We start from the raw sequence: 230,686 nt of genomic DNA, 5'->3' as shown, positions 1-230,686 counted from the left end.
GTAGTGGAATTTATCCATCTGTTCGGCAGAAAGAGCAACAGGCGTTTTCAGGACAGTCCAGGTGACGCCTTCGGTGCAGGGAGGCGTTGTTAACGAACCACGGTAGCGCCAGTAGGTTTTATTGTCGGGTAAAAGCTGGCGGATATCGACCGGCGAGAAGATGGCCATGCTGCTGTCCTCCATGGTTGGAAAGGACTCCCACAAATTTTGAATCGCCTGGTTTGGTTCGCCGATATCAAACATAACCGCCACGATAGCGATGTCTCCGGATTGATTTTTGTGGACCAGCTGCAGCTCCAGCGGATAGGTTTTACCGTTGAGGGTATGTTCGCTCGGGGCATGAAAATCAAATTGTTTTAAATAATAAAGCGTTTCATCAATTTCAATAGAATTAGATGCGTAGCTACTCATCGTTGCTTGCAACGTATGGTTAATGCTCCGAAATCTAGTTGGGCCATCGACGTACTGCATGTTCAGCGCGGGGAGACCGAGTTTACTGGTTGTGGTGGTCTGGATGTCTATGGGGGATTGGTTTATGCCTGTCTGGCACGTTGCATACGCTTTGCTGATTTCTCCCCACCGTGCGGGGCCGTTTTCTTCGGTATATCCCCATGGTACGGCCAGCGTGGTCAGTGGCATCATGCATGCTGCCAGCAAAGTTGTTGTAAAACAGTTGAAACGCATACGTTTACTCAACGAGAATCAATATAAAAAATAACAAAATCAATTGATTATTATATCGCTGAGGAAAGTGTCGGTATGCTGGTCAATTGTCTGAAAATGGCGTGGTCAGATAACCACGCCGGAAGGGATTATTTTTTCTGGCCGGTAATGCGACACCACTCTTCTTTCTCGATAACCGGATCGAGCGTAAAGAGATCGGCATAGGCTTCACAGACGCTTTCCGCCTGGCTGGCAAGAATACCAGAAAGCCCCAGCAAACCGCCCTCAACGGGCAGTACGCTGATTAACGGAGCCAGTTCACGTAATGGGCCAGCAAGGATGTTGGCGACCACCACGTCGGCTTTCATCGCCTCTGGCTGGTCTTTCGGCAGATAAAGCTCCAGACGCTCAGAAACACCATTACGCTGGGCGTTATCACGGCTGGCCTGAATCGCTTGCGGGTCGATATCCACGCCAATGGCTTTCGCCGCACCCAGCTTCAGTGCCGCAATAGCAAGAATGCCGGAGCCGCAGCCAAAGTCGATAACCGTTTTACCGTTAAGATCAAGACCGTCCAGCCATTGCAGGCACAGAGAGGTAGTGGGGTGCGTGCCTGTACCAAACGCCAGACCCGGGTCCAGCATCACGTTGACAGCATTCTCATCCGGGACATCGCGCCAGCTTGGGCAAATCCACAGACGTTCACCAAAGCGCATCGGGTGGAAGTTATCCATCCATTCGCGTTCCCAGTCTTTGTCTTCGAGCTGTTCGATTTTATGCGCGAAGCCTTCACCCAGCAGCGGATGCTGTTCCAGGATGGCAACCACTTCTTTCATGTCGGTTTCTGCATCGAACAAGCCGATAACGTCGGTATCACCCCACAGGCGAGTCTCGCCCGGCAGAGGTTCAAATACCGGCGTATCATGCGTATCCTGGAAAGTAATGGAAACGGAGCCCGCTTCCATCAGCGCATCGCTCAACTCTTCAGCGTTGGCACCGGTCGTGTTCAGTTTCAGTTGGATCCATGGCATGGCAAAACTCTTTATTTATCAGTAGTCAATATGGCGGCTTGCGGGACGACGGAACCGAAACGGTTGCCTATCAAGAAAGCCAGCAAGCTTATCAGTAACGAGGGCACGATTGGGTGGAAGCCCAGGAACTGAACGTTAAAGGTGGCGAGTAGAGCATAAAGCACGCCGCCGACAATCATCGCGCTCAATGCGCCTGACGCGTTTGCCCGCTCCCAATAGAGGCCCAGCACCAGCGGCCACAGGAAGACGGCTTCCAGCCCGCCAAACGCCAGCAGATTCAGCCAGATAATCATCTCTGGCGGTTTCCAGGCGGCCAGCAACAGTAACGCGCCCAGCAGCAGGGTAATCACTGCCGACATGCGTTTCAGCCGGGTTTCGTTTTCCAGCTGTTCCGGGCGAAGGTTCAGGTACAGATCCTTAATGATCGTAGCGGAACTTTGCAGCAATTGGGCATTGATCGTCGACATGATCGCGGCCATGGGCGCGGCGAGAAAAATCCCGGCAGCGACCGGCGGCAGGACTTTGACCATCAGCGTAGGGATTACCAGATCCGGTACCGTCAGGTCAGGGATTACCGCCCGTCCCAGGGCGCCCGCCAGATGCATACCAAACATCAGGATCGCCACCACGATGGTGCCGATGATAATGCCGCGGTGTACCGCTTTACTGTCTTTATAAGAGATACAGCGTACCGCCGTATGCGGCAGGCCAATCACGCCAAAGCATACCAGCACCCAGAATGAGGTCATAAACGTGGGTGACAAAATGTCATCAGCGCCCTGCGGCGAAACCAGTTTAGGATCGATAGTCTGCAGGGTTACCACCGCATTGCTGAGGCCACCGGCAGCATGAACAACGCCGACCAGCAAAACGATAGTACCAATCAGCATCACCATGCCCTGCATGGTGTCGTTCAACACGCTGGCGCGAAAGCCGCCGAACGCCGTGTATAACGCGATGCTGACGCCAAAAATCAGCAGACCGGTTTCGTAGGGGATACCCGCTGCGGTTTCCAGCAAACGTGCGCCGCCAATAAACTGTACGGTCATTGCCCCGACAAACGCGACCAACAGGCTGAGGCTTGCCAGCCATACCAGCAGGCGGCTCTGGTAGCGTGCAAATAGCATATCGTTGAGGGTAACAGCATTATAACGGCGTGCCAGAATGGCGAATTTCTTACCAAGAATCCCCAATGAGAGCCATACGGCCGGCAACTGGATCATCGCTAGCAGCACCCATCCCAGTCCGTATTTGTAAGCGGCACCAGGACCGCCAATAAACGAGCTGGCGCTAATGTAGGTTGCCGTTAGCGTCATCGCTAACACGACGCCGCCCATGGAGCGGCTGCCGAGGAAATATTCATTCAGGAAGGTACCGGTCGATCTCTTGCGCATGGCATAAACTGAGAGACCGAAGACCACCAGAAGATAGGCGACCAGCGGAAAAATAACTTCAAGCTGCATCGTCATCCTCCAACGGAATGTCGCGATAGATAAACTTCACCATCGCCCAGCATAGCACGATAAAAACCAGCGGCGTTAGCAGGCAGGCCATTTCGAACCAGTGCGGTAAGCCGGTAAAACCCAGCGTTGAATCTGGTAAGTAAGCGGCCACTAACCATGTGACCAGATATAAAAGGGTTAGCCACAGCGCCCAGCGCGCCTCTTTATGGGCCTGAACAAAACGAGCGTCCATTTTTTGTCCCTTGTGGATAAAGAAAGCGGGGATTGTACCTTATGGCACGTGCGGGAGGGGAGAAAAACAAAAGGCCGGAATTTCCGGCCTTTTCGGTTAACGCACGCTTACTTTTCCTGAAGTCCGAGTTTTTTCTCCAGGTAGTGGATATTGGTTCCACCGTGCTGGAAGTGCTCGTCATTCATGATACGGATCTGCAGGTCAACGTTGGTTTTGATACCGTCGATGATCAGTTCCTGCAATGCGTTTTTCATACGGGCGATAGCGACGTCGCGGTTTTCGCCATAGCAGATCAGCTTACCGATCATTGAGTCATAGTACGGAGGTACGGTGTAGCCTGCGTAAATATGAGACTCCCAACGCACACCAAAGCCACCCGGTGCGTGGAAACGCGTGATTTTACCCGGGCTTGGCAGGAAGGTGTTCGGGTCTTCGGCGTTGATACGGCATTCTACCGCATGGCCTTTAACCACAACTTCGTCCTGCTTGATGGACAGCGGTTGACCCGCTGCGATGCGCAGCTGCTCTTTGATCAGATCAACGCCGGTGATCATTTCGGTTACCGGGTGTTCAACCTGAATACGGGTGTTCATCTCAATGAAGTAGAACTCGCCGTTTTCGAACAGGAACTCGAAAGTACCCGCCCCGCGATAGCCGATATCAACACACGCTTTCGCACAACGCTCGCCGATGTAGCGACGTAGTTCCGGGGTAATGCCCGGCGCTGGTGCTTCTTCGACAACTTTCTGGTGACGACGCTGCATGGAGCAGTCACGTTCTGCCAGATAAATTGCGTTACCCTGACCGTCAGCCAGCACCTGAATTTCAATGTGGCGTGGGTTTTCCAGGTATTTCTCCATGTAGACCATGTCGTTATTGAAAGCGGCTTTTGCTTCCGCTTTGGTCATGGAGATGGATTGTGCCAGTTCGGCATCGCTGCGCACGACGCGCATACCGCGACCGCCGCCGCCGCCGGAGGCTTTGATGATAACCGGGTAGCCGATGCGTTTAGCATGAGCGCGGTTAGCGTCCATGTCATCGCCCAGCGGGCCGTCAGAGCCTGGGACTGTCGGTACGCCCGCTTTCTTCATCGCGGTGATTGCAGACACTTTGTCGCCCATCAGGCGGATGGTGTCGGCTTTCGGGCCGATGAAGATAAAGCCAGAACGCTCTACCTGCTCAGCAAAGTTGGCGTTCTCAGAGAGGAAGCCATAGCCTGGGTGAATTGCCACCGCGCCGGTGATTTCAGCGGCGCTGATGATAGCCGGGATGTTCAGATAGCTTTTTACGGACGGAGCCGGGCCGATACAGACCGTCTCATCCGCCAGCAATACGTGTTTTAAATCGCGATCCGCACTTGAATGCACAGCGACAGTCTTGATGCCCAGTTCTTTACAGGCACGAAGAATACGCAGGGCAATCTCGCCGCGGTTGGCGATAACAATTTTATCCAACATGTTCGCCTCGTTATTCGATGACGACCAGCGGCTCGTCAAATTCTACCGGTTGACCACTTTCTACCAGAATCGCTTTAACTACGCCGGATTTGTCGGCTTCGATCTGGTTCATCATTTTCATGGCTTCAACGATGCACAGGGTATCGCCCGCATTCACTTTCTGTCCGATTTCGATGAACGCTTTAGCATCCGGGCTCGGGGTGCGGTAGAACGTACCAACCATTGGGGAGCGTACGATGTGACCACTGATTTCCGCTGCTGCCGGAGCTTCCATACTTGGAGAGGCAGTTTGTGCGACAGCGTTAGACAGAGCTGGTTGCTGCATCACTGGTGCAGCATAAGCCTGTTGCATCATCGGAAAACTTGCAGCTGGCGCCGCACGGCTGATGCGTACAGATTCTTCGCCTTCAGAAATTTCCAGTTCGGAGATGCCTGATTCTTCAACCAGCTCGATCAGTTTTTTAATCTTACGAATATCCATGAGTGGGTTCCGTACTCTTTGTTTAGTGAGATTGTGACAGGCGTTTTACCGCCGTCTGTATAGCATTTTTATAACAGTGAGTGACAAGATGCCACGCATCTCAGGCGCTGCACTGGGTGCTGCTGCCATTAAGTGAGATTGCCAGACTTGTTAGTCATTGTGCGGCTATCTTCTGCCATTTTCGGGTAAAAGACAAAATATACCTTCAATATGCGATTGTCACCCTTTCAGCGCCTTAAAAACGCTACCGGGGATAGCAAAGTCGCACATTATAACTATTTCGTAGCAATTGGCAGCTAAATACTGGTCTTATCAGGGAAGATAATCAACCGTTAACATGTAAAGAAAATCGGATCGTCCGTGTTTTGCAACGCACTGCACATATCGTGAAACTACCGCCACCACTGGCGAAACTTCTTGTAACGGCACGCTAACAGCACCGCAGCGAGCGCTGCATAAATAATCGGTTGAGGGGAGATAATTTTTACCGACCACAGATAATGTATGGGTGCCAGGATCGCCACAAGATAGACGAAGTTATGCAAATACTGCCAGTTTTTACCCAGCTTTCGCTGTGCAGCCTGCGTGGACGTTAAGGTGAGGGCGAATAATATGACCCAACTGACAATGCCCAAGGTTAAATAAGGCCGCGTAATTAATTCCCGCCCTAACAACGCCAGATTATTAATGCCCAGTTCCAGTAACGCGTAGCTGGTTAAATGCAGTGTTGCCCAGGCGAAACACCATAGCCCTAACAGGCGACGTGTGCGTATCAATAATGGCTGTTTAGCGTAGCGCGCGAGTGGAGAGACCAGCAAGGTCGCCAGCAAGAATTTCAGAGCTGTCCTACCGGTAAAGTGCTGGATATCTTTGACCGGATCGGCGCTCAGGCCGCCGTGATTTATCGCCCAAAATAGCCAGATAAACGGCAAAAAACCGGCAAGATGCAGGCAAACTTTCAGCCCGGTAATATACTTTGCGGTCAGTCGCACTTAAAAATTCTCCTGCAAATTGAGTCCGCGATACAGTGACGCAACCTCTTCGGCATAGCCGTTAAACATCAGCGTAGGCTGACGCTGTACGTCCAGAATACCGCCAGCGCCAATAAAACGCTCTGTGGCCTGGGACCAGCGGGGATGATCGACATGCGGATTCACGTTGGCATAAAACCCGTATTCATTGGGCGCGGCCAGATTCCAGGTTGTCGGAGGGCGTTCGCGCGTGAGTTTGATACTCACGATCGACTTAATGCCTTTAAATCCATATTTCCACGGCACAATTAAGCGAATGGGCGCGCCATTTTGTGGCGGAAGGGCCTTACCATAAACCCCCACGGTAAGCAGTGTGAGTGGGTGCATCGCTTCATCCAGGCGCAACCCTTCAACATAGGGATACTTCAGCCCGCCGCCAATAAAGCGATCTTTTTGTCCTGGCATTTCCTCCGGTGCGTACAGCGTTTCGAACGCGACATACTTCGCATTGCTGGTGGGTTCCACCTGCGCCAACAGTTTATGTAACGGAAAGCCAATCCACGGCACGACCATTGACCAGGCTTCCACGCAGCGCATGCGGTAAATCCGTTGCTCCAGCGGGAAACGGGTGGTCAAGGTATCGTGATCGAGAGTGAGTGGTTTGGCGACCTCACCACTGATTTTTAATGTCCACGGATCGGTTTTCAGGCTACCCGCGTTGGCTGCCGGATCCGCTTTGTCGAGACCGAATTCATAGAAGTTGTTGTAGCCAGAAACTTTATCCGCTGGGGTTAAAGGAAGCGAATTTTGCCAGGCGGCGGGCTTGCTGAAATCAAGCGGCTTTCCCGCGGGCGCGGGCGGGCGGTCATTACCCTTAAACCAACTCAGAAGGTCAGCCTGCGCAGAGTGGGGTAAAGACAACGCGGCTGCGCTGATCCCTAATGCTTTCAGCACCTGGCGACGCTGCATAAAAAAAGCCGACTCGTCAGTGACGTCGGCTTCTGTAAATGGACGTAATTTCTTCATAACAGACTCCCGGCTTACGCGTCATAACTGACAGGGGACGCGTAGTTAATATGGCAGGGAGTCTGTAGATGTGCCGCGAAATTTCGTTAATTAAGTGTAAATTTCTGCGCCAGGGTCTGTTACTTCACCTTCACCAGCGTACGGCCTTGCACCTGGTTATTGATGATGGCATCGGCGAACTTCGGCGCATCCGCCAGCGTAATTTCCGTTGCCGCCTGAGCATAGAAAGATTCCGGCAGATCCTTAACCAGACGCGCCCAGGCTTCTGCACGGCGTGCCGGCGGGGTCATCACCGAGTCCACTCCTTGCAAACGAACGTTACGCAGAATGAATGGCATCACCGTGGTTGGCAGAGCGAAACCGCCCGCCAGACCGCAGGCGGCAACGCAGCCGCCGTAGTTCATCTGCGCGAGGACTTTCGCCAGAACTTTGTCGCCAACGGTATCCACCGCGCCAGCCCACAGCTGTTTTTCCAGCGGGCGAGATTCAGCAAATTCATCGCGGCCAAGAACACGATTAGCGCCCAGGCTTTTCAGGTAGTCGTGGGTGCTTTCACGACCCGAAACCGCCGCAACCTGATAACCCAGCTTATGCAGTAACGCAACGGCCGTGCTGCCCACGCCTCCGCTGGCACCAGTGACGACAATCTCACCGTCTTGCGGACGAATTCCTGCATCTTCAAGCGCCATGACGCAAAGCATGGCGGTAAAGCCAGCGGTACCGATGACCATGGCTTTACGTCCATCCAGCCCTTTTGGCAGCGCAACCAGCCAGTCGCCTTTCACGCGTGCGCGTTCTGCCAGTCCACCCCAATGATTTTCACCTACGCCCCAACCGGTCAGTAAAACCTCCTGACCCGCATGAAAACGGGGATCTTCGCTTGCTCGCACGGTACCAGCGAAATCGATACCAGGAATCATCGGAAAATTACGAATGATTTTTCCCTTGCCGGTGATAGCCAGGGCGTCTTTATAGTTCAGGCTTGACCAGTGGACATCCACCGTTACATCGCCTTCCGGTAGCTGATTTTCGTCGAGGGGTTGAACGGATGCGAGGGTTTTTCCGTCCTGCTGTTCTAAGATCAAAGCCTGCATAACCTGTCCTCAATTCGTATAGTGGATTGGAAAATTAATAATGAAGACTATACTCGCTAATCAAAACATGATGCCGATTCTGCGCAATAAATTGCCAGATATACCTGATTTGGTAGTATGCCCTCACAGTTTGTATAAATTGGCGGATTTTGCGGTCAGTTTTGCATTTTAGAGTCGATTTATCACTTTCAGGCCTGTTTCATAACTGTCGGAGTTAACACAAGGATGCGATTAACGACGAAATTTTCAGCTTTTGTCACGCTGCTTACTGGGTTAACGATCTTCGTGACTCTGATCGGCTGTTCGCTGAGTTTCTACAACGCTATTCAATATAAGTTCACCACGCGCGTTCATGCGGTCGCGACGGCGATTGATACGCATCTGGTCTCCAGAGATGTCGTTGCGTTAACCCCGCAAATCGATGAATTGATGGTTTCTGTTGATATCGTGCGCATCGAACTGTTGCAGGGCGGAAATGTGGTGTATGACCACTCACGCACCAGCAGCTACCGACCGGCAGGGACAAACAATCTCTACCGCGAGATTACCGTACCGTTGGTCAAGCATCCGGGTATGTCATTGCGTCTGGTTTATCAGGATCCGATGGGTAACTATTTCCATTCGCTACTGACCACCGCACCGCTCACGATAGCCATTGCTTTCATTATTCTGATGCTCTTTTTGTCTGTGCGCTGGCTTCAGCGCCAGCTTTCGGGTCAGGAGCTGCTGGAGATCCGTTCTACGCGTATTCTGAACGGCGAACGTGGACCGAACGTACGGGGAACGGTCTATGAATGGCCTGCGCGTACCAGCAGTGCGCTCGATATGCTGCTGACTGAAATTCAAAATGCCCGCGAGCAACGCAGCCGCCTGGATACGCTGATTCGTTCCTATGTCGCGCAGGATACAAAAACCGGGCTAAGCAACCGCTTGTTCTTTGATAACCAACTGGCCACGCTGCTGGAAGATCAGGAAAAAGTAGGCTCGCATGGCGTTGTGATGATGGTGCGCCTGCCGGACTTTACGCTGCTGCGTGATAGCTGGGGAATCACCCTAGCGGAAGAACAAATCTCGACGCTGATCAATTTGTTGTCGACTTTTATGACGCGCTATCCGGGCGCGTTGCTGGCGCGCTACCACCGTAGCGATTTTGCTATCCTGCTGCCGCACCGTACTCTGAAAGAGGCGGAAAGCATCGCCGGGCAATTATTAAAAGCGGTAGATGCACTTCCGGCTAATAAAATGATCGATCGTGCCGATATGGTTCATATTGGCATTTGCGTTTGCCGCAGCGGTCAGTCGCCGGAGCAAGTAATGGATCATGCCGAAGCTGCCACCCGGAATTCGGTATTGCAGGGCGGAAATAGCTGGTCGGTCTATGATGACTCGCTGCCGGAAAAAGGTCGGGGCAACGTACGCTGGCGAACGCTGATCGAACAGATGCTCAGCCGGGGCGGGCCGAGAATTTATCAAAAGCCTGCAGTAACGCGTGAAGGCCGGGTGCACCATCGGGAGTTGATGTGCCGAATTTTTGATGGCAACGAAGAGGTCATTTCGGCGGAATATATGCCGATGGTCCTGCAATTTGGTCTGGCAGAAGAATATGACCGTTTGCAGATAAGCCGTCTGATCCTGCTTTTGGGCTACTGGCCGCAGGAAAATCTGGCGATGCAGACAACGGTTGAATCGCTTATTCGTCCACGTTTTCAGCGCTGGCTGCGTGATACGCTGATGCAGTGCGAAAAATCATTACGCAAACGCATAATTATTGAACTTGCTGAGGCAGATGTCTGTCAACATATCAGCCGGTTACAGCCCGTCATCAGATTGATGAATGCGCTGGGCGTGCGTATTGCCGTTACGCAGGCGGGGTTAACGCTGGTGAGCACCAGTTGGATCAAAGAGCTTAACGTTGAGTTATTGAAGCTTCATCCAAGTCTGGTGAGGAACATTGATAAGCGAACGGAAAATCAGCTTCTGGTTCAAAGCCTGGTGGAGGCCTGTTCGGGAACACCCACGCAGGTTTACGCCACGGGCGTACGTTCGCGTAGTGAGTGGCATACGCTGACAGAACGCGGAGTTGCGGGTGGGCAAGGAGATTTTTTTGCCGCATCACAACCACTTGACACTAACGTGAAAAAATATTCGCAAAGATACTCGGTTTAACCTGCCGTTTAATTTGTTTTCACGTAGAATAACGCGCGCTGTGCCTTCTGGGGGTGTGCTTGCCTGCTCGCCAGGTTGTAACAGCAAACATGCAGGTGAATGACCTTTGACAGGTTGCAAACAAAAGCGAGGAGTGCTGCTGATTTATTCAGCCCTGATGGACTCAGGCCGGTTTTGTAACAAAGGAAACGAACTGCACTAATTTTCACCGTAGCAGATGATTTTTGCGCCTTGTCGCTGCTGCGTGTGGTTGGTAAAGTAAGCGGATTTTGTTTTCCGCCCCAGCTTTCAGGATTATCCCTTAGTATGTTGAAAAAATTTCGTGGCATGTTTTCCAATGACCTGTCCATTGACCTGGGTACCGCGAATACCCTTATTTATGTAAAAGGACAAGGCATCGTATTGAATGAGCCTTCTGTTGTGGCCATTCGTCAGGATCGTGCCGGTTCGCCGAAAAGCGTGGCTGCAGTAGGTCATGATGCGAAGCAGATGCTGGGTCGTACGCCGGGCAATATCGCTGCAATTCGCCCAATGAAAGACGGCGTTATCGCTGACTTCTTCGTGACTGAAAAAATGCTCCAGCACTTTATTAAGCAAGTGCACAGCAATAGCTTCATGCGCCCAAGCCCGCGCGTACTGGTGTGTGTACCGGTTGGAGCAACTCAGGTTGAACGCCGTGCGATCCGTGAATCCGCTCAGGGCGCAGGTGCTCGTGAAGTCTTCCTGATCGAAGAGCCGATGGCGGCCGCGATCGGTGCGGGTCTGCCAGTTTCTGAAGCAACCGGTTCAATGGTTGTGGATATCGGTGGTGGTACCACTGAAGTTGCCGTTATCTCCCTGAACGGCGTGGTTTACTCCTCTTCTGTCCGTATTGGCGGCGACCGCTTCGATGAAGCCATCATTAATTATGTTCGTCGTAACTACGGTTCTCTGATCGGTGAAGCGACCGCAGAACGTATTAAACACGAGATCGGTTCCGCTTATCCGGGCGACGAAGTGCGCGAAATCGAAGTTCGCGGTCGTAACCTGGCTGAAGGCGTTCCGCGCGGCTTTACCCTGAACTCTAACGAGATTCTGGAAGCCCTGCAGGAACCACTGACCGGTATCGTGAGCGCAGTAATGGTTGCACTGGAACAGTGCCCGCCGGAACTGGCGTCTGATATCTCCGAACGCGGTATGGTGCTGACCGGTGGCGGTGCGCTGCTGCGTAACCTTGACCGTCTGTTAATGGAAGAAACCGGTATTCCAGTTGTTGTTGCTGAAGATCCGCTGACCTGCGTGGCGCGCGGCGGCGGCAAGGCGCTGGAAATGATCGACATGCACGGCGGCGACCTGTTCAGCGAAGAGTAATCGGATGCAGGTTGGGTAGCCCCCGCGGGTTGCCCTTCCGCTCTGATACGAGAATACGCATAGACTATGAAGCCAATTTTTAGCCGTGGCCCGTCGCTACAGATTCGCCTTATTCTGGCGGTGCTGGTGGCGCTCGGCGTTATTATTGCCGACAGCCGCCTGGGTACGTTTAGTCAAATCCGAACGTACATGGATACCGCCGTCAGTCCTTTCTACTTTATCTCAAATGGTCCTCGTGAATTACTCGACGGCGTGTCGCAAACGCTGGCTTCGCGTGACCAACTCGAACTTGAAAACCGGGCGTTGCGTCAGGAACTGCTGCTGAAAAACAGCGAACTGCTGATGCTGGGGCAATACAAACAGGAGAACGCGCGTTTGCGTGAGCTGCTGGGATCGCCATTGCGTCAGGACGAACAAAAGATGGTGACGCAGGTCATCTCAACGGTTAATGACCCTTACAGCGATCAGGTGGTGATCGACAAAGGGAGCGTTAACGGCGTCTACGAAGGCCAGCCGGTTATTAGCGACAAAGGCGTAGTAGGTCAGGTCGTGGCGGTGGCTAAATTGACCAGCCGCGTGCTGCTGATTTGCGATGCGACGCATGCGCTGCCCATTCAGGTACTGCGTAACGATATCCGCGTGATCGCTGCGGGTAACGGCTGCACCGACGATCTTCAACTCGAACACCTGCCAGCCAACACCGACATTCGCGTTGGCGATGTGCTGGTCACCTCGGGTCTGGGTGGACGTTTCCCTGAAGGTTATCCGGTTGCTGTTGTTTCTTCCGTTAAGTTGGACACTCAGCGCGCTTATACCGTGATTCAGGCTCGCCCGACCGCGGGTCTGCAGCGTCTGCGCTATCTGCTGCTGTTGTGGGGTGCCGATCGTAATGGCGCAAACCCGATGACGCCGGAAGAAGTACACCGCGTTGCTAATGAACGTCTGATGCAAATGATGCCGCAAGTTCTGCCTGCACCAGATACCATGGGACCGCCTGCGCCAATACCAGCACCTGCAACAGGCGTGGCTCCAGCGCCCGCAGATACCACGCCGCCACAACCTGCTCCGCGTAAGCCGGGAGGACAGTAAGTGGCAAGCTATCGTAGCCAGGGACGTTGGGTGATTTGGCTCTCGTTCCTTATTGCACTGTTGCTGCAAGTCATGCCCTGGCCGGATGACATTCTGGTTTTCCGGCCAAACTGGGTGCTGCTCATCTTGTTGTATTGGATCCTGGCACTGCCGCATCGCGTAAATGTGGGCACGGGATTTGTGGTGGGTGCCATACTGGATCTCATCAGCGGCTCCACGCTTGGCGTGCGCGCATTGTCGATGAGTATCATTGCTTATCTGGTCGCGTTGAAATTCCAGCTATTCCGAAACCTCGCGCTCTGGCAACAGGCGCTGGTGGTCATGTTGTTATCACTGGTCGTGGATATTATTGTTTTCTGGGCCGAGTTTTTAGTGATCAACGTCTCTTTCAGACCTGAAGTGTTCTGGAGTAGTGTAGTGAATGGTGTGCTTTGGCCATGGCTATTCTTACTGATGCGTAAAGTCCGTCAGCAGTTTGCGGTGCAATAAGGTTGATATGAATACTCTGTATCTTGCTTCAGGTTCTCCACGTCGTCAGGAGTTGCTCGCTCAGCTTGGTGTTACGTTTGAACGACTGGTCCCTGGGATTGAAGAACAGCGGCACCCGCAGGAAAGCGCGCAGCAGTACGTTTCCCGTCTGGCGCGCGAAAAAGCGCAGGCTGGCGTAGCGCTGGCCCAGCGCGATTTGCCGGTATTGGGTGCGGATACCATCGTTATCCTTAATGGCGAAGTGCTGGAAAAACCTCACGACGCCGACCATGCCGCAGCAATGCTGCGCAAACTGTCGGGCAAAACGCATCAAGTTATGACGGCCGTGGCACTGGCCGATCGCCAGCACAGTCTGGACTGCCTGGTAGTGACGGAAGTGACATTCAGAGCACTAACCGATGAGGACATCGCGGGCTATGTTGCCAGCGGTGAACCAATGGATAAAGCAGGTGCATACGGTATTCAAGGGTTGGGTGGCTGTTTTGTCAGGAAGATAAATGGCAGCTATCACGCCGTAGTCGGCTTACCGCTGGTAGAAACGTATGAGTTGCTGACCAATTTTAACGCACTGCGTGAGAAAAGGGATAAACATGACGGCTGAATTGTTGGTAAACGTAACGCCATCGGAAACTCGGGTGGCTTACATTGATGGTGGTATTCTGCAGGAAATTCATATTGAACGTGAGGCGCGACGCGGAATCGTAGGCAATATCTACAAAGGTCGTGTAAGTCGTGTACTTCCGGGTATGCAGGCGGCTTTTGTAGATATTGGACTGGATAAAGCCGCATTTCTTCACGCTTCTGACATCATGCCGCACACCGAATGCGTGGCGGGTGAAGAACAAAAACAGTTCACCGTACGCGACATCTCTGAACTGGTGCGCCAGGGGCAGGATCTGATGGTGCAGGTGGTAAAAGATCCGTTGGGAACTAAAGGCGCACGCCTGACGACGGACATCACGCTTCCTTCCCGTTATCTCGTCTTTATGCCGGGGGCTTCGCACGTTGGCGTATCCCAACGTATCGAAAGCGAAACCGAACGCGAACGCCTGAAAAAAGTGGTGGCGGATTACTGCGATGAGCAGGGTGGCTTCATCATTCGCACGGCGGCGGAAGGCGTATGTGAAGAGGATCTGGCCTCGGATGCTGCCTACCTGAAGCGCGTCTGGACGAAAGTCATGGAGCGTAAAAAGCGCCCGCAAACGCGCTACCAGATGTACGGTGAATTGGCACTGGCACAGCGCGTGTTGCGTGACTTTGCCGATGCGCAGCTTGACCGCATCCGCGTCGACTCCCGTCTGACCTATGAGGCGTTACTGGAATTTACGGCGGAATATATCCCCGAGATGACCAGCAAGCTGGAACATTACAGCGGGCGACAGCCTATTTTTGATCTCTTTGACGTTGAGAATGAAATCCAGCGCGCGCTGGAACGTAAAGTTGAGCTGAAGTCCGGCGGTTATCTGATCATCGATCAAACCGAAGCGATGACCACCGTGGATATCAACACCGGCGCGTTTGTTGGGCATCGTAATCTCGACGACACTATCTTTAATACTAATATTGAAGCAACGCAGGCCATTGCTCGTCAGCTGCGTCTGCGTAACCTCGGCGGTATTATCATTATCGATTTTATCGACATGAATAATGAAGATCACCGTCGCCGGGTGCTGCACTCCCTGGAGCAGGCTCTGAGCAAGGATCGCGTAAAAACCAGCATTAACGGTTTTTCACAGCTGGGCCTGGTGGAGATGACGCGCAAACGCACACGTGAAAGCGTGGAACATGTACTGTGCAACGAGTGTCCGACCTGCCATGGGCGTGGTACGGTGAAAACGGTGGAAACCGTATGCTATGAAATCATGCGCGAAATCGTTCGCGTACACCATGCATATGACTCCGATCGTTTCCTGGTTTATGCCTCTCCGGCGGTGGCTGAAACCCTGAAAGGTGAAGAGTCACATGCGCTGGCGGAAGTTGAGATCTTTGTCGGCAAACAGGTCAAAGTACAAATCGAACCGCTGTATAACCAGGAGCAGTTCGACGTCGTCATGATGTAAATCGTGTAGTGGCACCCGCGCATGTAGGCCGGATAAGGCGCAAGCGCCGTTATCCGGCAATATTCACTCAAGGGGTGTGAGTCATATTTTTTGGTAGACAAGGAGAGGCGCGTGAGGCGATTGCCGGGGATTTTACTGCTCACTGGAGCCGCATTCGTTGTCATCGCAGCGCTGCTGGTCAGTGGACTGCGCCTTGCGTTACCTCATCTTGATAGCTGGCGTCCGGCCATTCTTGGCAAGATTGAATCCGCCACAGGTCTGCCTGTTTCCGCCAGCCAGCTTTCTGCCAGCTGGCAAAATTTCGGTCCTACGCTTGAAGCGCGCAATATCCATGCGCAGCTGAAAGATGGGGGAGAATTTTCGGTAAAACGCGTCACGCTGGCGCTGGATGTCTGGCAAAGTTTGCTGCACATGCGCTGGCAGTTTCGCGATCTCACCTTCTGGCAACTGCAGTTGCGCACCAATACTCCTATCCAGCGCAGCGAAGGCGGAGATGGGATTGAAACCGGCCATCTCAGCGATCTCTTCCTGCGTCAGTTTGATCATTTCGATCTACGCGACAGCCATATCAGCTTTATAACCCTCTCAGGTCAACGTGCTGAACTGGCGATCCCCCAGCTTACCTGGTTGAATGGTAAAAATCGGCATCGCGCCGAGGGTCAGGTCAGCCTCTCCAGCCTGACCGGACAGCACGGCATTATGCAGGTGCGTATGGATCTGCGTGATGACGAAGGTCTGTTGAATAACGGTCGGGTCTGGCTGCAGGCAGACGACATCGACGTCAAACCATGGCTGGGCAAATGGATGCAGGATAATGTCGCGCTACAAACCGCGCGTTTTAGCCTGGAAGCATGGATGACGATCAGCAAAGGCGTCGTTTCTGGTGGTGATGTCTGGCTGAAAAAAGGCGGGGCAAGTTGGCTGGATGAAAATCGTACGCATACGCTTTCCGTCGATAATCTGACGGCGCACATCAGCCGTGAAGAGCCGGGCTGGCAATTCTCTATTCCCGATACGCGTATCACCATGGATGATAAGCCCTGGCCGAGCGGGGCATTAACGCTGGCCTGGATCCCTGAGCAGGAAGTCGGTGGTGAGAATAACAAACGCAGTGATGAGCTACGCATTCGTGCCAGCAATCTGGATCTGGCCGGGTTAGAAGGGCTGCGTCCGATGGCATCCAGGCTATCGCCTGCGCTGGGGGATATCTGGCGAGCTACGCAGCCGAGCGGCAAAATAGATGTGCTTGCGCTGGATATCCCGTTACAGGCGACAGAAAAAACCCGCTTCCAGTCCTCGTGGACCGATCTGGCCTGGAAACAGTGGAAGCTGCTGCCGGGGGCAGAACATTTCTCCGGTACGCTTGCGGGAAGCGTTGAAAATGGGGCGCTTACCGCCTCCATGAAACAAGCAAAAATGCCGTATGAAACCGTCTTCCGAGCGCCGTTGGAAATAGAGAACGGCGTGGCGACGCTAAGCTGGCTGAAGAATGATAAAGGCTTCCAGTTAGACGGGCGCAACATTGATGTTAAAGCGAAAGCGGTACATGCGCGCGGTGGTTTTCGCTATCTGCAACCGGCTGATGATGAGCCATGGTTGGGCATTCTGGCCGGTATCAGCACCGACGATGGCTCCCAGGCCTGGCGCTATTTCCCGGAAAACCTGATGGGTAAGGATCTGGTTGACTACCTCAGCGGCGCTATTCAGGGCGGCGAAGCGGATAACGCCACGCTGGTGTATGGCGGCAACCCGCATCTGTTCCCGTATCTGCACAATGAAGGGCAGTTTCAGGTCCTGGTGCCGCTTCGCAATGCGAAGTTTGCTTTCCAGCCCGACTGGCCCGCGCTAACCGATCTTAATATCGAACTAAACTTCATTAACGACGGTCTGTGGATGAAGACGGATAGCGTTAATCTGGGTGGTGTGAAGGCCAGTAATCTGACGGCCAACATCCCCGACTATGCAAAAGAAAAACTGCTGATTGATGCCGATATCAACGGGCCGGGCAAGGCGGTCGGACCTTATTTTGATGAGACGCCATTAAAGGATTCTCTCGGCGCCACGCTCGAGCAGTTGCAAATTGACGGCAATGTGAATGCTCGCTTACATCTTGATATTCCGCTAGACGGCTCGCTGGTTACCGCCAAAGGCGACGTCAACCTGCGTAATAACAGTCTGTTTATTAAACCACTCGACAGCACGCTGAAGAATTTGAATGGTAAATTCAGCTTTATCAACGGCGATCTGAAGAGCGAGCCGATGACGGCGAACTGGTTCAATCAGCCGCTGAACGTCGACTTCTCCACTTCCGAAGGGGCGAAAGCCTATCAGGTAGCCGTGAACCTGCAAGGCGACTGGCAGCCAACCCGCATGGGGATTTTACCGGCGCAGGTCAACGATGCGTTAAGTGGCAGCATGGCGTGGAATGGCAAAGTGGGTATCGATCTTCCGTATCATGCCGGGCCGACTTACGACATTGAGCTAAAGGGTGATCTGAAGAATGTAAGTAGTCACTTACCTGCTCCGCTGAATAAAGCGCCCGGTGAAGCGTTGCCGGTGAATGTTAAGGCCAACGGCAATCTGCGCAGCTTTGAACTGACCGGTAATGCTGGCAGTAAGAACCACTTTAACAGCCGCTGGCTGCTGAATCAGAAACTGACGCTTGACCGCGCTATCTGGACGTCGGAAAGCCGTACTGTGCCCGCGTTACCCGATCAGCAAGGCATTGAGCTTAATCTTCCCCCTATGGATGGCGCGCAATGGCTGGCGTTGTTCCAAAAAGGCGCAGCGGATAACGTTGGCACTAATGCCAACTTCCCACAACGCATCACCGTGCGTACGCCATCGTTATCCCTGGGCGGTCAGCAGTGGAATAATTTGAGTATTGTGTCTGAGCCTGCGAGCAATGGCTCCATCGTACAGGCGCAGGGCCGTGAAATTAACGCCACGCTGGCGATGCGCAATAATGCGCCATGGCTGGCCAATATTAAGTATCTTTATTACAACCCCAGCGCGGCGAAAGCGTCACCGGGCAACACATCAGCCTCGCCGTTTTCCGCCGTAGACAACTTCAGCTTCCGCGGCTGGCCGGACCTTCAGCTACGCTGTGCCGAGTGCTGGATGTGGGGACAGAAATATGGGCGCATTGATGCCGATGTAGCAATTAAAGGCGACACGCTAACGTTGAGCAACGGTCTGTTGGATACGGGCTTTGCCAGACTGACCACCGATGGCGTGTGGGTGAATGCGCCGGGCAAAGAGCGAACGTCACTGAAGGGGAAACTGAGCGGTAATAAAATTGACTCTGCGGCCAGTTTCTTTGGCGTATCGACCCCGATTCGTAATTCTTCGTTCAACGTGGAGTATGACCTGCACTGGCGTAACCCGCCATGGGATCCGGACGAAGCTTCGCTGAATGGGATTTTGCGTACCCGGTTGGGCAAAGGTGAGCTTACCGAACTCAGTACCGGGCATGCGGGGCAACTGTTGCGACTGCTGAGCTTTGATGCGTTGCTACGTAAACTGCGTTTTGATTTTAGCGATACCTTCAGTGAAGGTTTCTATTTCGACTCGATTCGCAGCACGGCGTGGATCAAAGATGGTGTGATGCATACCGACGACACGCTGGTGGATGGTCTGGAGGCAGACATTGCGATGAAAGGCTCAGTGAACCTGGTCCGTCGGGAGCTGGATATGGAAGCCATTGTCGCGCCTGAAATTTCTGCCACCGTAGGGGTTGCCGCTGCGTTTGCTGTCAACCCGATTGTCGGCGCGGCGGTATTTGCTGCCAGTAAGGTTCTGGGGCCATTATGGAGCAAAGTTTCGATTTTGCGTTATCGCATCACCGGTCCGGTCGATAAACCGCAGATTAACGAAGTTCTGCGTCAGCCGCGCAAAGAAAGCCAGCAATGATTTGACGGGGGCAAGTAATTGCCCCAATCTCAGTACATAGTATTGCCGGATGGAGCAGCGCTTATCCGGCCTACAGTAGCCTAACAACGTAGGCCGGATAAGGCGTTTTTGCCGCCATCCGGCAGAATTAAATGAGTAACCAAAACGATGAGTCTGAACCTGGTAAGTGAACAATTGCTAGCGGCGAATGGCCTGAAACATCAGGATCTGTTTGCCATTCTGGGCCAACTGGCCGAACGCCGTCTTGACTACGGCGATCTCTATTTTCAGTCGAGCTATCACGAATCCTGGGTTTTAGAAGACCGCATCATTAAAGACGGCTCTTACAATATCGATCAGGGTGTTGGCGTGCGCGCCATCAGCGGCGAAAAAACAGGGTTTGCCTATGCAGACCAGATCAGCCTGCTGGCGCTGGAGCAAAGTGCTCATGCTGCCCGTACTATCGTGCGTGACAGCGGTGACGGCAAAGTAAAAACGCTAGGAGCGGTTGAGCATCAGGCGCTTTACACTTCGGTTGATCCGTTACAGAGCATGAGCCGCGAAGAGAAACTGGATATTCTGCGTCGCGTTGATAGCGTGGCCCGTGCCGCCGACAAACGCGTCCAGGAAGTAACCGCCAGCCTGACCGGTGTTTATGAACTGATTCTGGTAGCAGCGACCGACGGTACGTTGGCCGCTGACGTTCGTCCGCTGGTACGCCTGTCCGTAAGCGTACAGGTCGAAGAGGACGGTAAGCGCGAGCGCGGTGCCAGCGGTGGTGGCGGTCGTTTTGGCTATGACTATTTCCTTGGCGGCCTTGATGGTGAAGTCCGTGCTGACGCTTGGGCGAAAGAAGCCGTACGCATGGCGTTAGTTAATTTGTCCGCGGTAGCAGCGCCTGCTGGTACGCTGCCGGTAGTACTCGGCGCTGGCTGGCCTGGCGTTCTGCTGCATGAAGCGGTCGGTCATGGTCTGGAAGGTGACTTTAACCGCCGTGGTACCTCGGTATTCAGCGGTCACATGGGTGAGCTGGTGGCGTCGGAACTGTGTACCGTTGTGGATGATGGCACAATGGCGGACCGTCGTGGCTCTGTGGCTATTGATGATGAAGGCACACCGGGTCAGTACAACGTGCTGATCGAAAACGGTATTCTGAAAGGCTACATGCAGGACAAACTGAACGCGCGCCTGATGGGCGTCGCGCCAACGGGTAACGGTCGCCGTGAATCTTACGCGCACCTGCCGATGCCACGCATGACCAACACCTACATGCTGCCGGGGAAATCCACGCCGCAGGAAATCATCGAATCCGTTGAATACGGCATTTATGCGCCTAACTTCGGCGGCGGCCAGGTGGATATCACCTCCGGGAAATTCGTGTTCTCGACGTCTGAAGCGTATCTGATTGAAAACGGTAAAGTAACCAAACCGGTGAAAGGCGCGACGCTGATTGGGTCTGGTATCGAAGCGATGCAGCAGATTTCAATGGTAGGTAACGACCTGAAGCTGGATAACGGGGTTGGTGTGTGCGGTAAAGAAGGGCAGAGCCTGCCGGTGGGCGTGGGCCAGCCGACGCTGAAGGTGGATAACCTGACGGTAGGTGGTACTGCATAACATCATGATGTATGCCCGATAAGCACCAGTGCTATCGGGCATCTTTCCGGACGCGGTGTCAACGCCTTATCCGGCCAATACTCTTTTTATTTCTCTTTTCCCCGGCCGTACATCCCCTGAAAAAGCTGCGCTACATCGACAAAATACTCCGTCAGATAGTTAATCACCACCTGGACCTTGAGCGGCAGTTTGTCTTTTTCGGTATACAGCGCATAGACCGGACGCGGATCCGACTGGTAGCGGGGAAGGAGGATCTCCACTTCGCCACGATTGATCTCATTGATCACCCACATCAGCGGAACATAGGCAATGCCCGCACCCGCAGCCAGCCAGCGCACCAATGTCATCGGATCGTTAGTCACAAAACGACCCTCTGGGATCAGGCGGGTGGAAATTCCTTCCGGAGCGATAAGCTCGAATTCATTATCCGGGCGCACGCTGTATTCCAGCCACGAGTGGTTGCTGAGATCGGCGGGTTTCTCCGGGGCACCAAACTGTGCGAGATAGCTTTTAGCCGCGCAGACTACCATAGGCATGGCACCCAGGCGACGCGAGAACAGACTGGAGTCCTGCAACGCACCGACGCGGATGACCACGTCCAGACCATCGGCGATTAAATCCGGTGCCGGGATGCCTGTTACCAGATTTACCGTCAGACCGGGGTATTCCTTCAGCATGGTCGCGGTCAATCCGGCGAGGACATTTTGTGCCATGGTTGAAGAACAACCAATGCGCAGCGTGCCGATGGGCGTGTTGTTAAAGGCATAAAGCTGCTCGTGAACATCCTGCGCTTCGTGCAGCATTCTCCGGCAGCCCTGGTAGTAAATTTTACCGGCTTCGGTCAGCCCAATGCTGCGTGTACTGCGGTTTAGCAGCTTAACCTGTAGCTCATCTTCCAGTTTGGAGACCGTCTGGCTTATCGATGAAACGCTCATTTGTAGCTGTCTTGCGGCGGCGGTGAAGGAGCCCAGTTCGACGACTTTGGCGAACACCGACATACGTTTTAATCGTTCCATTGTTCACTCTGGCTTAAAAGTGATTTAGATCACATAATATAGATAACAGCATAACAGTTACGTTAATATATTATTATTCAAATAACAGCTATGTCGCTCTCGCCTGGCTCATCCTTGCCCTTCTCTGCGGTGACATACGCTAGAAAATCTATCACCTGCACTCTCTTAAGTTACCAAGGTCAACATGAGTCTGTTTCCCGTTATCGTGGTGTTTGGTTTGTCCTTCCCACCGATTTTTTTCGAATTACTTTTGTCACTGGCGATTTTCTGGCTGGTGCGCCGGATGCTGGTTCCAACCGGCATCTATGATTTTGTCTGGCATCCGGCTCTGTTTAACACCGCGCTGTATTGCTGCCTGTTCTATTTAATAACGCGCCTGTTCGTTTGAGGTTGAAGTGAAAACACTAACAAAAAAACTCTCCCGTACGGCCACGACTCTCGTACTGGTCATTCTGGCCTTCATCGCTATTTTTCGCGCATGGGTGTATTACACCGAGTCGCCATGGACACGTGATGCGCGTTTCAGCGCGGAAGTTGTCGCTATTGCGCCGGATGTTGCGGGTCTTATTTCCAACGTTAACGTCCATGATAACCAACTGGTGAAAAAGGATCAGATTCTGTTCACCATCGATCAGCCACGCTACAAGAAAGCCCTTGAGCAGGCCGAAGCTGATGTTTCTTATTATCAGGTTCTGGCCCAGGAAAAACGCCAGGAGGCTGGACGTCGTAACCGCCTTGGCGTGCAGGCCATGTCTCGTGAAGAGATTGACCAGTCAAACAACGTCCTGCAAACCGTATTACACCAGCTTGCGAAAGCACAAGCGACCCGCGACCTGGCAAAATTAGATCTGGAACGTACCGTCATTCGCGCACCAGCAGACGGTTGGGTCACTAACCTGAACGTCTATAGCGGCGAATTTATTACGCGTGGTTCCACAGCGGTGGCACTGGTCAAACAGCATTCTTTCTATGTGCTGGCCTATATGGAAGAAACCAAACTGGAAGGCGTTCGCCCTGGTTATCGCGCTGAGATCACCCCGTTGGGCAGTAATAATGTCTTAAAAGGCACCGTTGATAGCGTGGCGGCGGGGGTAACAAATGCCAGCAGTACGCAGGATGCAAAAGGTATGGCGACCATTGATTCAAATCTGGAATGGGTGCGCCTGGCGCAGCGTGTACCGGTGCGAATCCGCCTTGATGAACAGCAGGGAACTCTGTGGCCTGCCGGGACAACGGCTACCGTTGTCATTACCGGTAAGCAGGACCGTGATGCAAGCCAGGAGTCCTTCTTCCGTAAAATGGCGCACCGCCTGCGCGAGTTTGGTTAATCGTGATGGGTATTTTCTCCATTGCCAACCAGCATATCCGCTTTGCGGTAAAACTGGCGTGCGCGATTGTACTGGCGCTGTTCGTTGGTTTTCACTTCCAACTTGAAACTCCGCGTTGGGCGGTGCTGACTGCAGCTATTGTGGCGGCAGGCCCGGCCTTTGCTGCCGGTGGGGAACCCTATTCAGGGGCTATTCGCTATCGCGGCATGCTGCGTATTGTCGGGACATTTATCGGTTGTATTGCCGGACTGATCATTATCATCAGTATGATCCGCGCTCCGTTATTGATGATCCTGGTGTGCTGTATTTGGGCCGGTTTTTGTACCTGGATCTCGTCACTGGTGAAGATCGAGAACTCCTATGCCTGGGGGCTTTCGGGCTATACGGCGCTGATCATCGTCATTACCATTCAGGCCGAACCGCTGCTGACGCCGCAATTTGCGCTCGAACGTTGCAGTGAAATTGTGATGGGGATTGTCTGTGCCATTGTGGCCGATCTACTTTTCTCTCCCCGTTCGATAAAACAAGAGATTGATGTTGAGCTGGACAGCCTGCTGGTGGCGCAATATCAACTGATGCAGTTGTGCATTAAGCACGGCGACAGCGAGGTTGTGGATAAAGCCTGGGGCGATTTAGTCCGTCGTACGGCAGCGCTGGAAGGTATGCGCAGTAACCTGAATATGGAGTCTTCACGCTGGGGGCGTGCTAACCGCAGGCTTAAAGCATTGAACACGCTGTCGCTCACGCTTATCACGCAGTCCTGTGAAACCTATCTTATTCAGAACACCCGACCGGAACTGATTACTGATACTTTCCGCGAGTTGTTCGATACGTCGGTTGAAACGGCGCAGGATGTCCATAAACAGCTGAAGCGGATGCGTCGGGTTATTGTCTGGACTGGCGAACGTGAAACACCGGTAACGATTTATAGCTGGGCAGGTGCGGCGACGCGCTACCTGCTGCTCAAACGTGGTGTGGTGAGTAATACCAAGATTAGCGCTACGGAAGAAGAGATCCTGCAAGGTGAGCCGGTGGTGAAAGTGGAGTCTGCCGAGCGTCATCATGCGATGGTTAACTTCTGGCGTACCACGCTTTCTTGTGTGCTGGGGACCTTATTCTGGCTATGGACCGGATGGACCTCCGGCAGCGGTGCAATGGTGATGATTGCGGTCGTCACCTCGCTGGCAATGCGTTTGCCAAATCCTCGCATGGTGGCGATAGACTTTATCTATGGGACGTTGGCAGCGTTACCGCTCGGAGCGCTCTATTTCCTGGTGATTATCCCTAATACGCAACAAAGTATGCTGTTACTGTGCCTGAGCCTGGCGGTGCTGGGATTCTTTCTGGGGATTGAGGTACAGAAACGACGCCTGGGATCGATGGGGGCGCTGGCCAGCACCATTAATATCATTGTGCTGGATAACCCGATGACCTTCCACTTTAGCCAGTTCCTTGATAGTGCGCTGGGGCAGATTGTTGGCTGCGTGTTGGCGTTTATCGTCATTCTGCTGGTGCGTGATAACTCTCGTGACAGAACAGGCCGCGTATTGCTCAACCAGTTTGTTTCGGCGGCGGTTTCAGCGATGACCACCAATGTTGTCCGTCGTAAAGAAAATCATCTTCCGGCACTTTATCAGCAGCTGTTTTTGCTGATGAACAAGTTTCCCGGCGATCTGGCGAAGTTTCGCCTGGCGCTGACGATGATCATCGCGCACCAGCGCCTGCGTGATGCACCGGTACCGGTAAACGAGGATCTATCCGCATTCCATCGCCAGCTTCGTCGTACTGCCGATCACGTAATTTCAGCAGGAAATGACGACAAGCGCCGACGCTACTTTAGCCAGTTACTGGAGGAGCTTGAGGTCTACCAGGAGAAATTAATTATCTGGCAAGCACCGCCGCAGGTGACCGAGCCGGTAAAACGACTCAGTGGGATGCTGCACAAATACCAGCATGCGCTGGTCAGTAATTAAGAGTTGTAAACCGACGCTAAAAGCGTCGGTTTTTTTATGGCTATACTTACCTGAAAATGCGAGAGACCCCTGGATATTGGCGGTCTGTAGAGTAGCTGGCGTCGGGATGGTGGCTATAGATGAACATCTATACATTTGATTTTGACGAGATAGAAGATCAGGGCGATTTCTACCGCGAGTTCACGCGCACATTCGGTCTGGCCCGGGAAAAGGTGGTTGATTTGGATTCTCTGTGGGAGGTGGTGATCGGGGAAGTCTTGCCGCTGCCGCTGGAGATTGAATTTGTCCATTTACCGGACAAGCTGCGCAGGCGATACGGCGCGTTGATTTTACTGTTCGATGAAGCGGAAGAAGAGCTGGAAGGGCAGTTGCGTTTTAACGTTCGTCACTCAATGTAAGACATAAAAAAGCCCCCGGCAGGCGGGGGCAAGTCGTCGGACTTAGACGACGAGGGTTTATTTGTAGAGTTCTGCAGTAGCGTGCCAGTGAGCACCTTCACGGAGTTCGGTGACGCGATAGCTGCTGGCGCCTGCTTTTTCAGCTTTAGCGGTGATGGCCTGACGCATGTCCATTGGTGAACTACCGATCTGAGAGACGGAGACGCTACCGATGGATTGCAGATTCTGTGCTTCTTGTGAGTTCACCTGAGTAACCGCGGCGCTTGCACCGAAGGAGAGAACAGAAAGAAGGCTTAAGGTTGCAATAGTAGTTTTGATTTTCATGATATTTACCTCGTCGAATTCTTTTATTGGGGTCTGTGTTTCGTGACCCTCATCACAAAATCAAGTATACACTAATCACCCGATAAATTAATACCACGCTAATTGTTTCATTGGGTTTTGAGTGTTAAGAAAATGATTTTTTATAACTCAATGGAACTAAAAAGAGCATTTCAAACAGCTTATGCAAAATAAATTTAATTAAATCATGTAGATACTTTATTTTGCAAAATGTGCGTTTTTAAGGGTAAGTATTCACCATGTGAATGTATTTTGATGGTTAAACGCACCATTTGTTAAATCAATAGCAGTGGAAAAGAGAAGGAGGGGGATGAAAAGAGAGTGTTTTCCCCCGCCGCGAGGCGACGGGGAGGCGGTATTACAGTTCTTGTTCGAACAGTTCCAGAATGGCTTCGTACAGATCTTTTACCGTAAAACCCTTAGCTGGGGTGGTGAAGATGGTATCGTCACCGGCAATCGTACCCAGGATACCTTCCGCTTTCCCCAATGAGTCCAGCAGACGTGCAATCAACTGAGCAGCGCCAGGGCTGGTATGAATAACCACGACCGCATCGTTATAGTCGATATCCAACACCAGATTTTTCAGCGGGCTGGAGGTCGTGGGTACGCCCAGCTCCGCCGGAAGACAGTACACCATTTCCATTTTCGCATTGCGGGTACGCACGGCACCAAATTTGGTCAGCATGCGTGAAACCTTGGACTGATTGATATTATCAAAGCCCTGATCCTGCAACGCGAGGACGATTTCGCCTTGAGAGCTGAACTTTTCTTCTTTAAGCAGCGCTTTAAACGCCTTTACTAATTCTTCTTGTTTTGCCGAGCTTCGCATAAGTCACCCGTAATATGGCGGTAGAAACAACATTATTGTGCATACAGATGAATTTTTATGCAAACAGTCTGCCTTGTTCAAGGCTGAAATAATGTTATGAAAGAGCGGAATTTTATCAAATTTCGTTATCAAGAAACATGCCTGTGTCACGGCTCGCAAATAAGGTTAAAAGTAAATTAAATGTTATCAAATTGATGTTGTTTTGAGAGGCGGGTAGGGTATATTGTCAGCACCTGTTGGAAAGTTGCTCTACTGTGTGGGTGGTTTTGAATTACGTAACTTAGGTTTTATTTTACGTAAGTTAAATGCATAAAAGCCAAATTTGCGTGACTACGCATTCTTGACGCGTGGTTGTTGTATTCATTGGATTTGTGAATTAAGGTCGCCGCCGCGGAGCAATAGACATTTTGCTTATCAATATAATAAGGAGTTTAGGATGAAAGTTGCAGTCCTCGGCGCTGCTGGTGGTATCGGTCAGGCGCTAGCATTACTGTTAAAAACCCAACTGCCTTCAGGTTCAGAACTCTCCCTGTACGACATCGCTCCAGTAACACCGGGTGTGGCCGTTGATTTGAGCCATATCCCTACTGCTGTGAAAATCAAAGGCTTCAGCGGCGAAGATGCTACCCCTGCACTGGAAGGTGCTGATGTGGTACTGATCTCTGCGGGCGTCGCACGTAAACCGGGTATGGATCGTTCCGACCTGTTCAACGTCAACGCCGGTATCGTGAAGAACCTGGTGCAGCAAGTTGCTAAAACCTGCCCGAAAGCGTGTATCGGTATCATCACCAACCCGGTGAATACTACCGTTGCTATCGCTGCAGAAGTGCTGAAAAAAGCAGGCGTATACGATAAGAACAAACTGTTTGGCGTGACCACGCTGGACATCATCCGCTCCAACACCTTTGTTGCGGAACTGAAAGGCAAACAACCAGGCGACGTTGAAGTTCCGGTTATTGGCGGCCATTCTGGCGTGACCATCCTGCCACTGCTGTCACAAATTCCTGGCGTAAGCTTCACCGAACAAGAAGCAGCTGACCTGACTAAACGTATCCAGAATGCGGGTACTGAAGTTGTGGAAGCCAAAGCCGGTGGCGGTTCTGCAACCCTGTCTATGGGTCAGGCTGCTGCACGTTTCGGCCTGTCCCTGGTTCGCGCATTGAGCGGCGAAAAAGGTGTGGTTGAATGTGCTTACGTTGAAGGCGACGGCCAGTATGCTCGTTTCTTCTCTCAGCCGCTGCTGCTGGGTAAAAACGGCGTAGAAGAGCGTCAGTCTATCGGCAAGCTGAGCGCGTTTGAACAAAGCTCGCTGGAAGGCATGCTGGATACGCTGAAAAAAGATATTACTCTGGGCGAAGAGTTCGTTAAGTAACACGAAGAAAGGCCTGCGTGTATTTGTAGGCCTGATAAGCGTAGCGCCATCAGGCATTACGTACTAACTCTCTACGATACCGCCTAATAAAAACCGGAGCCAACATGCTCCGGTTTTTTTATGGTCAGTAGGCCGCCAGACGTGACGTTAATTGGTGGCTGGGTATTCCTGGATCGTTACCTGCAGCGTCAACTGTTTGTCATCACGCATCACGACAACGGAGATAACTGAACCTGGTCGAATCTCTGCCACCTGGTCCATCGTTTCCAGCGCAGACACCGCCGGTTTGTTATTGACCGAGATAATCAGATCGTTAACCTGAATGCCCGCCTGCGCTGCCGGACCATCCGGGGAAACTTCGTTAACCACAATCCCCTGAATTTGATCCATCCCGCCGCCCTGAGCGTGCAGTGGTGCAATTTCGCGACCGCTGATACCGATGTAGCCACGAATCACGCGCCCGTCACGAATCAGCTTATCCATGATTTTAGTCGCCAACTGAAACGGAATGGCAAAACCGATCCCTTCCGGGGTTTCGCCATCGTTGCTCTTATCAAATGACAGCGTGTTAATCCCCATCAATTCACCCAGTGAGTTGACCAGCGCACCGCCGGAGTTTCCGTGGTTGATGGAAGCATCTGTTTGCAGGAAGTTTTGCCGTCCTGTCGGGTTCAGGCCAATTCGACCGGTGGCGCTGATGATCCCCTGAGTGATGGTTTGCCCAAGGTTGTACGGGTTACCGATGGCGAGTACTACGTCACCAATGTGCGGCACGCGTTTGTTATTAATTGGGATTGTTGGCAGCCCGCCAGTGGCGTTGATTTTCAGCACTGCAAGGTCGGTTAACGTATCAGACCCCACAAGCAGCGCTTCAAATACGCGGCCGTCCTGCAATGCGACGATGATTTGGTCGGCATCGTTAATGACGTGCTTATTGGTAATGATATAGCCGCGCTGATCCATGATAACGCCTGAGCCGAGCGTGCGGATCTCAAGCTGGTTGTGCGCGGTACTGTTCATACTGCGGTTATAAACGTTCACAACGGCAGGCGCTGCGCGGCGAACCGCCGAGTTATAGCTGGCAGGCGTTTCATCTGCACTGTCGAACTGCGGTGCGGTAAGCGTATTAATTTTTCGCAGAGAGGGCATCGCGGCCAGCAGGATGGCGCCGACGATTAAACCAATCGCGACCGAACGTAAAAGCTTCACAAACATGATGGCGGCGTCATTAATAAAGGGAACGGCAGCAGCATATCACGAGTTTGCCGGACATCACACGAGGGGCTGATGTCCGGTTGCATGCGTTAACGCAGGAGCAGGTAAATACTCTCGTTACCGCGCACCACCTGCAGAGCAATGATCGACGGTTTCGCTTCCAGCACTTTTCGCATTTCGGCGATTGAGTTTACGCGATCGCGGTTAACGCCAATGATAACGTCATCTTTATGCAGACCGGCCTGTGCGGCAGGGCTGCTTTTTTCTACGTTATCAATTCTGATGCCTTTGGTGCCGTCTTTTAACTGACCATCGCTGAGCGTGGCCCCTTGCAACGCAGGCGCAATCATCTCTGCGCTGGCGGACGATGATGTGCTGGTATCGAGGGTGACTTCAACCTCCAGCGGTTTACCGTTACGCAGCAGGCCCAGTTTGACCTTGGTCCCAGGTTCAGTTGTCGCAATGCGTGAACGCAGTTCGGCGAAGCTGTTGAGCGGTTTACCGTTGAGGCTGGTAATGACGTCACCTGATTTCACCCCTGCTTTTGCGGAGCCGGAGTTAGGCAGAACCTCACTGACAAACGCGCCACGCTGTACGTCCAGTTTGAACGCTTTGGCGATATCCGAGGTCATTTCGGTGCCTTTGATACCCAACAGACCGCGTTTGATTTCACCAAACTGCATCAGCTGCTGTGCCAGCGTGCGCGCCATGTTGCTCGGGATTGCAAAACCAATCCCGATGCTGCCGCCGCCGGGGGCCAGAATCGCAGTGTTAATACCGATCAGCTCACCGTTCAGGTTGAGCAATGCGCCGCCGGAGTTACCGCGGTTGATAGAGGCGTCAGTCTGAATAAAGTTTTCCAGACCTTCCAGGTTCAACCCACTGCGACCCAAGGCAGATACAATGCCGGAGGTGGCTGTTTGACCCAAACCGAACGGGTTACCCACAGCCACCGCGAAATCACCCACGCGGAGTTTGTCGGAGTCAGCAATGGCAATTTGCGTCAGGTTGCTGGGGTGCTGAATTTGTAGCAGTGCGATATCGCTCTGATCGTCGCTGCCGATAAGCTTAGCGTCGAACTCACGGCCATCATTAAGCTGAACGCTGATTTTTTGCGCCTGATTAATAACGTGGTTATTGGTCAGAACGTAGCCTTTGGCTGCGTCAATAATGACCCCTGAGCCCAGCCCTTCAAAGGGTTGTGACGGTTGATCGGGAAGTTCATCACCAAAAAACTTTTTGAACTCTTCCGGGACTTTCTGCCCCTGAGTGGCGGTACCTTCAACCCTTACGCTCACCACGGCAGGTAACACTTTCTCCAGCATCGGAGCGAGGCTGGGAAGCGCAGCCTGACCGGGAACCTGGCCGGGGATAGACGCTGCGGCCGGGAATGGCGCCGAGAGAGTTAACCCGACACTTAACGCTAATGCACTCAACAGCTGGGTTTGTTTTTTCATGGATCCTGCTCTCGTACCTTGAGTAAACGGAAGATGATTCAAAACAGGTTGATGTTATTGAATTTTCGGTTAGGTCACAATGCGGCTAACGACTAAATAATAGCTGGGACAGGAAGAGAAGCGGAGGGCGCAATTGCTGCGCCCAATAAATTTCTTAACGATGTGCGGTTAGTCGCGCTTTGCGCCGCTACGCAGCAGGCCGGATGCCCCTTCAGAATAGTCACGTGGCATCTGAACCGGCGCCTGATCGTTGCCTGCTTCAGACTCTGCCAGACGGTTACGGAACGGGTTGTTTTCCGGCGACATACCCGGCAGCAGGTTGCTGGAGCTTTTCGCCATGTGCTGGTAAATCTGACGATAATCGTCCGCCATGTTATCCAGCAATTCAGCGCTGCGGGCAAAGTGGCTCACCAGCTCTTCGCGGTACTCTTCCAGCTCAGCTTTATTTTTTTCCAGTTCGTACTGCAATGCCTGCTGTTGGCGTAATTTACGATTACCAAAACGCATGGCTACAGCACCAATAATGATACCGACGACTAACCCAATTAGCGCATATTCCCAGGTCATGAACATCTCCCGTTGTCTTGTGTTTCCGTAGGGTGTTGGCTTTAGGCTCCATGCCTGCGCCTGATTATGCCACTATAACCGCTAATCCCGTAGAAGTGGAATCCCGTGTTTATATCACGTAATGTAGAACGGCCTTTTTTTCGTCAACCGTGAGCGACGGCACATCGATTCTCAAGGAATAACAATAACATCATGCAAAGCTTTTCCCCTACATCGCGTTACCAGCAAGCCCTCAACGACGGCAGTCATCAACCCGACAACGTACAACTCGAAGCCGTGAATCGACTGGAAACCATTTTCCAGGCGCTTACGACGCCAGCACGTCCTGCGCCGCAGGAGAGTGGACTGATGGCGCGTTTTGGTAAGTTGCTGGGCAAGCGTGAGTCACCGATCAACGCGCCGGTGCGTGGTTTATATATGTGGGGCGGAGTTGGGCGCGGAAAAACCTGGCTGATGGATCTGTTCTACCATAGCCTGCCAGGCGAACGTAAACAGCGTTTGCACTTTCACCGTTTTATGCTGCGCGTGCATGAAGAGCTTACTGCCTTACAGGGGCAGAGCGATCCGCTGGAAATCATCGCCGACCGCTTTAAGGCCGAAACCGACGTGCTGTGCTTCGACGAATTTTTTGTTTCTGATATCACCGACGCCATGCTGCTCGGCGGCCTGATGAAAGCGCTGTTTGCCCGCGGTATTACGCTGGTGGCGACCTCTAATATTCCGCCAGATGAGCTATATCGTAACGGTTTGCAACGCACGCGTTTTCTTCCTGCCATTGATGCGATCAAACAGCATTGCGACATCATGAATGTCGATGCCGGCGTCGATTATCGTCTGCGCACCTTAACGCAGGCGCATTTGTGGTTGTCGCCATTGAATGAGGAAACCCGCCAGCAGATGGATAAGCTTTGGCTGGCATTAGCGGGAACCAAAGTTGAACATGCGCCAACGCTGGAGATCAATCATCGTCCGATGCAGACGCTGGCCGTCGAAAACCAAACGCTGGCGGTGTCGTTTACCACGCTCTGCGTTGATGCCCGGAGTCAGCATGACTACATTGCGCTGTCGCGTCTGTTTCACACGGTGCTGTTGTCTGATGTGCCGGTCATGACCCCGCTGATGGAGAGTGAAGCGCGACGCTTTATCGCATTGGTGGATGAGTTCTACGAACGCCACGTCAAGCTGGTGGTCAGTGCGGCATCACCCCTCTATGAAATTTATCAGGGCGAGCGTCTGAAGTTTGAATTTCAGCGTTGTTTGTCGCGTTTGCAGGAGATGCAAAGCGAAGAGTATCTGAAGCGGGAACATTTAGCCGGTTAAACCTGCCGCAAATCACATAAAGGGGTCGATCTTTGACCCTGACTTCTCTATAATCTTGCGACCCCACGTTACGAGAGAGTTTTTTTCCCAAAACTTTCTATGCGCCGGCATAGGCTATTCGAAGGGGTAGGTTTGCTGGACAATGTCGTGTGAACCTCAACTGACAAAACGTTTGGGTGTTCACCAACGTGTAACTTATTTATTTGGGTAAGCTTTTAATGAAAACTTTTACAGCTAAACCAGAAACCGTAAAACGCGACTGGTATGTTGTTGACGCGACCGGTAAAACTCTGGGCCGTCTGGCTTCCGAACTGGCTCTGCGCCTGCGCGGTAAGCACAAAGCGGAATACACTCCGCACGTAGATACCGGTGATTACATCATCGTTCTGAACGCTGACAAAGTTGCTGTAACCGGCAACAAGCGTACTGACAAAGTGTACTATCACCACACCGGCCACATCGGTGGTATCAAACAAGCGACCTTTGAAGAGATGATTGCTCGCCGTCCTGAGCGTGTGCTTGAAATCGCGGTTAAAGGCATGCTGCCAAAAGGCCCGCTGGGTCGTGCTATGTTCCGTAAACTGAAAGTTTACGCTGGCAACGAGCACAACCACGCGGCACAGCAACCGCAAGTTCTTGACATCTAATCGGGATTATAGGCAATGGCTGAAAATCAATACTACGGCACTGGTCGCCGCAAAAGTTCCGCAGCTCGCGTTTTCATCAAACCGGGCAGTGGTAAAATCGTAATCAACCAACGTTCTCTGGAACAGTACTTCGGTCGTGAAACTGCCCGCATGGTAGTTCGTCAGCCGCTGGAACTGGTCGACATGGTTGAGAAACTGGATCTGTACATCACTGTTAAAGGTGGTGGTATCTCTGGTCAGGCTGGTGCGATCCGTCACGGTATCACCCGCGCTCTGATGGAGTACGACGAATCCCTGCGTGGCGAACTGCGTAAAGCTGGCTTCGTTACTCGTGATGCTCGTCAGGTTGAACGTAAGAAAGTCGGTCTGCGTAAAGCACGTCGTCGTCCTCAGTTCTCCAAACGTTAATTGTACTCTGCTTCGGCAGACGACAATTTGCGAAAAAACCCGCTTCGGCGGGTTTTTTTATCGTTATTTCTCGCCTCAGATCCACGGTAATCCGCTGATTGCCACCTCTTTTTCCCCATTTCAAGAATCGACTCACCACAAAGGTCACAAAATCTGGTAAACTATCATCCAATTTTCTGCCCAAATATCCGGTATCGTTCATTTTTTGTTTGTATTTTGAACAGTAATGACTTTCCCGAGTCTGGGTGACATCACTTCTGGCTGGCCACTGAGTGGCTGGTAGCAGTAAAAATTCTGAATATACCTGGAGGTTTTCATGGCTGTCGCTGCCAACAAACGTTCGGTAATGACGCTGTTTTCTGGTCCTACTGACATCTATAGCCATCAGGTCCGCATTGTGCTGGCTGAGAAAGGTGTTAGTTTCGAGATTGAGCATGTGGAGAAGGACAATCCACCTCAGGATCTGATCGACCTCAACCCGAATCAGAGCGTACCGACACTGGTGGATCGTGAGCTGACCCTGTGGGAATCTCGCATCATTATGGAATACCTGGATGAGCGCTTCCCGCATCCGCCGCTGATGCCGGTTTACCCGGTTGCGCGTGGTGAAAGCCGCCTGTACATGCAGCGTATTGAAAAAGACTGGTACACGCTGATGAACGTCATCGTGAACGGTTCTGCTTCTGAAGCCGAAGTCGCGCGTAAGCGTCTGCGCGAAGAACTGCTGGCAATCGCGCCAGTATTTGGCCAGAAACCTTACTTCCTGAGCGATGAGTTCAGCCTGGTAGACTGCTACCTGGCGCCGCTGCTGTGGCGTTTACCGCAGCTGGGTATTGAATTCAACGGTGCAGGTTCGAAAGAACTGAAAGGGTACATGACTCGCGTCTTCGAACGTGACTCTTTCCTGGCTTCTCTGACTGAGCCTGAACGTGAAATGCGTCTGGGCCGGGGTTAACCTGTATGGATTTGCCACAGCTAACACCACGCCGTCCGTATCTGCTGCGCGCGTTCTATGAGTGGTTGCTGGACAACCAGCTCACGCCGCATCTGGTGGTGGATGTGACGCTCCAGGACGTGCAGGTTCCAATGGAATATGCGCGTGACGGGCAAATTGTTCTGAATATTGCACCGCGTGCGGTGGGCAACCTGGAACTGGCTAACGATGAAGTGCGCTTTAACGCGCGCTTCGGTGGTGTGCCGCGTCAGGTGTCTGTGCCGTTGGCTGCCGTTCTGGCAATTTATGCACGTGAAAATGGCGCCGGTACGATGTTTGAACCGGAAGCCGCCTACGACGAAGATGTTGCCAGCTTAAATGATGACGACAACGACACGTCTGGTTTTGAGAGTGAAACGGTCATGTCGGTCATTGATGGCGATAAACCTGATAATGGCGACGACAACGATCCGGATGATACTCCGCCACCGCCTCGCGGTGGGCGTCCAGCGCTGCGCGTAGTGAAATAAGTAGTGAAATGAAAAACAGGCCCTTTGGGGCCTGTTCTGTTTTCTGGCTTTGGTATCAATAAAACAGCGCGATGGTGGCTACCATATTCACCACAAATCCTACTGCCATCGGGATTGCTGTACGTTTTACCACTTCAAAGGGCGATACGCCGGCAATACCCGATGTCACGACAATTACAGCGGTTATGGGTGACACCGCGCGGGCAAGCGTAGTGGCAAAATGCATCGGCATAATCATTACTACCGCAGGAATATGCAGCCCGGCGGCAATATCCGGAATGAGGCTGGCAAAAGACATAAACGGCGCGTTGCCTGACCCCATGACGATTGCGCAGGCGGCGATGACCAGCGCCATGATGATCATCACGCCGATACCGCCAAGACCGGAATGCTCTGCGCCTTTTATTACGGCATCGACTGTCCCGATAGTCGTCAACCCTTTCGCAAAGATTTCACCGGCGACCACCAGGGTGACAACGTTGGCAAACTGTGTCCCCATGCCGTCAAAAAAAGCCTGCACATCATCCATCGTTTCGCGCAAATTATGTTTATGCAGGAATTCAACAAACATAGTCAGCGTCATGCTCATCAACATTACCACCACCAGATTCAACTCTGCTTTCATTAGCCCCATTTGTGCAAGGGCAAGCGAGCCCAGCATCAGGATCAGCGGCATCACCGGCAAAATGGCGTAATAGAGCGGGGGTACGTTTTCCAGCGTCTTTTGTTCCGCAAATCCGTTACTTTCCGGTGCGGCTTTTTTATCAAATTGACGCTGAACGAAAAAATGCGCAATGGCGACGGCGACAATGACACACGACGCGACGGGCAACTGGTATTGAAAGAAATAGGTGGCGATTTTCATGCCCGCGACCTGCGCGGCAAAAATAGAGTTGGTTTCCAGAATGCCCCACTCAATCGACATCGAAGTGGCAATGACCGCAACAGCGGATAAACGGCTTACGCCAAGACTAACCAGCGTTGGGAACAGCGTCACCATCAGCAACATACCTAACCCGGATGCGCTGGTAATGAACTGCGCCATGATCTGACCAATCACATAGGTGGCGGCAAGCACTACATAGGGTGAACGGATTAGCTTGAGCGGGCGGCTTAACAGGCTAACCATCGCTCTGCTGGCCCCCATTCTGTCCATATAACGGGCATAACCGCCCACCGCCATGATTGATAACCCCAGCCCGGCCGCGCGGTTGGAGAGCATACGCAAAATTTCATTGTAAATATCGACCAGTAGATAGCCACTGCTTTTGTCGTTAGCGACCAACGCGCCGTAGCCCAGCCAGACGCCGCAGATCATCAGGAAGATCCCGGCGGCGGCCAGCACGACCTGCGGTTTGTAGTTTTTGAGGATCAGGTAACCCATCGTTAATAAAACGATGACAGAGATAATGATGCCGAACATTGTTTCACTCCATGCCAGAGAAGAAGATAAATCCGGTAATAACGCTGTTGTCAAAACGGATGTTATATTTTTCTGGGCATTTTTTATGGAGTGAATATCTTATTTTTAATTCGATGGTGTAATTATTTATCGTTATAAAATAGACGGTTATAATAAATTATCACGTTCATATTCATAATTTTCATGAAGGTATTTAACTCCATTCAATTAAAATGAGGCAGAAGATACTCGCTTAAAATAATATTGCTGTTACGTATATTATCAATAGGCCAGCCGGATCAGATCGTCCATCATTTCACCCTGCTTTCGATCCTGTGTTAGGATAAACCCGCTGTTGTTTGTCACCACGACTTAGCTGAATGGACCCTATGAACGCATTTGATTCGCAAGCTGAAGACTCTCCATCCACCATTGGCCGTAGCTTACGCAATCGCCCGTTGGCGCGTAAAAAACTGTCTGAAATGGTTGAAGAAGAACTGGAGCAGATGATTCGTCGTCGGGAATTTGGCGAGGGCGAACAGTTGCCGTCTGAGCGGGAGCTGATGGCCTTCTTTAACGTGGGCCGTCCTTCTGTACGAGAAGCGCTGGCCGCGTTAAAACGCAAAGGTCTGGTTCAAATCAACAACGGCGAGCGCGCCCGCGTTTCGCGTCCTTCTGCTGATACCATCATCAGCGAGCTGTCTGGCATGGCGAAAGATTTCCTCGCACATCCCGGCGGCATTGCCCACTTCGAGCAGTTGCGACTGTTCTTTGAATCCAGCCTGGTTCGATACGCCGCCGAACATGCGACAGATGAGCAAATCGACAGACTGGCTAAAGCACTGGAGATCAACAGCCAGTCGCTCGATGACAATACGTTGTTCATCCGCTCGGACGTTGATTTTCACCGTGTACTGGCTGAGATCCCGGGCAATCCTATCTTTATGGCTATCCATGTTGCGCTGTTAGACTGGCTGATTGCCGCCCGTCCGACCGTTGCCGATCAAGAGTTGTATGAACACAATAACGTGAGTTATCAGCAGCATATCGCTATTGTCGACGCAATTCGCCAGCGCGATCCTGAAGAGGCTGACCGCGCACTGCAAGAACATCTCAATAGCGTTTCCGCGACCTGGCACGCCTTCAGCAAAAGTAAAAAATTGCGTAAGTGATCGCGATCCCGACGATCGTTTAAACACAAAATCATTCAAGTTGCATCAAGGCGGCAAGAGAGCGAGTTCCCTGGAGCATAGATAACTATGTGACAGGGGTGAGCGAACGCAGCTAACGCAGAGGCGGCTCGAAGGATGAAGTGTTTAGTGAAGTAGATCGCACTATAAGCGTTCTGTATTGTATTGCTGCTTATTTGATCTGGTATAACAGGTATAAAGGTATGCAGTTAGATAACACTAATCATCGTCAGAGGTCGTTATGGCAAGAGATTTAAAAGGCGTAATGCCAGCGTTGTTAACCCCATTCGATAACCAACAGAGACTGGACATCGAGAGTTTGCGCCGCCTGGTGCGTTTCAACATTGGTCAGGGTGTAGACGGGCTCTATGTAGGTGGCTCAACGGGTGAGGCCTTTGTCCAAAACCGCGTTGAAAGAGAGCAGGTACTGGAAATTGTTGCCGAAGAGGCGAAAGGTAAGGTGACGCTGATCGCCCATGTTGGCACGGTGAGTACTGAAGAGAGCCAACAGCTGGCGAGTGCGGCACATCGTTACGGCTTTGATGCCGTTTCGGCCGTTACACCGTTTTACTATCCGTTCAGCTTTGAAGAACATTGCGATCACTACCGCGCAATTATTGATTCCGCTGATGGTTTACCGATGGTGGTCTATAACATTCCGGCGCTGAGCGGCGTAAAACTGACGCTGGATCAGATCAACACGCTGGTAACGCTGCCAGGCGTTGGCGCTCTGAAGCAAACTTCGGGCGATCTCTATCAGATGGAACAGATCCGCCGCGCTCATCCCGATCTGGTGCTTTATAACGGCTATGACGAGATCTTTGCTTCCGGACTGCTTGCGGGCGCAGATGGCGGTATCGGTAGCACTTACAACATCATGGGGTGGCGCTATCAGGGAATTGTGAAAGCGCTCAAAGAAGGTGACATCCGCACGGCGCAAAAGCTGCAAACCGAGTGCAATAAGGTTATCGATCTGCTTATTAAGGTTGGCGTGTTCCGCGGCCTGAAAACAGTATTGCACTATATGGATGTGGTTTCTGTCCCACTGTGCCGTAAACCCTTTGCCCCGGTAGATGAACACTATCTGCCGGAACTGAAAGCGCTGGCAAACCAACTGCTGGCGGAAAAGGCGTAATCACGGGTCGCCGGGGGCGTTTCGCTTGCCCGGCCTGGATTTTCGACCGTAGGCCGGGTAAGGCAAAGCCACCACCCGGCACAACAACAAAAATCGTCGGGAGAGTAAAATGAGTACTTCTACCCAAAGCATCCCGTGGTATCGCCATCTCAATCGGGCACAATGGCGGGCATTTTCCGCCGCCTGGCTGGGATATTTGCTTGATGGTTTCGATTTTGTGTTAATCGCTCTGGTGCTGACAGAAGTGCAGGGCGAATTCGGACTGACGACGGTGCAGGCTGCCAGCCTGATCTCGGCCGCCTTTATCTCCCGTTGGTTTGGCGGGTTAATGCTGGGGGCAATGGGCGACCGCTACGGACGCCGCCTGGCAATGGTCACCAGCATCATTCTGTTCTCTGTGGGAACGCTGGCCTGCGGTTTCGCGCCGGGCTACACCACCATGTTTATCGCCCGCCTGGTTATCGGTATGGGAATGGCCGGTGAGTATGGCTCCAGCGCAACCTATGTTATTGAAAGTTGGCCTAAACACCTGCGAAACAAAGCCAGTGGTTTCCTGATTTCCGGCTTTTCCGTTGGTGCCGTGATCGCCGCCCAGGTCTACAGTCTGGTGGTCCCGGTCTGGGGATGGCGCGCGCTGTTCTTCATCGGCATCCTGCCAATTATCTTCGCCCTCTGGCTGCGTAAAAATATTCCGGAAGCGGAAGACTGGAAAGAAAAACACGAAGGCAAAGCGCCGGTACGCACGATGGTGGACATTCTCTACCGGGGCGAGCATCGGGTAATTAATATTCTGATGACGCTCGCCGCTGCAACTGCGCTGTGGTTCTGTTTTGCTGGCAACCTGCAAAATGCGGCTATCGTGGCGGCCCTGGGACTGATATGCGCCTTTATCTTCATTAGCTTTATGGTGCAAAGCAGCGGGAAACGCTGGCCGACGGGCGTGATGCTGATGGTGGTCGTGCTATTCGCCTTCCTGTACTCGTGGCCGATTCAGGCGCTGTTGCCAACCTATCTGAAAACCGAACTGCTGTACGATCCTTCCACGGTGGCCAGAGTGCTCTTCTTTAGCGGCTTTGGTGCGGCGGTCGGTTGTTGCGTCGGCGGTTTTCTTGGTGACTGGCTGGGCACGCGTAAAGCCTATGTCTGCAGTCTGCTGGCCTCGCAGTTGCTGATTATTCCGGTGTTTGCGATAGGCGGTTCAAACGTCTGGGTACTGGGTTTGCTGCTGTTTTTCCAACAAATGCTCGGCCAGGGGATCTCCGGGATCTTACCAAAACTGATTGGCGGCTATTTCGATACCGATCAGCGTGCGGCGGGGCTGGGCTTCACCTATAACGTAGGCGCACTGGGCGGGGCTCTGGCACCGATCATCGGCGCGCTGATTGCCCAACGTCTGGATCTGGGTACCGCGCTGGGATCGCTCTCTTTCGGCCTGACATTTGTAGTGATCCTGCTGATTGGTCTTGATATGCCGTCCCGCGTACAGCGCTGGCTGCGCCCTGAAGCGTTGCGTACGCATGATGCCATTGATGGTCGACCGTTTAGCGGTGCCGTGCCGTTCGGCGGTGACAAAAGCACTATGGTGAAATCCAAAAGTTAATCCAGTTGCCCGGTGCTGAACCGGGCAATAGCCGTAAGGGAAGAATATGTCGTTCTTTGAGCTACAGAGCGCCACCACGATGCATGAGGCGGCGTCATGACCACACTGGCGATTGATATTGGCGGCACCAAATTGGCTGCCGCGCTGATAGACAACAATCTGCAAGTCCGCGAGCGGCGTGAACTGCCGACGCCTGCCAGTAAAACGCCGCAAGCGCTGCGCGCCGCGTTACAAACACTGGTTGCCCCGCTACAGGGGCGTGCTAATCGGGTGGCGATCGCCTCGACGGGGATTATCCGTGAGGGGGCTTTACTGGCGCTGAATCCGCATAACCTCGGCGGGTTGATGCATTTTCCGCTGACACAAACGCTGGAACAAATCACCGGCCTGCCGACGCTGGCCGTCAATGACGCACAGGCAGCGGCGTGGGCTGAGTACCATGCGCTTGGTGGTGAGTACCGCGATCTGGTGTTTATTACCGTCTCCACAGGCGTGGGCGGGGGAGTCGTCAGCGGTGGGAAACTGCTGACTGGAGTCGGCGGTCTGGCTGGGCATCTGGGACATACGCTGGCCGATCCCCATGGACCCATGTGCGGCTGCGGGCGTGTGGGCTGCGTTGAGGCGATCGCATCCGGTCGTGGAATAGCGGCGGCTGCCGAAGGCGCGCTAGCCGGATGCGACGCCAAAACTATTTTTAGCTGTGCCGGGCAGGGGGATGAGCAGGCAAGCCGGTTGATCCATCGCTCGGCGCGTACTTTGGCAAGGCTTGTTGCCGATGTGAAGGCCACGACCGATTGTCAGTGCGTGGTCATTGGCGGCAGCGTTGGGCTGGCTGAAGGGTATCTGGCGCTGGTGGAACATTATCTGGCACAAGAGCCTTTGGCCTATCACGTGGAATTGCTGGCGGCGCATTACCGTCATGACGCTGGATTACTGGGGGCCGCGCTGTTGGCCCAGGGAGAATGATGATGATATCAGATGCGTTGAATTCACTGCCTTCTGCCGGATTACATCCGGTCTTGCAGCAGGCGTTAACGCTTGCCATTGCGGCGAATCCGCAGGAGAAGGCGCCTGGGCGCTACACGTTGCAGGGCGAGAATATTTTTATGAATGTCATGCAATTTACAACGCAGAGCCCAGAGCATAAGAAAGCGGAGCTGCATCAGCAGTACATTGATATTCAGATGCTGTTGTCCGGCGAAGAACGGATTCTGTTCGGGATGACCGATTCTGCTCGTCACTGCGAAGAGATGCACATCGAGGATGATTATCAGCTGTGCAGCCAGATTGCCGATGAACAGGCTATGGTACTGAAGCCGGGAAAATTTGTGATTTTTATGCCGGGCGAGCCGCATAAACCGGGTTGTGTGGTGCAGACCCCGATGGACATCAAAAAGGTGGTGATCAAAGTCCGCGCCAGCTTATTACAAGCTTGAGAATGAGAGACTGTGTCGGATGGCAAGGCTAACGCCATCCGACATGGAATGTAACGACCTAGCGCTTAAACGTCACCGTTTCTGGCTGCGTCAGATGCAGTGTGGTTTGGCTTGGGACCGTCTCGGCAATGACTCGACCATGACGAATGGAATAACGGGCAGGCGTCTGGCGACGAACCGCGTCAAACCCATTTTCTGCAGGCAAAATCACCAGATTCGCAGAATTCCCCACGTTCAGACCGTAGTCCTGCAGGTGCAGGGTTTTCGCGCTGTGGGTGGTGACCAGGTTCAACCCATCGTTAATTTGTCCGTATCCCATCAACTGGCACACGTGTAATCCCATATGCAGCACCTGCAGCATATTCGCAGTGCCCAGCGGGTACCACGGATCGAAGACGTCATCATGACCGAAGCAGACGTTGATCTCCGCTTCCAGCATCTCTTTGACGCGCGTAACACCACGACGTTTAGGATAAGTGTCAAAGCGCCCTTGCAGGTGAATATTCACCAGTGGATTTGCGACAAAGTTAATGCCGGACATTTTCAACAGGCGGAAAAGACGGGAAGCATACGCGCCGTTGTAGGAATGCATCGCCGTGGTATGGCTGGCGGTCACGCGCTCGCCCATATTGTAGCGATGCGCCAGCGCCGCAACGGTTTCAACAAAGCGGGATTGCTCATCATCGATTTCGTCACAGTGCACGTCGATAAGTTTGTCGTATTTTTGCGCCAGAGCGAAAATCTTATGCAGCGACTCTACGCCATATTCACGCGTGAATTCAAAGTGCGGGATCGCGCCAATGACGTCGGCGCCCAGACGCACGGCTTCCTCCAGGAGCGCTTCACCGTTGGGATAAGAAAGAATGCCTTCTTGCGGGAACGCGACAATCTGTAGCTCTACCCACGGAGCGACTTCTTGCTTCACCTCCAGCATGGCTTTTAGCGCCGTCAACGTTGGGTCGGATACGTCAACGTGAGTACGGACATACTGGATGCCGTTGGCCATCTGCCACTTCAGGGTCTGCATGGCGCGCGCTTTGACGTCTTCGTGAGTGAGCATTGCCTTACGTTCAGCCCAGCGTTCAATGCCCTCAAACAGCGTACCAGACTGATTCCAGCTCGGCTCGCCCGCGGTTTGCGTAGTGTCCAGATGGATATGTGGCTCAACGAACGGTGGGATAGCCAGACCGCCTTCAGCATCAAGCACTTCACCCTGTGGTAACGTCGCTGCGTCTTGAGGCTCAATACGGCTAAAGCGCCCGTTTTCAATCGTGATTTGCCATAACCCTTCACGTCCCTGTAAACGCGCCTGATGAATGGTGATGTTATTATTCTGCATGGCTGACCTCCGGGGATTTAGCAAGGCTGCGATTGAAAAGTGGATTCAGCAGGATATAGCTGAATACGCCGCCGAGTACGGCATTGACGGGCACGATGCCGGGAATATAGTGACCTGCGGCGATGCCCAGTGCAACGGACAGGATCGCTATCCAGTTTACGGAAATAAATTGCGCTTTGCTGAAGTCGGCATAGCGGCGATGGTTCAGCAGATAGTCGGCGATGATGACCCCGCCAATCGGGGGAATCGCTGCCGACAGAAATGTCAGCCAGCCGACAAAGTTATTGTAAAGCCACAGCGCGCACAGTGTGCCAATAATACCGTTAGCCACCGACAGCGTACGGCTGGAAAGGCCGGTAATATTGGCAAATCCCAGGCCCGATGCGTACAGCGCATTATCGTTGGTGGTCCAGATATTCAGACCAAGAACGATGATTGCGGGCAGCAGCAGTCCCTGGGCAATCATCACGTCAGAGATATCCGCCTGTCCAACCGCAGCCGCGCCCGCAGCGCCGAAGATGAACATCAAGGAGTTGCCAAGGAAAAACGCCACCATGGCGATCAGCACCGCGCCTTTGGCGTTGCGGCCAAAACGGACGAAGTCAGCGGTTAACGTCCCTGCGCTGACAAACGAGCCGACTACCAGCGCCAGTGCGGTGGAGAAATCCAGCGGCGTTTGCGGCACTATCGCTTTTAAATGCTCCAAACCGCCGACATCGCTCACTGCCAGCCAGACGGAGTAGCTGCCAAGTACGACGATGGCAGGCACGGCGATGATAGATAAAACGGTCAGCGCTGAGATGCCAAAAAAGATGGTCAGGGTCATCAACAGACCGGAAACCGCAATCAGGATATTGACGTCAATTCCCGTCGCTTTGCCAACCGGGATAGCAAACATGGCCACACCAACGCCAAACCAGCCTACCTGTGTGCCGCCTAACAGCAGAGAGGGAAGCCATGAACCTTTCACACCAAATGAGTAACGCGCCAGAAGGTGGGTTGAGAGCCCTGTTTTTGCGCCGATAAAACCGAGAAATGCAGTGTAAATACCGAGGAGAAGATTACCGAAGAGAACTGCCAGGAAGAAATCATTATAAGAAAGACCGGTACCGAGTGTGCCACCGGTCCACATACTGGCGGAAAAGAATGTGAGTCCCAACATGACAAATGTTAGTGGAACTACGCCTTTTCGCGCCGCCAGAGGGACGGGGCCCTGGCTATAATTGTTGTCTTGCGACACAACGCCTCCATGAATTTTGCCCAAAAAATCCGCCGCATAATATACAGTTCTCAACGTAAAGCAAACGTTTTCGTCTGATTTTTACATGGTTATTATTCATGATGTTGATCTGTTTGGGGAGTTAAGGTTATTTGCCCTGTTTACTAAACGTGTTGTCAGACTGGCTTAATCGGCAGGTTTGGCGGTATTGCGGCAGGAATTTGGCATCTCACCCACCAGGGCAGATGAGATGCCTTAAGAGGCTGTATTACACTTCCAGGTAGTTCAGGATACCGTCTGCCGCTTTACGACCTTCGGCAATCGCGGTGACCACCAGATCCGAACCGCGCACGATGTCGCCACCGGCGAAGATTTTCGGGTTGCTGGTCTGGAAGGCGTTGTCGCTGCGCTCTGGAGCAATAATGCGGCCCTGAGAATCCAGTTCGACGCTGTGTTTTGCCAGCCACTCCATACTGTGCGGACGGAAGCCAAACGCCAGTACCACCGCATCTGCCGGAACAACGTGTTCGGAACCGGCGACGATCTCCGCACGGCGACGGCCCTTCGCATCTGGTTCACCCATTTCGGTACGCGCCATTTTCACACCGCATACCTTACCGTTGGCGTTCACTTCCACGCCTAAAGGCTGGACGTTGAACTGGAATTCGACGCCTTCTTCACGCGCATTTTTCACTTCGCGTTTGGAACCCGGCATGTTCTCTTCGTCACGACGATAAGCGCAGATGACATGTGCTGCGTTCTGGCGAACCGAGGTCCGCACGCAGTCCATCGCGGTATCGCCACCGCCGAGAACGACGACGCGTTTGCCTTCCATGCTGATGTACGGCTCGTCGCTGCTTTCGCCAAAGCCCATCAACTGTTTGGTATTGGCGATCAGGAACGGCAGGGCATCAAACACACCGGAAGCGTCTTCGTTTTCCAGCCCACCGCGCATCGACTGATAGGTACCTACGCCAAGGAACACGGCGTCGTAATCCTTCAGCAGGGAGTCGAGCTGTACATCGCGGCCCACTTCCACGTTCAATTTGAACTCAATGCCCATATCGGTAAAGATTTCACGACGGCGGGTCATCACCTCTTTTTCCAGTTTGAAGGCTGGAATACCGAAGGTCAGCAGACCGCCGATTTCCGGGTGGCGGTCAAATACCACCGCCTTCACGCCGTTGCGGGTCAGCACATCAGCACAGGCCAGGCCTGCCGGACCGGCACCGATGATCGCCACGCGCTTGTCGGTTTGACGCACGCCGGTCATATCCGGGCGCCAGCCCATTTCGAATGCTTTATCGTTGATATAGCGCTCGATGTTACCGATAGTCACCGCGCCGAACTCATCGTTCAGCGTACAGGATCCTTCACACAGACGATCCTGCGGGCACACGCGGCCACAGACTTCCGGCAGAGTGTTGGTCTGGTGCGACAGTTCTGCCGCTTCAAAAATACGCCCCTCGTTCGCCAGTTTCAGCCAGTTCGGGATGTAGTTATGCACCGGGCACTTCCACTCGCAGTACGGGTTACCGCAGGACAGGCAGCGGTCTGCCTGTGCTTTGGCCTGGCCTTCGGAAAACGGCTCGTAGATCTCGATAAACTCGATCTTACGGATCTTCAGCGGCTTCTTAGGCGGATCAACGCGCTGCAGGTCGATAAATTGGTATACGTTCTGACTCATTGCTGCTACCCCTTACTGCGCCTGCACACGCAGCTCTGCTGCGCTACGACTACGGTGACCCAACAGTGCTTTCACATCACTGGATTTTGGTTTTACCAGCGCGAATTTCGCCGAGAATGCTGGCCAGTTAGCCAGGATCTCTTCGCCGTGTGAAGAGCCGGTATGCTGTACGTGCTCGGTAATCAAACCGCGCAGGTGTTCCTCGTGGATAGCCAGCGAGTCCACGTTCAGCACTTCTACCAGTTCCGGGTTCACGCGTTTGCGGAACTCACCGTCTTCGTCGAGCACGTAGGCGAATCCACCCGTCATACCCGCTCCGAAATTGACGCCCGTTTTTCCGAGAATACAGACGATGCCGCCGGTCATATATTCGCAGCCGTTGTCGCCAATACCTTCAACCACGGTGATTGCGCCGGAGTTACGTACTGCAAAGCGCTCACCTGCACGACCCGCGGCAAACAGGCGGCCACCGGTGGCGCCATACAGACAGGTGTTACCAATTATGCTCGCCTCATGGCTACGGAAAGCAGAGCCAACCGGAGGACGCACTGCCAGCAGACCGCCCGCCATACCTTTACCGACATAGTCGTTGGCATCACCGGTCAGATACAACTCCACGCCGCCCGCGTTCCACACGCCGAAGCTCTGGCCTGCGGTACCGCTGAAGTGCGCTTTGATTGGGTCAGACGCCAGCCCCTGATCGCCATGCGTTTGCGCGATATAGCCCGACAGCGACGCGCCAACAGAACGGTCGGTGTTGCGGATATCGAACCAGAAGGTTTTGCTCTGGCGCTCGTCGACAAACGGTTTCGCTTGCTGTAACAACTGAGCGTTCAGCACGCCGTTATCAAACGGCGGGTTGTTCTCGGTGCAATGCAGCGCTTTACCCGGATGCGGTTCGGCGGTTTCCAGCAGACGAGACAGTTCCAGTTTCTGTTGCTTGGCGGTAAACCCTTCCAGCTCTTTGAGCAGGTCGGTACGACCAATCAGATCCACCAGACGCTTCACACCCAGTTGCGCCATCAGCTCACGGACTTCGCGGGCGATAAATTCAAAGTAGTTAGTCACTTTGAACGGCAGGCCGTGATAGTGGTTCTTACGCAGTTTGTCATCCTGAGTCGCCACGCCGGTTGCGCAGTTGTTCAGGTGGCAAATACGCAGGTATTTACAGCCCAGCGCCACCATTGGACCAGTACCGAAGCCGAAGCTTTCCGCGCCGAGAATCGCCGCTTTAATGATATCGACACCGGTTTTCAGACCGCCATCAACCTGCAGACGAATCTTGTGACGCAGACCGTTAGCGACCAGCGCCTGCTGGGTTTCCACCAGACCAAGTTCCCACGGGCAGCCCGCATATTTCACCGAGGAGAGCGGGCTTGCGCCGGTACCGCCATCGTAGCCAGCAATGGTGATCAGATCCGCGTAGGCTTTCGCCACGCCTGTGGCGATGGTGCCAACGCCTGGTTCGGAAACCAGCTTCACGGAGATCATCGCTTTCGGGTTGACCTGTTTGAGGTCGAAAATCAGCTGCGCTAAGTCTTCGATAGAGTAAATATCGTGGTGCGGCGGCGGGGAGATCAGCGTCACGCCCGGCACCGAATAGCGCAGTTTGGCGATGTACGGGGTGACTTTATCACCCGGTAACTGACCGCCTTCGCCAGGTTTCGCGCCCTGAGCGACTTTAATCTGGATGACATCGGCGTTGACCAGATACGCCGGGGTTACGCCAAAGCGACCGGAAGCAACCTGCTTAATGCGCGACACTTTATTGGTGCCATAGCGCGCCGGGTCTTCACCGCCTTCACCGGAGTTCGAGTTGCCGCCGATGCTGTTCATGGCTTCGGCCAGCGCTTCGTGTGCTTCGGGGCTTAATGCGCCGATGGACATAGCTGCGGTATCGAAGCGTTTAAACAGTTCGGTTGCGGGTTCTACTTCGCTAATGCTTACGGCTTCATCGCCAGGAGTAATCGCCAGTAGATCGCGCAGCGTGGCCGCCGGACGCTCATTGACCAGCTTGGCATATTCCTGATAGTCGCTGTACTCGCCGCTTTGTACCGCCTGTTGCAGCGTGCGCACCACGTCCGGGTTGTAGGCATGGTATTCGCCGCCGTGGACGTATTTGAGCAAACCGCCCTGGCTGATAGGTTTACGTGCCAGCCATGCATGTTTGGAGAGGTTTAGCAGATCCTGCTGGAAGTCGCTAAACCCTGCGCCGCTAATACGGCTGACCACGCCCTGGAAGCACAGCGCCACGACATCATCGTGCAGACCAACCGCTTCAAACAGCTTCGAGCAGCGGTAAGAGGCGATGGTCGAAATGCCCATTTTGGACATGATTTTGTACAGACCTTTGTTGATGCCGTTACGGTAGTTCAGCATCACGGTCCGGTAATCTTTGGCAATCGCCTGAGTGTCGATCAGCCGTCCCAGCGTTTCATACGCGAGATACGGGTAAATGGCCGTCGCGCCAAAGCCGAGCAGGACAGCAAAATGGTGCGGGTCGCGGGCGCTGGCGGTTTCAACGATGATGTTGGCGTCGCAACGCAGGCTTTGTTCTACAAGGCGCGTTTGCACTGCGCCCACGGCCATCGGTGCCGGAACCGGCAGGCGGTTTTTCGCGATGTTACGGTCAGAGAGCACCAGCAGCACCGTACCGTTACGCACCATCTGTTCCGCCTTATCGCACAATGCTTTGACGGTCTCTTCGAGGGTGGTTTCGGTCACATCGAAGGTGATATCCAGGCGGTCGGCGCGGTAATGCTCCTCTTTCATGGTGGTGAGCTGGGTGAAATCGGAGTACAGCAGGATCGGCGATTTAAAGCTCAGGCGGTGTGCCTGACCTTCGGCTTCGCAGAAGACGTTCATCTCACGACCGATGCTGGTGGCCAGCGACATAACGTGCGCTTCACGCAGCGGGTCGATCGGCGGGTTAGTCACCTGCGCGAACTGCTGGCGGAAGTAGTCATAAATGATGCGTGGCTGGCTTGAGAGCACCGCAAACGGGGTATCATCACCCATTGAACCGACCGCTTCCTGACCATTTTCGCCGAGCACGCGGATCACGGAATCCAGCTCTTCGGCGCTGTAGTTAAACTGTTTCTGATAGCTGGCGAGCGTGTCATCGTCCAGTTCGCGGCTGCCGACCTGATCGTCTGCGAGGTCTTCGAACGGCACCAGACGGCGGACGTTCTTCTCCATCCACTCTTTGTACGGATGGCGGCTTTTCAGATCGTCATCGGTTTCGGCGGAGTGCAGAATGCGCCCGCTGCGGGTATCGATAACCATCAGCTCGCCAGGGCCGACGCGACCTTTCTCAACCACTTCATCCGGCTGATAATCCCAGATCCCAACTTCAGAGGCGCAGGTAATCAGCTTGTCTTTGGTGATGACGTAGCGCGCCGGGCGCAGGCCGTTTCGGTCAAGGTTACAGGCGGCAAAGCGGCCGTCGGACATAACAATGCCCGCTGGGCCATCCCACGGCTCCATGTGCATGGAGTTAAAGTCAAAGAACGCGCGCAGCTCCGGGTCCATATCCGGGTTGTTCTGCCAGGCCGGCGGCACCAGTAAACGCATGGCACGGATAATGTCCATCCCGCCAGCCAGCAGCAGTTCCAGCATGTTATCCATTGAGCTGGAGTCGGAGCCGGTTTCGTTAACGAACGGTGCGGCGTCGTGCAGGTCAGGGATCAGCGGTGTCTGGAATTTATAGGTACGTGCGCGTGCCCACTGGCGGTTGCCGGTGATGGTGTTGATTTCACCGTTATGCGCCAGGTAGCGGAACGGTTGCGCCAGCGGCCAGCGCGGTACGGTATTGGTGGAGAAGCGCTGGTGGAACAGGCAGATGGCCGATTCCAGACGCAGGTCCGCCAGGTCCAGGTAAAAGCGCGGCAGATCCGCCGGCATACACAGACCTTTATAGATATTGACCAGGTTCGACAAGCTACACACGTAGAAGTCTTTATCGTCCTGGAGGCGTTTTTCGATGCGACGGCGTGCGATGAACAGGCGGCGCTCCATATCACGCGGACGCCAGCCCGCAGGGGCGTTGACAAAAATTTGCTCGATACGAGGCAGGGAGGAGAGGGCGATTTCACCGAGAACACCTTCGTTGGTCGGCACGTCGCGCCAGCCGACAATCGACAGGGTCTCCTGCTGTAATTCTTCTTCGACAATGCGGCGAGAAGCCGCAGCCAGTTCAGCGTCTTTATTTAAAAAGATCATGCCGACGGCGTAGTTTTTAGCTAAACGCCAGCCGCGCTCTTGCGCCACGATGCGGAAAAAGCGGTCAGGTTTTTGTAACAGCAAACCGCAACCATCGCCGGTTTTACCATCGGCAAGAATTGCGCCACGGTGCTGCATGCGGGCCAGTGCGTGTATGGCGGTACGCACTACCTTGTGGCTAGGTTCGCCTTCTATGTGGGCGATCAGGCCGAAACCACAGTTATCCCTCTCAAGGGATTTATCGTACAACATATCAGTGAACCTCCCCAGGCTCTGCGGGATTCCCATCTGGACCGTTGCGCACGGGCACACCAAGAGCATGGCGACGGGGTTTGCGTGTCATACGCTTACCTCGCATTCGCCCTCTTTATCCTTTTCGCATAGGTCAAACAAGTTTGAGGACTTGCTTCAGAGGGAATCTCAATTACTGCATAAATATGATGAGCAGACTGCTCATCCAGAAAGCTTCCAGCGGATTTCCACGTTATCGGGAATCCACACACAGGTCAAATGGCAATCTTATTTATGCAAAAATGTGCTATAGGGCGATTAACTTTATGAATATGTTGAAATTTAAGGCTTTTTTACATTGATTTAACGCAAGGAGAATGGAGAGCGAAGTGTGATCTGTCTCACTGTCAGAAAGGCTGTATATCCCCCGTCCTCCCTTTGTTTATCGCTATGCTTGGCATTTTATGCTGGTTTTTGGAGTTTTGGCGTCTTAAAGATACTGTTTTTATGCTGAGAGTATAAGAAGATAAAAAAAACTGTCGGATATAAGGAAAAGTAATTTCATTTTGAATGAATGAAATTTCGATTATTTTGATTTGTTATGCAATGAATAAAAGCACGCCAGGGCGATTGATCCAGGTCATCGCCGACTGGGGCAAAAAATGGCAGGCTTTGGCCTCTTTTCAAGGCGCGGTCTACCAGATTATGCAGTTACAGAAATTAGTCAATATGTTTGGTGGGGATCTTTCTCGCCGTTACGGGCAAAAGGTTCATAAACTCACGCTTCACGGCGGCTTTAGCTGTCCAAATCGTGATGGCACCATCGGACGTGGCGGGTGTACTTTCTGCAATGTCGCCTCGTTTGCCGATGAAGCACAGCAGCACCATTCTATTGCCGAGCAGCTTGAGCATCAGGCGCATCTGGTCAATCGCGCGAAACGCTATCTGGCCTATTTCCAGGCCTATACCAGCACCTTTGCTGAAGTGCAGGTGCTGCGTTCGATGTATCAGCAGGCGGTTAGCCAGGCCAGTATCGTCGGGTTATGCGTTGGGACGCGCCCCGACTGCGTGCCGGATGCGGTACTCGATCTGCTTTGCGAGTATAAAGACCTCGGCTATGAGGTATGGCTGGAGCTCGGTTTGCAAACCGCGCATGACAAAACCCTGCATCGTATTAACCGCGGCCATGATTTTGCCTGCTACCAACGCACTACGCGACTGGCACGCGAGCGTGGGCTGAAAGTGTGCTCGCACCTGATTGTCGGTCTGCCGGGAGAAGGGCAGGCAGAATGCCTGCAAACCATGGAACGTGTAGTGGAGACGGGTGTTGACGGTATTAAGCTGCACCCGCTGCATATTGTGAAAGGCAGTACGATGGCGAAAGCCTGGGAAGCCGGGCGGCTGAACGGAATTGAACTGGACGACTATACGGTTACCGCCGGGGAGATGATCCGTCATACGCCGCCAGAGGTGATTTATCATCGAATTTCCGCCAGCGCGCGTCGCCCAACGCTGTTGGCACCGCTATGGTGTGAAAACCGCTGGACCGGGATGGTCGAACTGGATAAGTACCTTAACAAGTACGGTGTGCAAGGCTCGGCGCTCGGTACGCCATGGGTGCTGCCTGAGAACTAACTCTCCGTAGTCATGTAGGCCTGATAAGCGAAGCGCCATCAGGCGGCCCGGCGCACATTGCCTGATGGCGCGTTGCTTATCAGGCCTACGATGGCCTCTCCGCGGTCATTTCACCGATAACCTCCGCATTTCTTGCACAATCTTCAACGTCACGCTGAGAATTGAGTATTATTGTGCCAAGTTGTCGTGAAGGAACCCTCTATGAAGCAAATCCGTATGCTGGCGCAATATTACGTCGACCTGATGATGAAGTTAGGTCTGGTGCGCTTTTCGCTGCTGTTGGCGCTGGCTCTGGTCGTGTTGGCAATTGTGGTGCAGATGGCTGTCACCATGGTGCTGCATGGCCAGGTAGAAAGCATTGATGTTATCCGCTCTATCTTTTTTGGTCTGTTAATTACCCCCTGGGCCGTCTATTTCTTGTCTGTGGTGGTGGAGCAACTTGAGGAGTCCCGGCAACGCCTGTCACGACTGGTACAAAAGCTGGAAGAGATGCGCGAGCGAGATCTCAAGCTCAATGTGCAGTTGAAAGATAATATTGCCCAGCTCAATCAGGAAATTGTTGAGCGTGAAAAAGCCGAAGCAGAGCGCCAGGAAACATTCGAGCAACTGAAGGTTGAAATCAAAGAGCGCGAAGAGGCGCAGATCCAGCTTGAGCAACAGTCTTCCTTTTTACGCTCTTTCCTTGATGCCTCGCCGGATCTGGTTTTTTATCGCAATGAAGATAAGGAGTTTTCCGGCTGTAACCGTGCCATGGAGCTGCTGACCGGCAAAAGCGAAAAGCAGCTGGTGAACTTAAAACCGGCTGACGTTTACTCTCCTGAAGCGGCTGAAAAGGTGATTGAGACCGACGAGAAGGTGTTCCGCCATAATGTTTCGCTCACCTACGAACAGTGGCTGGACTACCCGGACGGGCGCAAAGCCTGCTTTGAAATTCGCAAAGTGCCTTACTATGACCGCGTAGGTAAACGACATGGTCTGATGGGCTTTGGGCGCGATATTACCGAGCGTAAGCGTTATCAGGATGCGCTTGAGCGCGCCAGCCGCGATAAGACCACCTTTATTTCTACCATCAGCCACGAGTTGCGCACCCCGCTTAACGGCATTGTCGGCTTAAGCCGGATCCTGCTGGATACGGATCTGACCGCGGAGCAGGAAAAATATCTGAAAACAATCCACGTCTCTGCTGTGACGCTGGGGAATATTTTCAACGATATTATCGACATGGATAAGATGGAGCGACGTAAAGTCCAGCTCGATAACCAGCCGATCGATTTCACCAGCTTTATGGCGGATCTGGAAAACCTCTCTGGCCTACAGGCGCAGCAAAAAGGGCTGCGCTTTGTGCTTGAGCCGACGTTACCGCTGCCGCATAAGGTCATTACCGACGGAACGCGTCTGCGTCAGATCCTGTGGAATCTGATCAGCAACGCCGTGAAGTTTACCCAGCAGGGGCAGGTGACCGTGCGGGCGCGCTATGACCAGGGGAATATGCTGCATTTCGAAGTTGAAGATTCCGGCATCGGCATTCCGCAGGATGAGCAGGATAAAATCTTCGCTATGTATTATCAGGTGAAGGACAGCAACGGCGGTAAACCGGCTACGGGGACAGGGATTGGTTTGGCCGTGTCGAAGCGTCTGGCGAAAAACATGGGCGGTGATATTACGGTTTCCAGCCAGGCAGGAAAAGGGTCCATCTTTACGCTGACTGTGCATGCGCCTGCGGTAGCGGAAGAGATTGAAGATGCTTTTGAAGACGATGAAATGCCGCTGCCAGCCCTGAATGTGCTGCTGGTAGAAGACATTGAGCTGAACGTTATTGTTGCGCGCTCCGTGCTGGAAAAATTAGGCAACAGCGTGGATGTCGCGATGACCGGGAAAGCCGCGCTGGAAATGTTTACGCCGGGTGAATATGACCTGGTGCTGTTGGATATTCAGCTACCGGATATGACCGGTCTGGATATCTCGCGGGAGCTCACGCAAAAATACGCCCGTGAAGATCTGCCACCGCTGGTTGCACTCACCGCCAACGTACTGAAAGATAAAAAAGAGTATCTGGACGCAGGCATGGACGACGTGCTGAGTAAGCCGCTGTCGGTTCCGGCGCTAACCGCCATGATCAAAAAATACTGGGATACCCGAAACGAAGAGGAGAGCACTGTGACATCTGAAGAAAGCAGTAAATCGCAAGCGCTGTTAGATATTCCTATGTTGGAACAATACCTCGAGCTGGTGGGACCGAAGTTAATTACCGACGGGCTGGCGGTGTTTGAGAAGATGATGCCGGGATATTTGAGCGTGCTGGAGTCCAACCTGACGGCACGGGATAAAAAAGGTGTTGTTGAGGAAGGCCATAAAATTAAAGGCGCAGCAGGTTCAGTGGGGCTGCGTCACCTGCAACAGCTTGGTCAGCAAATCCAGTCGCCGGATCTTCCTGCCTGGGAAGATAACGTTGCTGAATGGATTGAAGAGATGAAGCAGGAGTGGCAGCACGACGTGGCAGTATTAAAAGCCTGGGTGGCGAGTGTGGAAAAAAAATGACCCCGGCTTGACCGGGGTGCGCGAATACTGCGCCAACACCAGGGAAATCGTGGCTGCGCCGTAAATTATTATCATTGTTTACAAGGGCGCAGCCCTAATTTTCAGGCCGCACGCAGTTAAGATAGCAAATCTTAAATAATTTGTTACATGAATCAGTTAAATGTGTGAAGCGTAGCATTTAAATCATAATAACTAATATGTTTCAGCCAGTTGAGAAAGGAGTATTACGATGAAAAAAGTGGGTGTAGTGCTCAGCGGATGCGGCGTGTATGACGGTGCAGAGATCCATGAAACTGTTCTCACGCTTCTGGCCATTGCCCGCAACGGTGCTCAGGCTGTCTGTTTCGCACCTGATAAACAACAAGCGGATGTGATTAATCATCTGACCGGCGAGTCGATGCTGGAAACTCGCAATGTGCTAATTGAAGCCGCGCGTATCACACGTGGCGATATTCGCCCACTTGCGCAGGCAGTCTCATCGGAACTGGATGCGTTGATCGTGCCGGGTGGGTTTGGTGCGGCCAAAAATCTGAGCAATTTTGCCAGTCAGGGCAGCGAATGCCGGGTTGACAGCGATTTAGCCGCGCTGGCGGTGGCCATGCATCAGGCGGGTAAGCCGTTGGGGTTTATGTGCATTGCGCCTGCCATGTTACCTAAAATTTTTGACTTCCCGCTGCGTCTGACCATCGGCACTGATATCGACACGGCAGAGGTGCTGGAAGAGATGGGCGCTGAGCATGTGCCTTGTCCGGTTGATGACATTGTCGTCGATGAAGACAACAAAATCGTCACCACGCCTGCCTATATGCTGGCGCAGGACATCGCTCAGGCTGCGAGTGGCATCGATAAACTGGTATCGCGTGTGCTGGTGCTGACCGAATGAGAAAAGGAGTAACCGCCTTTCTGCGACGTATTTTTCTGCGGGTGGTGGTTGTCCTCGCCGTATTCTGGGGCGGGGGCATCGCACTTTTCAGCGTGATGCCTGTGCCTTTCTCGGCGGTAATGGTCGAGCGACAGCTGGGCGCATGGCTGTCCGGTGATTTCGGCTATGTGGCGCACTCGGACTGGGTGAGCATGGATGAGATCTCACCGTGGATGGGACTGGCGGTGATTGCTGCAGAGGACCAGAAGTTTCCAGACCACTGGGGGTTTGACGTCACCGCCATAGAGAAAGCGCTGGCGCACAATGAACGCAATGAAAACCGCATTCGCGGGGCGTCGACGTTATCGCAACAGACGGCGAAAAACCTCTTTTTGTGGGATGGACGTAGCTGGGTGCGTAAGGGCCTTGAAGCCGGGCTAACGCTGGGTATGGAAACCGTCTGGAGTAAGAAACGTATTCTGACCGTCTATTTGAATATCGCCGAGTTTGGCGATGGGATATTTGGCGTGGAGGCGGCGGCGCAACGGTATTTTCATAAACCGGCCAGTCGGTTGAGCCTGTCTGAAGCGGCCTTGCTGGCGGCAGTATTGCCCAATCCTTTGCGTTTTAAGGCGAATGCGCCTTCTGGTTATGTGCGTAACCGCCAGGCCTGGATTATGCGCCAAATGCGCCAGTTAGGTGGTGAGTCGTTTATGCGGGAAAATAAGCTGTATTAGCGTAGTTATTGCCGGATGCGGCGTAAACGCCTTATCCGGCCTACTGGCTACGTTCTGTGTACTCGATTAATCTTCATCAAACCCTGAATTAAACAGGGCAATCACTGCGGCCAGGGCTTCTACTTCCTGTGGTCCCGTGGCTTCGACTTCTATCTGACGCCCTTTGGCTGAATCCAGCATCAGCAGAGCGATCACGCTGTTGGCCTCGGCTTCCGTTCCTTCATCATTACGCAGCAAAACTTCTGCTTCGAAACCCTGCATCAATTCAAACAGTTTCATCGCTGGGCGGGCATGCATGCCCAGCTTATTGGTGATTTCAACGGTTTGCTTCACGGTCATGATTTACGTTTTTCCAGCGTACGATGGCGTGACTGCACGTTTTTACCGCGTGAGCGGAAGTAGTCTGCCAGCTGCTCTGCAATATACACCGAACGGTGTTTCCCGCCGGTACAGCCGATGGCTACGGTAAGGTAGCTACGGTTGTTGGTCTCCAGCATGGGTAACCATAGCTCAAGATAGCTGCGAGTCTGGTAGATAAAATTGTGTACTTCTGTGTGCCTGTCGAGGAATGCGGCGACAGGGCGGTCAAGACCGGTCATTGGGCGCAGCTTCGGATCCCAGTGTGGGTTAGGCAGGAAGCGCACGTCAAAGACGTAATCCGCATCAATCGGGATACCGTGTTTGAAACCAAAGGATTCGAATACCATCGTCAATTCACGTTCACGTTTACCCAGCAGTCGGGTACGTAACATTTCTGCCAGTTCGTGTACGGACATTTCGGAGGTATCAACGATCAGGTCAGCGCGAGAGCGTAGAGGCTCCAGCAAATCGCTTTCCTTATCGATAGCGCTTTCCAGAGACAAGTTCTTGCTGGAGAGCGGGTGTAAACGGCGCGTGTCGCTGTAGCGACGAATCAACGTGTTACGGTCTGCATCAAGGAACAGCAGCTGTGGTGAGAAACCCTCGGGCAGATTATTCATTGCCTGCTCGAAAATTTCCGGGGACTCAGGCATGTTGCGCACATCAATGCTGACGGCCGCAGAAATCTGGCGATCGGCCAGTGTACGAGCCAGATCGGGCAACAGCACTACGGGAAGGTTATCCACGCAGTAAAAACCCATATCTTCCAGCGCACGCAGGGCGACAGATTTACCTGACCCTGAACGGCCGCTGACGATCATCAGTACCATGTACTGTTTCTCCTCACAACGACAAAAAAGGATGCCATTGGGTTGTTATGCTTCATCCTGTCCACCTTCGGTGTCCGTGATGATTTGATACAACTCCTGGTCACTCTGCGCGGCGCGCAGACGACGACAGATGGTTTTATCTGCCAGACGTTTTGCGACCAGTGACAACGTATGCAAATGCGTCTTGGTTTGGTCTGCCGGGACCAGCAGGGCGAAAAGCAGATCGACAGGTTGATTATCAATGGCGTCGAAGGCGATGGGTGTTTCGAGTTGAACAAACACACCAACCGCGCGCATCGTGTCTTCTTCCAGCTTTCCGTGCGGGATTGCAATACCATTACCGATGCCGGTACTGCCCATTTTTTCACGCGTCAGAATGGCTTCAAATACCACCTGAGAAGGCAGGCTAAGCTGTTTTGCCGCAAGTTCGCTGATGATTTCCAGTGCGCGTTTCTTGCTTTGGCAGTGAACGCCTGCGCGTGTACATTCCTGGTTAAGAACAGTGCTCAGTTGTAGAGTCGTATCGTTATTTGTCATAATTTCACCTAAGCGCTAACTGTACAAATGGCCCGTTGTGCTACACAACAGGCCGTCCTGCACCCGCTAACTGCCCGGACAAGTTAGTGCTGTTTCAGTTTATCTTTATGTTTTGTTAACTGCCGAGCCAGTTTATCAATTAAACCGTCAATGGCGGCGTACATATCCTGACCTTCCGCGCTGGCATGAATTTCGCCACCGTTCACATGCAGTGTTGCATCCGAGATATGTGTAACCTTCTCCACTTTCAACACAATATAGACCTGATTAATCCGGTCGAAATATTGTTCGAGCTTGGCAAATTTTGTATTCACAAAATCGCGCAGGGCTTCGGTGATTTCGACGTTGTTTCCAGTGATGTTGAGCTGCATAGTGTCTTCCTTATCGGTTGGGTCACACCAGCTGTTTGCGCTGGTTAGACGGCGGAATGGATAAAGACTCTCGGTACTTCGCAACGGTGCGGCGTGCCACCATGATACCCTGTTCTGACAGCATAGAGGTTAACTTGCTGTCACTCAGCGGTTTCGCGGGGTTTTCCGCAGCAATTAATTTCTTCACCAGCGCACGGATAGCTGTGGATGAGGCTTCACCTCCGCCTTCAGTGTTAACGTGACTGGAAAAGAAATACTTCAATTCAAAAATGCCGCGCGGACTGTGCAGATACTTTTGCGTGGTCACACGGGAAATGGTCGATTCGTGCATCTCGACGGCCTGGGCGATATCCGCCAGTACCATCGGTTTCATATACTCTTCGCCTTGCTCAAAGAAGGCTTGCTGTTGCTCCACGATGCAGCGACTGACGCGCAGCAACGTATCATTGCGGCTTTCCAGGCTTTTAATCAGCCACTTCGCATCTTGCAGATTGCTACGAATAAACTGGCTGTCGGCATCGTTACGCGCGCTATTGCACATGGCGGCGTAGTGCTGGTTAATCTGTAAGCGCGGAATGCTGTCGCCGTTGAGTTCGACCACCCAGCGATCGTTATGCTTACGCACCAGCACATCCGGAATGACGTACTCCGGCTCGCCGGTCTGGATCGATTGCCCAGGTCTTGGATCCAGCGACTGAATAAGATTGACGGCTTCTTTCAGCACGTCTTCTTTCAGCCGGGTCACGCGCATCAGGGAGCGGAAGTCATGGTTGGCTAACAGATCGAGGTGATCGCTGATGATCAGGCGCGCTTCTTCCAGCCACGGTGTGGCTTTATCAAACTGCGAAAGTTGGATCAGTAAGCAGTCACGGAGATCTTTGGCGGCTACGCCAACGGGATCAAAGCGCTGAACGCGTTTAAGCACGGCTTCGATTTCGTCCATACCGACGTCGTCATCGCCCATGCTTTCGAGAATATCGTCCAGGGTCACGGTGAGATAACCGGTTTCGTCTACCGCATCCACAATGGATGTCGCAATGGCGCGATCGGTATCCGAGAACGGGGTCAGTTCCACTTGCCACATCAGGTAATCTTGTAGTGATTGCGTGGTCTCACCCTGATACACAGGCAGTTCGTCGTCGATGTAATCTCCGCTGGTGCCCGAAGGCGTCCCGGCGGTGTAAATTTCATCCCAACTGGCGTCAAGCGGCAACTCCTCAGGCATCTCTTTTTGTTCGAGAGCATCTGCGGTGTCGAGGGTTTCGCTGTCCTGTTTTTCCTGGGTATCAATTTCGTCGTGAAGATCGGTTTGCTCGAGCAGTGGGTTACTTTCCAGCGCTTGCTGAAGTTCTTGCTGAAGTTCCAGCGTGGACAGCTGCAACAGACGGATAGCCTGTTGTAGCTGAGGCGTCATCGCCAGTTGTTGGCTAAGCCTGAGTTGCAAACCTTGCTTCATGTTCAGAGTTGTTTTCTCCTGCAGTGACGTGAAGTCTTCTACCCTATCAGAGTCTGAAGTCTTCCCCAAGGTATACGCGCTTAACGTGCTCATCCTGCAGTATTTCTGTTGGCGTGCCGTGCGCGATCAGGTGTCCTTGACTTACGATATAGGCGCGCTCACACACTGCCAGCGTTTCGCGGACGTTGTGGTCGGTAATCAGCACGCCAAGGCCGCTGTCGCGCAGGTGTTCGATGATCCGTTTAATATCAATAACAGAAATCGGGTCAACACCGGCAAACGGTTCATCCAGCAGGATAAATTTCGGATTAGCGGCCAGTGCGCGAGCGATCTCCACGCGGCGTCGTTCACCACCGGAGAGCGACTGACCTAAGCTGTCACGCAGGTGCTCGATGTGGAATTCTTCCATCAGCTCGTTGGCGCGATCTTCCCGCTGCTCGCTGGTCAGATCGTCACGAATTTGCAGCACCGCCATCAGGTTATCAAACACGCTCAGGCGACGGAAAATAGACGCTTCCTGCGGTAAGTAGCCGATGCCGCGACGCGCGCGCGCATGCAGAGGCAGCAGACTGATGTCTTCGTCATCAATGATAATGTTGCCCGCATCGCGCGGGACAATGCCGACTACCATGTAAAAGGTTGTTGTCTTGCCTGCACCGTTAGGACCGAGCAGACCGACGATCTCCCCGGAGTTGACGGTCAGACTGACATCTTCAACCACACGACGGCCTTTATAGGCTTTTGCAAGGTTCTTTGCAGTTAATGTTGCCATAACGAATCAGTTACCTTTTTTCTCTGCCGGAGCCTTGTTTTTGTCCTGCAACTGCGACGGAACCAGAACGGTGGTGACGCGTTTGCCTTTATCGCTGAAGGCCTGCATTTTCTGCTCTTTTACCAGATAAGTGATCTTATCGCCCGTGATGTTGCTATCGAGCTGTTCCAGATACGCCTTGCCGGTGAGAACGACAAAGTCTTTCGCCAGTTCATAGTGCATCTGAGAGGCGTGGCCTTTTACCGGTTTACCGTTGTCCTGCATCTGGTAAAACGTCGCTGGATTGCCATAGCCATCAATCACTTCTTTGCCGTCTTCACCGCCAGGACGGGTCACGACGACTTTATCGGCGTTAATTTTGATGGTGCCCTGAGTCACAATCACGTTGCCAGTAAACGTCACCACGTTGCCCTGCATATCCAGGGACTGCTGGTCCGATTCAATGTGAATCGGCTGCTCGGTATCGCCGGTGACGGCAAATGCCGGAATGCTGGCGGCCAGAAGTGAGCTGGCAAGTACAAGATTAAGGCTGAGTTTGTTTGTTTTGGATTTCATATGAGGTTCTAACCTTTTCAATCAGCTCGGCGTTCTTGCTGCGTAAGTTGCCGCGCATCTTCAGTCCGCTGGAGTTAAATGTTGTGCCATACAACGTCACCAGATCATCGGAAGTGACGTCTTGTGTCACCAGGTTAATCTGCGCGTTATCGGTCGTAATTCTGCGTAGTTGAGAGTCAGGCACCAGGGCGTTAACCTCAACATGGCCGTACAGATACAGCATCCGATCGTTGGTCAATTTGGCTTTGTCGGCCTTGATCGTCCAGGTCGGTACTTTATCCTTATCAAACGTGGTTAATACTGGTTGAGTAAACCACGAAACCGCTTGTTCCGAATAATATTCAACGTGTTGTGCGATCAAGTGATAGCTCAGCGCGCCTTCCGGACTATACACGACGGTATCAGTATGTTCGCTCTTATAGGTTGGCTCGTTGTTATTGACGACGACCTGAGTGGTGTCATCTTTGTCTGCCAGATTAATACCAATCATCACAAGGACAGCCAGCGACAGTAGAATGATAACCCAACGTCTGGTTTTGCTCATATCGATTGCCCTTTGGCCTCGTCCAGTTTGCCCTGCGCCAGGAGTAATAAATCGCAGACTTCACGCACAGCGCCACGTCCCCCATCAATGTGGGTGACATAATCAGCTCGCGGGATCAGCAAAGGGTGGGCATCTGCCACCGCGACGCTTAATCCCACTTTAGCCATCACCGGCCAGTCGATCAGGTCATCGCCAACGTAGGCGACATTCTCCGGCGCGATCGCCAGTTTGCTAAGGAGATCGCCAAAGGCAACCAGTTTGTCTGACTGCCCCTGATACAGGTGGGTGATCCCCAAAGTGGCACAGCGATCTTCTACAAGTTTAGCCTTTCGTCCGGTAATAATGGCAATCTCAATACCGGAAGTGAGCGCACAGCGAATTCCGTAACCATCACGGACGTTAAAAGCCTTCAGCTCTTCACCGTTGTTGCCCATATAAATCAGACCATCAGACAGTACGCCATCCACATCCAGGATCAGCAAACGGATGTTTTCTGCCCGGGTGATAACGTCTGCGCTGACGGGTCCATAACAGGTCGCAAGCGACGCACCTGCTTTACTCATTTTCGTTATCCTTGAGTTTCTTACACTACACCTGCACGCAGCAGATCATGCATATGTAACACACCGAGTAATTGGTCGCCATCAGCAACCATTACCGAGGTGATATGGCGGGACTGCATTAAGTTCAGGGCATCGACGGCAAGAATACCCGGACGCACGCGAATGCCTCCAGGGGTCATCACATCGGCAATGCCTAACTGGCGTACATCAACGCCCATATCGAAGACACGACGTAAATCGCCATCGGTGAAAATACCGTCAATCTTCATGGCATCATCGCAAATGACGGTCATGCCGAGATTTTTACGCGTGATCTCAATTAAGGCGTCACGCAGGCTGGCGTTTTTGGTCACATGCGGGATCTCGTCGCCCGTATGCATAATATCGTTAACGCGCAGTAAAAGCTTACGGCCCAGTGCGCCACCGGGATGAGACAACGCAAAATCTTCCGCGGTAAAGCCGCGCGCTTTTAATAATGCCACCGCTAGGGCATCGCCCATCACCAGTGTTGCTGTCGTACTGCTGGTCGGTGCCAGACCTAACGGACAAGCTTCCTTGGGCACTTTAACACACAGATGCACATCTGCCGCACGCGCCATACTGCTTTCAGGACGACCGGTCATGCAGATAAGCGGTACATGAAGACGTTTTAATACCGGGATCAGCGCCGCTATCTCATTGGATTCACCGGAGTTAGAGATGGCGATGACCACATCCTGCGGCGAGACCATACCCAGATCGCCATGTGCGGCTTCGCCTGGGTGTACAAAAAATGAGGGGGTGCCGGTGCTGGCAAATGTGGCTGCCATTTTCCGCCCGATATGGCCGGATTTCCCCATTCCCATCACCACCACTTTGCCCGGGCAGCTGAATATTTTCTCGCATGCGAGGGTAAAATTTTGGTTGATGTACTGATCAAGCTCCGCCAGGCCTTCACGTTCAATTGCCAGGACTTCCTTGCCTGCTTGCTGAAAGTCAAAACCCGGTTGCAACTCTAAGTGCGACATAATGCGTTTCCAGTTATCCAACGAGAAGTGGCGATAACCAATACAGCATCGCCAGCCATATGATAAAACCGCCGGTCAGCAGCGCACCTGCGCCGCGACCAATCTGGCGCGGACGTCGCCAGCAGAGTAGTGCAAAAATCACGCTCACCAGCAGCATGACGCTATAGTCACGGGTGAAGGCCATCGGATTGACTTCACCCGGCGTAATCAGCGCCGGTAGCCCGAGGACGATAACGATATTAAAAATGTTTGCGCCGATAATGTTACCGACGGCAATATCGTTTTCACCTTTACGCAGACCCGCAATCGCTGTTGCCAGCTCAGGCAGGCTGGTACCAATGGCGACCACTGTCAGCCCGATAGTAAGTTCGCTCATGGCGAAATAGTTCGCCAGTACGGTAGCGTTATCCACCACCATACGTGTTGCCATTGGCATGATTATCAGCGCAATGCCCAACCACAAAAATGCGACCGGTAATCCGCCTTCGCGCGGCAGCTCAGCTATCTGCTCACGCGTCAGGCTGTCATTGCCTTGTCGCTCGGCCAGACGGGCAATTTTAACAATGAATAGCAGCCATAGCACGGCCAGAAGCAGAAGAAAGAAACCGTCGCTGCGGCTTAGCTGCCCGTCATACAGGACGGATGCAGCTAAAATACTTACCAGCAACATTAGCGGTAATTCACGACGCAGAACATCAGAATGCACGGTAAAAGGATGAATCAGCGCCGACAGGCCTAAAATAAGCAGAATGTTGGTGATGTTAGAACCGATGGCGGTCCCGACAGCCAGATCGAGTTGCCCATTCATCGATGCGGCAACGGAGACAATTATCTCGGGTAACGACGTACCCATGCTGACCACGGTCATTCCGATGATAATGGGAGGAATACCGAAGTTTCGACATAAAATGGATGCGGCAAATACCAGACGGTCGGCACCGTAGACCACCAGAAGTAAACCAATTATTAACAGCGCCGTCGCTAAAAGCATCTAAAGTCCTTTCTTCAGGTATACTCGCCGGTCCACTTGAAGGATCTTCTGGAAGCCGTAACGAAGTCTTAATTTTGACTTTATGCGGCTAAAAAGTAAAACAAATGCCAGCTTTCGCTAACCAGGACAGGCAATAATCTGTAAATATGTTGAGTTCATGGCTAAATTGAGCGCCAAACTCTTCGATCAACGAGGCAATAGTAAAGGATGAATCAATGGGGCAGTCTGTGGCGAATCTAGTCGATATGCGCGATGTCAGCTTTTCCCGGGGTGACCGCTGCATCTTTGATAATATTTCCCTGACGGTACCGCGCGGTAAGGTGACGGCGATCATGGGGCCATCAGGCATCGGCAAAACGACGCTGTTGCGTCTGATTGGCGGACAGATCCCCCCGGATAAGGGCGAGATCCTGTTTGACGGTGAGAACGTCCCGGCCATGTCTCGTTCGCGTTTATTTACCGTGCGTAAGCGCATGAGTATGCTGTTTCAGTCTGGTGCGCTATTTACCGACATGAATGTGTTTGACAACGTCGCGTACCCTCTGCGCGAGCATACGACGTTGCCAGCGCCGTTGCTGAAGAGCACGGTGATGATGAAGCTCGAGGCCGTCGGCCTGCGGGGTGCGGCCAAATTAATGCCTTCTGAATTATCCGGTGGGATGGCGCGTCGCGCCGCGTTAGCACGTGCTATCGCGCTGGAGCCAGACCTCATCATGTTTGATGAGCCGTTCGTCGGCCAGGATCCCATCACCATGGGCGTTCTGGTGAAGCTGATTTCAGAACTGAACAGCGCGCTGGGCGTCACCTGTGTGGTGGTATCCCATGATGTGCCTGAGGTACTGAGTATTGCGGATTACGCCTATATAATGGCGGACAAAAAAATAGTGGCCTACGGTAGTGCTCAGGCACTACAAGAAAATGCCGATCCGCGCGTACGCCAGTTCCTGGACGGCATTGCCGATGGACCGGTTCCGTTCCGTTACCCGGCGGGCGACTACCACATCGATTTACTCAAAACAGGGAGTTAAGCCACCCATGTTGTTAAATGCGCTGGCATCACTCGGACATCGGGGAATAAAAACCCTCAGGACGTTCGGGCGAGCCGGATTAATGTTGTTCAATGCGGTTGTCGGCAAGCCGGAGTTTCGCAAACATGCGCCGCTGCTGATCCGCCAGCTCTATAATGTCGGTGTCTTATCGATGCTGATCATTATTGTTTCTGGCGTGTTCATCGGTATGGTGCTGGGGTTGCAGGGATACCTGGTGCTGACGACCTACAGCGCGGAAACCAGCCTCGGTATGCTGGTGGCACTGTCATTGTTACGTGAGTTGGGACCGGTTGTTGCGGCGCTGCTGTTTGCCGGGCGGGCCGGGTCGGCCTTAACCGCAGAAATTGGCCTGATGCGGGCGACCGAACAGCTTTCCAGTCTGGAGATGATGGCCGTCGATCCACTGCGCCGGGTGATTTCCCCACGTTTTTGGGCTGGCGTCATTTCATTGCCGCTGCTGACGATTATTTTTGTCGCAGTGGGTATCTGGGGTGGTTCACTGGTTGGCGTAAGCTGGAAGGGTATTGATGCAGGCTTCTTCTGGTCGGCTATGCAAAATGCCGTCGACTGGCGTCTGGACCTGGTTAACTGTCTGATTAAGAGCGTGGTGTTCGCCATTACGGTCACCTGGATTGCATTGTTCAATGGTTATGATGCGATCCCGACCTCTGCCGGGATTAGCCGGGCAACGACACGCACCGTTGTGCACGCCTCTCTTGCCGTTCTGGGGCTGGATTTTGTGCTGACCGCACTGATGTTTGGGAATTGAGTTCATGCAAACGAAAAAAAATGAAATTTGGGTCGGGTTATTCCTGCTGGTTGCGCTGCTGGCAGCGCTGTTTGTTTGCCTGAAGGCGGCGAACGTTACCTCAATGCGTACTGAGCCGACTTACACGATTTATGCGACCTTTGATAATATCGGCGGCCTGAGAGAGCGTTCTCCGGTGCGGATTGGCGGGGTGGTAGTTGGACGCGTATCGGACATCTCGTTAGATCCGAAAACGTACCTGCCGCGCGTGACGCTGGAAATCGAATCGCGTTTTAACCATATTCCTGACACCAGTTCTCTGAGCATCCGTACTTCCGGTCTGCTGGGCGAACAGTATCTGGCATTGAATGTGGGTTTTGAAGATCCTGAGCTGGGAACGTCTATCCTCAAAGATGGCGGTACGATTCAGGACACGAAATCCGCGATGGTGCTGGAAGATATGATTGGTCAGTTCCTTTACAACAGCAACAGTAAAGGTGATGACAATAAGAATTCTGGCGATGCGCCAGCCGCAACTGACGGCAATAATGAAGCCACTACGCCTGCGGGCGCAACGAAATAATCTCAGGAGAATCGACGTATGTTTAAACGATTGATGATGGTGGCTATGCTGGTGATTGCCCCGCTTAGCGCAGCAACTGCAGCCGACCAAACGAACCCGTACAAACAGATGAATGAGGCGGCGCAGAAGACATTTGACCGTCTGAAGAATGAACAACCTAAAATCCGCGCAAACCCGGATTACCTGCGTCAGGTTGTCGATCAGGAACTGTTGCCATACGTGCAGGTTAAATATGCGGGTGCGCTGGTACTGGGGCGCTACTACAAAGATGCGACCCCTGCTCAGCGTGAAGCCTATTTTGCCGCATTCCGTGAATATCTGAAGCAGGCCTACGGCCAGGCTCTGGCGATGTACCATGGCCAGACTTATGAAATTGCACCAGAGCAACCGCTGGGTGATGCGACCATCGTGCCTATCCGCGTAACCATCATCGATCCAAACGGTCGTCCTCCGGTACGTTTGGATTTCCAGTGGCGTAAAAACTCCCAGACCGGTAACTGGCAGGCTTATGACATGATTGCTGAAGGCGTAAGTATGATCACCACCAAACAAAATGAGTGGAGCGACCTGCTGCGTACCAAAGGTATTGATGGCCTGACGGCGCAGCTGAAATCTATTGCTCAGCAGAAAATCACTCTGGAAGAGAAAAAATAATGACGCAGTCACTCACCTGGTCGCGTGAAGGTGACAAGCTGGTGCTGGTGGGGGAGCTGGATCAGGACGTGTTAAACCCATTATGGGATGCGCGAGTTGAGGCGATGAAAGGGGTATCCTGCATCGACCTGAACCAGGTATCCCGGGTAGATACCGGCGGTCTGGCGTTACTGTTGCATCTGATTAATCAGGGCAAGCAGCAGGGAAACAGCGTTTCGCTCACTGGTGTTAACGATAAAGTGTACACGCTGGCGCAGCTTTACAATCTGCCTGACGACGTCCTTCCGCGTTAATTTTTCCAGGCCGGATAAGGTCTTGTGCCGCTATCCGGCAAAACCCCTGAGGGGGATCTGCCACTAAAGCCTTGTCTGATTTATCAGCGAGGCTTTTTGCTTATTTATGACAGCGCCACTTTGCTCTAAGATGTTGGGCTGTTTTCACTATCTGACGAATGAAGAGCCCATGGAAAATAATGAAATTCAGAGCGTGCTGATGAATGCACTCTCCCTCCAGGAAGTCCACGTTTCTGGCGACGGCAGTCACTTTCAGGTTATTGCCGTGGGTGAGATGTTTGAAGGCATGAGCCGGGTCAAGAAGCAGCAATCGGTCTATGGCCCGTTGATGGAGTACATTGCGGACAACCGCATTCATGCCGTGTCGATTAAGGCGTTTACCCCAGCGGAATGGGCGCGCGATCGCAAACTTAACGGTTTTTGAGCTACGGGTGATGTGCCGGTAGCGAAGATAAATTCTTAACAGAGAACAGAATAATGGATAAATTTCGTGTTCAGGGGCCAACTAAGCTCCAGGGCGAAGTCACAATTTCAGGCGCTAAAAACGCCGCACTGCCGATCCTGTTTGCGGCGCTGCTGGCTGAAGAACCTGTAGAGATCCAAAACGTCCCGAAACTGAAGGACGTTGACACATCAATGAAGCTGCTGAGCCAGCTGGGTGCGAAAGTTGAGCGTAATGGTTCTGTGCACATCGATGCGCGTGATGTGAACGTCTTCTGTGCGCCGTACGATCTGGTGAAAACCATGCGTGCATCCATTTGGGCGCTCGGGCCGCTGGTTGCCCGCTTTGGTCAGGGCCAGGTTTCACTGCCGGGTGGCTGTACCATTGGCGCGCGTCCGGTTGACCTGCACATTACCGGCCTGGAGCAGTTAGGCGCGACTATTAAGCTGGAAGAAGGCTATGTGAAGGCGTCCGTTGATGGCCGTCTGAAAGGCGCGCATATCGTCATGGACAAAGTGAGCGTCGGCGCGACGGTCACTATCATGTGCGCAGCAACGCTTGCCGAAGGCACCACCATCATCGAAAACGCTGCGCGCGAGCCGGAGATTGTGGATACCGCGAACTTCCTGATTGCGCTGGGCGCGAAGATCACGGGTCAGGGCACCGATCGTATTACCATCGAAGGCGTTGAGCGTCTTGGCGGTGGTGTTTATCGCGTTCTGCCAGATCGTATCGAAACCGGTACCTTCCTGGTGGCGGCGGCAATTTCTCGCGGCAAGATTATCTGCCGTAATGCACAGCCGGACACGCTGGATGCCGTTCTGGCGAAGCTGCGTGATGCGGGTGCGGATATTGAAGTGGGTGATGATTGGATCAGCCTTGATATGCACGGTAAACGTCCGAAAGCGGTCAATGTGCGTACTGCACCGCATCCGGCGTTCCCTACCGACATGCAGGCCCAGTTTACATTGCTGAACCTAGTGGCAGAAGGGACCGGCTTCATCACGGAAACCGTGTTTGAGAACCGCTTTATGCACGTGCCTGAGCTGAGCCGTATGGGCGCTCACGCAGAAATCGAAAGCAATACCGTGATTTGCCACGGCGTGGAAACGCTCTCTGGCGCACAGGTTATGGCGACCGATCTGCGCGCATCTGCAAGCCTGGTGCTGGCAGGGTGTATTGCTGAAGGTACGACGGTAGTCGACCGTATTTATCACATCGATCGCGGCTATGAGCGCATCGAAGATAAACTGCGTGCGCTGGGCGCAAACATTGAGCGCGTGAAAGGCGAGTAATCGTCAACGTCTCTTGTAACCCCCAGTTCAGTTGGCCGGGGGTTACAGCTCAATGTTCATTCCGGATTCTTTTTCTCTCTGCGACTCCTCATCATCCGCGTTCTGTCGATGAACTCATGCGTTTTGGCATCGTGATAGCGTGACGGCCAAATCACCCAGGGGTCAGTTCCCAGTGCCCGGGCGATAATCAACTCACCTTTTGGCCATGGTCTCGTTAACGCATTGGCCAGCGTTGATGAACTCAATCCATTTTTACGTGATTCAGCGGCCATTGAGGTCCCTTTCTTGCGCAGTCCGGCGATGATGTCGGCCGGATGCCAGTCAATCAGCTTGCTTTCCATCAATTCATCTCTCCTTTGGTTAACGGCTTACGGTTTCACGATCGGTTGTGCCGACACTATAACGCCCGAAGAACGAATGTTCTAAAATGTTCATGTAAAGTGTGTGTATATTCAGAATATGCCAAGGTTCTGCGTGATTATCTGGAGGGGGTAAATTCTTACTGGAACTTATAAGAAAATCCCGTGCAGGGCACGGGATGAGGGAGGATGCTGTAGGGAATTAACGGTCGCGCTGCACGGCGATATGTGCCAGACCAATCAGCGCTTCTCTCCACGGCGTATCGGGCAGCACTTGAAGCGCAGCGATGGCTTTATCAGCCTCTTCTTCTGCCCGCTGACGGGTCCATTCCAGAGACCCACAGGCGTTCATCGCTTCCAGAACCGGTTCCAGAAGGTGACGACCATTACCTTGCTCAATGGCCTGGCGGATCATTAGCGCTTGTTCTGGGGTGCCGTGGCGCATGGCATGCAACAGTGGCAGCGTTGGTTTACCCTCGTTGAGGTCATCACCGACGTTTTTACCCAGCTGCTCGCCATCTGCGCTGTAATCCAGCAAATCGTCAATTAACTGGAAAGCGGTACCGAGATAACGGCCATAATCCTGCAACCCTTTTTCTTGTTCTTCGCTACAGCCAGCCAGAATACCTGAACATTGGGCTGCCGCTTCAAACAAACGCGCGGTCTTACTGTAGATGACGCGCATATAGTTTTCTTCGGTGATGTCCGGGTCGTTGACGTTCATCAACTGCAAGACTTCACCTTCGGCAATGACGTTGACTGCTTTCGACATGACTTCCAGCACTTTCAACGAGCCAAGGCTGGTCATCATCTGAAATGCACGGGTATAGATAAAATCGCCAACCAGCACGCTGGCCGCATTACCAAACGCCGCATTTGCCGTAGCTTTCCCACGGCGCATGTCTGACTCATCCACAACATCGTCGTGCAGCAGGGTCGCTGTGTGGATAAACTCGATGAGGGCCGCAATCGTAACGTGCGCATTTTCCTGGTAACCAACGGCCCGCGCGGCGAGGACGGCGATCATTGGGCGAATGCGTTTTCCGCCGCCGCTAACGATGTAGTACCCCAGTTGATTGATCAACTGAACGTCGGAATTGAGCTGTTCAAGGATTGTCGCATTGACCCCCGCCATATCTTGCGCGGTTAACTCATTGATTTTTTCTAAATTCATCGCAAAAGCCGGGCTTCTCGCCCCGATTACCTTACTGTGTGGGAAGGTAACGTCGGGTTTAGGGTTATAAATATATGCTGATTGTACTGAAAAAACGCCGTAGATAAACGTTACCGTACGTGTTGTGTTTTTTTTCTTCATGTATTGACGGTAGCACTTGTCAAAGGCTCGCGTTTTGCGTAATATTCGCGCCCTATTGTGAATATTTATAGCGCACTCTGAATCATCAAAAAGGTGTGCGCGGAAGCGGAGTTTTTTATGTACGCGGTTTTCCAAAGTGGTGGTAAACAACACCGAGTAAGCGAAGGTCAGACCGTTCGCCTGGAAAAGCTGGACATCGCAACTGGCGAATCTGTTGAATTCGCAGAAGTTCTGATGATCGCAAACGGTGAAGAAGTCAAAATCGGCGTTCCTTTCGTTGATGGCGGCGTTATCAAAGCTGAAGTCGTTGCTCACGGTCGTGGCGAGAAAGTTAAAATTGTTAAGTTTCGTCGTCGTAAACACTACCGTAAGCAGCAGGGCCATCGTCAGTGGTTCACTGATGTGAAAATCACTGGCATCAGCGCTTAAGTTAAGGGGAGCAGATTAAATGGCACATAAAAAGGCTGGCGGCTCGACTCGTAACGGTCGCGATTCAGAAGCTAAACGTCTGGGCGTAAAACGCTTCGGCGGTGAAACAGTTCTGGCTGGTAGCATCATCGTTCGTCAACGTGGTACTAAATTCCACGCTGGCTCCAACGTTGGTTGCGGCAAAGACCACACTCTGTTTGCTAAAGCAGACGGTAAAGTGAAATTTGAAGTGAAAGGCCCGAAAAACCGTAAATTCATCAGCATCGTTGCTGAATAAGTTTTTCGCGTCCCGGTAACGGATAAAAGCCCCGCAACACGTTGCGGGGCTTTTTACATTCGACGGCCGGTAAATACGCTCGTCGCGCCGTGACAACCCGGAAACGAGCCCTTGCAGGGAATACGGCATGAAGCAGCAGGCAGGCATTGGTATTCTGTTAGCACTCACAACGGCAGTATGTTGGGGCGCTTTGCCAATAGCAATGAAGCAAGTGCTGGAGGTGATGGAGCCTCCTACCGTGGTGTTCTACCGTTTTTTAATGGCAAGCGTTGGCCTTGGCGCTATTCTTGCGGTTAAAAAAAAGCTCCCTCCGTTGCGTATTTTTCGCAAAGCGCGTTGGCTGGTGTTGCTGGCTATCGCAACCGGTGGGTTGTTCGGTAACTTCATTCTGTTTAGTTCATCCTTGCAGTATTTGAGCCCAACGGCTTCGCAGGTTATCGGTCAGCTGTCACCGGTTGGTATGATGATCGCCAGCGTCTTTATCCTGAAAGAAAAGATGCGCGGTACGCAGGTGATTGGCGCCATTATGCTTCTGAGCGGACTGGTCCTGTTTTTTAATACCAGTCTGATCGAAATTTTTACCCGACTCACCGATTACACCTGGGGCGTTATCTTTGGTGTCGGTGCGGCGATGGTCTGGGTGAGCTATGGGGTCGCGCAAAAGGTGTTATTGCGCCGCCTGGCATCACCGCAGATCCTGTTTTTACTGTACACTTTATGTACGATTGCGTTGTTGCCGCTGGCTAAACCCGGTGTCATCACGCAGCTCAGCGACTGGCAGCTGGCATGCCTGGTATTCTGCGGCCTGAATACGCTGGTAGGATATGGCGCTCTCGCGGAAGCGATGGCGCGTTGGCAGGCGGCGCAGGTGAGCGCTCTTATCACGCTCACACCGCTGTTTACGTTGTTATTTTCAGATTTATTATCACTGGCCTGGCCCGATTTCTTCGCCAGACCGATGCTAAACCTATTAGGTTATCTCGGTGCGTTTATCGTGGTTGCGGGCGCGATGTATTCCGCCATTGGTCATCGAATTTGGGGCGGTTTACGTAAGCATGAAACGGTGGTTTCGCAACCCCGCTCAGGCGAATGATTTACGGAGAGTAAAATGAAGTTTGTTGATGAAGCATCGATTCTGGTCGTTGCAGGTGATGGCGGTAATGGTTGCGTCAGCTTCCGCCGCGAAAAGTACATCCCAAAAGGCGGTCCGGACGGTGGTGATGGTGGTGACGGTGGTGACGTTTGGCTGGAAGCCGACGAAAACCTGAACACACTGATCGATTACCGTTTTGAAAAATCATTCCGTGCGGAACGTGGTCAGAATGGCGCGAGCCGTGATTGCACCGGTAAGCGTGGCAAAGACGTTACCATTAAAGTACCTGTTGGTACGCGTGTTATCGATCAGGGCACGGGCGAAACCATGGGCGACATGACCAAACACGGTCAGCGTCTGATGGTCGCTAAAGGTGGCTGGCACGGTCTGGGCAACACCCGTTTCAAATCCTCGGTTAACCGTACTCCGCGTCAGAAAACAATGGGTACGCCGGGTGATAAGCGCGAACTGATGCTGGAGCTGATGCTGCTGGCGGACGTGGGTATGCTGGGCATGCCAAACGCCGGAAAATCGACGTTTATCCGTGCGGTGTCCGCGGCGAAGCCGAAAGTCGCTGATTATCCGTTTACCACCCTGGTGCCGAGCCTGGGCGTGGTGCGTATGGACAACGAAAAGAGCTTCGTGGTTGCCGACATTCCGGGACTGATTGAAGGCGCGGCTGAAGGCGCAGGCCTGGGTATCCGCTTCCTGAAACACCTGGAACGTTGCCGTGTACTGCTTCACCTCATCGATATCGATCCGATTGATGGCTCTGATCCAGTTGAAAACGCCCGTATCATTATTGGCGAACTGGAAAAATACAGCCAGGATTTGGCATCTAAACCGCGCTGGTTAGTGTTCAACAAAATTGATTTGATGGACAAGGCTGAAGCGGAAGAGAAAGCGAAAGCGATCGCCGAAGCGTTGGGTTGGGAAGGTAAATATTACCTGATCTCTGCCGCCAGCCAACTGGGCGTGAAAGATCTCTGCTGGGATGTGATGACCTTTATCATCGAGAACCCGATTGTTCAGGCTGAAGAAGCGAAACAGCCAGAGAAAGTTGAGTTCATGTGGGATGATTATCACCGCCAGCAGCTCGCTGAAGTCGAAGACGAAGCGGAAGATGACTGGGATGACGATTGGGACGAAGACGACGAAGAAGGCGTTGAGTTCATCTACAAGCGTTAATCGCATTAAAAACCCCGGCCATGTTGCCGGGGTTTTTGTTTCCATGTCTCACTGTAGGCCGGATAAGGCACGTTAATGCCGCCATCCGGCAATCAAATTACCCATTTAGTTGTTCTGATAAATATCCTTGTACAACCGGCTCTCGAAGCGCACCAACGGAATACGGCGATTGCGCTGGTCAGCTGGCTCTACCGCATAACCAGATAAATACTGCACGAATGCCATGCGTTGGCCGCTTGCCGTGGTGATGAAACCTGCGAGGTTATAAACCCCCTGCAGCGAGCCTGTCTTCGCCGATACTTTGCCATCCACACCAGCCTGATGCAGACCCGCACGGTATTGCAGAGAGCCGTCGTGGCCCGCCAGCGGCAGCATAGTGATAAAGTTCAGCTCGTTATCGTGTTGAGCGATATATTGCAGCACCTGCATCATGGTCGCTGGGGCAATCAGGTTATGGCGGGAGAGGCCAGAACCGTCGGCAATAATAGTGTTGCCGATATCGACGCCTGCCTGCTGACGCAAAATCTGGCGCACGGCGTCAGAACCCGCCCGCCAGGTGCCCGGCACGTTAAATCGGGCATGACCAATCATACGGAAAACGGTATCGGCAATCATGTTGTCCGATTTTTTCAGCATAATCTTAAGCAGGTCATGTAGCGGCGCAGACTGCTTACTGGCGACCACCGTTCCTGGTTCGTTGACCAACGTCTGCCGCAGCAGTGTACCGCTGTAGGTGATACCTGCTTGTTTTAGCTCATCTTTGATAATTGCCCCGGCATAGCTGGCACCGTCCTGAATGGCGAACGCCAGCGGCAGCGGATCGGCACGTTGTGGCAGGCATCCGGTCAGCGTATAGCGGTTGAGATCGCCGGGAACTACATCCAGTTCACAATATTGCGCTTCCGCAGAACCTCGGGCGAGAGTACGCACCTGACTGAACATGGTGACCGGGTAATAAGATGCCACGCGAATAAAGGCGAGATCGTTGGGTTTTTGCGCGCTGTAGAGTGAAACTGAGAAACAGTTTCTATCGACAATAGCCGCTGCGGGCGGTGCACTAAAACACTGCGTCATGTCGTTCCAGGGCCAGCCGGGCGCTTTATCATGACTGGCAAAAATAGAGGTGTCGATCAGGACATTCCCGGCAATTTGCGTCACACCTGATTTTTTCAGGGTTGCCACCATATTGCGAATATCCTGGCGTTTTAGCGTCGGATCGGCACCAAATCGTGCCACTAAGTCACCTTTCAATACGCCGCCTTCCACGCTGCCTTTGGTCTCAAGCGTGGTGGTAAAACGAAAGTCAGGCCCGAGCTGAATCAATGCCGCCAGCGCGGTGATTACTTTCTGGGTACTGGCGGGCAGCGCCATCTGCTGGCTATGAAAATCAATAGCGGGTGCAGGAGCGCCAACCTTCTGTACCATAAGGGCGAGGTTGGCCCCGGCAGGGAGCTGATTGATATACTCGTCGACGTTCGCAGCCTGAACGCTGAACGCTATACTGGCAGTCAATCCGATGGTAAATCTGGAAAATCGCATAATCTCGCGCTAACAACCTGGAAACAGGCCGTCATACTACGGCGCAACGCCCCAAAAAGTAAACGATGACCCATAAGGAACTCCAGGGTAAAATGATCATCAAATAGAGAATTGTAGCTGACCTGGGACCTTGAGCCCCGGGTCGGTATTTTTTTGCTTCTGACTCTGGTATGACACACGCCAGGGTGGGCTTAGCAGCCGGGGTGAGAGCAACTACCCCCTACAGGAATGTTCAAGAGGTATAACAAATGCAAGCTATCCCGATGACCTTACGTGGTGCTGAAAAACTGCGCGAAGAGCTGGATTTTCTGAAATCTGTGCGCCGTCCTGAAATTATTGCCGCTATCGCTGAAGCGCGTGAGCACGGTGACCTGAAAGAGAACGCGGAGTATCACGCGGCGCGCGAACAGCAGGGTTTCTGCGAAGGACGCATTAAAGATATCGAAGCTAAACTGTCCAACGCGCAGGTAATCGACGTTACTAAAATGCCGAACAATGGCCGCGTTGTTTTCGGTGCGACGGTTACCGTTCTGAATCTCGATAACGATGAAGAGCAGACCTGGCGTATTGTCGGCGATGATGAAGCCGATTTTAAACAGAACCTGATTTCAGTGAACTCGCCTATCGCTCGTGGCCTGATCGGTAAAGAGCAGGATGACGTCGTAGTTATCAAAACGCCGGGCGGCGAAGTGGAATATGAAGTGACGAAGGTAGAATACCTGTAATTCGCATCTTGGTTAAGATGTTGATACATTGTAAAGAAAGGAAAAAGGCCGCATAGCGGCCTTTTATCAACGAAGAGAGCGTGGCATTTTGCTCTCCTGCTAGCGGAAAACCCCGCGTTTTACACAAACTTCGTGTGCAACTTTGGGATATTCTTAGCGTGGCAGCGAGATTTTACGTTCTTTAGTCGGGCGATACAGTACCAGCGTTTTGCCGATGACCTGTACATTGCAGGCGCCGGTTTCGCGTACGATAGCTTCCACGATCAAGGTTTTAGTATCGCGATCTTCCGAGGCGATTTTCACCTTGATAAGTTCATGGTGCTCTAACGCTTGTTCAATCTCGGCCAGTACCCCTTCGGTCAAACCATTATTGCCAAGCATAACTACAGGCTTGAGCGGATGTGCCAGACCTTTCAGGTGCTGTTTTTGTTTAGTACTCAGATTCATCGTATATTTTTGCTTACGTTGGGATTGAAAACGGGTCATTCTACCGCCATCTCCCATATATCACCAAATAGCTGTGTAGAAATTTACACCATTGGTTACGATGAACTGCCCTTTGGGAATGTGAAATGACAGGTAAAAAGCGTTCTGCCAGCTCGAGTCGCTGGCTTCAGGAACACTTTAGCGATAAATATGTTCAACAGGCGCAGAAAAAGGGGTTACGTTCCCGTGCCTGGTTTAAACTTGATGAAATACAGCAAAGTGACAAAATTTTTAAACCGGGGATGACAATAGTTGATCTCGGTGCTGCACCCGGTGGCTGGTCGCAATATGCAGTTACGCAGATCGGCAACACCGGCCGCATTATCGCTTGCGATCTTTTACCTATGGATCCAATCGTTGGTGTGGACTTCCTTCAGGGCGACTTTCGTGATGAATTAGTCCTGAAAGCGTTACTTGAACGCGTAGGTGACAGTAAAGTACAAGTTGTCATGTCTGATATGGCGCCAAATATGTGTGGAACACCGGCGGTGGATATTCCCCGGGCCATGTATCTGGTAGAGCTGGCGCTTGGAATGGCTCGTGATGTATTAGCGCCAGGTGGTAGTTTTGTAGTGAAGGTGTTCCAGGGCGAAGGCTTCGATGAGTATCTAAGAGAGATTCGCTCCCTGTTTACGAAGGTCAAAGTTCGTAAGCCGGACTCTTCTCGCGCCCGTTCGCGTGAAGTGTATATTGTAGCGACCGGGCGTAAACCATAACCGGCAGATTTCAAACGAAAGTTTGAAAGAAACTGGATATAGAGTATCCTGACGCTGTTTTTAACACAGTTGTAATATGAGGTTAATCCCTTGAGTGACATGGCGAAAAACCTAATTCTCTGGCTGGTCATTGCCGTTGTGCTGATGTCAGTATTCCAGAGCTTTGGGCCCAGCGAGTCTAATGGCCGTAAGGTTGATTACTCTACCTTCCTGCAAGAGGTCAATCAGGACCAGGTTCGTGAAGCGAAGATCAACGGACGTGAGATTAACGTTACCAAGAAAGATAGTAACCGTTACACGACCTACATCCCGGTTAACGATCCGAAGCTGCTTGATAACCTGCTGACCAAAAACGTCAAGGTTGTTGGCGAACCACCTGAAGAGCCGAGCCTGCTGGCTTCTATCTTCATTTCCTGGTTCCCAATGCTGCTGCTGATTGGTGTCTGGATCTTCTTCATGCGTCAGATGCAGGGCGGTGGTGGCAAAGGTGCCATGTCGTTCGGCAAGAGCAAAGCGCGCATGCTAACGGAAGATCAGATCAAAACGACTTTTGCTGACGTTGCGGGTTGTGACGAAGCAAAAGAAGAAGTCGCTGAGCTGGTTGAGTATCTGCGCGAACCGAGCCGTTTCCAGAAACTGGGCGGTAAAATCCCGAAAGGCGTCCTGATGGTTGGTCCTCCGGGTACGGGTAAAACCCTGCTGGCGAAAGCTATCGCAGGTGAAGCGAAGGTTCCATTCTTCACAATTTCCGGTTCTGATTTCGTGGAAATGTTCGTGGGTGTCGGTGCATCTCGTGTGCGTGACATGTTCGAACAAGCCAAGAAAGCGGCACCGTGCATCATCTTCATCGATGAAATCGACGCCGTAGGTCGCCAGCGTGGCGCAGGTCTGGGCGGTGGTCACGATGAACGTGAACAGACGCTGAACCAGATGCTGGTTGAGATGGACGGCTTCGAAGGTAACGAAGGTATTATCGTTATCGCGGCAACTAACCGTCCGGACGTTCTTGACCCTGCGCTGCTGCGTCCAGGCCGTTTCGACCGTCAGGTTGTGGTTGGTCTGCCAGACGTTCGCGGTCGTGAACAGATCCTGAAAGTGCATATGCGTCGCGTACCGCTGTCTCCGGATATCGATGCGGCAATCATTGCACGTGGCACACCTGGCTTCTCCGGTGCGGACCTCGCGAACCTGGTGAACGAAGCGGCGCTGTTTGCTGCTCGTGGCAACAAGCGCGTAGTGTCGATGGTTGAGTTCGAAAAAGCGAAAGACAAAATCATGATGGGTGCGGAACGTCGCTCCATGGTGATGACGGAAGCGCAGAAAGAATCTACCGCGTATCACGAAGCTGGCCACGCGATTATCGGTCGCCTGGTACCGGAACACGATCCGGTGCACAAAGTAACGATTATCCCGCGCGGTCGTGCGTTGGGTGTGACCTTCTTCCTGCCTGAAGGCGACGCAATCAGCGCCAGCCGTCAGAAACTGGAAAGTCAGATCTCCACACTGTACGGTGGCCGTCTGGCGGAAGAGATCATCTACGGTGCTGAACATGTTTCTACCGGTGCGTCGAACGACATTAAAGTCGCGACTAACCTGGCGCGTAACATGGTTACTCAGTGGGGCTTCTCCGATAAGCTCGGTCCGTTGCTGTACGCTGAAGAAGAAGGCGAAGTGTTCCTGGGACGTTCTGTGGCGAAAGCGAAACACATGTCCGATGAAACCGCTCGCATTATCGATCAGGAAGTTAAGCTGCTGATTGAGCGTAACTATGACCGTGCACGTCGTTTGCTGAACGAAAACATGGACATTCTGCACTCGATGAAAGATGCGCTCATGAAATATGAGACCATCGATGCGCCGCAGATTGACGATCTGATGGCTCGCCGCGACGTGCGTCCGCCAGCGGGTTGGGAAGAACCGGGTTCTTCTAACAATAACTCTGGCAGCACCGGCAAACCGAGTGCACCGCGTCCGGTTGATGAACCGCGTGCGCCGGACTCTGGCACTATGTCAGAGCAACTGGGCGACAAATAAGTTATCGTTGATGATGACCGTGTTTTAATTGAAAACCCTGGGGCTTGCTCCGGGGTTTTTCTTATCTGCATATTCAAGATTTTACCAGGGATAAAACTATGAAACTCTTTGCTCAGGGTTCTTCACTGGATCTCAGCCATCCGCACGTCATGGGGATTTTGAACGTCACGCCAGACTCATTTTCCGATGGTGGAGCGCACAACTCTCTGGTTGAGGCGGTAAAACACGCAAACCTGATGATTAACGCCGGGGCGACTATCATTGATGTGGGCGGTGAGTCCACGCGTCCGGGCGCGGCTGATGTGAGTGTGGAAGAAGAGTTGCAGCGAGTGATCCCAGTGGTCGAGGCGATTGCCCAGCGTTTTGAAGTGTGGATTTCGGTCGATACCTCAAAACCCGAAGTGATTCGCGAATGCGCCAGAGTTGGCGCGCATATCATCAATGATATTCGCTCACTCTCGGAGCCTGGAGCGCTGGAAGCCGCAGCGGAGACCGGATTACCGGTTTGCCTGATGCATATGCAGGGGCAGCCGAAAACCATGCAGGAAGCACCAAAGTATGAGGATGTTTTTGCTGAGGTAAACCGTTACTTTGTTGAGCAAATAGCACGTTGCGAGCGGGCTGGAATCACAAAAGATAAATTGTTGCTCGACCCCGGATTCGGATTCGGTAAAAATCTCACTCACAACTACACATTACTGGCACGTTTGTCTGAGTTTCATCATTTTAATCTGCCATTGCTGGTTGGGATGTCACGAAAATCAATGGTTGGCCAGTTACTGAATGTGGGGCCATCTGAACGCCTGAGCGGTAGCCTTGCGTGCGCGGTGATTGCCGCAATGCAGGGGGCGCAGATCGTTCGTGTCCATGACGTCAAAGAAACCGTAGAAGCGATGCGTGTGGTGGAAGCCACATTGTCTGCAAAGGAAAAAAAACGCTATGAGTAATCGTAAATATTTTGGCACTGATGGGATCCGCGGTCGCGTAGGCGATGCCCCAATTACTCCTGACTTTGTGCTCAAGCTGGGCTGGGCTGCAGGGAAAGTGCTTGCTCGTCATGGTTCACGTAAAATTATTATCGGTAAAGATACGCGTATTTCCGGCTATATGCTGGAGTCTGCGCTGGAAGCGGGCCTGGCTGCCGCCGGACTCTCAGCCTCATTCACAGGGCCAATGCCAACACCCGCCGTTGCGTATCTGACGCGCGCCTTCCGTGCTGAGGCCGGGATTGTTATCTCCGCTTCGCACAACCCGTACTATGACAACGGGATTAAATTCTTCTCTACCGACGGGACTAAACTGCCGGATGCAGTGGAAGAAGCCATTGAAGCCGAAATGGAAAAAGCGATCACCTGCGTGGATTCCGCTGAACTGGGTAAAGCCACGCGTATCGTTGATGCTGCCGGTCGCTATATCGAGTTTTGCAAAGGCACCTTCCCGAACGAACTGAGTCTGAATGAGCTTAAAATTGTGGTGGATTGCGCTAACGGTGCGACGTACCACATTGCGCCAAATGTACTGCGTGAACTGGGTGCAAACGTGATTGCCATTGGCTGTGAGCCAAACGGTGTGAATATCAATGAAGAAGTCGGCGCCACCGACGTCCGTGCTCTGCAGGCGCGCGTGATTGCGGAAAAAGCCGATCTGGGTATTGCGCTGGATGGCGATGGCGACCGTGTCATTATGGTTGACCACGAAGGTAATAAGGTCGATGGCGATCAGATCATGTACATCATCGCCCGTGAAGCCCTGCGTCAGGGTCAGCTGCGCGGTGGCGCGGTAGGTACGCTGATGAGCAACATGGGCCTCGAGCTGGCGCTGAAACAGCTGGGTATTCCGTTTGCCCGTGCAAAAGTTGGCGACCGCTATGTGCTGGAAAAAATGCAGGAAAAAGGCTGGCGTATCGGTGCCGAAAACTCAGGTCATGTGATCCTGCTGGACAAAACCACCACTGGTGACGGTATCGTGGCGGGTCTGCAGGTGCTGGCGGCGATGGTACGCAACCATATGAGCTTGCACGACCTGTGCAGCGGCATGAAAATGTTCCCACAGCTGCTGGTTAACGTACGATACACAGCAGGTAGCGGCGATCCACTGGAACATGAAAATGTGAAAGCGGTGATGGCGGAAGTGGAAGCGGCGCTGGGTAACCGTGGACGCGTCCTGCTGCGTAAGTCTGGTACCGAACCGTTAATTCGTGTGATGGTTGAAGGTGAAGACGAAGCGCAGGTGACTGAATTCGCCCACCGTATTGCCGATGCTGTGAAAGCGGCGTAATTCCGAAGAAAGTGAAAGCCGGAGTCTGAGACTCCGGCTTTTTTTTACTGTACGGCAAGCGGCTGTTTACGTCGGCGCTGCCAGAAGTAACCACCGACCATCAGTAGCACAAGGACTGCCAGCCACGGCAGAACCGCCAGCAGATGCCCAGACCGGGCAAAGGTTAACGCAATCATCAGTAGCCAACCGCCCAGCATCGGAATCGCGGTACGCTTAACAATATCCACAGGCGAGACACCTGCAATCCCTGCGATAGCAATGATTACGCCGGCGATGGGCGATAGCGTACGACCAATACCCGCCGAGATCTGAATAGGCAACATCATGACAGCGATATCGCTACCGATATGACGGCTGATATCCGGCACCATGGGTGCGAAGGAGAAAAATGCCGCATTCCCGGAGCCCATCAGCGCTGAAATTGCGAAGGTGATCAGGGTCATCAGCAGGATAATAGAGGCGGCGCTGAGGCCAAATTCACCGGAAAGTGACAACAGTGCGTCAACGGCACCAATGGCTTTCAGTCCGGCGGAAAAGACTTCACCGGCGATAATCAGTGTCACGACGGTGGCAAAAACGCTGCCCATGCTGTCGAAAACCTTTTGTACGCCAGCCATCACCTCGCGCGCCTTGCGATGACGGCAGTACTCACAAACCAGCGTAATAGCGAGGCTTATCAGTACGGCGGTATCCAGCGTGATCTTGAGAGAGCTGAATACTAAATCGCTGCACACCAGCATCAATACCAGCGGCAGCATGGGCAGAAACAGCCAGGCGATAGGTGCGTCGGCTTCATCAGTCGCCGTTAATGTCTGCATTTGCTGAGCTGCATTGTCGCCACTTTCCCGACGGTCAAAAAAGCGTTGCACAACAATATGCAGCAGGGCGATGAAAAGAATGACGGGCACAACGATCGGCAACTGATCCTGCACGAAATAGTTCACGACCTCGATGCCTGCGGTTTTGGCGGCGAGAACAGAGTTGCCGGAGCCGGGGCCAAACTCAACCGCACAGGTACTGGCGATAACGGCGGCAACCGCGGCGCGGCTACAGCCAAGACGGGTAAGCAGCGGGTAAAGCGTCGCCATCAGCAGCAGACCCAATCCGGTGGCGCTGCTGATAAACAGCGACAGGAATTGACCCAATAGCAGTGCCAGCCCCAGCAGCAGATATGGCGAGTTCAGCCGTTGCAAAGGACGAGACGTCACCCGAACCAGTACCTGGCTTGCGCCAATGGCTGACATGTAGGTGGCAAAACCACCAATCAGCATAATTTGCAGTCCGAGGCCGCCGAGACGCACGCTCAGGGTATCGCGAATAAACTCAAAGGCGTCAAAGGGGCCAAATCCGGTGCTCTTTTTCACCAGGCCACTGAGTGAGGTCATTCCGCTAAAATGCGCGATAAGCAACAGCACAATCCCGGTCAATAACAGTACCGACTGGGGGTGATATTTTTTGAGGATCAGACGTCCGGCAAAAATGATGGCGATTAGCGCTAGTAGCAATGACATTCTTGCCCCCTTACTCGAAGTTGCCGGTAACCAGGCACTCGCCATCCCGCAGCAACGGTTTACCTGCGGCAAACAGATGGGCCAGCGAGAGGTCATCATTGAGTACACAGATATCGGCACGTTCTCCGGCGCAGAGCACGCCCCCGGAAATCCCCAGCGAGCGCGCAACGTTTGCCGTCAGCATCGCGATGGCCTGTGGCACCGGAATCCCGACATCAATCAGGCGAGGAAGCAGGTTAAGATTGCCTGCGACCGGTGCCGCGCTTAAACCTTCAACGATACCCTGAGCGTTAAAGCGCGGAACGCTGCCATTGCCGTCAGAACTGATCGTGATGCGCTCCGCCGGAACCTGTGCTTCGAGTGCGTGGAGAATCGCTTGCTCCTGAGGCATAAAACGACTGCCACCGGACGTAACGTCGATATGGCCGCCGCGATGGGCGAAAGCAATCGCCTGTTCGAACAAGGGTTCAGTTCTCGCAACATGCGTCGGTGAAATATGGTGAATCGGAATACCCGCATCACACAGCTCAATAAGTTGCGACATCCCTTCCGGCAGATTCCCCAGGTGCACATGCAGCAAGCCCTTTTTCCCAGCCAGCAGGGAAGCGATGCGAATATCGCTCACTATCCTCAGCAACTCCTGGAAAGAGGGGTAAGAACCGCGGTGATCGGCGAGGGCGATTTTTACACCAAGAATTGCCGGAATGAAGGCCATATCATCGCGGATGGATCGCGTAATAGTTGGGCTGGGAACGGCGTAGGCTCCCGTGTGCATAAACGCGCGTAATCCCTCAAGGTTGAGAGACTGCATTTTAGCGTAGAGATCTTTGGGCGAACGGGAAATGGCATCGGTGCCTAACACGCCAACCACCGTGGTAATACCCGCCTGAATCAGATCGCGCAGCTTGACGGCGGGCGTCCGACTGGCAAATCCGGCTTCACCACCGCCACCGGTAAGATGAACATGCTGATCGATGATACCAGGGATAACCCATTTACCCCGACAATCGATGACCTCGTTGATGCCATCAAACAATGAAATATCTTTTTCTACCGCCACAATTCGGTCGGCATGAATGAGCAGGGAGCAGAGGCCTAAATCCTCAGGAGAAAAAACACGGGCATTGGTCAATAAAGTAAACATAGCGGTCCTGTCAAACGTCGAGGGTGAGAGTCGGCAGGTGAAACGAAATATTGTTGTTATGATGCCCACCATAAAGCCATTACTATAACTATGACTATTACCGATTTGTTATTGGAGGATGCGGTTATGGCATGGCGGAGAGCACAACGTGGATTGTAAGTGGCTGGAAGATTTTCTGGCCTTGAGCCAGCATGGAAACTACTCTCAGGCCGCGGCGCAGCGGCATATTACTCAACCTGCGTTGAGTCGGCGTATAAAGGCGCTGGAAGAGGTGCTGGGCGTGCCTTTGTTTGACCGGACAACGACCCCTGTCACGCTGACGCGCTATGGTGAACGCTTTGAACCTTATGCCCGGCACGTTCTCAGCACGTTAACAGAGGCACGCCATGAGCTGTCGGCGATGACGCCAGCAACGGATAACACGCTGGTGATGGTCAGCCTGCATACGCTGTCGGTGAATATCCTGCCGGATATGATCAACTACCTGCGACAGAGTGAGCCGCAGTTAAACTTTACGGTAAACGCCAGTATCCAGGGGATAGACAACCACTTCAATGCCCTGATGAACCGGCAAATTGATTTACTGGTAACCTACGATTTACCGTCTGCCCAGCCGGGGCTGGAGATCGCCGGAGGGTTAAAACGTTCACTATGGCGATATGAGCGATTTATACCGGTTATTTCCGCCCAGTTGGCTGATGCGCTTAATGATCCGCATGCTCCGATTCCGTGGCTATGCTATAGCGACTACACCTTTGTCAGACGTATTATTGAGTCGGCAGAACAACGCGTCCGCCCACGGCTAAAAAAAGTATTTGAGAGTGGTTTAAGCGAAACGATACGAGAAATGGTACTGCGCCATATGGGAATGGCCTGGTTACCTGAATCGATGGTGGCGGAAGAGTTGGTGAATCAGCAAATTATTCACTGCTGGCCAGAAAATACAGACCTGATTTGTGAAATCCCCGTTGTGGTATGGGCGAATCTTGAAGATCAACGTGCCGTTATGCAGAGATGCTGGGAGAAGTTGCTGCGTTTTTGATTGATATGGCGATTTTTTCCGCAGTTGATACAATGCTAACAAATTGCCCTTGCGAAGGTTATTCGCTTTGGTTAGTATTCACACCCGCTTCAGTGGGAAACAGTAAATATTCCCGCTTTAATGGTCGAAGCATTGTACGCGGCAACTCCGCAAGGAACAGGTTGATTATGCACGAAGCTCTTTTAGTAGTTTTCCTTATTGTGGCAATTGGCCTGGTAGGCTTGATCATGCTGCAGCAAGGCAAAGGCGCTGATATGGGAGCCTCTTTTGGCGCAGGCGCTTCTGGTACTCTGTTTGGTTCAAGTGGTTCTGGTAACTTCATGACCCGTATGACAGCTGTATTGGGAACCTTGTTCTTCATCATCAGTCTGGTGCTGGGTAACATGAACAGCAATAAGACCAATAAAGGAAGTGAGTGGGAAAATCTGAGCGCACCGGCGAAAACCGAGCAAACTCAGCCAGCTGCTCCGGCTCAGCCGACCAGCGATATCCCACGCTAAGTATTCTGTACCGAGGTGGTGGAATTGGTAGACACGCTACCTTGAGGTGGTAGTGCCCTAACGGGCTTGTGGGTTCGAGTCCCATCCTCGGTACCAAATTCCAAAAAAAAGACGCTGCAAAGCGTCTTTTTTTTCGTCTGTTATTTATGGCTATCCTGTAGGTCGGATAAGGCGTTAACGCCGCCATCCGACATTATTACAACGCCTGATGGCGCTACGCTTATCAGGCCTACAGACACCTAATATTTCGCGCATAAAAAAGGCCGCTTTCGCGGCCTTAAGATAGTGAATCTTTACTTCGCCTTATTTTCCAGATTCTCAACCTGCGGCAGGCCGGTTGCGGAAGAGGCTGTCAGTAGGCCAGACTGCGCATAGCCGAACAGCTTCTCGCGGGTATCGGTGATATCCAGATTACGCATGGTCAACTGACCGATACGGTCATCCGGAGAGAATACGGAGTCGCCTTTTTCCATCGTCAGACGTTCTGGTTTGTACGTCAGATTGTCAGACACGGTGTTGAGGATTGAGTAGTCATTACCACGACGCAGTTCCAGCGTGACTTCGCCGGTAATCTGGCTGGCAACCCAACGCTGCAGACCGTCACGCAGCATCAGCGCCTGAGAGTCGAACCAGCGGCCCTGATACAGCAGACGACCCAGCTGGCGACCGTGCGCGTGATACTGCTCGATGGTATCCTCGTTGTGAATACCGGTCAGCAGACGCTCGTAGGCGATATGCAGCAATGCCATCCCTGGGGCTTCGTAGATGCCACGGCTCTTCGCTTCAATGATACGGTTTTCAATCTGATCGCTCATACCCAGACCGTGACGGCCGCCGATACGGTTGGCTTCCAGCATCATCTCAACGTCGTCGCTGAAGGTTTTACCGTTAAGAGCAACCGGATGACCCTGTTCAAAACGCACGGTCACTTCTTCTGCCGGGATCTTCACGCTCTCATCCCAGAACTTCACGCCCATAATCGGGTTGACGATTTTGACGCTGGAATTCAGGAATTCCAGATCTTTTGCTTCGTGAGTCGCACCGAGCATATTGGAGTCTGTTGAGTACGCTTTCTCAACGGACATTTTGTAGTCGAAACCACAGGCAATCATAAATTCGGACATCTCATGGCGACCACCGAATTCATCGATAAAATCGGTATCCAGCCATGGTTTGTAAATCTGCAGTTCGGCGTTGGTCAGCAGACCGTAACGATAGAAACGTTCAATATCGTTACCTTTATAGGTGCTACCGTCGCCCCAGATGTTTACACCATCTTCTTTCATGGCGGCAACCAGCATGGTGCCGGTCACGGCGCGGCCCAACGGGGTGGTATTGAAATAGGTCAGTCCGCCAGTGGTGTTGTGGAAGGCACCGCACTGAATGGCAGCGATCCCTTCGGCAACCAGCTGCTTACGGCAATCTACCAGGCGAGCATTCTCAGCACCATATTCCATTGCACGGCGAGGAATGGCGTCATAGTCATCCTCATCCGGCTGGCCCAAATTCGCAGTATATGCATATGGGACAGCCCCTTTTTGTCGCATCCACAGCAGTGCTGCACTGGTGTCCAGGCCGCCGGAAAAAGCGATACCAATACGTTGACCTACCGGGAGATGCTTGAGAATCGTCGTCATAAAATAAAACCCTGCTTGATAGACTGGTGAAGAGGTCGGCTTATTATACTAATTGCATTTTTATGCAAAATAAATGAGTTTTCATTTAATCATCTTTTCTGGATGACAGGAAGAGTTTAGTGATAATTTCGTTAAATAACGGCGTGGGCGGCATATTTATCTTGCTGGGCTAGCGCTGGGCAGCATTCATTGATTTGCATAGTCGTAACAAGGTTGACATAACGCATAGTGAATCAATATACTGTGCGCAGATTTTACGTCCCGTCTCGGTACCAAATCCCAGCAGTATTTGCATTTTTTACCCAAAACGAGTAAAATTTGCCACGTTTCAGGCGCGGGGTGGAGCAGCCTGGTAGCTCGTCGGGCTCATAACCCGAAGGTCGTCGGTTCAAATCCGGCCCCCGCAACCACTTTCCCTTAGAGTTCTTTTTCAAATATACTGTGAAGACTTAGGCCTTCGTAGCTGGATTTGAAAAAAATTCTTTCGGAAGGTTCTCCGAACCGCAGGTGCGGTTATAGGGTTCAGTTATCTAAAGCCCCGATTTATCGGGGTTTTTTGTTATCTGACTACAGAATAACTGGGCTTTAGGCCCTTTTTTTATGTCTTGGGGGTGGGCTTGTCCACATTAGAGCAAAAATTAACAGAGATGATTACAGCGCCAGTTGAAGCCCTGGGCTACGAACTGGTCGGCATCGAATTTATTCGTGGTCGCACATCCACACTGCGCATCTATATTGATAGTGAAGATGGCATCAATGTTGATGATTGTGCTGATGTGAGCCATCAGGTAAGCGCCGTGATGGATGTCGAAGACCCAATCACCGTTGCCTATAACCTGGAAGTCTCCTCTCCGGGTCTCGACCGTCCTCTGTTCACAGCTGAACACTACGTGCGTTTCCTGGGTGAAGAAGTCACGCTGGTTCTTCGTATGGCGGTACAAAACCGTCGTAAATGGCAGGGCGTTATCAAAGCGGTGGACGGTGAGATGATCACGGTCACAGTCGAAGGCAAAGATGAAGTGTTCGCGCTGAGTAATATCCAGAAGGCGAACCTGGTTCCCCACTTTTAACAGTCTGGATTGAGGTGAAAAGCCCGCGATGAACAAAGAAATTTTGGCTGTTGTTGAAGCCGTATCCAACGAAAAAGCGCTGCCACGCGAGAAAATTTTTGAAGCGCTGGAAAGTGCGCTGGCTACAGCAACAAAGAAAAAATATGAGCAAGAGATCGACGTTCGCGTAGAAATCGATCGTAAAAGCGGTGATTTCGATACCTTCCGTCGTTGGGTAATCGTAGAAGAAGTTACTCAGCCGACCAAAGAAATTACGCTGGAAGCGGCACGCTTCGAAGACGAAAGTCTGAACGTGGGCGAATATGTTGAAGATCAGATTGAATCTGTCACCTTTGACCGTATCACCACCCAGACCGCGAAGCAGGTTATCGTACAGAAAGTACGTGAAGCTGAACGCGCAATGGTTGTTGATCAGTTCCGCGAACACGAAGGCGAAATCGTCACCGGTGTGGTGAAGAAAGTAAACCGCGACAACATTTCTCTGGATCTGGGCAGCAATGCTGAAGCTGTGATCCTGCGTGAAGACATGCTGCCGCGTGAAAACTTCCGCCCTGGTGACCGTATTCGTGGTGTTCTGTACTCAGTTCGCCCGGAAGCGCGCGGTGCACAGCTGTTCGTAACCCGTTCCAAGCCGGAAATGCTGATTGAGCTGTTCCGCATTGAAGTGCCGGAAATCGGCGAAGAAGTTATCGAAATTAAAGCGGCTGCTCGCGATCCGGGATCGCGCGCGAAAATCGCCGTTAAGACCAACGACAAGCGTATTGATCCGGTCGGCGCCTGTGTTGGTATGCGCGGTGCGCGCGTTCAGGCGGTTTCTACCGAACTGGGCGGCGAGCGTATCGATATCGTCCTGTGGGATGATAACCCGGCGCAGTTCGTGATTAACGCAATGGCACCAGCAGACGTCGCTTCTATCGTGGTGGATGAAGACAAACACACCATGGATATCGCGGTTGAAGCCGGTAACCTGGCTCAGGCGATTGGACGTAATGGTCAGAACGTCCGCCTGGCTTCACAACTGAGCGGTTGGGAACTCAACGTGATGACCGTTGATGACCTGCAAGCGAAGCATCAGGCTGAAGCACATGCAGCCATCGATACCTTCACCAAATATCTCGATATCGATGAAGATTTCGCGACCGTTCTGGTGGAAGAAGGTTTTGCGACGCTGGAAGAACTGGCCTACGTGCCAATGAAAGAACTGCTGGAAATTGACGGTCTGGATGAACAGACCGTTGAAGCGCTGCGCGAGCGTGCTAAAAACGCACTGACCACTCTGGCACTGGCCCAGGAAGAAAGCCTCGGTGATAACAAACCGGCTGACGATCTGCTGAATCTGGAAGGATTGGATCGTGAGATGGCCTTCAAACTGGCGGCCCGTGGTGTTTGTACGCTGGAAGATCTCGCTGAACAGGGCATTGATGATCTGGCTGATATCGAAGGGTTGACCGACGAAAAAGCCGGTGAGCTGATTATGGCTGCCCGTAATATTTGCTGGTTCGGCGACGAAGCGTAATAAACTGTAGCAGGAAGGAACAGTATGACAGATGTAACCGTAAAAACGCTGGCTGCAGAGATACAGACTTCCGTAGATCGCCTGGTACAGCAATTTGCTGATGCCGGTATCCCGAAGTCTGCTGACGACTCTGTGTCCGCACAAGAGAAACAAACCTTACTGGCGCATTTGAACCGTGAAAACGGCTCAGCGCCGGATAAGTTGACATTGCAGCGTAAAACGCGCAGTACTCTCAATATTCCAGGTACCGGTGGAAAAAGCAAATCGGTACAAATCGAAGTCCGCAAGACACGCACCTTTGTGAAACGCGATCCGCAAGAGGCTGAACGCCTTGCCGCGGAAGAGCAGGCGCAGCGTGAAGCGGAAGAGCAAGCCCGTCGTGAGGCAGAAGAAGCTGCCAAACGCGAGGCGCAACAAAAAGCCGAACGTGAGGCCGCAGAACAAGCTAAGCGTGAAGCCGCTGATAAAGCGAAACGTGAAGCTGCGGAAAAAGACAAAGTGAGCAATCAACAGACCGACGATATGACTAAAACCGCCCAGGCCGAAAAAGCCCGCCGTGAAAATGAAGCCGCAGAACTGAAGCGTAAAGCGGAAGAAGAAGCACGTCGCAAGCTTGAAGAAGAAGCGCGCCGCGTAGCGGAAGAAGCTCGCCGTATGGCGGAAGAAAACGAGAAAAATGGTGTGAATAACGCTGAACCTGTCGAAGACACCAGTGATTATCACGTCACCACCTCTCAGCATGCTCGCCAGGCTGAAGACGAGAACGATCGTGAAGTTGAAGGCGGTCGTGGTCGTACTCGCAGCACTAAAGCAGCGCGTCCGGCGAAGAAAGGTAACAAACACGCTGAATCTAAAGCTGACCGTGAAGAAGCACGTGCAGCGGTTCGCGGCGGTAAAGGCGGTAAGCAGCGTAAAGGTTCCGCTCTGCAGCAGGGCTTCCAGAAGCCAGCTCAGGCCGTTAACCGTGACGTTGTGATCGGCGAAACCATCACCGTTGGCGATCTGGCGAACAAGATGGCGGTCAAAGGCTCTCAGGTCATCAAAGCAATGATGAAACTGGGCGCAATGGCGACCATCAACCAGGTCATCGACCAGGAAACCGCACAGCTGGTTGCCGAAGAGATGGGCCACAAAGTTATCCTGCGTCGTGAAAACGAGCTGGAAGAAGCAGTAATGAGCGACCGTGACACCGGCGCTGCGGCTGAACCGCGCGCACCGGTAGTGACCATCATGGGTCACGTTGACCACGGTAAAACGTCTCTGCTGGACTACATTCGTTCAACGAAAGTGGCCTCTGGCGAAGCGGGCGGCATTACTCAGCACATCGGTGCGTACCACGTTGAAACTGACAACGGTATGATCACCTTCCTGGACACCCCGGGTCACGCCGCGTTTACCTCCATGCGTGCTCGTGGTGCTCAGGCAACGGATATCGTTGTTCTGGTTGTTGCAGCAGACGACGGCGTGATGCCGCAGACTATCGAAGCTATCCAGCACGCGAAAGCGGCAGGTGTGCCGGTAGTTGTTGCAGTCAACAAAATCGATAAACCGGAAGCGGATCCAGATCGCGTTAAAAACGAACTGTCCCAGTACGGCATCATGCCGGAAGAGTGGGGCGGCGAGAGCCAGTTCGTTCACGTTTCTGCGAAAGCGGGTACCGGTATCGACGAACTGCTGGATGCTATCCTGCTGCAAGCCGAAGTACTGGAACTGAAAGCTGTGCGTAAAGGTATGGCGAGCGGTGCGGTTATCGAATCCTTCCTGGATAAAGGTCGTGGCCCGGTTGCTACCGTCCTGGTTCGCGAAGGTACCCTGCACAAGGGCGATATCGTTCTGTGTGGTTTCGAATACGGCCGCGTTCGTGCGATGCGTAACGAACTGGGTCAGGAAGTACTGGAAGCAGGTCCGTCCATTCCGGTGGAAATCCTCGGTCTGTCCGGTGTTCCGGCTGCGGGTGACGAAGTTACTGTTGTTCGTGACGAGAAGAAAGCGCGTGAAGTTGCACTGTACCGTCAGGGCAAATTCCGTGAAGTTAAACTGGCTCGTCAGCAGAAATCTAAACTTGAGAACATGTTCGCCAACATGACCGAAGGCGAAGTTCACGAAGTGAACATCGTGCTGAAGGCTGACGTACAGGGTTCTGTAGAAGCGATTTCCGACTCTTTACTGAAACTGTCTACCGACGAAGTAAAAGTGAAGATCATCGGTTCTGGCGTAGGTGGTATCACCGAAACCGACGCGACCCTGGCTGCGGCATCCAACGCGATTCTGGTTGGCTTCAACGTACGTGCTGATGCCTCTGCACGTAAAGTTATCGAATCAGAAAGCCTGGATCTGCGTTACTACTCCGTCATCTATCATCTGATCGACGAAGTGAAAGCAGCGATGAGCGGCATGCTGTCTCCGGAACTGAAACAGCAGATCATTGGTCTGGCTGAAGTTCGTGATGTGTTCAAATCACCGAAATTCGGCGCTATCGCAGGCTGTATGGTTACCGAAGGCACGATTAAACGTCACAACCCAATCCGCGTACTGCGCGACAACGTGGTTATCTATGAAGGCGAGCTGGAATCCCTGCGCCGCTTCAAAGATGACGTCAACGAAGTCCGTAACGGTATGGAATGTGGTATCGGCGTTAAGAACTACAACGACGTTCGCGTTGGCGATATGATCGAAGTGTTCGAGATCATCGAGATCAAACGTACAATTGCTTAAGGTTGTTCGGGTGTAGGCCGGATAAGGCGTTTACGCCGACATCCGGCAATGTAATGCCTGATGGCGCTACGTTTATCAGGCCTACAGCCTAATCACCGAATTATTTTCAAAAGGGGCTGAATGCCCCTTTTTTGTCTGGAGAATTTATTATGGCGAAAGAATTTGGTCGCCCGCAGCGTGTCGCGCAGGAGATGCAGAAAGAAATCGCACTCATCCTGCAACGCGAAATCAAAGACCCGCGTGTTGGCATGATGACCACCGTATCGGGTGTTGAGATGTCCCGTGATCTGGCATATGCCAAAGTATTCGTGACTTTCCTCAACGATCAGGACGAAGCTGCCGTGAAAAACGGCATTAAGGCACTGCAGGAAGCCTCTGGTTTTATCCGCTCTCTGCTGGGTAAAGCAATGCGTCTGCGTATCGTGCCTGAGCTGACCTTCTTCTACGACAACTCGTTGGTTGAAGGGATGCGCATGTCCAACCTGGTGACCAGCGTGGTGAAACATGACGATGAGCGTCGTGTGAACCCAGCGGACGACAGCAAGGAGGACTGATGAGTCGTCCTCGTCGTCGTGGTCGCGATATTCATGGTGTCCTGCTGCTGGATAAGCCGCAGGGCATGTCCAGCAATGACGTGCTGCAAAAAGTAAAGCGCATCTACAATGCCAACCGCGCGGGACATACCGGCGCGTTGGATCCGCTGGCGACAGGCATGCTGCCTATCTGCCTTGGTGAAGCGACAAAGTTTTCACAGTATTTGCTGGATTCTGACAAACGCTATCGCGTGGTTGCCCGTCTGGGCCAGCGTACTGACACTTCCGATGCCGATGGGCAGATCGTGCAGGAGCGTCCGGTAACCTTCACCGCAGAACAACTGGCGAGCGCGCTGGAGACTTTCCGCGGCGATATCGAGCAGATTCCGTCGATGTATTCGGCGCTGAAGTATCAGGGTAAGAAGCTGTACGAATATGCGCGTCAGGGCATTGAAGTGCCGCGTGAAGCGCGCCCGATTACCGTCTATGAGCTGCTGTTTATCCGTCACGAGGGTAACGAACTGGAGCTGGAAGTTCACTGCTCCAAAGGCACCTATATTCGTACCATCGTTGACGATCTCGGTGAGAAGCTGGGCTGCGGCGCGCACGTAACGTATCTGCGTCGTTTGACGGTCAGCAAGTATCCGGTGGATCGTATGGTCACGCTGGAACACCTGCGTGAGCTGGTCGAACAGGCAGAACAGCAGAACATTCCGGCGGCTCAACTGCTTGATCCTTTGCTGATGCCAATGGACAGTCCGGCATCGGACTATCCTGTTGTTAATTTGCCTTTAACATCGTCGGTTTACTTTAAAAATGGTAATCCGGTACGGACGACAGGCGCCCCGCTGGAAGGGCTGGTACGCGTGACGGAAGGCGATGACGACAAGTTTATTGGCATGGGGGAGATGGACGATGAAGGTCGTGTCGCCCCCCGCCGCCTGGTGGTTGAGTATCCTGCATAGCGCTCTCTGTCTTGCGATAAAAGGGCGCTGCGAGTAGAATACTGCCGCTTAACGTCGCGTGAATTGTTTAACAATCCGCGTGGCGTATACACAAAATCATTCGAGCTGCATCAAAGCGGCAAGTCTGAGGATCCTCAGGAGCTTACTTAGGTAAGTGACTGAGGTGAGCGGACGCAGCCAACGCAGAGTCAGTTTGAAGGATAAAGTGTATACACTGGGATAGCTGAATTAGAGATCGGCATCCTTTCATTCTTAACACTTTGGAGTTTTAAAATGTCTCTAAGTACTGAAGCTACCGCTAAAATCGTTTCTGAGTTTGGTCGTGATGCAAATGACACCGGTTCTACCGATGTTCAGGTTGCTCTGTTGACTGCACAGATTAACCACCTGCAGGGCCACTTTGCAGAGCACAAAAAAGATCACCACAGCCGTCGTGGTCTGCTGCGCATGGTTTCTCAGCGTCGTAAACTGCTCGACTACCTGAAACGTAAAGATGTTGCACGTTACACCGCGCTGATCGAGCGTCTGGGCCTGCGTCGCTAATTCTTTCGAGTTTCAGAAAGAGGGGGCCTTCATGGCCCCTTTTTTCCAGCAGATGGCAGCAATTCGCTGGAAACTAATGTATTGTTGCTATGAATGATCTTCCGTTGCAGAGGTTCGCGCGGCTAATGAGAGGCTTTACTCATGCTTATGGGTTAGGGTTGTCATTAGTCGCGAGGATGCGCAGAAGATCGGGTATTAACGATGGCGCAAAAATGTGCCGTCAAAAAATAGAGAAAGGATATTATTTTGCTTAATCCGATCGTTCGTAAATTCCAGTACGGTCAGCATACCGTTACGCTGGAAACCGGCATGATGGCGCGTCAGGCGACTGCCGCTGTTATGGTTAGCATGGATGACACCGCGGTATTCGTTACCGTTGTTGGCCAGAAAAAAGCGAAACCAGGCCAGGACTTTTTCCCGCTGACCGTTAACTATCAGGAGCGTACCTACGCTGCTGGCCGTATCCCGGGTAGCTTCTTCCGTCGTGAAGGCCGTCCGAGCGAAGGCGAAACCCTGATCGCGCGTCTGATTGACCGCCCGGTTCGCCCGCTGTTCCCGGAAGGCTTCGTTAACGAAGTTCAAGTTATCGCGACGGTTGTTTCCGTTAACCCGCAGGTTAACCCGGACATCGTGGCAATGATTGGTGCATCTGCTGCGCTGACTCTGTCTGGTATCCCATTCAACGGCCCGATCGGTGCTGCACGTGTTGGTTACATCAATGACCAGTACGTACTGAACCCGACTCAGGACGAACTGAAAGAAAGCAAGCTGGACCTGGTTGTTGCAGGTACTGAAGCAGCCGTACTGATGGTTGAATCCGAAGCTGAACTGCTGAGCGAAGATCAGATGCTGGGCGCTGTTGTGTTCGGTCACGAACAGCAGCAGGTTGTGATTCAGGCGATCAACGAGCTGGCGAAAGAAGCTGGCAAACCGCGTTGGGACTGGCAGCCAGAAGCCGTCAACGAAGCGCTGAACGCACGCGTTGCCGCACTGGCAGAAGCTCGCCTGAGCGATGCTTACCGTATCACTGACAAACAAGAGCGTTATGCTCAGGTTGACGTGATCAAATCTGAAACCATCGCGACTCTGGTGGCTGAAGACGAAACCCTGGACGCTAACGAACTGGGTGAAATCCTGCACGCAATCGAGAAAAACGTTGTTCGCAGCCGCGTACTGGCAGGCGAGCCGCGCATCGATGGCCGTGAAAAAGACATGATCCGTGGCCTGGACGTGCGTACTGGCGTTCTGCCGCGTACCCACGGTTCCGCACTGTTCACCCGTGGCGAAACTCAGGCGCTGGTTACTGCGACCCTGGGCACCACGCGTGATGCGCAGAACCTCGACGAACTGATGGGCGAGCGTACTGACAACTTCCTGTTCCACTACAACTTCCCTCCGTACTGCGTAGGTGAAACCGGTATGGTCGGTTCTCCGAAGCGTCGTGAGATTGGTCACGGCCGTCTGGCGAAGCGTGGCGTACTGGCAGTAATGCCGGAACTGGATAAATTCCCGTACACCGTGCGTGTGGTTTCTGAAATCACCGAATCTAACGGTTCTTCTTCCATGGCTTCCGTATGTGGTGCTTCCCTGGCGCTGATGGACGCAGGCGTGCCGATCAAAGCAGCCGTTGCGGGTATCGCGATGGGTCTGGTGAAAGAAGGCGACAACTTTGTTGTTCTGTCTGACATCCTGGGCGACGAAGACCACCTGGGCGATATGGACTTCAAAGTGGCGGGTTCCCGCGACGGTATCTCTGCACTGCAGATGGATATCAAAATTGAAGGTATCACCAAAGAAATCATGCAGGTTGCGCTGAACCAGGCTAAAGGTGCGCGTCTGCACATCCTGGGTGTGATGGAACAAGCGATCAACGCTCCGCGTGGCGATATTTCTCAGTTCGCTCCGCGTATCCACACTATCAAGATCAGCCCGGACAAGATCAAAGACGTTATCGGTAAAGGCGGTTCTGTTATCCGTGCTCTGACCGAAGAAACCGGCACCACCATTGAAATCGAAGATGATGGTACCGTGAAGATTGCTGCGACCGACGGTGAGAAAGCGAAATATGCTATCCGTCGTATCGAAGAGATCACCGCAGAGATCGAAGTAGGCCGTATCTACAATGGTAAAGTGACCCGTATCGTTGACTTTGGCGCATTCGTTGCCATTGGTGGCGGTAAAGAAGGTCTGGTACACATCTCTCAGATCGCTGACAAGCGCGTTGAGAAAGTGACCGACTACCTGCAGATGGGCCAGGAAGTACCGGTCAAAGTTCTGGAAGTTGATCGCCAGGGCCGTGTACGTCTGAGCATTAAAGAAGCAACTGAGCAGTCTCAGCCTGCAGGCGAACCGGAAGCTCCGGCAAGCCAGGGCGAGTAAGGTTGCCATTGCCCTCCGTGAAAGCGGAGGGCCTTTAACCCGGCAGGATGCCTTGTTAGCAACCGGGGAACCTGGACGTTCATTCAATCGTTGTCTTCGGGAGTGGGAAATGAAGCCTTTTTTGCGCTGGTGTTTCGTTGCGACAGCACTCACGCTGGCTGGATGCAGTAATTCCGCCTGGCGAAAGAGTGAAGTCCTCGCAGTACCATTGCAACCGACTTTGCAGCAGGAAGTGATTCTGGCACGTATGGAACAAATTCTTGCCAGTCGGGCTTTAACCGATGACGAACGCGCACAGCTTTTATATGAGCGCGGAGTGTTGTATGATAGTCTCGGTCTGAGGGCATTGGCGCGAAATGATTTTTCACAAGCGCTGGCAATCCGACCAGATATGCCTGAAGTATTCAATTACTTAGGTATATATTTAACGCAGGCAGGCAATTTTGATGCTGCCTATGAAGCGTTTGATTCTGTACTTGAGCTTGATCCAACTTACAACTACGCGCACTTAAATCGCGGTATCGCATTGTATTACGGCGGTCGCGACAAGTTAGCGCAAGATGATCTGCTAGCGTTTTATCAAGACGATCCCAATGATCCTTTCCGTAGTCTGTGGCTTTATCTTGCCGAGCAGAAGCTCGATGAGAAGCAGGCTAAAGAAGCGTTGAAGCAACGCTTTGAGAAATCGGATAAAGAGCAATGGGGATGGAACATTGTCGAGTTCTACCTGGGCAACATTAGCGAAGCAACGCTGATGGAACGCCTGAAGGCGGACGCAACGGATAACACCTCGCTCGCTGAGCATCTCAGTGAAACCAACTTCTATTTAGGTAAGTACTACCTAAGTCTGGGGGATTTGGACAACGCTACGGCATTGTTCAAACTGGCGGTGGCTAACAACGTTCATAACTTTGTTGAGCACCGATACGCATTGTTGGAATTATCGCTCCTGGGCCAGGACCAAGATGACCTGGCAGAATCGGACCAGCAATAGCTGACGTACACATCAGCCCGTAATCTTTTTTGATTGCCATCACCTTCACGGGTGAGGGCGTTGTTGTTCGTTAATACACCTACTTTGAGCCGGTTCACACTTTTCAATGAAAATTGCAGATCAATTTCATGATGAGTTATGTAGACTGGCCGCCATTAATTTTGAGGCACACGTACTACATGGCTGAATTCGAAACCACTTTTGCAGATCTGGGCCTGAAGGCTCCTATCCTTGAAGCCCTTAACGATCTGGGTTACGAAAAACCATCTCCAATCCAGGCAGAGTGCATTCCGCATCTGCTGGGCGGCCGCGATGTTCTGGGTATGGCCCAGACAGGTAGCGGCAAAACCGCAGCGTTCTCTTTACCGCTGCTCAACAATCTTGATCCTGAGCTGAAGGCACCTCAGATTCTGGTGCTGGCACCGACCCGCGAACTGGCGGTTCAGGTAGCAGAAGCCATGACGGATTTCTCTAAACATATGCGCGGCGTGAACGTGGTTGCCCTGTACGGCGGCCAGCGTTATGACGTGCAATTACGTGCCCTGCGTCAGGGGCCACAGATCGTCGTCGGTACGCCGGGTCGTCTGCTGGATCACCTGAAGCGCGGTACTCTGGACCTCTCCAAACTGAGCGGTCTGGTACTGGACGAAGCTGACGAAATGCTGCGTATGGGCTTCATCGAAGACGTTGAAACCATCATGGCACAGATCCCGGAAGGTCATCAGACCGCTCTGTTCTCTGCAACCATGCCGGAAGCGATTCGTCGTATTACCCGCCGCTTTATGAAAGAGCCGCAGGAAGTACGTATTCAGTCCAGCGTAACTACCCGTCCTGACATCAGCCAGAGCTACTGGACTGTGTGGGGCATGCGTAAAAATGAAGCGCTGGTGCGTTTCCTGGAAGCGGAAGATTTTGATGCGGCGATTATCTTCGTACGTACCAAAAATGCGACCCTGGAAGTAGCAGAAGCGCTGGAGCGTAGCGGTTATAGCAGCGCTGCACTGAACGGCGACATGAACCAGTCCCTGCGTGAGCAGACTCTGGAGCGTCTGAAAGATGGCCGTCTGGATATTCTGATTGCAACCGACGTTGCGGCCCGCGGCCTGGACGTTGAGCGTATCAGCCTGGTTGTTAACTACGACATCCCGATGGATTCCGAGTCTTACGTTCACCGTATCGGCCGTACCGGTCGTGCGGGTCGTGCGGGTCGTGCGCTGCTGTTCGTTGAGAACCGCGAGCGTCGTCTGCTGCGTAACATCGAACGCACCATGAAGCTGACTATTCCTGAAGTAGAACTGCCGAACGCAGATCTGCTGGGCAAACGCCGTCTGGAAAAATTCGCTGCTAAAGTTCAGCAGCAGCTGGAAAGCAGCGATCTGGATCAGTACCGTGCTCTGCTGGCGAAAATGCAGCCGGAAGAAGAGCTGGATATCGAAACGCTGGCAGCTGCACTGCTGAAAATGGCTCAGGGCGAACGTCCTCTGATCCTGCCGCCAGATGCGCCGATGCGTCCGAAACGCGAATTCCGCGACCGTGATGACCGTGGTCCGCGCGACCGCAACGATCGTGGCCCTCGTGACCGTAATGACCGTGGTGGTGAAGACCGTCCGCGTCGTGAACGTCGTGATGTTGGTGACATGCAGCTGTACCGCATTGAAGTGGGCCGTGATGACGGTGTTGAAGTTCGTCATATCGTTGGTGCGATTGCTAACGAAGGTGATATCAGCAGCCGTTACATCGGTAACATCAAGCTGTTTGCTTCCCACTCCACCATCGAACTGCCGAAAGGTATGCCGGGCGACGTGCTGCAGCACTTTACCCGTACTCGCATCCTGAACAAGCCGATGAACATGCAGCTGGTTGGCGATGCGGTTCCGCACACCGGTGGTGAGCGTCGTGGCGGTGGTCGTTTCAGCGGTGAGCGTCGTGAAGGCGGTCGCGGTGAAGGTCGTAACTTTAGCGGTGAACGTCGTGAAGGCGGTCGTGGTGATGGTCGTCGTTTCAGCGGCGAACGTCGTGAAGGCAACCGTGGTCCGCGTCGTGACGATTCTTCTGCTCCGCGTCGTGATGACTCTGCTGGTCGTCGTCGTTTCGGCGGTGATGCATAAGCCTTTTAGCTTTATAGCTGTAAAGTAAAATATACGGCCCCGATCTCAACAATCGGGGCTTTTTTTATTTCAATTGTACTCGTGTACTGGTACAGTGCAGCACATTGAGATGTAGTCACAATATAAATGACTGGAGAGATGGCTAAATGGCAACACTAACCACCACCCAAACGTCACCTTCGCTGCTCGGCGGCGTGGTGATCATCGGCGGCACCATAATTGGCGCGGGGATGTTTTCTCTGCCAGTGGTCATGTCCGGGGCGTGGTTCTTCTGGTCAATGGCAGCGCTGATCTTCACCTGGTTCTGCATGCTGCACTCCGGGCTGATGATCCTTGAAGCTAACCTCAATTACCGCATTGGCTCCAGTTTCGACACCATCACGAAAGATCTGCTGGGCAAAGGCTGGAACGTGGTGAACGGCATCTCGATTGCTTTCGTTCTCTATATTCTGACCTACGCGTATATCTCGGCGAGCGGTTCGATCCTGCATCACACCTTCTCCGAGATGTCGTTGAACGTTCCGGCGCGTGCGGCAGGTCTTGGCTTTGCGCTGCTGGTGGCGTTTGTGGTGTGGTTAAGTACCAAAGCGGTGAGCCGCATGACGGCAATTGTGCTGGGCGCGAAGGTGATTACCTTTTTCCTGACCTTCGGCAGCTTATTGGGACACGTTCAGCCCACAACGTTGTTTAACATGGCGGAAAGCAATGCTTCGTATACGCCGTACCTGCTAATGACGCTGCCGTTCTGTCTGGCCTCATTCGGCTATCACGGCAACGTCCCGAGCCTGATGAAGTATTACGGCAAAGATCCGAAGACCATCGTTAAGTGTCTGGTGTACGGCACGCTGCTGGCGCTGGTGCTGTATACCGTGTGGTTGCTGGGGACGATGGGTAACATTCCGCGTCCGGAGTTTATCGGTATTGCGCAGCAGGGCGGTAACATTGATGTGCTGGTACAGGCGCTGAGCGGTGTACTAAACAGCCGCAGTCTGGATCTGCTGCTGGTGGTGTTCTCCAACTTTGCGGTGGCGAGTTCATTCCTCGGCGTTACGCTCGGTCTGTTTGACTATCTGGCGGATCTGTTTGGCTTTGATGACTCGGCAATGGGACGTTTCAAAACGGCATTGCTGACATTTGTCCCGCCAATTATCGGTGGCTTGCTATGGCCGAACGGTTTCCTGTACGCCATTGGCTATGCAGGACTCGCGGCAACCATCTGGGCCGCCATTGTTCCGGCGCTGCTGGCACGTAAATCCCGCGAGCGTTTCGGTAGCCCGAAATTCCGTGTCTGGGGCGGCAAGCCGATGATTGCGCTGATCCTGGTATTCGGTATCGGCAACGCGGTTATCCATATTCTGTCGAGCGTGAATCTGTTGCCTGTATACCAGTAAAACAATTGCCCGGTGGCGCTACGCTTACCGGGCCTACAGAGATTGAGTAGGCCGGATAAGGCGCAGCCGCCATCCGGCACAAATAGTACTACCCCAATAATTCCTGCTTCACATCCATCGCCAAATCAAACGAATGTAGACGTGCCTGATGATCAAAAATCTGGCCGTTAACCATAATCTCATCAGCCTGGGTTTCACGCAAAATGGCGTCGAGACCATGCCGCACTTTTGCCTTATCACCGACCAGCGACATGCTCAGCGCCTGTTGTACGCCGTACTGCTCAGAAGCGGACCACAGCTGATGCATATTCTCTACCGGCGGCGGTAGCTGGCCGGTTTCGCCACGACGCAGCTTCACAAAGGCCTGTTGCATGGAGGTGAAAAGAAACTCGGCGTCGCGATTGCTGTCGGCGGCAATAATGTTGATGCACACCATCGCATACGGTTTTGCCAGCCGCGCCGAGGGTTTGAATTGGGTGCGATACAAATGCAGCGCCTGATGCAGCATATCCGGGGCAAAGTGCGAGGCGAAGGCAAACGGCAGACCAAGCTGGGCCGCCAGTTGTGCGCTGTACAGGCTAGAGCCTAATAACCAGAGCGGGATCTGCTCGCCGTAGCCGGGAACCGGGCGTACATGGGGATTAGGATCGCGGGCGTCGAACCAGTCCACCAGTTCAGCTACATCGCGTGGGAAGTTATCGATATCACCGCTCATATGGCGGCGCAGTGCGCGCATTGTTGGTTGATCGCTGCCCGGTGCGCGACCAAGCCCGAGATCGATTCGTCCCGGATACAGCGTATTCAGGGTACCGAACTGCTCGGCGATCACCAGCGGCGAATGGTTAGGCAACATCACGCCGCCAGACCCGAGATGCAGCGTGGTGGTATTGGCGGCCAGATAACCAATCAGCACTGAGGTTGCTGCGCTGGCGATGCCGGTCATGTTGTGATGTTCCGCCAGCCAATAGCGGTGGTAACCGCGTTTTTCGGCCAGTTGAGCGAGATCAAGCGAGTGTGTGAAGGCCTCTTTTGCCGAAGATCCTTCAGGGATCGGCGCCAGATCCAGCACCGAGAACGGAATAGTTTTGTCAGTCATAACGGCTCACTTTGTTACCGGTTAATCTTTTAATACTGCATTAAAGATTAGCGAATGTTGTTAACAAAGTGAGCTTTATACGGCGGGCACCGAATATAACATGTCCGATGGCGCTGCGCTTATCGGGCCTACGGGATCGCTATTTGTAGGCCCGATAAGGCATTTATGCTGCATCCGGCTAGGCCTGCAGCTCCAGTCCAGCCAGTCGCTTCCAGTAGCCGTTACAGTCACTGTAGGCGGCAAGGGGTAATGGGGCACTGCCATTTTCATTGGCGCGGAAGGCGTCGAGCATGGCGAATGTTTCAGTGCCTGAAGGGGACAGACGCACAATATCAACCAGCCCCTGCATCGATGTCAGTTCGTTGCCGAGGTTGTAAACATAACCGCTCATGGTCTGGATCCCGTTGAGGACAAAGACCTGCTGATTCTCCTGCGACAGCACATCGCGCCCGTTCGGATATTTGATGCAACAGGTTTCACACTCATCTTTTGGACGGTCTTCAGAGCGCGCGGTAAAGCAGCGGGCAGAGTACGCCAGCGGCAGATGCCCGTAGCTCAGCACCTCAACTTCAAACTGATTGCGAATACCCAGCTCATCACACTGGTTGAGCAGGTTTGCCAGCCAGTCGCGGGAAAGCTCTACCGGCATACACCAGCGCACCATGCCTTGTTTGAGCAGAATACGCAGGGTAACCGCGTTGTAGCAGTTGAGCGCATGCCCGGCGACAAACGGCAGCTTACGCTCGGCGCACATGTTTACTACGCCGAGATCGCTGGCTTCCAGCAGGAAGTCACCGTTTTCGACATAGCGCTTCAGCTCTCCCAGTTCAGAAGAAGCCTGTACCAGCGCCAGTGTTGACAGCACAACCTGTTTACCGCTGCCAGCGAGCGATTTCGCCATATCGAGCCAGTCGCCCACTTTGGTGGCGCGGCGTTTACTGCATACCGCTTCACCAAGATAGATAACGTCGGCCTGGCTTACGGCAGCCTGCTGATAAAAATCTTCCAGCGTTTCTTTCGGCCAGTACCACAGCACCGGCCCTAAGGAATATTTCATTGCTTCTCTCACTGCCATTTACGGTGATACGCGCCAAGCGTGGTCTGTGTGCCTTCGGACATTGAACCGAGCGTTTCCATCCACGCGGCCTGCGGGACGTAGTTTTGCGGGTCGGCCATACAGCGGTCGATCGCCTGACGCCACACTTTCGCCACCTGGCTGACATAGGCCGGACTACGCTGACGACCTTCGATTTTCACCGAGGCAATATTGGCTGCCAGTAGTTCCGGCAGCAGCTCCAGCGTGTTCAGGCTGGTGGGTTCTTCCAGCGCATGGTAACGCTCGCCGTCAACCAGATAGCGGCCTTTGCATAGCGTCGGATAACCGGCGTTTTCCCCGTCCTGATAGCGGTCGATCAGCACTTCATTAAGACGGGATTCCAGCCCTTGTTGGGTCTGTTGCCAGCGGACAAAACGGGCAGGCGAGCAGGCACCAACCGTATTAGGAGACTCACCCGTCAGATAGGACGAAAGATAGCAACGGCCTTCCGCCATAATGCACAGGCTACCGAAGGCGAACACTTCCAGGGGAACTGGCGTGACGCGAGCGAGCTGTTTCACCTGATGAATAGATAGCACGCGCGGCAGCACCACGCGGGCGACGTCAAAGTTGCGATGATAGAAATTAATTGCCTCTTCATTGGTTGCAGATGCCTGAACAGAGACATGGCGCTCAATATGCGGGTAGCGCTCTGCGGCATACTCAAGCATGGCGAGGTCGGCAAGGATCAGCGCGTCTGCACCCAGTTGCGCTGCCATATCAACGGCACGTTGCCAGCGCGCGTAACCATCCGGGTGCGCAAAGGTGTTAATCGCAATGTGCAGCTTACGGCGGTGCTGATGGACAAAACTCACCGCTTCCTGCAATTTTTTCTCGGTAAAATTAAGGCCGGCGAAATGACGGGCGTTGGTATCATCTTTCAGCCCGATGTAGACAGCATCAGCGCCGTTCTCGATGGCCGCCTTAAGCGCCGGTAGGTTTCCGGCAGGGCAGAGCAGCTCCATAATTTATCCTGAACGTTGCGCCGTGATGGGCGCAGAAATGTTAACGAATGGGGATTTTAGTTAACCTTGCTGAGACAATTTTTGATTTGAGGCAGTTAAAGTCGTATTGGTGACACCAATAAAGAGGTAACAATTTCGCATCGAATTGTTGATTTATGCCGCTATGTCGTTTATTTGATATGGCAAAATAGCAGGACTATTGAAACAGGGAGTAAAGCTCGTGTTGGATAAACTGCGTTCACGCTTAGTACAATTTGGTCCTTCTCTGATGAGTGTACCAGTTAAACTGACGCCCTTTGCGCTGAAGCGCCAGGTTCTGGAGCAGGTCCTGAGCTGGCAGTTTAGTCAGGCGCTGGCCGATGGGGAGCTGGAGTTTCTCGAAGGTCGCTGGCTGAGCATTCATGTGCGTGACATTGACCTCAAATGGTATACCTCTGTTGAGAACGATAAACTTATCGTCAGCCAGAATGCAGATGCGGATGTGAGTTTTAGCGCCGATGCCAGCGATCTGCTGATGATCGTGGCCCGCAAGCAGGATCCGGATACGCTTTTCTTCCAGCGTCGTCTGGTGATTGAAGGTGATACAGAATTAGGGCTATACGTAAAAAATCTGATGGATGCCATCGAACTGGAGCAGATGCCTAAAGCGTTGCGCGTCATGCTGATGCAGTTGGCGGATTTTGTTGAGGCGGGGATGAAAACGTCGCCAGAAACCAAACAGACCTCGGTAGGTGAGCCATGCTGATTCGAGTTGAAATTCCCATTGATGCCCCTGGTATTGATGCGTTGCTGCGCCGTTCATTTGAGAGCGATGCGGAAGCGAAATTAGTGCACGACCTGCGTGAAGATGGTTTCTTAACGCTGGGTCTGGTTGCTACCGATGATGAAGGTCAGGTAGTAGGTTACGTCGCGTTCAGCCCAGTCGATGTTCAGGGTGAAGATCTGCAATGGGTCGGCATGGCGCCGCTCGCGGTGGATGAAAACTACCGGGGGCAGGGCCTGGCGCGTCAGCTGGTCTATGAAGGACTCGATTCGTTGAACGAGTTTGGCTACGCAGCGGTGGTTACGCTGGGGGATCCGGCCCTGTACAGCCGCTTTGGCTTTGAGCTGGCGGCCCATCATGACCTGCGTTGCCGCTGGCCGGGCACCGAAAGCGCGTTCCAGGTTCATCGCCTGGCGGACGATGCGCTGGATGGCGTGACGGGACTTGTGGAATACCACGACCACTTCAATCGCTTTTAAGCTTCCGGGGTTTGCAGGCTGCTTAATAGCGCCTCAAACCCTTCGCCTTCGACAAGGCGCTCTTTCTGCCGCTTGGTGAGCTGTTTAACGCGATACTCTATGCGCAGGGCCAGCGAACGGTCGCCGACCTGCGCCGCAAATGCCAACGTGAGTTCCCCCTTTCCGCGTAGCGCCTTCGCGCCTTTCCCATTTTGATGCTGCTTATAGCGGCGCTGCACATCGGTGGTTATTCCGGTGTATAAGGCGTTGTCTGCGGTACGGATCAGGTACAGATACCAGGGTGTCATTGTTACCATCGACGTGATAATTTTCAGGCCTACAGTATAAAAGAGAATAGAAATGGAAACACTGACTGCGGTGTCTCGCTGGCTGGCAAAACAGCACGTCGTGACCTGGTGCGTACACCATGAAGGTGAATTATGGTGCGCCAATGCGTTTTACCTGTTTGATGCGCAGAAGATGGTGTTCTATGTGCTGACCGAAGAGAAAACGCGGCATGCACAGATGTCCGGACCACGCGCGCCGATTGCCGGTACAGTAAACGGTCAGCCTAAAACCGTCGCCCTGATTCGTGGCGTACAGTTCAAAGGGGAAATCCGGCGTCTTGAAGGGCAGGAGAGCGAAGACGCGCGTAAAGCCTACAACCGCCGTTTCCCCGTCGCCAGAATGCTGCCAGCGCCCGTATGGGAGATTCGACTGGATGAAGTCAAATTCACGGACAACACGCTGGGCTTTGGTAAAAAGATGCATTGGTTGCGTGATCTATAGTTAGAACAGTGATTGAAGACTTGGGGAAGATAAGCGATGAGTCAGGTGTTAATAACGGGAGCCACGGGGCTGGTGGGCGGACATTTGCTGCGTATGCTGCTCAATGAACCCCGGGTCAATGCCATTACGGCACCAACGCGTCGACCGCTGGCAGATACGGTTGGTATCTATAACCCCCATGATCCGCAGCTAACCGATGCTTTGGCACAGGTCACCGATCCGGTCGATATTGTCTTTTGTTGTTTGGGGACTACCCGGCGTGAAGCGGGCAGCAAAGAGGCGTTTATCCATGCTGACTACACGCTGGTGGTAGATACGGCCCTGACGGGACGTAGGTTAGGCGCCCAGCATATGCTGGTGGTGAGTTCGATGGGCGCCAATGCGAATTCACCGTTTTTTTATAATCGGGTGAAAGGTGAAATGGAGCAGGCGCTGATCGCGCAGAATTGGCCACGGCTGACGATTGTCCGGCCTTCAATGCTACTGGGTGATAGGGACAAACAGCGGACGAATGAGATGTTTTTAGCGCCGTTGTTCAGGTTGCTGCCGGGTAACTGGAAGTCGATTGAAGCGCGCGATGTTGCGCGGGCAATGCTGGCAGAAGCGCTGGCACCTGGGCATGACGGGGTTTCGATCCTCACCTCTTCCGAGCTACGCGAAAGGGCTAAATAAAAAATGCCGAATGGCGCTGACGCTTATCCGGCCTACAAACGATTACGTTCTGTAGGCCGGATAAGATGCCATCTACAGGCGTGTTACTTAATAAACGTAAAGGCTGTCGTGACGCGTTTCACGCCGCTTACCCGGCTGGCGATATCCGCCGCCGCCTTCGCTTCACGCTCGGTCACCAGACCTAACAGGAACACTTCCCCGTTCTCAGTCGTAACTTTCACGTTAGAGGATTTCACCTGATCGCTGGTCAGTAACTGGGAACGTACTTTGGTGGTTATCCAGGTATCGTTGGACGCATCGCCCAGACCGATTGGCTGGCCCTGACGGATCTCATTAAAGACCTCAGTCGTACCTTCTACGCCCATCGCAATCTGTTTTGCTCGCGCAGACAGTTCGCTATTCGGCGACTGGCCGACCAGCAGCACTTTACCCTGATATGCGCTCACGTTGATTCGCGCTTCTTTCTTGATCTGGGCATCTTTCGACAACGCCGTATTGACGCGTAATTCCAGGGTACTGTCATCAACCTGGGTGCCGACACTACGAGGATCCGTCGCGGCTTTAGTCCCGACAGCTGCAGTTCCAACAACGGCGGCAGCGACACAGCCTTGCAGCAGCAGTGCAGCGATAATCACAGCAAGCGGCGAAAATGCCTTCATGTGTACTCCTTAATCATCCTGGTGAGGGAAAAGCGTGTTATCGATAAGATCGCAAAGGCAGTTGACCGTCAGCATGTGCATTTCCTGAACGCGGGCGCTGTGGTGTGAGGGAATACGGATTTCAACATCCTGTGGCCCCAGTAATCCGGCCAGTTCCCCTCCGTCATACCCGGTCAGCGCGACGATTGTCATGTCGCGTGTCACGGCGGCTTCAACGGCTTTTACGATATCGCGGCTATTACCACGCGTAGAGATTGCCAGCAGAACATCACCTGCATGTCCCAGCGCACGGACTTGTTTTGCATAAACTTCGTCGTGCAGGCGATCGTTGGCAATCGCAGTTAAGACCACATTATCAGTGTTTAGTGCAATCGCAGGTAAACTTGGGCGTTCTGTTTCAAAACGATTGATCATGCTGGCAGCAAAATGCTGTGCGTTGGCAGCGGACGTCCCATTACCACAACAGAGAATTTTGTTGCCATTGAGCAGGGACTGAACCAGCGTCATGGCGGCACGGGAGATTGCATCCGGAAGTGCTTCAGCCGCAGCTATCTGAGTTTGAATGCTTTCTGTAAAGCAGACTTTAATTCTATCTAACACGCTAATCCTTAAGAACCAGGCTCTGAATCTTCAACTATGAGCGGTCGTTGAACGCGTCCTTAAACCACTCAACATCATTTCCGGTGAAGGCTAACACATCGAACCGGCAATCCACAGTATCAAAACTCCCATTGTGGCGCGCAAGCCACAAGCGGGCGGTCTGTAATAATTTGTGTTGTTTGCTCCGGGTCACACTCGCCGCCGCACCGCCGAACTGTGCTGAGCGTCGGTAGCGAACCTCAACAAATACGGTGGTGTTGCCTTCACGCATTATCAGGTCGATTTCGCCGCCACGTTCACGCACGTTGGCGGCGATAAAATGCAGTCCCTTGCTCAGCAGCCAGTCACGTGCGGTGGATTCCCACGCGTCACCGGTCTGTTTACTCGTTAACTGGCGGGGACGACTTGTCCTTGCTGGTATTTGAGCCATGATAACTTCCTGTTAATCACACAATCCTGCGTTGCGGTTAAGGCCCCGGTATTACCGTTAATTTCGAAACCCTGCACCTGACGCATTTGCGAGAAGTGGTTGGCAAGCGACCAGGCATCGACACCCATGGCATACATACGCGCCAGCGAGTAGTCGTTACGAACCGCGCCAAGCGCCTGCTGCATAAGAGGTGCGTTAGCGCCTGCCAGCATCGGAATTTCGCTGTACTGCAAGCCTTCCATCTCCAGACGGAAATCCGGGCCGGCAGTGCCCTGCGCACTACGAGAGCTGGCGTACAGCGTTGCTCCGCTCTGGCTGCCGTTGCGCATGGCGATCATCGGCTTAATAAATGCAATTTCTTCCGGCGTCGCCAGAATATACACGGCATCAACACGACCGCTGCCGCCGGTGATTTGCGCATCGGTAGGTGCTGCCGGGATGGTCAGACCGCCAATCGTTACGCCGGGTTGGGCTGGCACAGAGGAGGCCACAGGGCTGCCTGTCAGGGAAATCCCTGAGCCGCCGTTGACGCCCATTTTAAGTTCAGCGGTGGAGCCGAACTTCTGCTGCAATACCACGCCGCCACCCAGTTTTTGCCATTCCTGTGCAAAGGCGTTGGCAACGCGATCGCCTAATGAACTCCGTGGAATCAACAACAGCGGCGTCTGTTTTCCTTGATCGCGGATGTGGCGCGCGGCGTCGCGCGCTTCATCTTCTGGCGACAGAGCAAAGTAACAGACGTTCGGCAGGTTTTTCACCGACTCCGGCTGGTTAAGCGCCAGGACGTTCAATGGCGTGTTGCTTTTCATCAGCTCTTCAACATTGTTCTTCAACAGTGGGCCAACCACGATGCTGGCGCCATCCTGCTGAACCTGAGTCAGGATCTGGTTCAGCGGCTGTGATGAAGTGTCGTAGATTTTCAGCTCAGCGGATGGATTCGCCGGTGCGCTGGCGGTTGTTGGCTGAGCGGGTGCTGTGGGCTGCACAGCAGGTGTTTCTGGTTGAGCCGGCGTCTCGTTGGTCAGATCGCTTACTGACGCCTGAGACGGGCTGGCAACGCCGTCAGTCGTTTGCGGCTGTTCTGTGGTGGTCGCGGCAGCTGGAACTGCGGCAGGTGCGACAGCAACAGGGGCTGCGACAGGTTGAGTGCCCATGTTTTTCGCAGCTTCAAAGCCTTGCTGAATAGTACGGCCAAATACAGCGGCCTGACCGTTCAGTGGTAACAGCAGGGCGATTTTGCTGGTGGAGGCGGGCTTAAAGCTCTGCACGTTAACCAACTGTGTTGGTAACAGTTTTGCTCCTGGGTTTTGCGGATAACGTTTCTGCCAGTCCGCAATACCGGCTTTCATCATGTCCGGATCGTTACGGTTATCGAACCAGACGCGCTGGAGATCCAGCCAGCCTTGCAGCACGTTTTCATCAGCATTGATGACCAGCGCTTGCGCTTGCTCCTGGGTCATGGACGACAGCGCCTGCCAGGTGGCGTCCATATTTTTCTGCTTAGTATTCGCGGCCAGCAGCGGTTCCTGGGCGATCAGGGCGCGCAGCAGCGTCAGAGACGGGCGACCCTGGTTGACGTCGATTTGCGCCTGCCAGTAGCGTGCCTGTTGGTTTTGATCGAAATCGGCGGGAGTTAACTTATCCAGCAGGGCCTGTGCGCCAGCGACATCTTTCTGCGCGAGCTTAATCTCGACGGCCAGCAGTGACTGCTCACGCTGCTGGGTATCGCTTAGCTTCTGCGGTAGCTGGTTAAACAGTTCGATAGCCTGCTGGCTCTTGCCTTCTTTCAGCAGTGCACGAATGGCGAGTAATTGCCAGTTGGTCTTGCTATCATCAGAGCTTTGCTGCATTTGTTGCAGATAAAAGCCGGAATCAGCCTGCGCAGTGCCCTGCATATGGGCTGCACTCTGGTCTGGCGCCTGGGTGCCACAGCCTGCGAAAATCAGTGCTGCCAGAATGACTGGTAGCGCGCGTGCGGCTTTCAAACGAGAAAATGTTGAGGGTACCATACTGTATCCAGTGATATTTTTTTACTCAATGCTCAATATTAAATCGGCAATACGGACGACACAATGAAACAACACGAATCGGCGGATAATTCTCAAGGCCAACTCTTTATTGTACCTACTCCTATAGGAAATTTGGCTGATATTACCCAACGAGCGCTCGAAGTTTTACAAGCCGTTGATTTGATTGCCGCTGAAGACACTCGTCATACAGGATTATTGTTACAACACTTCGCGATTAACGCGCGTCTGTTCGCGCTACATGACCACAACGAGCAGCAAAAGGCTGAAACGCTGGTCGCGAAGCTCAAAGAAGGACAAAACATTGCGCTGGTTTCCGATGCCGGAACGCCGCTGATTAACGATCCTGGCTACCATCTGGTGCGTACCTGTCGTGAAGCAGGGATCCGCGTTGTTCCCCTGCCTGGTCCTTGTGCGGCGATTGCTGCCCTGAGCGCTGCAGGCCTGCCTTCAGACCGTTTTTGCTATGAAGGATTTCTGCCTGCCAAATCGAAAGGGCGTCGTGATGCGATGAAAGCCATTGAGGCCGAGCCGCGTACGCTTATTTTTTATGAATCTACCCACCGCTTGCTGGATAGCCTGGAAGACATGGTTGCTGTGTGGGGCGAATCCCGCTACGTGGTGCTGGCGCGCGAGCTGACCAAAACCTGGGAAACTATTCACGGTGCACCGGTTGGTGAACTGCTGGCGTGGGTCAAGGAAGATGAAAACCGTCGCAAAGGCGAAATGGTGCTGATTGTTGAAGGGCATAAAGCGCAGGAAGACGATCTTCCTGCCGATGCGCTGCGTACGTTGGCCTTATTGCAGGCAGAACTGCCGCTGAAAAAGGCCGCCGCGCTGGCTGCTGAAATCCATGGCGTGAAAAAGAATGCGTTGTATAAGCACGCGCTGGAACAGCAGGGAGAGTAAGCCCGATTGCTGATGGCCAAACCGACAAGGGTATGGCCATTAGCTAACACAGTGCTTAAGACTGAGCGGCAGTTTCACTGATTAATAAGCGGTTTGCTGACCCGCATACAGTGATTTTGCTACGCACCACTTCTTTCATCGCATCCATACCGACCCGCATGTAATAGCGAGGATCGTTGCCCTGCGGATTCTCCGCAAACCACGCTTTGACCGCATCGGCAAAAGCGATTTTCAGTTCGGTCGCGACGTTAACTTTGCAAACGCCAAGCTCGATCGTGCGGCGGACGTATTCGTCAGGGACATCACTTGCGCCATGCAGCACCAGCGGAACGTCGACTACCTCACGAATTTCACCCAGCCGCTGGAAATCGATTTTGGGCGTCTTGGTGTACAAACCGTGGGCTGTGCCGATGGCAACAGCAAGGCTATCTACGCCAGTACGTTCAACAAACCGTTTAGCTTCTTGTGGATCGGTGAGGAAGGCGCTTTCTGCATCCACACTCATATCATCTTCTACGCCACCGAGGCGACCCAGCTCAGCTTCCACGCTGCAATCTTTGGCATGGCAAAAATCCACAACGGATTTCACCAGCTTCACGTTTTCTTCAAACGGAAAGTGGCTGCCGTCAATCATTGCGCTGCGCACTCCTGCATTCACTTTACGACGAATGTCGTCCAGCGACTCATGGTGATCGAGGTGCAGCGCCAGCGGTATACCGTAGCTGGTGGAATAAGCGCTGCACAGCGCGTAGATCTCTTCTAGCGCGATATGCTTAAAGGTACCCGGCGTTCCTGCCAGGATCACCGGCGATTGCATTTCATAGCACACTTCAAGGATCGCCTGGATCGTCTCGGCGTTATGAATGTTAAAGGCAGGTACGGCATAACCCTTTTTTTGGGCATCCAGCAGGAGGTATTTCGTGGAAATAATGCTCATAAAACGATCCTTTTAGGCGTTCCAGGGATGAATAACAACGCCCTGTACAACGCGGTTCACAGTGCCGCTGGCAGAAGGCGTATCCGGTGTATTGCCGATATTGATGGATTGCGTCAAAGCAAAAACCTGGGCGTAGATCAGGAAGCAGAACGCCAATTCCATATCGATGAAAGAGCGTGCTGGTGGCAGCAGAATATGTGGGCCTGCTTCAATCACCTCATGGGTTTGTGCGGCAATCGCGACAACCCGCAATGCCTGCCGATCGCGGCGTAACTCTGCCAGCAGATCGAGATCGTATTGACGTGTATACGGATGGCTGGAAACAAAGACCACTACCAGCGTTTCGTTATCAACCAGTGACTTTGGACCGTGACGAAAGCCTGTCGGGGAGTCATAGAATGCGGCCAGTTTGCCTGCAGTCAGCTCCAGGACTTTCAGTGCTGATTCCCGCGCTGCTCCCTGTAATCCACCGCTACCGAGGTAAACGATCCGTTTCCAGGGTTCATTGCCAAATACACCGTCGCTGAAATCGCCCAGCGAAGTCAGAATCGTCTGGCACCGATCGGCCACGTCACGGAAGGTCTGGCTGTTGATTTTCTCTGGGGCAAATACTGCCAGGCAGCTGGCCATCATGGTGGTAATGCTGCTGGTCATCGCGAAGCCACGGTCATGTGTCTCTGCGGGCATTAACAGAGCAAAGGCATTGTCGCTTGCAACTGCGTTTTGATAGAGGCTACCTGCTTCGTTGCAGGTGATTGGCAGGTGATAACACTCAGGCACAAACTGATTAGCCAGTTCCACTGCCGCAACGCTTTCAGGGCTGTTACCTGAGCGAGCGAAAGAAATGAGCAGCAGCGGATGTGCGGGATTCAGGTAATCCATCGGATTGGTGACCAGATCGGTGGTCGGCACAGCGCTGATGTTTTTACCGGTATAGCTTGCCAGCCAAGGGGCGATGATGTCGCCAATGAATGCTGATGTTCCAGCCCCGGTCAGTATGATCCGCAGATCGTTTTTGCGCAGTAATGGTGCGAGAAAGCTGTCAATGGCAGATCGAATGTTGTCGATATTCGTAAGGGAACGGATCCAACTGGCAGGTTGTTGACGGATCTCTTCTTCGGTCCAGGTGCCCGTTACCGCGGTAACAGGGGTATAGGTTTCTGGCATAACTTAAGTCCTTAGTCTTGTAAATTCCACATAAGACGCTGGCGAGAATGTCGCTATCTTTCGTTTCGTTTCACTTGTTCATCTTGTCGATTGATTAAAATCTATAGGAAAGAAATCGAAAGAGCAACAATCCAAAAGGAAATAAAACGAAATTTGTGATCGTGAGAACGAAAGGTGTAGTTATCTTATTGATCTATAAGAAGTAGGCTTGTTGTAGGATGGTTAGGTATTTACTCAAGCGAAAGGAAAAGAAAGGCCTTGCGATCGAAGACCGCAGGCCAACACGAGACAAAATGAAAGGTCAAAGGGGGAGAGCCTGACCCTGAATCCAGATCTGTTGTAAATGTAGCCTGCTATTGAGCGCGATCGCGTCTGCACGTTTTCCCACTGCTAACGATCCCAGTTGGCGATCGATACCCAACAGACGTGCGGGGTGGAGAGAGGCCATATGAATTGCCTCTTCTGCCGTTATCCCGGTGAGCTCGACCATATTACGTACGGCTGCGTCAACCGAGAGAGTGCTACCAGCCAGGCCACCGGAAGCGGTACGCACAATACCACTGTGCATTTCCACCTCCTCACCGCAGAGTGTATAGCGTCCGTCTGGCATTCCTGCAGCCTGCATGGCATCGGTGATCAGCACCAGCCTGTCTTTGGCGCAACAGCAGCAGAGTTTCATGGCTGCCGGGTGGACATGGTGTCCGTCAGCGATAAGTTCCAGCCAGGCGCGAGGGTCGGTTAACCCTACGCCAACCATTCCTGGCTCCCGATGATGTAAGCCGGTCATACCGTTGTAGCAGTGAACCAGTCCGTCAGCGCCGGCGTCAAAGGCTGCGCGGGTTTGTTCCCAGGTAGCTGCGCTGTGTCCCAGCATCACCCGTACGTTGCGCTGCTTCAGATGTTCGATGGCCTGCAATGCACCGGGTTTTTCTGGTGCCAGCGCAACGACGCGCAATGTTTGCTGGGAAATCGCAATCAGTTCATCCAGTTCACTGAGTTCCAGTTCTCTGAAAAGCTCAGGCGGGTGCGCCCCTTTGTTCTGCGGCGTAAAGTACGGGCCTTCAAGATAACTGCCCAGCACCTGTGCGCCTGGCCCTCCGGAATGGTAGCGATGGGCGATACGCTCAAGCGCCTTGTGAATATCCGGTAATGGAGCGGTGACGGTAGTGGGTAGCCAGTTGGCTACCCCTTCACGTGCTTTGTGCATCGCCAGTTTGTCGAGTGTATCCGGTGCTTCATCCATCACATCGGCACCCGCGCCCCCGTGTACGTGGGTATCAATGTATGCCGGACAGAGCAGTTCAGCATCGCGGACCATAACGCCGGAAGGAATTGGCTCTATTGCCGCAATGATACCGTCTTCAATATGCAATTGATGATCGTCCAGCCAACCCTGTTCGGTCAGTAGACGTCTGGCGCGCAGTAGCAGTGTCATATCCCTTCCTCAACGGGCTTTTCCTCACGGCAGCGTCCCAGCTCGTCCACCAGGCTGGTTAAACCCCGGTGCCCGCACTCCAGCGCCTGCAAACGAAACGCTTCGCTGCTCAGGTCGTCGCGCTCCAGCACCATCTCCAGTAGCAGTTGTAGATTGGTACCGGTGATCACTTCAGTACCTTGCCTTTGCATGGCTAGTGTGGAAGCGACGCGAAATGGCGTTCCGCCCAACAAATCAGTCAGAAACACGATGTCTTGCTGCGCATCCAGTTCACCCACCGCCTGTTCAAGTTGTGAGGTGAGCAAGGCAGTGGTTGAGGTTTCCGGAAAGTCGATGGCAATGAACTGAGTCTGCTCACCCAGAATCTGTTTCATCGCTTTTTCCATTCCGCTGGCAAACCCGCCATGACCCGTCAAAATAATACCTAACATCTACAACCCCTTATATTTACAGGAAATGACAGAACTTACCTACGACGCCGAGCACCACGGTAATGGCGATAAGGCGCAGAGGACTCCAGCCACGGCGGACCAGCCAGAACATGGTTAATGTGTAGACCAGCGGTAAAAAAGCAGGCATCAGCTTGTCTATCACGTCTGTTTGCAGTTTCACTACCGCATCGCCAGCAGTGATTTCCAGCGTAGTGCTCAGGCGAACATAGGTCGCTACCAGCGCACCGATCACCGTCATCCCTACGATGGATGCCGCATGTCCAACCTTTTTGGTGTTAGCTTTAATCAGAGGAATGGCAGCAACGCCCATTCGATAAGCATAGTGTGCCAGCCCAAAGCGCAGACCAAGATGAACCACGTTGAACATAACAATAAAGACAACTGCGCCAAGAATAGAGCCTTGCAGCGCCAGGCTGGCCCCGATACCGCCGCAAATAGGCAGTAACGTTAACCAGAACATGGCATCGCCGATGCCGCCAAGCGGCGCACCCACGGCAATCTTGGTGCTTTGAATACTGTTCACATCCTGCTTGGAGCGTTCCATCGCCAGGATAATCCCGATAACAAACGTGACCAGGAACGGGTGCGTGTTGAAGAAGCCCATATGGCCTTTCATCGAACGCGCCAGATCGCGCTTATTGGTATGGATCTTTTTCAGAGCAGGTAACAGGCCGTACAGCCATCCTGATGCCTGCATACGTTCGTAGTTAAAAGAGGCCTGCAACAGCATTGAACGCCAGGCAACACGGTTGATATCTTTTTTCGTCAGCTCGGCACCGATATTCTGGTCTTCGTAGACGTTTTCATTGGTGCCGGACTGCAGCGTTTCTTCGGTTTCGGAAACGTTCGGCAGAGCCGTTTGATTAGATGCCATCTTCGAATTCCTCTTTTTGTGCTGCGGGAGCTGTAGGTTCAGGTGATTTACGCAGAAAATCGATCAGTGCCATTGCCAGTGCTGCGGCGGCGATCGCCAGCACAGGGAGTTTGAGCCAGGCTGCGGCTACAAAACCCAGGATGAAGTAGGGGATATAGACGTTTTTCATCATGATTTTCAGCAGTACGGCGAAGCCGATAGCTGGCATGATGCCGCCTGCCACACCCAGGCCGTCAATCAGACGCGTCGGCAGAACATCTATCGCGGTTTTGGCATGTTCCGCGCCAAAGTAAATCGGCAGGAACGCGCATAAAAAGTAGAAGGTCCCCAACGCGAGCAACGCCAGATAGTTGACCCTCTCAATCCCGGCGGTATCGGCATTCGCTGCCATGCGATCGCAGCGAGCCATCACCCCGGACATCACAGAGAACAGGAAGGTAATCCCCATCTGTACTGCTACGGCGAACGGTACCGCTACACCTACGGCAACTTCAGGTTTCACTCCGGTCGTTATGGCAAACGTGGTTCCCACGATAGTGCCGATAATCACGTTTGGCGGTTGAGCTCCCGCCAGTGGGGCAAGACCCATCCACACCAGTTCCAGCGTACCACCTGTTAAAATACCGGTATGCAGATCGCCCAGAATCAGGCCGACCAGCGGCCCGAGAACAACCGGGCGGTGCATGTGCGTTAACCCGTTGAACATATCCAGGCCTGCAATAAAGGCGAGAATACCCAACGCAAAAGCCTGCAACAGACTGATTTCCATTGTGAATCCCTCAGAGAAGTTTATAGAGGTCCTGGGCGGGTTCTGTTGGAACGCCCTGAACGAAGCATTCCACTCCAGCGGCTTTGAGCCCGTTGAACGCCGTAATATCTGCAGCGTCTACAGAAACCGTTTTGGCGATTTGTTGCTTGCCGTTGGCGTAGTGCATATTGCCAACGTTGATACGGTTAACAGGAACACCGCCTTCGACCAGACGGAAGAAATCCGCAGGCGATTTGCAGACCAGCAGAATTTTCTGGCGATCGGCGGCACGGTGAATATTGTCGATCACTTTTTGTAGTGACCAGAAGCGTACGGCGATCCCTTCTGCCAGTACCATTTCCATCAGGTTTTGCTGCACTGGATCTTCAGCCACCTCATCATTAGCGACCAGCACCAGGTTTGCCCCCGCAAACCCGACCCATTGCACACCAACCTGACCGTGAATCAGGCGTTCATCAATGCGACTTAATACAATGTTTGGCATGGTATTTTTCTCTTTTTTGTTATGCGTTACGATCTGGAGCACCCAGGCAGGCGCAGTGATATTGCTGCAGTATGTCCTGAATATGGTTAATGATGAGTTCTCGCGGCGTGGCGCTGAGATCTCCCTCGCGCACTTTTACGTACTGCAAAGGTAAATACTGGCTAATCAGCGGTAGTGGAATGGGGTCGTCCGCCAGGTTACGTACCAGACGTTCAAATGCTTCATCAATCTGGCTGTCCGGCCAGTAGTAACGAACCCGATCAGAGTAGCTGTATCCACGGGCCAGACGGCGTGCGTTGCCATCACCGTGATAATGGCTCTGCCAGTACTCTGGTCTATCAAGCATTACGCTTTCCAGCACATGTCGCAGGCCCGAGCTGGCTTTTGCAGGCAGCAATTCTTCTTCAATGGCAGCTAACGAAAACAGCGCTTCGCGCAGGGCGAAGGTAAGCGCGGGTCCCACTTTCAGAATAGCGAAGTGGTCTATCACCAGTTGGCGCAAGGACTGTGGCGTTTGGTAATCGGTAGAATGCGCTTCAAAAACCAGCGTGTCGTAGTCTTCCACCATTTTGCTGAGTGCCACGGCTTTCTGCGGTTGATAATCAATGATGTGCGTGTGGTCGAATTCAACGCCAGGTTGCACGACCAGGGCGATAATACGTGCCCATATACCTTCCAGCCCGCGCTTTTCAAAGGCGTGATAGTGGGCCTGCAGCGTTGCACGTGCGGCATCTGGCGTTGTTACCGCCAGTTCGGTTAACGCTTCGTGTGCGCCACCAGGAACCGGAACTTCTGTGCCAATCACATAGACCAGGTCAGACTCGCCAAAATGTGCCATACAGGTTTCTTCGGCGACTTTGGCCAGGCGTGCGGCGCGCTCAGCGACGATTTCATCCGTCAGTGGAACCGGGTCGTTGGCACAAGACATGCTGCAATCGAGGTGGATTTTTTTAAAGCCTGCGGCGACATAGCTCTTGATCAGATCGTCAGCATTGGCCATTGCCTGTTCCGCAGGCAGATTTTGCCAACGGTTTGGCCCGAGATGGTCTCCGCCGAGAATCAGCATATCCTGAGAAAAATCAAGCGAGTCGGCTAATCGGCAGACAAAACTGCGAAAATCGGCTGGCGTCATACCTGTATAGCCGCCAAACTGGTCAACCTGATTAGAGGTTGCTTCGATCAACAGCGGTGTATGGTTTGCATGGGCGTAGCGTATTGCGGCTTCCAGTACGATTGGATGCGCGGAACAAACGGCATAAATCCCATTTGCCTTCCCCCGTTTATGCTGCTCGACCATTTTAGTTAGATGTTTCACTTTCCTCTCCAGGTCAGATTACTGCGACATCAATCTTTCGTTTTGTTTCATTTAATACTGCATCATGGTGTTATAAAAATAAAACGAAAGATAATGGTTTTCCGATCTGTTTCACAAAAGAAACGCAATGAAAGGTTTCAGCGTAAGTTCGTCCGGCTCTTCCCTGCTTGCGGGGCTTGCATTCGCGCAAAAGAAAGGCGTTAATAGACAAAACGAAATAAAACGAAAGGTTCAACTAAAGGATTTCTTATGAGTAACACCGAGTCCTCTGCAGACAAACGCGTTATTGGCACCAGCGAAAGACGTGAGCAGATCATCCAGCGGTTACGGCAGCAGGGAAGCGTTCAGGTTAACGATCTCTCCTTATTTTTTGGCGTCTCCACGGTCACTATTCGCAACGACCTCGCTTTTCTGGAAAAGCAGGGGATTGCGGTACGTGCCTATGGCGGAGCGCTGATTTGCGAAAGCAATGCACCTGTTGTGGAGCCTTCTGTTGAAGATAAGAGTTCACTTAATACGGCAGTAAAACGCAGTATTGCCAGAGCCGCCGCAGAGTTGATTCAACCGGGACACCGCGTGATCCTTGACTCCGGTACCACGACCTATGAAATTGCCCGCCTGATGCGCCAGCATACTAATGTCATTGCTATGACCAACGGTATGAATGTCGCCAATGCGCTACTGGAAGCCGAAGGGGTTGAGCTGCTGATGACCGGCGGTCATTTGCGTCGTCAGTCACAATCGTTTTATGGCGATCAGGCTGAGCAGTCGCTACAAAATTATCACTTCGACATGCTGTTTCTTGGCGTTGATGCTATTGATTTAGAGCGTGGTGTTAGCACGCACAACGAAGATGAAGCGCGTCTCAACCGTCGGATGTGTGAAGTGGCTGAACGTATTATTGTTGTTACCGACTCGACGAAGTTTAACCGCTCCAGCCTGCATAAGATCATTGATACCCAGAGGATCCATACCATCATTGTTGATGAAGGTATCCCAGAGGAAAGTTTGCAGGAACTACGCCGCAGCGGTGTTGAAGTGATCATTGTTGAGTAGTCCCGCTCTAAAATTCAAAAATGTGATCCCATTCAATTAAACAAAAACAAACCATAAGCGAGCTTTTTTAGTAGCTCGCTTTCGTTTTTTTGCATGCTTCCCGCCTCTTTCTCGCATCTTACCCGTTTTGAGTCTTTTCATTTTTTCGGTTTTCTTCGTTTCGGTTTGCTAAAACGAAAGAAAATAGTCAGTTTTGGTTAAATTAAACGCTGAGTCTGTGCGCACAAATTCACCTTATTGCTTCTGATGTAATATATTCAAAAGAAAACGAAAGTGCTAAAGCGCTAAAACAAAACAACATGAATATTTGATGGAGCAATAGAAATGCTGGATAACTTAAGACGTCGCGAGCAAATAATTGATCTGCTGTGCGATCAGGGTAGCGTTCGTGTCGAGCCACTGAGCGTCCATTTTGGTGTGTCATCGGTCACGATCCGCAACGACTTACGTTATCTGGAGCAGAAAGGATGCGTCATGCGCTCCTACGGCGGGGCGGTTCTCAATCAGCACTTTGCCCTTGACCGGCCTTTGCAGGATAAGGACCGGCTGAATCGCGATGTGAAAACGCGTATTGCCGAAAAAGCAGCCAGCTTTGTGAAAGATGGTGACACGTTAATCCTCGATTCCGGTTCGACCACCACGCTCATTCCTCCAATGCTAAAGAATCGCCGCGATCTGGTGGTGATGACCAATGCGCTCAACATTGCGTGGGAGCTGGCGAATTTTGAGCGCGTAGACGTCATGATCCTGGGGGGGAACGTCAGGCAAAGCGTCTATTCATTGTATGGCCCTTCAGCAGAACACCAGCTCAGACAATACCGGTTTGATAAGCTTTTTTTGGGCGTTGATGGATTCTGCCTGGAAGCAGGGATAACCACGCCACATCCGGGAGAAGCGCATCTGAATCAGGTAATGTGTGAGGTTGCACAGGAGGTCACGGTAGTCGCTGACTCCAGCAAGTTTGGCCGCAAAAGTTTCTGTATGATTAGCGAAATCAGCGGGATTGACCGGGTGATTACCGACAGCGGTATCCCTGAAAATTATCACCGGACGTTAATCCAGCTTGGGGTGGATGTGGTGATTGCGGATGAATAACTGAAATTGCTGGCGAGATTTTCTCGCCAGCAGTGTTTTAGTGGGTCAGCGTACCCTGTTCAACCAGCAGCAATGCGGCACCGCGAACCCCGCTGGATGCACCATGGATGGCCGGGAATACGCGGGCAGGCTCTAATCCCGGGAACAAGTAACGTGACATGGCCTGCGGCAGCAACGTATAAATTTCCTCGATGTTGGAAACTCCACCGCCGAGAACAAAAGCATCGACATCCAGAATCAACTGCAATTGCGCCAGCGTACAACCCAACATATCAATCCATGCTTCTATGGTTGTAACGGCGCTGGCATTGCCATGACGATAATGCTCCAGCAGGGTCTCCATTTTGAGTTGTTCTCCACTGAAGTGTTTGTGGAGCCACAGTAAACCAGGACCGGATTGATAGCGTTCCAGACACCCTTGTAAGCCACAGCCGCACTTCAACTCCGGCAAGTGATAACGACGCATAAACGTTGCCGGAAGCGGTAAATGGCCGAACTCACTGGCCATTCGGTTGCGACCCCGATACAACTGACCGTCAATGACTAACCCTCCACCCATGCCGGTGCCAATAATGGCACCAAAAATTCGGGAGAACTGGCGAGCCTGCAGGGTATGGGCTTCCGAGAGTGCAAAACAGCAGCAGTCATTGTCCAGTTCAACCGAACGATTGAGGCGGTGGGCCAGATCGTTCATCACCTGGCGTCCTGTGAGGCAAGGCACGTTAGATGACAGTAATTTTCCGGTATGTCTGTCCATAAGACCGGGCATGCCGATGCCAATTTTTCCTTGCGTTCCAGTCGCCCAGTCGGCGGTATCAATAAGTGAAGTAAAGGTCGAAAGAAAGAGTTCATAATCCTGCACTGGCGTGGCGACGCGCTTACGCCAGCAAACCTGCATTTCCTTATCAAAAGCGACAATTTCAGTTTTGGTTCCACCAATATCAACACCGTAAAACATGCCTCATCTCCTCCGGCTTCACAGCGTAACCAGACAGTTTTCCTTGCGAGCGCGCTCTGCGGCAAAGACCATTAAGTGACTTTCCAGTGATTCATCCGGGCCAGAAAGGATCATATTTTGATCGTTGGCCATCACTGCGTGGATGAAGCGATCCATCAGGTAGTAATCGCCACCACCATGCCCCCCCATCTGGGTTTGTGTGCCAGCGGCGATCTCCTCGATCTGATGCACTGTTTCTTTGTCTGTCAGGAAATCAAACACCCGGATCTGCTCGCCATCGCCTTCCAGATAACCTCTGGTACCAAACAGGCGCGTTTTTCGATCTTCCATTTTGGTAAACGCGGTCATGGTAAAGGTCACTGTCTGCTGGTGGGCAAAACGTAAGTTAACAACCTGATGATCCACCACATCATTATCACAACGATAAACGCAACGACCATAAGGCCCATCGCGCAGCGCCTGGCGAACATTCTCTTCGCTAGGATCTGCAGTCAGCACCCGACGGAAGTGTGGAGTGCATTTGTGGTTTTCACCCAGATAAATTTTGCAGGCAGACCAGGGACAGGTTGATTCAACCTGACAATCAAGGCAGCGGTCGGCGGCACCAGCAGGCTGATTCTCTTTCACAAAGTGACTCAGGCTACCAAATGATCCTACGTCCTGGCAGTTGTCGCTCATGATGTAGCGGATCCAGTCCAAATCATGACAGGATTTCTGTAACAACATAAATGACGATTCTGCTTCATTGCGCCAGTTACCACGTACAAACGAGTGCGCCTGATGCCAGTAACCTACGGGTTCGAGATGCTGCATGCTGACAATATCGCCAATTACGCCATCATCAAGCAGTGATTTCAGCTTTTGCGTATAGCGGGTGTAACGCAGGACGTGCGCGACGGCCAGTAATACGTTGTTGCGTTTGACCGCATCAATAATGATCCGGCAATCTTCTGGCGTAGGGGCGAGCGGTTTTTCCAGCAGAATGTGATAGCCGAGATTAGCAAACGCCACGGCAGGATCTTTGTGCATATTATCCTGCGTGCAAATAAGTACCACATCGGCCATTTTGGGTTGGGCCGCAGCTTCTTGCCAGTCGCAAAACACGTTATTTGGGTCAATCTTATGCTGTGCGACAAACTGCTGGCGGTATGCCTCTCTGGGCTCGGCAACGCCTACCACCTGCATTCTGTCTGGATGTTCAAGCGCATAGCGAGAATATATTTCTCCGCGCGCACCAGCCCCTACCACTAATACGGTCACTTTATTCGCACACATATAAACCTCTCATTTTTCACTTAGCCTGAATAACGGTCAGGCCAAATTTTCTTCATGTTTTTTATCAAACAAAAAGGCGGCATCCAGATTAAATTTCACTTTGATAGATTCACCGGGAAGTGGGGTCCAGTCGGGTGAGGAGTTAATACGTAAGATCATATGTTGCTCACCAATATCAAAATGCAGAAGGTCTTCGTTGCCCATCCTTTCTACGTTGGTAATGTGCGCATCGAACGCAGAGGCATCATGCTGCGAGGCTAACTGAATGGCCTCTGAGCGGATGCCAAACCAGACGCTGGAGTGCGGATATTGCTCCAGTAGGTTACTCAAGCGCGTATTTAATGGCAGGATTAAATTATCAGCCAGGCGCAGGCCACGAGTGCTGGGGTCAATATCAAGCAGCATAATATTCATTGCCGGATTACCAATAAAACCAGCAACAAATTTATTCCTGGGGTGATGGTAAATATTCCCTGGGGTATCCACCTGCATAATACGACCGCCATTTAGAACGCAAATCCTGTCTCCCATCGTCATCGCTTCAATCTGATCGTGCGTGACGTACACCATGGTTGCGCTCACGCCTTCGTGACGCAGTTGTCGATGCAGTTCTGTCAGCCGCACGCGCATTGAAACACGCAGTTTTGCATCCAGGTTGGACAGCGGCTCATCAAACAAAAAAACGTCTGGCTTACGCACGATGGCCCTGCCAACGGCTACTCGCTGGCATTGACCGCCTGAAAGCTGACCGGGCTTTTTGTCGAGCAATGTTTCGATTTCCAGCTTGTGTGCAGCTTCCCGGACGCGGATATCAATCTCTTCTTTGCTCATTTTCCCTAACAGACTGAATGCCATATTTTTATAAATCGTCATGTGGGGATAGAGGGCATAATTCTGGAAGACCATGGCAACGCCTCGCTCCTTTGGTAGCAGGTCGTTGACGCACTTCTCTCCGATTGCGATATGGCCATGAGTGATATCTTCCAGACCTGCAATCATGCGTAGCAGCGTTGATTTGGCGCAGCCTGATGGCCCGACAAACACCATGAATTCGCCGTCGTGGATTTCAAGATCAACGCCATGGATCGCCTGAAAGCCATTGGGATAGACTTTGCTTACTGCCTGTAATTGAATACCTGACATAACACTGCCCCTTATCCTTTAATTCCGGCACCAGCGATGCCGCGAATAAAATAGCGCTGGAAGAAGATATAAAGTAACAACATCGGGATAATCGCCAGCAATGCGCCCGCCATTAACATCGGATATTCCACGCCTGAACGGCCAGAAAGTGAGGCTAATCCTACTGGTAATGTCATTTTATCCATGGAGGTGTTGACGATCAGTGGCCACATTAAATTATTCCAGCTCCACAGTCCGTTAATAATGACGCAGGCAATCAGTCCCGGTTTAATTAATGGCAGCATAATTTTGAAGAAAATAGTCAGATGGTTATACCCATCCATAATGGCTGCCTCTTCCAGTTCTTTAGGTACTGACAGAAAAAACTGACGTAATAAAAAGGCGCTATATATGCTGAATAAACCCGGTAACACCAGTCCAGGAATTGAGTTCAGCAAACCGATTTTTTCAACGGTTAAAAACTGTGGGATTAAAAAGATCTGACCGGGCACCATCAGAATTGAAATACACAGCATAAACAGGACATCTCGTCCTTTGAAACGCAGTCGGGAGAAACCGTACGCTGCCATTGCCGCAATCAGCGTCTGCAAAATGACGATGACCAGCGTGGAGACGATCGAGTTAAAGTAAAAGCTGCCAAAAGGCATTTCATGCAAGATTTTACCGTAAGCCTGAAACCCTGGGTTGGCGGGTAGCAGGATCGGCGGAAAGGCGATGCTTTCTGCCTGGGTTTTAAAAGAGGTGATGATCATCCAGATAAACGGAACCACCGTTACCAGCGTCGCGAGGATCATCAGGCCGTAAATTAGCCATTTTTCACGTTTTGTCATGAACATCGTGGTGCCTCACTGTGCTTTAAGTCGTTTACCAATCCATATTTGCAGCAGCGTCAGGACCATCGTGATAACGAAAATCACCACGGCGATTGCTGAGGCATACCCTTTTTCATGGTAGATAAAGGCGTATTTATAGAAGAGATAGGCGATGGTCATCGTCTGATCGTCCACCATGGATGAACTGCCAAACAGCAGATAAACCACATCGAAAATTTGCAGCGTTTCGATAAAAGAGATCACCAGTACGAAAAACAGCGTTGGGATCATTAGCGGTAAGGTAATAGACCAGAATCCACGCAATTTGCTGATGCCATCCAGCGACATCGCTTCATAAATTTGTTTGGGGATCCCCTGCAATCCAGCGAGCAGAATGATCATCTTCAGCGCAATAGCCGACCAGATGATAACCAACGAGGCGCTCAGGCGGACGACATCGGGATCGGATAACCAACCGATGGCCGGAAGATCGAAAAAAGCCAGGATCTGATTAATTAAGCCGAAGTTTCGGTTCATCAACCACTGCCAGACCATAGCAATGGCCGCAGGCATAGTGACAGCGGGTAGAAATAACAGCGTGCGAAACAACCACTGACCGCGAATCGCCTGATTCAGGCCAATTGCGAGCAGTAATGACAAAACGGTGATTATCGGTACGCAAATAAAAACATAGGCCAGGGTGTTATATATTGCTGAACGAAACTCATCATCGCTGAATAAATTAATATAGTTATCTAAGCTGATCGTCGTCCAGATCTGAAACTCGCCGAGGTCGGTGAAACTATAAAAAACGTTCTGGAAGAATGGAGTAAAGTAAAAAACAATTAACCCCGCCAGTAACGGCATAATCATTATCCATCCCCAGAAGCGTTCTTCTTTTTCCAGCTTGGTCAGGGATTTTTTGTGCACTTCCCTGGCTGGTAATTGTGGGGATGCAGCTTCATCTGAATAGCTCATACAGACTCCGGGATGCTCACTGTGCAACCAAAATATATTGCGTGGGCGAAAGCGAGAGGGAGCATGGCTCCCTCAGGATTATTTCTGCATTTCTCGTTCAACGCGTTTTGCAACACCAGGCATGACTTTTTCTGGGTCAGTACCCGTCCAGACTTTTTTCAAGCCATCATTCAGAATGCTATTCCACTTGGCGGTATTGGAGCCTGCGGTTGGATATTTATGTGAGAAAGCCAATGAATCGATATAGGCTGAAACATCAATACCCTTAAAGCCTTCAGCCCACTCTTTGGCCACTTTTTGGTTAGCGGGGATCACGACTTTTCCCGTAGCCAGCGTCTGCTGCGCATGCTCAGAACTCATGAACTCAATGAACTTCCACGCCGCATCTTTATGCTGACTTTTTGCTGACATGGCAAATGCCAGGCTATGGGATACACCTGCCTGCTCTGCCATTTTAGGCATTGGTACCACGCCGATGTGATCCTTAATCAGCTCATTTTGAGAGAAGGGTAATGCCCACCATGAGCCTGCGTAGACCATGGCAGCCCGGTTTGACTGGAAGACATCCGAGGCTTCCATCTCGCCTGGCGGTTGGATTAGTCCCGCGTTCAGCATGCTTTGAACATCGCGATAGACGGCGATGGCTTTGTCATTGGCAACATCCGTTTTGCCCTCAGGCAGGACAATTTTATCGCCAGCCTGTAATAGCAGGTTAAAATAACTGTCCTGTCCGCTGCTGAATTCCATTGCCAGTGGATAAGACTGTTTATCCAGCCCTTTACGCAACTGCTCTGATTTTTGTTTTAAATCGTCCCATGTCCAGTTTTTATCGGGATAGCTCACGCCAGCCTGATCGAACATTTTTTTGTTGTACCAGACGGCAATTGCATCAATATCCCTTGGGATGGCATATTGCTGCGACTGGTATTGATAGGCATCGACTGAACTTTTAACAAAATCATCCAGTTTCGGCGCTGATTTCTCTTTCAGATAATTGCTCAGTGGTTCCAGCATGCCATTTTTAACATATTGCTGGAAATTAGGCATATTCATCCAGAATACATCCGGTGCTACATTTCCGCCGACTGCTGAACTTAGCTTGATAAAATATTGGTCATAAGGTGTTAATTCAATTTCGACTTTGATGCCAGGGTTGTTTTTTTCGAATTCATTAACGAGCTGTTGTTCGCCAGGGAGTTGATTACGGTCCCATAACGTGTAGCGTAATTTAACAGGCTTTGCGTCCGATTGGCCTTCAGCACTCGCGACGACAGGAGTTGCCAGTAAACAGGAAATAAGACAGGCCAATGCGACATTATTTTTATTCAGGGTATACATAACTTCCCTCTTTATTCAGGTCAGAATGCTTATGAGGTAAATTACAGGAGCCTATGAATAATCTGTTTTACATCGGAGAAAGTCAAAGCGGTAAAAAATAGGGGATTATCGCATTAAAACAAGGTCGTCTTTCGGTAGGTTTCTCTTTTATCAAAACGAAAATATAACATAAAACAATGGTGACATTATTTCGTTTAATTTCATATTGTTAGGTTCATTTTGTAGGTTTGAATCGAAAAAAACAGATGTTTGAAAAAACCTCTTAAAATGAGAACGTTATCACTTTATTTGTTGTTACATAGACATAAAAAACGGGGATAAATCCCCGTTTTTTCGTTGGCTTTCGTTTCGATAATCAGGTCACTGGCGCCGGGTTAAACACCGCCAGCTGGTTATGCAGTCCCCACTGATCCGAGAAGGTTTTCTTACGCCCGCTGGCAACGTCGAGAATAAATTCGAACAGTTTCAGACCCACGTCTTCAATGGTTTCTTCTCCGGTGGCGATGGTGCCCGCGTTAATGTCCATCAGGTCAAACCAACGGTTGGCCAGCTCGGTGCGTGTCGCCATTTTAATCACCGGCACGGCCATCAGGCCATATGGCGTACCGCGACCGGTAGTGAACACCTGCACGGTGATCCCGGAAGCGACCTGCTGTGTACCGCAAACAAAATCACTGGCGGGGGTTGCAGCGTAAATCAGGCCACGTTTGGTTGGACGCTGACCCGGCGACAATACTTCGACAATCGCGCTCTTGCCAGACTTGGCAATCGAACCCAGCGCCTTTTCCACCACGTTTGCCAGACCGCCTTTCTTGTTGCCAGGAGAAGGGTTGGCGCTGCGATCCGTTTTGCCCATATCAAGGTAGTTATCGTACCAGGCCATCTCTTCGAGCAGGCGTTTACCTACTTCTTCGTTAATCGCACGTGGGGTCAGAAGGTGGATGGCATCGCGCACTTCGGTTACTTCAGAGAACATTACGGTCGCGCCGCAGCGTACTAACAGGTCGGAGGCATAACCCACCGCTGGGTTGGCCGTCACGCCGGAAAACGCATCGCTACCGCCGCACTGCATGCCGACCACCAGTTCTGAAGCCGGGCAGGTTTCACGTTGGCGCTGATTGAGTTTTGCCAGATGACATTCGGCCACCTGCAGAATATCGGTGACCATCGATTGAAAGCCGACGTGCTTTTCATCCTGCAGGCTGACGATACTGGCGCTGTCGACCGGAATACTTTTCACATCGTGCGTGCCTTCCAGCAGCCGCTCAGGCTGCAGTTTTTCGCAACCGAGGCCGATGACCATCACTTCACCGCCAAAATTCGGGTTAAGCGCAATATTGTGAATGGTGCGAATCGGCACGATGGCGGCTGGAGCATTGATCGCCACGCCGCAGCCGTACAGATGATTGAGCCCCACCACACCGTCAACGTTCGGGTATTTAGGCAGCAGATCGCGCTCAATGATTTTCACCACATAGTCCACCACGCCCGCTACGCAGTGCACGCTGGTGGAGATACCGAGTAGATTTTTGGTACCTACGCTACCGTCAGCATTGCGGTAACCTTCGAAGGTATAGCCCTCTAGCGGTGGCAGCGGCTCTGGCACTTTAGTTGCCAGCGGCAGCGTCTCCAGCGGCGGGGCTTTGGGCAGCTCAACCATTGATTCATCAATCCAGCTGCCGCGTGGGATATCGCGAACGGCATAGCCTATCACTTCGCCATAACGCACGATTTCGCCATGAACAGGAATATCCAATAGCGCCACTTTATGACCCTGGGGAATATGTTCAATGAGTTCCAGTCCGTCCGGAAAACGCGTTCCGGCTTTCAGACCATTGTCATTGACAATTATCGCCACATTATCTGTTTCGTGAACTTTAATATAAAACGCCGTTGGCGATTCTTGTCTGATTTCGATGTCGGCCATTGTCCAGTATTCTCCAACAAGGTGGTGATAATAGTGTGGATATTTATATTTTGAATCTAATTGTAAGTAATAAAGATTCGGTATCGTGAAATAAGAATGTCAGGAGTTTAACGTGAAGAATGTGACGATGATCACTTAAACTCAGCAAGGCCGCGTCACCAGGGGTAGCAATACGTAAATGTGTGCATTAGCGCCCATGCTTGTGTGCATATGCCCAAAACATTAATTTAATAACGCGTATTTAATGAGCGCTTGCACAATGATTAACGTTGTGCTGATGATTATACTAAATCACGGTTTCATAACGTCTGATAAATTATTATCTATTTTTATTATCGGTAATTTATCGCGAGAAACACTCACAAAATAATAATAAAAACCTTTTATGTGCCCGAGGTAAATAGAATGATATTGGATACAGTTGTCGAGAAAAAGAAAGGTACGCACACCCGTTATTTAATATTGCTGATAATATTTATTGTTACAGCCGTTAACTATGCGGACCGTGCGACGCTGTCTATTGCCGGAACTGAAGTGGCGAAAGAGTTACATCTCAGCGCCATCTCAATGGGTTACATTTTCTCCGCCTTCGGCTGGGCTTACCTGTTGATGCAAATCCCCGGCGGCTGGCTGCTGGATAAATTCGGCTCGAAGAAAGTCTACACCTACAGTTTGTTCTTCTGGTCACTGTTTACCTTCCTGCAGGGCTTTGTGGACATGTTCCCGCTGGCCTGGGCGGGTATTTCAATGTTCATCATGCGCTTTATGCTGGGCTTCTCGGAAGCGCCATCCTTCCCGGCTAATGCCCGTATCGTGGCGGCCTGGTTCCCAACGAAAGAGCGCGGCACGGCATCTGCGATTTTTAACTCCGCACAGTATTTCTCCCTGGCGCTGTTTTCCCCGCTGCTCGGCTGGCTGACCTTCGCCTGGGGCTGGGAGCACGTCTTTACCGTGATGGGCGTGATTGGTTTTGTGCTTACCGGACTGTGGGTAAAGTTTATTCATAACCCAACCGATCACCCGCGCATGTCGCAAGAAGAGTTGAAGTTTATCTCTGAAAACGGCGCGGTCGTGGATATGGACCATAAAAAACCGGGCGATGTGAAGTCAGGTGGTCCTAAACTGCATTATATCAAGCAGTTGCTGACAAATCGTATGATGCTTGGTGTGTTCTTTGGCCAGTATTTTATCAACACAATTACCTGGTTTTTTCTCACCTGGTTCCCGATTTACCTGGTTCAGGAAAAAGGTATGTCGATTCTGAAAGTGGGCCTGGTGGCTTCGATTCCGGCACTGTGCGGGTTTTTCGGTGGTGTGCTCGGCGGCGTGTTCTCTGATTATCTGATTAAACGTGGTTTCAGCATTACCCTGGCGCGTAAGCTGCCGATAGTGCTCGGCATGTTGCTCGCATCGACCATTATTCTGTGTAACTACACCGATAATACCGCTCTTGTGGTGGCGCTGATGGCGCTGGCGTTCTTCGGTAAAGGTTTCGGCGCGCTGGGTTGGCCGGTGATTTCCGATACCGCGCCGAAAGAGATTGTCGGTCTGTGCGGTGGGGTATTTAACGTATTTGGCAACGTGGCTTCCATCGTCACCCCGCTGGTGATTGGGTATCTGGTGAGCGAGCTGCACTCATTTAATGCTGCGCTGATGTTTGTAGGGTGCTCGGCGCTGATGGCAATGGTTTGCTACCTGTTTATTGTCGGTGACATTAAACGTATGGAATTGCAGAAATAAACAAAGGTATAGGCGATGAATAACACGATTTTCCCGAATAAGTTTAAAGCGGCCCTCGCGGCGCAACAAATTCAGATTGGCTGCTGGTCTGCATTGGCCAGCCCAATCAGTACCGAAGTTTTAGGCCTGGCAGGTTTTGACTGGCTGGTACTGGATGGCGAACATGCGCCGAATGATATCTCGACGTTTATTCCGCAATTGATGGCGCTGAAAGGCAGCGACAGCGCGGCGGTAGTGCGTGTACCAACCAACGAGCCGGTAATTATCAAGCGTCTGCTGGATATCGGGTTTTACAACTTCCTGATCCCGTTCGTTGAGACGGAAGAAGAAGCGGTTAACGCTGTGGCGTCGACCCGCTATCCGCCGGAAGGTATTCGCGGCGTGTCCGTATCCCATCGCGCCAATATGTTTGGCACCGTACCGGACTACTTTGCGCAGTCGAATAAGAACATCACCATCATCGTGCAGATCGAAAGTCAGCAGGGCGTTGATAACGTTGACGCAATCGCGGCGACAGAAGGCGTTGACGGTGTCTTCGTTGGACCAAGCGATCTGGCTGCGGCGCTAGGTCACCTCGGCAATGCGTCACATCCTGATGTGCAGAAAGCTATCCAGCACATTTTTGCCCGCGCGAAAGCACACGGCAAACCAAGCGGCATTCTGGCCCCGGTAGAGGCGGATGCGCGTCGTTATCTGGAGTGGGGCGCGACGTTTGTTGCCGTTGGCAGCGACCTTGGCGTGTTCCGTTCAGCCACGCAGAAACTGGCTGATTCTTTTAAGAAATAACCACCATCGACAGTAGAGAGAGATAAAGACATGACAATGAAAGTTGGTTTTATTGGCCTCGGTATTATGGGTAAACCAATGAGTAAAAACCTCCTCAAGGCAGGTTACTCGCTGGTGGTTGCTGACCGTAACCCGGAATCCATTGCGGAAGTAATTGCCGCAGGTGCTGAAACTGCCGCCACGGCGAAAGATATCGCTGAGCAGTGTGATGTGATCATCACCATGCTGCCGAACTCTCCGCATGTTAAGGAAGTGGCACTGGGTGAAGGCGGCATTATTGAAGGGGCGAAACCGGGCACAGTGCTTATCGACATGAGCTCCATTGCACCGTTGGCCAGCCGTGAAATTAGCGACGCGCTGAAAGCGAAAGGCGTGGATATGTTGGATGCGCCGGTCAGCGGCGGCGAGCCAAAAGCGATTGACGGCACGTTGTCGGTGATGGTCGGCGGCGATAAAGCGATTTTCGACAAGTACTACGATCTGCTGAAAGCGATGGCAGGCTCCGTGGTGCATACCGGTGAAATTGGTGCGGGTAACGTTACCAAGCTGGCGAATCAGGTGATTGTGGCGCTGAACATTGCCGCGATGTCTGAAGCGCTGACGCTGGCGACCAAAGCGGGTGTGAATCCGGATCTGGTGTATCAGGCGATCCGTGGCGGGCTGGCAGGCAGCACCGTGCTGGATGCGAAAGCGCCGATGGTGATGGATCGCAACTTTAAACCAGGTTTCCGTATTGACCTGCATATCAAAGACCTGGCGAACGCGCTGGATACCTCTCATGGCGTTGGCGCTCAGTTGCCGCTGACTGCAGCAGTCATGGAGATGATGCAGGCGCTACGCGCAGATGGATTGGGTACTGCCGATCACAGTGCGCTCGCATGCTACTACGAAAAACTGGCGAAAGTGGAAGTCACTCGCTAACAAGAAGGGCGCGGATGTGCGCCCTGTATTTCTTGCCTTGCGCGGCACAGTCAGGCTACATAACTATGAAAATCGTAATTGCCCCAGACTCTTATAAAGAAAGCCTTTCTGCCACCGAGGTAGCTCAGGCAATAGAAAAAGGATTTCGGGAAATTTTCCCCGATGCGCAATATGTTTCTGTTCCGGTTGCCGATGGCGGCGAAGGAACGGTTGAAGCCATGATTGCCGCGACGCAAGGGAGTGAACATTCAGCGCAAGTAACGGGGCCGCTGGGCGAAAAAGTGAATGCCTGCTGGGGCATGTCTGGAGATGGTAAAACTGCGTTTATCGAAATGGCGGCAGCCAGCGGTCTGGCGTTGGTGCCTCCTGAAAAGCGCAACCCTTTAGTCACTACGTCACGCGGTACCGGAGAGCTGATTTTGCAGGCGCTGGATAGCGGTGCGCAGAGCATCATTATTGGCATCGGCGGCAGTGCCACCAACGACGGTGGCGCGGGTATGGTGCAGGCGCTGGGGGCAAAACTTTGCGACGCCAACGGGACAGAAATTGGCTATGGTGGTGGAAGCCTGATGAGTCTGAACTCCATCGATATCTCGGGTCTGGATCCGCGCTTAAAAACCTGTTCCATTCGCGTGGCCTGTGATGTGACTAATCCACTCATCGGCGATTCTGGCGCTTCGCGCATTTTTGGCCCGCAGAAAGGGGCGACGGAAGAACGCATTCTCGAACTGGACCGTAATCTGTCTCATTATGCCGACATTATTAAAAAGTCTCTGCGGGTTGATGTGAAAGATGTGCCAGGCTCCGGTGCGGCAGGTGGAATGGGCGCGGCATTAATGGCTTTTTTAGGCGCCGAGCTGCGCAGCGGTATCGAGATTGTGACCCAGGCGCTCAATCTGGAAGAGCATATTCACGACTGTACGCTGGTGGTGACCGGCGAAGGGCGGATCGACAGCCAGAGCATTCACGGCAAAGTGCCGGTAGGCGTGGCGAATGTCGCGAAGAAGTACCACAAGCCGGTTATTGGTATTGGCGGCAGCCTGACGCGCGATGTGGAGGTCGTGCATCAATATGGTATCGATGCGGTATTTAGCGTATTGACCAGCATCAGCACGCTGGAAGAGGCCTTCCGTGGGGCATTTGATAATATTTATCGCGCCTCAAGAAACATCGCTGCCACGTTAGCGATAGGAATGCGCAGTGCGGGGTGACATTGCCCCGCAAACCCTCTATACTGCGCGCCGAAGCTGACCAGACAGTCGCCGCTTCGTCGTCGTCCTCTTCGGGGGAGACGGGCGGAGGGGAGGAAAGTCCGGGCTCCATAGGGCAGGGTGCCAGGTAACGCCTGGGGGGGAAACCCACGACCAGTGCAACAGAGAGCAAACCGCCGATGGCCCACGCAAGTGGGATCAGGTAAGGGTGAAAGGGTGCGGTAAGAGCGCACCGCGCGGCTGGTAACAGTCCGTGGCACGGTAAACTCCACCCGGAGCAAGGCCAAATAGGGGTTCACAAGGTACGGCCCGTACTGAACCCGGGTAGGCTGCTTGAGCCAGTGAGCGATTGCTGGCCTAGATGAATGACTGTCCACGACAGAACCCGGCTTATCGGTCAGCTTCACTCTTTATAAAACCCCGCTTCGGCGGGGTTTTTGCTTTCTGGGTAAGCCAGATGAATGACTGTCCACGACGCTATGCTCAAAAGAACGCGGCTTATCGGTCAGCTTCACTCTTTATAAAACCCCGCTTCGGCGGGGTTTTTGCTTTCTGGGTAAGCCAGATGAATGACTGTCCACGACGCTATGCTCAAAAGAACGCGGCTTATCGGTCAGCTTCACTCTTTATAAAACCCCGCTTCGGCGGGGTTTTTGCTTTCTGGGTAAGCCAGATGAATGACTGTCCACGACGCTATGCTCAAAAGAACGCGGCTTATCGGTCAGCTTCACTCTTTATAAAGCCTCGCTTCGGCGGGGTTTTTGCTTTCTGGGCAGGTTGCCATGCCTGATGGCGCTGCGCTTATCAGGCCTACTAGGGGAGAGACTGGTTTTGTAGGCCGGATAAGGTGTTTACACCGCCATCCGGCAGAGGTTTTACAGCGAGCATTGAGATTGGTTTTCGAGGATGCAGGCGCTTATTTCCTTCCTATCTAATTTTTATATCCCTATTATTTATGCACCAAATTTCTTTTATCTGAGGGGAATGTGTCGGTGGATATTTCTAATTTTGTGACGACCAACACAAAACGCTGTGCGATACGTTTTTCTCGAGAATAATCGAACGCAATCGATCGCCATCACAAAATTACTTGCTAATAAATCGCACAAAATCAGTGTTAATATAATGTTGCATATGATAATTGTTTGTATTATTTAGATTGAATTTTAATAAATGCAATGTTTCTTTACAAACAAATGTGGCGAAAAAATGTGATGCATAACGTTATTTAATCGCCATAATCATTAAAATATAATTAAATTTGATAAGTTGTTTATTAAATTTAAGCGCCATCTTGCCTGATAATTGTTCTGTAATTGATTGAAATATAGCCTTTCATGGTTTTAAAAAATAGTGGAAAAAATGGGGGTGTTATAGCCATAAAAAATCGTTATCCCCCCATCTTTTTTTGACTAAAGTCAGGATAAAGTGAGATCGATAATTCATATCTATATGATTATTAAGTGATTTAAATTTTAACGATAGTCTTACAAAATGTAAGTCAAGGGGATTTGTGAGGGGTAGCACATATCCTTGTTCGCTTAATTTGGTACACTTCCTGCCGTCAACAAAGTAATTAACGCAGGTCGATATGAATACTATTACACTCCCTAAAACACAGCACTTAGTGGTCTTTCAGGAAGTCATTAGAAGCGGTTCTATCGGCTCAGCTGCAAAAGAATTAGGTTTAACTCAACCGGCTGTCAGCAAAATCATTAATGATGTAGAGGCTTATTTCGGTATTGAGTTAGTTGTACGTAAAAATACTGGTGTGACATTGACTCAGGCAGGTCAGGTGATGCTCTCATGGTCTGAATCTATTACCCGTGAAATGAAAAACATGGTTGATGAGATGAACAGTATGACGAGCAATGCGGTCGTTGATGTGTCGTTTGGCTTTCCTTCACTGATCGCCTTCACCATCATGTCCGGCATGATTAAAAAATTCAAAGAAGTGTTCCCGAAAGCGCAGGTTTCTATGTATGAAGCTCAGCTCTCCTCCTTCTTACCGGCGATTCGTGACGGACGTCTGGATTTCGCCATCGGTACGCTGAGTGATGAGATGAAACTGCACGATCTGCATGTTGAGCCGCTCTTTGAGTCAGACTTTATCCTGGTTGCCAGCAAGTCCCGAACATGCACCGGCATCACCTCGCTGAGCGCGTTGAAAAACGAACAGTGGGTGTTGCCACAAACGAATATGGGGTACTACAGCGAACTTCTTACCACGTTACAGAATAATGGCATCAGCAGTGAAAACATCGTTAAAACAGACTCTGTCGTTACGATTTATAATCTTGTTCTCAATGCTGATTTCTTAACAGTAATTCCCTGCGATATGACCACACCGTTTGGCTCAAACCAGTTTATTACTATCCCGGTAGAAGAAACCTTACCCGTCGCGCGTTATGCCGCCGTGTGGTCGAAAAATTATCGAATTAAAAAAGCAGCATCTATTTTGGTGGAATTAGCCAAAGAGTATTCATCATATAATTGTCGGAGACGAAGGCAATTAATTGAAATTGATTAAAGATTAAATTTGTTTTAACACGAAATAAACGCCATTTGTCTATATCTGACAATGGTCACGGCTATCTATTTACTTTAATACCCAGGTAAGAGGTTCTAATGCACATTACATACGATCTCCCAGTTGCAATTGAAGATATCCTCGAAGCGAAAAAAAGACTTGCGGGGAAAATTTATAAAACGGGAATGCCTCGCTCTAACTATTTTAGTGAACGTTGCAAAGGGGAAATTTTCCTCAAGTTTGAAAACATGCAGCGTACCGGTTCATTTAAAATCCGTGGTGCTTTTAACAAGCTCAGTTCATTAACCGAAGCTGAAAGATGTAAGGGCGTGGTGGCTTGCTCTGCAGGTAACCACGCGCAAGGTGTTTCTCTCTCCTGCGCTATGCTCGGAATCGATGGCAAAGTGGTGATGCCGAAAGGCGCACCGAAGTCTAAAGTAGCGGCAACCTGCGATTATTCCGCAGAAGTTGTACTGCACGGCGACAACTTCAACGACACCATCGCTAAGGTTAGCGAGATTGTGGAAACTGAAGGCCGCATCTTTATTCCACCTTATGATGACCCGAAAGTTATTGCTGGTCAGGGCACTATTGGTCTGGAAATTCTGGAAGATCTGTACGATGTCGATAACGTGATTGTGCCAATTGGCGGTGGTGGACTGATTGCTGGTATTGCGGTGGCAATTAAATCTATTAACCCGACCATTAAAATTATTGGCGTACAGTCTGAAAACGTTCACGGCATGGCGGCTTCTTTCCACGCTGGAGAAATAACCACGCACCGAACGACCGGCACCCTGGCGGATGGTTGTGACGTTTCCCGCCCGGGTACTTTAACGTATGAAATTGTTCGTGAGTTGGTGGATGACATTGTCCTGGTCAGCGAAGATGAAATTCGCAACAGCATGGTGGCATTAATTCAGCGAAATAAAGTTGTGACTGAAGGTGCCGGCGCGCTGGCATGCGCAGCATTATTAAGCGGGAAATTAGATAGCTATATCCAGAACAGAAAAACAGTCAGCATTATTTCTGGCGGTAATATCGACCTTTCTCGTGTATCTCAAATTACTGGTTTAGTTGACGCTTAATATACTTCGTTGAGGATAGGATATGAGTACTACTGATAGCATTGTATCCAGCCAGACAAAACAGTCGTCCTGGCGCAAATCGGACACCACCTGGACACTGGGTTTATTTGGTACAGCCATCGGCGCTGGGGTGCTGTTCTTCCCTATCCGCGCAGGTTTTGGCGGACTGATCCCCATTCTGATCATGCTGGTGCTAGCATACCCCATCGCCTTCTATTGCCACCGTGCGCTGGCACGCCTGTGTCTTTCCGGTTCTAACCCTTCCGGTAACATCACAGAAACGGTTGAAGAGCACTTTGGTAAAACGGGCGGCGTGGTTATCACGTTCCTCTACTTCTTTGCGATTTGTCCGCTGCTGTGGATTTATGGCGTCACCATTACCAACACCTTTATGACCTTCTGGGAAAACCAGCTGCAGATGCCAGCGTTAAACCGTGGCTTCGTGGCGCTGTTCCTGCTGCTGTTGATGGCATTCGTCATCTGGTTTGGTAAAGATCTGATGGTTAAAGTGATGAGCTACCTGGTATGGCCGTTCATTGCCAGCCTGGTGCTTATTTCTCTGTCCCTGATCCCTTACTGGAACTCTGCGGTTATCGATCAGGTTGATATCAGCAATATCGCCCTGACTGGCCATGACGGCATCCTGGTTACCGTATGGCTGGGTATTTCCATCATGGTGTTCTCTTTCAACTTCTCACCGATTGTTTCTTCCTTCGTCGTCTCTAAACGTGAAGAGTATGAGAAAGATTACGGTCGCGAATTCACCGAGCAGAAATGTTCTAAAATCATCTCCCGCGCCAGTATGCTGATGGTTGCGGTGGTAATGTTCTTCGCCTTTAGCTGCCTGTTCACGCTCTCTCCGGCAAACATGGCGGATGCGAAAGCGCAAAACATTCCTGTGCTGTCTTACCTGGCAAACCACTTCGCTTCACTGTCCGGTACGAAGTCCACCTTCGCAACTGTTCTGGAGTACGGGGCTTCAATCATCGCCCTGGTTGCTATCTTCAAATCTTTCTTCGGCCACTATCTGGGCACGCTGGAAGGTCTGAACGGTCTGGTGCTGAAGTTTGGTTATAAAGGCGATAAAACGAAAGTTTCTGCCGGCAAACTTAATACCATCAGCATGATCTTCATCATGGGCTCCACCTGGGTTGTGGCTTACGCCAACCCGAACATCCTGGACCTGATTGAAGCAATGGGCGCGCCGATTATTGCCTCTCTGCTCTGCCTGCTGCCGATGTATGCCATCCGTAAAGCGCCATCACTGGCGAAATACCGTGGCCGTCTGGATAACGTGTTTGTTACCGTGATTGGTCTGCTGACCATCCTGAACATCGTCTACAAACTGTTTTAATCCTTAAGCTCAGGATGAGCGGAGTAGTGAAATGAATGAGTTTCCGGTAGTACTGGTTATTAACTGTGGTTCGTCTTCCATTAAATTCTCAGTGCTGGATGCAGCAAACTGTGAAGTTTTAATGGCGGGAATTGCAGACGGTATTAACTCTGAAAATGCGTTCATAGCAATTAATGGAGGAGAGCCAGCTAAGCTGGCTCACCACAGCTACGAAGACGCATTAAAAGCAATTGCCGTTGAACTGGAGAAACGTAATTTAATGGACAGCGTGGCCTTAATTGGCCACCGCATTGCCCACGGCGGAAATATCTTTACCGAATCAGCAATTATTACTGACGAAGTTATCGACAATATTCGCCGGGTATCGCCATTAGCACCGCTACATAATTATGCGAACCTGAGCGGGATTGAATCTGCTCAGCACCTTTTCCCAGGCGTGCAGCAGGTCGCGGTATTTGATACCAGCTTCCACCAGACGATGGCCCCTGAGGCCTATCTGTACGGTTTACCGTGGAAATATTATGAGGAGTTGGGCGTTCGTCGTTATGGCTTCCACGGCACGTCGCACCGCTATGTTTCTCAACGGGCGCATGAGCTTCTCGAACTGCAGAGTGATGACTCCGGTCTGGTTGTAGCGCACCTGGGCAACGGCGCGTCAATCTGTGCGGTACGTAATGGACAGAGCGTTGATACCTCAATGGGCATGACGCCGCTGGAAGGGCTGATGATGGGCACCCGCAGTGGAGACGTCGATTTCGGCGCCATGGCGTGGATTGCCAGCGAAACCAACCAGACGCTCGGCGACCTTGAGCGCGTAGTGAATAAAGAGTCCGGTTTACTGGGTATTTCCGGTTTGTCCTCTGACTTACGTACGTTAGAAAAAGCCTGGCACGAAGGACATGAGCGTGCGCAGCTGGCGATTAAAACGTTTGTGCATCGTATTGCACGCCATATCGCCGGACATGCCGCATCGCTGCATCGTCTTGATGGGATTATTTTCACTGGCGGAATTGGTGAGAACTCGGTATTAATTCGTCGTCTGGTTATTGAACATCTCGCCGTTTTAGGGGTGAATATCGACAGCGAAATGAATAGCCTGCCAAATTCCCATGGCGAAAGAATTATCTCTAATAAAGATGCTCGTGTTATTTGTGCGGTTATTCCCACAAATGAAGAGAAAATGATTGCGCGTGATGCCATTGCCTTAGGCAAAATTAATACACCAGTAGAATTTGCATAATTAAATTTCAGCAGAGAGATTATTTTTCATGAAGGTAAATATCGATACCAGCGATATGCTGTATGCCGAAGCCTGGAATGGCTTTAAAGGTACGGACTGGAAAGAAGAAATTAATGTCCGTGATTTTATTCAGCACAACTATACGCCTTATGAAGGGGATGAATCTTTCCTCGCCGAAGCAACGCCTGCGACCACTGCATTGTGGGAAAAAGTTATGGCGGGCATCCGTATTGAAAACTCGACGCACGCGCCGGTTGATTTCGATACCAATATTGCGACCACGATAACCGCGCATGACGCCGGTTATATTGAACAAGAACTGGAAAAAATCGTCGGTCTACAAACGGATAAGCCGCTCAAGCGTGCTCTGCATCCGTTTGGCGGCATCAATATGATCAAAAGCTCTTTTGATGCTTATGGTCGTGAGATGGATGCTGATTTTGAATACCAGTTTACTGAACTGCGTAAAACCCATAACCAGGGCGTATTTGACGCCTACTCTCCGGATATGCTGCGCTGCCGTAAATCCGGCGTGCTGACCGGCCTGCCGGATGGTTACGGTCGTGGTCGTATCATCGGTGATTACCGCCGCGTCGCGCTGTATGGTATCCGCTATCTGGTGCGTGAGCGTGAACTGCAGTTTGCCGATCTCCAGTCGAACCTGGAGTGGGGCCAGAATCTTGAAGCCACGATTCGTCTGCGCGAAGAGCTGTCTGAGCACCGCCGCGCCCTGCTGCAAATGCAGGAAATGGCGGCGAAATATGGCTGCGATATCTCCCGTCCGGCGCGTAATGCGCAGGAAGCGGTGCAGTGGGTGTACTTTGCTTACCTGGCTGCGGTGAAATCTCAGAACGGTGGCGCTATGTCGCTGGGCCGTACCGCATCGTTCCTCGACATCTACATTGAGCGCGATTTCAAAGCGGGAATTTTAAACGAGCAGCAGGCGCAGGAGCTGATCGACCACTTCATTATGAAGATCCGTATGGTGCGCTTCCTGCGTACGCCGGAATTCGACACTCTGTTCTCAGGCGACCCAATCTGGGCGACCGAAGTTATCGGCGGTATGGGACTGGATGGCCGCACGCTGGTGACGAAAAACTCGTTCCGCTACCTGCATACGCTACACACCATGGGCCCGGCACCTGAGCCGAACCTGACGGTGCTGTGGTCTGAGCAGCTACCGATAGCCTTCAAAAAGTACGCCGCCCAGGTGTCTATCATCACTTCGTCTTTGCAGTATGAAAACGACGATCTGATGCGTGCCGACTTTGACAGCGATGACTATGCCATTGCCTGCTGCGTCAGCCCGATGGTTATCGGCAAGCAAATGCAGTTCTTCGGGGCGCGTGCCAACCTCGCCAAAACGTTGCTGTATGCAATCAACGGCGGCGTGGATGAGAAACTGAAAATCCAGGTCGGGCCGAAAACGGCACCGCTGATGGATGACGTGTTGGACTACGACACGGTGATGGAGAGCCTGGACCACTTTATGGACTGGCTGGCCGTGCAGTACATCAGCGCGTTGAACATCATCCACTACATGCACGACAAGTACAGCTACGAAGCTTCGCTGATGGCGCTGCACGATCGTGATGTCTATCGCACGATGGCCTGTGGTATGGCGGGTCTGTCCGTGGCGGCGGATTCTCTGTCGGCTATCAAATACGCTCGCGTGAAACCGATTCGTGATGAAAATGGTCTGGCAGTTGATTTCGAAATCGAAGGCGACTATCCGCAATACGGTAACAACGACGAGCGCGTAGACAGCATTGCCTGCGACCTGGTCGAACGCTTTATGAAGAAAATTAAGGTGTTGCCAACCTACCGTAACGCGGTGCCGACGCAGTCCATTCTGACCATTACCTCCAACGTGGTGTACGGACAGAAAACCGGTAACACGCCGGACGGACGTCGCGCAGGTACGCCGTTTGCGCCAGGGGCGAACCCGATGCACGGCCGCGATCGTAAAGGTGCGGTGGCGTCGTTAACCTCGGTTGCCAAACTGCCGTTCACCTATGCCAAAGACGGTATCTCGTACACCTTCTCCATTGTGCCGGCAGCGCTGGGCAAAGAGGATGGAGTGCGTAAAACCAACCTGGTCGGTCTGCTGGACGGTTACTTCCACCATGAAGCACATGTGGAAGGTGGTCAGCATCTGAACGTTAACGTTATGAACCGTGAAATGTTGATGGATGCCATTGAGCACCCGGAAAACTATCCGAACCTGACGATCCGCGTGTCTGGTTATGCGGTGCGCTTCAACGCGCTGACCCGCGAACAGCAGCAGGATGTTATTTCACGTACTTTCACCCAGGCGCTCTGACGCCGGAGGGACTATGAGAAAAGTAATTGCAACCGAATGTGCGCCAGGGGCGATTGGGCCTTACGTACAGGGTGTGGTTCTGGGCAGCATGGTGTTGACGTCAGGTCAAATCCCGGTATGTCCACAGACCGGTGAAGTGGCAGAAAACGTAGCCGATCAGGCGCGTCAAAGCCTGGAAAACGTGAAAGCGATCGTCGAGTCCGCAGGTTTGAAAGTGAGCGATATCGTGAAGACGACCGTTTTCGTTTCTGACCTGAACGACTTCGCCACCATTAATCAGGTGTACCAGCAGTTCTTTGATGAGCATAAGGCAATCTACCCCACGCGCAGTTGCGTGCAGGTCGCCCGCTTACCAAAGGATGTGAAACTGGAGATTGAAGCCATCGCCGTACGTGGCGACACGCTGTAATCCCTTGCGGGGCGATCTCAGGATCGCCCCGATCCTTAATGAGTGTGAAACCTGGTCTTCACTGAACGGCAATCCGAGGGTGTGGATATGATTAGCGCATTCGATATTTTTAAGATTGGCATTGGACCTTCCAGCTCCCATACCGTGGGGCCAATGAACGCAGGTAAAAGCTTTATCGATCTGTTGGTCAGCTGTGGGGAACTCCCCAAGGCTACGCATATTGTGGTCGATCTTTACGGATCGCTCTCCCTGACCGGAAAAGGTCATGCGACAGACGTCGCCATCATAATGGGACTGGCCGGTAACAGTCCGCAAAACGTTAATATAGATTCAATCGCTGGCTTTATTCAGGAAGTGGCCCGTACCGGACGTTTACCGGTTGCAGAGGGCACGCATATTGTCGATTTCACTCCAGATAAAAATATTCTTTTTCACGCCGAAACGCTGCCGCGCCATGAAAATGGCATGCGTATCACCGCATGGAACGGCACCGAGACGCTATTAAGCAAAACCTATTACTCCGTCGGCGGTGGTTTTATCGTTGAAGAGGAGCAATTTGGTCAGGCGCATGATGTTGAAGCACACGTGCCCTATAATTTTCATTCCGCCAGCGAACTGCTGAAACTGTGCGAGCGCAACGGGCTATCCGTTTCCGGTCTGATGATGCAGAACGAACTGGCGATGCGTAGCAAAGAAGAAATCGATGCTGGTTTTGCCGCCATCTGGGACGTCATGCACGCCGGCATTGAGCGCGGCATGAACACCGAAGGCGTCCTGCCGGGTCCATTGAACGTACCGCGTCGCGCCGTAGCATTACGCCGGTTGCTGGTTTCCAGCGATAACCTGTCCAGCGACCCGATGAACGTTATTGACTGGATCAACATGTTCGCGCTGGCCGTGAGCGAAGAAAACGCCGCCGGATGCAGGGTTGTGACGGCACCGACCAACGGCGCATGTGGAATTATCCCTGCCGTATTGGCCTATTACGACAAGTTCCGCCGTCCGGTGAATGCAAACTCCATTGCCCGTTACTTGCTGGCCGCGGGGGCGATAGGGGCGCTGTATAAGATGAACGCCTCTATTTCTGGTGCCGAAGTCGGCTGTCAGGGTGAAATTGGCGTAGCCTGTTCAATGGCGGCAGCCGGGCTGACCGAGTTGCTCGGCGGTAGCCCGTCGCAGGTTTGTATTGCGGCGGAAATCGCCATGGAGCATAACCTGGGGCTGACCTGCGATCCGGTTGCTGGACAGGTGCAAATACCTTGCATTGAGCGTAATGCGATCAACGCGGTAAAAGCCGTCAACGCCGCACGCATGGCGCTACGTCGCACATCAGAGCCACGCGTTTCGCTCGATAAAGTGATCGAGACCATGTATGAAACGGGCAAAGATATGAACGACAAATACCGCGAAACGTCACGCGGTGGTCTGGCGATTAAAGTAGTTTGTACCTGAGATGAAAGGGTGCGTTTGTAGGCCGGATAAGGCGTAAGCGCCGCCGCTCCCTTGCATCCCAGGCTCCCGGCGGGAAAATCGTCGCTGCGCGAGCTATTCGTCTTATTCCGTCTGCCTGTCGGGTCGGGGCCGAGCCTGCATCCATGCAGGCCGTCCCCTCTGCCCGCATCCCTGCGGGCAGTCCCGGTCAGCCGTCAACGCCTCATCGATTTTCAGCCGGACCGGGGTCATCGCTTCAACGCACTGACTTCCAGTTAAATCTGTTTTGCTGTTTTAACAAAAAACGCAGAAGGTGAGGTGTTAACTGATCAGCATTAGCACTTTGGTGCACATTTTTTGTTGTGATCTGCTTCAAAAATAGAATTTAAATCCCATATGTTCATGTAAAAGAGAAAGTATTTCTTAACTTTTAGAAATTAAAGGGGTTTGTTTGTGAAGTTTTTCTCTGATCCTACGCGTATGATTTCTTCATTACTCCAATAGCTCACCTGCACCTAAGTACTGCGTATCGCATTGATGCAGTACGAAAAAAATATAAAAACCTCTACCTACACATTGAGCGGGAAATTATGGAAACGGCAACGAATAGTAGCGTAATACTCGACGCATCTGCTCCGGCACGTCGGGCGGGAATGACCGAAAGCGAATGGCGTGAAGCCATTAAATTCGACAGCACGGACACCGGCTGGGTCATTATGAGTATCGGTATGGCAATTGGCGCGGGGATTGTTTTTCTTCCTGTCCAGGTAGGATTGATGGGGCTGTGGGTGTTCTTGCTCTCCTCTATCATCGGCTACCCAGCCATGTACCTGTTCCAGCGCCTGTTTATCAACACGCTGGCTGAGTCCCCAGAGTGTAAAGACTACCCGAGCGTGATCAGCGGCTATCTGGGTAAGAACTGGGGCATCCTGTTAGGTGCGTTGTATTTTGTGATGCTGGTTATCTGGATGTTCGTTTATTCCACCGCCATCACCAATGACAGCGCCTCCTATCTGCACACGTTTGGTGTGACGGAAGGTTTACTGTCCGACAGCCCGTTCTATGGCCTGGTACTGATTTGCATCCTGGTGGCTATCTCGTCACGCGGGGAACAAATGCTGTTTAAAATCTCCACCGGCATGGTAATGACCAAGCTGCTGGTTGTGGCAGCGCTTGGCGTGTCGATGGTAGGGATGTGGCATCTGCATAACGCGGGTTCACTGCCGCCGATGGCGCTGCTGATCAAAAATGCGATCATCACTCTGCCGTTTACGCTGACCTCGATTCTGTTTATTCAGACCTTAAGCCCGATGGTTATCTCATACCGTTCACGCAACAAATCCATCGAAGTGGCGCGCCATAAAGCCCTGCGTGCCATGAACATCGCGTTCGGTATTCTGTTTGTTACCGTCTTTTTCTACGCCGTTTCCTTCACGTTGGCGATGGGCCACGACGAAGCGGTTAAAGCTTATGAGCAGAACATTTCCGCTCTGGCGATTGCCGCGCAATTTATCAATGGTGCGGGTGCTGGCTGGGTGAAAATCGTCAGCGTTATTCTGAACATTTTCGCCGTTATGACCGCTTTCTTCGGTGTCTACTTAGGTTTCCGTGAAGCGACTCAAGGGATCGTGATGAACATTCTGCGCCGCTATATGCCGGCTGAGAAAATCAACGAAACCTTTGTTCAGCGCGGCATTATGATTTTTGCCATCCTGCTGGCCTGGAGCGCAATTGTGCTCAACGCGCCGGTGCTGAGCTTCACCTCTATTTGTAGCCCTATCTTCGGCATGGTGGGTTGTCTGATCCCGGCCTGGCTGGTCTACAAAGTTCCTGCACTGCACAAATACAAAGGCGCTTCCCTGTATCTGATTATTTTCACGGGCCTGCTGTTGTGCGTTTCTCCGTTCCTGGCATTTTCCTGAGATATTTGAGCAAAGGTTGTTGTTATGTTTGAGACTACATTGAATCCATTATGGGATAGTTTTATCCGCGCGGTGCAGGAAGAAGTTAAGCCTGCGTTGGGCTGTACAGAACCTATCTCTCTGGCTCTGGCGGCGGCGGTTGCATCCTCTGAGCTGGACGGCGCGGTTGAACGCATTGACGCGTGGGTCTCACCGAACCTGATGAAAAACGGCATGGGCGTTACCGTGCCGGGTACCGGAATGGTCGGGTTACCTGTCGCGGCGGCGCTGGGTGCGCTGGGGGGAAATGCCCGTGCCGGTTTAGAGGTACTGAAAGATGCGTCACCACAAGCGATCGCCGATGCGAAAGCGATGCTGAGCGCTGGCAAGGTTGCGGTGATGCTGCAGGAGCCTTGCGAGGACATCCTCTTTTCCCGCGCGAAGGTTTACAGCGCTGAAGGATGGGCGTGCGTGACGATTGTGGGCGGTCATACCAACATTGTGCACATCGAAACCAATAAGGGCGTAGTGTTCACCACAGAACAGAATGCTCAGGAAGAGGAACAGGAGTCGCCGCTGGCGGTATTGTCTCACACCTCGCTGGAAGAGATTCTGGCGTTCGTGAACGCGGTACCGTTTGAGTCAATCCGCTTCATTCTCGATGCGGCAAAACTGAACGGTGCGCTGTCTCAGGAAGGGCTGCGCGGTAACTGGGGTTTGCACATCGGAACTACGCTTGAGAAGCAGTGTGTGCGTGGCCTGTTGGCGAACGATCTCTCCACCTCTATTCTGATCCGCACCAGTGCGGCATCGGATGCGCGAATGGGCGGGGCGACGCTGCCGGCCATGAGCAACTCCGGCTCCGGTAATCAGGGCATTACCGCGACTGTTCCGGTGATGGTGGTGGCTGAGCACTTTGGCGCGGATGAGGAGAAACTGGCACGTGCGCTAATGTTGTCTCATCTGAGCGCTATCTACATCCATCATCAGCTTCCGCGTTTGTCTGCACTGTGTGCGGCAACTACGGCGGCGATGGGGGCAGCAGCGGGGATGGCATGGATCGTAGATGGTCGCTACAACACCATCGCGATGGCGATCAGCAGCATGATTGGTGACGTGAGCGGAATGATATGCGATGGCGCTTCAAACAGCTGCGCGATGAAAGTCTCAACCAGTGCTTCCGCGGCGTGGAAAGCGGTACTGATGGCGCTGGATGATACTGCTGTAACCGGCAACGAAGGGATTGTGGCGCATAACGTGGAACAATCTATCGCTAACCTGTGCGCGCTGGCGTGTCGTTCAATGCAGGAAACCGACAAGCAGATTATTGAGATCATGGCCAGTAAGGCACATTAATCTGTAGGCCGGGTAAGGCGTTGCCTCCACCCGGCATAAGTCTAAGCCGCCTGTTCAGGCGGCTTCTTCGTCTTCCAGCCGTAGTTCGGCATCGGCCACAATCGCTTCCAGCTCTGTCAGCATTTCTTCATAGCCGAAGGTAACTGTTTCCTGTTTTTTCGGCTCAACCTGAGGCTGGCGTTTTTTTGATGATTTCTTGCTCAATAGTCGTACTCCATTGTTTTCCCTGACTATACGGGCAAATCTATCAGCAAAGCGCGCAGCGGGGTATCGGCGACTAACGTTATGTTAGTTTCGTCACGAATAAATGCCCCATCGCCACAGGTGAGCGCTTCTTTTTCGGCGCCAGACGTCACAGCATGGAATCTGCCGTGAATCGACTGTAAATAAGCACGTGGCCCATGTAACTGAAAACTCAACGATTCACCTTGCTGTAGCTCAACGTGGTGTACCCATACCTGTTGGCGCAGATGCAGGCTGCCTTGTTCACCGTCCGGCGAGGCCAGCAACTGATGCTTACCGGTTCCCAGCGTGGCTTTCTGTACACAGGCGTTTTCACGCTGTGGGCAGGCGTCCAGCCAGAGCTGCATCCGGGTTAACGGTTTGTCTTTGCTGATATTGTGTTCGCTATAGCTAATCCCGGGCTGTGTCGCGAGCAGCAAAACTTCACCTGCTTTGGCCTTGATATGGTTGCCTTCGCTGTCTCGGTACTCCGCTTCCCCTTCGAGGATCAGATTGACGATATCCACCTTCGGATAGGTCCGTGGCTGGAAAGAGGCCCCCGGTGCCAGAACTTCCTGGTTCAGAACACGCAGCGAGGCATAACCCAGCAGTTTAGGATCAAAATAGTGTCCAAAGGAGAAGGTATAACGGGCCTGCAGCCAGCCGTAGTCTGCTTGCCCGCATTGTTTGGCTGTACGGGTAGTAATCATAGTTCTTGACCTCTCTTTACTTCCTTTTATGTTAAATGGCTAGACGCTGCATTGTTAGCCAGATATTCTGCCCGGTATGTTCAAATTTCCTGAATGAGAACGAGATGGCCAAAGAAAGGGCTTTAACGCTTGAAGCGTTACGCGTCATGGACGCAATAGACAGACGCGGTAGTTTTGCTGCTGCGGCAGACGAACTGGGACGCGTTCCTTCCGCACTTAGCTATACCATGCAGAAGCTGGAGGAAGAGCTGGACGTGGTGCTGTTTGACCGTTCAGGCCACCGCACAAAATTCACTAACGTTGGGCGTATGTTGCTGGAGCGCGGGCGCGTACTGCTGGAAGCTGCGGATAAACTGACTACCGATGCCGAAGCATTGGCTCGCGGTTGGGAAACGCATCTGACTATCGTTACCGAAGCGCTGGTGCCGACGGCGGCGTTTTTCCCGCTGATCGACAGGCTTGCCGGGAAGGCCAATACCCAGCTTTCCGTTATTACCGAAGTTCTGGCCGGGGCGTGGGAGCGTCTTGAGCAGGGGCGGGCGGATATCGTGATTGCGCCGGATATGCATTTTCGCTCATCCTCAGAAATCAACTCGCGCAAGCTGTACTCGCTGATGAACGTCTATGTAGCGGCCCCGGATCATCCTATCCATCAGGAGCCGGAACCGTTATCGGAAGTCACCCGCGTTAAATACCGTGGGATCGCGGTGGCGGATACCGCCCGTGAACGTCCGGTGCTGACAGTTCAACTGCTGGATAAGCAGCCGCGTCTGACGGTGAGTACGATAGAAGATAAACGTCAGGCGCTGTTGGCAGGACTTGGCGTGGCGACGATGCCGTATCCGCTGGTGGAAGAGGATATTGCGGCTGGTCGGCTGCGGGTCGTTAGTCCGGAATCGACAAGCGAGATAGATATTATTATGGCCTGGCGTCGTGACAGCATGGGCGAGGCGAAATCCTGGTGTCTGCGGGAAATCCCCAAGCTGTTTGCGGGTAAATAGCCTGACTGTTACGCCGGATGCGGTGCGAAGCACCTTATCCGGCCTGGAAGACGGAGTATGTTGTAGGCCTGATAAGCGCAGCGCCATCAGGCATCTACATATGCTACGTCAGGATAACTGTTTGGGATCGGGCCCGAAGCGGTTGCTCCCTTGAGTCCCGTTTTGGCAGTTGAAAATGATGATCACCAGCCAGCCTACGATCGGGATCAGCAGCACCAGTAGCCACCAGGCTGAACGATCGGTGTCATGTAAACGCCGGAACTGTACCGCCCACCACGGAATAAAGACCAGAACCCCGTAAATCGTCGTTAATATGCCTTCTCCACCGGCGCGCTCCCAGCCAAACATTCTGTCCAGAATACCCAGCACGAATGTGAAGATGATGTTGACCAGCACAAACATCCAGTATTCTTTACGACGTGCGCGGCCACCAAAACCAAAGTAATTCTTTAATACGTTTAAATACCAATCCATTTTTGCCTCGTTCTGCATTCAATTACTTGTTTTTAAAGTAATCAAATTAAGAATAGCTGTGAATGAAATGATGGTAAATATTTACGGTATTAATTATTTAGCCCCCAAATGGGGGCCTGTGTAAATCAGGCGAAACGCTCGTCACGCCCATGAGGTTCGTTGAGGTCCTGCCACGGCCCAACAGAAATAATGCCGGTCGGGTTAATGGTTTTGTGGCTACGGAAGTAGTGATTGCGGATATGATCGAAATTGACGGTTTCCGCAATACCCGGCATCTGGTAGATATCACGCAGGAAACCGTACAGGTTCAGATAGTCGCTAATCCGGTGTTTGTCGCACTTGAAGTGGGTGACATACACGGGATCAAAGCGTACCAGCGTGGTCCACAGGCGAATGTCGGCCTCGGTTAGCTGGTCGCCGGTCAGGTAGCGATGTTGCCCAAGGATCTGCTCCAGTCGTGCCAGAGATTGAAAGACGTTATCCACGGCGTCGTCGTAGGCTTCCTGACTGGTGGCAAATCCGGCTTTATACACGCCGTTATTAACGTTGTCATAAATCCAGCCGTTCAGCTCGTCGATTTTGCTTTGCAGGGCAGGGGGATAGTAATCTCCGGCTTTCGCGCCCAGCGCATCAAACGCGGTGTTAAACATGCGGATGATTTCTGCAGATTCGTTGCTGACAATGGTGTGGTTCTTTTTATCCCACAGCACCGGAACGGTGACCCGACCGCTGTAGTGCGGATCGGCGTGTAAATAGAGCTGATAAAGAAATTCGTGTTGATACAGGGTATCGCCGGTTGCCGCCGGGAAGTTATCGTCAAAGGTCCAGCCGTTTTCCAGCATCAGCGGATGCACAACAGAAACGGAAATAAACGGTTCCAGCCCTTTGAGTTTGCGCAAAATCAGCGTGCGATGCGCCCACGGACAGGCCAGAGAAACGTACAGATGATAGCGGTCTTTTTCGGCAGCAAAGCCACCTTCACCGGTCGGGCCAGGCGCGCCATCCGCGGTGAGCCAGTTACGGAAAGCCGATGCAGAACGTTGAAATTTTCCACCGGTTGATTTGGTATCGTACCAGGTGTCATGCCAGACGCCGTCAATCAGTTGTCCCATGATTTTCGCCTCCTCAGATAGCAAAAGCGAGGAGATATCTCCTCGCTTTTTGATGTGTTCAGTATAGTTTGATTACCACTTTTTATTCAGCACGCGGTCAATACTAAATGCGCCTGGACCGGTGATAGCCAGCAGCAGGAAACCGCCTGCGATGGTCAGGTTTTTCATGAACATCAGAGAGTTCACACCTTCCGCAAAGTTGCTGTGGAAGAGGAACGCCGTCAGCAATGTGAAGCCTGCGGTGAACAGCGCGGTTGTACGGGTCAGGAAACCGAACAGAATTGCCAGACCGCCGCCAAACTCAAGCAGAATCACCAGCGGCAGCATAAATCCTGGGACGCCCATGGCTTCCATGTACTGTTGGGTACCCGCATATCCGGTGATTTTTCCCCAACCTGCGGTAATAAACAGGATTGGCATCAGAACGCGCGCTACCAGTACACCAACATCTTCTAATTTCTTCATCATACTCTCCAGGAAACCACTCAGGCGGCTTATTGTGTTTTTTTGTGCATCGACGCTGCAGAGCGCGTCGTTGCTGTCGATGGAGAGAATCATAAACGTGCTTAATGAGAATTGTTAGCAAGGAAAACTGTCAGTATTTTTCAAAAATTTTGAGGTTGGGGGTAAGGAAAGGATTAGCCGCGCAGTTGCTGCTGTCTGATGGTTGATTTCACCAGACGCCAGATGCTCCAGACGCTAAAGCCGCGCTTAGCCCAGCGTACCAGCAGATTCGGGTTGCGGATGGTGCGAACCGCCATAATACTGCTCCCGACCAACACCCAGCCACGCAGGTTCAGTAGCGTCTTCCAGCCACGATCGTAGACCTCGGTGGCTTCCAGCCAGTCGCGGCGAGTCGCAGACAGATCCAGCCGTTGCTGCTGGATCTGTCCAAGCAGTTGCGCCTTACGCTTTTGACGTTCGACTTTGCTGCTCATTATGCATCATCCTCCAGGGCTTGCCTGTCATTAGCGAGTTCCTGGCGTGTATGGCGTAGCAGCGTTGTTTTGCGTGCTTTACGCAGCGTCCATATCCCGCCAATCAGCGCTAACAGCAACAGCACAACGGTGGTGGCAATCATGGCGTTCAGGCGGTATTGAGGGTCAATGGCCCAGATGATAAGCACCATCAGGCTCATCAGGCCAAACGCCGCGAACAGCATAGTCAGCCCAAGCATCAGCAGGATCTGGATGAGATTGGCTTTTTCCTCTTCCAGCTCAACGACGGCCAGCCGCAGCCGTGTTTCTACGATCTCAACGAGAATCGTCAGGATCCGCTGTCCAATACCCAGTACGCCTTTGCCTGGACCTTGTGCGTGTTGAGAATCAGCCATTGTTAACGGCGCGACAGCAGTACACCAAGCACCACACCGACTGCAGCGCCAATGCCGACGCCTGTCCATGGGTTTTCGCGCACGTAGTTATCGGCTTTAGCCGCGGCTTCACGGGTCTGTTTGGCAATTACATCGCTGGTTTCACTCAGACGATGGCGGCTCTCGCGCAGCGCATGTTCGGCTTTGCTGCGAATTTTACTCATCTCTTCCTTCGACTTATCGCCAGAGGAGCTAAGTACTTCTTCAAGCGTATCCGCAAGAGATTTCAGCTCAGCGCGCAGGTTTTCCGTAGCATTATCTTTCGACATAGTTTTCTCCAGTTGAGTGGCTAGTTACCGTACTTAGTAATCGCGGGTCTCGAGTTCTTTTAGCTCTTGCTGGGCTTCAGCAAGCTTGTGTTCACGCTTTGCTACCTTATCCGCATCGCCTTTTTGCTTAGCTTCGGCTAAGTCACGTTGACGCTCGGCAATCTCATTTTTCTGCTCGGCGATCTTTTTCTGATGGTTAGCGCGCAGTTTGCTGTCAGTACAGTTTGCTCTGACTTCGCTCAGCGCTTTGTTCAGCCCATTGATACGGCTCTGATTGTTGTGTTTTTCGGCATAGCTAATCTCCCGCTGAATGTCTTGTTCTTTTTCCTGACAGAGGGTGGTGGCGTAGCTGCCGGCACTGAGAGCGAAAAGGCTAATTGCCAAAGCGATGCGGTATTTCATTCTTGAACCTTCCATTGTGATTCGACCTCGTCGTTTAGGGTCGATGCTCCAGAATAATAAAGCGTTGGGTCATAAACCCAGTTTATTAATCATAGGCGCTAAACGGTGAAATCACCAAAGTGAGTGATCTAATTCAGATTCCTGGAAATTAACCAAAACGGTGTGGGGTCTCACGTAAGCGGGATAACCACTGAACCGCCTGATTATTATCATCCTGCTGAGCGATAACGAAACCGTGCGGTAACGTTCGATCCAGTACGACCTTTGCCGCTGCGCTCTGCGCACTGGAATCAAAGGTAATCAGCAGGGCGTCATTTTGCGGAGTGATGCTTTTAAAACGAATGCCGTTGGCATCCAGGTGATGCCAGATAGAGAAGCCATCAGGCATGCTGGCTCCCTGGTTTACGGCGCGAATGGCAAGCGTTGACTCCTGCTGGCGAATGACCGACCAGGTCAGGAGCAACGCGCCGATGAACAACATAAAAGTGGTGGACCAGGCAAGTCGTCGGAGCGTTATGCATGATTTCAGCATAATTTACCCTCGGTTCCCGTATTTCTTTTTCCAAAGAACAACCAGTGAACCTGCCAGACCAAACACCAGTAACACCACAGGAAGCAGCATCAGGCAAGACATCAGCTGATCTTCATATTTGAGAAACACCGGTGTTTTGCCCAGCAGATAGCCCAGCGATGTGAGAATAAGGACCCAAAGCAGTCCGCTCATCCAGTTGAAGAACTGAAAGCGCGCATTGTTCAGGCCGGACAATCCTGCGATGGTCGGCAGTAATGTTCTGACAAACGCGATAAAGCGGCCGACCAGCAGCGCAGACAAGCCATGCTTATGGAACAGATGATGCGCACGCTGATGATAATGTGCCGGAAGATGAGATAACCAGTTTTGCACGGTGCGGGTATTACCCAACCATCGACCTTGTATATAGCTGAGCCAGCAACCAAGGCTGGCTGCGGTGGTGAGCAGCAGTACCGTTTGCGGAAAACCCATTGCGCCTTTGGCAATAAGTACGCCGACCAGTACCAGCAAACTGTCGCCAGGTAAAAAGGCTGCTGGCAGCAGTCCGTTTTCCAGAAACAAAATGGTAAAGAGTACAAAATAGAGCATGCCAATCATGGAAGGATTGGCCAGCGTTTCAAAATCCTGAGCCCATAAAGCATTTAGTAATTGAGTCAGTAGTTCCATTCAATATTCCTGGAGAATCGGTTGTCGTCATGCCGGTTTTCTGGGTTTTGTAACACCACGATTTTATTAATATTTTTTACATGACTCGCGGTTTGATACAAATTCACGGCCTGAACTATTCCCTGTAAAGTTGTGAAGTTAGCAAGCTCTTAAACACAAAAAATTCAAACAGCATCTAATTGTAACAAAGGTCAACGTAGTCCGTTATAGAAATTACGGTTGTTGAACTGTGATTTTGCTTATCGCAATGGAGGGAGGCGAGAGGATTTACACAGGCTGACATTTTATACCTAATGCTTACCAAGTGTCAGAAACAGGCGCGTGGTCGCGCCTGCATTGATAAGATTGTTTATTTTGCGCTGTTAGCCGCTGTATCGAGATGAACGACCGGATTTTCGGTAAATAGATAACGGTCCGCATTGAACTCAAAATCATCGCTGGTTTCGTTAAACAGCATCTGCTTCGTGTTCTCAAGATGCTGCCACATCGCCAGTTTGGCGGCATGAGGATCTTTGCGAATCAGCGCCCGAAGGATCTGGTCATGGTCATCACACCAGTTATCAACCGTGCGCAGGTCGATGTGGTCGTGCAGTTTCTTCCAGTAGGGGTTATGAATGCGCTGAGTCCACATTTTTTCAACAATCGCGGCCAGAGCCGAGTTCTGCGTTGCCAGGGCGACCTGCACATGGAACTGGAGATCCCACTCGGAGTCACGAAAGCTTTTTTCGTTTCGTGATTTCTCCTGAATCTCCATCAGCTTCATGATGTCCTGTTTGGTCACCTGGGTGGCAGCAAACTCGGCAATGTTACTCTCAATGAGCTGACGCGCCTGGAGCAGTTCGAAAGGACCGTAGCTGGCGAATTCCAGGTTTTCATCTGGCGCAACATAATGTCTGGGTTGGTTGGAAATGACGTGGATCCCCGATCCTTTGCGTACCTCAACGTAACCCTCTACCTCGAGCATGATAATTGCTTCACGAACCACGGTACGGCTGACATTTTTTTCATCGGCGATAAAGCGCTCGGCAGGGAGTTTGTCACCCACCAGATAGACGCCTTGCTCAATGCGTTCTTTCAGATCAGCTGCAAGTTGTTGGTACAAACGTCGTGGTTCGGTGATTTCCATATGCGCTCCAGGCATGATACGGCAGACTATATTTGTTATACCACTTTTGCGATTACTGCTCCACTCGCGGCGATAAAAAAGCCGCCAGATGACTGGCGGCTTCGCATTATATACCCTTGATGAAAAACAGCGGGTTAATTTTGCGGAGCGGGATCGCCAGTCTGTGATCCCGAGTCGACCTCGCTGGCCGATTTGTTTTGCAAGACCGTCCAGATAACGAGTGCGCCGAGCAGGTCGAAGACCGCCAGTACGGCGAACAGCGGGCTAAAGCCGATAGTGTCAGCCAGTGCGCCAACAACCAGTGCAAACAGCGTACTTGCAAGCCAGGCGGACATACCGGTCAGGCCGTTTGCCGTTGCCACTTCATTACGACCAAATACGTCAGAAGAAAGCGTAATCAGCGCACCGGACAGCGCCTGGTGAGCAAAGCCGCCAACGCACAGCAGGGCGATAGCAATGTACGGGCTGGTGAACAGACCAATCATCCCTGGGCCAATCATCAGCAATGCGCCCATGGTGACGACCATTTTACGTGAAACGATCAGGTTAACGCCGAACCAGCGCTGGAACAGCGGCGGTAAGTAGCCCCCAACGATACAGCCCAGGTCAGCAAACAGCATCGGCATCCAGGCAAACATCGCAATCTCTTTCAGGTTAAAGCCGTAGACTTTAAACATGAACAGCGGGATCCAGGCGTTGAAGGTACCCCAGGCCGGCTCTGCCAGGAAACGCGGCAGTGCGATGCCCCAGAACTGGCGGTTACGCAGGATCTGACCGAGCGACATTTTTTTCGAGGTGTTGTTTTTATGCTGTGATTCCTGACCATTCAGAATGTAATCACGTTCTTCATCAGACAGCTTTTTCTGGTCGCGCGGGTGTTTGTAGAACACAAGCCAGCACATCGCCCAGATGAAGCTCAGCGCACCGGAAATAATGAATGCCATCTGCCAGCTGTGCATGACGATTGCCCAGACGACCAGCGGCGGAGCAATCATCGCACCGATAGAAGAGCCGACGTTAAAGTACCCAACGGCAATTGAACGTTCTTTTGCCGGGAACCACTCAGAACTGGCTTTCAAACCCGCAGGGATCATTGCGGCTTCAGCGGCACCTACCGCGCCACGCGCCAGCGCCAGTCCACCCCAACTGCCAGCCAGTGCGGTCGCGCCACAGAAGACGGCCCACAGAACGGCGAACATCGCGTAACCAACTTTTGTGCCGAGCACATCGAGCACGTAGCCGGCAACGGGTTGCATTACGGTGTAAGCAGCAGAATACGCTGCGATGATATAGGAATACTGTTGAGTGGAGATGTGTAACTCTTCCATCAGAGTTGGCGCAGCTGCCGCCACAGTGTTACGTGTCAGGTAACCCAGCACGGTGCCAAGCGTCACCAGTGCAATCATGTACCAACGTAACCCTTTAATTTTACGCATGTAAAACCTCATCGTTTTGTTATGTCCGCGAACGAGCGGTCATCTTCCAGTTCAGGGCGGAGGATGTTCTTTTACGAGGGGGGACCGAAAAAAAGCCGGTACTCCCCGAACTTTGCCATGTCAATAATTGTGCTAATTCGGTTTCCGTACCGGTCAATCCGATGGTTATACATCGGTAATTTGCATTCCGTCGGCTTATGTATCGCGACGGCCAAAAGATAACTTGTCATACAGCTTTAAAAGGTGAGTGCCATCACAAAAGTGTGAATCTTCGTGTGGTCATTATTTCGATTCAGCAAAGCCAGCGCTGGCGCGGCTTGACGCGTGATTTACCTCTTTGAGAGTAATTTTTTTGTCACCATTTGTTGATCTAACTCACGAAAATATCTTCAGTGTATGGAAATTGGTGTGATAACTTTGTCAACATCAAAACATAAGCAATCTGACGCACTCGTTGAGAGGAAGACGATAATGACCCCGTTTATGACTGAAGATTTCCTGCTGGACACCGAATTTGCCCGCCGTCTGTACCATGATTACGCCAAAGACCAGCCGATCTTCGATTACCACTGCCATTTACCACCGCAACAAATCGCTGAAAACTACCGTTTTAATAACCTGTATGACATCTGGCTGAAGGGTGATCACTACAAATGGCGTGCGATGCGTACCAACGGCGTCGCTGAGCGCCTGTGTACCGGCGATGCGTCCGATCGCGAGAAGTTTGACGCATGGGCCGCCACGGTTCCGCACACTATCGGTAACCCGCTGTACCACTGGACCCACCTCGAATTACGTCGCCCGTTTGGTATTACAGGTAAGCTGCTTTCTCCTGCGACTGCTGATGAAATCTGGAACCAGTGCAACGAGCTGCTGGCGCAGGATCAATTCTCCGCGCGCGGCATCATGCAGCAGATGAATGTGAAAATGGTCGGCACTACCGATGACCCGATCGACTCTCTGGAGCACCATGCGGCCGTTGCTAAAGACGGAAGCTTTGATGTGAAAGTGCTGCCGAGCTGGCGTCCGGATAAAGCCTTTAATATTGAGCTGGCGACCTTTAATGACTACATGGCGAAGCTCGGTGAAGTGTCTGACACGGATATCCGCCGCTTCAGCGATCTGCAAGCTGCACTGACCAAACGTCTGGATCACTTCGCGGCTCACGGCTGTAAAGTTTCTGACCACGCGCTGGACGTGGTGCTGTTTGCCGAATCTAACGAATCTGAACTGGATAGCATTCTGGCGCGTCGCCTGGCGGGTGAAACCCTGAGCGAGCATGAAGTTGCCCAGTTTAAAACTGCCGTGCTGGTGTTCCTTGGTGCGGAATATGCTCGTCGCGAATGGGTACAGCAGTACCACATCGGCGCGCTGCGTAATAACAACCTGCGCCAGTTCAAACTGTTGGGCGCGGATGTTGGCTTCGACTCCATCAATGACCGTCCGATGGCTGAAGAACTGTCCAAACTGCTGAGCAAGCAGAACGAACAGAACCTGCTGCCGAAAACCATTCTCTACTGCCTGAACCCGCGTGATAACGAAGTGCTGGGCACCATGATCGGCAACTTCCAGGGCGAAGGTATGCCGGGCAAGATGCAGTTCGGTTCCGGCTGGTGGTTCAACGATCAGAAAGACGGGATGGAACGTCAGATGACGCAGCTGGCCCAGCTCGGCCTGCTGAGCCGTTTCGTCGGCATGCTGACCGATAGCCGTAGCTTCCTGTCATACACGCGCCATGAATACTTCCGTCGGATTCTGTGCCAGATGATTGGCCGTTGGGTTGCTGCAGGTGAAGCACCGGCAGATATCCAGTTGCTGGGTGAAATGGTCAGAAATATTTGCTTTAACAATGCGCGTGATTACTTCGCCATTGAACTGAACTAAGGTCCAGGTGAAGGTATGCAATACATCAAGATCCATGCGCTGGATAACGTCGCGGTAGCGCTCGCTGATTTGGCTGAAGGAACCGAAGTCACCGTTGATGGGCAGGCGGTAACCCTGCGTCAGGCGGTCTCTCGTGGCCATAAATTCGCTTTACGCGATATTGCGAAAGGCGAAAACGTCATTAAATACGGTTTGCCAATTGGCCATACGCTGGTGGACGTTGCGGCGGGTGAGCATATTCATGCTCACAACACGCGCACCAATCTGAGCGACCTGGACACGTATAGCTACCACCCTGATTTTCAGGCGGAAGTTGCACAACCGGCGGATCGCGATGTGCAGATCTACCGTCGTGCCAACGGCGATGTTGGCGTGCGCAACGAACTGTGGATCCTACCGACGGTTGGCTGTGTTAACGCCATGGCGCGCCAGATGCAGAACCGTTTTCTGAAAGAGACTAACGATGCCGAAGGAATCGACGGCGTACATCTCTTCAGCCACACCTACGGCTGTTCACAGCTCGGCGACGACCACATTAACACCCGCACCATGCTGCAAAACATGGTGCGTCACCCGAATGCGGGTGCGGTGCTGGTGGTTGGCCTTGGTTGTGAAAACAACCAGGTTGATGCCTTCCGCGAAACCTTAGGCGAGTACGATCCTGAGCGCGTTCACTTCATGGTCTGCCAACATCAGGAAGACGAAGTGGAAGCGGGGATTGAACATCTTCACCAGTTGTACAACGTGATGCGTAACGATAAGCGTGAGCCAGGTAAACTGGGTGAGCTGAAGTTTGGTCTGGAATGCGGCGGCTCTGACGGCCTGTCCGGTATTACCGCCAACCCGATGCTGGGTCGTTTTTCTGACTACGTGATTGCCAACGGCGGCACCACCGTACTGACCGAAGTACCGGAAATGTTCGGCGCCGAGCAACTGCTGATGGACCACTGCCGCGATGAAGAAACCTTTGGCAAGCTGGTCACCATGGTCAATGACTTCAAGCAGTACTTCATTGCTCACGACCAGCCGATCTACGAGAACCCATCGCCGGGCAACAAAGCGGGCGGTATCACCACGCTGGAAGATAAATCTCTCGGCTGCACGCAAAAAGCAGGCTCCAGCCAGGTGGTGGACGTACTGCGCTACGGCGAACGTCTGAAGACGCATGGTCTGAACCTGCTGAGCGCACCGGGTAACGATGCGGTGGCGACCAGCGCCCTGGCGGGCGCGGGCTGTCATATGGTGCTGTTCAGTACCGGTCGAGGTACACCTTACGGTGGTTTTGTGCCGACGGTGAAAATTGCCACCAACAGCGAGCTGGCGGCGAAGAAAAAGCACTGGATCGATTTTGACGCTGGACAGTTGATCCATGGTAAAGCGATGCCGCAGTTACTGGAAGAATTTGTCGATACCATCGTCGATTTCGCCAACGGCAAGCAAACCTGCAACGAGCGGAATGATTTTAGAGAGTTAGCGATATTTAAAAGCGGCGTAACGTTGTAGTAAATACCTGATGGTACCTGCATGCAGGTCTGCGCAAACCGTAGGCCTGATAAGCGCAGCGCCATCAGGCACAAACCGTTGCCGGATGGCGGCGAACTCGCCTTATCCGGCCTACGAGATAGAATTGGGGTTGCTTGCATGACCGCGTATTGGCTGGCCCAGGGCGTAGGTGTCATCGCCTTTCTGATCGGCATTACCACCTTTTTCAATCGCGATGAGCGCCGGTTCCGGCTGCAACTCGCCGTCTATAGCGCCACCATTGGCGTGCATTTTTTCCTGATGGGCGCCTGGCCTGCAGGCATGAGCGCAGAACTCAACACCATCCGCACACTTGTCTCAATGCATACCCGCAAACTGTGGGTAATGACCCTTTTTATTGTCCTCACCCTGGTTCTCGGGCTGGCGAAATTACAGCATGCGATGGAGCTGTTGCCGATAATTGGCACGCTGGCCAGCACCTGGGCGCTGTTTCGCTGCAAAGGGTTAACCGTGCGCTGCGTCATGTGGTGCGCAACTGCCTGTTGGGTTATCCATAATTTCTGGCTGGGATCGATTGGTGGGACGATGATCGAAGGGAGTTTTCTGGTGATGAACGGCCTGAACATTATTCGCTTCCGGCGGATGCAAAAACGCGGAATTGATCCGTTCAAAATTGAAAAAAGCGTACAAGAAGAGAACCCCTCCGCCTGATGACGGAGGGGCTTAGAGATTATCCGCGCAGGGCGTTATTTGCCAGACGTTCGTCTTCAGCCTGGCAGGCCGCAGCGGTAAACAGGACGTCTGTAGAAGAGTTCAGCGCCGTTTCACAGGAATCCTGCAATACGCCGATGATAAAGCCAACGGCAACAACCTGCATGGCGATGTCATTCGGGATACCGAACATATTACATGCCAGCGGGATCAGTAGCAGAGAACCGCCCGCCACGCCCGATGCACCGCAGGCACACAGTGAAGCCACCACGCTCAGTAACAGCGCCGTCGGTAAATCAACCGGAACACCCAGCGTATTCACCGCCGCCAGCGTCAGTACGGTAATGGTGATCGCCGCGCCCGCCATATTGATGGTGGCGCCCAGCGGGATAGACACCGAATAGGTATCACGATCCAGATTCAGCTTCTCACACAGTGCCATGTTCACCGGAATATTTGCCGCCGAACTGCGGGTAAAGAAGGCATACACGCCACTTTCACGCAGACAGGCCAGCACCAGCGGGTACGGGTTACGGCGAATTTTCCAGAAGACCAGCAGTGGGTTGACCACAAACGCCACCAGCAGCATACAGCCTACCAGTACGGTCAGCAGTTGGGCGTAGCCCCAAAGCGTTGCGAAACCGGTGGTTGCCAGCGTGGAGGAGACCAGGCCGAAGATACCGATCGGTGCGAAACGAATGACCAACTTCACCATAAAGGTGACGGCGTTGGACATATCATTGACCAGATTTTTGGTCGTTTCATTGCCGTGGCGCAGTGCAAAGCCCAGACCTACGGCCCATACCAGAATACCAATATAGTTGGCGTTCAGCAGAGCATCAATTGGGTTAGAAACCATGCTCATCAGCAGGCTACGCATCACTTCAACAATCCCGGATGGCGGTACGATATCCCCCGCGCTGCTGGAAAGATGCAGTGTTGATGGGAAAGCAAAGCTGAAGACAACGGCGGTTAATGCTGCTGAAAATGTTCCGAGCAGGTAGAGGAACAGAATGGGGCGGATATTGGTTTTTTGCCCGTGCTGGTGGTTGGCGATAGAAGCCATCACCAGCATCAGAACCAGAATTGGCGCGACGGCTTTTAATGCGCCGACGAACAGCGTACCCAGCAAACCAACGGCTTCAGCCGCAGGTTTTGACACCAGTGCCAGTAAAATCCCCAGTACCAAACCGATCAAAATTTGTTTAACCAGGCTCCCTTGCGCCAAACGCGAGAGTAGCCCCGATGAACGTTGCGTAGTCATGTAGTAATCCTTTCATTGTGTTGTTGCCTTACCTTTGTGCGTTCTGTTGACGCATCTTTCAGGATCGGGCAAATGTTTGCATGGCTGAGTATAAGGAAAGAACGCGGTTCGGGAAGCGAAATATCCTGGATTCCGCGTTGAGATCATATTTTATAACTTTAACTTAACATTATTTTGACATGATAAACAAAAAGCCCGACGCACGCAGTGTGCTGTCGGGCTTTTCAGCTAGCAGATGAAACTTACTGTATTTGCTGCTTTTTATCGTGCTGGTGGTTGACCCACGCGTTAACAACCAGCGTCACAAACAGAATGCCAAATACCACGCCTAACGAGATAGCGATCGGGATATGGTAAAAATCGACGATCAGCATCTTAATACCGATAAACACCAGAATGACCGACAAGCCGTACTTCAGCATGGAGAAACGCTCCGCCACGCCCGCCAGCAGGAAGTACATCGCACGCAGACCCAAAATAGCAAACAGGTTCGAGGTCAGCACGATGAACGGGTCGGTGGTCACGGCAAAGATAGCCGGAATACTGTCGACGGCAAAAATCACATCGCTCAGCTCAACCAGAATCAACACCAGCATCAGCGGCGTAACAAACAGCAGGCCGTTTTTACGCACGAAGAATTTTTCATCTTCGATGGTATCGGTCATGCGCAAATGACCGCGTAGCCAGCGTACTAACGGTCTGTCGCCAATACCGGAGGCATCTTCTTTCGCCAGCGCCATCTTCACGCCGGTAAACAACAGGAACGCGCCGAACACGTATAACAGCCACTCAAACTGGGTGATAAGCCAGCTGCCCGCGAAGATCATGATCGTACGCAGCACAATCGCACCCAGCACGCCATACACCAGTACCCGACGCTGCAACGCAGGCGGTACGGAGAAGTAGCTGAACAGCATCAACCAGACAAAGACGTTATCTACCGCCAGTGATTTTTCGATCAAATAGCCGGTAAGGAACGCCAGCGCCTGTGGGTCGGCAACGGCGCGCCCCTGGGTTTCCGCCAGGTACCACCAGAAGGCGGCGTTAAACAGTAACGAGAGCGTTACCCAGACGATAGACCAGGCTGCAGCCTGCTTCATTGACATCGTATGCGCGCCACGACGCCCCTGCAACAGCAGGTCGATGGCCAGCATAATTACTACTACGACAGCGAAGCCACCCCATAACAACGGTGTGCCGACAGTATTCATTGTATTTCCCCATGCATAAAAAAAACGGCCAACGCCGAATGACGTTAGCCGCTGCTTTTTATGCATAGACCTTGCCATTCGGCAAGGTCTCACTTACAACAACAAAGGAATACGGTGGCGTATTCCTTTGTTATCGCCCGGTGACCGGATGTGGTTTTTCACACATCGTAATGACGATCAACCGACAACGAAGTTACTCCCCTTTGCGGGTTACAAAATATTACAGGCCATGCTTTCAGTCAATGGCCTGCAACATTCGTTTTACACACCTTTACGCAGTCAGCGATGTTTCCGCTTCGTCTGCCGGGAAAACCACGCCGGTCTGGCGGCGAATCTCCGTTTGCAGTTTGGCGGTAATACGGCTGACGGCCAGTGCCGGGTGATCCACTTCGCCGGATTCAACCAAATGGGCAAAAGCCTCTGCCTCATACAGCATAGTATTGATGTGCTGAGGCGTCGTCAGATCCTGCGTTTTTCCCCCACGTGGCACGAAGCACACCTTTTGGCATTCGGAGATATGCTCGATGACCAGCGATCCCGACTCGCCCTGAATTTCACTGGCTAATACCGAGTCGCTTACTTTTGAGTGCTGGAGCGTAACGCTGAAATCACCGTAATTCAGCACCACCACGCCGTGGGCATCCACGCCACTTTCCAGCAGGCTGGCGCTGGCCTGAACGCTCAGCGGTTCGCCCCACAGCGCAACCGCTGAGGCCAGGCAGTAAAAACCGATATCCATAATCGAGCCATTGGAGAATGCCGGATTAAACGTGTTCGGATTTTCACCGTCCAGATAGCGCTGGTAACGCGAGGAGTACTGGCAGTAATTGATAAACGCTTTCCTGATTTTTCCTACTCTGGGTAGTGATTGCTGTAACTGCAGGAAATTAGGCAGGTAGGCGGTTTTAAACGCTTCAAACAGCACGACCTGATTCTCACGCGCGCAGGCGATAGCGGCTTCGGCTTGCGCCAGATTGGAGGCCAGCGGCTTTTCGCAAATAACATGCTTTTTGTGCCGCAAAAACAGCTCGGTCTGCGGGAAATGCAAAGAGTTTGGACTGGCTATGTAGACGGCGTCGATCGCCTCGCTTTGCGCCATCGCTTCCAGCGAGGTAAACAGATGTTCGACAGGGTAATCGTTGGCGAAGGTCTGCGCCTGCTCAAGGCTACGAGAATAGACTGCGGTTAACTTATATTTGCCGGTTTCATGGGCGGCATCGACAAACTGGCGGGTGATCCAGTTTGTGCCAATTACTGCGAAACGTATCATAAAGGCCTTCAGGCTGCGAAAAGGGATTCTTTCGTCAATTTAGCATGCCCTGAAGACAAAGCCAGTGCGCGACTACGCAGTTTGCTTTAACGATTGTTGCGTTAACCACAGGCGGGTATCGAACTCCAGTTGATGATACTGAGGCTCCATATGACAGCAAAGCTGGTAAAACGCTTTGTCGTGCTCTTTTTCTTTCAGATGCGCCAGTTCATGAACGACGATCATACGCAAAAAGGGTTCTGGGGCGCTGCGAAACACGGTGGCGACGCGGATCTCCGCTTTGGCTTTGAGCTTACCGCCCTGCACGCGAGAGACGGCGGTATGCAGTCCCAACGCATTCTTCAGAACGTGGATCTTGCTGTCATACATGACTTTATTCAGCGGCGGGGCGTTACGCAGAAACTGATTTTTCAGATCCTGGGTATATTGCCAGAGCGCTTTGTCGGTCGCGAAGTCATGCGTACCCGGATAGCGCTTCTCCAGCACTGCGCCCAGGCGTTGCTCAGCAATCAGCGTTCTCACTTGAGAAAGCAAATGTTCCGGGTAGCCCTGGAGGTAAGTTAGTTGGTTCATTCATGTCCACGCAAATCATAAAAGTGTATACTCACGCACCCTTTTCAGGGATACGCCGAAATTTTACCATTCAGGAGGGCCGATGAGCCACATAGACAACGGTTTCCGTTCGCTGTCACTTAAACGTTTCCCGGAAACGGATGACGTTAACCCGCTGCTGGCGTGGGAAGCTGCAGATGAATATCTGCTGCAACAGCTGGACGATACCGAGATTAGCGGCCCGGTGCTGATCCTGAATGATACCTTCGGCGCGCTGGGCTGTGCGCTGGCGGAACATACGCCGTACAGCATCGGCGATTCCTATCTTAGCGAGCTTGCCACGCGCGAGAACCTGCGTCACAACGATATTGCCGAGTCGAGCGTCAAGTTCCTCGACAGTACCGCTGACTATCCGCAGGCGCCGGGTGTGGTGCTGATTAAGCTGCCAAAAACCATGGCGCTGCTGGAGCAGCAACTGCGTGCGCTGCGCGAAGTGGTAACACCAGAAACGCGCATCATCGCCGGGGCAAAAGCGCGTGATGTACATACCTCGACGCTGGAACTGTTTGAAAAAGTGCTGGGTCCAACCACCACTACGCTGGCGTGGAAAAAAGCCCGATTGATCAACTGTACGTTCAGCAAACCGGAGCTGGCCGCTGCCTCGCAAACGCTAAGCTGGAAGCTGGAAGGCACCGACTGGACTATCCATAACCACGCCAACGTCTTCTCCCGTACCGGGCTGGATATCGGCGCGCGCTTTTTTATCGAGCATCTGCCGGAAAACCTTGAAGGGGAGATTGTTGATCTCGGTTGCGGCAACGGCGTCATCGGTATGACGCTGCTGGCGAAAAACCCAGAAGCCAGTGTGGTATTTGTTGATGAATCGCCAATGGCGGTGGCTTCAAGCCGCCTGAACGTGGAAAGTAACATGCCTGAAGCGCTGGATCGCTGTGAGTTTATGATTAACAACGCGCTGTCTGGCGTTGAACCGTTCCGCTTTAACGCTGTGCTGTGCAACCCACCGTTCCACCAGAAGCACGCGCTGACGGATAACATTGCCTGGGAAATGTTCCACCACGCCCGTCGCTGCCTGAAAATCAACGGTGAGCTGTATATTGTGGCTAACCGTCACCTCGACTACTTCCACAAGCTGAAGAAGATTTTCGGCAACTGCGTAACCATCGCCACCAATAATAAATTCGTGGTGCTGAAAGCGGTCAAAACCGGTCGCCGTCGGTAATAGCGGGTGCCGGATGCGGCTAACGCCTTATCCGGCCTACGAAATACATCCTGTTAAATTTCCAGTGCCAGCCTGGTGCCTTGCGCAATAGCGCGTCGGGCATCCAGTTCCATCGCCACATCGCAGCCGCCGATCAGATGCACCGTTTTACCTGCCGCGTGCAGCGGATCGACCAGCTCACGGCGCGGCTCTTGTCCGGCACAAATCACCACGTTATCCACGTTAAAGATCACCTGTTCACCGTTCAACACAACGTGTAACCCATCATCATCAATCTTCTGATAGCTGACTGCCGGGATCATTTTCACGCCGCGTGAGAGCAGGGTGGCGCGATGGATCCAGCCCGTCGTTTTACCTAAACCTTGCCCCGGTTTGCTGGCTTTTCGCTGTAACATCACTATCTGGCGCGGGCTGCGGGATAAGTGCGGGCCTTCCGGGCGTAAGCCGCCAGGCTGTTGCAGGCTGGTGTCGATCCCCCATTCCACGCAGAACTCCGCAATGTTCTGGCTGGTGGGTTCACCGGGTTGACTCAGATACATTGCGGTATCGAAACCAATCCCGCCGCAGCCCACGATCGCCACGCGTTTGCCCACCGGTGTTTTATCGCGCAGCACGTCGAGATAGCTCAGCACTTTCGGATGATCGATCCCCTCGATCGGCGGCATGCGTGGCTCGATCCCGCTGGCAAGGATCACTTCGTCGAAAGTGTGCAGATCGTGTGCGCTGACAAAGTGATTCAGCTTCAGGGTCACGCCAGTCACGTCGATCATTCGGCGGTAGTAGCGCAGGGTTTCATAAAATTCTTCTTTGCCGGGGATCTGTTTGGCGATATTAAACTGCCCGCCAATCTCGCCATGCGCGTCAAACAGCGTCACGTGATGCCCGCGCGCTGCGGCATTAATGGCGAAGGCGAGGCCCGCAGGCCCCGCACCGACAACCGCCAGATTTTTCGGCACAGCTGCCGCAACGATCGGCATTTTGGTTTCATGGCAGGCGCGCGGATTGACCAGGCAAGAGGTGACTTTGCCGACGAAGATCTGATCCAGACAGGCCTGGTTACAGCCGATACAGGTGTTGATCTCATCCGCTCGTCCGGTTTGCGCTTTTGACAGCAGCTCGGCATCGGCGAGGAACGGACGGGCCATCGACACCATATCGGCATCGCCTTGGGCCAGAATGTCATCGGCGACCTGGGGATCGTTAATGCGGTTGGTGGTGACCAGTGGGATTGTCACATGCCCTTTCAGCTTACGCGTCACCCAACTAAACGCACCGCGCGGTACCGGGGTAGCGATAGTGGGAATACGTGCCTCATGCCAGCCAATACCGGTGTTAATAATGGTGGCCCCCGCGGCTTCTATAGCCTGCGCCAGCTGAACGGTTTCGTCGAAGGTTCCGCCGTTTTCCACCAGATCGAGCATCGACAGGCGGAAGATAATAATAAAGTCATTCCCGGCACGCTGACGTACCGCTCGTACCACCTCAACGGCAAACCGCATGCGGTTGGCATACTCACCGCCCCATTGGTCATCGCGCTGGTTGGTACGCAGTGTCAGGAATTCGTTGATGAGATACCCTTCCGACCCCATCACTTCCACGCCATCATAGCCCGCTTCCCGCGCCAGCTGTGCGCAGTGGGCAAAATCTTCAATCAACTGCAGCACTTCATCGTGTGTTAATTCATGTGGCGTAAAGCGGTTAATGGGTGCCTGAATAGCAGAAGGCGCCACCAGATGCGGCTGGTAGCTGTAACGTCCGGTGTGCAGGATCTGCAGGGCGATTTTGCCGCCTTCGTCATGCACGGCATCGGTAATCACGCGATGGTGAGCAAGCTGGCTGGTGTCGTTCAGCATCGCACCGCCTTCCATTCCCACGCCGGAAAGCGCAGGGGCAATGCCTCCACTCACAATTAACGCTACGCCGTGACGGGCGCGCTCGGCGTAGAACGCGGCCAGCCGTTCTGCACCATCAGGATACTCTTCCAGCCCGGTATGCATTGAACCCATCAGCACGCGGTTTTTAAGCGTGGTGAAGCCTAAATCGAGCGGGGCGAACAGCGACGGATAGCTCATAAAGGTGTCCAGTATGTAAAATTATTGTTATGTGGTCGGATGAGTTAATAATTTAGCCGTCGCCGCGTAAAAGGGAAAAGGGGAATGCCGTGATTGTGATGGGATTCAAAAAAGGAGTGGAGCCAGAGGACGAATATGCCGGATATCGGTGCAAGCACCTAATCCGGCCTGTGGAAATGTATCTTTGTAGGCCGGATAAGCGAAGCGCCATCCGGCGTTATGTCACAGATTACTGTTTTTTAAGAAAATCGTTATACAGCATATAGAGATGCGCCGCGCTCCAGGAGAAATTCGGTGCGCCCTGCTGTGCGCCGGTCAGCGGGTTATAGTTTTCCTGAATCGGACCGTCAGCGGTGAGGCCTTTGGCGTGGCTGAAGAAGGTATCCGCCAGTTTTAACGCGTCATCGCGATAGCCGTAACGCTCCATCCCTTTTAGCCCGAACCAGAACTGATCCACCCAGACGCGCCCGCGCCAGTAGATATCCGCACCAAAAGCCGGGTTGGTCAGCGCCGCTGTGCCAAGTGGGACAAAGGTGTTGAACTCTTTGGGGTCGAGCATCACCTTAACCACTGCGTCCGCATGGGGCTGCGTTGCTGCGCCGTTAAACAGCGGCGACCAGCCTTCCGGCCCTTTGCCACGTTCGACGATCGGTTTACCCGCGCAGCCGTTTGCCAGCGGTTGGTCCTCAATACGAACGTCATAAAAGAATTTTGTTGCCGGATCGAACATGCAGGTGTTGATGTAATCTGCGAGGTTTTGCGCCAGTTGGCGATAGCGCTGCGCCTCTTGGTGTTTGCCGAGCAGGGTCGCCATCTGCGCCAGATAATGGTTGTCGCTGTACATGTAGCTGGCCTGATCGACTGACTCCTGCAACAGCGAGTAACCCAGCAAATTACCGTCTTTACTGCGGTTTTCGGCAAATTTCACCACCCAGTCGCTGCGTTTTCCACCGCCCGCGACGTATTTATCCAGTTGATCTTTATCGATAAAACCGAATACAGCCGCATCGTCACGACCGGACTCCCACGAGGCGGCAACCTGTGCTGGGATCTCCAGGCTGTCATACTGACCCTTATCGATCACGGTGGCGTAGTTGTTAAGCCCGGAGAGCGTTTCTTCCTTGTCGCCTTTTTTCACCGTAAACAACATTTCGCCGCGGTCAGTATTGTGGGCTTTATCGCGGGTAGCGCCGTATTCCGGCACGCCGTTGCCGTTATGATCGCGGTTACGCAGCCACCAGTCGTGATACGCAACCAGCTTTGGATACATCTCTTCGAGCCAGGCCTTGTCTTTGGTGACGTTGTAGACCTCCATCACCGACCAGGCCGCCAGGCTGGGCTTGGTGTTGCGCTCGTTCCAGTTACCGCCGTCGCCGCCGCGTTCTGGGCTGAGATTCCAGGCAATCAGGTCGGGAATGAATCCGGCATCCTGCGGGCGAACCGGATCACCGGGTTTAACCTGCCATGAAAAGACGGCGCGAATATTCTCTTTGGCGATCTCCGGGTTAAAGTGCGCCATAGCGAAGGCCTGCTTCCAGGTGTCCCACGGCCAGGTTTGGTTGCCGGAGAACCAGCGGCCGGTGACCGATGGCGTCACGGTATTGTGTTTTACCGCACCGCCTGGCGAGCGCCAGTTGCCGTTTAGCGTTTCAATAGCTTTTACCGCGACCCGGGTTTGTTCCGTTGTGGCATCCGGGTTGGTTAAGCCTTTTTGCAGATAATCTGCCCAGCGCTTTTGTGATGCAGCAAGATACCAGGCCGGGCGCGCCAGAATATCGCGGATCTGCGGCTGCTCTTTCGCTACATCCTCGGCGGTAAGCAGATGAGACCAGGTGGTGTAAATGGTTGTCGAACCACTGATATGGGCCTTCCCCGTAAAGCGATGACCGTTAACCGTGGTTTTCATAGCGACAGATTTATGCACCTGATACTCCGACTCACCGGAGGTGAGCAGATCCCAGGTTGAGCGCACTTTGCCGAAGGTGACTTTCAGACCGTCGTGCGTGGCGGTGATTTTGCGCTGATAGCCAGGGAATTCGCTATCAATGGTTTTATCCGACAGCACTTTTCCCTCTTTGGCTTCCAGTTTCTCCAGCAGCTCGCCGTCCCACACCAGATCCAGCGGCGTGTTGCTGGTGATTTTGGTTTCCAGCAGCGAGGTGCGCGGGCTGGCAAAACGCAGCGTCATCTCTATTTGCACATGCTTAGATGACAGCTTTTGCACCAGCGCGCCGGGAATGCTGTAGGCCTCAAGCGCGAAATCGACCTTTTTACCGTGCTGGTACGCCGTCAGACGGTCAAAATTATTGGCCATAAAATTGATGTATTCTTCGGTCAGCAACGCCACGCCTGGAAAACCACCCATCGTTGCAGGGCCGTCCGGGAGCAAATGACCGTGCCAGGCACCGAGATCGAAAAATGGATTAAAGCGCTGGTGGTCGTCGTGATCGTAGTCATGCATGTAGCCCGGCGCACCGGTGCGATTAATGATGTTTTTAAAGTCGTTAGCACTGGCGGCATGTGCGGAGAAGTTCATCAGCAGGATACAGGCCAGCGGCGTAAGAATAGGTTTCATGTTCATGGTATTCCGGTCCTTGTTACCAATAGAAATATTGCATCAGGAAGATTTGGTCGCTCGGGTCGCCGGATGCATTCTGCATATAGAACCGACTGTCGAAGGCGGTAGCGAAACGGCCGCCGCCGTATTCATACCAGATACCGAACTGCATAAAGGAAGTGGTTTCGTCCTCGGCGCGATCCGGTCGGTGTTTGGCGTAGCTATAAGCAGTGGAGAGGTAAACGCCTTTTAGCGCTTCATACATTGCGCTGACCATATAGCCGGTTTCGGTGCCGGACACATCCAGCCCGTCGGCGCGGCCCGTGTGGTGCCAGGCGCGGGCGGCGAAGTTGGGCGAAAGGATGCCGGTCAGGAACAGCTGTCCGGTACCATCTGTTATCTCCAGGCCGTTCATCCAGGTTACACCTTCAGTCAGGTCGTACTGGATATAGCCGTTCATCATGGCCGGATAGGTATATTTATCGTCGTAGCGATCGTATTTACCAAAGTGCAGCCAGGCTTTGCTCTCGTCGTGGTGTCCGGCGGGCGTTGCTGTCACGCTGTAGCGCAAAGGACCGGTCAGGTTTTGCACCTTAATGGCAGTCATGATGTCACGGGTGTTGGGAATAACGTAGCCCAGGTCTGGAGTGAAATCCCCCCACCATTGCAGGTCATCCAGCGAAGAGTCCTGGCGCAGGCTGAGCATCAGCTCCGTTCCGTCATTGGTACGATAACCGCCGTAAAAGCGGTTGATCCCGCCCTCGAATCCACCCCAGCTATGGTCAGGAACCCAGGCATTGCCCTGATGGTCGGCCTGCACGGTCCAGCCCTCGCCGTAGATCAGACCAAACCAAGAGCCGTGTTTTATCTCCAGGCCACCTTCTATATAGGTACCATCACTGTATTTATGTTTGTCTTGTCCTTCTAAATCCATATATCCCCCCATGCCCAATTCGCCATAAAAGCGAAATGAGGGGGAAGATATTTCTGGCGTTTTCGTATCGTCGTGTTCTGCAGGGCGAACTTCTTCTGCACCCAGAGAGGAGACGCAGAAAAAGGGCAGGGCAATAATTGCCCTGCAACAATGGCTAATATTTTTCATGCTTCGATCCTAAGCAAATAAAATATAATTTTTATTGTTATATACCCGTCATACTTCAAGCTGCATGTGCGTTAGCTACGTTCGTTCACCCCAGTCACATAGTTATCTATGCTCCTGGGAATTCACTCACTTGCCGCCTTCATGCAACTCGAATTATTTTGGTTATAGCCTTGGAGAATATTGTTTATTGTTATTATGTTTTAGTCATTAATTGATATCTGAAGCAGGGGCTGCCTCAATAGCTTTTTCTTCTTTGGTTAGCCCTTTGATATATTTACTGTATTTCCACCAGGCAAAACCGAGGAAAATAACAATCCCACCGACGTTATAGAAAATAATGGTCATGATATTGCCGCCGGTTGGGAAGGTAGAGGCAATAAATCCGATGGTGAAAAGAACGATCAGCATCGACACTACAACAATGCCGGTTTTTTGCGAACCCATACGGAAGTCGCGCGGTAAGTGGTCCAGTTTTGCACGCAGATTCAGGTAAGCCAGCATAATAAACAGCGGCGGCAGCATCGAGGCGGCGGCGGTCATGTTGATGATAGTGTTCATTAAATCCTGCACGGTATTGGAGCCGAGCGTCGGGATAATCATCAGCGGGATAACGATCAGGAACTGGATCCATGCTGCACGGGCCGGGACGCCGTTTTCATTCAGTTCGACGGTTTTTTTACCGAAAATACCCGCCGGAATTTCAGAGAAGAAGATCTTCACCGGCGTTGCGGTCCACATCAGCAGGGAGCCGAACATCGCGGTAAAGGAGACCAGGCCGACAAAGCGGTTAACGACCAGCTCCGGCAGGCCGAAATATGCCGCCAGGCCGTGGAATACCTGCACCGATCCACCGGTAAACTTCAGCTCTTTGCTGCTGACGAAGACGTTAATCAACACCGAGGAGATGGAATAGAGCACGCCGATAAAAATTCCGGCAATGATAATGACCTTCACGAACGATTTGGAGCCGCCCTTGACGTCGTTGACGTAAACCGCCACCGACTCCGCGCCGCCTGCCGCCATAAAAATCCAGGTGGTGATACCGAGGAAGGCCCAGTTAAAATTCGGGATCATTGCGTCTACGGTGATAGGGTCAGCAGGCTGTACGCCGCCAACCAGCGCCGTACCTGCCAGTAAAATATAGGACAGCGTCAGCAGCAGCATCAACGTGGAGGTGACCGAGGTAATCGGCCCTAACATTTTTGCACCATTGGTCGAAACCCAGGTGGAGAAGGCAAACAGCACCATACTTAACACGGTGGTTGCGAACGGCGTCAGAATGTATTCGTAGCCTAAAAAAGCATATGAGGCGTAGGCAATAACGCGGGGCAAAAGCGAGGTAAAAAAGAACAGGTTAACGAACCAGTAGGTGTAGGCAGTAATAAATGCCCAACGTCCACCCAGCGAACTTTTTACCCATGCGTAGACACCGGCTTCGGAGTTTTTATTCAGCGAAACAAATTCGGCGATGATTAAGCAAAACGGAATAAAGTAGAAAATCGTCGCGAGGAAAAACATCGGTGCGGATGCCAGACCAAGCTCAATATTATTGTTGATTACGTTATTAAAACTATAAACCGCGGCAAAGGTGAGTGAAAGTAAGCCGAACTTGCCGATGGTATTACGTTTGGTATCAGACATAGCACATCTCCGATTCCTGATTATTATAGGGTACTGGCGGCGCAACGTCGGCGCCGCCTGTGTTTTTATTTATTATGAAAATAACCATCTTCGATGGTGACTTTGAGTACGACTTTTTTCACTGCGTTATTACAAATAAAACGATAGGCTTCATGGTTGTCACAAATAACCATTTGTCCTTCGTGCACTTCGACGGTTTTTCCACAACCTTTCAGATATTCGCGATCGGTTTCATCGCGATAATATTCAACCACCTGGAGATCCTCTTTGGCGGCATACTCTATTTTTTGCTGCCCTTGCAGGTAGTAATGGATCTCAAAATAACGACGATGACCGGTAAACAGCGCATCGGTCGCGGAGTCTGTCTCCACGCGGTAGCTCAGGGAATCACCGATAGAGTGGGCGACGCCTGGCTGAATATTGTCAATATTTTCAATAGCCTCGACGCAGCGTTGCCATTTCCGACCTGAAGCATAGCGTTGCTGGAACTGCTCTAAGTTGTCGATGATCCTCATTTTGTATTCTCGCTGTGCATATTCGTGGAAAAGAACCCGGTGCCAAAGGCGCGGTTGGCGGTGGTTTGAGCGCCAGATTCGCTGCCGGAAACCGGCAACAACGTGAAGCCGTAGCTGAATGACGTAAACCAGACGCGCCAGGAATCGAGTACTTCACTTCCCCACGAGTTGGAACCTAAGCCCAGCAACTGGTGGTCCAGATTCAGGGTGATGTCATCGCTACGCTGTAGCGCGTTGCAGTGTTGTGCGGCAAAGATATTTTCTGGCGTATAGCGCCAGGCGCTCAGGTTGACAGGGCGCTGCGGAACCACCAGCAGACCGTTGCCGTGGCGGTTGGTTAGCGTTGCCCAGCGCACGTCCTGACGATTGCCGTTGTTTTGCGGGAAAGGATAATTTTCGAACATCTCATCCACGCTGCTGCGCCAGATGTCGATGATGTTGGCCTGCTGGCTATCGGCATAGTTTTCACCTGGACCACGTCCGTAATACGCCACCTGGCCCAAATCACCGTTGATACCCATCGTGAAACCGATGCACGGAATAATGTCCCGGTACTCGCCGTAAGGCTGGCCAGAAAGTTCCACATTCAGCTGACCGTCCGCGGCAATACGCCAGCGATAGGTGCAGCGCATACCGAAATCGAATACCGGCGGGGCGATAATGGTCTGGCTGGTTATCAGCAGCGCATCATCGGTTTGCTCAAGGGTAAACTCGCGCAGATGCTCCTGCATAATCTGTAAATGATTCGGCTGCCAGAGGCCTTCGAACTCTTGCTTGTGGTTATCAATGGTCGGTTTGAAGAAATTAATCTTCGGCTCGCGGGTAATCAGCTCTTCGCCATTGACGTTCCAGGCGATCGGTTTACCGGTCAGCTTTGAGAAGGTCAGATGGAAGTTATAACCGCGAACGGTGCAGCTCTGGCGGCTGTCTTCCAGCGTCAGAGGGTTGGCGTTTTGCAGGCTAAACGGTACGGCAGCCGCCGTTCTGGCCTTCAGCGGGAACTGATAAGTCGCGATGTGATGCCCGGCTTCGCTGTATGACGTACGGGAATCTTTCGTCACGGTGACGTTAAGGAACGCTTCGCGCGCATCCAGCTCCGGCAGTGCGCATTGCAGCAGCGCGTCGCTGTTGGGAGGAACGTCGCGCAGTTTTATCTGCTGAACAGAGAGCGTATCTCCTTCGGCGCGAACCTCAATATGCAAGGTGTAGTCGTCAAGCGTGGTGAACCAGAGTTTGTTTTCTACCCGTAGCTCGCCGCGGGCCAGATCCTGTGCGCGCACTTTCACCGGCGCAATTACCTGCTTGTACTCTTTCAGTCCCGGTCCTGGGGTTTGATCGGAATAAATCAGGCCATCAAGGCAGAAGTTGTAGTTGTTCGGATAGTCGCCGTAGTCGCCGCCATATTTGTACCAGACGTTGCCGTCGTCATCTTTAGCCTGAATCCCGTGATCGCACCACTCCCAGACATAGTGCCCCTGAATGCAATCATGCTGATAGAAGACGTTCTGATATTCCGTTAGCCCGCCGGGACCGTTGCCCATGGCGTGAGCATATTCACAGATGATGCGCGGTTTAGGATGCGGATATTCACCAAACTCATTCATCAGCGGCACGCGGGTGTACATGGTGGAGATGATATCCACCACTTCAGCGTCACGATCTTCTTCGTAATGGATCAGACGCGTGTCATCCAGCGCTTTCGCAGCGTGATACATGGCGCGGATGTTACAGCCGTATCCGGATTCGTTACCGAGCGACCAGATGATGATCGAAGGGTGATTTTTCTGCGCATGGACGTGGCGCACGATGCGCTCAACGTAGACATTTTCCCACAGTGGATCGTCGGTGATCCGACTGATATCGCCGATATTGGCGAAGCCGTGAGATTCAACGTCTGTTTCGGCCATCACGAACAGGCCGTAGATATCGCACAATTCATAGAAACGCGGATCGTTCGGGTAATGGGCGGTGCGTACGGAGTTGATGTTGTGCTGCTTCATTAACAGCAGATCTTTTTCAACGCGATCCATACCGACCGCGCGGCCCTTAAGATGATCGTTATCGTGGCGGTTAACGCCATGCAGCATCACGTAGCGGTTATTGATGTAAAACAGACCGTCGCGAACTTTAATATCGCGGAATCCAACGCGCTGTGGCACGACCTCAAGGATGTTGCCGCTGGCATCTTTCAGCGTCATCACCAGATGGTAGAGATACGGCGATTCCGCAGACCACTGCTGCGGCGCGCTAACCTTGAAATGAAAAGCGGTCTGCGTTTGTTTATCCACCTTCAGGGTGTTAATCACACCGCTATGCAGCGCCTTCTCACCGTCAAACAAGGTGTATTCGAGCGACGCTATCGCTGGCGTGGAGGCCAGGTTTTCCAGCGCAATGTCGCAGGAGAGGGTGGCGTCGCGATAGTCATCATCGAACTCGGTGCGAACGGTAAAATCCTGAATGTGGGTCGCCTGTTTGCCGACCAGATAGACGTCGCGGAAAATTCCCGCCGACCACCACATATCCTGGTCTTCAACGTAGGTGGAATCAGCCCATTGCATTACGCGAACGCACAGCAGGTTATCACCGGTCTTCACCACCGCGCTGATATCAAATTCGGCCGTCAGGCGGCTGCCTTTGCTGAAGCCAACGTACTGACCATTCACGTAAACTTCGAAGTAGGTTTCTACGCCATCAAACTTAATCAGCGTCTGTTTGCCCTGCCAGCCTTCGCTGAGGGTGAAAATACGCTGATAGGCCCCGGTGGGGTTATTGGTCGGAACGTAGGGGACATCAATCGGGAAAGGAAAACCTTCGTCGGTATACTGCAGCTTGCCGTGTCCTTCCATCTGCCACATGCCGGGGACGGTGATGCTGCCCCAGTCACTCATAAACTGCGACGTAAAGGCTTCCGGCACCTGCAGCGGATGCTCAAAGAACTGAAAATTCCACTGACCGCTTAGCAGCTGAAAGAGACTGCTGGTTTCGCGGGCAAACGAGCGAGCCTGCGCAACGGAGTCGTAAGAGAAAAAATATGCGCGTGGCGCCAGTCGATTTTCGTGGGTGAGCTGAATGTTTTCCCAGCGATTCATAAGGCCTCCCGGTGGAGAAAAATCGGAACCATTCATTGTAATGGTGGGTAAGTGTAATTGATGGTGATTTTAGTAAAAGTTTTACTAAAATATAGCGGGTGAGGTGATTTACTTTAACTGGATCACGAAAATAATTCGGACGCGGAAAAGAATGCATGACAATGCGCGCCCGGCATCAGAAGAAACCGGGCGGGTTAACGGGGGATTTCAGCGGGTGGTGCCGCGCAGTTTCAGCTTGCTGGGAACAAAAACCAGCAGGGGGAGCGCACGCCCGTCACGGGCTTTTTCGAACAGCAGGTTGACGCCCTGACTGCCCATCATTTCCGAATGAATGCGAACGGTGGAAAGCGGAGGAAAGGTGAAACGCGCCGTTGGGATATCATTAACGCTAATCAGCGAAATATCCTGCGGAATATTCAGACCACGCTCGTGGATGGCGCGCAGAACGCCAATGGCAATCGAGTCTGAAGCCACAAACAGGGCGCTGGGATAGTCGGGTTTCGCCAGCATTTCTTTAGCCAGTTCATAGCCTGATGAACTGGAGAAACCGCCGCGATAGATATCCTGTTCAGAAACGACCTGCTGCAGACGACCGTATTCGACAAACGCGGCTTCGCGGATATCGGCCTTGCCTGGCTGGTCTTCGCCACCGATGAAACCAATGCGGGTGACGCCCTGGGCAATGAAGAAGTCGATGCTCTCTTTGCTGATGCGTGCCAGATCGATATCGACGGCATCATATTCGCTGCCGGATTCATGGAAATCGATAAAGCAGATGTTGTCGGTAAGCGCTGTTGCCGCCTCGCGCAGAGCGGGAGAAGGTTTGCCGACAATAAGAATGCCGGTAATGTGTTTGCTCTCCGGCAGACCACTGTGCTCATAGCAGTTGGTCAGTTCGATCCCGAGTTTCTCACACTGGGTTTCAATCCCATGGCGGATCGCGAGGTAGTAAGGATCGTTGATTTCCAAATCTTGCTGATAGCTGTAGAGCGCCAGAATATGCTGGGGGCCGAGCGCGCTGGTCTGGTTCTTTCGGGCGCTGCTGGTTTTGTACTCCAGCTTTTCCGCGATCTCCAGAATGCGATGCTTAGTCTCTTCTTTTACATTCAGCGTGGGGTCATCGTTTAAAACCCGGGACACTGTCGCCAGGGACACGCCAGCTTCGATTGCGATGTCTTTAAGTGTTGCCATGTTTGCCTTTTCCCTGAGTTACCTGCGCATTGTAAATGAAGTGCTTATCTATTCATCTGTTTTCAGTAAAAAAAGCATGATTAATTGACATGCTCGGGGTAAAACTGGGCTTTCAGAGTGTGATGAGTACGTCATTTTCCCGCTTTTAAGAACAATGCCCGGAAAATATTTTGCTAGTATTTAGTAAAATTTTACTAAAGGAGAAAATAATGGATACCGTCGCATTTGCTGATTTTGCCCGAATGGAAATACGTGTTGGAAAAATCGCACAGGTAAAGCGCCATGACAATGCCGATAAGCTGTATATCGTACAGGTAGATGTGGGAGAGCGTACGCTGCAAACCGTAACCAGCCTGGTGCCTTACTACAGTGAAGAGGAGTTGATGGGCAAAACGGTGGTGGTGCTGTGTAATCTGCAAAAGGCCAAAATGCGCGGTGAGATATCAGAGTGCATGCTGCTGTGCGCGGAAACCGACGATGGCAGCGAAAGCGTACTGTTAACGCCAGAACGCCTTATGCCTGCTGGTGTGCGGATTGTTTAAGTTAGGTTAATTGCCGGATGGCGGCTACGCCTTATCCGGCCTACAAAAGAGTGTCTTCTATAGGCCGGGTAAGGTTGTTACATTTGCTCCACGCTCACCCGTAATGCTGCCAGGGCTTTGCGCGTCGATCGCAATACCAGATCGCATTGCTCGATCGTTAACGTCAACGGTGGTTCGATGCGGATCGTCTTTGCATTATTAAGCGTGCCGGCAACCAGCACCCGCTGGCGGAACATCTCACTGGCAAAGTTGTAGCCGATTTCATTATCGACAAACTCAATCGCCATCAGCATTCCCTTACCGCGTACATCATGCACCAGGTCCGGATATTCCCGCGCAAGCTGGCGGAAACCATCCAGCAACATATCGCCTTTCTGCTCCGCCTGAGCCGGTAAATTTTGCTCCAGCAGGACGTTAATGGTGGCCAGCGCAGCTGCACAAGCGAGCGGGTTGCCGCCAAACGTGGTGGTATGCAGGAAAGGATTGTCGAACAGGACGGAGAACACCTCTTCGGTGGCAATGGTCGCGCCAATTGGCATCACACCGCCGCCCAACGCTTTGGCCAGGCACATAATGTCGGGTTGCACGTTTTCGTGTTCGCAGGCGAACATCTTGCCGGTACGCCCCATGCCGGTTTGCACTTCGTCAAGGATCATCAGCGCGCCAAACTCATCGCAAAGTTTACGAACGGCGGTCAAATAACCTTGCGGCGGCAGGATCACTCCTCCTTCACCCTGGATCGGCTCGAGGATCACAGCTGCGACATCGTCACCGGTCTTTTTACACTCGCTGAGCATGGTGCGCATTGCGTTAATATCGCCAAACGGCACATGACGGAAGCCCGGCAGCAGCGGCATAAAAGGTTTACGGAAGGTGGATTTAGCCGTAGCGGACAGCGCGCCCAGTGATTTACCGTGGAATGCGCCGCTGGTGGCAATAAACGTAAATTTACCGCGCGGCGATTGATATGCTTTCGCCAGCTTCAGGGCGGCTTCAACCGACTCGGTCCCGCTGTTACAGAAAAAACTGTATTTCAGTTTACCGGGCGCCAGTGCGGCGAGGGTTTTTGCCAGCATGGCCCGCAGAGGGTCAAGTAACTCCTGGCTGTGCAGAGGTTGTTTCGCGAGTTGATTCTGTACGGCGGAAACCACGACTGGATTACGGTGCCCCACGTTGAAAATTCCAAAACCACCCAGGCAATCGACGAACTCCTGCCCCTGGGTGTCGACAAGCGTATTCAGGCTTCCCGCTTGCCACTCTACGGCTCCGTAATCCCCGCCTGCAGTTACAGATTTTCGATACTCTAAGAACCCCGGATTGACATGCTCCTTGAAGTACTCAATCACCTCTCGGTTTAACGATTTCATTTCCTCATGATCAAGCGTGCGCTTTTCGATGAGATTCAGTGCGTGTGCGCTGCAGGCCAGGGCCGATGCGCTGGAAGGTAACCTGTTCAAAATATGCTCCCGGAGCTCGCGTATCACATGATACTGAATTAAGTATTGCAGGGATTGCGCCATTCCGGCGCGCTTAGCAAAAATCGGGATAAACACCAGGAAACATCTCATTTACGCAACATTTAATGCCGCGATTTAACATTTGCTGGCATTTTGCCCAAGTAAGGAGCCTGAAAACAGATCGAATAAACGCAAATTTGCGCTAAAAATGGGCAATATTTGCACTGTGACGGTGCGCTGGTAGAAGTGACGTTGAATAGTTACTAGATGAAAGTATTTTAAATCAATGGATTAGAATGCGTACAGATTTTGAGGTTTAATCGCAAATTGCGATCTAAATCAAATTTAACAACTAAAGATAAAAAAATTATCGCCGAAATAACATAAGCCGAAAGAGTTAACAACCAGATAACCTGCACAGGACGCAATCATGTCTTCTCATCCCTACGTTAGTCAGCAAAATACACCGCTGGATGATGATATCACCCTCATGTCTACCACCGATTTACAAAGCTATATCACCCATGCGAACGATACATTTGTCCAGGTCAGTGGCTATCAGCTGAATGAATTGCTCGATAAGCCGCACAATCAGGTTCGTCATCCGGATATGCCAAAAGCGGCGTTTGCGGATATGTGGTACACCCTGAAGCAGGGCGAGCCATGGAGCGGGATTGTGAAAAACCGGCGTAAGAATGGCGATCACTACTGGGTGAGGGCCAATGCGGTGCCGATGGTGCGGGAAGGACGCGTGACCGGGTATATGTCGATTCGTACCCGGGCTACTGACGAGGAAATTGCGGCGGTAGAGCCTTTGTATAAAGCGCTGAACGAAGGACGTTGCAACCGACGTATTCATAAAGGGCTGGTGGTACGCAAAGGCTGGCTGGGTAAACTGCCGGCGATGCCGATTCGCTGGCGGGTACGCAGCGTGATGGCATTCATGTTTGTCCTGCTAGCGGCCACATTGCAGCAGATGGGCGCCGAATGGCCGTTACTGCTGATGAGCGCGTTGGTGATGCTTTTTGGAACGGCTATTTTCGAATGGCAGATTGTGCGTCCTATTGAGAATGTCACCCGTCAGGCGCTGAAAGTGGCGACCGGTGAGCGGAACAGCGTGTCGCATCTTAACCGTAGTGATGAACTGGGCCTGATGCTACGAGCAGTGGGCCAACTTGGATTAATGTGTCGCTGGCTCATTCACGACGTCTCCAGCCAGGTGAGTTGCGTGCGCAGCGACAGCGAAACGCTGGCGAAAGGCAGCGATGATTTAAACAAGCATACGCAGCAGACTGTCGAGAACGTGCAGGAAACGGTGACCACCATGAATCAGATGGCAGCATCGGTGAAACAAAACTCAGAGACCGCCGCCGCGGCCGATAAGCTCTCTATTGCCGCCAGTAGCGCGGCAACGCACGGCGGTGAGGCGATGGATACCGTCATCAAAACCATGGACGATATCGCCAACAGCACCCAGCGGATCGGCACCATTACGACGCTGATTAACGATATTGCCTTCCAGACCAACATTCTGGCTTTGAATGCCGCTGTTGAAGCCGCGCGGGCGGGCGAGCAAGGGAAAGGGTTCGCCGTGGTGGCGGGAGAAGTACGTCATCTTGCTAGCCGTAGCGCCAGTGCAGCCAATGATATCCGCAAGTTGATTGATGCCAGCGCTGACAAGGTGCAGTCCGGATCTGACCAGGTTCACGCCGCAGGACGCACGATGGACGATATTGTGGCGCAGGTACAAAACGTCACTCAGCTGATCGCCCAAATCAGCCACTCCACGCTGGAACAGTCAGATGGTCTTTCCAGCCTGACCCGTGCGGTGAATGAGCTGAGCAACATTACACAGAAAAACGCCGAACTGGTTGAAGAGAGTGCGCAGATTTCCGCGATGGTGAAACATCGCGCGGGTCGTCTGGAAGATGCGGTTACGGTGCTGCATTAATACTAAAAATACAGGCGGAACGTTGGGCATACGGGTTCCGCCTGCTGTGCAGATTAATCCAGCTGAGTAATATCCAGTGCAGCGCGATCGATAATACCGATGATTTTTTTGATCTGCGCATCGCTGGTATCACCATGATTGACGCGTAGATCCAGCACGGCTTTGAAGTTTTCCAGCGCGCGTTTCATCTGTGGATTTTTGCGTAATTCAAAACCCACGCAGCGGGCTTTAATCCGTTCGTGGATATGTTCCAGATGTTCACGGTTCTCATCCAGCCACTGCTGGCCCTGAGTCGTGATCGCAATCTGTTTACGCCCACCTTCCTCGTCGCTGACGGTGATCAGTGCCTGATCCTGCAAGAAATCCAGCGTTGGATAGATAACGCCCGGGCTTGGGGTGTAATTACCCTGGGTCAGGGTTTCAATCGCTTTAATCAGCTCATAGCCGTGGCTGGCGTCGCGGGTCAAGATATCCAGAATCACCAGGCGTAATTCGCCGTGGCCGAAGAACCGCTGACGACGACCCCCTCCGCCGCCACCACGACCGTGGCGATGTCCGCAACCCTGCTCGTGGTGATGTTCTTTGTTACAGCCTTCATGGCGATGTTCTTCACCTTTGCAGCAACCTGCATGGTGCTCGTTGTGGCGGCCTTCATGGTGATGTCCTTCACCCTTGCAGCAGCCTTCGTGTTGGTGCTCTGTGTGCTTACAGCAACCTTCATGATGGTTTTGCATCATCGTCTCCTGATGTTATTTAGATATATCTAATTTATATCTAAAGATTATCAGTTTGCAAGTCTACAAATTATATCCTGTATAACGCGATGATTATTAACTGTTTTTAAATGCGTGTGATAGCCGGATAATCATAATTTAACTATATCAAAAAATGCTTGCAATATTTTTGATTAGCAATCATTATCATTTAAAAAATAAATTTAGATATATCGTATTATCTTCACAAGGCGAAAAAATGACAAAAAACACCTCACGCTACCCACAGCGCGTTCGCAATGAACTGCGTTTTCGAGAACTTACTGTCCTGCGCGTAGAGCGTATTAGCGCGGGTTTTCAGCGTATTGTACTGGGCGGTGACGCTCTGGACGGTTTTAGCTCACGCGGCTTTGACGACCATACCAAGGTCTTTTTCCCTGAACCGGGCAGCAACTTTGTACCACCTGTCGTCACCGATGAAGGCATTGTCTGGGCTGACGGTGTACGTCCGTTATCCCGTGACTACACGCCGTTGTATGACGAAGCGCGCCATGAGCTGGCACTGGATTTCTATATTCATGACGGCGGCGTGGCAAGTACATGGGCGATGAATGCCCGTGAGGGTGACAAGCTGACGATCGGCGGACCGCGCGGTTCTTTGGTGGTGCCAGAGGATTATGCGTATCAGGTTTACGTGTGTGATGAGTCGGGAATGCCCGCGTTGCGCCGACGCCTGGAGTCGCTCAGCCGTTTGGCGGTACGTCCGCACGTCACGGCGCTGGTTAGCGTGCAGGATGCAGCCTACCAGGACTATTTTGCCCATCTCGACGGATTTACTCTTCAGTGGTTTATCGGCCATGACGAGCAGGCGGTGAATGAACACTTATCGCGGCTAAGCGTGCCCGCAGACGATTATTTCATCTGGATCACCGGCGAAGGCAAGGTGGTCAAAAACCTGAGTGCTCGTTTTGAAACCGAGGCGTTCGATCAGCAACGGGTTCGTGCAGCGGCTTACTGGCATCAACGCCGTTAATCAGTAATTAGAGGGCGGAACGCCAAACGCCTGGCGGAATGCGTAGCTAAATGCCGCGGTGCTTGAATACCCAACGTCGAGTGCCACGGCGGTTACGCTTTTATTTTTCTTCAGCATTAATACCGATTCAAGTATTCGCATTTTTTGCTTCCAGACGCTGAAAGGCAATCCGGTTTCTTTTTTGAAATGGCGTGAAAAGGTACGGGCAGACATACCCAAATGCTGCGCCCAGTATTCAACCGAATGCTCCAGTGCGGGGGATTCTTGTATTGTTCGGCAGACTTTGGTTAATTCGCGATCCTGCGGCCAGGGTAATACAAAAGCGACTTCCGGGAGTTGCAGAATAATATCGACCAGCACACTAACCAGCTTGCCCTCTTTTGACTGACTATCATAATGGCCTGAAATTGAATTCGTGGCGTAATGAATAAACTCTCTGGCGAAATCACTGATAGCCACTACTTTGCATTCATTGATGCTCTCTTCAAGAAAACCCGGTTTAATATCCAGATTTTCTAAATATACATCATCTAATGCCCAAACCGCATGCTCCGTATTATTTGGGATCCAGATGCCATAATGCGCCGGGATTATCCAGCACTTACCGGCAACATCAATGCGCATGCTGCCTTTGCGGGCGAAATGAAACTGCATAAAAGAGTGTGAATGCTGCGGTACATGGTGGTTGGCTTCCAGGACATAAGAGCGAAAGAATACGTCCTGCGGCAGTTCGGTCATGGAGTTATCCGGGAAGGAGTTCCACTGTTTTTGCGCGAGAGTTTCCATAAATGAATCGTCAATGCTCCCGATGGTGTGTCCGCTGTTCGATAGATCTTGTCCGCGGATCATAATACATACACTCTTTTTTCCATAATAATCTTGCGTAATAATTTTTAGTCCACTTTTGGTAAATACCATGAACTCGCTTTGTTCAGATGCTGTCATCGTCAATGAAACAAATGATAACTGGACCCGAATGGGAAAAGAGCTGCTTTCGCAAGCGGATATCAGAATTAATGGCTCGCGCGCCTGGGACATTCAACTTCATCATACCGGTTTCTTTAAACGGGTATTGCAACAAGGCTCGTTAGGGCTTGGCGAAAGCTATATGGAAGGCTGGTGGGACTGCGAACGGCTCGATATTCTGTTCTGCAAAATCCTGAAAGCAAAACTCGACCAGCAGATGCCAGGTAATCTGAAAGATATTTTACGCATTGCCAGCGCACGCCTGTTTAATTTGCAGTCACGTAGCCGTGCATGGATCGTCGGTAAAGAACATTATGATATTGGTAACGATCTCTTTGCGCTGATGCTTGATCCGCATATGCAATATTCCTGCGGTTACTGGAAAGACGCGACCACATTAGACGAAGCGCAAAATGCCAAATTAAAAATGATCTGCGAGAAGCTGCAGCTTAAGTCGGGTATGCGTTTACTCGATATCGGTTGTGGATGGGGCGGGTTGGCAGAATATGCGGCGCGTCATTATGGCGTGGCGGTAGAAGGCGTTACCATTTCCAAAGAGCAGCAGAAAATGGCGCAGCAGCGCTGTGAAGGGCTGGACGTTAACATTCTGCTGCAGGATTATCGCGATCTTGATAAACACTACGATCGCATTGTGTCCGTGGGGATGTTTGAACATGTCGGGCCGAAAAACTACGACACCTATTTCAGCATCGCCGACCGTTGTTTAAAACCGGACGGACTGTTCCTGCTGCATACTATTGGCAGCAATAAAAAAGGGATGAGCGTCGATCCGTGGATCAATAAATACATTTTCCCGAACGGTTGCTTACCGGCAATTTCCCATATTGCCGAGGCCAGCGAATCACGGTTTGTGATGGAGGACTGGCATAACTTCGGCAGCGATTATGATAAAACGCTGATGGCCTGGCATGAGCGCTTTAATCAGGCCTGGCCGGAGCTGTCTTCACGTTACTCCGCCACCTTCAGAAGAATGTTTAATTATTATTTATGTGCCTGCGCCGGGGCTTTCCGCGCCAGAGATATTGAGCTTTGGCAGGTGCTGTTTAGTCGCGGCGTAGAGGGCGGCATCCGCGTTTATCGTTAACGCACTGCCGGATGGCGGCGTTGCCTTATCCGGCCTACAAAGGTTTGCACTCGCAGGCTTGATAAGCGTAGAAAAGCCTTATCCGGCCTACATAGGTTTGTACTCGTAGGCCTGATAAGCGCAGCGCATCAGGCGTATCTTTGCCGGATGGCGGCGCAAGCGCCTTATCCGGCATTTATGGCTTAACCCAATTCACTCTCTGCCAGCGCTTTAAATACCATCGCGACGGCGTGCGCGCCGGGGTCCATATTTCCGAGCAGGCTTTCACTGCTCAGATACGATGCGCGACCCGCATTGGCTTTGCTCGACAAACAGGTTTGTTCGGCTCCCGCTTGCGCGGCGTCGAAGGCGGCCTGCAGATTTTGCGGCTGCGTGAGCAGCGAAGTCAGGGCCGGTTGCAGCGCATCAATCATGGTGCGATCGCCTTCGTCTGCGCCGCCGTAGAACTTCATCTGCGCCAGTCCCGTATTCAGGGCTTCGGCAACGCTAGCTCCCTGTTCCAGTTTCTGCCCTGCGGCAGTAAAGAAAATAGACATCAGCACACCGCTGGAACCGCCCATCACCACGGTCAGACATTCGCCAATCAGCGCAAACAGCGTGGCAAGGTTATCCAGCGGCAACTGCTGACGATGCAGCAGGCTGGCAATTTCCCGCGCGCCTGCGGCAAAGGTTGAACCGGTATCGCCATCGCCGACTTTGGCATCAAGCGCATTAAGATGTGTCTCCAGATCGGAAAGGGTTGTGGTGACAAGCTCCACAATCCCGGCCACCAGGGCGTTCGCCGAAGGCTGGAATTCCACGCGTGCGCTACGCTGAGATGACGGTACACAGCTGATTTCACGCGGTGGGACCGGCGTCGGCCAGTTACTGGTTTCCACCTCTGTGAGCAGCGCTTTTTCGATGCTCTCTTCCAGCACGATGGCCGTCAGCGAAAAGCCTTTCATATCCAGTGCGGTAACCAGCGAGGCCGGGCCAATCAGCCAGTCGATACGCGGATGCAGCGGGCTGCTGGCCAGTTCGCGGGTAATGATGGCCATTTCGGCAACAGAAACGCCGCCAAGATTGTTAATCATCACCGCCAGACGGCCGGTTTCAGGCAGGGCAGCCAGCAGTTTATCCACCATCAGGTTCACCACCTGCGCACTGTTCTGGGTGTCGATGACCGAGGCGCCTGGTTCGCCGTGAATGCCCATACCCAGCTCCGCGTGGCCCGGATGATGACGTGGGGCGGCGTCGGTTTCTTGCGGCAAATGACAGCTGGAAAGCGCAACACCCAGACTGAAGGTGTTATTGGCCGCGTATTGCGCTTCACGCAGGACGGTGGCGAGGTTGTAGCCGCGTTCGGCAAAATAGCCCGCGATTTTATGCACCAGGATGGTTCCCGCAATGCCGCGCGGGTGTTTGTTATCCGGCAGGGAGATGTCATCGCCGACAATCAGCATTTCAACGTTGTAACCAAGGCGACGGGCTTTCTCGGCGGCAAGACCGAAATTAAGACGGTCACCGGTGTAATTTTTCACGATCAACAAACAGCCCGCCTCACCGGTTACCGCCTGAATGGCGGTCAGTACCGCATCTACGCTCGGGGAAGCGAACACGTCGCCACAGACTGCGGCGGTTAGCATACCTTTACCGATAAACCCAACGTGCGCGGGTTCGTGCCCTGAACCGCCGCCGGAAATGACCGCTACGTTATTTTTGTTGAGGTCACGACGGACCACGATGCGAATGGCCGGATCGCTTTCCAGACGCGCCAGGTTATTCCACGGGCTGGTGATAATCGTACCGTCGATGACGTCGCTCACGAGATGGGTGCGTTGATTAAAAAAGAATTGAGACATAACGGCTCCTTGAGGTTGAGTGTAAGACAAACCCCCGGAAGCATGGTCATGGTGCGGAGGCGATAGAGAGATTCTGGCGAAGTCAGCGTGGAAAAAAACAACGTTAAAATGAGTTTCATTACGGAACGTTGTTATTGTTTTTTGTTCCGAAATGAAACCTAAAAGAACGGTGAACGACCACAATGCGAGCTCGCTCGACTTTTTCCTCTCGCGATGAATGCAGGTCACACGGTACTGTCAGCTTTTTTTTACCGGTATTTTGGCAAGTGAGTGGGTAAAAGAGAAAGTGAGATTCGTCTGTGCCGGAGATTTGGCGGCAAATGAACGGATCGGGATCGCAAACCTTATATTTTTTATGGTTAAGTGTTCCAATATGGAACATGTGTCGTTTTTATCTGTTTCATATCAGAACAAAAAGACGAAAGATTTTTTTGTGCACGCCTCGCCATACAGTTATTGCATCGCTCCGGTACCTCCCGTTTTCGCCGTCAGCATCAGGCTAAACAGGTTAACGCCAGGGCTCACCATGTAAAAACATGTACTTATTTGAGGATGAAAGGAATGCTAAAAGTTATTCAATCTCCAGCCAAATATCTCCAGGGTCCTGACGCTTCCACCTTGTTTGGTCAATACGCTAAAAATCTGGCGGACAGCTTTTTCGTGATTGCGGATGACTTCGTGATGAAGCTGGCGGGAGAGAAAGTACTCAACGGCCTGCACAGCCACGACATTAGCTGCCATGCGGAACGCTTTAACGGTGAATGTAGCCATGTTGAAATTAATCGCCTGATTGCCATTCTGAAACAGCACGGTTGCCGCGGTGTGGTTGGGATTGGTGGTGGGAAAACGCTGGATACCGCCAAAGCGATTGGCTACTACCAGAAGTTGCCGGTGGTGGTGATCCCGACTATCGCGTCTACCGATGCGCCAACCAGCGCGCTGTCCGTTATCTATACCGAAGCCGGTGAGTTTGAAGAGTATCTGATCTACCCGAAAAACCCGGATATGGTAGTGATGGACACTGCAATCATTGCCAAAGCGCCGGTACGTCTGCTGGTGGCCGGGATGGGCGATGCGCTCTCGACCTGGTTTGAAGCGAAAGCCTGTTATGACGCCAGAGCGACCAGCATGGCGGGCGGACAGTCCACCGTGGCGGCGCTGAGCCTGGCGCGCTTGTGCTATGATACCCTGCTGGCGGAAGGCGAGAAGGCACGCTTTGCCGCGCAGGCCGGCGTGGTGACCGATGCGCTGGAGCGTATTGTCGAAGCTAACACTTACCTCAGCGGCATCGGCTTTGAAAGCAGCGGTCTGGCAGGGGCGCATGCGATCCACAACGGCTTTACGATTCTGGAAGAGTGCCACCATTTGTACCACGGTGAAAAAGTCGCCTTTGGTACGCTGGCGCAACTGGTGCTGCAAAACAGCCCGATGGAAGAGATCGAAACCGTGCTGAATTTCTGTCAGAAAGTAGGCCTGCCGGTAACGTTAGCGGAAATGGGCGTGAAAGAAGACGTTGACGGCAAGATCATGGCGGTGGCAAAAGCGACCTGCGCAGAAGGTGAAACCATCCACAATATGCCGTTCCCGGTAACGCCTGAAAGCGTACATGCCGCTATTCTGACGGCAGATCTGCTGGGACAGCAGTGGCTGGCGCGTTAATCAGTCGTCGGTAGGTTTTTATCCGGCATCTTCTCCCCCTCTGACAGTCTCTGCCGGAGGGGTTGTCTATGGTTAAACAGCGGAAAGGGATATGACGGCGCACACGCATAGCATCGGGAAGGAAGTCTCTTCAGTCATTGCCCAGTCATGGCATCGTTGCAGCAAGTTTATGCAGCGGGAAACCTGGCAGGCGCCGCATCAGGCGCAAGGGCTGACCTTTGAGTCGATTTGTCGTCGCAAGACGGCGTTGCTGACGATTGCTCAGGCTGCGCTGGAAGATGCCTGGGAGTTTATGGACGGCCGCCCGTGCGCGCTGCTGATTCTGGATGAATCAGCCTGTATTCTCAGCCGTTGCGGCGATCCGCAGACGGTGGAACAGTTGGCGGAGCTTGGGTTTCGTGACGGCAGCTACTGTGCAGAAAGCATCATTGGCAGTTGTGCCCTGTCGCTGGCGACGATGCCGGGCCAGCCGACAAAAACCTCTGGCGATCAGCATTTTAAGCAGGCGCTGCATCCGTGGTCGTTCTGCTCGACGCCGGTCTTCGATAACCATGGTCGACTGTTTGGCTCCATCTCGCTGTGCTGTCTGGTGGAACATGAGTGCGTTTCTGATTTATCCCTGACGCTGGCGATAGCCAGAGAAGTCGGCAACTCTTTGCTGACCGACAGCCTGCTGGCTGAATCCAACCGCCATCTGAACCAGATGTACGGGCTGCTGGAAAGTATGGATGATGGTGTGATGGCCTGGAACGAACAGGGCGTATTGCAGTTTCTCAATGCGCGTGCGGCGCTGCTTTTGCATCTCGATGCGCAGGCCAGCCAGGGAAAAAATATTCACGATCTGCTCAATCTCCCCATGCTGCTGCGCCGGGCGATCAAACATGCCCGCGGTCTGAATCACGTCGAAGTTACCTTTGAAAGCCAGCATCAGTTTGTTGATGCCGTCATCACCCTGAAACCGATTGTTGAGGAGCAGGGCAACAGCTTTATCCTGCTGCTGCATCCGGTGGAGCAAATGCGCCAGCTGATGACCAGCCAGCTCGGCAAGGTGAGCCACACCTTTGAGCAGATGTCGACTGACGATCCGGAAACCCGCCGTTTGATCCACTTTGGACGCCAGGCGGCGAGGGGGAGTTTCCCGATCCTGCTGTGCGGAGAAGAGGGCGTTGGTAAGGAACTGCTGAGTCAGGCCATTCACAATGAAAGCGAGCGCGCCAGCGGGCCGTATATCGCCGTGAACTGTCAGCTGTATGCCAACAGCGTGCTGGGGCAGGATTTTATGGGCAGTGCGCCCACCGACGATGAAAATGGCCGGTTGAGCCGTCTTGAACTGGCGAACGGCGGCACGCTGTTTCTGGAAAAAATTGAATATCTGGCGCCGGAGCTGCAATCCGCGCTGTTACAGGTGATCAAGCAGGGGGTATTAACCCGCCTGGATGCCCGTCGGTTGATTCCGGTGGATGTCAAAGTGATCGCCACCACCACGGTTGATCTCGCCAATCTGGTGGAGCAAAACCGCTTTAGCCGTCAGCTGTATTACGCGCTGCACTCTTTTGAGATAGTGATCCCCCCGCTGCGGGCGCGGCGTAACAGTATTCCCTCGCTGATTTATACGCGGCTGAATAGCCTGAAAAAACGCTTTTCATCCAGTTTGAAGATCGACGACGACGCGCTGGCACAGCTGGTGGCCTATTCGTGGCCGGGCAATGACTTTGAGCTGAACAGCATTATCGAAAACATCGCCATCAGCAGTGATAACGGTCATATTCGGCTGAGCAATCTACCGGATTATCTGTTTGCCGAACGTCCTGGTCTGGAGACGGCGTCTTCACTGCTGCCAGCCAGCCTGACCTTTACCGCCATCGAAAAAGAGGCGATTATCCATGCTGCTCGCGTCACCAGCGGACGCGTACAGGAGATGTCGCAACTGCTGAACATTGGTCGCACTACCTTGTGGCGCAAGATGAAGCAATACGATATTGATGCCAGCCAGTTTAAGCGCAAGCATCTGGAGTAGTTTCTTCAATTCTCGCCATCGAGAACAGCGCGTCTGACAGTCGGTTGATGTAACGCCTGGGTTCATCGCGTAACGTCAGCGTTCTGCTCATCGCGATAAGGATCCGCTCCAGTCGGCGGGTTAGGGTTCGCGCAACGTGTAGCTGTGCCGATGGCAGATTTTTCCCCGGAATAACAAACTCTTTGAGCGGGCCGCTTTGCGCCATATTGCGGTCAATAAGCTGCTCCAGCGCCTGAATATCCTCATCGCCAATAAGCTGTTGTAAGCGAGCGAGTCCTTTCTCATCGCTGGCGAGTTCCGCACCCAGTACAAACAGCATCTTCTGCATGGCGTGCAGATCCTGGCGTAGTTCAGCCTGGTGCGTGCTGGCATAGCAGAGGCCAAGCTGGGAAATCAGTTCATCCACCGTGCCATAGGCCTCAACGCGGATGTCGTCTTTGTCGATACGGCTGCCACCAAACAGCGCGGTCGTGCCTTTATCGCCGGTTCGGGTGTAGATGCGATACATTTATTTTATCTCGCTGAAGGGAAGTACTTTGACCAGTTGACCGGCATTGGCGCCGAGGACGCGAAGCTGGGCTGCTCCGGCGCGGATATGCCCACGGATCAGCGCCCGATCCTCGGGCAACTGGGCGTGGGTTAAAGCAATATCACCCGTGGCATTAAGACCCAGACCGACACGTAGCGTTGAGCTTTTGGCCGCAAGTTTGCTCAATGCCAGCGCGCAGTCATGCTCGTCGCAACAGATTGCCCGGCAAGGGACGCCTTGCTCTTCCAGTCCCCAGCACAGCTCATCAAGCACGCGAGTATCCTGCCAGCGTGAGTGATAAAACAGATGTACGCCCGGTGATGAAAGTGACATTGCGCCCCCTGCGTTATCAGAATGCCTGACGGAAGATCTCGGCAATTTCTTTCTCGTTCCCTTTGCGTGGGTTAGAGAAGGCGTTGCCGTCCTTCAGCGCCATTTCCGCCATGTACGGGAAATCGGCTTCTTTGACGCCCAGATCGCGCAGATGCTGCGGAATGCCGATGTCAGCGGAGAGACGGGCAATGGCGTGAATGGCCAGTTCGGCGGCATCCATGGTGGAAAGTCCGTCAGTGTTTTCGCCCATAAATTCTGCGATATCGGCAAATTTCTCCGGGTTAGCGATCAGGTTATAGCGCGCCACGTGCGGGAGCAGAACGGCATTCGCCACGCCGTGTGGCATGTCGTACAGACCGCCAAGCTGATGCGCCATTGCGTGAACGTAGCCGAGGTTGGCGTTGTTGAAGGCCATGCCCGCCAGCAGAGAGGCGTAGGCCATGTTCTCGCGAGCTTTCAGGTTGCTGCCCAGCGCTACGGCCTGACGCAAGTTGCGTGCGATCAGGCGAATAGCCTGAATAGCGGCGGCGTCGGTGACCGGGTTGGCATCTTTGGAAATATAGGCTTCTACGGCGTGGGTTAGGGCGTCCATACCGGTCGCGGCGGTCAGCGGAGCGGGTTTGCCGAGCATAAGCAGCGGATCGTTAATGGAGACCGACGGCAGGTTGCGCCAGCTGACAATCACAAACTTCACTTTGGTTTTGGTATTGGTCAGCACGCAGTGGCGGGTGACTTCGCTGGCGGTACCGGCAGTGGTATTCACCGCAACGATAGGCGGCAGCGGGTTGGTCAGGGTTTCAATCCCGGCATAGCTGTAGAGATCGCCTTCGTGAGTTGCCGCGATACCGATGCCTTTACCGCAGTCATGCGGGCTACCGCCGCCAACGGTAACGATGATATCGCAATGCTCTTTGCGAAAGACCTCCAGACCATCGCGCACGTTGGTGTCTTTGGGATTTGGCTCAACGCCGTCAAAAACCACCACGTCAATGCCCGCTTCACGTAAATGGGTGAGGGTTTTATCTACCGCACCGTCTTTAATAGCCCTCAGACCTTTATCAGTAACCAGCAGCGCTTTTTTACCGCCTAACAGTTTGCAGCGTTCGCCGACAACGGAAATAGCATTGGGGCCAAAGAAGTTCACATTTGGCACCAGGTAATCAAACATACGATAGCTCATAATATACCTTCTTAGATTTAAATTATAATTCAGAGAAACAATTCAGTGCGGTTTCTGCTAATAATCTGTCTTGTTCGACAGTGCCGCCGCTAACGCCAACGGCACCAATTAATTTACCGTTTAATATGACAGGTAAGCCGCCGCCGAAAATAACAATGCGCTGTTGGTTAGTAAGCTGCAAACCATATAGCGAAGCGCCAGGTTGTACCGCGTCGGTAATTTCATGGGTACCCTGGCGCAGGCAGCAGGCGGTATACGCTTTATTAAGAGAGATATCACAGCTGGTGACAAACGCATCGTCCATGCGTTGCATTAGCAGCGTATTCCCGCCGTGATCCACCACGGAAAAGACCACCGGAACGTTGATCTCAAGCGCTTTAGCCTCAACGGCCTGCGCCATTTTTTTTGCAGCCGCCAGCGTAATGGTGGCAATTTGTTGGCTCTTATTCACAGTCTCTCCTGAAAATGTTGTAGGGCTGAGGTCACGAAACATATCGCGCAACAGCTATTTTTATCATTGGCTTTACCTTATTTTCTCGCCGCACGTTATTAAGTCAATAGGGTGGGGTTTTCATAAAAATTAAATCCATTTCCCTGATTTTGCGTTTATTGATAATGATCATTTAACCTCGTCACAATTCACGATGGATATTCCTGAATTGCGTTTCAATATGGAACGATGCGTTTTTATTAGGTGCCAAATTGGAACGAAATTAATTTTATTTTTTTATTGCTTGGCTCATTTAGAGTTCGGCCATTGCTGATGAAAGGCGAATGCCGGGTGTGGTGTCCCCGGCAATATGGCCCGGCGTCCCTATTTTTTACCTTTTGAGTCAATAAATCATGAGAAGATCAAAACGATTCGAAGTGCTTGCGAAGCGGCCTGTAAATCAGGATGGGCTGATTGGCGAATGGCCTGAAGAGGGGCTGATTGCCATGGAAAGCCCCTACGATCCGACGTCGTCGGTGAAGGTGGAAAATGGTCGTATTGTTGAGCTGGACGGTAAGAGCCGAGCCGAGTTCGACATGATCGACCGTTTCATTGCCGACTATGCGATTAACGTGGCCGAAGCTGAGCGCGCCATGCAGCTCGACGCGCTGGAGATCGCCAGAATGCTGGTGGATATCCACGTCAGTCGGGAAGAGATTATTGCCATTACCACCGCCATCACCCCGGCGAAAGCGGTGGAAGTGATGGCGCAAATGAACGTGGTGGAGATGATGATGGCGCTACAAAAAATGCGCGCCAGACGCACTCCCTCCAACCAGTGCCACGTGACTAACCTGAAAGATAACCCGGTACAGATTGCCGCCGACGCTGCTGAAGCGGGGATCCGCGGCTTTTCCGAGCAGGAAACGACGGTCGGGATCGCCCGCTACGCGCCGTTTAACGCCCTGGCACTGCTGGTGGGTTCCCAGTGCGGTCGCCCCGGTGTGCTGACGCAATGTTCCGTTGAAGAGGCTACGGAGCTGGAGCTGGGGATGCGAGGGCTAACCAGTTATGCCGAAACGGTGTCGGTGTATGGCACAGAATCTGTGTTTACCGACGGCGATGACACGCCGTGGTCCAAAGCGTTTCTCGCCTCGGCTTATGCGTCGCGTGGTCTGAAGATGCGCTACACCTCCGGCACCGGCTCGGAAGCGCTGATGGGCTATTCCGAAAGTAAATCGATGCTTTATCTGGAGTCGCGCTGCATTTTTATCACCAAAGGCGCGGGCGTACAGGGGCTGCAAAATGGTGCGGTCAGCTGTATCGGCATGACCGGCGCAGTGCCGTCAGGGATCCGCGCGGTGCTGGCGGAAAACCTGATTGCCTCAATGCTCGACCTTGAAGTGGCCTCCGCCAATGACCAGACCTTTTCCCACTCCGATATTCGCCGTACTGCCCGCACCCTGATGCAGATGCTGCCGGGTACCGACTTTATTTTCTCCGGTTACAGCGCGGTACCCAACTACGACAACATGTTTGCCGGGTCGAACTTCGACGCTGAAGATTTCGATGATTACAACATTCTGCAACGCGATCTGATGGTTGACGGCGGTCTGCGTCCGGTCACGGAAGAGGAAACCATCGCCATTCGCAATAAGGCCGCACGCGCCATTCAGGCAGTGTTCCGCGAACTGGGCCTGCCGCTGATTAGCGATGAAGAAGTCGAAGCTGCTACTTATGCTCACGGCAGCAAAGATATGCCCGCGCGCAATGTGGTGGAAGATCTGGCCGCCGTGGAAGAGATGATGAAGCGCAATATCACCGGGCTGGATATCGTCGGCGCACTAAGCCGTAGCGGTTTCGAAGATATCGCCAGTAACATCCTCAATATGCTGAGACAGCGTGTTACCGGTGATTACCTGCAAACGTCGGCTATTCTGGATCGCCAGTTCGACGTCGTCAGCGCCGTCAACGACATCAATGATTATCAGGGACCTGGTACCGGCTATCGCATCAGTGCCGAACGCTGGGCGGAAATTAAAAATATTGCGGGCGTGGTTCAGCCCGGCTCGATCGAATAAGGTGGTACACAGTGGAATGCACAACTGAACGTAAGCCGGTTTTCACCTTACAGGTGAGCGAAGGCGAGGCGGCTAACGCGGATGAGCGCGTGGATGAGGTGGTGATTGGCGTCGGCCCGGCCTTTGATAAGTATCAGCATAAAACCTTGATTGATATGCCGCACAACGCGATTTTGAAAGAGCTGGTTGCTGGCATCGAAGAAGAGGGACTGCATGCGCGAGTAGTGAGGATCCTGCGCACCTCGGATGTTTCTTTTATGGCATGGGATGCGGCAAATCTCAGCGGCTCAGGCATTGGGATTGGTATCCAGTCGAAAGGAACCACGGTGATTCATCAGCGCGATCTGCTGCCGCTAAGTAACCTGGAACTGTTTTCTCAGGCTCCGCTGCTGACGCTGGAAACCTATCGTCAGATTGGTAAAAACGCCGCGCGATATGCACGCAAAGAGTCGCCTTCGCCGGTGCCAGTGGTCAATGACCAGATGGTGCGCCCTAAATTTATGGCCAAGGCCGCGCTGTTTCATATCAAAGAAACCAAACACGTGGTGCAGGATGCTGCGCCTGTCACGTTGCATATTGCACTGGTAAGGGAATGACCATGAACGACAACACCATGACCGCGCAGGATTACCCATTAGCCACCCGCTGCCCGGAGAAAATCCAGACGCCTGGCGGCAAGCCGCTAACCGACATTACCCTTGAGAATGTGCTGGCGGGCCACGTAGGACCGCAGGATGTGCGCATTTCTCAGCAAACGCTGGAGTACCAGGCGCAGATTGCCGAGCAGATGCAGCGTCATGCCGTGGCGCGCAATTTTCGTCGTGCGGCAGAACTGATTGCGATCCCGGATGCCCGCATTCTGGAGATCTACAACGCGCTACGGCCGTTTCGTTCTTCGTTCGCCGAGTTGCAGGCCATTGCCGATGAACTGGAACACACCTGGCACGCCACGGTGAACGCCGGGTTTGTCCGCGAATCGGCAGAGGTATACCAGCAGAGAAATAAGCTGCGTAAAGGCAGTCAGTGACGGAGGCAGCATGCCGTTAATTGCAGGGATCGATATCGGCAACGCCACCACCGAAGTGGCGTTGGCGCAGGATGGCCGGTTTATCGGCAGCGGGATTGTCGCCACGACCGGGATGAAAGGCACGCGGGAAAATATCGCCGGAGTAGTCGCGTCCCTGCAGCAGGCGCTGGATAAAACGCCGTGGTCGCTGCAGGATGTGGCAAAAATCTGCATCAACGAGGCCGCGCCGGTGATTGGCGATGTGGCGATGGAAACCATCACTGAAACCATCATTACCGAATCAACGATGATTGGCCATAACCCGCAAACGCCCGGCGGCGTTGGCGTGGGCATGGGAACCACCATCGCCGTGGAGAAGTTGGCGGCGTTGAGCGAGGATCGATTTGCCCAGGGCTGGATACCGTTGGTGGGTGAGGAGATGGATTTCCTTGAGGCGGTTTGGTTTATCAATGAAGCGCTGGAACGCGGCGTCAACGTGGTGGCGGCCATCCTGAAAAAAGATGATGGCGTGCTGGTGAATAATCGCCTGCATCGGCCAATACCGGTGGTTGATGAAGTCACTCTGCTGGAGAAGGTGCCGGAAGGCGTGCTGGCGGCGGTGGAAGTGGCGGCCCCGGGACAGGTGGTGCGGGTGCTGTCGAATCCTTACGGTATCGCGACCTTCTTTGCCCTGACCCCTGAGGAAACGCAAACTATTGTCCCCATCGCCAGATCGCTGATTGGCAACCGTTCCGCCGTGGTGCTGAAAACCCCGCAGGGAGATGTGCGATCAAGAGTGATCCCGGCGGGTAAGATCTTTATCCGTGGTGAAAAGCGTGGCGGTGAAGCCGACGTAGCGCAAGGCGCGCAGGCCATTATGCAGGCGATGAGCGCCTGCGCGCCCGTGTGTGATATTCGTGGTGAAGCAGGCACGCACGCAGGCGGCATGCTGGAGCGGGTGCGAAAGGTGATGGCCTCGCTGACCGGCCATGACATGAACACGGTGCATATTCAGGATCTATTGGCGGTCGATACATTTATTCCGCGCAAGGTGCTGGGCGGCATCGCCGGAGAGTGTTCAATGGAGAACGCCGTTGGCATTGCGGCGATGGTGAAATCCGATCGCTTACAGATGCAGGCTATCGCCAGCGAGCTAAGCGCCCGGTTAAATACCCCAGTTGAAGTCGGTGGTGTGGAAGCCAACATGGCCGTGGCGGGCGCGTTAACTACGCCCGGATGCGCCGCACCACTGGCGATCCTCGACTTAGGCGCAGGATCTACCGATGCCGCCGTCATCAATAGCGACGGCGTAGTGAAAGCGGTACATCTGGCCGGCGCGGGGAATATGGTCAGCCTGTTGATTCAAACTGAGCTGGGCTTAAGCGATGCATTTCTGGCGGAGGAAATTAAAAAATACCCGCTGGCAAAAGTGGAGAGCCTGTTCAGCATTCGCCATGAGAACGGCGCGGTGGAGTTTTTCCGCGAACCGCTCAGTCCGTCAGTATTCGCCAAAGTGGTGTACTTGAAAGAGGGTGAGCTGATCCCGGTAGATAACCAGACTTCGCTGGAAAAAATCCGTCTGGTGCGCCGACAGGCCAAAGAGAAGGTTTTTGTGACCAACTGCCTGCGCGCGTTACGTCAGGTGTCACCCGGTGGCTCTATTCGCGATATGACTTTTGTGGTGCTGGTAGGTGGTTCTTCGCTGGATTTTGAAATCCCGCAGATGATCACCGATGCGCTGGCACATTACGGCGTTGTCGCCGGGCAGGGCAATATTCGAGGTACCGAAGGACCGCGTAATGCGGTGGCTACCGGACTGGTTTTAGCCGGAGAAGCAAAAAAATAGCGCAGAAAACAGCCGCGCAAGCGTTTAGCTGCGGGGTAAGTCAAATAAAGGCGATGTTCTCTTTGATATCCCGGCGGAGTTGGGTACATAGTATAAATGTGTCTCTCACGTGGTTAATTTTAAGGATAAGAGCATGCCAACAGCAATTGAGAAAGCATTGGATTTTATTGGTGGTATGAACACTTCGGCGTCAGTACCACATTCAATGGATGAAAGTACCGCTAAGGGAATCTTAAAGTATTTGCATGACTTAGGTGTGCCAGCGAGTCCGGAAGTTGTGATGGCACGGGGTGAGCAAGAGGGATGGAATCCCGAGTTCACGAAAAAAGTGGCCGGATGGGCAGAAAAAGTCGCCTCCGGTAACCGCATCCTTATCAAGAACCCAGAGTATTTTTCAACCTATATGCAGGAGCAGCTCAAAGAGCTAGTGTGAGCTGACTATCGAATTAAACTCTAACGGACGTTTCCATCCCAGGATGGCGGCGTCCAGATGGGGTTGCCATTAACATGCTGTTTTCTGAACAGGTGTATCGCGTAAATAGCTTTAGCCCCCGCCAGCCATGTTCTTCTGTGTACTCATTCAACATATTGATGCAAGCAAGTATTGATTTGTTCCAGGGCAAACTCTTTTTTGCTACATGCCAATTTCTACGGAATACCCATAAAAAAAGGACCTGCGATTTCTCGCAAGTCCTTGATATTTGGTGGCCCCTGCTGGACTTGAACCAGCGACCAAGCGATTATGAGTCGCCTGCTCTAACCACTGAGCTAAGGGGCCGTGGCGGTGGATTATAAAGTAACTCCGCGTTGCAATCCAGACATAAGCGTACGGATGCTGTTTTTATAAACAATGTATTTTCAGTCCGTTATACTGGTTCCTCTGATGTATTGTTCGGAGTAATTATGGTTAAGGACATACTGGCACCGGAGCTGCGGGTGGTGTTTTGCGGTATCAATCCGGGGCTTTCTTCCGCAGGTACAGGATTCCCCTTTGCGCACCCCGCTAATCGCTTCTGGAAGGTTATCCATCAGGCGGGATTTACCGATCGCCAGCTTAAACCTGAAGAGGCACAGCATCTGTTGGACTTTCGCTGCGGCGTGACTAAGTTTGTCGACAGACCAACGGTACAAGCCAATGAAGTGAAGCTACAAGAGATGCGTAGCGGCGGTCGTCTGCTTATTGAGAAAATAGAAGAGTATCAGCCAGCCGCGCTCGCTATCCTTGGGAAGCAGGCATTTGAGCAGGGGCTTAGCCAGCGTGGGGCGCAGTGGGGAAAACAGACGCTGACCATTGGCGCGACGCAGATTTGGGTATTGCCGAATCCCAGCGGATTGAGCCGGATTACACTGGATAAGCTGGTGGAGGCGTATCGCGAGTTGGATGATGCGCTGGTCATGCGCGGGATGTAAAGAAAAACGCCACCTTGCGGTGGCGTTTATGCTTATGCGGCGAGATTAATCGTCCAGGAAGCTACGCAGTACTTCAGAGCGGCTCGGGTGGCGCAGTTTACGCAGCGCTTTCGCTTCGATCTGACGGATACGTTCGCGGGTAACGTCGAACTGTTTACCTACTTCTTCCAGCGTGTGGTCGGTGTTCATATCGATACCGAAACGCATACGCAGAACTTTCGCTTCACGGGCGGTCAGGCCAGCCAGAACGTCGTGCGTTGCGGCACGCAGGCTCTCGGTGGTCGCAGAGTCCAGCGGCAGCTCGAGGGTGGTATCCTCGATGAAATCACCCAGATGCGAATCTTCATCGTCGCCGATCGGCGTTTCCATGGAGATAGGCTCTTTAGCGATCTTCAGCACTTTACGGATCTTGTCTTCCGGCATCAGCATGCGCTCAGCCAGTTCTTCTGGCGTCGGCTCGCGGCCCATCTCTTGCAGCATCTGACGGGAGATACGGTTGAGCTTGTTGATAGTCTCAATCATATGTACCGGGATACGGATGGTACGCGCCTGATCCGCGATCGAACGGGTGATCGCCTGACGGATCCACCAGGTTGCATAGGTGGAGAACTTGTAACCACGACGGTATTCAAACTTATCAACCGCTTTCATCAGACCGATGTTACCTTCCTGAATCAGATCCAGGAACTGCAAGCCACGGTTGGTGTATTTTTTAGCGATAGAGATAACCAGACGTAAGTTCGCTTCAACCATCTCTTTTTTCGCACGGCGGGCTTTCGCTTCACCGATGGACATGCGACGGTTGATATCTTTAACCTGCTCGATGGTCAGGCCGGTTTCTTCTTCAATCTGCTGCAGTTTCTGCAGGCCGCGGTGAACGTCATCTGCCACGTCGTGCAGTTTTTCAGACCACGGTTTGTTCATCGCGATTGCCGCGTTGAACCAGGTTTCGCTGGTTTCGTTGCCAGTGAACAGGGTGATGAAGTTTTTCTTCGGCATTTTGCACTGCTCGACGCAGAGCTTCATGATCAGACGTTCCTGAGTACGCACGCGGTCCATCATGACGCGCATGCTGTTTACCAGGTAGTCGAACTGCTTCGGCACCAGGCGGAACTGTTTGAACACTTCGGACAGCTTCTGAATTTCTTCCTGCGCGGCAGCATGGCTGCGGCCTTTCGCTTTGATGGTGTCGCGAGTGATTTCGTACTGAGTACGCAGTTCACCGAATTTTTCACGCGCTAACTCAGGGTCGATGCTGTTGTCATCATCGCTGCTGTCGTCGTCGCCATCTTCTTCATCTTCATCTTCATCGTCATCCATCTCTTCCTGAGAGAGTTCAGAACCGACGTGGGTCGCCGTTGGCGCCATGTCTTCTTCCGCGTTCGGATCGACAAAGCCAGTGATCAGATCGGAAAGACGTGCTTCTTCAGCTTCTACGCGATCGTACTGCTCAAGCAGGTAGGTGATAGCTTCCGGGTATTCGGCAACGGAGCATTGAACCTGGTTAATCCCGTCTTCGATGCGTTTAGCGATGTCGATTTCGCCTTCGCGGGTTAACAGTTCAACGGTACCCATTTCACGCATGTACATGCGGACCGGGTCAGTCGTACGACCGATTTCGGACTCAACGCTGGACAGAACCTGGGCAGCCGCTTCTTCCGCGTCTTCATCGGTGCTGTTGGAGGTTTCAGCAAGCAGCAGATCATCGGCATCAGGTGCTTCTTCCATCACCTGAATACCCATGTCATTGATCATTTGGATGATGTCTTCGATTTGATCTGAATCGACGATATCTTCCGGCAGATGGTCATTGACCTCGGCATAGGTCAGATAGCCTTGCTCCTTACCACGTTGGACAAGAAGCTTCAGCTGTGACTGCGGGTTTTGCTCCATAAGACGGTATCCACACTTAATTCGTTTGATTGGTGTTGGGCGGTAAAACCGCCAACGGCAAAACGAGGGCATACTTATATTTTGCCGCTGCCTCTCCGTGCGGCTGTCGGGGGCTTCCCGATCGATATTCGGCAGTTAAGCCGTTAAATACTTTTGTCTTTCTGTTATTTCTTGGCCAGTTCCTGGTTCAGTGTCCAGAGTTCCCGGCGTTCTTCGCTGCTTAAACCGTGTGTGCGCTCACGAGCTATCAACTCTTCCTGGCGCAGTTCAAGCATCGAATCAAACATATGGTTGAGTGAGTCGGTGAAGGTTTTTTCCGCGATATCTTTATCTGCTATATCGTCCCACATCGACAGTTTTTCAAGGGTCGCAGCATCATTTGTGCCACGATAGTGTTCTAAAAGTTGCCCGGTGGTCAGACCTGGCTGAGCCAGACAAGTGTTGACCAGTTCTCTGAATAAGCCAAGTCCAGGCAGCTTATTACTATCCAGTGCGCCTAACGGTGGAACCAGCGGGGCGAGGCCCGGGTTCTGTACCAGCAACCCTATAAGTATACGCATGGTCGTACGTTTTAGCTGTGGAACAGGGCGGGAAGCCCCATTTTCTGCCAGTTTAGGCATTAAACGTTCAAGCTGGCTGTCATCCAGAATGCCGAGCTTGTTCCCCAACTCCTGTCGCAAGTAAATGCGCAACGTTTCGCCTGGTACCTGAGTAATCAGAGGTAATGCCAGCGTACTGAGCTGTGCGCGTCCGTCCGGGGTACTCAAATCCACCTGCGGCAGCAGGCTGTTAAATAAAAATGCGGAGAGCGGCAGCGCCTGCTCCATCCGGGCTTCAAAGGCCTCTTTCCCTTCTTTACGCACCAGCGTATCGGGGTCTTCGCCGTCAGGTAAAAACATGAAGCGTAGCTGGCGTCCGTCTGTCATATAGGGCAGTGCGGTTTCCAGCGCGCGCCATGCTGCGTCACGCCCTGCTCGGTCGCCGTCGTAACAGCAAATTACGTTGTTCGTCGCGCGGAACAACAGTTGGATGTGATCGGCAGTAGTTGACGTCCCTAGGGATGCCACGGCGTAGTTAATGCCGTATTGCGCCAGCGCCACCACATCCATATAGCCTTCTACCACTAACAGGCGCTGTGGATCGGCGTTATCCTGCTGGGCTTCATAAAGGCCATACAGCTGGCGGCCTTTATGGAAAATATCGGTTTCCGGGGAGTTCAGATATTTCGGCAGGGCATCGCCCAGCACGCGTCCACCAAAACCAATGACCCGACCACGTTTGTCGCGAATGGGGAACATCACCCGTTCGCGGAAGCGATCGTAACTGCGTCCCTGATCGTTGGTGACCAACATCCCCGCATCGACCAGCGATTTGCGATTCTCAGCATTGCCGCCAAACCGTTTCAGGACGTTGTCCCAGCCGGGGGGCGCAAAACCAATAGCAAAACGGGTGATAACGTCGCTACTTAATCCTCGCTTTTCCAGGTACTGGCGCGCAGGGGTAGCGGCGGGCTGCATCAAAGACTGTTGATAAAAAGTGTTCAGGCCGTCCATCAATTGATAAAGGCTTTGCCGTTGATGGCGCTCTATCTGACTGGGGCCACTGCCTGCTTCATAGGGCACTTCGAGGTTGTGCATTGCGGCCAGTTCTTCGACGGTTTCCACAAACTCGAGCTTGTCGTAGTTCATGAGAAAGTCGACGGCGTTGCCATGCGCGCCACACCCAAAGCAGTGATAAAACTGTTTTTCACCGTTTACGGTGAAAGAGGGGGTTTTTTCGTTATGGAACGGACAGCACGCGTGATAATTTTTGCCCTGCTTTTTCAGCTTTACCCGCGCGTCGATGAGATCGACGATGTCGGTTCTTGCCAGCAGGTCATTGATAAAAACGCGAGGAATTCGTCCAGCCATAAGCCCCTGTTTTTTGATGACTCATATACACAAAATCATTCAGGATGCATCAAGGCGGCAAGGAAGCGAATCCTCAGGAGCGTACAGCAGTACGTGACTGGGGTGAGCGACTGCAGCCAACACTGAGGCAGCTTGAATGATGACGTGTATAAACGAAAATAAGCCGCGCATTCCTTCCGGAAGCACGGCCTTACAACTACAACTCAGTCTGAATTGAGAGCTTTGGCTCTCAATGGATTAGTACAGACGAGTACGGCGTGCGTTTTCGCGAGCCAGTTTCTTCGCGTGACGTTTCACAGCAGAAGCTTTAGCGCGCTTACGTTCGGTAGTCGGTTTTTCATAGAACTCACGACGACGAACTTCCGCCAGAACACCTGCTTTTTCGCATGAACGCTTGAAGCGACGCAGTGCTACGTCGAACGGCTCGTTTTCACGTACTTTAATTACCGGCATGTAACTCTCACCTTTAATAAATTCGGTTTGCCGCTGGCATCAACGCCAGCTTATTTCAAAATGGTGCGGAATTTTACTGCAATTGCTGCTGCTTTGTAAAGCACCGACGCGATTTTGAAAGGGACTTTTATAAGGACAAGGAGTATACACGAGCGAAACTCCTGGGGCGAACAAAGTTTTACATCAACCCGCATTGGTCCTACACTGCGCGGTAATAGAGCGAGGTAAAACAAGTCATGCGTGTACTGGGTATTGAAACATCCTGCGATGAAACCGGCATCGCCATTTACGACGATGAAAAAGGTCTTTTAGCCAACCAATTGTATAGTCAGGTGAAATTACATGCTGACTACGGCGGCGTGGTGCCAGAACTGGCCTCGCGCGATCACGTACGTAAAACCGTACCGTTGATCCAGGCCGCGCTGAAAGAAGCGGGACTGACGGCAAAAGAGATTGATGCGGTAGCGTATACCGCAGGTCCTGGTTTGGTTGGCGCGCTGCTGGTTGGCGCAACCGTAGGACGTTCGCTGGCGTTCGCCTGGGGCGTACCGGCAATTCCTGTGCACCACATGGAAGGGCATCTGCTCGCGCCAATGCTGGAAGATAATCCCCCTGCGTTCCCGTTCGTCGCGCTGCTGGTTTCCGGCGGTCACACGCAGCTGATCAGCGTCACCGGTATCGGTCAGTATGAATTGCTGGGCGAATCGATTGATGATGCTGCCGGTGAAGCGTTCGACAAAACCGCCAAGCTGCTGGGATTGGATTATCCTGGTGGCCCTTTGCTGTCAAAGCTGGCATCACAAGGCGTTGAAAAACGTTTTGTCTTCCCGCGTCCGATGACTGACCGTCCGGGGCTGGATTTCAGCTTCTCAGGTTTGAAAACCTTCGCTGCGAATACCATTCGTAATAACGAAAATGACGATCAGACCCGCGCTGATATCGCCCGTGCGTTTGAAGACGCGGTAGTTGATACGCTGATGATCAAGTGCAAACGCGCGCTGGATCAAACCGGTTTTAAACGTCTGGTGATGGCGGGGGGCGTGAGTGCGAACCGTACGCTGCGCGCAAAACTGGCCGAGATGATGCAAAAACGTCGTGGCGAAGTGTTTTACGCGCGTCCGGAATTTTGTACCGATAACGGGGCGATGATCGCCTACGCGGGCATGGTGCGCTTTAAAGCGGGTGCAACGGCGGATCTTGGCGTGACCGTGCGCCCACGCTGGCCGCTGGCGGAATTACCGGCAGCATAAGTTTTTTTTGCCCGGTGGCGCTGCGTTTACCGGGCTTACAAAACCGTAGACCGGGTCAGGCGAATCCGCCGCCCGGCGATAGCTCTCACTACATCCGCAACATTCCTTTCTCTTCCAGAAACGCGATAATTTTTTCCAGGCCTTCTCCAGATTTTAAATTACTAAACGTCCATGGACGCTCGCCGCGCATGCGCAAAGTATCGCGCTCCATCACCTCCAGCGATGCGCCGACGTAAGGGGCAAGATCGGTTTTATTGATCACCAGAAAATCGGATTTGGTGATCCCCGGACCACCTTTACGCGGGATCTTCTCGCCTTCAGCAACATCGATCACATAGATCGTCAGATCCGCGAGTTCCGGGCTAAAGGTGGCGCTCAGGTTATCGCCGCCGCTTTCCACAAAAATCAGATCCAGATTGCCGAATTTCTCGCTCAGCGCTTCTACGGCGGCCAGATTCATCGACGCATCTTCGCGGATGGCGGTATGCGGGCAGCCACCGGTTTCCACACCAACGATTCTGTCCGGTTCCAGTGCGCCAGCCTCGGTGAGAATGCGCTGATCTTCTTTGGTGTAGATATCGTTGGTCACCACCGCCAACTGATAGCTGCTGCGCATGGCTTTGCATAACGCTTCCAGCAGCGCCGTTTTGCCGGAGCCAACCGGGCCGCCAACGCCCACACGCAGGGGATGCTTGTAGTTACTCATTTTTTCTCCTCAGGAGCGGAATAATCGGGAATATTGGGTTTCATGCCGGGCAGACGCGATAGCGGCCAACGGCGTTGCGGAGCCGAGGCTGGTGTCAGGACACGTCAGCGCCTGTGCCAAACCCTGCGCATAGCGATCGCAGAGCGCAATAATCAAACGCTGGGCCGCCTGTTGTCCAAAAGGAACCAGCTTGACGCCAGCCATGACAGCGCTCTCAATCCAGCTGTAGCCGAGGCTTAACGCCAGCTCCGTCAGGGGAATTTTCCAGCGCACGCCCAGCCAGGCCATGCCGCAGAGTTGGCTGTCGACAAAGAGGGTGCGCCACTCTCGCGAGCAATCCGACTCCCAGTCGGTGACCAGCCGCGTAAACGCCGCACCCCGACTGCGTTCTTCATCCCGCAGTTCGCGGGTTTCGCGACAGGCCAGCAGGTAAGCGCTCCAGCGGCGTGCTGCGTCGAGATCGTCCAGCTCGCAGGCGCGATACAGTCTCGCCAGCAGCGGTAGGTCAACGGTAAAAAAGTTCTGCTCCATCTGCTGGATTTGCCAGGCAGAGAAGTCATCGACGCTTTTCACCCAGCCGATTTCCACCGCCCACTCCAGACCTTGGGACCAGGTAAATGACCCTACCGGGAGCACGCTGCTGGCGAGCTGCATCAGACGTAGCTGTTGGCTGTTATGCATCAGTGCGCATGGCCGTGGTGATGCCCGTGTGATTCACTGGCATAAGCGCCTGCTTCAGGTTCAAACGGCAACTGGGCGAATGTCACCTCAAGGTTGAACTGGCGCAGCATGTCGTCCAGCACATGATCGTGATGGTAACGCAGTTCATCAGGCAGGATTTGCAGCGGAACGTGGCGATTACCGAGGTGATAACAGGCTTTGGCGAGCAGGAAAGGATCGTCGCAGCGCACCACGGAAACCGACTCCGGTGCGGCGATCACTTCGATCACTTCGCTGCCATCGTCGGTACTTAGCAGATCGCCACCACGCAGCAGCAAACCACGCGGTAGCATTAGCCCGGCTTCGCGACCGTCGTTCAGTGCTACCCTGGCGCGACTTTTTACCCGGACATCAATGGGCAGCGTGACGCTTGCAGTAACGCGGTGAGCGTGGTCAAGGCGTTGGGTCAGATAGATCATCGTCACTCCTCAAAACAGAAAATAGCGTTGCGCCATCGGCAAAACATCTGCCGGTTCGCTGGTGATAAGTTCGCCATCAATACGCACCTCGTAAGTCTGAGCATCGACGGTGATATTGGGTTGCAGGCCGTTGTGGATCATGTCGACCTTTTTCACCGTCCGACAGCCTTTGACGACGGCGATAGCGCTTTGCAGATTGAGCTGCTGCGGGATGTTTTGCGCGTCAGCGGCCTGCGAAATAAAGGTCAGCCGGGTGTGGTGCCGCGCCGCGCCAAGCGCGCCGAACATCATGCGGTAATGCACCGGCTGCGGGGTGGGGATCGAGGCGTTGATATCGCCCATTGGCGCGCAGGCGATCATCCCGCCCTTGACGATCGTCGCCGGTTTTACGCCAAAAAAGGCGGGCGACCACAGCACCAGATCGGCCAGTTTGCCAGGCTCAACGGAGCCGACTTCATGGGCAATACCGTGGGTTAATGCCGGGTTGATGGTGTATTTGGCGACGTAGCGTTTAACGCGCAGGTTGTCGTTGTCACCGGTTTCTTCTGCCAACGGGCCACGCTGAACCTTCATGCGGTGCGCCACCTGCCAGGTACGCAGGATCACTTCGCCAACGCGCCCCATCGCCTGTGAATCGGACGAGGTCAGGGAAAACGCGCCAATGTCATGCAGCACATCTTCGGCAGCGATCGTTTCCCGGCGAATGCGGGATTCGGCAAAGGCCACGTCTTCGGCGATATCCGGATCGAGGTGGTGGCAAACCATCAGCATGTCGAGATGCTCGTCGATGGTGTTGACGGTATAGGGCAGCGTCGGGTTAGTGGAGGAGGGCAGAATATTCGGATGCGTGCAGGCGGTGATGATATCCGGTGCATGGCCGCCGCCCGCGCCTTCAGTGTGAAAAGTATGAATGGTGCGATCGCCAATCGCCGCCAGCGTATCTTCAACGAAACCGGACTCATTGAGCGTATCGCTATGCAGCGCGACCTGGATGTCCATCTCGTCGGCCACAGTCAGCGCGCAGTCGATAGCGGCAGGCGTGGCGCCCCAGTCTTCATGGATTTTCAGGCCAATTGCGCCCGCGCTGATTTGCTCGCGCAGGGCGTCTGGATTTGAGCCATTGCCTTTACCCAGCAAACCAATGTTAACCGGCAACGCATCTGCCGCCTGCAGCATGTGCGCGATGTACCAGGGGCCCGGCGTGCAGGTGGTGGCGTTGGTTCCTGCTGCCGGACCGGTGCCTCCGCCGATCATCGTCGTCACGCCAGAAACCAGCGCCTCCTGCGCCTGCTGTGGGCATATCCAGTGAATATGCGTATCCACGCCGCCCGCGGTGACGATCTTGCCTTCCCCGGCAATGACTTCAGTTCCCACGCCTATCGGGATCGTGACGTTGGGTTGAATATCGGGATTACCTGCTTTGCCGATAGCGAAGATCCTGCCGTTTTTGATGCCGATATCCGCTTTCACGATCCCCCAGTGATCGACGATCAGCGCGTTGGTGATCACCAGATCCACGCATGCATCGGCGCGCATTTGTCCCTGGCCCATGCCGTCGCGGATCACTTTTCCGCCGCCGAATTTGACCTCTTCGCCGTAGGTGGTGAAGTCTTGTTCCACCTCGATCCACAGGTCGGTATCCGCCAGGCGCACTTTATCGCCGGTGGTTGGGCCAAACATGTCGGCGTACGCCTGCCGGGAAATGTCACTCATTATCTGCCTCCAGTGCGCCCATCACTTCGCTGCGAAAACCCACGATCCTTTGTGCACCAGCAACGCGCACCAGTTCGACTTCGCGTTTTTGTCCTGGCTCAAAACGCACCGCAGTGCCCGCAGCAATGTTCAGACGAAAACCGCGTGCAGCCAGCCTGTCAAAGCGCAGCGCCGGGTTTACTTCGTAAAAGTGATAGTGCGATCCCACCTGGATGGGTCTGTCGCCATGATTTTCCACCACGATCGTGCAGATCTCCCGCCCCTGATTAAGCGCAATATTGCCTTTTGCGATCTGATATTCACCTGGGATCATTGCCGCTCCTTAGACGATCGGATTGTGGACGGTGACCAGCTTCGATCCGTCCGGAAATGTGGCTTCAACCTGAATATCCGGGATCATCTCCGGTACGCCTTCCATCACCTGATCGCGGCGCAGGACGTGACGCCCGTCTTCCATCAGCGCGGCCACGGTTTGCCCGTCCCGCGCCCCTTCCATGATGAAAGCACTAATTAGCGCCACCGATTCCGGGTAGTTCAGCTTCAGCCCGCGGGCCAGGCGACGTTCCGCCACCAGCGCGGCGGTAAACAGCAACAGCTTGTCTTTTTCTCTGGGAGTCAGTTCCATAAGGGGTCTCTTAGGTTTGCCAGATTCGCGGGAGTACGGGCGCTTTGTGTGTCAGCAGCGGGCGCAGAAATTGCCAGATGTCACGCATAACGCGCTGGACAACCAGGTTGTCGCTAGCAAGAAAACGGATTGTCAGCAGCGAATCGTTAAGCGTTGCCCCGGCGTAATCGCCAAGCGCTGTAAGCCGCTCCCGCGTGCCCTCGAGCATATGTTCGCTGGCCGGATAACACAGCAACGTGCCGACCCAGGGATGATGTGCGACGCCGCTCAGATTCCCCTCCTGCAACTGCAAGCGTTCTATCAGCAGTGGCTGCCCATCTCGCCATACTTCCAGGCGGTTTTGCAGCGTGCCGTAATTGAAGGTCTCCTGCATAACCGGTCGGCCAAGACATAGCAGATCCCAGGCCAGCAGGCGGCTTGCGGATGTCAGATGAAAGACGGTCTGAATAGCGGCGTTGGCACCGGGAAAGAGGATCGTATCCTGCGGCAGCCACTCCAGCGTCGCGTGAGGAGTGAGGGTAAAATGCTGGCGCAGTAATGCCTGCGGTCCACGGCTGCGGTAAAACTTTCCCGCACCAGGCTGGGTGATTAACGCGTGGCTGTTTTCGTCGAGCGTTACGGCGATATGGATCTCATCCCCGCCGACGATCCCCGCCGGTGGATGAAGCAAATAGAGATGGCAAACGTCCTCTTCCGGGTAAAACGGGCGTTGAACCGTCAATGGACCATGATGACGCGCCGAGGCGAGCACCGTTTTGTGCCCGGTGCAGGTAAAATGCAGATCCAGTTCGGCCTGCCAGCCCCGTGTGAGTGTCTCGTGCGCAACCGTGTCCAGAGCGTTTCCCTTATCAGCATGAGGGTGTTTGCATACAAAAAAGTATGCCTCAGCGCATCGGGAAATCGATCATATGAGAAGCTTATGGATAAAGGGGCGGCAATACGCCGCCCCACCAGAGTCTTACAGTAAAACGAGGGGCATCCAGACCAGACCGGTAATCACCAGCAGCACGAGGAAAATCAGGCCAAAAATAGCACCGAGTCGCCAGTAATCCACCGTTGGTAAATAGCCGCTGCCGTAGTAGATAGGGCTAGGGCCGGTGGCGTACGGGGTCAGAATGCTGCCCAGACCAATGGCGGCGCCAACCATCAGGCAGAAGACCGGTAGCGGGATTTCCGGCATTGCCAGCGCGGCGGCAATCATCATCGGTGCGAGGGCGGAGGTATAGGCTGTGGCGCTGGCAAAGAAGTAACGCAGCAGATAGAACACCACGATCAGTGCTACCATCACCATCATCGGGGAATAACCGCTCAGCCCGTTTGCCAGCAGCTTGCCGAACCAGGTAATAAAACCGGTGTTATTGAGCCCGGTGGCCAGCGTGATCAGCGAGGCCAGCCAGAAAAAGACGTTCCATGCGGCTTTATTGCTGACGATGTCATCCCAGCTAATGATGCGCAGTACCAGCATCAACGCCACCACGCTGTATCCGACCATCGCGGCGTCAATATAATCGCCGCCGAAGATCCACAGCACCAGCGCGCCGACCATCAGCACCAGCATCTTTTTCTCGCGAGCGCAGAGCGGTCCCATCGCTTTTAGTTCAGTATCCGCCCAGCGTGGAACCTGATCGCCGGATTTCAGCTCCGGTGGATATAACACGTACGCCAGCCACGGCACGATCAGCACCAGTAAAATGCTCAGCGGCAGCATGCCTAAGAACCAGTCACCTCAGCTCAGCGCGGTGTGGGATGCGCCTTTCATCAGACCGATCAACAGCAGGTTCGGCGCCATTGCCGTTAAGAAAATGGCGCTGGTAACGCAGTCAGCGACAATGCCCATCCACATGATGTACGAGCCAATAGAGCGTGAACTGGCGCTATTGGGTTGTGAGTTATACAGCGGCGGCAGGTTGCGGATAATCGGGTAGATTATTCCGGCCCCACGGGCGGAGTTGGAAGGTGTGACGGGAGCGAGGATAAGTTCGGAGAACATCACTGCATAGCCGAGAAACAGCGTCCTATGCCCCATCTTTTTCACCAGCATCAGCGCGATTCGCCGACCGAGTCCGGTTTTCTCATAGCCCGTGCCAAACATAAAGGCCGCGAAGATCAGCCAGATGACCGAGTTTGAAAAGCCAGATACCGCCCACGACAGCGATTTGGCGGTAAATTTAAAACCGTCCTGCGCGAGTTGCTCCGGGCTGAACAGCAGCCACGGAGAAAGGACGGCGATGATCGAAATGCCAATCATCGCCACTACCGCGCCCGGTACAGGTTCCAGAATAAGCCCGACAATCACACCGGTAAAGACGGCAAAATAGAGCCAGGTGTGGCTCTCAAGACCGGTGGGGACGGGTAGAACAGCAATAATGGCGATGACCACCAGCGGAGCCAGGTATCGCCACCAACCAGCTAAAGGTGCCATTGTTGTATCCCTACGAAAGAGGAGAGGCGTAGCGCCTCTCCGGGAGGGTTATTTGATGTAATGCACGTGCTCGCAGATTTCATCGACGATAGGGTCGCGACGTTCAGCGAACAGCTTTTTGTTTTCAGCGATCAGGTTATTGCCGTGGGTATCGATGGAAACGATCAGCGGGCCGAACTCTTTTACCCGACACACCCACAGGGACTCCGGCATGCCGAGTTCCGTCCAGTGCACCTCTTCGATCTCCTTAACCTGGGTTGCCGCCACGACCGCGCAGCCTGCCGGGAAGATGACGTGCAGCGCTTTAAACTGCTTGCAACCTTCTTCCGTCAGCGGTCCCATGCCGCCCTTGCCGACCACCAGTTTGACGCCAGTCTGTTCGATAAAGTCTTTCTCAAACGCTTCCATACGCATGCTGGTGGTTGGGCCGACGGAAACCATTTCCCATTTATCACCGTTCTTACGTACGATCGGGCCCGCGTGGAAAATGGCTTTGCCGTTCAGGTCATAAGGAATCGGGCGCTTCAGTTCGATCAGGCGGCGGTGGCAAACGTCACGGCAGGTCACCAGCGTACCGGTCAGGTAAATGACATCGCCAACGCGAATGTCTGCCAGATCTTCGGCTTTGATCGGGGTTGTGAGGATCTTTTTCATAACGCGCTCCGGGTGTGAGACAGGTTTTCGAAGGAGAGGTCAGCATGAACCAATAGCGTGCCGCGACGGTGGGCCCAGCAGCCGGTAGAGACGGCAACGCCGATAGTCGACGGGTGGCGCGCGGCGGATTCGATATGCACGCCCATCACCGAGCTATTACCGGTCAATCCTTGTGGACCAATGCCCAGACGGTTAAGTCCTTCTTCCAGACGCAGTTCCAGTTCGGCCGCTTTCGGATTCGGATGACGTGAGCCGATAGGGCGCAGCACCGCTTTACGAGAAAGAACGGCGGCGGTTTCTACGGAGGTGGCAATACCTACGCCCACCAGCACTGGCGGACAGGCGTTGACTGCCAGCGTGGAGATATTTTCAAAAACAAATTTCACCACACCTTCGTAGCCCTCAGAAGGCATTAACACTTTCGAGCGTCCCGGTAGCGTACAGCCGCCGCCTGCCATGTAGACTTCGATTTCCGCGTCATCGTTATCGGGGATGATGTCCCAGGTGACCCACGGCACACCGGTACCTGTATTTTTGCCGGTATTCACTTCGTCAAAAATCTCGACCGCGTTATGGCGCAGAGGCGCTTTTACCGTGGCGTCTTCAACGGCCTGCTTCAGAATGCTTTGCAGTTCGCCGAGGAGCGGAAAACGGGAACCGACCTTCACGAAGAACATAATCTCGCCGGTGTCCTGACAGGCTGGGCGGTTCAGGTCGATAGCTTTCTGCATGTTGTCAAACATGGTGTGGTAGATGATTTTACCCATCGGCGAGGTTTCGCCTTCACGCAACTGTTTTAATTTATCCACGACGTCATCGGGCATGCGGGTAGAAATCATGGCGGTAAAATCAGCGACAATGTTCGTCAGCGTATTTATCGCATTTTGGTTATTTTGATTGCTCATCTTGTTAACTCCAGTTCTTTTATTTATCTGGAAATAAATTCTCCGCCACAAACTACCACTAAAAATGTGGATTAATATTATTTGCCACTGTGAATATCTAATTAACAGTTCGTGAATGATGTCCGGATAAGGCAATAAAAATTGCGCAAAGGCAGGGTTTAAGACGCATGAGAGAATTACACTGCGGTGAACAACATTACGGATAGACCGATCATGCTGAACACATATCCCCTTGCGAAAGACCTGCAGGTGTTGGTTGAAATTGTGCATAGCGGCAGCTTCAGCGCCGCCGCCGCGACGCTGGGGCAAACGCCGGCGTTTGTGACGAAACGCATTCAGATCCTAGAGTCCGCGCTGGGGACGACGCTGCTAAGCCGCTCTGCGCGTGGTGTAGCGCTCACGGAGAGTGGTCAACGTTGCTATGAACATGCGCAGGCGATCCTCGCGGGCTATCAGCATCTGGTCGATGACGTCACGCAACTCAAAACGCGCCCGGCAGGGATGATTCGTATCGGCTGTAGTTTTGGCTTTGGGCGCAGTTATATTGCACCGGCAATTACCGAATTGATGCATAGCTACCCTGAATTACAGGTGCATTTTGAGCTTTACGATCGGCAAATTGATTTGGCACAGGATAATATCGATTTGGATATTCGTATTAATGACGAGATACCGGATTATTATATTGCGCATTTGTTAACGAAAAACAAAAGAATATTGTGTGCGGCCCCACCGTACTTACAAAAATACGGTGAGCCGATGACGTTACAGGAATTAAGTCGTCATGATTGTCTGGTCACCAAAGAACGCGATATGACTCACGGGGTGTGGGAACTGGACAATGGTCAGGAGAAAAAGTCGGTCAAGGTGGCGGGACATCTTTCCTCTAACAGCGGTGAGATTGTGTTGCAGTGGGCGCTACAGGGAAAAGGGATCATGCTGCGTTCTGAATGGGATGTGCAGCCGTTTCTGGCCAGCGGTGAACTGGTGCGTGTGCTGCCGGACTATGCGCAGAGCGCTAATATCTGGGCGGTTTATCAGGAGCCGCTGTATCGCAGCGTGAAGCTGCGCGTGTGCGTGGAATTTCTGGCGACGTGGTGTCAAAACCGATTAGGCAAACCGGTGGAGGGGTATCACATCCCCCACGCCGGATAAGACGCCGTTGCGTCGCTATCCGACAATAAAATCACTCGGGGTCTCGTTCGCGTTTTTTCTTCAACTTGGTCCAGATCTTCGGCTCCTGACGACGCCACAGACGCTGAATGTTGTCATGGTGACGAAGCAGAATTAAGCACGACAGCATGGACACCGGGAAAGTGAACTGGGGATTGAACCACCAGACGTAAAAAGGGGCGATCAACGCGCTGACGATAGCGCCTAACGACGAGTAGCCGCTCAACAGGACGGTCAGCAGCCAGGTCCCGGCCATCACGCCGGTTAAGTCCCAACCAATCGGCGCAATCGCGCCAAAAGCGGTGGCAACGCCTTTCCCACCTTTAAAGCCGAAGAATACCGGCCAAATGTGGCCCAGACAGGCGGCGATTGCGATCAATCCCAGCCAGAAGGGGCTGACGCCTAGCGCATAGGCACCCCAGACGGGTAACATACCTTTCAGGACGTCGAAAATCAGTACCGCGACGGCGGCTCCCTTGCCACCGATGCGCAGCACGTTTGTCGCGCCCGGATTCCCAGAGCCGCTGTCGCGCGGGTCCGGCAATCCAGCAAGGCGGCATACCAGAATAGCACTGGAAATTGAGCCACAGAGGTACGCGAAGATAATCATTCCAGGCGCGATTGCACTCATAAGCTGTTCCGTTTTGAAAATGTCGTGTAAAACGCTACTTCTGTGGATAATACGCATATTTCGCCGGAAGTGGTATCCGGGTTAGCCAAAAAGCAGGCAGGTCGTGATGGATATTGTATTTATAGAGCAACTTTCTGTAATCACCACTATTGGTGTTTACGACTGGGAACAAACGATCGAACAACGGTTGGTGTTCGATATCGAAATGGCATGGGATAACCGCAAATCGGCTAAAAGCGATGATGTGGCTGATTGCCTGAGCTATGCTGATATTGCTCAAACGGTTGTTAATCATGTGGAAGGTGGGCGCTTTGCGCTGGTAGAACGGGTTGCGGAAGAGGTGGCGGATCTGCTGCTTAGCCGCTTTAATTCTCCCTGGGTACGGATCAAACTCAGTAAACCTGGCGCGGTAGCCCGTGCGGCGAACGTCGGGGTTATCATTGAGCGTGGCAATAATCTGAAAGAAAATAATTAATTTAATAATTTCTAAAACAAACGGGTATAAAAGGGTCCTTTCGTCGGCTCTTTTTTGCCGTGGTTTCTCTATCTAGGGGTTTATTAATGAGTGATATGCACTCGCTGCTGGTGGCGGCAATTTTGGGTGTGGTCGAAGGATTGACGGAATTTTTACCCGTTTCCAGTACTGGCCATATGATTATTGTTGGCCACCTGCTGGGTTTTGAGGGTGACACTGCAAAAACATTTGAAGTGGTGATTCAACTGGGCTCTATTCTGGCGGTGGTGGTGATGTTCTGGCGACGTCTGTTTGGCTTGATCGGCATTCACTTCGGCAAGGCTCCGCATGAAGGCTCTGGCAAAGGTCGGTTGACGCTGGGACATATCCTGTTGGGGATGATTCCAGCCGTGGTACTGGGGCTAATCTTCCACGACACCATCAAATCGCTGTTTAACCCGATCAACGTGATGTATGCGCTGGTGGTGGGTGGTGTACTGCTGATTGCCGCAGAATGCCTGAAGCCGAAAGAGCCGCGTGCGCCGGGTCTGGATGATATGACCTATCGCCAGGCGTTTATGATTGGCTGTTTCCAGTGTCTGGCGCTGTGGCCGGGTTTTTCTCGCTCCGGGGCGACGATTTCTGGCGGCATGCTGATGGGCGTGAGTCGTTACGCGGCCTCTGAATTCTCCTTCCTGCTGGCCGTACCGATGATGATGGGCGCGACGGCGCTGGATCTCTACAAGAGCTGGTCTTTCCTCAGCGCATCAGATATCCCGATGTTTGCAGTCGGATTTGTGACGGCGTTTATCGTGGCGCTGGTAGCGATCAAAACCTTCCTACAACTGATTAAACGCATCTCGTTCATTCCGTTTGCGATTTACCGCTTTATTGTGGCGGCTGCCGTTTACGTCGTGTTCTTCTGATGTCTTACCGTGGTGCCGGATGGCGGCGTTCTGCCTTATCCGGCCTACGGGTTATATCCGTTTCGAACCTGTAGGCCGGATAAGCACAGCGCATCCGGCAACGCAGTGTCTACGCTTTCGGGCACCGCTGCTCCTTCCAACTGGCTACCGCCGCGATGCGACGCCGGGTCAGTTCTTCACGAATTGCCTGACCTTTGAATCCAGCTTCAACCACGTCTTTCGTTGGTACCGCCTGTGCAACCTGCCAGGCTTCGCGCAACAGTCTGCCTTGCGGATAATCTGCCGCTTCAAAACCGGTTCGCCCACGCACATCGGCCTCGCTGGTGAGGGCGATTTGCTCCACGCGCTGCGGTTTGCGCCAGGCATCGATGGAATCAAACAGCTTAACGATGGTTTTCGGCTGCAGGATCGGGAAGGTATGAATGAGGTCGTGGAACTCGGAAACCAGTTTGGCTAAATCACGGATGTCATTCGGCACGCGCAGGCGTTGGCACAGTTGTTCGACAAGCTTAACACCTGCCGGACCGTGGCCGTGATGGCGCGGCCACAGCGCTTTAGGCGTCAATGCCTTGCCAAGATCGTGGCACAGCGTAGCAAAACGCACGTCGACTTCCGGACTTAACATGGCTGCCATCGAAAGCGTCATCAGCGTGTGAATGCCGGTGTCGATTTCCGGATGCCACTGTGCGGGGGCTGGAACGCCAAACAAAGCATCCACTTCCGGAAACAGGACGCGCAGTGCGTCGCAGTCGCGCAGGACCTGGAAAAATACCTGTGGGTTACGGGTGGTTAATGCGCCTTCGGTTTCTTTCCACACCCGCTCTGGTGTCAGATGCTCCAGTTCACCAGCGGTGGTCATGTCACGCATTAGCGTCATGGTTTCGTCAGCAATACGAAAACCGAGGTGCGCATAGCGGGCAGCAAAGCGCGCCACGCGCAGCACGCGCAGCGGATCTTCGCTAAAGGCAGATGAAACATGGCGCAGCAGACGGTTTTCCAGATCGTCGCGTCCGTTATACGGGTCGATAATCTCCCCGTCGTCATCGCGGGCGATTGCGTTGATGGTCAGGTCACGACGCTGAAGATCGGCCTCCAGCGTCACATCTGCGGCGGCATAGCAGGTGAATCCGGTATACCCCGAGCCTGACTTACGTTCGGTACGCGCCAGCGCATACTCTTCGCGGGTTTGCGGATGCAGAAACACGGGAAAATCGCGGCCTACCTGCTGGTAGCCCGCGTCGAGCATCTCTTGCGGCGTGGCGCCAACAACAACCCAATCTTTATCTTTAATCGGTAGCCCTAATAACGCATCCCGAACAGCACCACCGACCAGATAAATCTTCACGCCACTTTCCTTTTGAAAACTATGATCCCTTAATCATATGTCAGTGTGGCGGAGAAGGCGATTCAGTTCATCCAGCGATCTTTGCGTTTACGGCTTGGGATCATGTGTGGCAGAACCAGGCCGAGCAGCAGACCAAGACCCAACACGCCGCCACCGTACATAAACCACTGCATGATGATGGTGCGCTGTTTGTCATCAAGCTGAAGGTTGGCTGCGCTGACCTTCTTTTGCGCCACGATAAGCTCGTTTTTCAGCTTCTGGTTTTCTTGTTTCAGCCCGTCGATCACGCTGTCGCTTTGCGCTACCTTTTGCTGCATATCAGCGGTGCGCTGATTCCACGTGGTATCGATATTATTGAGCTTATCGGTCAAGGTCTTAACCTGGTTTTCCAGGTCGGGAACGCGGGTACGCAGGCTCGGCGTACTGTTCAGCTCTTTCAGTGGGATCCAGGCGGTACGTCCGGTGCTGTCTTTCACCTGGCCGTAGTTAGTGTTGGCATCGGTCTGTAATAGCGTGACTTCCTCGCCGGCGTTAACCGTACCCACGAGGCGATAATTATCTCCCGGACCGCTGCGGACCCAGGTGTTCAGTTCGTCAGAGACATAGCGCTTTTCTTCGGCATGAGAGACTGCAGTGGCGCTAAGTGCGAATAAAGTTAATCCAATCAGGCGTAATTTTGGCATCAGGCTGTCGTTATTGTCATAGAAAGTGGAACGATAGTAGTGGCATCAGTGTCTCTACGCAAAGCATTCGACATCAATCGGAATCATCTGTGTCCTTTTTGCCACCACTCGAAACTTTTACGCCCGTCAAATTGCTCGTTGCATGGCAATTTGGCGCAAAATACTATCTACTGACCATAAATAACGAACTTAGTTCGCAGTCAGTTTTCTCAACTGTGACATAACCCATAAGTACAAGACCATGGCTCAGGAAATCGAATTAAAATTTATCGTCAATAATGACGCTGTAGATGCGCTACGTGAACGTCTGAATACGCTGGGGGGAGAGCATCATGCGCCCAGCCAGTTGCTGAATATCTACTACGAAACACCGGATGCGTGGTTGCGTGGTCACGATATGGGGCTGCGTATTCGCGGTGAAAATGGTCATTACGAAATGACCATGAAAATTGCCGGACGCGTGACGGGCGGACTGCACCAACGGCCGGAATATAACGTTGCGCTAAACGCGCCTGAGCTGGACCTCACCTTGTTCCCAACGGAAGTCTGGCCTGATGGCGAGCTGCCTGCTGAACTTGCTTCTCAAGTGCAGCCGTTGTTCAGCACCGATTTTTACCGTGAGAAATGGTTGGTTGATGTTGATGGCAGCCGGATTGAAATGGCCCTCGATCTGGGGGAGGTGAAAGCGGGCGAGTTTGCAGAACCTATCTGTGAGCTTGAACTTGAACTGCTAAGCGGCGATACCCGTGCGGTACTGAAGCTGGCAAACCAGCTGGTTTCGCAAACCGGTTTACGCCAGGGTAGCTTGAGCAAAGCAGCGCGCGGTTATCACCTTGCTCAGGGGAATGCGCCGCGCGAACTCAAACCGACACGCATTTTGAAAGTTCCGGCGAAAGCGAGTATTGAGCAGGGGCTGGAAGCGGCGCTGGAGCTGGCATTATCACAGTGGCAGTACCATGAAGAGCTGTGGGTGCGCGGCGTTAAAGGGGCGAAAGCCGAGGTGCTGGCGGCTATGGGCCTGGTGCGTCACATTCTGATGCTGTTTGGCGGTAATGTGCCGCGAAAAGCGAGCGCTCACTTACGTGATTTGTTGACCCAGTCGGAAGCGATCATTTCGTCGGACGTTTCTGCTGTTTCGGCGGTTTACAGCACGCAAACGGCAATGGCCAAGCTGGCGCTGACCGAATGGCTGGTGACCAAAGGATGGCAGCCGTTCCTTGATGCGAAGGCGCAGGGAAAAATTGCCGACTCCTTTAAGCGTTTCTCGGATACCCATCTTTCGCGCCATGCCGCTGAGCTGAAAACCGCTTTTGCGCAGCCGCTGGGCGATCAGTACGCCGATCAGCTTCCACGTTTGACGCGCAACATTGATAGCATGCTGATGCTGGCGGGATACTACGACGAAAATGTCGCATCAGAATGGATCGCCAACTGGCAGGGTTTGCGCCACGCCATTGCGGCCAACCAATATATTGAAATTGAACACTTCCGTAACGAGGCAATTGCACTGGAACCGTTCTGGCTGCACAGCGGAAAACGATAATCAGGGCCGAGGCCGGGATGCCTGATGGCGCTGCGCTTATCAGGCCTACGCGATGTGTGTAACTGTCATGTAGGCCGGATAAGGCTAAACGCCGCCATCCGGCACCATTTAAAGGATAACCCGTAAATGAAGCAGCTCTCTTCACCGTTACAGCAGTACTGGCCGACCGTTGTTGAGCGGCTGCCAGCAGCAATATCTGAGTCCTCGCTTAGCGTTCAGGCGAAGTCAGTACTTACATTCAGCGATTTTGTCCGTGACAGCATTGTTGCCCATCCCGAATGGCTGGCTGAGCTGGAAAGCGCTCCACCCCTGGCGGATGAATGGCAACACTATGCCGACTGGTTACAGCAAACATTGGCTGACGTTAGTGATGAAAACACGCTGATGCGTGAGTTACGCCTGTTTCGCCGTCGCATTATGGTGCGTATCTCCTGGGCACAGACGCTGTCGCTGGTGACCGAAGAGAGTATTTTGCAGCAGCTAAGCCATCTGGCTGAAACGTTGATCGTCGCCGCGCGCGACTGGTTATACGCTGCCTGCTGTCGCGAATGGGGTACGCCCTGTAATCCTGAAGGTGTGGCGCAGCCGCTGCTGATTTTAGGCATGGGGAAACTGGGCGGCGGCGAGCTGAATTTTTCCTCCGATATCGACCTGATTTTTGCCTGGCCAGAGCACGGCAGCACACAGGGCGGGCGCCGCGAGCTGGATAACGCCCAGTTCTTTACCCGTATGGGCCAGCGGCTCATTAAGGTATTAGATCAGCCCACAATGGATGGGTTTGTCTATCGGGTGGATATGCGTTTACGCCCGTTTGGTGACAGCGGTCCGTTGGTACTGAGCTTCTCTGCGCTGGAGGATTATTACCAGGAGCAAGGGCGCGACTGGGAACGCTATGCGATGGTCAAAGCCCGCATTATGGGCGATGCCGACGGCACTTACGTCAGCGAGCTTCGTGCCATGCTGCGGCCTTTTGTTTTCCGTCGCTATATCGATTTCAGCGTGATCCAGTCGTTGCGTAACATGAAAGGGATGATTGCCCGAGAAGTGCGCCGCCGTGGTCTGAAAGACAACATCAAGCTGGGGGCGGGCGGTATTCGTGAAATCGAATTTATCGTGCAGGTATTCCAGCTGATTCGCGGTGGGCGCGAGCCGTCGCTGCAATCCCGCTCGCTGTTACCGACGCTTAGCGCCATCAATGCTCTGCATCTGCTGTCTGATACCGATGCGGAACAATTGCGAGCAGCCTATCTCTATTTACGCCGCCTGGAAAACCTGCTGCAAAGCATCAATGATGAACAGACCCAAACGCTGCCAGGCGATGAACTGAATCGCGCGCGGCTGGCGTGGGGGATGAACGTTGATGACTGGCAGCAATTAACTGATGTGCTGGCCAATCATATGGACAACGTGCGCCGGGTATTTAACGAGCTGATTGGCGATGACGAAGCTGAAAGCCAGGAAGAGTCGCTCTCAGAACAGTGGCGCGAACTGTGGCAGGACGCCTTACAGGAAGATGACACCACGCCGGTGCTGACGCATCTGGCGGATGACGATCGCCGACGCGTGCTGTCTCTGATTGCTGATTTCCGCAAAGAGCTGGATAAACGCACCATTGGCCCACGCGGACGCCAGGTGCTGGATCATTTAATGCCGCATCTGCTGAGCGATGTCTGTACGCGTGACGATGCCTCAGTCCCGCTATCGCGCATTACCCCTCTGCTGGTAGGGATTGTTACCCGTACGACCTATCTGGAACTGCTGAGCGAATTCCCCGGGGCGCTGAAGCATCTGATTTCGCTCTGTGCGGCCTCGCCGATGGTCGCCAGCCAGCTGGCGCGGTATCCGCTGTTGCTCGATGAACTGCTGGATCCGAACACCCTGTATCAACCCACCGCGACGGACGCCTACCGTGATGAGCTGCGCCAGTATTTGCTGCGCGTGCCGGAAGATGACGAAGAGCAGCAACTTGAGGCTCTGCGCCAGTTTAAGCAAACGCAGCTACTGCGTATTGCTGCGGCTGATATCGCCGGTACGCTGCCGGTGATGAAGGTGAGCGACCATTTAACCTGGCTGGCGGAAGCTATTATTGATGCGGTAGTCCAGCAGGCGTGGACGCAGATGGTCGCGCGCTACGGTCAACCCACTCATCTTAGCGAACGCGAGGGGCGTGGTTTTGCCGTCGTCGGCTATGGCAAACTGGGCGGTTGGGAGTTGGGTTACAGCTCGGATCTCGATTTGATCTTCCTGCATGACTGTCCGATGGACGTGATGACGGACGGTGAGCGTGAGATTGACGGGCGACAGTTCTATCTGCGTCTGGCGCAGCGCATTATGCACCTCTTTAGTACCCGTACTTCGTCCGGTATTTTGTACGAAGTGGATGCGCGTTTGCGTCCGTCAGGAGCGGCGGGGATGCTGGTGACATCAGCTGACGCTTTTGCCGATTATCAGCGTAACGAAGCCTGGACATGGGAGCATCAGGCTCTGGTGCGTGCTCGCGTAGTGTACGGCGACCCGCAGTTGACCTCTCAGTTTGATGCGATTCGTCGCGATATCATGACCCTCGTCCGTGATGGGAAAACCTTGCAGACCGAGGTGCGCGAAATGCGTGAGAAAATGCGTGCCCATTTGGGTAATAAGCATCGCGATCGTTTTGATATCAAAGCGGATGAAGGCGGCATCACAGATATTGAGTTTATTACGCAGTATCTGGTGCTGCGCTATGCGCATGAAAAACCGAAGCTGACGCGCTGGTCGGATAACGTGCGCATTCTGGAATTACTGGCGCAAAACGACATTATGGACGAGCAGGAAGCGCTAGCGCTTACCCGTGCTTATACGACGTTGCGTGATGAACTTCATCATCTTGCGTTGCAGGAACTTCCAGGCCATGTGGCGCTGGAGCACTTTGACGCTGAACGTACGCTGGTGCGTGACAGCTGGCGGAAGTGGCTGGTTGCCGAGTGAAGTGTGCTATTATCGCGCGCAAATTTTAAGACCCTCAGAGAATCTCTCAGGAGACAGGAATGAAAGTAACGCTGCCAGAGTTTGAACGTGCAGGAGTCATGGTTGTCGGTGATGTGATGCTGGATCGCTACTGGTACGGTCCTACCAGCCGTATTTCACCTGAAGCGCCGGTTCCGGTGGTGAAGGTCGATACCATCGAAGAACGTCCCGGTGGCGCAGCAAACGTGGCGATGAACATTGCCTCTCTGGGAGCGAATTCGCGTCTGGTGGGCCTGACCGGTATTGACGACGCGGCGCGTGCGCTGAGCAAAACGCTGGCGGATGTGAACGTAAAATGCGATTTCGTTTCCGTGCCGACCCATCCGACGATCACCAAACTGCGCGTGCTTTCCCGCAACCAGCAGCTGATTCGCCTGGATTTCGAAGAAGGTTTTGAAGGTGTGGATCCGCAGCCGCTGCACGAGCGTATTAACCAGGCGCTGGGTTCTATCGGTGCTCTGGTGCTCTCCGACTACGCCAAAGGCGCGTTGGCAAGCGTGCAGCAGATGATTGCTCTGGCGCGTAAGGCTGGGGTGCCGGTGCTTATCGATCCGAAAGGAACCGACTTTGAACGCTACCGTGGCGCAACGCTGCTGACGCCGAACCTGTCTGAGTTTGAAGCGGTGGCGGGCAAGTGCAAAAGCGAAGATGAACTGGTTGAACGCGGCATGAAAGTGATTGCTGATTTCGACCTTTCCGCACTGCTGATCACGCGATCCGAGCAGGGGATGACGTTGCTGCAACCGGGCAAATCGCCGCTGCATATGCCGACCCAGGCGCAGGAAGTGTATGACGTGACCGGTGCGGGCGATACGGTTATCGGCGTGCTGGCGGCGACGCTGGCGGCGGGTAACTCACTGGAAGAGGCGTGCTATTTTGCTAACGCCGCAGCCGGTGTTGTCGTCGGTAAGCTGGGGACCTCTACCGTTTCTCCGATTGAACTGGAAAACGCCGTGCGCGGTCGGGCCGATACTGGCTTTGGCGTGATGAGCGAATCTGAGCTGAAACAGGCCGTTGCCAGCGCCCGCAAGCGCGGCGAGAAAGTGGTAATGACCAACGGTGTGTTCGACATCCTGCATGCGGGCCATGTTTCCTATCTGGCGAATGCGCGCAAGCTGGGCGATCGCCTGATCGTGGCGGTCAACAGCGATGCTTCGACCAAACGTCTGAAAGGTGAAACGCGTCCGGTCAACCCGCTGGAACAGCGTATGATCGTACTGGGCGCGCTGGAATCCGTCGACTGGGTGGTCTCTTTTGAAGAAGATACGCCGCAGCGTCTGATTGCTGGCATTCTGCCGGATCTGCTGGTCAAAGGCGGCGACTATAAGCCGGAGCAGATTGCGGGTAGTGAAGAGGTGTGGGCGAACGGCGGTGAAGTGCTGGTGCTGAACTTCGAAGATGGCTGCTCCACGACAAATATCATCAAGAAGATCCAGAAAGACAGCGATAAATAACACCTGAAAAGTTTGCCGGATGGCGGTGTAAACACCTTATCCGGCCTACGTGACGTAACGTTTGTAGGCCGGATAAGACGCTTTCGCGTCGCCATCCGGCATTTTTACGTTTTATTCTTGAGCCACAGCGCTACTTTCCACTGATTTTAACAGCTCGGCCAGTGCTGACAGCGAACCGCTGGACAATCCAATTTCACTTAACAGCGAGTCAATCAGCGGCGCTTGTGTACGATAAGGAAGAGTTGTCGGAAACTGTGAACCCGCGCAGTTGTTTTGCGCACAATATGTACAGAATAACTTCGTATCCAGGGAAATACTGAAATTAGAAAAAGCATATGGCCTTAGCAGATATTCAATAACTGGAGGGTATGCTCATGAACAGCAATATGTATTCACTGAACAATTTCGATTTCCTGGCCCGTAGTTTTGCCAGGATGCAGGCTGAGGGCCATCCCATTGATATCCAGGCGATAACCGGGAATATGGATGAAGAACATCGTAGCTGGTTTTGCAAACGCTATGCGCTGTACTGCCAGCAGGCGACGGAAGCCCGGAAGCTAGAACTGGAACACTAACAGAAAAACGGGCCTTGCGGCCCGTTGTCGTTTTTACTCTTGCGGATCAACTGATGGGATCGCGGGGGCTGGCTTAACTTCTGCCGTTTTATCACGTGATTCAAGCTCAGTCAGACGTTGCTCAAGCAGCGCCAGCTTTTCGCGCGTGCGCAATAAAACCTGAGTCTGTACATCGAATTCTTCGCGGCTTACCAGATCCAGACGGGTCAGTTGTGACTGCAGCGTTTGACGAATTTTCTTCTCGACGTCTTCGCCAAACTCGCGGATCCCTTTCGGCATCGACTCGTGAACCTGACGAGCAATCTGCTCAATTTTTTTCGGGTCAATCATTGTGGTTTCCCTGAACTGGTACGTGTTGCTGCCTATTGTAGTGCGAACTGGCACAGGCATAAACCAGAATTGTGTGAAGCTAAGACGAGTAAAGGCGTTGATGAAGGTAATCAATAGCGTTATAGTTAACCCGCTTATTCTCAGGGCGGGGCGAAATTCCCCACCGGCGGTAAATCAACTGATGTTGAAAGCCCGCGAGCGCTTTTTGTTACGGCAAAAAGGTCAGCAGATCCGGTGTAATTCCGGGGCCGACGGTTAGAGTCCGGATGGGAGAGAGTAACGATCCAGTCGGGCATGGACCCGCTCACGTTATTTTTTTGCCGCTTAGACGGTACTCCTAAGACTGCCCTGATTCTGGTAACCATAATTTTAGTGAGGTTTTTTTACCATGAATCAGACGCTACTTTCCTCTTTTGGTACGCCTTTCGAACGTGTTGAACATGCGCTGTCTGCGCTGCGTGAAGGACGCGGTGTAATGGTGCTTGACGACGAAGACCGTGAAAACGAAGGCGATATGATTTTCCCGGCAGAAACCATGACCGTAGAACAGATGGCGCTGACCATCCGTCACGGTAGCGGTATTGTTTGCCTGTGCATCACTGAAGACCGACGCAAACAGCTCGATCTGCCAATGATGGTGGAAAATAATACCAGCGCTTACGGTACCGGTTTTACCGTGACCATTGAAGCCGCAGAAGGCGTAACCACCGGCGTTTCCGCAGCAGACCGTGTTACTACGGTGCGTGCGGCAATTAAGGATGGCGCAAAACCTTCCGATCTTAACCGTCCGGGGCACGTTTTCCCGCTGCGTGCTCAGGCAGGCGGCGTGTTGACCCGCGGTGGTCATACTGAAGCAACCATCGACCTGATGACGCTGGCAGGGTTTAAACCAGCCGGTGTGCTGTGCGAACTGACCAATGATGACGGCACCATGGCCCGTGCGCCAGAGTGCATCGAATTTGCCGGTAAGCATAATATGGCTGTAGTGACTATCGAAGACCTGGTGGCTTACCGTCAGGCGCATGAGCGCAAAGCCAGCTAATTGCTGACTACCGCGACAACCGTGGTAGGGATAAAAAAACCGAAGTCAGTTTCCTGGCTTCGGTTTTTTGTTATTACAACCTGGCTATTTTTTTCTGGCCAGTTTAAGTGCCCAGGCTCCGCTCATTACCAGCAACAGCACTAAACATAAACCAAAAGCGAGCAGGCAAGCCTGCGCCATATTCATAAAATGCCATGGCGGGAGCAGATACCAGCCTTCGGACTGCTGGTACAGATCGACAAACCACTTTTGCATACTGCTAAGCGCTACGCCATCAGGAACGACAGGCGCGTCATAGCCGCAATCTCCAGTGGGCTTAAACCATTCTGGAGCCCAGTTTGCCAGCGGCAAATTGAAAGGGAATGTCGGATCGGTGGAACATCCCTGTACGCCAAAGAGCGAATCCGGGTCCGGGTTATGTACCGCATAATGAATGCCATTAAGTTTGATGGAGAACTTAATGCCCATAATGCTGCCATAAAATGCCGCAATGCAGCCGACCAGTTTTAGAATGAGGTTTTTAGGGTTTATTGCCGCGATCAGCCCACCGAAAACCATCACAAACATGGCAAAGCGGATGTATACACATTGCTCGCAAGGGGCCATGTAGAGATAGATTTGGAAGAACGAGTGCGCCAGAATAATTAACCCACCCATGGCACAAGCCATTAGCAACCACAAAAAGCGTCGCTCCTGCCATCTCACCAGGGTATTAACCGGTGCGGTACATAAGTCTCGCCACAATCCTTTGATAAAATCCATAGCCGGTTCCCTGTTTATTTTGTCGCCAGTTCTCTGACAAGCTCAGCCATGGAATCAATCGATTTGATGCTTTTGGTGTAGATCAGGTACTTACCATTGACGACGTAAGCCGGAACCCCCTGGATTTTGGCAACATCATAAGCCGCTTTCCATTTTTCCAGTGTCTCCTGGACTACGGGTTCTTTTAAGGCGCTCTCGAAGTCTGCTTGACTCATACCTGCAGCGTCCAGTCCTGTTTTGATGAATGAAGCGGGATCTTTACCGTCAGACCAGCGTTCTTTCTTATCGTGGTAGGCAGTGTAGTAAGCAAACTTAGCTTTTTTGAACTGTGATTTGGCATCAAACAATGAAATTCCTGCGGCCTGATCCTTAGCAATCATTACTGCAAATACTTCACTGGCCTGTTTGCCATATTTTCCTTTGGTTTCGAGATGAAACGGTGTGAAGGCGACGAGATCGGCAACTTTTTCTGACACCGGGCCGGTCACGGCTTTATCATATTTGTAGCAGAATGGGCAGTCGTAGCTGAATACTTTTATCAACGTCTTATCAGCATTGGGAATCGGTTTCTCCAGTACCATATAGTCAGTACCTTCAGTAAAAGCCGATGCTGCAAATGGTGATACCAGCGCCGCCGTTAATACCACGCTTTTAAATAATGAAGTAATCCATTTAGATGACATAATTAATCCTTAATCTAACGAAATTATTTAAACATTTGTTGTGGGCGAACCAGTAATGCGCGGTAGTGAGTTTGGTTTGGTTTATCGGAAAGGACATCAATTTCGACTTTGACTTCTTTTGTTTTGTAGTCAATTTCGTTGATTTTGCCGATGGTTGGCTGTCCAACGTCAAATAAATTAATAGAACCACCAAATCCAAACATCGTGTCGCGGTCTTTTTGATATTCAATTACCGACGTGATAGGACTGTAGAAATC

At 52.7% G+C, this 230,686-nt stretch carries 213 protein-coding genes, 3 tRNA genes, 1 other RNA gene, 3 pseudogenes and 1 riboswitch (2 of these 221 running past the window's edge); of the genes and pseudogenes, 105 read left to right on the top strand and 115 right to left on the bottom strand.

Translation table 11 applies throughout. The annotated features are described in order from the left end of the window. From SK38_RS19860 to acuI, 9 genes are all read right to left on the bottom strand, one after another. Positions 1-642, bottom strand: partial view of a carbonic anhydrase gene (locus SK38_RS19860; protein ID WP_231587330.1) — the 5' portion only. The gene continues 93 nt to the left of window position 1, outside the view; the window shows 642 of its 735 coding nt (coding positions 1-642); its start codon is at positions 640-642; its stop codon lies off the left edge, out of view. 170 nt (positions 643-812) lie between these two features. Next, complete coding sequence (gene prmA / locus SK38_RS19855; protein WP_003025221.1) at positions 813-1,694, bottom strand: 50S ribosomal protein L11 methyltransferase; 882 nt, start codon at positions 1,692-1,694, stop codon at positions 813-815. 11 nt (positions 1,695-1,705) lie between these two features. Beyond that, positions 1,706-3,157: a sodium/pantothenate symporter gene (gene panF, locus SK38_RS19850; protein WP_048236877.1), complete on the bottom strand. Its 1,452-nt coding sequence runs from the start codon at positions 3,155-3,157 to the stop codon at positions 1,706-1,708. Continuing rightward, the gene (locus SK38_RS19845; RefSeq protein WP_003828839.1) at positions 3,147-3,389 is read right to left on the bottom strand and encodes a YhdT family protein; all 243 of its coding nucleotides are present in this window, start codon (positions 3,387-3,389) and stop codon (positions 3,147-3,149) included. The genes panF and SK38_RS19845 overlap by 11 nt, the downstream gene beginning before the upstream one ends. A gap of 107 nt (positions 3,390-3,496) precedes the next feature. After that, positions 3,497-4,846 carry an acetyl-CoA carboxylase biotin carboxylase subunit gene (gene accC, locus SK38_RS19840; RefSeq protein WP_003828838.1) on the bottom strand — a complete coding sequence of 450 codons (1,350 nt, stop codon included), beginning with the start codon at positions 4,844-4,846 and terminating at the stop codon, positions 3,497-3,499. A 10-nt stretch (positions 4,847-4,856) separates the two neighbouring features. Next, positions 4,857-5,327, bottom strand: a complete 471-nt coding sequence (gene accB, locus SK38_RS19835) for an acetyl-CoA carboxylase biotin carboxyl carrier protein (protein WP_003025210.1) — start codon at positions 5,325-5,327, stop codon at positions 4,857-4,859. A gap of 392 nt (positions 5,328-5,719) precedes the next feature. Beyond that, on the bottom strand, positions 5,720-6,319 hold the full coding sequence (gene msrQ, locus SK38_RS19830; RefSeq protein WP_048236876.1) for a protein-methionine-sulfoxide reductase heme-binding subunit MsrQ: 600 nt from the start codon (positions 6,317-6,319) through the stop codon (positions 5,720-5,722). Further along, positions 6,320-7,324 carry a protein-methionine-sulfoxide reductase catalytic subunit MsrP gene (msrP, locus tag SK38_RS19825; protein WP_048236875.1) on the bottom strand — a complete coding sequence of 335 codons (1,005 nt, stop codon included), beginning with the start codon at positions 7,322-7,324 and terminating at the stop codon, positions 6,320-6,322. A gap of 119 nt (positions 7,325-7,443) precedes the next feature. After that, on the bottom strand, positions 7,444-8,418 hold the full coding sequence (gene acuI, locus SK38_RS19820) for an acrylyl-CoA reductase (NADPH) (protein ID WP_048236873.1): 975 nt from the start codon (positions 8,416-8,418) through the stop codon (positions 7,444-7,446). A gap of 225 nt (positions 8,419-8,643) precedes the next feature. Between acuI and csrD the strand changes: the two genes are divergently transcribed. The 8 genes from csrD (at position 8,644) to tldD (ending at position 21,077) form a co-directional block, all read left to right on the top strand. After that, entirely contained in the window at positions 8,644-10,584 is a 1,941-nt protein-coding gene (csrD, locus tag SK38_RS19815; RefSeq protein ID WP_048236872.1) for an RNase E specificity factor CsrD, read from the top strand. Between the two features lie 306 nt (positions 10,585-10,890). Then, positions 10,891-11,934 (top strand): rod shape-determining protein MreB, encoded by a 1,044-nt coding sequence (gene mreB, locus SK38_RS19810; protein ID WP_000913396.1) that lies wholly within the window; start codon positions 10,891-10,893, stop codon positions 11,932-11,934. A 66-nt stretch (positions 11,935-12,000) separates the two neighbouring features. Further along, positions 12,001-13,023 carry a rod shape-determining protein MreC gene (gene mreC / locus SK38_RS19805; protein ID WP_008785960.1) on the top strand — a complete coding sequence of 341 codons (1,023 nt, stop codon included), beginning with the start codon at positions 12,001-12,003 and terminating at the stop codon, positions 13,021-13,023. Next, a complete protein-coding gene (mreD, locus tag SK38_RS19800) occupies positions 13,024-13,512 on the top strand; it encodes a rod shape-determining protein MreD (protein ID WP_003025196.1) in 489 nt (162 codons plus the stop codon). 7 nt (positions 13,513-13,519) lie between these two features. Next, on the top strand, positions 13,520-14,113 hold the full coding sequence (locus tag SK38_RS19795) for a Maf family protein (RefSeq protein ID WP_008785959.1): 594 nt from the start codon (positions 13,520-13,522) through the stop codon (positions 14,111-14,113). Beyond that, positions 14,103-15,572: a ribonuclease G gene (gene rng, locus SK38_RS19790; protein ID WP_003025190.1), complete on the top strand. Its 1,470-nt coding sequence runs from the start codon at positions 14,103-14,105 to the stop codon at positions 15,570-15,572. Before SK38_RS19795 ends, rng begins: the two co-directional genes overlap by 11 nt. A 111-nt stretch (positions 15,573-15,683) precedes the next feature. Beyond that, positions 15,684-19,484: an AsmA2 domain-containing protein YhdP gene (gene yhdP, locus SK38_RS19785; protein ID WP_048236870.1), complete on the top strand. Its 3,801-nt coding sequence runs from the start codon at positions 15,684-15,686 to the stop codon at positions 19,482-19,484. Positions 19,485-19,631: 147 nt separating this feature from the next. Beyond that, positions 19,632-21,077: a metalloprotease TldD gene (gene tldD / locus SK38_RS19780; protein WP_048236869.1), complete on the top strand. Its 1,446-nt coding sequence runs from the start codon at positions 19,632-19,634 to the stop codon at positions 21,075-21,077. Between the two features lie 86 nt (positions 21,078-21,163). Here the strand turns inward: tldD and aaeR are convergent, their stop codons facing one another. Continuing rightward, positions 21,164-22,093, bottom strand: coding sequence for an HTH-type transcriptional activator AaeR (aaeR, locus tag SK38_RS19775; RefSeq protein WP_008785957.1), 930 nt, complete (start codon positions 22,091-22,093; stop codon positions 21,164-21,166). A 184-nt stretch (positions 22,094-22,277) separates the two neighbouring features. On the opposite strand from aaeR, the gene aaeX reads away from it, so the two are divergent. From aaeX to SK38_RS19755, 4 genes are all read left to right on the top strand, one after another. Continuing rightward, the gene (gene aaeX / locus SK38_RS19770; RefSeq protein ID WP_003828816.1) at positions 22,278-22,481 is read left to right on the top strand and encodes a p-hydroxybenzoic acid efflux pump operon protein AaeX; all 204 of its coding nucleotides are present in this window, start codon (positions 22,278-22,280) and stop codon (positions 22,479-22,481) included. Between the two features lie 7 nt (positions 22,482-22,488). After that, the gene (gene aaeA / locus SK38_RS19765) at positions 22,489-23,421 is read left to right on the top strand and encodes a p-hydroxybenzoic acid efflux pump subunit AaeA (RefSeq protein WP_003828814.1); all 933 of its coding nucleotides are present in this window, start codon (positions 22,489-22,491) and stop codon (positions 23,419-23,421) included. Positions 23,422-23,426: 5 nt separating this feature from the next. After that, positions 23,427-25,394: a p-hydroxybenzoic acid efflux pump subunit AaeB gene (gene aaeB / locus SK38_RS19760; RefSeq protein ID WP_048236868.1), complete on the top strand. Its 1,968-nt coding sequence runs from the start codon at positions 23,427-23,429 to the stop codon at positions 25,392-25,394. Positions 25,395-25,513: 119 nt separating this feature from the next. Further along, positions 25,514-25,792 carry a barstar family protein gene (locus SK38_RS19755; protein ID WP_003025168.1) on the top strand — a complete coding sequence of 93 codons (279 nt, stop codon included), beginning with the start codon at positions 25,514-25,516 and terminating at the stop codon, positions 25,790-25,792. Positions 25,793-25,849: 57 nt separating this feature from the next. Here SK38_RS19755 and yhcN read toward each other — a convergent pair whose 3' ends face one another. Together yhcN and argR are read right to left on the bottom strand one after the other, a co-directional pair. Then, positions 25,850-26,116, bottom strand: coding sequence for a peroxide/acid stress response protein YhcN (yhcN, locus tag SK38_RS19750; RefSeq protein WP_048236867.1), 267 nt, complete (start codon positions 26,114-26,116; stop codon positions 25,850-25,852). Between the two features lie 376 nt (positions 26,117-26,492). Next, positions 26,493-26,963 carry a transcriptional regulator ArgR gene (gene argR / locus SK38_RS19745; RefSeq protein WP_003025162.1) on the bottom strand — a complete coding sequence of 157 codons (471 nt, stop codon included), beginning with the start codon at positions 26,961-26,963 and terminating at the stop codon, positions 26,493-26,495. Positions 26,964-27,399: 436 nt separating this feature from the next. On the opposite strand from argR, the gene mdh reads away from it, so the two are divergent. After that, a complete protein-coding gene (gene mdh, locus SK38_RS19740) occupies positions 27,400-28,335 on the top strand; it encodes a malate dehydrogenase (RefSeq protein ID WP_008785953.1) in 936 nt (311 codons plus the stop codon). A 147-nt stretch (positions 28,336-28,482) separates the two neighbouring features. Here the strand turns inward: mdh and degS are convergent, their stop codons facing one another. The 3 genes from degS to zapG all read right to left on the bottom strand — a co-directional run bounded on the left by degS (position 28,483) and on the right by zapG (position 31,574). Beyond that, positions 28,483-29,550 carry an outer membrane-stress sensor serine endopeptidase DegS gene (degS, locus tag SK38_RS19735; RefSeq protein WP_032945146.1) on the bottom strand — a complete coding sequence of 356 codons (1,068 nt, stop codon included), beginning with the start codon at positions 29,548-29,550 and terminating at the stop codon, positions 28,483-28,485. Positions 29,551-29,639: 89 nt separating this feature from the next. Continuing rightward, positions 29,640-31,007, bottom strand: coding sequence for a serine endoprotease DegQ (gene degQ, locus SK38_RS19730; protein ID WP_008785951.1), 1,368 nt, complete (start codon positions 31,005-31,007; stop codon positions 29,640-29,642). Between the two features lie 168 nt (positions 31,008-31,175). Further along, positions 31,176-31,574, bottom strand: a complete 399-nt coding sequence (gene zapG, locus SK38_RS19725; RefSeq protein ID WP_003025147.1) for a Z-ring associated protein ZapG — start codon at positions 31,572-31,574, stop codon at positions 31,176-31,178. A gap of 192 nt (positions 31,575-31,766) precedes the next feature. On the opposite strand from zapG, the gene zapE reads away from it, so the two are divergent. The 5 genes from zapE (at position 31,767) to sspB (ending at position 35,413) form a co-directional block, all read left to right on the top strand. Then, positions 31,767-32,894, top strand: a complete 1,128-nt coding sequence (zapE, locus tag SK38_RS19720; RefSeq protein ID WP_048236865.1) for a cell division protein ZapE — start codon at positions 31,767-31,769, stop codon at positions 32,892-32,894. 218 nt (positions 32,895-33,112) lie between these two features. Continuing rightward, positions 33,113-33,541, top strand: coding sequence for a 50S ribosomal protein L13 (gene rplM / locus SK38_RS19715; protein WP_003025141.1), 429 nt, complete (start codon positions 33,113-33,115; stop codon positions 33,539-33,541). A 15-nt stretch (positions 33,542-33,556) separates the two neighbouring features. Further along, entirely contained in the window at positions 33,557-33,949 is a 393-nt protein-coding gene (gene rpsI / locus SK38_RS19710) for a 30S ribosomal protein S9 (RefSeq protein WP_003025138.1), read from the top strand. Between the two features lie 316 nt (positions 33,950-34,265). After that, positions 34,266-34,904: a stringent starvation protein SspA gene (sspA, locus tag SK38_RS19705; protein WP_003025132.1), complete on the top strand. Its 639-nt coding sequence runs from the start codon at positions 34,266-34,268 to the stop codon at positions 34,902-34,904. A 5-nt stretch (positions 34,905-34,909) separates the two neighbouring features. After that, complete coding sequence (gene sspB, locus SK38_RS19700) at positions 34,910-35,413, top strand: ClpXP protease specificity-enhancing factor (RefSeq protein WP_032945142.1); 504 nt, start codon at positions 34,910-34,912, stop codon at positions 35,411-35,413. A 55-nt stretch (positions 35,414-35,468) separates the two neighbouring features. Here sspB and dcuC (SK38_RS19695) read toward each other — a convergent pair whose 3' ends face one another. Further along, positions 35,469-36,836 carry an anaerobic C4-dicarboxylate transporter DcuC gene (gene dcuC, locus SK38_RS19695; RefSeq protein ID WP_048236863.1) on the bottom strand — a complete coding sequence of 456 codons (1,368 nt, stop codon included), beginning with the start codon at positions 36,834-36,836 and terminating at the stop codon, positions 35,469-35,471. Between the two features lie 359 nt (positions 36,837-37,195). On the opposite strand from dcuC (SK38_RS19695), the gene nanR reads away from it, so the two are divergent. The 5 genes from nanR (at position 37,196) to nanQ (ending at position 42,176) form a co-directional block, all read left to right on the top strand. Beyond that, positions 37,196-37,987 carry a transcriptional regulator NanR gene (gene nanR / locus SK38_RS19690; protein WP_008785946.1) on the top strand — a complete coding sequence of 264 codons (792 nt, stop codon included), beginning with the start codon at positions 37,196-37,198 and terminating at the stop codon, positions 37,985-37,987. Positions 37,988-38,246: 259 nt separating this feature from the next. Then, positions 38,247-39,140: an N-acetylneuraminate lyase gene (gene nanA / locus SK38_RS19685; protein WP_003828793.1), complete on the top strand. Its 894-nt coding sequence runs from the start codon at positions 38,247-38,249 to the stop codon at positions 39,138-39,140. Between the two features lie 109 nt (positions 39,141-39,249). Further along, positions 39,250-40,740 carry an MFS transporter gene (locus SK38_RS19680; RefSeq protein WP_048225730.1) on the top strand — a complete coding sequence of 497 codons (1,491 nt, stop codon included), beginning with the start codon at positions 39,250-39,252 and terminating at the stop codon, positions 40,738-40,740. Positions 40,741-40,836: 96 nt separating this feature from the next. Beyond that, entirely contained in the window at positions 40,837-41,706 is an 870-nt protein-coding gene (nanK, locus tag SK38_RS19675; protein WP_048236861.1) for an N-acetylmannosamine kinase, read from the top strand. 2 nt (positions 41,707-41,708) lie between these two features. Further along, positions 41,709-42,176: an N-acetylneuraminate anomerase gene (gene nanQ / locus SK38_RS19670; RefSeq protein WP_048236918.1), complete on the top strand. Its 468-nt coding sequence runs from the start codon at positions 41,709-41,711 to the stop codon at positions 42,174-42,176. Between the two features lie 58 nt (positions 42,177-42,234). Here nanQ and SK38_RS19665 read toward each other — a convergent pair whose 3' ends face one another. From SK38_RS19665 to gltB, 4 genes are all read right to left on the bottom strand, one after another. Further along, the gene (locus SK38_RS19665; RefSeq protein WP_032945132.1) at positions 42,235-43,515 is read right to left on the bottom strand and encodes a cytosine deaminase; all 1,281 of its coding nucleotides are present in this window, start codon (positions 43,513-43,515) and stop codon (positions 42,235-42,237) included. Continuing rightward, complete coding sequence (codB, locus tag SK38_RS19660) at positions 43,505-44,755, bottom strand: cytosine permease (RefSeq protein ID WP_032945130.1); 1,251 nt, start codon at positions 44,753-44,755, stop codon at positions 43,505-43,507. The genes SK38_RS19665 and codB overlap by 11 nt, the downstream gene beginning before the upstream one ends. A gap of 247 nt (positions 44,756-45,002) precedes the next feature. Beyond that, positions 45,003-46,421, bottom strand: coding sequence for a glutamate synthase small subunit (locus SK38_RS19655; RefSeq protein WP_048236859.1), 1,419 nt, complete (start codon positions 46,419-46,421; stop codon positions 45,003-45,005). A 12-nt stretch (positions 46,422-46,433) separates the two neighbouring features. After that, complete coding sequence (gltB, locus tag SK38_RS19650; RefSeq protein WP_020996357.1) at positions 46,434-50,894, bottom strand: glutamate synthase large subunit; 4,461 nt, start codon at positions 50,892-50,894, stop codon at positions 46,434-46,436. Positions 50,895-51,578: 684 nt separating this feature from the next. On the opposite strand from gltB, the gene SK38_RS19640 reads away from it, so the two are divergent. The 4 genes from SK38_RS19640 to mtgA all read left to right on the top strand — a co-directional run bounded on the left by SK38_RS19640 (position 51,579) and on the right by mtgA (position 56,645). Beyond that, positions 51,579-52,508 (top strand): tRNA modification radical SAM protein MnmL/YtqA, encoded by a 930-nt coding sequence (locus tag SK38_RS19640; RefSeq protein ID WP_008785937.1) that lies wholly within the window; start codon positions 51,579-51,581, stop codon positions 52,506-52,508. A 201-nt stretch (positions 52,509-52,709) separates the two neighbouring features. After that, positions 52,710-55,046 carry an aerobic respiration two-component sensor histidine kinase ArcB gene (gene arcB / locus SK38_RS19635; RefSeq protein ID WP_020996355.1) on the top strand — a complete coding sequence of 779 codons (2,337 nt, stop codon included), beginning with the start codon at positions 52,710-52,712 and terminating at the stop codon, positions 55,044-55,046. A 229-nt stretch (positions 55,047-55,275) separates the two neighbouring features. Further along, entirely contained in the window at positions 55,276-55,929 is a 654-nt protein-coding gene (elbB, locus tag SK38_RS19630; protein ID WP_048236855.1) for an isoprenoid biosynthesis glyoxalase ElbB, read from the top strand. After that, on the top strand, positions 55,926-56,645 hold the full coding sequence (gene mtgA / locus SK38_RS19625; protein WP_003828772.1) for a monofunctional biosynthetic peptidoglycan transglycosylase: 720 nt from the start codon (positions 55,926-55,928) through the stop codon (positions 56,643-56,645). The genes elbB and mtgA overlap by 4 nt, the downstream gene beginning before the upstream one ends. Before the next feature lie 66 nt (positions 56,646-56,711). Here mtgA and npr read toward each other — a convergent pair whose 3' ends face one another. The 11 genes from npr to SK38_RS19570 all read right to left on the bottom strand — a co-directional run bounded on the left by npr (position 56,712) and on the right by SK38_RS19570 (position 64,631). Continuing rightward, on the bottom strand, positions 56,712-56,984 hold the full coding sequence (npr, locus tag SK38_RS19620) for a PTS phosphocarrier protein NPr (RefSeq protein WP_003828770.1): 273 nt from the start codon (positions 56,982-56,984) through the stop codon (positions 56,712-56,714). Next, positions 56,981-57,835: an RNase adapter RapZ gene (gene rapZ, locus SK38_RS19615; protein WP_003025085.1), complete on the bottom strand. Its 855-nt coding sequence runs from the start codon at positions 57,833-57,835 to the stop codon at positions 56,981-56,983. The genes npr and rapZ overlap by 4 nt, the downstream gene beginning before the upstream one ends. A gap of 45 nt (positions 57,836-57,880) precedes the next feature. Continuing rightward, positions 57,881-58,372: a PTS IIA-like nitrogen regulatory protein PtsN gene (gene ptsN, locus SK38_RS19610; RefSeq protein WP_003025083.1), complete on the bottom strand. Its 492-nt coding sequence runs from the start codon at positions 58,370-58,372 to the stop codon at positions 57,881-57,883. 83 nt (positions 58,373-58,455) lie between these two features. Further along, positions 58,456-58,743 (bottom strand): ribosome hibernation promoting factor, encoded by a 288-nt coding sequence (gene hpf, locus SK38_RS19605; RefSeq protein WP_003025078.1) that lies wholly within the window; start codon positions 58,741-58,743, stop codon positions 58,456-58,458. A 22-nt stretch (positions 58,744-58,765) separates the two neighbouring features. Continuing rightward, positions 58,766-60,199 carry an RNA polymerase factor sigma-54 gene (gene rpoN / locus SK38_RS19600; protein ID WP_048236853.1) on the bottom strand — a complete coding sequence of 478 codons (1,434 nt, stop codon included), beginning with the start codon at positions 60,197-60,199 and terminating at the stop codon, positions 58,766-58,768. A 46-nt stretch (positions 60,200-60,245) separates the two neighbouring features. Beyond that, positions 60,246-60,971 (bottom strand): LPS export ABC transporter ATP-binding protein, encoded by a 726-nt coding sequence (gene lptB / locus SK38_RS19595; RefSeq protein ID WP_003828761.1) that lies wholly within the window; start codon positions 60,969-60,971, stop codon positions 60,246-60,248. 6 nt (positions 60,972-60,977) lie between these two features. Continuing rightward, complete coding sequence (gene lptA / locus SK38_RS19590) at positions 60,978-61,526, bottom strand: lipopolysaccharide ABC transporter substrate-binding protein LptA (protein WP_003828759.1); 549 nt, start codon at positions 61,524-61,526, stop codon at positions 60,978-60,980. Further along, positions 61,495-62,070: an LPS export ABC transporter periplasmic protein LptC gene (lptC, locus tag SK38_RS19585; RefSeq protein WP_008785932.1), complete on the bottom strand. Its 576-nt coding sequence runs from the start codon at positions 62,068-62,070 to the stop codon at positions 61,495-61,497. The genes lptA and lptC overlap by 32 nt, the downstream gene beginning before the upstream one ends. Further along, positions 62,067-62,633, bottom strand: coding sequence for a 3-deoxy-manno-octulosonate-8-phosphatase KdsC (gene kdsC, locus SK38_RS19580; RefSeq protein ID WP_048236852.1), 567 nt, complete (start codon positions 62,631-62,633; stop codon positions 62,067-62,069). The genes lptC and kdsC overlap by 4 nt, the downstream gene beginning before the upstream one ends. Before the next feature lie 20 nt (positions 62,634-62,653). Then, a complete protein-coding gene (gene kdsD, locus SK38_RS19575; RefSeq protein WP_003025063.1) occupies positions 62,654-63,640 on the bottom strand; it encodes an arabinose-5-phosphate isomerase KdsD in 987 nt (328 codons plus the stop codon). A 13-nt stretch (positions 63,641-63,653) separates the two neighbouring features. Then, positions 63,654-64,631 carry a calcium/sodium antiporter gene (locus SK38_RS19570; RefSeq protein WP_003828751.1) on the bottom strand — a complete coding sequence of 326 codons (978 nt, stop codon included), beginning with the start codon at positions 64,629-64,631 and terminating at the stop codon, positions 63,654-63,656. 215 nt (positions 64,632-64,846) lie between these two features. On the opposite strand from SK38_RS19570, the gene mlaF reads away from it, so the two are divergent. From mlaF to murA, 7 genes are all read left to right on the top strand, one after another. Beyond that, a complete protein-coding gene (gene mlaF, locus SK38_RS19565; protein ID WP_003828749.1) occupies positions 64,847-65,659 on the top strand; it encodes a phospholipid ABC transporter ATP-binding protein MlaF in 813 nt (270 codons plus the stop codon). 7 nt (positions 65,660-65,666) lie between these two features. Further along, positions 65,667-66,449 carry a lipid asymmetry maintenance ABC transporter permease subunit MlaE gene (mlaE, locus tag SK38_RS19560; protein ID WP_003025053.1) on the top strand — a complete coding sequence of 261 codons (783 nt, stop codon included), beginning with the start codon at positions 65,667-65,669 and terminating at the stop codon, positions 66,447-66,449. A gap of 4 nt (positions 66,450-66,453) precedes the next feature. Then, positions 66,454-67,011 carry an outer membrane lipid asymmetry maintenance protein MlaD gene (gene mlaD, locus SK38_RS19555; protein ID WP_003828747.1) on the top strand — a complete coding sequence of 186 codons (558 nt, stop codon included), beginning with the start codon at positions 66,454-66,456 and terminating at the stop codon, positions 67,009-67,011. A gap of 18 nt (positions 67,012-67,029) precedes the next feature. Next, positions 67,030-67,665 (top strand): phospholipid-binding protein MlaC, encoded by a 636-nt coding sequence (mlaC, locus tag SK38_RS19550; RefSeq protein ID WP_008785928.1) that lies wholly within the window; start codon positions 67,030-67,032, stop codon positions 67,663-67,665. Next, entirely contained in the window at positions 67,665-67,958 is a 294-nt protein-coding gene (gene mlaB, locus SK38_RS19545) for a lipid asymmetry maintenance protein MlaB (RefSeq protein ID WP_048236850.1), read from the top strand. Before mlaC ends, mlaB begins: the two co-directional genes overlap by 1 nt. 169 nt (positions 67,959-68,127) lie before the next feature. Continuing rightward, entirely contained in the window at positions 68,128-68,382 is a 255-nt protein-coding gene (ibaG, locus tag SK38_RS19540; protein WP_003025040.1) for a BolA family iron metabolism protein IbaG, read from the top strand. 53 nt (positions 68,383-68,435) lie between these two features. After that, positions 68,436-69,695 (top strand): UDP-N-acetylglucosamine 1-carboxyvinyltransferase, encoded by a 1,260-nt coding sequence (gene murA, locus SK38_RS19535; RefSeq protein WP_003839949.1) that lies wholly within the window; start codon positions 68,436-68,438, stop codon positions 69,693-69,695. Positions 69,696-69,751: 56 nt separating this feature from the next. Here the strand turns inward: murA and sfsB are convergent, their stop codons facing one another. Next, a complete protein-coding gene (gene sfsB / locus SK38_RS19530) occupies positions 69,752-70,036 on the bottom strand; it encodes a DNA-binding transcriptional regulator SfsB (protein ID WP_003025035.1) in 285 nt (94 codons plus the stop codon). 220 nt (positions 70,037-70,256) lie between these two features. Further along, a complete protein-coding gene (gene ispB / locus SK38_RS19525; RefSeq protein ID WP_003839953.1) occupies positions 70,257-71,228 on the bottom strand; it encodes an octaprenyl diphosphate synthase in 972 nt (323 codons plus the stop codon). A gap of 258 nt (positions 71,229-71,486) precedes the next feature. On the opposite strand from ispB, the gene rplU reads away from it, so the two are divergent. The 4 genes from rplU to cgtA all read left to right on the top strand — a co-directional run bounded on the left by rplU (position 71,487) and on the right by cgtA (position 74,356). Then, complete coding sequence (gene rplU / locus SK38_RS19520) at positions 71,487-71,798, top strand: 50S ribosomal protein L21 (protein WP_003025032.1); 312 nt, start codon at positions 71,487-71,489, stop codon at positions 71,796-71,798. Positions 71,799-71,817: 19 nt separating this feature from the next. Next, entirely contained in the window at positions 71,818-72,075 is a 258-nt protein-coding gene (gene rpmA, locus SK38_RS19515; protein WP_003025030.1) for a 50S ribosomal protein L27, read from the top strand. 127 nt (positions 72,076-72,202) lie between these two features. Next, complete coding sequence (locus tag SK38_RS19510; protein WP_032945110.1) at positions 72,203-73,168, top strand: DMT family transporter; 966 nt, start codon at positions 72,203-72,205, stop codon at positions 73,166-73,168. 15 nt (positions 73,169-73,183) lie between these two features. Further along, positions 73,184-74,356 carry an Obg family GTPase CgtA gene (gene cgtA / locus SK38_RS19505; RefSeq protein WP_048236848.1) on the top strand — a complete coding sequence of 391 codons (1,173 nt, stop codon included), beginning with the start codon at positions 73,184-73,186 and terminating at the stop codon, positions 74,354-74,356. A gap of 105 nt (positions 74,357-74,461) precedes the next feature. Here cgtA and dacB read toward each other — a convergent pair whose 3' ends face one another. Then, positions 74,462-75,895, bottom strand: coding sequence for a serine-type D-Ala-D-Ala carboxypeptidase (dacB, locus tag SK38_RS19500; protein WP_032945109.1), 1,434 nt, complete (start codon positions 75,893-75,895; stop codon positions 74,462-74,464). Positions 75,896-76,143: 248 nt separating this feature from the next. On the opposite strand from dacB, the gene greA reads away from it, so the two are divergent. Then, a complete protein-coding gene (greA, locus tag SK38_RS19495) occupies positions 76,144-76,620 on the top strand; it encodes a transcription elongation factor GreA (protein WP_003025019.1) in 477 nt (158 codons plus the stop codon). Between the two features lie 153 nt (positions 76,621-76,773). Here greA and yhbY read toward each other — a convergent pair whose 3' ends face one another. Next, positions 76,774-77,067 carry a ribosome assembly RNA-binding protein YhbY gene (yhbY, locus tag SK38_RS19490; RefSeq protein ID WP_003025016.1) on the bottom strand — a complete coding sequence of 98 codons (294 nt, stop codon included), beginning with the start codon at positions 77,065-77,067 and terminating at the stop codon, positions 76,774-76,776. 125 nt (positions 77,068-77,192) lie between these two features. On the opposite strand from yhbY, the gene rlmE reads away from it, so the two are divergent. The 4 genes from rlmE to glmM all read left to right on the top strand — a co-directional run bounded on the left by rlmE (position 77,193) and on the right by glmM (position 82,133). Continuing rightward, a complete protein-coding gene (gene rlmE, locus SK38_RS19485; RefSeq protein WP_003025015.1) occupies positions 77,193-77,822 on the top strand; it encodes a 23S rRNA (uridine(2552)-2'-O)-methyltransferase RlmE in 630 nt (209 codons plus the stop codon). Positions 77,823-77,921: 99 nt separating this feature from the next. Then, a complete protein-coding gene (ftsH, locus tag SK38_RS19480; protein WP_003025013.1) occupies positions 77,922-79,856 on the top strand; it encodes an ATP-dependent zinc metalloprotease FtsH in 1,935 nt (644 codons plus the stop codon). 98 nt (positions 79,857-79,954) lie between these two features. Then, a complete protein-coding gene (folP, locus tag SK38_RS19475) occupies positions 79,955-80,803 on the top strand; it encodes a dihydropteroate synthase (protein ID WP_048225717.1) in 849 nt (282 codons plus the stop codon). Beyond that, on the top strand, positions 80,796-82,133 hold the full coding sequence (gene glmM, locus SK38_RS19470; RefSeq protein ID WP_008785919.1) for a phosphoglucosamine mutase: 1,338 nt from the start codon (positions 80,796-80,798) through the stop codon (positions 82,131-82,133). Before folP ends, glmM begins: the two co-directional genes overlap by 8 nt. Before the next feature lie 44 nt (positions 82,134-82,177). Here the strand turns inward: glmM and dcuC (SK38_RS19465) are convergent, their stop codons facing one another. After that, entirely contained in the window at positions 82,178-83,644 is a 1,467-nt protein-coding gene (gene dcuC, locus SK38_RS19465) for a C4-dicarboxylate transporter DcuC (protein ID WP_003025006.1), read from the bottom strand. 10 nt (positions 83,645-83,654) lie between these two features. Beyond that, positions 83,655-84,788 (bottom strand): beta-aspartyl-peptidase, encoded by a 1,134-nt coding sequence (iadA, locus tag SK38_RS19460; protein WP_048236845.1) that lies wholly within the window; start codon positions 84,786-84,788, stop codon positions 83,655-83,657. A gap of 148 nt (positions 84,789-84,936) precedes the next feature. On the opposite strand from iadA, the gene SK38_RS19455 reads away from it, so the two are divergent. From SK38_RS19455 to SK38_RS19445, 3 genes are all read left to right on the top strand, one after another. Next, positions 84,937-85,830, top strand: a complete 894-nt coding sequence (locus SK38_RS19455) for a LysR family transcriptional regulator (protein ID WP_008785916.1) — start codon at positions 84,937-84,939, stop codon at positions 85,828-85,830. A gap of 167 nt (positions 85,831-85,997) precedes the next feature. Continuing rightward, positions 85,998-86,330, top strand: coding sequence for a preprotein translocase subunit SecG (gene secG / locus SK38_RS19450; protein ID WP_003025000.1), 333 nt, complete (start codon positions 85,998-86,000; stop codon positions 86,328-86,330). A 9-nt stretch (positions 86,331-86,339) separates the two neighbouring features. Then, positions 86,340-86,426: transfer RNA gene (locus SK38_RS19445), tRNA-Leu, on the top strand. Between the two features lie 197 nt (positions 86,427-86,623). On the opposite strand, the gene argG is transcribed toward SK38_RS19445, so the two are convergent. Beyond that, positions 86,624-87,967 carry an argininosuccinate synthase gene (gene argG, locus SK38_RS19440; protein ID WP_048236843.1) on the bottom strand — a complete coding sequence of 448 codons (1,344 nt, stop codon included), beginning with the start codon at positions 87,965-87,967 and terminating at the stop codon, positions 86,624-86,626. Positions 87,968-88,300: 333 nt separating this feature from the next. Here argG and SK38_RS19435 point away from each other — a divergent pair. The 12 genes from SK38_RS19435 to mtr all read left to right on the top strand — a co-directional run bounded on the left by SK38_RS19435 (position 88,301) and on the right by mtr (position 102,181). Beyond that, positions 88,301-88,377: transfer RNA gene (locus SK38_RS19435), tRNA-Met, on the top strand. Positions 88,378-88,584: 207 nt separating this feature from the next. Next, positions 88,585-89,037: a ribosome maturation factor RimP gene (gene rimP, locus SK38_RS19430; RefSeq protein ID WP_003024996.1), complete on the top strand. Its 453-nt coding sequence runs from the start codon at positions 88,585-88,587 to the stop codon at positions 89,035-89,037. Between the two features lie 28 nt (positions 89,038-89,065). Next, complete coding sequence (nusA, locus tag SK38_RS19425; RefSeq protein WP_003024992.1) at positions 89,066-90,553, top strand: transcription termination factor NusA; 1,488 nt, start codon at positions 89,066-89,068, stop codon at positions 90,551-90,553. A gap of 24 nt (positions 90,554-90,577) precedes the next feature. Then, a complete protein-coding gene (infB, locus tag SK38_RS19420) occupies positions 90,578-93,268 on the top strand; it encodes a translation initiation factor IF-2 (protein ID WP_040234125.1) in 2,691 nt (896 codons plus the stop codon). A 149-nt stretch (positions 93,269-93,417) separates the two neighbouring features. Continuing rightward, a complete protein-coding gene (gene rbfA, locus SK38_RS19415; protein ID WP_003024988.1) occupies positions 93,418-93,822 on the top strand; it encodes a 30S ribosome-binding factor RbfA in 405 nt (134 codons plus the stop codon). Next, the gene (truB, locus tag SK38_RS19410) at positions 93,822-94,766 is read left to right on the top strand and encodes a tRNA pseudouridine(55) synthase TruB (protein ID WP_048225707.1); all 945 of its coding nucleotides are present in this window, start codon (positions 93,822-93,824) and stop codon (positions 94,764-94,766) included. Before rbfA ends, truB begins: the two co-directional genes overlap by 1 nt. Before the next feature lie 273 nt (positions 94,767-95,039). After that, positions 95,040-95,309 carry a 30S ribosomal protein S15 gene (gene rpsO / locus SK38_RS19405; protein ID WP_000059465.1) on the top strand — a complete coding sequence of 90 codons (270 nt, stop codon included), beginning with the start codon at positions 95,040-95,042 and terminating at the stop codon, positions 95,307-95,309. Between the two features lie 246 nt (positions 95,310-95,555). Further along, on the top strand, positions 95,556-97,688 hold the full coding sequence (gene pnp, locus SK38_RS19400; protein ID WP_008785911.1) for a polyribonucleotide nucleotidyltransferase: 2,133 nt from the start codon (positions 95,556-95,558) through the stop codon (positions 97,686-97,688). A 109-nt stretch (positions 97,689-97,797) separates the two neighbouring features. Further along, positions 97,798-98,682 carry a lipoprotein NlpI gene (gene nlpI / locus SK38_RS19395; protein ID WP_003024982.1) on the top strand — a complete coding sequence of 295 codons (885 nt, stop codon included), beginning with the start codon at positions 97,798-97,800 and terminating at the stop codon, positions 98,680-98,682. 106 nt (positions 98,683-98,788) lie between these two features. Next, entirely contained in the window at positions 98,789-98,869 is an 81-nt protein-coding gene (gene yrbN, locus SK38_RS25050) for a protein YrbN (protein ID WP_010723222.1), read from the top strand. Next, entirely contained in the window at positions 98,862-100,790 is a 1,929-nt protein-coding gene (locus SK38_RS19390) for a DEAD/DEAH family ATP-dependent RNA helicase (RefSeq protein ID WP_003828643.1), read from the top strand. The genes yrbN and SK38_RS19390 overlap by 8 nt, the downstream gene beginning before the upstream one ends. A gap of 146 nt (positions 100,791-100,936) precedes the next feature. Further along, positions 100,937-102,181, top strand: a complete 1,245-nt coding sequence (gene mtr, locus SK38_RS19385) for a tryptophan permease (RefSeq protein WP_048236842.1) — start codon at positions 100,937-100,939, stop codon at positions 102,179-102,181. Positions 102,182-102,269: 88 nt separating this feature from the next. Here the strand turns inward: mtr and SK38_RS19380 are convergent, their stop codons facing one another. The 3 genes from SK38_RS19380 to ubiU all read right to left on the bottom strand — a co-directional run bounded on the left by SK38_RS19380 (position 102,270) and on the right by ubiU (position 105,338). Continuing rightward, positions 102,270-103,277: a luciferase-like monooxygenase gene (locus SK38_RS19380; RefSeq protein ID WP_048236841.1), complete on the bottom strand. Its 1,008-nt coding sequence runs from the start codon at positions 103,275-103,277 to the stop codon at positions 102,270-102,272. Between the two features lie 178 nt (positions 103,278-103,455). Further along, on the bottom strand, positions 103,456-104,334 hold the full coding sequence (locus SK38_RS19375; protein ID WP_442854886.1) for a U32 family peptidase: 879 nt from the start codon (positions 104,332-104,334) through the stop codon (positions 103,456-103,458). 8 nt (positions 104,335-104,342) lie between these two features. Then, a complete protein-coding gene (ubiU, locus tag SK38_RS19370) occupies positions 104,343-105,338 on the bottom strand; it encodes a ubiquinone anaerobic biosynthesis protein UbiU (RefSeq protein ID WP_003024971.1) in 996 nt (331 codons plus the stop codon). A gap of 220 nt (positions 105,339-105,558) precedes the next feature. On the opposite strand from ubiU, the gene ubiT reads away from it, so the two are divergent. Then, positions 105,559-106,083 (top strand): ubiquinone anaerobic biosynthesis accessory factor UbiT, encoded by a 525-nt coding sequence (ubiT, locus tag SK38_RS19365; protein WP_003828637.1) that lies wholly within the window; start codon positions 105,559-105,561, stop codon positions 106,081-106,083. Continuing rightward, the gene (locus SK38_RS19360; RefSeq protein WP_008785907.1) at positions 106,077-106,580 is read left to right on the top strand and encodes a GNAT family N-acetyltransferase; all 504 of its coding nucleotides are present in this window, start codon (positions 106,077-106,079) and stop codon (positions 106,578-106,580) included. Before ubiT ends, SK38_RS19360 begins: the two co-directional genes overlap by 7 nt. Here the strand turns inward: SK38_RS19360 and SK38_RS19355 are convergent. Further along, the gene (locus tag SK38_RS19355; protein WP_048236838.1) at positions 106,577-106,867 is read right to left on the bottom strand and encodes a GIY-YIG nuclease family protein; all 291 of its coding nucleotides are present in this window, start codon (positions 106,865-106,867) and stop codon (positions 106,577-106,579) included. The two genes, SK38_RS19360 and SK38_RS19355, sit on opposite strands and share 4 nt — an antisense overlap. A gap of 52 nt (positions 106,868-106,919) precedes the next feature. Between SK38_RS19355 and SK38_RS19350 the strand changes: the two genes are divergently transcribed. Beyond that, complete coding sequence (locus SK38_RS19350; RefSeq protein ID WP_003828634.1) at positions 106,920-107,348, top strand: YhbP family protein; 429 nt, start codon at positions 106,920-106,922, stop codon at positions 107,346-107,348. Between the two features lie 36 nt (positions 107,349-107,384). Continuing rightward, positions 107,385-108,020 (top strand): NAD(P)H-binding protein, encoded by a 636-nt coding sequence (locus SK38_RS19345; RefSeq protein WP_048236835.1) that lies wholly within the window; start codon positions 107,385-107,387, stop codon positions 108,018-108,020. An 83-nt stretch (positions 108,021-108,103) separates the two neighbouring features. On the opposite strand, the gene dolP is transcribed toward SK38_RS19345, so the two are convergent. Genes dolP through SK38_RS19325 form a run of 4 tightly spaced genes read right to left on the bottom strand, consistent with a single transcriptional unit; the run spans position 108,104 to position 111,718 of the window. Then, complete coding sequence (dolP, locus tag SK38_RS19340; RefSeq protein WP_008785904.1) at positions 108,104-108,679, bottom strand: division/outer membrane stress-associated lipid-binding lipoprotein; 576 nt, start codon at positions 108,677-108,679, stop codon at positions 108,104-108,106. A 9-nt stretch (positions 108,680-108,688) separates the two neighbouring features. Then, the gene (gene diaA, locus SK38_RS19335) at positions 108,689-109,279 is read right to left on the bottom strand and encodes a DnaA initiator-associating protein DiaA (RefSeq protein WP_003024948.1); all 591 of its coding nucleotides are present in this window, start codon (positions 109,277-109,279) and stop codon (positions 108,689-108,691) included. A 34-nt stretch (positions 109,280-109,313) separates the two neighbouring features. Beyond that, the gene (locus tag SK38_RS19330; RefSeq protein WP_003828625.1) at positions 109,314-109,709 is read right to left on the bottom strand and encodes a YraN family protein; all 396 of its coding nucleotides are present in this window, start codon (positions 109,707-109,709) and stop codon (positions 109,314-109,316) included. Continuing rightward, positions 109,667-111,718, bottom strand: coding sequence for a penicillin-binding protein activator (locus tag SK38_RS19325; protein ID WP_048236834.1), 2,052 nt, complete (start codon positions 111,716-111,718; stop codon positions 109,667-109,669). The genes SK38_RS19330 and SK38_RS19325 overlap by 43 nt, the downstream gene beginning before the upstream one ends. 63 nt (positions 111,719-111,781) lie before the next feature. On the opposite strand from SK38_RS19325, the gene rsmI reads away from it, so the two are divergent. Further along, positions 111,782-112,645: a 16S rRNA (cytidine(1402)-2'-O)-methyltransferase gene (rsmI, locus tag SK38_RS19320; RefSeq protein WP_003024942.1), complete on the top strand. Its 864-nt coding sequence runs from the start codon at positions 111,782-111,784 to the stop codon at positions 112,643-112,645. 55 nt (positions 112,646-112,700) lie between these two features. Here the strand turns inward: rsmI and kbaY are convergent, their stop codons facing one another. The 8 genes from kbaY to kbaZ form a co-directional block, all read right to left on the bottom strand. Continuing rightward, positions 112,701-113,582 (bottom strand): tagatose-bisphosphate aldolase subunit KbaY, encoded by an 882-nt coding sequence (gene kbaY, locus SK38_RS19315; RefSeq protein ID WP_016151042.1) that lies wholly within the window; start codon positions 113,580-113,582, stop codon positions 112,701-112,703. Between the two features lie 12 nt (positions 113,583-113,594). Further along, positions 113,595-114,749 carry an AgaS family sugar isomerase gene (locus SK38_RS19310; RefSeq protein WP_008785901.1) on the bottom strand — a complete coding sequence of 385 codons (1,155 nt, stop codon included), beginning with the start codon at positions 114,747-114,749 and terminating at the stop codon, positions 113,595-113,597. 301 nt (positions 114,750-115,050) lie between these two features. Continuing rightward, positions 115,051-116,184: an N-acetylglucosamine-6-phosphate deacetylase gene (gene nagA, locus SK38_RS19305; protein WP_048236832.1), complete on the bottom strand. Its 1,134-nt coding sequence runs from the start codon at positions 116,182-116,184 to the stop codon at positions 115,051-115,053. Continuing rightward, positions 116,181-116,615, bottom strand: coding sequence for a PTS galactosamine/N-acetylgalactosamine transporter subunit IIA (agaF, locus tag SK38_RS19300; protein ID WP_008785899.1), 435 nt, complete (start codon positions 116,613-116,615; stop codon positions 116,181-116,183). The genes nagA and agaF overlap by 4 nt, the downstream gene beginning before the upstream one ends. A 16-nt stretch (positions 116,616-116,631) precedes the next feature. Further along, a complete protein-coding gene (agaE, locus tag SK38_RS19295) occupies positions 116,632-117,510 on the bottom strand; it encodes a PTS N-acetylgalactosamine transporter subunit IID (RefSeq protein WP_048236830.1) in 879 nt (292 codons plus the stop codon). Then, complete coding sequence (gene agaW, locus SK38_RS19290) at positions 117,500-118,279, bottom strand: PTS N-acetylgalactosamine transporter subunit IIC (protein ID WP_003839998.1); 780 nt, start codon at positions 118,277-118,279, stop codon at positions 117,500-117,502. The genes agaE and agaW overlap by 11 nt, the downstream gene beginning before the upstream one ends. Positions 118,280-118,289: 10 nt before the next feature. Beyond that, positions 118,290-118,763, bottom strand: a complete 474-nt coding sequence (agaV, locus tag SK38_RS19285) for a PTS N-acetylgalactosamine transporter subunit IIB (protein ID WP_003024925.1) — start codon at positions 118,761-118,763, stop codon at positions 118,290-118,292. 19 nt (positions 118,764-118,782) lie between these two features. After that, positions 118,783-120,078, bottom strand: coding sequence for a tagatose-bisphosphate aldolase subunit KbaZ (kbaZ, locus tag SK38_RS19280; protein WP_020996349.1), 1,296 nt, complete (start codon positions 120,076-120,078; stop codon positions 118,783-118,785). A gap of 249 nt (positions 120,079-120,327) precedes the next feature. On the opposite strand from kbaZ, the gene SK38_RS19275 reads away from it, so the two are divergent. Beyond that, positions 120,328-121,134, top strand: a complete 807-nt coding sequence (locus tag SK38_RS19275) for a DeoR family transcriptional regulator (protein ID WP_003024922.1) — start codon at positions 120,328-120,330, stop codon at positions 121,132-121,134. A 324-nt stretch (positions 121,135-121,458) separates the two neighbouring features. Then, positions 121,459-122,229 carry a transcriptional repressor AgaR gene (gene agaR / locus SK38_RS19270; protein ID WP_003024920.1) on the top strand — a complete coding sequence of 257 codons (771 nt, stop codon included), beginning with the start codon at positions 121,459-121,461 and terminating at the stop codon, positions 122,227-122,229. 37 nt (positions 122,230-122,266) lie between these two features. Here agaR and SK38_RS19265 read toward each other — a convergent pair whose 3' ends face one another. From SK38_RS19265 to garD, 7 genes are all read right to left on the bottom strand, one after another. Then, positions 122,267-123,187 carry an ROK family protein gene (locus SK38_RS19265; protein ID WP_048236829.1) on the bottom strand — a complete coding sequence of 307 codons (921 nt, stop codon included), beginning with the start codon at positions 123,185-123,187 and terminating at the stop codon, positions 122,267-122,269. Between the two features lie 18 nt (positions 123,188-123,205). Beyond that, complete coding sequence (locus tag SK38_RS19260; RefSeq protein WP_048236827.1) at positions 123,206-124,462, bottom strand: Gfo/Idh/MocA family protein; 1,257 nt, start codon at positions 124,460-124,462, stop codon at positions 123,206-123,208. 36 nt (positions 124,463-124,498) lie between these two features. Beyond that, entirely contained in the window at positions 124,499-125,605 is a 1,107-nt protein-coding gene (locus SK38_RS19255; RefSeq protein ID WP_008785894.1) for an ABC transporter ATP-binding protein, read from the bottom strand. An 11-nt stretch (positions 125,606-125,616) separates the two neighbouring features. After that, positions 125,617-126,441, bottom strand: coding sequence for a carbohydrate ABC transporter permease (locus SK38_RS19250; protein ID WP_003024907.1), 825 nt, complete (start codon positions 126,439-126,441; stop codon positions 125,617-125,619). Between the two features lie 9 nt (positions 126,442-126,450). Continuing rightward, a complete protein-coding gene (locus tag SK38_RS19245; RefSeq protein ID WP_048236826.1) occupies positions 126,451-127,395 on the bottom strand; it encodes a carbohydrate ABC transporter permease in 945 nt (314 codons plus the stop codon). 78 nt (positions 127,396-127,473) lie between these two features. Next, a complete protein-coding gene (locus tag SK38_RS19240) occupies positions 127,474-128,733 on the bottom strand; it encodes an ABC transporter substrate-binding protein (RefSeq protein ID WP_048236825.1) in 1,260 nt (419 codons plus the stop codon). Between the two features lie 355 nt (positions 128,734-129,088). Next, a complete protein-coding gene (gene garD, locus SK38_RS19235; RefSeq protein ID WP_048236824.1) occupies positions 129,089-130,660 on the bottom strand; it encodes a galactarate dehydratase in 1,572 nt (523 codons plus the stop codon). A 405-nt stretch (positions 130,661-131,065) separates the two neighbouring features. On the opposite strand from garD, the gene garP reads away from it, so the two are divergent. The 14 genes from garP (at position 131,066) to SK38_RS19170 (ending at position 148,950) form a co-directional block, all read left to right on the top strand. Beyond that, a complete protein-coding gene (gene garP / locus SK38_RS19230) occupies positions 131,066-132,400 on the top strand; it encodes a galactarate/glucarate/glycerate transporter GarP (RefSeq protein ID WP_008785890.1) in 1,335 nt (444 codons plus the stop codon). Positions 132,401-132,415: 15 nt separating this feature from the next. Beyond that, positions 132,416-133,186, top strand: a complete 771-nt coding sequence (gene garL, locus SK38_RS19225; protein WP_008785889.1) for a 2-dehydro-3-deoxyglucarate aldolase — start codon at positions 132,416-132,418, stop codon at positions 133,184-133,186. A gap of 30 nt (positions 133,187-133,216) precedes the next feature. Then, positions 133,217-134,107 carry a 2-hydroxy-3-oxopropionate reductase gene (gene garR / locus SK38_RS19220; RefSeq protein WP_003828600.1) on the top strand — a complete coding sequence of 297 codons (891 nt, stop codon included), beginning with the start codon at positions 133,217-133,219 and terminating at the stop codon, positions 134,105-134,107. Between the two features lie 65 nt (positions 134,108-134,172). Next, positions 134,173-135,318, top strand: a complete 1,146-nt coding sequence (gene garK, locus SK38_RS19215; protein WP_032934186.1) for a glycerate 2-kinase — start codon at positions 134,173-134,175, stop codon at positions 135,316-135,318. A gap of 32 nt (positions 135,319-135,350) precedes the next feature. After that, positions 135,351-135,727: RNase P RNA component class A (gene rnpB, locus SK38_RS23385), an RNA gene on the top strand. Positions 135,728-136,909: 1,182 nt separating this feature from the next. Next, positions 136,910-137,848: a transcriptional regulator TdcA gene (gene tdcA, locus SK38_RS19210; RefSeq protein ID WP_003828596.1), complete on the top strand. Its 939-nt coding sequence runs from the start codon at positions 136,910-136,912 to the stop codon at positions 137,846-137,848. A 98-nt stretch (positions 137,849-137,946) separates the two neighbouring features. Continuing rightward, positions 137,947-138,936, top strand: a complete 990-nt coding sequence (gene tdcB, locus SK38_RS19205) for a bifunctional threonine ammonia-lyase/L-serine ammonia-lyase TdcB (protein WP_003828594.1) — start codon at positions 137,947-137,949, stop codon at positions 138,934-138,936. Positions 138,937-138,958: 22 nt separating this feature from the next. Beyond that, positions 138,959-140,290, top strand: coding sequence for a threonine/serine transporter TdcC (gene tdcC, locus SK38_RS19200; protein ID WP_008785886.1), 1,332 nt, complete (start codon positions 138,959-138,961; stop codon positions 140,288-140,290). A gap of 31 nt (positions 140,291-140,321) precedes the next feature. Continuing rightward, positions 140,322-141,530: a propionate kinase gene (gene tdcD, locus SK38_RS19195; protein ID WP_048225677.1), complete on the top strand. Its 1,209-nt coding sequence runs from the start codon at positions 140,322-140,324 to the stop codon at positions 141,528-141,530. 28 nt (positions 141,531-141,558) lie between these two features. Continuing rightward, positions 141,559-143,853 (top strand): formate C-acetyltransferase, encoded by a 2,295-nt coding sequence (pflB, locus tag SK38_RS19190; protein WP_043017750.1) that lies wholly within the window; start codon positions 141,559-141,561, stop codon positions 143,851-143,853. 13 nt (positions 143,854-143,866) lie between these two features. After that, positions 143,867-144,262 (top strand): enamine/imine deaminase, encoded by a 396-nt coding sequence (locus SK38_RS19185; RefSeq protein WP_048236823.1) that lies wholly within the window; start codon positions 143,867-143,869, stop codon positions 144,260-144,262. Between the two features lie 87 nt (positions 144,263-144,349). After that, entirely contained in the window at positions 144,350-145,714 is a 1,365-nt protein-coding gene (gene tdcG / locus SK38_RS19180; RefSeq protein WP_048236822.1) for an L-serine ammonia-lyase, read from the top strand. Positions 145,715-146,283: 569 nt separating this feature from the next. Then, positions 146,284-147,615, top strand: a complete 1,332-nt coding sequence (locus SK38_RS19175; protein WP_020996346.1) for an SLC5/6 family protein — start codon at positions 146,284-146,286, stop codon at positions 147,613-147,615. A gap of 24 nt (positions 147,616-147,639) precedes the next feature. Further along, the gene (locus SK38_RS19170; RefSeq protein WP_048236821.1) at positions 147,640-148,950 is read left to right on the top strand and encodes an L-cysteine desulfidase family protein; all 1,311 of its coding nucleotides are present in this window, start codon (positions 147,640-147,642) and stop codon (positions 148,948-148,950) included. Positions 148,951-149,004: 54 nt separating this feature from the next. On the opposite strand, the gene SK38_RS25045 is transcribed toward SK38_RS19170, so the two are convergent. Then, positions 149,005-149,154, bottom strand: coding sequence for a hypothetical protein (locus SK38_RS25045; RefSeq protein WP_003828578.1), 150 nt, complete (start codon positions 149,152-149,154; stop codon positions 149,005-149,007). A gap of 26 nt (positions 149,155-149,180) precedes the next feature. After that, the gene (locus SK38_RS19165) at positions 149,181-149,882 is read right to left on the bottom strand and encodes a pirin family protein (protein ID WP_003024860.1); all 702 of its coding nucleotides are present in this window, start codon (positions 149,880-149,882) and stop codon (positions 149,181-149,183) included. Between the two features lie 104 nt (positions 149,883-149,986). On the opposite strand from SK38_RS19165, the gene yhaJ reads away from it, so the two are divergent. Beyond that, positions 149,987-150,883, top strand: a complete 897-nt coding sequence (yhaJ, locus tag SK38_RS19160) for a DNA-binding transcriptional regulator YhaJ (protein WP_003024855.1) — start codon at positions 149,987-149,989, stop codon at positions 150,881-150,883. Positions 150,884-150,991: 108 nt separating this feature from the next. Here the strand turns inward: yhaJ and SK38_RS19155 are convergent, their stop codons facing one another. The 11 genes from SK38_RS19155 to SK38_RS19105 form a co-directional block, all read right to left on the bottom strand. Next, positions 150,992-151,357 (bottom strand): DUF805 domain-containing protein, encoded by a 366-nt coding sequence (locus SK38_RS19155; RefSeq protein ID WP_008785879.1) that lies wholly within the window; start codon positions 151,355-151,357, stop codon positions 150,992-150,994. 125 nt (positions 151,358-151,482) lie between these two features. Next, a complete protein-coding gene (gene yqjG, locus SK38_RS19150; RefSeq protein ID WP_008785878.1) occupies positions 151,483-152,469 on the bottom strand; it encodes a glutathionyl-hydroquinone reductase YqjG in 987 nt (328 codons plus the stop codon). 72 nt (positions 152,470-152,541) lie between these two features. Then, positions 152,542-152,934 carry a DoxX family protein gene (locus tag SK38_RS19145; RefSeq protein ID WP_048236819.1) on the bottom strand — a complete coding sequence of 131 codons (393 nt, stop codon included), beginning with the start codon at positions 152,932-152,934 and terminating at the stop codon, positions 152,542-152,544. A gap of 173 nt (positions 152,935-153,107) precedes the next feature. Continuing rightward, complete coding sequence (locus SK38_RS19140; RefSeq protein WP_003828569.1) at positions 153,108-153,407, bottom strand: YqjK-like family protein; 300 nt, start codon at positions 153,405-153,407, stop codon at positions 153,108-153,110. Then, positions 153,407-153,802 (bottom strand): phage holin family protein, encoded by a 396-nt coding sequence (locus SK38_RS19135; RefSeq protein ID WP_003828567.1) that lies wholly within the window; start codon positions 153,800-153,802, stop codon positions 153,407-153,409. Before SK38_RS19135 ends, SK38_RS19140 begins: the two co-directional genes overlap by 1 nt. A gap of 2 nt (positions 153,803-153,804) precedes the next feature. Next, entirely contained in the window at positions 153,805-154,110 is a 306-nt protein-coding gene (locus tag SK38_RS19130) for an ElaB/YgaM/YqjD family protein (RefSeq protein ID WP_003024832.1), read from the bottom strand. Positions 154,111-154,143: 33 nt separating this feature from the next. Further along, positions 154,144-154,512: a DUF1090 domain-containing protein gene (locus SK38_RS19125; RefSeq protein WP_032941739.1), complete on the bottom strand. Its 369-nt coding sequence runs from the start codon at positions 154,510-154,512 to the stop codon at positions 154,144-154,146. 148 nt (positions 154,513-154,660) lie between these two features. Further along, complete coding sequence (gene mzrA, locus SK38_RS19120) at positions 154,661-155,029, bottom strand: EnvZ/OmpR regulon moderator MzrA (protein ID WP_162623447.1); 369 nt, start codon at positions 155,027-155,029, stop codon at positions 154,661-154,663. A gap of 18 nt (positions 155,030-155,047) precedes the next feature. After that, positions 155,048-155,710, bottom strand: a complete 663-nt coding sequence (gene yqjA, locus SK38_RS19115) for a DedA family general envelope maintenance protein YqjA (RefSeq protein WP_003828561.1) — start codon at positions 155,708-155,710, stop codon at positions 155,048-155,050. Between the two features lie 349 nt (positions 155,711-156,059). Further along, positions 156,060-156,836 carry a transcriptional regulator ExuR gene (gene exuR, locus SK38_RS19110; RefSeq protein WP_003828559.1) on the bottom strand — a complete coding sequence of 259 codons (777 nt, stop codon included), beginning with the start codon at positions 156,834-156,836 and terminating at the stop codon, positions 156,060-156,062. A gap of 134 nt (positions 156,837-156,970) precedes the next feature. Beyond that, positions 156,971-158,272, bottom strand: coding sequence for an MFS transporter (locus SK38_RS19105; RefSeq protein WP_048215487.1), 1,302 nt, complete (start codon positions 158,270-158,272; stop codon positions 156,971-156,973). Positions 158,273-158,743: 471 nt separating this feature from the next. Between SK38_RS19105 and uxaC the strand changes: the two genes are divergently transcribed. The 3 genes from uxaC to SK38_RS19090 all read left to right on the top strand — a co-directional run bounded on the left by uxaC (position 158,744) and on the right by SK38_RS19090 (position 162,349). Continuing rightward, positions 158,744-160,156 (top strand): glucuronate isomerase, encoded by a 1,413-nt coding sequence (gene uxaC, locus SK38_RS19100; RefSeq protein WP_048236818.1) that lies wholly within the window; start codon positions 158,744-158,746, stop codon positions 160,154-160,156. A gap of 15 nt (positions 160,157-160,171) precedes the next feature. Beyond that, entirely contained in the window at positions 160,172-161,659 is a 1,488-nt protein-coding gene (locus SK38_RS19095) for a UxaA family hydrolase (protein WP_008785871.1), read from the top strand. A gap of 138 nt (positions 161,660-161,797) precedes the next feature. Next, positions 161,798-162,349: a YgjV family protein gene (locus SK38_RS19090; RefSeq protein WP_048236817.1), complete on the top strand. Its 552-nt coding sequence runs from the start codon at positions 161,798-161,800 to the stop codon at positions 162,347-162,349. Positions 162,350-162,368: 19 nt separating this feature from the next. Here the strand turns inward: SK38_RS19090 and sstT are convergent, their stop codons facing one another. From sstT to SK38_RS19070, 4 genes are all read right to left on the bottom strand, one after another. After that, positions 162,369-163,613 carry a serine/threonine transporter SstT gene (sstT, locus tag SK38_RS19085; protein WP_048215489.1) on the bottom strand — a complete coding sequence of 415 codons (1,245 nt, stop codon included), beginning with the start codon at positions 163,611-163,613 and terminating at the stop codon, positions 162,369-162,371. A gap of 242 nt (positions 163,614-163,855) precedes the next feature. Further along, entirely contained in the window at positions 163,856-164,824 is a 969-nt protein-coding gene (locus SK38_RS19080; RefSeq protein ID WP_048216385.1) for a TerC family protein, read from the bottom strand. Positions 164,825-165,095: 271 nt separating this feature from the next. Beyond that, on the bottom strand, positions 165,096-166,094 hold the full coding sequence (locus SK38_RS19075) for a Gfo/Idh/MocA family protein (protein ID WP_048225663.1): 999 nt from the start codon (positions 166,092-166,094) through the stop codon (positions 165,096-165,098). Between the two features lie 72 nt (positions 166,095-166,166). After that, on the bottom strand, positions 166,167-166,667 hold the full coding sequence (locus SK38_RS19070) for a M48 metallopeptidase family protein (protein WP_008785867.1): 501 nt from the start codon (positions 166,665-166,667) through the stop codon (positions 166,167-166,169). A gap of 82 nt (positions 166,668-166,749) precedes the next feature. On the opposite strand from SK38_RS19070, the gene rlmG reads away from it, so the two are divergent. Beyond that, on the top strand, positions 166,750-167,886 hold the full coding sequence (rlmG, locus tag SK38_RS19065; RefSeq protein ID WP_008785866.1) for a 23S rRNA (guanine(1835)-N(2))-methyltransferase RlmG: 1,137 nt from the start codon (positions 166,750-166,752) through the stop codon (positions 167,884-167,886). A 53-nt stretch (positions 167,887-167,939) separates the two neighbouring features. Here rlmG and SK38_RS19060 read toward each other — a convergent pair whose 3' ends face one another. The 7 genes from SK38_RS19060 to ebgR form a co-directional block, all read right to left on the bottom strand. Beyond that, positions 167,940-169,958, bottom strand: a complete 2,019-nt coding sequence (locus SK38_RS19060) for an oxidoreductase (RefSeq protein ID WP_048225661.1) — start codon at positions 169,956-169,958, stop codon at positions 167,940-167,942. 229 nt (positions 169,959-170,187) lie between these two features. Continuing rightward, positions 170,188-172,539, bottom strand: coding sequence for an alpha-glucosidase (ygjK, locus tag SK38_RS19055; protein ID WP_048236815.1), 2,352 nt, complete (start codon positions 172,537-172,539; stop codon positions 170,188-170,190). A gap of 16 nt (positions 172,540-172,555) precedes the next feature. Beyond that, a complete protein-coding gene (ygjJ, locus tag SK38_RS19050) occupies positions 172,556-173,617 on the bottom strand; it encodes a protein YgjJ (protein WP_032945071.1) in 1,062 nt (353 codons plus the stop codon). Between the two features lie 207 nt (positions 173,618-173,824). After that, positions 173,825-175,258 carry an amino acid permease gene (locus SK38_RS19045; RefSeq protein ID WP_003828538.1) on the bottom strand — a complete coding sequence of 478 codons (1,434 nt, stop codon included), beginning with the start codon at positions 175,256-175,258 and terminating at the stop codon, positions 173,825-173,827. Between the two features lie 65 nt (positions 175,259-175,323). Continuing rightward, entirely contained in the window at positions 175,324-175,773 is a 450-nt protein-coding gene (locus tag SK38_RS19040; protein WP_003828536.1) for a beta-galactosidase subunit beta, read from the bottom strand. Continuing rightward, entirely contained in the window at positions 175,770-178,862 is a 3,093-nt protein-coding gene (gene ebgA, locus SK38_RS19035) for a beta-galactosidase subunit alpha (RefSeq protein WP_048236814.1), read from the bottom strand. Before ebgA ends, SK38_RS19040 begins: the two co-directional genes overlap by 4 nt. A 207-nt stretch (positions 178,863-179,069) precedes the next feature. After that, complete coding sequence (gene ebgR / locus SK38_RS19030) at positions 179,070-180,053, bottom strand: transcriptional regulator EbgR (RefSeq protein WP_032945068.1); 984 nt, start codon at positions 180,051-180,053, stop codon at positions 179,070-179,072. Positions 180,054-180,262: 209 nt separating this feature from the next. Here ebgR and SK38_RS19025 point away from each other — a divergent pair, with 209 nt between their 5' ends. Further along, a complete protein-coding gene (locus tag SK38_RS19025; protein ID WP_048236812.1) occupies positions 180,263-180,595 on the top strand; it encodes a tRNA-binding protein in 333 nt (110 codons plus the stop codon). A gap of 77 nt (positions 180,596-180,672) precedes the next feature. On the opposite strand, the gene ygjG is transcribed toward SK38_RS19025, so the two are convergent. Continuing rightward, complete coding sequence (gene ygjG / locus SK38_RS19020; protein WP_167371260.1) at positions 180,673-182,052, bottom strand: putrescine aminotransferase; 1,380 nt, start codon at positions 182,050-182,052, stop codon at positions 180,673-180,675. Between the two features lie 430 nt (positions 182,053-182,482). On the opposite strand from ygjG, the gene SK38_RS19015 reads away from it, so the two are divergent. After that, complete coding sequence (locus SK38_RS19015; protein ID WP_048236810.1) at positions 182,483-184,003, top strand: methyl-accepting chemotaxis protein; 1,521 nt, start codon at positions 182,483-182,485, stop codon at positions 184,001-184,003. Positions 184,004-184,056: 53 nt separating this feature from the next. Here the strand turns inward: SK38_RS19015 and SK38_RS19010 are convergent, their stop codons facing one another. Beyond that, a complete protein-coding gene (locus SK38_RS19010; RefSeq protein ID WP_164091703.1) occupies positions 184,057-184,740 on the bottom strand; it encodes a PadR family transcriptional regulator in 684 nt (227 codons plus the stop codon). A gap of 235 nt (positions 184,741-184,975) precedes the next feature. Between SK38_RS19010 and SK38_RS19005 the strand changes: the two genes are divergently transcribed. Beyond that, the gene (locus SK38_RS19005) at positions 184,976-185,749 is read left to right on the top strand and encodes a siderophore-interacting protein (RefSeq protein ID WP_048236806.1); all 774 of its coding nucleotides are present in this window, start codon (positions 184,976-184,978) and stop codon (positions 185,747-185,749) included. On the opposite strand, the gene SK38_RS19000 is transcribed toward SK38_RS19005, so the two are convergent. Beyond that, complete coding sequence (locus tag SK38_RS19000; protein WP_020996343.1) at positions 185,750-186,598, bottom strand: helix-turn-helix domain-containing protein; 849 nt, start codon at positions 186,596-186,598, stop codon at positions 185,750-185,752. It lies immediately after the preceding gene. Positions 186,599-186,665: 67 nt separating this feature from the next. On the opposite strand from SK38_RS19000, the gene cfa reads away from it, so the two are divergent. Then, positions 186,666-187,820 (top strand): cyclopropane fatty acyl phospholipid synthase, encoded by a 1,155-nt coding sequence (cfa, locus tag SK38_RS18995; protein WP_048236804.1) that lies wholly within the window; start codon positions 186,666-186,668, stop codon positions 187,818-187,820. 182 nt (positions 187,821-188,002) lie between these two features. Here the strand turns inward: cfa and SK38_RS18990 are convergent, their stop codons facing one another. Further along, positions 188,003-189,661, bottom strand: coding sequence for a glycerone kinase (locus SK38_RS18990; RefSeq protein WP_048236803.1), 1,659 nt, complete (start codon positions 189,659-189,661; stop codon positions 188,003-188,005). A 561-nt stretch (positions 189,662-190,222) separates the two neighbouring features. On the opposite strand from SK38_RS18990, the gene SK38_RS18985 reads away from it, so the two are divergent. Together SK38_RS18985 and dhaR are read left to right on the top strand one after the other, a co-directional pair. Beyond that, positions 190,223-191,320, top strand: a complete 1,098-nt coding sequence (locus SK38_RS18985; protein WP_003024745.1) for a glycerol dehydrogenase — start codon at positions 190,223-190,225, stop codon at positions 191,318-191,320. A gap of 91 nt (positions 191,321-191,411) precedes the next feature. Further along, positions 191,412-193,337, top strand: coding sequence for a dihydroxyacetone kinase operon transcriptional regulator DhaR (dhaR, locus tag SK38_RS18980; RefSeq protein ID WP_043017717.1), 1,926 nt, complete (start codon positions 191,412-191,414; stop codon positions 193,335-193,337). Here the strand turns inward: dhaR and SK38_RS18975 are convergent. From SK38_RS18975 to SK38_RS18960, 4 genes are read right to left on the bottom strand one after another with little or no spacing between them, the layout of a single operon-like run. Further along, positions 193,315-193,845: a cob(I)yrinic acid a,c-diamide adenosyltransferase gene (locus SK38_RS18975; RefSeq protein WP_048236802.1), complete on the bottom strand. Its 531-nt coding sequence runs from the start codon at positions 193,843-193,845 to the stop codon at positions 193,315-193,317. The genes dhaR and SK38_RS18975 overlap by 23 nt on opposite strands. Continuing rightward, positions 193,846-194,199, bottom strand: a complete 354-nt coding sequence (locus SK38_RS18970; protein WP_048225637.1) for a glycerol dehydratase reactivase beta/small subunit family protein — start codon at positions 194,197-194,199, stop codon at positions 193,846-193,848. Positions 194,200-194,215: 16 nt separating this feature from the next. Further along, complete coding sequence (gene dhaT / locus SK38_RS18965; RefSeq protein ID WP_016157511.1) at positions 194,216-195,379, bottom strand: 1,3-propanediol dehydrogenase; 1,164 nt, start codon at positions 195,377-195,379, stop codon at positions 194,216-194,218. 22 nt (positions 195,380-195,401) lie between these two features. After that, positions 195,402-195,830: a GlcG/HbpS family heme-binding protein gene (locus tag SK38_RS18960; RefSeq protein WP_003828504.1), complete on the bottom strand. Its 429-nt coding sequence runs from the start codon at positions 195,828-195,830 to the stop codon at positions 195,402-195,404. Between the two features lie 392 nt (positions 195,831-196,222). Between SK38_RS18960 and SK38_RS18955 the strand changes: the two genes are divergently transcribed. From SK38_RS18955 to SK38_RS18935, 5 genes are all read left to right on the top strand, one after another. Next, a complete protein-coding gene (locus tag SK38_RS18955; protein WP_032945056.1) occupies positions 196,223-197,890 on the top strand; it encodes a propanediol/glycerol family dehydratase large subunit in 1,668 nt (555 codons plus the stop codon). A gap of 11 nt (positions 197,891-197,901) precedes the next feature. Beyond that, on the top strand, positions 197,902-198,486 hold the full coding sequence (locus SK38_RS18950) for a propanediol/glycerol family dehydratase medium subunit (RefSeq protein WP_008785852.1): 585 nt from the start codon (positions 197,902-197,904) through the stop codon (positions 198,484-198,486). Positions 198,487-198,488: 2 nt separating this feature from the next. Beyond that, on the top strand, positions 198,489-198,917 hold the full coding sequence (locus SK38_RS18945) for a diol dehydratase small subunit (protein ID WP_048236800.1): 429 nt from the start codon (positions 198,489-198,491) through the stop codon (positions 198,915-198,917). Between the two features lie 10 nt (positions 198,918-198,927). Further along, positions 198,928-200,742, top strand: coding sequence for a diol dehydratase reactivase subunit alpha (locus SK38_RS18940; protein ID WP_048236799.1), 1,815 nt, complete (start codon positions 198,928-198,930; stop codon positions 200,740-200,742). Positions 200,743-200,851: 109 nt separating this feature from the next. Then, entirely contained in the window at positions 200,852-201,175 is a 324-nt protein-coding gene (locus SK38_RS18935) for a DUF1889 family protein (RefSeq protein ID WP_001573898.1), read from the top strand. Positions 201,176-201,444: 269 nt separating this feature from the next. Here SK38_RS18935 and SK38_RS18930 read toward each other — a convergent pair. Next, a tRNA-Ile gene (locus tag SK38_RS18930) sits at positions 201,445-201,520 on the bottom strand. A 125-nt stretch (positions 201,521-201,645) separates the two neighbouring features. Between SK38_RS18930 and mug the strand changes: the two genes are divergently transcribed. After that, entirely contained in the window at positions 201,646-202,152 is a 507-nt protein-coding gene (mug, locus tag SK38_RS18925; protein WP_008785849.1) for a G/U mismatch-specific DNA glycosylase, read from the top strand. A gap of 45 nt (positions 202,153-202,197) precedes the next feature. On the opposite strand, the gene rpoD is transcribed toward mug, so the two are convergent. From rpoD to rpsU, 3 genes are all read right to left on the bottom strand, one after another. Then, the gene (rpoD, locus tag SK38_RS18920) at positions 202,198-204,045 is read right to left on the bottom strand and encodes an RNA polymerase sigma factor RpoD (protein ID WP_003024699.1); all 1,848 of its coding nucleotides are present in this window, start codon (positions 204,043-204,045) and stop codon (positions 202,198-202,200) included. Positions 204,046-204,209: 164 nt separating this feature from the next. Continuing rightward, complete coding sequence (gene dnaG / locus SK38_RS18915) at positions 204,210-205,955, bottom strand: DNA primase (RefSeq protein WP_003828467.1); 1,746 nt, start codon at positions 205,953-205,955, stop codon at positions 204,210-204,212. 237 nt (positions 205,956-206,192) lie between these two features. Beyond that, positions 206,193-206,408: a 30S ribosomal protein S21 gene (gene rpsU, locus SK38_RS18910; protein WP_001144069.1), complete on the bottom strand. Its 216-nt coding sequence runs from the start codon at positions 206,406-206,408 to the stop codon at positions 206,193-206,195. Positions 206,409-206,644: 236 nt separating this feature from the next. On the opposite strand from rpsU, the gene tsaD reads away from it, so the two are divergent. Further along, positions 206,645-207,658 carry a tRNA (adenosine(37)-N6)-threonylcarbamoyltransferase complex transferase subunit TsaD gene (gene tsaD / locus SK38_RS18905; protein WP_048236797.1) on the top strand — a complete coding sequence of 338 codons (1,014 nt, stop codon included), beginning with the start codon at positions 206,645-206,647 and terminating at the stop codon, positions 207,656-207,658. A gap of 88 nt (positions 207,659-207,746) precedes the next feature. On the opposite strand, the gene ureG is transcribed toward tsaD, so the two are convergent. The 10 genes and pseudogenes from ureG to ttdA all read right to left on the bottom strand — a co-directional run bounded on the left by ureG (position 207,747) and on the right by ttdA (position 215,822). Then, positions 207,747-208,364, bottom strand: coding sequence for an urease accessory protein UreG (gene ureG, locus SK38_RS18900; RefSeq protein ID WP_003838095.1), 618 nt, complete (start codon positions 208,362-208,364; stop codon positions 207,747-207,749). 9 nt (positions 208,365-208,373) lie between these two features. Beyond that, positions 208,374-209,045, bottom strand: coding sequence for an urease accessory protein UreF (locus tag SK38_RS18895; RefSeq protein WP_048236795.1), 672 nt, complete (start codon positions 209,043-209,045; stop codon positions 208,374-208,376). Further along, positions 209,045-209,503 (bottom strand): urease accessory protein UreE, encoded by a 459-nt coding sequence (gene ureE, locus SK38_RS18890; protein WP_048236793.1) that lies wholly within the window; start codon positions 209,501-209,503, stop codon positions 209,045-209,047. The genes SK38_RS18895 and ureE overlap by 1 nt, the downstream gene beginning before the upstream one ends. 9 nt (positions 209,504-209,512) lie before the next feature. Next, on the bottom strand, positions 209,513-211,216 hold the full coding sequence (gene ureC / locus SK38_RS18885) for an urease subunit alpha (protein WP_048236792.1): 1,704 nt from the start codon (positions 211,214-211,216) through the stop codon (positions 209,513-209,515). Next, positions 211,209-211,529 carry an urease subunit beta gene (locus SK38_RS18880; RefSeq protein WP_003828455.1) on the bottom strand — a complete coding sequence of 107 codons (321 nt, stop codon included), beginning with the start codon at positions 211,527-211,529 and terminating at the stop codon, positions 211,209-211,211. The genes ureC and SK38_RS18880 overlap by 8 nt, the downstream gene beginning before the upstream one ends. Positions 211,530-211,538: 9 nt before the next feature. Beyond that, a complete protein-coding gene (locus SK38_RS18875; RefSeq protein WP_003024678.1) occupies positions 211,539-211,841 on the bottom strand; it encodes an urease subunit gamma in 303 nt (100 codons plus the stop codon). Positions 211,842-211,851: 10 nt separating this feature from the next. Continuing rightward, positions 211,852-212,676 (bottom strand): urease accessory protein UreD, encoded by an 825-nt coding sequence (locus tag SK38_RS18870; RefSeq protein WP_197089508.1) that lies wholly within the window; start codon positions 212,674-212,676, stop codon positions 211,852-211,854. Positions 212,677-212,799: 123 nt separating this feature from the next. After that, positions 212,800-214,263, bottom strand: a pseudogene (locus SK38_RS18865) (anion permease). A 48-nt stretch (positions 214,264-214,311) separates the two neighbouring features. Next, positions 214,312-214,917 (bottom strand): L(+)-tartrate dehydratase subunit beta, encoded by a 606-nt coding sequence (gene ttdB, locus SK38_RS18860; RefSeq protein ID WP_048236788.1) that lies wholly within the window; start codon positions 214,915-214,917, stop codon positions 214,312-214,314. Further along, complete coding sequence (ttdA, locus tag SK38_RS18855; RefSeq protein ID WP_003828445.1) at positions 214,914-215,822, bottom strand: L(+)-tartrate dehydratase subunit alpha; 909 nt, start codon at positions 215,820-215,822, stop codon at positions 214,914-214,916. The genes ttdB and ttdA overlap by 4 nt, the downstream gene beginning before the upstream one ends. Positions 215,823-216,035: 213 nt before the next feature. Between ttdA and ttdR the strand changes: the two genes are divergently transcribed. Then, positions 216,036-216,977 (top strand): L-tartrate utilization transcriptional activator TtdR, encoded by a 942-nt coding sequence (ttdR, locus tag SK38_RS18850; RefSeq protein ID WP_048236787.1) that lies wholly within the window; start codon positions 216,036-216,038, stop codon positions 216,975-216,977. 31 nt (positions 216,978-217,008) lie between these two features. Here ttdR and plsY read toward each other — a convergent pair whose 3' ends face one another. Further along, positions 217,009-217,626: a glycerol-3-phosphate 1-O-acyltransferase PlsY gene (gene plsY / locus SK38_RS18845; RefSeq protein WP_003828443.1), complete on the bottom strand. Its 618-nt coding sequence runs from the start codon at positions 217,624-217,626 to the stop codon at positions 217,009-217,011. A 106-nt stretch (positions 217,627-217,732) separates the two neighbouring features. Here plsY and folB point away from each other — a divergent pair, with 106 nt between their 5' ends. Then, positions 217,733-218,101 (top strand): bifunctional dihydroneopterin aldolase/7,8-dihydroneopterin epimerase, encoded by a 369-nt coding sequence (folB, locus tag SK38_RS18840; protein WP_003024659.1) that lies wholly within the window; start codon positions 217,733-217,735, stop codon positions 218,099-218,101. Between the two features lie 86 nt (positions 218,102-218,187). After that, complete coding sequence (gene bacA, locus SK38_RS18835) at positions 218,188-219,006, top strand: undecaprenyl-diphosphate phosphatase (protein WP_048236785.1); 819 nt, start codon at positions 218,188-218,190, stop codon at positions 219,004-219,006. 109 nt (positions 219,007-219,115) lie between these two features. Here the strand turns inward: bacA and SK38_RS18830 are convergent, their stop codons facing one another. Both SK38_RS18830 and SK38_RS18825 read right to left on the bottom strand, forming a co-directional pair. After that, positions 219,116-220,351 (bottom strand): multifunctional CCA addition/repair protein, encoded by a 1,236-nt coding sequence (locus tag SK38_RS18830; RefSeq protein WP_048215522.1) that lies wholly within the window; start codon positions 220,349-220,351, stop codon positions 219,116-219,118. A gap of 62 nt (positions 220,352-220,413) precedes the next feature. Next, positions 220,414-221,034 (bottom strand): TIGR04211 family SH3 domain-containing protein, encoded by a 621-nt coding sequence (locus SK38_RS18825; RefSeq protein ID WP_048236784.1) that lies wholly within the window; start codon positions 221,032-221,034, stop codon positions 220,414-220,416. Positions 221,035-221,275: 241 nt separating this feature from the next. Between SK38_RS18825 and SK38_RS18820 the strand changes: the two genes are divergently transcribed. The 3 genes from SK38_RS18820 (at position 221,276) to hldE (ending at position 227,037) form a co-directional block, all read left to right on the top strand. After that, a complete protein-coding gene (locus SK38_RS18820; protein ID WP_048236782.1) occupies positions 221,276-222,577 on the top strand; it encodes a CYTH domain-containing protein in 1,302 nt (433 codons plus the stop codon). 126 nt (positions 222,578-222,703) lie between these two features. Then, complete coding sequence (glnE, locus tag SK38_RS18815) at positions 222,704-225,544, top strand: bifunctional [glutamate--ammonia ligase]-adenylyl-L-tyrosine phosphorylase/[glutamate--ammonia-ligase] adenylyltransferase (RefSeq protein WP_048236781.1); 2,841 nt, start codon at positions 222,704-222,706, stop codon at positions 225,542-225,544. 59 nt (positions 225,545-225,603) lie between these two features. Then, complete coding sequence (hldE, locus tag SK38_RS18810; protein WP_048215525.1) at positions 225,604-227,037, top strand: bifunctional D-glycero-beta-D-manno-heptose-7-phosphate kinase/D-glycero-beta-D-manno-heptose 1-phosphate adenylyltransferase HldE; 1,434 nt, start codon at positions 225,604-225,606, stop codon at positions 227,035-227,037. A 111-nt stretch (positions 227,038-227,148) separates the two neighbouring features. Here the strand turns inward: hldE and SK38_RS25255 are convergent. Further along, positions 227,149-227,277 (bottom strand): annotated as a pseudogene (locus tag SK38_RS25255) (hypothetical protein); the annotation flags it as partial. A 128-nt stretch (positions 227,278-227,405) separates the two neighbouring features. Between SK38_RS25255 and glgS the strand changes: the two are divergent. Next, positions 227,406-227,612, top strand: coding sequence for a cell surface composition regulator GlgS (gene glgS, locus SK38_RS18805; RefSeq protein WP_008785836.1), 207 nt, complete (start codon positions 227,406-227,408; stop codon positions 227,610-227,612). Between the two features lie 33 nt (positions 227,613-227,645). Here the strand turns inward: glgS and ubiK are convergent, their stop codons facing one another. After that, positions 227,646-227,942, bottom strand: a complete 297-nt coding sequence (ubiK, locus tag SK38_RS18800) for a ubiquinone biosynthesis accessory factor UbiK (protein ID WP_048215526.1) — start codon at positions 227,940-227,942, stop codon at positions 227,646-227,648. A gap of 132 nt (positions 227,943-228,074) precedes the next feature. Then, positions 228,075-228,224: riboswitch (FMN riboswitch) on the top strand. A gap of 106 nt (positions 228,225-228,330) precedes the next feature. Between ubiK and ribB the strand changes: the two genes are divergently transcribed. Continuing rightward, positions 228,331-228,984 carry a 3,4-dihydroxy-2-butanone-4-phosphate synthase gene (gene ribB / locus SK38_RS18795; protein WP_003828424.1) on the top strand — a complete coding sequence of 218 codons (654 nt, stop codon included), beginning with the start codon at positions 228,331-228,333 and terminating at the stop codon, positions 228,982-228,984. 84 nt (positions 228,985-229,068) lie between these two features. On the opposite strand, the gene dsbI is transcribed toward ribB, so the two are convergent. The 3 genes and pseudogenes from dsbI to SK38_RS18780 form a co-directional block, all read right to left on the bottom strand. After that, on the bottom strand, positions 229,069-229,746 hold the full coding sequence (dsbI, locus tag SK38_RS18790; RefSeq protein WP_048236780.1) for a protein-disulfide oxidoreductase DsbI: 678 nt from the start codon (positions 229,744-229,746) through the stop codon (positions 229,069-229,071). Between the two features lie 14 nt (positions 229,747-229,760). Further along, complete coding sequence (locus SK38_RS18785; RefSeq protein WP_048236779.1) at positions 229,761-230,429, bottom strand: thiol:disulfide interchange protein DsbA/DsbL; 669 nt, start codon at positions 230,427-230,429, stop codon at positions 229,761-229,763. Positions 230,430-230,452: 23 nt separating this feature from the next. Next, a pseudogene (locus SK38_RS18780) lies at positions 230,453-230,686 on the bottom strand (aryl-sulfate sulfotransferase); it runs 1,563 nt beyond the window's last position.

Source organism: Citrobacter sp. MGH110 (genome assembly GCF_001037515.1).
In the GTDB taxonomy this organism is placed as follows: domain Bacteria; phylum Pseudomonadota; class Gammaproteobacteria; order Enterobacterales; family Enterobacteriaceae; genus Citrobacter; species Citrobacter portucalensis.
This window is presented reverse-complemented; position numbering and strand designations above follow the sequence as displayed.

What these genes read in the sequence shown, in the direction of transcription:
- prmA (WP_003025221.1), bottom strand. Translation starts at nt 1,694, where the DNA reads ATGCCATGGATCCAACTGAAACTGAACACGACCGGTGCCAACGCTGAA.
- panF (WP_048236877.1), bottom strand. Translation starts at nt 3,157, where the DNA reads ATGCAGCTTGAAGTTATTTTTCCGCTGGTCGCCTATCTTCTGGTGGTC.
- SK38_RS19845 (WP_003828839.1), bottom strand. Translation starts at nt 3,389, where the DNA reads ATGGACGCTCGTTTTGTTCAGGCCCATAAAGAGGCGCGCTGGGCGCTG.
- accC (WP_003828838.1), bottom strand. Translation starts at nt 4,846, where the DNA reads ATGTTGGATAAAATTGTTATCGCCAACCGCGGCGAGATTGCCCTGCGT.
- accB (WP_003025210.1), bottom strand. Translation starts at nt 5,327, where the DNA reads ATGGATATTCGTAAGATTAAAAAACTGATCGAGCTGGTTGAAGAATCA.
- msrP (WP_048236875.1), bottom strand. Translation starts at nt 7,324, where the DNA reads ATGAAGAAATTACGTCCATTTACAGAAGCCGACGTCACTGACGAGTCG.
- acuI (WP_048236873.1), bottom strand. Translation starts at nt 8,418, where the DNA reads ATGCAGGCTTTGATCTTAGAACAGCAGGACGGAAAAACCCTCGCATCC.
- csrD (WP_048236872.1), top strand. Translation starts at nt 8,644, where the DNA reads ATGCGATTAACGACGAAATTTTCAGCTTTTGTCACGCTGCTTACTGGG.
- mreB (WP_000913396.1), top strand. Translation starts at nt 10,891, where the DNA reads ATGTTGAAAAAATTTCGTGGCATGTTTTCCAATGACCTGTCCATTGAC.
- mreC (WP_008785960.1), top strand. Translation starts at nt 12,001, where the DNA reads ATGAAGCCAATTTTTAGCCGTGGCCCGTCGCTACAGATTCGCCTTATT.
- SK38_RS19795 (WP_008785959.1), top strand. Translation starts at nt 13,520, where the DNA reads ATGAATACTCTGTATCTTGCTTCAGGTTCTCCACGTCGTCAGGAGTTG.
- rng (WP_003025190.1), top strand. Translation starts at nt 14,103, where the DNA reads ATGACGGCTGAATTGTTGGTAAACGTAACGCCATCGGAAACTCGGGTG.
- tldD (WP_048236869.1), top strand. Translation starts at nt 19,632, where the DNA reads ATGAGTCTGAACCTGGTAAGTGAACAATTGCTAGCGGCGAATGGCCTG.
- aaeR (WP_008785957.1), bottom strand. Translation starts at nt 22,093, where the DNA reads ATGGAACGATTAAAACGTATGTCGGTGTTCGCCAAAGTCGTCGAACTG.
- aaeX (WP_003828816.1), top strand. Translation starts at nt 22,278, where the DNA reads ATGAGTCTGTTTCCCGTTATCGTGGTGTTTGGTTTGTCCTTCCCACCG.
- aaeB (WP_048236868.1), top strand. Translation starts at nt 23,427, where the DNA reads ATGGGTATTTTCTCCATTGCCAACCAGCATATCCGCTTTGCGGTAAAA.
- SK38_RS19755 (WP_003025168.1), top strand. Translation starts at nt 25,514, where the DNA reads ATGAACATCTATACATTTGATTTTGACGAGATAGAAGATCAGGGCGAT.
- yhcN (WP_048236867.1), bottom strand. Translation starts at nt 26,116, where the DNA reads ATGAAAATCAAAACTACTATTGCAACCTTAAGCCTTCTTTCTGTTCTC.
- argR (WP_003025162.1), bottom strand. Translation starts at nt 26,963, where the DNA reads ATGCGAAGCTCGGCAAAACAAGAAGAATTAGTAAAGGCGTTTAAAGCG.
- mdh (WP_008785953.1), top strand. Translation starts at nt 27,400, where the DNA reads ATGAAAGTTGCAGTCCTCGGCGCTGCTGGTGGTATCGGTCAGGCGCTA.
- degS (WP_032945146.1), bottom strand. Translation starts at nt 29,550, where the DNA reads ATGTTTGTGAAGCTTTTACGTTCGGTCGCGATTGGTTTAATCGTCGGC.
- degQ (WP_008785951.1), bottom strand. Translation starts at nt 31,007, where the DNA reads ATGAAAAAACAAACCCAGCTGTTGAGTGCATTAGCGTTAAGTGTCGGG.
- zapG (WP_003025147.1), bottom strand. Translation starts at nt 31,574, where the DNA reads ATGACCTGGGAATATGCGCTAATTGGGTTAGTCGTCGGTATCATTATT.
- zapE (WP_048236865.1), top strand. Translation starts at nt 31,767, where the DNA reads ATGCAAAGCTTTTCCCCTACATCGCGTTACCAGCAAGCCCTCAACGAC.
- rplM (WP_003025141.1), top strand. Translation starts at nt 33,113, where the DNA reads ATGAAAACTTTTACAGCTAAACCAGAAACCGTAAAACGCGACTGGTAT.
- rpsI (WP_003025138.1), top strand. Translation starts at nt 33,557, where the DNA reads ATGGCTGAAAATCAATACTACGGCACTGGTCGCCGCAAAAGTTCCGCA.
- sspA (WP_003025132.1), top strand. Translation starts at nt 34,266, where the DNA reads ATGGCTGTCGCTGCCAACAAACGTTCGGTAATGACGCTGTTTTCTGGT.
- sspB (WP_032945142.1), top strand. Translation starts at nt 34,910, where the DNA reads ATGGATTTGCCACAGCTAACACCACGCCGTCCGTATCTGCTGCGCGCG.
- dcuC (WP_048236863.1), bottom strand. Translation starts at nt 36,836, where the DNA reads ATGTTCGGCATCATTATCTCTGTCATCGTTTTATTAACGATGGGTTAC.
- nanR (WP_008785946.1), top strand. Translation starts at nt 37,196, where the DNA reads ATGGACCCTATGAACGCATTTGATTCGCAAGCTGAAGACTCTCCATCC.
- nanA (WP_003828793.1), top strand. Translation starts at nt 38,247, where the DNA reads ATGGCAAGAGATTTAAAAGGCGTAATGCCAGCGTTGTTAACCCCATTC.
- SK38_RS19680 (WP_048225730.1), top strand. Translation starts at nt 39,250, where the DNA reads ATGAGTACTTCTACCCAAAGCATCCCGTGGTATCGCCATCTCAATCGG.
- nanK (WP_048236861.1), top strand. Translation starts at nt 40,837, where the DNA reads ATGACCACACTGGCGATTGATATTGGCGGCACCAAATTGGCTGCCGCG.
- nanQ (WP_048236918.1), top strand. Translation starts at nt 41,709, where the DNA reads ATGATATCAGATGCGTTGAATTCACTGCCTTCTGCCGGATTACATCCG.
- SK38_RS19665 (WP_032945132.1), bottom strand. Translation starts at nt 43,515, where the DNA reads ATGCAGAATAATAACATCACCATTCATCAGGCGCGTTTACAGGGACGT.
- SK38_RS19655 (WP_048236859.1), bottom strand. Translation starts at nt 46,421, where the DNA reads ATGAGTCAGAACGTATACCAATTTATCGACCTGCAGCGCGTTGATCCG.
- gltB (WP_020996357.1), bottom strand. Translation starts at nt 50,894, where the DNA reads ATGTTGTACGATAAATCCCTTGAGAGGGATAACTGTGGTTTCGGCCTG.
- SK38_RS19640 (WP_008785937.1), top strand. Translation starts at nt 51,579, where the DNA reads ATGCAGTTACAGAAATTAGTCAATATGTTTGGTGGGGATCTTTCTCGC.
- arcB (WP_020996355.1), top strand. Translation starts at nt 52,710, where the DNA reads ATGAAGCAAATCCGTATGCTGGCGCAATATTACGTCGACCTGATGATG.
- elbB (WP_048236855.1), top strand. Translation starts at nt 55,276, where the DNA reads ATGAAAAAAGTGGGTGTAGTGCTCAGCGGATGCGGCGTGTATGACGGT.
- mtgA (WP_003828772.1), top strand. Translation starts at nt 55,926, where the DNA reads ATGAGAAAAGGAGTAACCGCCTTTCTGCGACGTATTTTTCTGCGGGTG.
- npr (WP_003828770.1), bottom strand. Translation starts at nt 56,984, where the DNA reads ATGACCGTGAAGCAAACCGTTGAAATCACCAATAAGCTGGGCATGCAT.
- rapZ (WP_003025085.1), bottom strand. Translation starts at nt 57,835, where the DNA reads ATGGTACTGATGATCGTCAGCGGCCGTTCAGGGTCAGGTAAATCTGTC.
- ptsN (WP_003025083.1), bottom strand. Translation starts at nt 58,372, where the DNA reads ATGACAAATAACGATACGACTCTACAACTGAGCACTGTTCTTAACCAG.
- hpf (WP_003025078.1), bottom strand. Translation starts at nt 58,743, where the DNA reads ATGCAGCTCAACATCACTGGAAACAACGTCGAAATCACCGAAGCCCTG.
- rpoN (WP_048236853.1), bottom strand. Translation starts at nt 60,199, where the DNA reads ATGAAGCAAGGTTTGCAACTCAGGCTTAGCCAACAACTGGCGATGACG.
- lptB (WP_003828761.1), bottom strand. Translation starts at nt 60,971, where the DNA reads ATGGCAACATTAACTGCAAAGAACCTTGCAAAAGCCTATAAAGGCCGT.
- lptA (WP_003828759.1), bottom strand. Translation starts at nt 61,526, where the DNA reads ATGAAATCCAAAACAAACAAACTCAGCCTTAATCTTGTACTTGCCAGC.
- lptC (WP_008785932.1), bottom strand. Translation starts at nt 62,070, where the DNA reads ATGAGCAAAACCAGACGTTGGGTTATCATTCTACTGTCGCTGGCTGTC.
- kdsC (WP_048236852.1), bottom strand. Translation starts at nt 62,633, where the DNA reads ATGAGTAAAGCAGGTGCGTCGCTTGCGACCTGTTATGGACCCGTCAGC.
- kdsD (WP_003025063.1), bottom strand. Translation starts at nt 63,640, where the DNA reads ATGTCGCACTTAGAGTTGCAACCGGGTTTTGACTTTCAGCAAGCAGGC.
- SK38_RS19570 (WP_003828751.1), bottom strand. Translation starts at nt 64,631, where the DNA reads ATGCTTTTAGCGACGGCGCTGTTAATAATTGGTTTACTTCTGGTGGTC.
- mlaF (WP_003828749.1), top strand. Translation starts at nt 64,847, where the DNA reads ATGGGGCAGTCTGTGGCGAATCTAGTCGATATGCGCGATGTCAGCTTT.
- mlaE (WP_003025053.1), top strand. Translation starts at nt 65,667, where the DNA reads ATGTTGTTAAATGCGCTGGCATCACTCGGACATCGGGGAATAAAAACC.
- mlaD (WP_003828747.1), top strand. Translation starts at nt 66,454, where the DNA reads ATGCAAACGAAAAAAAATGAAATTTGGGTCGGGTTATTCCTGCTGGTT.
- mlaC (WP_008785928.1), top strand. Translation starts at nt 67,030, where the DNA reads ATGTTTAAACGATTGATGATGGTGGCTATGCTGGTGATTGCCCCGCTT.
- mlaB (WP_048236850.1), top strand. Translation starts at nt 67,665, where the DNA reads ATGACGCAGTCACTCACCTGGTCGCGTGAAGGTGACAAGCTGGTGCTG.
- ibaG (WP_003025040.1), top strand. Translation starts at nt 68,128, where the DNA reads ATGGAAAATAATGAAATTCAGAGCGTGCTGATGAATGCACTCTCCCTC.
- murA (WP_003839949.1), top strand. Translation starts at nt 68,436, where the DNA reads ATGGATAAATTTCGTGTTCAGGGGCCAACTAAGCTCCAGGGCGAAGTC.
- sfsB (WP_003025035.1), bottom strand. Translation starts at nt 70,036, where the DNA reads ATGGAAAGCAAGCTGATTGACTGGCATCCGGCCGACATCATCGCCGGA.
- ispB (WP_003839953.1), bottom strand. Translation starts at nt 71,228, where the DNA reads ATGAATTTAGAAAAAATCAATGAGTTAACCGCGCAAGATATGGCGGGG.
- rplU (WP_003025032.1), top strand. Translation starts at nt 71,487, where the DNA reads ATGTACGCGGTTTTCCAAAGTGGTGGTAAACAACACCGAGTAAGCGAA.
- rpmA (WP_003025030.1), top strand. Translation starts at nt 71,818, where the DNA reads ATGGCACATAAAAAGGCTGGCGGCTCGACTCGTAACGGTCGCGATTCA.
- SK38_RS19510 (WP_032945110.1), top strand. Translation starts at nt 72,203, where the DNA reads ATGAAGCAGCAGGCAGGCATTGGTATTCTGTTAGCACTCACAACGGCA.
- cgtA (WP_048236848.1), top strand. Translation starts at nt 73,184, where the DNA reads ATGAAGTTTGTTGATGAAGCATCGATTCTGGTCGTTGCAGGTGATGGC.
- dacB (WP_032945109.1), bottom strand. Translation starts at nt 75,895, where the DNA reads ATGCGATTTTCCAGATTTACCATCGGATTGACTGCCAGTATAGCGTTC.
- greA (WP_003025019.1), top strand. Translation starts at nt 76,144, where the DNA reads ATGCAAGCTATCCCGATGACCTTACGTGGTGCTGAAAAACTGCGCGAA.
- yhbY (WP_003025016.1), bottom strand. Translation starts at nt 77,067, where the DNA reads ATGAATCTGAGTACTAAACAAAAACAGCACCTGAAAGGTCTGGCACAT.
- rlmE (WP_003025015.1), top strand. Translation starts at nt 77,193, where the DNA reads ATGACAGGTAAAAAGCGTTCTGCCAGCTCGAGTCGCTGGCTTCAGGAA.
- ftsH (WP_003025013.1), top strand. Translation starts at nt 77,922, where the DNA reads ATGGCGAAAAACCTAATTCTCTGGCTGGTCATTGCCGTTGTGCTGATG.
- folP (WP_048225717.1), top strand. Translation starts at nt 79,955, where the DNA reads ATGAAACTCTTTGCTCAGGGTTCTTCACTGGATCTCAGCCATCCGCAC.
- glmM (WP_008785919.1), top strand. Translation starts at nt 80,796, where the DNA reads ATGAGTAATCGTAAATATTTTGGCACTGATGGGATCCGCGGTCGCGTA.
- dcuC (WP_003025006.1), bottom strand. Translation starts at nt 83,644, where the DNA reads ATGTCATTGCTACTAGCGCTAATCGCCATCATTTTTGCCGGACGTCTG.
- iadA (WP_048236845.1), bottom strand. Translation starts at nt 84,788, where the DNA reads ATGTTTACTTTATTGACCAATGCCCGTGTTTTTTCTCCTGAGGATTTA.
- secG (WP_003025000.1), top strand. Translation starts at nt 85,998, where the DNA reads ATGCACGAAGCTCTTTTAGTAGTTTTCCTTATTGTGGCAATTGGCCTG.
- argG (WP_048236843.1), bottom strand. Translation starts at nt 87,967, where the DNA reads ATGACGACGATTCTCAAGCATCTCCCGGTAGGTCAACGTATTGGTATC.
- nusA (WP_003024992.1), top strand. Translation starts at nt 89,066, where the DNA reads ATGAACAAAGAAATTTTGGCTGTTGTTGAAGCCGTATCCAACGAAAAA.
- infB (WP_040234125.1), top strand. Translation starts at nt 90,578, where the DNA reads ATGACAGATGTAACCGTAAAAACGCTGGCTGCAGAGATACAGACTTCC.
- rbfA (WP_003024988.1), top strand. Translation starts at nt 93,418, where the DNA reads ATGGCGAAAGAATTTGGTCGCCCGCAGCGTGTCGCGCAGGAGATGCAG.
- truB (WP_048225707.1), top strand. Translation starts at nt 93,822, where the DNA reads ATGAGTCGTCCTCGTCGTCGTGGTCGCGATATTCATGGTGTCCTGCTG.
- rpsO (WP_000059465.1), top strand. Translation starts at nt 95,040, where the DNA reads ATGTCTCTAAGTACTGAAGCTACCGCTAAAATCGTTTCTGAGTTTGGT.
- nlpI (WP_003024982.1), top strand. Translation starts at nt 97,798, where the DNA reads ATGAAGCCTTTTTTGCGCTGGTGTTTCGTTGCGACAGCACTCACGCTG.
- yrbN (WP_010723222.1), top strand. Translation starts at nt 98,789, where the DNA reads ATGAAAATTGCAGATCAATTTCATGATGAGTTATGTAGACTGGCCGCC.
- SK38_RS19390 (WP_003828643.1), top strand. Translation starts at nt 98,862, where the DNA reads ATGGCTGAATTCGAAACCACTTTTGCAGATCTGGGCCTGAAGGCTCCT.
- mtr (WP_048236842.1), top strand. Translation starts at nt 100,937, where the DNA reads ATGGCAACACTAACCACCACCCAAACGTCACCTTCGCTGCTCGGCGGC.
- SK38_RS19380 (WP_048236841.1), bottom strand. Translation starts at nt 103,277, where the DNA reads ATGACTGACAAAACTATTCCGTTCTCGGTGCTGGATCTGGCGCCGATC.
- SK38_RS19375 (WP_442854886.1), bottom strand. Translation starts at nt 104,334, where the DNA reads ATGAAATATTCCTTAGGGCCGGTGCTGTGGTACTGGCCGAAAGAAACG.
- ubiU (WP_003024971.1), bottom strand. Translation starts at nt 105,338, where the DNA reads ATGGAGCTGCTCTGCCCTGCCGGAAACCTACCGGCGCTTAAGGCGGCC.
- SK38_RS19360 (WP_008785907.1), top strand. Translation starts at nt 106,077, where the DNA reads ATGCTGATTCGAGTTGAAATTCCCATTGATGCCCCTGGTATTGATGCG.
- SK38_RS19355 (WP_048236838.1), bottom strand. Translation starts at nt 106,867, where the DNA reads ATGACACCCTGGTATCTGTACCTGATCCGTACCGCAGACAACGCCTTA.
- SK38_RS19350 (WP_003828634.1), top strand. Translation starts at nt 106,920, where the DNA reads ATGGAAACACTGACTGCGGTGTCTCGCTGGCTGGCAAAACAGCACGTC.
- SK38_RS19345 (WP_048236835.1), top strand. Translation starts at nt 107,385, where the DNA reads ATGAGTCAGGTGTTAATAACGGGAGCCACGGGGCTGGTGGGCGGACAT.
- dolP (WP_008785904.1), bottom strand. Translation starts at nt 108,679, where the DNA reads ATGAAGGCATTTTCGCCGCTTGCTGTGATTATCGCTGCACTGCTGCTG.
- SK38_RS19330 (WP_003828625.1), bottom strand. Translation starts at nt 109,709, where the DNA reads ATGGCTCAAATACCAGCAAGGACAAGTCGTCCCCGCCAGTTAACGAGT.
- SK38_RS19325 (WP_048236834.1), bottom strand. Translation starts at nt 111,718, where the DNA reads ATGGTACCCTCAACATTTTCTCGTTTGAAAGCCGCACGCGCGCTACCA.
- rsmI (WP_003024942.1), top strand. Translation starts at nt 111,782, where the DNA reads ATGAAACAACACGAATCGGCGGATAATTCTCAAGGCCAACTCTTTATT.
- kbaY (WP_016151042.1), bottom strand. Translation starts at nt 113,582, where the DNA reads ATGAGCATTATTTCCACGAAATACCTCCTGCTGGATGCCCAAAAAAAG.
- SK38_RS19310 (WP_008785901.1), bottom strand. Translation starts at nt 114,749, where the DNA reads ATGCCAGAAACCTATACCCCTGTTACCGCGGTAACGGGCACCTGGACC.
- nagA (WP_048236832.1), bottom strand. Translation starts at nt 116,184, where the DNA reads ATGACACTGCTACTGCGCGCCAGACGTCTACTGACCGAACAGGGTTGG.
- agaF (WP_008785899.1), bottom strand. Translation starts at nt 116,615, where the DNA reads ATGTTAGGTATTATTTTGACGGGTCATGGCGGGTTTGCCAGCGGAATG.
- agaE (WP_048236830.1), bottom strand. Translation starts at nt 117,510, where the DNA reads ATGGCATCTAATCAAACGGCTCTGCCGAACGTTTCCGAAACCGAAGAA.
- agaW (WP_003839998.1), bottom strand. Translation starts at nt 118,279, where the DNA reads ATGGAAATCAGTCTGTTGCAGGCTTTTGCGTTGGGTATTCTCGCCTTT.
- agaV (WP_003024925.1), bottom strand. Translation starts at nt 118,763, where the DNA reads ATGCCAAACATTGTATTAAGTCGCATTGATGAACGCCTGATTCACGGT.
- SK38_RS19275 (WP_003024922.1), top strand. Translation starts at nt 120,328, where the DNA reads ATGAGTAACACCGAGTCCTCTGCAGACAAACGCGTTATTGGCACCAGC.
- agaR (WP_003024920.1), top strand. Translation starts at nt 121,459, where the DNA reads ATGCTGGATAACTTAAGACGTCGCGAGCAAATAATTGATCTGCTGTGC.
- SK38_RS19265 (WP_048236829.1), bottom strand. Translation starts at nt 123,187, where the DNA reads ATGTTTTACGGTGTTGATATTGGTGGAACCAAAACTGAAATTGTCGCT.
- SK38_RS19260 (WP_048236827.1), bottom strand. Translation starts at nt 124,462, where the DNA reads ATGTGTGCGAATAAAGTGACCGTATTAGTGGTAGGGGCTGGTGCGCGC.
- SK38_RS19255 (WP_008785894.1), bottom strand. Translation starts at nt 125,605, where the DNA reads ATGTCAGGTATTCAATTACAGGCAGTAAGCAAAGTCTATCCCAATGGC.
- SK38_RS19250 (WP_003024907.1), bottom strand. Translation starts at nt 126,441, where the DNA reads ATGTTCATGACAAAACGTGAAAAATGGCTAATTTACGGCCTGATGATC.
- SK38_RS19245 (WP_048236826.1), bottom strand. Translation starts at nt 127,395, where the DNA reads ATGAGCTATTCAGATGAAGCTGCATCCCCACAATTACCAGCCAGGGAA.
- SK38_RS19240 (WP_048236825.1), bottom strand. Translation starts at nt 128,733, where the DNA reads ATGTATACCCTGAATAAAAATAATGTCGCATTGGCCTGTCTTATTTCC.
- garD (WP_048236824.1), bottom strand. Translation starts at nt 130,660, where the DNA reads ATGGCCGACATCGAAATCAGACAAGAATCGCCAACGGCGTTTTATATT.
- garP (WP_008785890.1), top strand. Translation starts at nt 131,066, where the DNA reads ATGATATTGGATACAGTTGTCGAGAAAAAGAAAGGTACGCACACCCGT.
- garL (WP_008785889.1), top strand. Translation starts at nt 132,416, where the DNA reads ATGAATAACACGATTTTCCCGAATAAGTTTAAAGCGGCCCTCGCGGCG.
- garR (WP_003828600.1), top strand. Translation starts at nt 133,217, where the DNA reads ATGACAATGAAAGTTGGTTTTATTGGCCTCGGTATTATGGGTAAACCA.
- garK (WP_032934186.1), top strand. Translation starts at nt 134,173, where the DNA reads ATGAAAATCGTAATTGCCCCAGACTCTTATAAAGAAAGCCTTTCTGCC.
- tdcA (WP_003828596.1), top strand. Translation starts at nt 136,910, where the DNA reads ATGAATACTATTACACTCCCTAAAACACAGCACTTAGTGGTCTTTCAG.
- tdcB (WP_003828594.1), top strand. Translation starts at nt 137,947, where the DNA reads ATGCACATTACATACGATCTCCCAGTTGCAATTGAAGATATCCTCGAA.
- tdcC (WP_008785886.1), top strand. Translation starts at nt 138,959, where the DNA reads ATGAGTACTACTGATAGCATTGTATCCAGCCAGACAAAACAGTCGTCC.
- tdcD (WP_048225677.1), top strand. Translation starts at nt 140,322, where the DNA reads ATGAATGAGTTTCCGGTAGTACTGGTTATTAACTGTGGTTCGTCTTCC.
- pflB (WP_043017750.1), top strand. Translation starts at nt 141,559, where the DNA reads ATGAAGGTAAATATCGATACCAGCGATATGCTGTATGCCGAAGCCTGG.
- SK38_RS19185 (WP_048236823.1), top strand. Translation starts at nt 143,867, where the DNA reads ATGAGAAAAGTAATTGCAACCGAATGTGCGCCAGGGGCGATTGGGCCT.
- tdcG (WP_048236822.1), top strand. Translation starts at nt 144,350, where the DNA reads ATGATTAGCGCATTCGATATTTTTAAGATTGGCATTGGACCTTCCAGC.
- SK38_RS19175 (WP_020996346.1), top strand. Translation starts at nt 146,284, where the DNA reads ATGGAAACGGCAACGAATAGTAGCGTAATACTCGACGCATCTGCTCCG.
- SK38_RS19170 (WP_048236821.1), top strand. Translation starts at nt 147,640, where the DNA reads ATGTTTGAGACTACATTGAATCCATTATGGGATAGTTTTATCCGCGCG.
- SK38_RS19165 (WP_003024860.1), bottom strand. Translation starts at nt 149,882, where the DNA reads ATGATTACTACCCGTACAGCCAAACAATGCGGGCAAGCAGACTACGGC.
- yhaJ (WP_003024855.1), top strand. Translation starts at nt 149,987, where the DNA reads ATGGCCAAAGAAAGGGCTTTAACGCTTGAAGCGTTACGCGTCATGGAC.
- SK38_RS19155 (WP_008785879.1), bottom strand. Translation starts at nt 151,357, where the DNA reads ATGGATTGGTATTTAAACGTATTAAAGAATTACTTTGGTTTTGGTGGC.
- yqjG (WP_008785878.1), bottom strand. Translation starts at nt 152,469, where the DNA reads ATGGGACAACTGATTGACGGCGTCTGGCATGACACCTGGTACGATACC.
- SK38_RS19145 (WP_048236819.1), bottom strand. Translation starts at nt 152,934, where the DNA reads ATGAAGAAATTAGAAGATGTTGGTGTACTGGTAGCGCGCGTTCTGATG.
- SK38_RS19140 (WP_003828569.1), bottom strand. Translation starts at nt 153,407, where the DNA reads ATGAGCAGCAAAGTCGAACGTCAAAAGCGTAAGGCGCAACTGCTTGGA.
- SK38_RS19135 (WP_003828567.1), bottom strand. Translation starts at nt 153,802, where the DNA reads ATGGCTGATTCTCAACACGCACAAGGTCCAGGCAAAGGCGTACTGGGT.
- SK38_RS19130 (WP_003024832.1), bottom strand. Translation starts at nt 154,110, where the DNA reads ATGTCGAAAGATAATGCTACGGAAAACCTGCGCGCTGAGCTGAAATCT.
- SK38_RS19125 (WP_032941739.1), bottom strand. Translation starts at nt 154,512, where the DNA reads ATGAAATACCGCATCGCTTTGGCAATTAGCCTTTTCGCTCTCAGTGCC.
- yqjA (WP_003828561.1), bottom strand. Translation starts at nt 155,710, where the DNA reads ATGGAACTACTGACTCAATTACTAAATGCTTTATGGGCTCAGGATTTT.
- exuR (WP_003828559.1), bottom strand. Translation starts at nt 156,836, where the DNA reads ATGGAAATCACCGAACCACGACGTTTGTACCAACAACTTGCAGCTGAT.
- SK38_RS19105 (WP_048215487.1), bottom strand. Translation starts at nt 158,272, where the DNA reads ATGCGTAAAATTAAAGGGTTACGTTGGTACATGATTGCACTGGTGACG.
- uxaC (WP_048236818.1), top strand. Translation starts at nt 158,744, where the DNA reads ATGACCCCGTTTATGACTGAAGATTTCCTGCTGGACACCGAATTTGCC.
- SK38_RS19095 (WP_008785871.1), top strand. Translation starts at nt 160,172, where the DNA reads ATGCAATACATCAAGATCCATGCGCTGGATAACGTCGCGGTAGCGCTC.
- SK38_RS19090 (WP_048236817.1), top strand. Translation starts at nt 161,798, where the DNA reads ATGACCGCGTATTGGCTGGCCCAGGGCGTAGGTGTCATCGCCTTTCTG.
- sstT (WP_048215489.1), bottom strand. Translation starts at nt 163,613, where the DNA reads ATGACTACGCAACGTTCATCGGGGCTACTCTCGCGTTTGGCGCAAGGG.
- SK38_RS19080 (WP_048216385.1), bottom strand. Translation starts at nt 164,824, where the DNA reads ATGAATACTGTCGGCACACCGTTGTTATGGGGTGGCTTCGCTGTCGTA.
- SK38_RS19075 (WP_048225663.1), bottom strand. Translation starts at nt 166,094, where the DNA reads ATGATACGTTTCGCAGTAATTGGCACAAACTGGATCACCCGCCAGTTT.
- SK38_RS19070 (WP_008785867.1), bottom strand. Translation starts at nt 166,667, where the DNA reads ATGAACCAACTAACTTACCTCCAGGGCTACCCGGAACATTTGCTTTCT.
- rlmG (WP_008785866.1), top strand. Translation starts at nt 166,750, where the DNA reads ATGAGCCACATAGACAACGGTTTCCGTTCGCTGTCACTTAAACGTTTC.
- SK38_RS19060 (WP_048225661.1), bottom strand. Translation starts at nt 169,958, where the DNA reads ATGAGCTATCCGTCGCTGTTCGCCCCGCTCGATTTAGGCTTCACCACG.
- ygjK (WP_048236815.1), bottom strand. Translation starts at nt 172,539, where the DNA reads ATGAACATGAAACCTATTCTTACGCCGCTGGCCTGTATCCTGCTGATG.
- ygjJ (WP_032945071.1), bottom strand. Translation starts at nt 173,617, where the DNA reads ATGAAAAATATTAGCCATTGTTGCAGGGCAATTATTGCCCTGCCCTTT.
- SK38_RS19045 (WP_003828538.1), bottom strand. Translation starts at nt 175,258, where the DNA reads ATGTCTGATACCAAACGTAATACCATCGGCAAGTTCGGCTTACTTTCA.
- SK38_RS19040 (WP_003828536.1), bottom strand. Translation starts at nt 175,773, where the DNA reads ATGAGGATCATCGACAACTTAGAGCAGTTCCAGCAACGCTATGCTTCA.
- ebgA (WP_048236814.1), bottom strand. Translation starts at nt 178,862, where the DNA reads ATGAATCGCTGGGAAAACATTCAGCTCACCCACGAAAATCGACTGGCG.
- ebgR (WP_032945068.1), bottom strand. Translation starts at nt 180,053, where the DNA reads ATGGCAACACTTAAAGACATCGCAATCGAAGCTGGCGTGTCCCTGGCG.
- SK38_RS19025 (WP_048236812.1), top strand. Translation starts at nt 180,263, where the DNA reads ATGGATACCGTCGCATTTGCTGATTTTGCCCGAATGGAAATACGTGTT.
- SK38_RS19015 (WP_048236810.1), top strand. Translation starts at nt 182,483, where the DNA reads ATGTCTTCTCATCCCTACGTTAGTCAGCAAAATACACCGCTGGATGAT.
- SK38_RS19010 (WP_164091703.1), bottom strand. Translation starts at nt 184,740, where the DNA reads ATGATGCAAAACCATCATGAAGGTTGCTGTAAGCACACAGAGCACCAA.
- SK38_RS19005 (WP_048236806.1), top strand. Translation starts at nt 184,976, where the DNA reads ATGACAAAAAACACCTCACGCTACCCACAGCGCGTTCGCAATGAACTG.
- SK38_RS19000 (WP_020996343.1), bottom strand. Translation starts at nt 186,598, where the DNA reads ATGATCCGCGGACAAGATCTATCGAACAGCGGACACACCATCGGGAGC.
- cfa (WP_048236804.1), top strand. Translation starts at nt 186,666, where the DNA reads ATGAACTCGCTTTGTTCAGATGCTGTCATCGTCAATGAAACAAATGAT.
- SK38_RS18990 (WP_048236803.1), bottom strand. Translation starts at nt 189,661, where the DNA reads ATGTCTCAATTCTTTTTTAATCAACGCACCCATCTCGTGAGCGACGTC.
- SK38_RS18985 (WP_003024745.1), top strand. Translation starts at nt 190,223, where the DNA reads ATGCTAAAAGTTATTCAATCTCCAGCCAAATATCTCCAGGGTCCTGAC.
- dhaR (WP_043017717.1), top strand. Translation starts at nt 191,412, where the DNA reads ATGACGGCGCACACGCATAGCATCGGGAAGGAAGTCTCTTCAGTCATT.
- SK38_RS18975 (WP_048236802.1), bottom strand. Translation starts at nt 193,845, where the DNA reads ATGTATCGCATCTACACCCGAACCGGCGATAAAGGCACGACCGCGCTG.
- SK38_RS18970 (WP_048225637.1), bottom strand. Translation starts at nt 194,199, where the DNA reads ATGTCACTTTCATCACCGGGCGTACATCTGTTTTATCACTCACGCTGG.
- dhaT (WP_016157511.1), bottom strand. Translation starts at nt 195,379, where the DNA reads ATGAGCTATCGTATGTTTGATTACCTGGTGCCAAATGTGAACTTCTTT.
- SK38_RS18955 (WP_032945056.1), top strand. Translation starts at nt 196,223, where the DNA reads ATGAGAAGATCAAAACGATTCGAAGTGCTTGCGAAGCGGCCTGTAAAT.
- SK38_RS18945 (WP_048236800.1), top strand. Translation starts at nt 198,489, where the DNA reads ATGAACGACAACACCATGACCGCGCAGGATTACCCATTAGCCACCCGC.
- SK38_RS18940 (WP_048236799.1), top strand. Translation starts at nt 198,928, where the DNA reads ATGCCGTTAATTGCAGGGATCGATATCGGCAACGCCACCACCGAAGTG.
- mug (WP_008785849.1), top strand. Translation starts at nt 201,646, where the DNA reads ATGGTTAAGGACATACTGGCACCGGAGCTGCGGGTGGTGTTTTGCGGT.
- rpoD (WP_003024699.1), bottom strand. Translation starts at nt 204,045, where the DNA reads ATGGAGCAAAACCCGCAGTCACAGCTGAAGCTTCTTGTCCAACGTGGT.
- dnaG (WP_003828467.1), bottom strand. Translation starts at nt 205,955, where the DNA reads ATGGCTGGACGAATTCCTCGCGTTTTTATCAATGACCTGCTGGCAAGA.
- rpsU (WP_001144069.1), bottom strand. Translation starts at nt 206,408, where the DNA reads ATGCCGGTAATTAAAGTACGTGAAAACGAGCCGTTCGACGTAGCACTG.
- tsaD (WP_048236797.1), top strand. Translation starts at nt 206,645, where the DNA reads ATGCGTGTACTGGGTATTGAAACATCCTGCGATGAAACCGGCATCGCC.
- ureG (WP_003838095.1), bottom strand. Translation starts at nt 208,364, where the DNA reads ATGAGTAACTACAAGCATCCCCTGCGTGTGGGCGTTGGCGGCCCGGTT.
- SK38_RS18895 (WP_048236795.1), bottom strand. Translation starts at nt 209,045, where the DNA reads ATGCATAACAGCCAACAGCTACGTCTGATGCAGCTCGCCAGCAGCGTG.
- ureE (WP_048236793.1), bottom strand. Translation starts at nt 209,503, where the DNA reads ATGATCTATCTGACCCAACGCCTTGACCACGCTCACCGCGTTACTGCA.
- ureC (WP_048236792.1), bottom strand. Translation starts at nt 211,216, where the DNA reads ATGAGTGACATTTCCCGGCAGGCGTACGCCGACATGTTTGGCCCAACC.
- SK38_RS18880 (WP_003828455.1), bottom strand. Translation starts at nt 211,529, where the DNA reads ATGATCCCAGGTGAATATCAGATCGCAAAAGGCAATATTGCGCTTAAT.
- SK38_RS18875 (WP_003024678.1), bottom strand. Translation starts at nt 211,841, where the DNA reads ATGGAACTGACTCCCAGAGAAAAAGACAAGCTGTTGCTGTTTACCGCC.
- ttdB (WP_048236788.1), bottom strand. Translation starts at nt 214,917, where the DNA reads ATGAAAAAGATCCTCACAACCCCGATCAAAGCCGAAGATCTGGCAGAC.
- ttdA (WP_003828445.1), bottom strand. Translation starts at nt 215,822, where the DNA reads ATGAGCAATCAAAATAACCAAAATGCGATAAATACGCTGACGAACATT.
- ttdR (WP_048236787.1), top strand. Translation starts at nt 216,036, where the DNA reads ATGCTGAACACATATCCCCTTGCGAAAGACCTGCAGGTGTTGGTTGAA.
- plsY (WP_003828443.1), bottom strand. Translation starts at nt 217,626, where the DNA reads ATGAGTGCAATCGCGCCTGGAATGATTATCTTCGCGTACCTCTGTGGC.
- folB (WP_003024659.1), top strand. Translation starts at nt 217,733, where the DNA reads ATGGATATTGTATTTATAGAGCAACTTTCTGTAATCACCACTATTGGT.
- bacA (WP_048236785.1), top strand. Translation starts at nt 218,188, where the DNA reads ATGAGTGATATGCACTCGCTGCTGGTGGCGGCAATTTTGGGTGTGGTC.
- SK38_RS18825 (WP_048236784.1), bottom strand. Translation starts at nt 221,034, where the DNA reads ATGCCAAAATTACGCCTGATTGGATTAACTTTATTCGCACTTAGCGCC.
- SK38_RS18820 (WP_048236782.1), top strand. Translation starts at nt 221,276, where the DNA reads ATGGCTCAGGAAATCGAATTAAAATTTATCGTCAATAATGACGCTGTA.
- glnE (WP_048236781.1), top strand. Translation starts at nt 222,704, where the DNA reads ATGAAGCAGCTCTCTTCACCGTTACAGCAGTACTGGCCGACCGTTGTT.
- hldE (WP_048215525.1), top strand. Translation starts at nt 225,604, where the DNA reads ATGAAAGTAACGCTGCCAGAGTTTGAACGTGCAGGAGTCATGGTTGTC.
- glgS (WP_008785836.1), top strand. Translation starts at nt 227,406, where the DNA reads ATGCTCATGAACAGCAATATGTATTCACTGAACAATTTCGATTTCCTG.
- ubiK (WP_048215526.1), bottom strand. Translation starts at nt 227,942, where the DNA reads ATGATTGACCCGAAAAAAATTGAGCAGATTGCTCGTCAGGTTCACGAG.
- ribB (WP_003828424.1), top strand. Translation starts at nt 228,331, where the DNA reads ATGAATCAGACGCTACTTTCCTCTTTTGGTACGCCTTTCGAACGTGTT.
- dsbI (WP_048236780.1), bottom strand. Translation starts at nt 229,746, where the DNA reads ATGGATTTTATCAAAGGATTGTGGCGAGACTTATGTACCGCACCGGTT.
- SK38_RS18785 (WP_048236779.1), bottom strand. Translation starts at nt 230,429, where the DNA reads ATGTCATCTAAATGGATTACTTCATTATTTAAAAGCGTGGTATTAACG.